The 224778-nt window shown below is 70.0% G+C and carries 226 protein-coding genes and 1 tRNA gene (1 of these 227 only partly in view); 97 read left to right on the forward strand and 130 right to left on the reverse strand.

What is annotated here, in order from left to right:
* Positions 1–403: 403 nt before the first annotated feature.
* Together KXC43_RS05875 and KXC43_RS05880 are read left to right on the forward strand one after the other, a co-directional pair.
* Positions 404–2038 carry a methyl-accepting chemotaxis protein gene (locus tag KXC43_RS05875; protein WP_255643607.1) on the forward strand — a complete coding sequence of 545 codons (1635 nt, stop codon included), beginning with the start codon at positions 404–406 and terminating at the stop codon, positions 2036–2038.
* 196 nt (positions 2039–2234) lie between these two features.
* Positions 2235–3407 (forward strand): calcium-binding protein, encoded by a 1173-nt coding sequence (locus KXC43_RS05880; RefSeq protein WP_221374915.1) that lies wholly within the window; start codon positions 2235–2237, stop codon positions 3405–3407.
* A 36-nt stretch (positions 3408–3443) separates the two neighbouring features.
* Here the strand turns inward: KXC43_RS05880 and KXC43_RS05885 are convergent, their stop codons facing one another.
* The 3 genes from KXC43_RS05885 to KXC43_RS05895 form a co-directional block, all read right to left on the reverse strand.
* Entirely contained in the window at positions 3444–4046 is a 603-nt protein-coding gene (locus tag KXC43_RS05885; protein WP_255643644.1) for a Crp/Fnr family transcriptional regulator, read from the reverse strand.
* Between the two features lie 65 nt (positions 4047–4111).
* A complete protein-coding gene (locus KXC43_RS52605) occupies positions 4112–6220 on the reverse strand; it encodes an adenylate/guanylate cyclase domain-containing protein (protein WP_308128998.1) in 2109 nt (702 codons plus the stop codon).
* Positions 6221–6283: 63 nt separating this feature from the next.
* Positions 6284–6356, reverse strand: a tRNA-Gly gene (locus tag KXC43_RS05895).
* 101 nt (positions 6357–6457) lie between these two features.
* Between KXC43_RS05895 and KXC43_RS05900 the strand changes: the two genes are divergently transcribed.
* Together KXC43_RS05900 and KXC43_RS05905 are read left to right on the forward strand one after the other, a co-directional pair.
* A complete protein-coding gene (locus KXC43_RS05900) occupies positions 6458–7606 on the forward strand; it encodes an FAD-dependent oxidoreductase (protein ID WP_308128973.1) in 1149 nt (382 codons plus the stop codon).
* A gap of 44 nt (positions 7607–7650) precedes the next feature.
* The gene (locus KXC43_RS05905; RefSeq protein ID WP_221374917.1) at positions 7651–7971 is read left to right on the forward strand and encodes an STAS domain-containing protein; all 321 of its coding nucleotides are present in this window, start codon (positions 7651–7653) and stop codon (positions 7969–7971) included.
* Between the two features lie 7 nt (positions 7972–7978).
* Here KXC43_RS05905 and KXC43_RS05910 read toward each other — a convergent pair whose 3' ends face one another.
* Positions 7979–8281: an SDR family oxidoreductase gene (locus KXC43_RS05910; protein ID WP_308128974.1), complete on the reverse strand. Its 303-nt coding sequence runs from the start codon at positions 8279–8281 to the stop codon at positions 7979–7981.
* On the opposite strand from KXC43_RS05910, the gene KXC43_RS05915 reads away from it, so the two are divergent.
* Complete coding sequence (locus KXC43_RS05915) at positions 8274–8714, forward strand: RrF2 family transcriptional regulator (RefSeq protein WP_255643609.1); 441 nt, start codon at positions 8274–8276, stop codon at positions 8712–8714. The genes KXC43_RS05910 and KXC43_RS05915 overlap by 8 nt on opposite strands.
* Positions 8715–8818: 104 nt before the next feature.
* Entirely contained in the window at positions 8819–9022 is a 204-nt protein-coding gene (locus tag KXC43_RS05920; RefSeq protein WP_221374918.1) for a DNA-binding protein, read from the forward strand.
* Here KXC43_RS05920 and KXC43_RS05925 read toward each other — a convergent pair.
* Entirely contained in the window at positions 9019–9939 is a 921-nt protein-coding gene (locus tag KXC43_RS05925) for a DUF5995 family protein (protein ID WP_221374919.1), read from the reverse strand. The two genes, KXC43_RS05920 and KXC43_RS05925, sit on opposite strands and share 4 nt — an antisense overlap.
* 133 nt (positions 9940–10072) lie before the next feature.
* Between KXC43_RS05925 and KXC43_RS05930 the strand changes: the two genes are divergently transcribed.
* A complete protein-coding gene (locus KXC43_RS05930; RefSeq protein ID WP_221374920.1) occupies positions 10073–10576 on the forward strand; it encodes a cupin domain-containing protein in 504 nt (167 codons plus the stop codon).
* 18 nt (positions 10577–10594) lie between these two features.
* On the opposite strand, the gene KXC43_RS05935 is transcribed toward KXC43_RS05930, so the two are convergent.
* The 6 genes from KXC43_RS05935 to KXC43_RS05960 form a co-directional block, all read right to left on the reverse strand.
* Entirely contained in the window at positions 10595–10873 is a 279-nt protein-coding gene (locus KXC43_RS05935; RefSeq protein ID WP_221374921.1) for a hypothetical protein, read from the reverse strand.
* A gap of 80 nt (positions 10874–10953) precedes the next feature.
* A complete protein-coding gene (locus KXC43_RS05940; RefSeq protein ID WP_221374922.1) occupies positions 10954–12498 on the reverse strand; it encodes a glycoside hydrolase family 140 protein in 1545 nt (514 codons plus the stop codon).
* Positions 12499–12502: 4 nt separating this feature from the next.
* Entirely contained in the window at positions 12503–13399 is an 897-nt protein-coding gene (locus KXC43_RS05945) for a carbohydrate ABC transporter permease (protein ID WP_221374923.1), read from the reverse strand.
* Entirely contained in the window at positions 13396–14283 is an 888-nt protein-coding gene (locus tag KXC43_RS05950; protein ID WP_308128975.1) for a carbohydrate ABC transporter permease, read from the reverse strand. The genes KXC43_RS05945 and KXC43_RS05950 overlap by 4 nt, the downstream gene beginning before the upstream one ends.
* Positions 14280–15584: an ABC transporter substrate-binding protein gene (locus KXC43_RS05955; RefSeq protein WP_221374924.1), complete on the reverse strand. Its 1305-nt coding sequence runs from the start codon at positions 15582–15584 to the stop codon at positions 14280–14282. Before KXC43_RS05955 ends, KXC43_RS05950 begins: the two co-directional genes overlap by 4 nt.
* Before the next feature lies 1 nt (position 15585).
* Entirely contained in the window at positions 15586–16512 is a 927-nt protein-coding gene (locus KXC43_RS05960; RefSeq protein ID WP_308128976.1) for a nucleoside hydrolase, read from the reverse strand.
* A 191-nt stretch (positions 16513–16703) separates the two neighbouring features.
* Here KXC43_RS05960 and KXC43_RS05965 point away from each other — a divergent pair, with 191 nt between their 5' ends.
* Complete coding sequence (locus KXC43_RS05965; protein WP_221374925.1) at positions 16704–17738, forward strand: LacI family DNA-binding transcriptional regulator; 1035 nt, start codon at positions 16704–16706, stop codon at positions 17736–17738.
* A gap of 170 nt (positions 17739–17908) precedes the next feature.
* The gene (locus KXC43_RS05970; RefSeq protein ID WP_221374926.1) at positions 17909–18619 is read left to right on the forward strand and encodes a hypothetical protein; all 711 of its coding nucleotides are present in this window, start codon (positions 17909–17911) and stop codon (positions 18617–18619) included.
* Between the two features lie 227 nt (positions 18620–18846).
* Here KXC43_RS05970 and KXC43_RS05975 read toward each other — a convergent pair whose 3' ends face one another.
* The gene (locus KXC43_RS05975; RefSeq protein ID WP_221374927.1) at positions 18847–19290 is read right to left on the reverse strand and encodes an AAA family ATPase; all 444 of its coding nucleotides are present in this window, start codon (positions 19288–19290) and stop codon (positions 18847–18849) included.
* A gap of 290 nt (positions 19291–19580) precedes the next feature.
* Here KXC43_RS05975 and KXC43_RS05980 point away from each other — a divergent pair, with 290 nt between their 5' ends.
* Positions 19581–19922: an L-rhamnose mutarotase gene (locus KXC43_RS05980; RefSeq protein ID WP_221374928.1), complete on the forward strand. Its 342-nt coding sequence runs from the start codon at positions 19581–19583 to the stop codon at positions 19920–19922.
* A 102-nt stretch (positions 19923–20024) separates the two neighbouring features.
* A complete protein-coding gene (locus tag KXC43_RS05985) occupies positions 20025–20435 on the forward strand; it encodes a hypothetical protein (RefSeq protein WP_221374929.1) in 411 nt (136 codons plus the stop codon).
* A gap of 180 nt (positions 20436–20615) precedes the next feature.
* Here KXC43_RS05985 and KXC43_RS05990 read toward each other — a convergent pair whose 3' ends face one another.
* A complete protein-coding gene (locus KXC43_RS05990; RefSeq protein WP_221374930.1) occupies positions 20616–21254 on the reverse strand; it encodes a TetR/AcrR family transcriptional regulator in 639 nt (212 codons plus the stop codon).
* Between the two features lie 110 nt (positions 21255–21364).
* Here KXC43_RS05990 and KXC43_RS05995 point away from each other — a divergent pair, with 110 nt between their 5' ends.
* Positions 21365–22009 carry an O-methyltransferase gene (locus KXC43_RS05995; RefSeq protein ID WP_221374931.1) on the forward strand — a complete coding sequence of 215 codons (645 nt, stop codon included), beginning with the start codon at positions 21365–21367 and terminating at the stop codon, positions 22007–22009.
* A gap of 208 nt (positions 22010–22217) precedes the next feature.
* On the opposite strand, the gene KXC43_RS06000 is transcribed toward KXC43_RS05995, so the two are convergent.
* The 3 genes from KXC43_RS06000 to KXC43_RS06010 form a co-directional block, all read right to left on the reverse strand.
* Positions 22218–22610: an ester cyclase gene (locus KXC43_RS06000; RefSeq protein ID WP_221374932.1), complete on the reverse strand. Its 393-nt coding sequence runs from the start codon at positions 22608–22610 to the stop codon at positions 22218–22220.
* A gap of 75 nt (positions 22611–22685) precedes the next feature.
* The gene (locus KXC43_RS06005) at positions 22686–23753 is read right to left on the reverse strand and encodes a Gfo/Idh/MocA family protein (RefSeq protein ID WP_221374933.1); all 1068 of its coding nucleotides are present in this window, start codon (positions 23751–23753) and stop codon (positions 22686–22688) included.
* 167 nt (positions 23754–23920) lie between these two features.
* Positions 23921–24526 carry a TetR/AcrR family transcriptional regulator gene (locus KXC43_RS06010; RefSeq protein ID WP_221374934.1) on the reverse strand — a complete coding sequence of 202 codons (606 nt, stop codon included), beginning with the start codon at positions 24524–24526 and terminating at the stop codon, positions 23921–23923.
* Positions 24527–24675: 149 nt separating this feature from the next.
* Here KXC43_RS06010 and KXC43_RS06015 point away from each other — a divergent pair, with 149 nt between their 5' ends.
* From KXC43_RS06015 to KXC43_RS06025, 3 genes are all read left to right on the forward strand, one after another.
* Positions 24676–25647, forward strand: a complete 972-nt coding sequence (locus KXC43_RS06015) for an aldo/keto reductase (protein WP_221374935.1) — start codon at positions 24676–24678, stop codon at positions 25645–25647.
* Positions 25648–25991: 344 nt separating this feature from the next.
* Complete coding sequence (locus KXC43_RS06020) at positions 25992–26399, forward strand: hypothetical protein (RefSeq protein WP_221374936.1); 408 nt, start codon at positions 25992–25994, stop codon at positions 26397–26399.
* Positions 26400–26864: 465 nt separating this feature from the next.
* A complete protein-coding gene (locus KXC43_RS06025; RefSeq protein WP_221374937.1) occupies positions 26865–27224 on the forward strand; it encodes a hypothetical protein in 360 nt (119 codons plus the stop codon).
* Positions 27225–27986: 762 nt separating this feature from the next.
* Here the strand turns inward: KXC43_RS06025 and KXC43_RS06030 are convergent.
* Positions 27987–28643 carry a TetR/AcrR family transcriptional regulator C-terminal domain-containing protein gene (locus KXC43_RS06030; RefSeq protein ID WP_221374938.1) on the reverse strand — a complete coding sequence of 219 codons (657 nt, stop codon included), beginning with the start codon at positions 28641–28643 and terminating at the stop codon, positions 27987–27989.
* A 213-nt stretch (positions 28644–28856) separates the two neighbouring features.
* On the opposite strand from KXC43_RS06030, the gene KXC43_RS06035 reads away from it, so the two are divergent.
* Positions 28857–30008, forward strand: a complete 1152-nt coding sequence (locus tag KXC43_RS06035) for a DUF418 domain-containing protein (RefSeq protein ID WP_221374939.1) — start codon at positions 28857–28859, stop codon at positions 30006–30008.
* Positions 30009–30138: 130 nt separating this feature from the next.
* Here the strand turns inward: KXC43_RS06035 and KXC43_RS06040 are convergent, their stop codons facing one another.
* Positions 30139–31608 carry a glycosyl hydrolase family 79 C-terminal domain-containing protein gene (locus KXC43_RS06040; RefSeq protein WP_221374940.1) on the reverse strand — a complete coding sequence of 490 codons (1470 nt, stop codon included), beginning with the start codon at positions 31606–31608 and terminating at the stop codon, positions 30139–30141.
* 192 nt (positions 31609–31800) lie between these two features.
* Between KXC43_RS06040 and KXC43_RS06045 the strand changes: the two genes are divergently transcribed.
* Positions 31801–33228 (forward strand): cellulase family glycosylhydrolase, encoded by a 1428-nt coding sequence (locus KXC43_RS06045; RefSeq protein ID WP_308128977.1) that lies wholly within the window; start codon positions 31801–31803, stop codon positions 33226–33228.
* Between the two features lie 27 nt (positions 33229–33255).
* On the opposite strand, the gene KXC43_RS06050 is transcribed toward KXC43_RS06045, so the two are convergent.
* The 7 genes from KXC43_RS06050 to KXC43_RS06080 form a co-directional block, all read right to left on the reverse strand.
* A complete protein-coding gene (locus KXC43_RS06050) occupies positions 33256–33999 on the reverse strand; it encodes a sugar phosphate isomerase/epimerase family protein (protein WP_221374941.1) in 744 nt (247 codons plus the stop codon).
* Complete coding sequence (locus tag KXC43_RS06055; RefSeq protein WP_221374942.1) at positions 33996–35081, reverse strand: hypothetical protein; 1086 nt, start codon at positions 35079–35081, stop codon at positions 33996–33998. The genes KXC43_RS06050 and KXC43_RS06055 overlap by 4 nt, the downstream gene beginning before the upstream one ends.
* Entirely contained in the window at positions 35075–36331 is a 1257-nt protein-coding gene (locus KXC43_RS06060) for an enolase C-terminal domain-like protein (protein WP_221375197.1), read from the reverse strand. The genes KXC43_RS06055 and KXC43_RS06060 overlap by 7 nt, the downstream gene beginning before the upstream one ends.
* Before the next feature lie 2 nt (positions 36332–36333).
* Complete coding sequence (locus KXC43_RS06065) at positions 36334–37284, reverse strand: 5-dehydro-4-deoxyglucarate dehydratase (RefSeq protein WP_221374943.1); 951 nt, start codon at positions 37282–37284, stop codon at positions 36334–36336.
* Between the two features lie 66 nt (positions 37285–37350).
* Positions 37351–38226 (reverse strand): carbohydrate ABC transporter permease, encoded by an 876-nt coding sequence (locus tag KXC43_RS06070; protein WP_221374944.1) that lies wholly within the window; start codon positions 38224–38226, stop codon positions 37351–37353.
* Complete coding sequence (locus KXC43_RS06075; RefSeq protein WP_308128978.1) at positions 38223–39158, reverse strand: carbohydrate ABC transporter permease; 936 nt, start codon at positions 39156–39158, stop codon at positions 38223–38225. Before KXC43_RS06075 ends, KXC43_RS06070 begins: the two co-directional genes overlap by 4 nt.
* On the reverse strand, positions 39155–40486 hold the full coding sequence (locus KXC43_RS06080; protein WP_221375199.1) for a sugar ABC transporter substrate-binding protein: 1332 nt from the start codon (positions 40484–40486) through the stop codon (positions 39155–39157). The genes KXC43_RS06075 and KXC43_RS06080 overlap by 4 nt, the downstream gene beginning before the upstream one ends.
* 125 nt (positions 40487–40611) lie before the next feature.
* Here KXC43_RS06080 and KXC43_RS06085 point away from each other — a divergent pair, with 125 nt between their 5' ends.
* Positions 40612–41436: an IclR family transcriptional regulator gene (locus KXC43_RS06085; RefSeq protein ID WP_221374945.1), complete on the forward strand. Its 825-nt coding sequence runs from the start codon at positions 40612–40614 to the stop codon at positions 41434–41436.
* A 7-nt stretch (positions 41437–41443) separates the two neighbouring features.
* Here KXC43_RS06085 and KXC43_RS06090 read toward each other — a convergent pair whose 3' ends face one another.
* Positions 41444–42265 (reverse strand): NAD-dependent epimerase/dehydratase family protein, encoded by an 822-nt coding sequence (locus KXC43_RS06090; protein ID WP_221374946.1) that lies wholly within the window; start codon positions 42263–42265, stop codon positions 41444–41446.
* A gap of 128 nt (positions 42266–42393) precedes the next feature.
* Here KXC43_RS06090 and KXC43_RS06095 point away from each other — a divergent pair, with 128 nt between their 5' ends.
* From KXC43_RS06095 to KXC43_RS06120, 6 genes are all read left to right on the forward strand, one after another.
* On the forward strand, positions 42394–42987 hold the full coding sequence (locus KXC43_RS06095) for a hypothetical protein (RefSeq protein WP_221374947.1): 594 nt from the start codon (positions 42394–42396) through the stop codon (positions 42985–42987).
* A 22-nt stretch (positions 42988–43009) separates the two neighbouring features.
* Positions 43010–43675 carry a fibronectin type III domain-containing protein gene (locus tag KXC43_RS06100; protein ID WP_221374948.1) on the forward strand — a complete coding sequence of 222 codons (666 nt, stop codon included), beginning with the start codon at positions 43010–43012 and terminating at the stop codon, positions 43673–43675.
* Positions 43676–43763: 88 nt separating this feature from the next.
* The gene (locus tag KXC43_RS06105; RefSeq protein ID WP_221374949.1) at positions 43764–45131 is read left to right on the forward strand and encodes a BNR-4 repeat-containing protein; all 1368 of its coding nucleotides are present in this window, start codon (positions 43764–43766) and stop codon (positions 45129–45131) included.
* Positions 45132–45139: 8 nt separating this feature from the next.
* Positions 45140–45328 carry a tautomerase family protein gene (locus tag KXC43_RS06110; protein ID WP_221374950.1) on the forward strand — a complete coding sequence of 63 codons (189 nt, stop codon included), beginning with the start codon at positions 45140–45142 and terminating at the stop codon, positions 45326–45328.
* Positions 45329–45396: 68 nt separating this feature from the next.
* Positions 45397–46197: a 5-dehydro-4-deoxy-D-glucuronate isomerase gene (kduI, locus tag KXC43_RS06115; protein ID WP_221374951.1), complete on the forward strand. Its 801-nt coding sequence runs from the start codon at positions 45397–45399 to the stop codon at positions 46195–46197.
* Complete coding sequence (locus KXC43_RS06120) at positions 46194–46952, forward strand: SDR family oxidoreductase (protein WP_221374952.1); 759 nt, start codon at positions 46194–46196, stop codon at positions 46950–46952. The genes kduI and KXC43_RS06120 overlap by 4 nt, the downstream gene beginning before the upstream one ends.
* Before the next feature lie 71 nt (positions 46953–47023).
* On the opposite strand, the gene KXC43_RS06125 is transcribed toward KXC43_RS06120, so the two are convergent.
* Entirely contained in the window at positions 47024–47497 is a 474-nt protein-coding gene (locus KXC43_RS06125; RefSeq protein WP_255643613.1) for a hypothetical protein, read from the reverse strand.
* Between the two features lie 107 nt (positions 47498–47604).
* Positions 47605–48525 carry a hypothetical protein gene (locus KXC43_RS06130; protein WP_221374953.1) on the reverse strand — a complete coding sequence of 307 codons (921 nt, stop codon included), beginning with the start codon at positions 48523–48525 and terminating at the stop codon, positions 47605–47607.
* Between the two features lie 446 nt (positions 48526–48971).
* On the opposite strand from KXC43_RS06130, the gene erm reads away from it, so the two are divergent.
* Entirely contained in the window at positions 48972–49781 is an 810-nt protein-coding gene (erm, locus tag KXC43_RS06135) for a 23S ribosomal RNA methyltransferase Erm (protein WP_438870857.1), read from the forward strand.
* On the opposite strand, the gene chrA is transcribed toward erm, so the two are convergent.
* Genes chrA through KXC43_RS06155 form a run of 4 tightly spaced genes read right to left on the reverse strand, consistent with a single transcriptional unit; the run spans position 49744 to position 53076 of the window.
* Entirely contained in the window at positions 49744–50880 is a 1137-nt protein-coding gene (gene chrA, locus KXC43_RS06140) for a chromate efflux transporter (protein WP_221374955.1), read from the reverse strand. The two genes, erm and chrA, sit on opposite strands and share 38 nt — an antisense overlap.
* Entirely contained in the window at positions 50873–51265 is a 393-nt protein-coding gene (locus tag KXC43_RS06145; protein WP_221374956.1) for a VOC family protein, read from the reverse strand. The genes chrA and KXC43_RS06145 overlap by 8 nt, the downstream gene beginning before the upstream one ends.
* A complete protein-coding gene (locus KXC43_RS06150; protein WP_221374957.1) occupies positions 51262–51984 on the reverse strand; it encodes an arsenate reductase/protein-tyrosine-phosphatase family protein in 723 nt (240 codons plus the stop codon). Before KXC43_RS06150 ends, KXC43_RS06145 begins: the two co-directional genes overlap by 4 nt.
* A gap of 9 nt (positions 51985–51993) precedes the next feature.
* Positions 51994–53076: a M20/M25/M40 family metallo-hydrolase gene (locus KXC43_RS06155; protein ID WP_221374958.1), complete on the reverse strand. Its 1083-nt coding sequence runs from the start codon at positions 53074–53076 to the stop codon at positions 51994–51996.
* A gap of 96 nt (positions 53077–53172) precedes the next feature.
* On the opposite strand from KXC43_RS06155, the gene KXC43_RS06160 reads away from it, so the two are divergent.
* The 4 genes from KXC43_RS06160 to KXC43_RS06175 all read left to right on the forward strand — a co-directional run bounded on the left by KXC43_RS06160 (position 53173) and on the right by KXC43_RS06175 (position 56812).
* Entirely contained in the window at positions 53173–53838 is a 666-nt protein-coding gene (locus KXC43_RS06160; protein ID WP_221374959.1) for a GNAT family N-acetyltransferase, read from the forward strand.
* Positions 53835–54467: a MurR/RpiR family transcriptional regulator gene (locus KXC43_RS06165; protein WP_221374960.1), complete on the forward strand. Its 633-nt coding sequence runs from the start codon at positions 53835–53837 to the stop codon at positions 54465–54467. Before KXC43_RS06160 ends, KXC43_RS06165 begins: the two co-directional genes overlap by 4 nt.
* Entirely contained in the window at positions 54464–55573 is a 1110-nt protein-coding gene (menC, locus tag KXC43_RS06170) for an o-succinylbenzoate synthase (protein ID WP_221374961.1), read from the forward strand. The genes KXC43_RS06165 and menC overlap by 4 nt, the downstream gene beginning before the upstream one ends.
* A gap of 90 nt (positions 55574–55663) precedes the next feature.
* Positions 55664–56812, forward strand: a complete 1149-nt coding sequence (locus tag KXC43_RS06175; RefSeq protein WP_438870855.1) for an alpha/beta fold hydrolase — start codon at positions 55664–55666, stop codon at positions 56810–56812.
* Between the two features lie 91 nt (positions 56813–56903).
* On the opposite strand, the gene KXC43_RS06180 is transcribed toward KXC43_RS06175, so the two are convergent.
* A complete protein-coding gene (locus KXC43_RS06180) occupies positions 56904–57914 on the reverse strand; it encodes an aldo/keto reductase (RefSeq protein ID WP_221374962.1) in 1011 nt (336 codons plus the stop codon).
* Between the two features lie 17 nt (positions 57915–57931).
* The gene (locus tag KXC43_RS06185) at positions 57932–58798 is read right to left on the reverse strand and encodes a GNAT family N-acetyltransferase (RefSeq protein ID WP_221374963.1); all 867 of its coding nucleotides are present in this window, start codon (positions 58796–58798) and stop codon (positions 57932–57934) included.
* A gap of 85 nt (positions 58799–58883) precedes the next feature.
* On the opposite strand from KXC43_RS06185, the gene KXC43_RS06190 reads away from it, so the two are divergent.
* Positions 58884–59795 carry a fructosamine kinase family protein gene (locus KXC43_RS06190; protein WP_221374964.1) on the forward strand — a complete coding sequence of 304 codons (912 nt, stop codon included), beginning with the start codon at positions 58884–58886 and terminating at the stop codon, positions 59793–59795.
* A 281-nt stretch (positions 59796–60076) separates the two neighbouring features.
* On the opposite strand, the gene KXC43_RS06195 is transcribed toward KXC43_RS06190, so the two are convergent.
* The 8 genes from KXC43_RS06195 to KXC43_RS06230 all read right to left on the reverse strand — a co-directional run bounded on the left by KXC43_RS06195 (position 60077) and on the right by KXC43_RS06230 (position 68445).
* Positions 60077–62464: a sensor histidine kinase gene (locus tag KXC43_RS06195; RefSeq protein ID WP_221374965.1), complete on the reverse strand. Its 2388-nt coding sequence runs from the start codon at positions 62462–62464 to the stop codon at positions 60077–60079.
* Between the two features lie 36 nt (positions 62465–62500).
* The gene (locus KXC43_RS06200) at positions 62501–64126 is read right to left on the reverse strand and encodes a sensor histidine kinase (protein WP_221374966.1); all 1626 of its coding nucleotides are present in this window, start codon (positions 64124–64126) and stop codon (positions 62501–62503) included.
* Between the two features lie 420 nt (positions 64127–64546).
* Positions 64547–65194: a hypothetical protein gene (locus tag KXC43_RS06205; RefSeq protein WP_221374967.1), complete on the reverse strand. Its 648-nt coding sequence runs from the start codon at positions 65192–65194 to the stop codon at positions 64547–64549.
* A complete protein-coding gene (locus tag KXC43_RS06210) occupies positions 65191–65529 on the reverse strand; it encodes a hypothetical protein (protein ID WP_221374968.1) in 339 nt (112 codons plus the stop codon). Before KXC43_RS06210 ends, KXC43_RS06205 begins: the two co-directional genes overlap by 4 nt.
* Before the next feature lie 8 nt (positions 65530–65537).
* Positions 65538–66263, reverse strand: a complete 726-nt coding sequence (locus KXC43_RS06215; RefSeq protein ID WP_221374969.1) for a hypothetical protein — start codon at positions 66261–66263, stop codon at positions 65538–65540.
* A complete protein-coding gene (locus KXC43_RS06220) occupies positions 66256–66573 on the reverse strand; it encodes a type VII secretion target (protein WP_221374970.1) in 318 nt (105 codons plus the stop codon). The genes KXC43_RS06215 and KXC43_RS06220 overlap by 8 nt, the downstream gene beginning before the upstream one ends.
* 11 nt (positions 66574–66584) lie before the next feature.
* Positions 66585–67331: a YbaB/EbfC family nucleoid-associated protein gene (locus tag KXC43_RS06225; RefSeq protein ID WP_221374971.1), complete on the reverse strand. Its 747-nt coding sequence runs from the start codon at positions 67329–67331 to the stop codon at positions 66585–66587.
* A gap of 82 nt (positions 67332–67413) precedes the next feature.
* Positions 67414–68445: a hypothetical protein gene (locus KXC43_RS06230; RefSeq protein WP_221374972.1), complete on the reverse strand. Its 1032-nt coding sequence runs from the start codon at positions 68443–68445 to the stop codon at positions 67414–67416.
* A 212-nt stretch (positions 68446–68657) separates the two neighbouring features.
* Here KXC43_RS06230 and KXC43_RS06235 point away from each other — a divergent pair, with 212 nt between their 5' ends.
* The gene (locus KXC43_RS06235) at positions 68658–69551 is read left to right on the forward strand and encodes an AbfB domain-containing protein (RefSeq protein WP_221374973.1); all 894 of its coding nucleotides are present in this window, start codon (positions 68658–68660) and stop codon (positions 69549–69551) included.
* Positions 69552–69608: 57 nt separating this feature from the next.
* Here KXC43_RS06235 and KXC43_RS06240 read toward each other — a convergent pair whose 3' ends face one another.
* The 3 genes from KXC43_RS06240 to KXC43_RS06250 all read right to left on the reverse strand — a co-directional run bounded on the left by KXC43_RS06240 (position 69609) and on the right by KXC43_RS06250 (position 73084).
* Positions 69609–70385, reverse strand: coding sequence for a SigB/SigF/SigG family RNA polymerase sigma factor (locus KXC43_RS06240; protein WP_221374974.1), 777 nt, complete (start codon positions 70383–70385; stop codon positions 69609–69611).
* 225 nt (positions 70386–70610) lie between these two features.
* On the reverse strand, positions 70611–72269 hold the full coding sequence (locus KXC43_RS06245; protein WP_221374975.1) for a putative bifunctional diguanylate cyclase/phosphodiesterase: 1659 nt from the start codon (positions 72267–72269) through the stop codon (positions 70611–70613).
* Complete coding sequence (locus KXC43_RS06250) at positions 72266–73084, reverse strand: SAM-dependent methyltransferase (RefSeq protein ID WP_221374976.1); 819 nt, start codon at positions 73082–73084, stop codon at positions 72266–72268. Before KXC43_RS06250 ends, KXC43_RS06245 begins: the two co-directional genes overlap by 4 nt.
* 103 nt (positions 73085–73187) lie before the next feature.
* On the opposite strand from KXC43_RS06250, the gene KXC43_RS06255 reads away from it, so the two are divergent.
* Positions 73188–73844 carry a hypothetical protein gene (locus KXC43_RS06255; protein ID WP_221374977.1) on the forward strand — a complete coding sequence of 219 codons (657 nt, stop codon included), beginning with the start codon at positions 73188–73190 and terminating at the stop codon, positions 73842–73844.
* On the opposite strand, the gene lhgD is transcribed toward KXC43_RS06255, so the two are convergent.
* The 4 genes from lhgD to KXC43_RS06275 are packed head-to-tail and all read right to left on the reverse strand — an operon-like array spanning position 73827 to position 78159.
* Positions 73827–75023, reverse strand: coding sequence for an L-2-hydroxyglutarate dehydrogenase (gene lhgD / locus KXC43_RS06260; protein WP_221374978.1), 1197 nt, complete (start codon positions 75021–75023; stop codon positions 73827–73829). The genes KXC43_RS06255 and lhgD overlap by 18 nt on opposite strands.
* A gap of 26 nt (positions 75024–75049) precedes the next feature.
* A complete protein-coding gene (locus KXC43_RS06265) occupies positions 75050–76999 on the reverse strand; it encodes an ATP-binding protein (protein WP_308128980.1) in 1950 nt (649 codons plus the stop codon).
* Positions 77000–77006: 7 nt separating this feature from the next.
* Positions 77007–77657, reverse strand: coding sequence for a 4'-phosphopantetheinyl transferase family protein (locus KXC43_RS06270; protein ID WP_221374979.1), 651 nt, complete (start codon positions 77655–77657; stop codon positions 77007–77009).
* Positions 77647–78159, reverse strand: coding sequence for a GNAT family N-acetyltransferase (locus KXC43_RS06275; RefSeq protein ID WP_308128981.1), 513 nt, complete (start codon positions 78157–78159; stop codon positions 77647–77649). The genes KXC43_RS06270 and KXC43_RS06275 overlap by 11 nt, the downstream gene beginning before the upstream one ends.
* A gap of 311 nt (positions 78160–78470) precedes the next feature.
* Here KXC43_RS06275 and KXC43_RS06280 point away from each other — a divergent pair, with 311 nt between their 5' ends.
* Positions 78471–78842: a VOC family protein gene (locus KXC43_RS06280; protein ID WP_221374981.1), complete on the forward strand. Its 372-nt coding sequence runs from the start codon at positions 78471–78473 to the stop codon at positions 78840–78842.
* A gap of 7 nt (positions 78843–78849) precedes the next feature.
* Here the strand turns inward: KXC43_RS06280 and KXC43_RS06285 are convergent, their stop codons facing one another.
* Positions 78850–79770, reverse strand: a complete 921-nt coding sequence (locus KXC43_RS06285; protein ID WP_221374982.1) for a S66 peptidase family protein — start codon at positions 79768–79770, stop codon at positions 78850–78852.
* 88 nt (positions 79771–79858) lie between these two features.
* Between KXC43_RS06285 and KXC43_RS06290 the strand changes: the two genes are divergently transcribed.
* Positions 79859–81088, forward strand: a complete 1230-nt coding sequence (locus KXC43_RS06290) for a cellulose binding domain-containing protein (RefSeq protein ID WP_221374983.1) — start codon at positions 79859–79861, stop codon at positions 81086–81088.
* Between the two features lie 954 nt (positions 81089–82042).
* Here KXC43_RS06290 and KXC43_RS06295 read toward each other — a convergent pair.
* Positions 82043–82627: a MarR family winged helix-turn-helix transcriptional regulator gene (locus KXC43_RS06295; protein WP_255643616.1), complete on the reverse strand. Its 585-nt coding sequence runs from the start codon at positions 82625–82627 to the stop codon at positions 82043–82045.
* 220 nt (positions 82628–82847) lie between these two features.
* Here KXC43_RS06295 and KXC43_RS06300 point away from each other — a divergent pair, with 220 nt between their 5' ends.
* Positions 82848–83627, forward strand: a complete 780-nt coding sequence (locus KXC43_RS06300; protein ID WP_221374984.1) for a hypothetical protein — start codon at positions 82848–82850, stop codon at positions 83625–83627.
* 46 nt (positions 83628–83673) lie between these two features.
* Here KXC43_RS06300 and KXC43_RS06305 read toward each other — a convergent pair whose 3' ends face one another.
* Complete coding sequence (locus tag KXC43_RS06305) at positions 83674–85203, reverse strand: GGDEF domain-containing protein (RefSeq protein WP_221374985.1); 1530 nt, start codon at positions 85201–85203, stop codon at positions 83674–83676.
* A 222-nt stretch (positions 85204–85425) separates the two neighbouring features.
* Between KXC43_RS06305 and KXC43_RS06310 the strand changes: the two genes are divergently transcribed.
* Positions 85426–86274 carry an aminoglycoside phosphotransferase family protein gene (locus KXC43_RS06310; protein WP_221374986.1) on the forward strand — a complete coding sequence of 283 codons (849 nt, stop codon included), beginning with the start codon at positions 85426–85428 and terminating at the stop codon, positions 86272–86274.
* A gap of 11 nt (positions 86275–86285) precedes the next feature.
* On the opposite strand, the gene KXC43_RS06315 is transcribed toward KXC43_RS06310, so the two are convergent.
* From KXC43_RS06315 to KXC43_RS06325, 3 genes are all read right to left on the reverse strand, one after another.
* A complete protein-coding gene (locus tag KXC43_RS06315; RefSeq protein ID WP_221374987.1) occupies positions 86286–86909 on the reverse strand; it encodes a TetR/AcrR family transcriptional regulator in 624 nt (207 codons plus the stop codon).
* A 10-nt stretch (positions 86910–86919) separates the two neighbouring features.
* Positions 86920–87936, reverse strand: a complete 1017-nt coding sequence (locus KXC43_RS06320; RefSeq protein ID WP_255643617.1) for a medium chain dehydrogenase/reductase family protein — start codon at positions 87934–87936, stop codon at positions 86920–86922.
* Positions 87937–88237: 301 nt separating this feature from the next.
* Complete coding sequence (locus tag KXC43_RS06325) at positions 88238–89653, reverse strand: amino acid permease (protein WP_221374989.1); 1416 nt, start codon at positions 89651–89653, stop codon at positions 88238–88240.
* A gap of 294 nt (positions 89654–89947) precedes the next feature.
* On the opposite strand from KXC43_RS06325, the gene KXC43_RS06330 reads away from it, so the two are divergent.
* Entirely contained in the window at positions 89948–90859 is a 912-nt protein-coding gene (locus tag KXC43_RS06330) for a DUF4231 domain-containing protein (protein WP_221374990.1), read from the forward strand.
* On the opposite strand, the gene KXC43_RS06335 is transcribed toward KXC43_RS06330, so the two are convergent.
* The gene (locus tag KXC43_RS06335; protein WP_221374991.1) at positions 90842–91441 is read right to left on the reverse strand and encodes a HEAT repeat domain-containing protein; all 600 of its coding nucleotides are present in this window, start codon (positions 91439–91441) and stop codon (positions 90842–90844) included. The two genes, KXC43_RS06330 and KXC43_RS06335, sit on opposite strands and share 18 nt — an antisense overlap.
* 115 nt (positions 91442–91556) lie before the next feature.
* Complete coding sequence (locus KXC43_RS06340; protein WP_221374992.1) at positions 91557–93047, reverse strand: MFS transporter; 1491 nt, start codon at positions 93045–93047, stop codon at positions 91557–91559.
* A 103-nt stretch (positions 93048–93150) separates the two neighbouring features.
* Between KXC43_RS06340 and KXC43_RS06345 the strand changes: the two genes are divergently transcribed.
* The gene (locus tag KXC43_RS06345) at positions 93151–94128 is read left to right on the forward strand and encodes a phospholipase D-like domain-containing protein (RefSeq protein WP_221374993.1); all 978 of its coding nucleotides are present in this window, start codon (positions 93151–93153) and stop codon (positions 94126–94128) included.
* A gap of 102 nt (positions 94129–94230) precedes the next feature.
* A complete protein-coding gene (locus KXC43_RS06350) occupies positions 94231–95055 on the forward strand; it encodes a hypothetical protein (RefSeq protein ID WP_221374994.1) in 825 nt (274 codons plus the stop codon).
* Here KXC43_RS06350 and KXC43_RS06355 read toward each other — a convergent pair whose 3' ends face one another.
* The 3 genes from KXC43_RS06355 to KXC43_RS52610 are packed head-to-tail and all read right to left on the reverse strand — an operon-like array spanning position 95056 to position 97426.
* Positions 95056–95709: a GOLPH3/VPS74 family protein gene (locus KXC43_RS06355; protein WP_221374995.1), complete on the reverse strand. Its 654-nt coding sequence runs from the start codon at positions 95707–95709 to the stop codon at positions 95056–95058.
* 23 nt (positions 95710–95732) lie between these two features.
* Positions 95733–96335 carry a response regulator transcription factor gene (locus KXC43_RS06360; protein WP_221374996.1) on the reverse strand — a complete coding sequence of 201 codons (603 nt, stop codon included), beginning with the start codon at positions 96333–96335 and terminating at the stop codon, positions 95733–95735.
* On the reverse strand, positions 96332–97426 hold the full coding sequence (locus tag KXC43_RS52610) for a sensor histidine kinase (RefSeq protein WP_221374997.1): 1095 nt from the start codon (positions 97424–97426) through the stop codon (positions 96332–96334). The genes KXC43_RS06360 and KXC43_RS52610 overlap by 4 nt, the downstream gene beginning before the upstream one ends.
* A 108-nt stretch (positions 97427–97534) precedes the next feature.
* On the opposite strand from KXC43_RS52610, the gene KXC43_RS06370 reads away from it, so the two are divergent.
* The 7 genes from KXC43_RS06370 to KXC43_RS06400 all read left to right on the forward strand — a co-directional run bounded on the left by KXC43_RS06370 (position 97535) and on the right by KXC43_RS06400 (position 103297).
* The gene (locus tag KXC43_RS06370) at positions 97535–98407 is read left to right on the forward strand and encodes an ABC transporter ATP-binding protein (protein WP_221374998.1); all 873 of its coding nucleotides are present in this window, start codon (positions 97535–97537) and stop codon (positions 98405–98407) included.
* A 9-nt stretch (positions 98408–98416) separates the two neighbouring features.
* Positions 98417–99124, forward strand: coding sequence for an ABC transporter permease (locus tag KXC43_RS06375; protein ID WP_221374999.1), 708 nt, complete (start codon positions 98417–98419; stop codon positions 99122–99124).
* 17 nt (positions 99125–99141) lie between these two features.
* On the forward strand, positions 99142–100203 hold the full coding sequence (locus KXC43_RS06380; RefSeq protein ID WP_221375000.1) for a spore photoproduct lyase family protein: 1062 nt from the start codon (positions 99142–99144) through the stop codon (positions 100201–100203).
* 3 nt (positions 100204–100206) lie between these two features.
* A complete protein-coding gene (locus KXC43_RS06385) occupies positions 100207–100668 on the forward strand; it encodes a 2'-5' RNA ligase family protein (protein ID WP_221375001.1) in 462 nt (153 codons plus the stop codon).
* Positions 100669–100751: 83 nt separating this feature from the next.
* The gene (locus KXC43_RS06390; protein ID WP_308128982.1) at positions 100752–101600 is read left to right on the forward strand and encodes a DedA family protein; all 849 of its coding nucleotides are present in this window, start codon (positions 100752–100754) and stop codon (positions 101598–101600) included.
* A 28-nt stretch (positions 101601–101628) separates the two neighbouring features.
* The gene (locus tag KXC43_RS06395; protein ID WP_221375002.1) at positions 101629–102495 is read left to right on the forward strand and encodes an ion transporter; all 867 of its coding nucleotides are present in this window, start codon (positions 101629–101631) and stop codon (positions 102493–102495) included.
* Between the two features lie 85 nt (positions 102496–102580).
* Entirely contained in the window at positions 102581–103297 is a 717-nt protein-coding gene (locus KXC43_RS06400) for an SCO2207 family protein (protein WP_221375003.1), read from the forward strand.
* Between the two features lie 180 nt (positions 103298–103477).
* Here KXC43_RS06400 and KXC43_RS06405 read toward each other — a convergent pair whose 3' ends face one another.
* The 3 genes from KXC43_RS06405 to KXC43_RS06415 form a co-directional block, all read right to left on the reverse strand.
* On the reverse strand, positions 103478–104161 hold the full coding sequence (locus KXC43_RS06405) for an HAD family hydrolase (protein WP_308128983.1): 684 nt from the start codon (positions 104159–104161) through the stop codon (positions 103478–103480).
* Positions 104158–104649, reverse strand: coding sequence for a GNAT family N-acetyltransferase (locus KXC43_RS06410; RefSeq protein WP_221375004.1), 492 nt, complete (start codon positions 104647–104649; stop codon positions 104158–104160). Before KXC43_RS06410 ends, KXC43_RS06405 begins: the two co-directional genes overlap by 4 nt.
* Before the next feature lie 145 nt (positions 104650–104794).
* A complete protein-coding gene (locus KXC43_RS06415) occupies positions 104795–105751 on the reverse strand; it encodes an alpha/beta hydrolase (RefSeq protein ID WP_221375005.1) in 957 nt (318 codons plus the stop codon).
* 25 nt (positions 105752–105776) lie between these two features.
* On the opposite strand from KXC43_RS06415, the gene KXC43_RS06420 reads away from it, so the two are divergent.
* Genes KXC43_RS06420 through KXC43_RS06430 form a run of 3 tightly spaced genes read left to right on the forward strand, consistent with a single transcriptional unit; the run spans position 105777 to position 106841 of the window.
* Positions 105777–106247 (forward strand): helix-turn-helix domain-containing protein, encoded by a 471-nt coding sequence (locus tag KXC43_RS06420; protein WP_221375006.1) that lies wholly within the window; start codon positions 105777–105779, stop codon positions 106245–106247.
* Between the two features lie 60 nt (positions 106248–106307).
* Entirely contained in the window at positions 106308–106628 is a 321-nt protein-coding gene (locus KXC43_RS06425; protein ID WP_221375007.1) for an STAS domain-containing protein, read from the forward strand.
* Positions 106629–106685: 57 nt separating this feature from the next.
* The gene (locus tag KXC43_RS06430) at positions 106686–106841 is read left to right on the forward strand and encodes a hypothetical protein (RefSeq protein ID WP_221375008.1); all 156 of its coding nucleotides are present in this window, start codon (positions 106686–106688) and stop codon (positions 106839–106841) included.
* 83 nt (positions 106842–106924) lie between these two features.
* Here KXC43_RS06430 and manD read toward each other — a convergent pair whose 3' ends face one another.
* Entirely contained in the window at positions 106925–108133 is a 1209-nt protein-coding gene (gene manD / locus KXC43_RS06435; protein ID WP_221375009.1) for a D-mannonate dehydratase ManD, read from the reverse strand.
* An 84-nt stretch (positions 108134–108217) separates the two neighbouring features.
* Here manD and KXC43_RS50565 point away from each other — a divergent pair, with 84 nt between their 5' ends.
* On the forward strand, positions 108218–108361 hold the full coding sequence (locus tag KXC43_RS50565) for a hypothetical protein (protein ID WP_255643620.1): 144 nt from the start codon (positions 108218–108220) through the stop codon (positions 108359–108361).
* Between the two features lie 59 nt (positions 108362–108420).
* On the opposite strand, the gene KXC43_RS06445 is transcribed toward KXC43_RS50565, so the two are convergent.
* A complete protein-coding gene (locus tag KXC43_RS06445) occupies positions 108421–109176 on the reverse strand; it encodes an SDR family NAD(P)-dependent oxidoreductase (RefSeq protein WP_221375011.1) in 756 nt (251 codons plus the stop codon).
* 37 nt (positions 109177–109213) lie between these two features.
* On the opposite strand from KXC43_RS06445, the gene KXC43_RS06450 reads away from it, so the two are divergent.
* Genes KXC43_RS06450 through KXC43_RS06460 form a run of 3 tightly spaced genes read left to right on the forward strand, consistent with a single transcriptional unit; the run spans position 109214 to position 111569 of the window.
* On the forward strand, positions 109214–110149 hold the full coding sequence (locus KXC43_RS06450; protein WP_221375012.1) for a DUF6282 family protein: 936 nt from the start codon (positions 109214–109216) through the stop codon (positions 110147–110149).
* A complete protein-coding gene (locus tag KXC43_RS06455; RefSeq protein WP_221375013.1) occupies positions 110146–110748 on the forward strand; it encodes a carboxymuconolactone decarboxylase family protein in 603 nt (200 codons plus the stop codon). The genes KXC43_RS06450 and KXC43_RS06455 overlap by 4 nt, the downstream gene beginning before the upstream one ends.
* Positions 110745–111569: an N-acyl homoserine lactonase family protein gene (locus KXC43_RS06460; RefSeq protein ID WP_221375014.1), complete on the forward strand. Its 825-nt coding sequence runs from the start codon at positions 110745–110747 to the stop codon at positions 111567–111569. The genes KXC43_RS06455 and KXC43_RS06460 overlap by 4 nt, the downstream gene beginning before the upstream one ends.
* On the opposite strand, the gene KXC43_RS06465 is transcribed toward KXC43_RS06460, so the two are convergent.
* Positions 111553–112038: a hypothetical protein gene (locus tag KXC43_RS06465; protein ID WP_221375015.1), complete on the reverse strand. Its 486-nt coding sequence runs from the start codon at positions 112036–112038 to the stop codon at positions 111553–111555. The two genes, KXC43_RS06460 and KXC43_RS06465, sit on opposite strands and share 17 nt — an antisense overlap.
* Before the next feature lie 92 nt (positions 112039–112130).
* Here KXC43_RS06465 and KXC43_RS06470 point away from each other — a divergent pair, with 92 nt between their 5' ends.
* Positions 112131–112736, forward strand: a complete 606-nt coding sequence (locus tag KXC43_RS06470) for a lipoprotein (protein ID WP_221375016.1) — start codon at positions 112131–112133, stop codon at positions 112734–112736.
* An 11-nt stretch (positions 112737–112747) separates the two neighbouring features.
* Here KXC43_RS06470 and KXC43_RS06475 read toward each other — a convergent pair whose 3' ends face one another.
* The 3 genes from KXC43_RS06475 to KXC43_RS06485 are packed head-to-tail and all read right to left on the reverse strand — an operon-like array spanning position 112748 to position 115868.
* Complete coding sequence (locus tag KXC43_RS06475) at positions 112748–114190, reverse strand: flavin-containing monooxygenase (protein ID WP_221375017.1); 1443 nt, start codon at positions 114188–114190, stop codon at positions 112748–112750.
* A gap of 1 nt (position 114191) precedes the next feature.
* Complete coding sequence (locus KXC43_RS06480; RefSeq protein ID WP_221375018.1) at positions 114192–115091, reverse strand: cupin domain-containing protein; 900 nt, start codon at positions 115089–115091, stop codon at positions 114192–114194.
* A gap of 15 nt (positions 115092–115106) precedes the next feature.
* On the reverse strand, positions 115107–115868 hold the full coding sequence (locus KXC43_RS06485) for an HpcH/HpaI aldolase family protein (RefSeq protein WP_255643622.1): 762 nt from the start codon (positions 115866–115868) through the stop codon (positions 115107–115109).
* Between the two features lie 121 nt (positions 115869–115989).
* On the opposite strand from KXC43_RS06485, the gene KXC43_RS06490 reads away from it, so the two are divergent.
* The 3 genes from KXC43_RS06490 (at position 115990) to KXC43_RS06500 (ending at position 119060) form a co-directional block, all read left to right on the forward strand.
* Positions 115990–116667, forward strand: coding sequence for a GntR family transcriptional regulator (locus KXC43_RS06490; protein ID WP_221375019.1), 678 nt, complete (start codon positions 115990–115992; stop codon positions 116665–116667).
* 81 nt (positions 116668–116748) lie between these two features.
* Entirely contained in the window at positions 116749–117162 is a 414-nt protein-coding gene (locus tag KXC43_RS06495; RefSeq protein ID WP_221375020.1) for a carboxymuconolactone decarboxylase family protein, read from the forward strand.
* A complete protein-coding gene (locus KXC43_RS06500; protein ID WP_221375021.1) occupies positions 117159–119060 on the forward strand; it encodes a thiamine pyrophosphate-binding protein in 1902 nt (633 codons plus the stop codon). The genes KXC43_RS06495 and KXC43_RS06500 overlap by 4 nt, the downstream gene beginning before the upstream one ends.
* Before the next feature lie 139 nt (positions 119061–119199).
* Here KXC43_RS06500 and KXC43_RS06505 read toward each other — a convergent pair whose 3' ends face one another.
* The gene (locus KXC43_RS06505; protein ID WP_221375022.1) at positions 119200–120039 is read right to left on the reverse strand and encodes an SDR family NAD(P)-dependent oxidoreductase; all 840 of its coding nucleotides are present in this window, start codon (positions 120037–120039) and stop codon (positions 119200–119202) included.
* A 204-nt stretch (positions 120040–120243) separates the two neighbouring features.
* On the opposite strand from KXC43_RS06505, the gene KXC43_RS06510 reads away from it, so the two are divergent.
* From KXC43_RS06510 to KXC43_RS06555, 10 genes are all read left to right on the forward strand, one after another.
* Entirely contained in the window at positions 120244–121023 is a 780-nt protein-coding gene (locus KXC43_RS06510) for an IclR family transcriptional regulator (RefSeq protein WP_221375023.1), read from the forward strand.
* Positions 121024–121098: 75 nt separating this feature from the next.
* Entirely contained in the window at positions 121099–122154 is a 1056-nt protein-coding gene (locus tag KXC43_RS06515) for an extracellular solute-binding protein (protein WP_221375024.1), read from the forward strand.
* 2 nt (positions 122155–122156) lie between these two features.
* On the forward strand, positions 122157–123875 hold the full coding sequence (locus KXC43_RS06520) for an ABC transporter permease subunit (RefSeq protein ID WP_221375025.1): 1719 nt from the start codon (positions 122157–122159) through the stop codon (positions 123873–123875).
* Positions 123872–124957: an ABC transporter ATP-binding protein gene (locus KXC43_RS06525; protein ID WP_221375026.1), complete on the forward strand. Its 1086-nt coding sequence runs from the start codon at positions 123872–123874 to the stop codon at positions 124955–124957. The genes KXC43_RS06520 and KXC43_RS06525 overlap by 4 nt, the downstream gene beginning before the upstream one ends.
* 8 nt (positions 124958–124965) lie before the next feature.
* Positions 124966–125898, forward strand: a complete 933-nt coding sequence (locus KXC43_RS06530) for a DUF6282 family protein (RefSeq protein WP_221375027.1) — start codon at positions 124966–124968, stop codon at positions 125896–125898.
* The gene (locus KXC43_RS06535) at positions 125895–126689 is read left to right on the forward strand and encodes an N-acyl homoserine lactonase family protein (protein WP_221375028.1); all 795 of its coding nucleotides are present in this window, start codon (positions 125895–125897) and stop codon (positions 126687–126689) included. The genes KXC43_RS06530 and KXC43_RS06535 overlap by 4 nt, the downstream gene beginning before the upstream one ends.
* Positions 126689–127594 (forward strand): NAD(P)-dependent oxidoreductase, encoded by a 906-nt coding sequence (locus tag KXC43_RS06540; protein WP_221375029.1) that lies wholly within the window; start codon positions 126689–126691, stop codon positions 127592–127594. The genes KXC43_RS06535 and KXC43_RS06540 overlap by 1 nt, the downstream gene beginning before the upstream one ends.
* Positions 127591–127947 (forward strand): cupin domain-containing protein, encoded by a 357-nt coding sequence (locus tag KXC43_RS06545; protein ID WP_221375030.1) that lies wholly within the window; start codon positions 127591–127593, stop codon positions 127945–127947. The genes KXC43_RS06540 and KXC43_RS06545 overlap by 4 nt, the downstream gene beginning before the upstream one ends.
* A complete protein-coding gene (locus KXC43_RS06550; protein WP_221375031.1) occupies positions 127944–128792 on the forward strand; it encodes an NAD(P)-dependent oxidoreductase in 849 nt (282 codons plus the stop codon). The genes KXC43_RS06545 and KXC43_RS06550 overlap by 4 nt, the downstream gene beginning before the upstream one ends.
* Positions 128793–128798: 6 nt before the next feature.
* Positions 128799–129563 (forward strand): carboxymuconolactone decarboxylase family protein, encoded by a 765-nt coding sequence (locus KXC43_RS06555; RefSeq protein WP_221375032.1) that lies wholly within the window; start codon positions 128799–128801, stop codon positions 129561–129563.
* Here KXC43_RS06555 and KXC43_RS06560 read toward each other — a convergent pair.
* The 5 genes from KXC43_RS06560 to KXC43_RS06575 all read right to left on the reverse strand — a co-directional run bounded on the left by KXC43_RS06560 (position 129548) and on the right by KXC43_RS06575 (position 133131).
* Positions 129548–130279, reverse strand: a complete 732-nt coding sequence (locus KXC43_RS06560) for an SDR family NAD(P)-dependent oxidoreductase (protein WP_221375033.1) — start codon at positions 130277–130279, stop codon at positions 129548–129550. The genes KXC43_RS06555 and KXC43_RS06560 overlap by 16 nt on opposite strands.
* A 122-nt stretch (positions 130280–130401) precedes the next feature.
* The gene (locus KXC43_RS50570; protein WP_255643623.1) at positions 130402–130524 is read right to left on the reverse strand and encodes a hypothetical protein; all 123 of its coding nucleotides are present in this window, start codon (positions 130522–130524) and stop codon (positions 130402–130404) included.
* 198 nt (positions 130525–130722) lie between these two features.
* On the reverse strand, positions 130723–131190 hold the full coding sequence (locus tag KXC43_RS06565; protein ID WP_221375034.1) for a hypothetical protein: 468 nt from the start codon (positions 131188–131190) through the stop codon (positions 130723–130725).
* A 51-nt stretch (positions 131191–131241) separates the two neighbouring features.
* Positions 131242–131589, reverse strand: a complete 348-nt coding sequence (locus tag KXC43_RS06570; RefSeq protein ID WP_221375035.1) for a GntR family transcriptional regulator — start codon at positions 131587–131589, stop codon at positions 131242–131244.
* Positions 131590–131649: 60 nt separating this feature from the next.
* Positions 131650–133131 (reverse strand): carboxylesterase/lipase family protein, encoded by a 1482-nt coding sequence (locus KXC43_RS06575; protein ID WP_221375036.1) that lies wholly within the window; start codon positions 133129–133131, stop codon positions 131650–131652.
* A gap of 172 nt (positions 133132–133303) precedes the next feature.
* On the opposite strand from KXC43_RS06575, the gene KXC43_RS06580 reads away from it, so the two are divergent.
* A complete protein-coding gene (locus KXC43_RS06580; protein ID WP_221375037.1) occupies positions 133304–133861 on the forward strand; it encodes an AAA family ATPase in 558 nt (185 codons plus the stop codon).
* A 72-nt stretch (positions 133862–133933) separates the two neighbouring features.
* Here KXC43_RS06580 and KXC43_RS06585 read toward each other — a convergent pair whose 3' ends face one another.
* Both KXC43_RS06585 and KXC43_RS06590 read right to left on the reverse strand, forming a co-directional pair.
* Positions 133934–134629 (reverse strand): 4a-hydroxytetrahydrobiopterin dehydratase family protein, encoded by a 696-nt coding sequence (locus KXC43_RS06585; protein ID WP_221375038.1) that lies wholly within the window; start codon positions 134627–134629, stop codon positions 133934–133936.
* An 83-nt stretch (positions 134630–134712) separates the two neighbouring features.
* A complete protein-coding gene (locus KXC43_RS06590) occupies positions 134713–135486 on the reverse strand; it encodes a serine aminopeptidase domain-containing protein (RefSeq protein WP_308128999.1) in 774 nt (257 codons plus the stop codon).
* On the opposite strand from KXC43_RS06590, the gene KXC43_RS06595 reads away from it, so the two are divergent.
* On the forward strand, positions 135403–135660 hold the full coding sequence (locus KXC43_RS06595) for a hypothetical protein (protein WP_221375040.1): 258 nt from the start codon (positions 135403–135405) through the stop codon (positions 135658–135660). The genes KXC43_RS06590 and KXC43_RS06595 overlap by 84 nt on opposite strands.
* A 27-nt stretch (positions 135661–135687) precedes the next feature.
* Here KXC43_RS06595 and KXC43_RS06600 read toward each other — a convergent pair whose 3' ends face one another.
* On the reverse strand, positions 135688–136227 hold the full coding sequence (locus KXC43_RS06600; protein WP_221375041.1) for a hypothetical protein: 540 nt from the start codon (positions 136225–136227) through the stop codon (positions 135688–135690).
* Between the two features lie 75 nt (positions 136228–136302).
* Between KXC43_RS06600 and KXC43_RS06605 the strand changes: the two genes are divergently transcribed.
* Positions 136303–136734 (forward strand): GNAT family N-acetyltransferase, encoded by a 432-nt coding sequence (locus KXC43_RS06605; protein WP_308128984.1) that lies wholly within the window; start codon positions 136303–136305, stop codon positions 136732–136734.
* Here the strand turns inward: KXC43_RS06605 and KXC43_RS06610 are convergent.
* Positions 136727–137143: an SRPBCC family protein gene (locus KXC43_RS06610; RefSeq protein WP_221375043.1), complete on the reverse strand. Its 417-nt coding sequence runs from the start codon at positions 137141–137143 to the stop codon at positions 136727–136729. The two genes, KXC43_RS06605 and KXC43_RS06610, sit on opposite strands and share 8 nt — an antisense overlap.
* Before the next feature lie 32 nt (positions 137144–137175).
* Between KXC43_RS06610 and KXC43_RS06615 the strand changes: the two genes are divergently transcribed.
* Positions 137176–137703, forward strand: a complete 528-nt coding sequence (locus KXC43_RS06615; RefSeq protein WP_221375044.1) for a DUF402 domain-containing protein — start codon at positions 137176–137178, stop codon at positions 137701–137703.
* Here the strand turns inward: KXC43_RS06615 and KXC43_RS06620 are convergent.
* The 6 genes from KXC43_RS06620 to KXC43_RS06645 are packed head-to-tail and all read right to left on the reverse strand — an operon-like array spanning position 137684 to position 144779.
* The gene (locus KXC43_RS06620) at positions 137684–139639 is read right to left on the reverse strand and encodes a hypothetical protein (protein WP_221375045.1); all 1956 of its coding nucleotides are present in this window, start codon (positions 139637–139639) and stop codon (positions 137684–137686) included. The two genes, KXC43_RS06615 and KXC43_RS06620, sit on opposite strands and share 20 nt — an antisense overlap.
* Positions 139569–140714, reverse strand: coding sequence for a glycoside hydrolase family 130 protein (locus tag KXC43_RS06625; RefSeq protein ID WP_221375046.1), 1146 nt, complete (start codon positions 140712–140714; stop codon positions 139569–139571). The genes KXC43_RS06620 and KXC43_RS06625 overlap by 71 nt, the downstream gene beginning before the upstream one ends.
* A 1-nt stretch (position 140715) precedes the next feature.
* The gene (locus tag KXC43_RS06630; protein ID WP_221375047.1) at positions 140716–141546 is read right to left on the reverse strand and encodes a carbohydrate ABC transporter permease; all 831 of its coding nucleotides are present in this window, start codon (positions 141544–141546) and stop codon (positions 140716–140718) included.
* On the reverse strand, positions 141543–142460 hold the full coding sequence (locus KXC43_RS06635; RefSeq protein WP_221375048.1) for a carbohydrate ABC transporter permease: 918 nt from the start codon (positions 142458–142460) through the stop codon (positions 141543–141545). Before KXC43_RS06635 ends, KXC43_RS06630 begins: the two co-directional genes overlap by 4 nt.
* Positions 142460–143746: an extracellular solute-binding protein gene (locus tag KXC43_RS06640; protein WP_221375049.1), complete on the reverse strand. Its 1287-nt coding sequence runs from the start codon at positions 143744–143746 to the stop codon at positions 142460–142462. Before KXC43_RS06640 ends, KXC43_RS06635 begins: the two co-directional genes overlap by 1 nt.
* Positions 143747–143759: 13 nt before the next feature.
* Complete coding sequence (locus tag KXC43_RS06645; RefSeq protein ID WP_221375050.1) at positions 143760–144779, reverse strand: LacI family DNA-binding transcriptional regulator; 1020 nt, start codon at positions 144777–144779, stop codon at positions 143760–143762.
* A 188-nt stretch (positions 144780–144967) separates the two neighbouring features.
* On the opposite strand from KXC43_RS06645, the gene KXC43_RS06650 reads away from it, so the two are divergent.
* The 6 genes from KXC43_RS06650 to KXC43_RS06675 all read left to right on the forward strand — a co-directional run bounded on the left by KXC43_RS06650 (position 144968) and on the right by KXC43_RS06675 (position 153089).
* Positions 144968–146641 (forward strand): CocE/NonD family hydrolase, encoded by a 1674-nt coding sequence (locus KXC43_RS06650; protein ID WP_221375051.1) that lies wholly within the window; start codon positions 144968–144970, stop codon positions 146639–146641.
* A gap of 36 nt (positions 146642–146677) precedes the next feature.
* Positions 146678–147631 carry a helix-turn-helix domain-containing protein gene (locus KXC43_RS06655; RefSeq protein WP_221375052.1) on the forward strand — a complete coding sequence of 318 codons (954 nt, stop codon included), beginning with the start codon at positions 146678–146680 and terminating at the stop codon, positions 147629–147631.
* 59 nt (positions 147632–147690) lie between these two features.
* Positions 147691–148632, forward strand: a complete 942-nt coding sequence (locus KXC43_RS06660; RefSeq protein WP_221375053.1) for an AraC-like ligand-binding domain-containing protein — start codon at positions 147691–147693, stop codon at positions 148630–148632.
* A gap of 79 nt (positions 148633–148711) precedes the next feature.
* Complete coding sequence (locus tag KXC43_RS06665) at positions 148712–151435, forward strand: AAA family ATPase (protein ID WP_255643663.1); 2724 nt, start codon at positions 148712–148714, stop codon at positions 151433–151435.
* A gap of 74 nt (positions 151436–151509) precedes the next feature.
* Complete coding sequence (locus KXC43_RS06670) at positions 151510–152298, forward strand: alpha/beta fold hydrolase (RefSeq protein WP_221375055.1); 789 nt, start codon at positions 151510–151512, stop codon at positions 152296–152298.
* Positions 152295–153089: an alpha/beta hydrolase gene (locus KXC43_RS06675; protein WP_221375056.1), complete on the forward strand. Its 795-nt coding sequence runs from the start codon at positions 152295–152297 to the stop codon at positions 153087–153089. The genes KXC43_RS06670 and KXC43_RS06675 overlap by 4 nt, the downstream gene beginning before the upstream one ends.
* A gap of 2 nt (positions 153090–153091) precedes the next feature.
* Here KXC43_RS06675 and KXC43_RS06680 read toward each other — a convergent pair whose 3' ends face one another.
* From KXC43_RS06680 to KXC43_RS06715, 8 genes are all read right to left on the reverse strand, one after another.
* Entirely contained in the window at positions 153092–154627 is a 1536-nt protein-coding gene (locus tag KXC43_RS06680; protein ID WP_221375057.1) for a sensor histidine kinase, read from the reverse strand.
* A 104-nt stretch (positions 154628–154731) separates the two neighbouring features.
* Entirely contained in the window at positions 154732–155664 is a 933-nt protein-coding gene (locus KXC43_RS06685) for a hypothetical protein (protein WP_221375058.1), read from the reverse strand.
* The gene (locus KXC43_RS06690; RefSeq protein WP_221375059.1) at positions 155661–156122 is read right to left on the reverse strand and encodes a hypothetical protein; all 462 of its coding nucleotides are present in this window, start codon (positions 156120–156122) and stop codon (positions 155661–155663) included. The genes KXC43_RS06685 and KXC43_RS06690 overlap by 4 nt, the downstream gene beginning before the upstream one ends.
* A complete protein-coding gene (locus KXC43_RS06695; protein WP_221375060.1) occupies positions 156119–157294 on the reverse strand; it encodes a macrolide family glycosyltransferase in 1176 nt (391 codons plus the stop codon). Before KXC43_RS06695 ends, KXC43_RS06690 begins: the two co-directional genes overlap by 4 nt.
* Entirely contained in the window at positions 157291–158154 is an 864-nt protein-coding gene (locus tag KXC43_RS06700; RefSeq protein WP_221375061.1) for a patatin-like phospholipase family protein, read from the reverse strand. Before KXC43_RS06700 ends, KXC43_RS06695 begins: the two co-directional genes overlap by 4 nt.
* 18 nt (positions 158155–158172) lie before the next feature.
* On the reverse strand, positions 158173–160911 hold the full coding sequence (locus tag KXC43_RS06705; RefSeq protein ID WP_221375062.1) for a helix-turn-helix transcriptional regulator: 2739 nt from the start codon (positions 160909–160911) through the stop codon (positions 158173–158175).
* Positions 160912–161019: 108 nt separating this feature from the next.
* The gene (locus tag KXC43_RS06710; protein ID WP_221375063.1) at positions 161020–162063 is read right to left on the reverse strand and encodes an NAD(P)-dependent alcohol dehydrogenase; all 1044 of its coding nucleotides are present in this window, start codon (positions 162061–162063) and stop codon (positions 161020–161022) included.
* Positions 162064–162172: 109 nt separating this feature from the next.
* Positions 162173–162616 (reverse strand): SDR family NAD(P)-dependent oxidoreductase, encoded by a 444-nt coding sequence (locus KXC43_RS06715; protein ID WP_221375064.1) that lies wholly within the window; start codon positions 162614–162616, stop codon positions 162173–162175.
* 107 nt (positions 162617–162723) lie between these two features.
* On the opposite strand from KXC43_RS06715, the gene KXC43_RS06720 reads away from it, so the two are divergent.
* Genes KXC43_RS06720 through KXC43_RS06735 form a run of 4 tightly spaced genes read left to right on the forward strand, consistent with a single transcriptional unit; the run spans position 162724 to position 165565 of the window.
* Complete coding sequence (locus tag KXC43_RS06720; RefSeq protein WP_308128985.1) at positions 162724–163473, forward strand: class I SAM-dependent methyltransferase; 750 nt, start codon at positions 162724–162726, stop codon at positions 163471–163473.
* Positions 163474–163489: 16 nt separating this feature from the next.
* Complete coding sequence (locus KXC43_RS06725; protein WP_221375065.1) at positions 163490–164155, forward strand: HAD family hydrolase; 666 nt, start codon at positions 163490–163492, stop codon at positions 164153–164155.
* Between the two features lie 39 nt (positions 164156–164194).
* Entirely contained in the window at positions 164195–164524 is a 330-nt protein-coding gene (locus tag KXC43_RS06730) for a nucleoside triphosphate pyrophosphohydrolase family protein (protein WP_221375066.1), read from the forward strand.
* Positions 164525–164569: 45 nt separating this feature from the next.
* Positions 164570–165565: an MsnO8 family LLM class oxidoreductase gene (locus KXC43_RS06735; protein WP_308128986.1), complete on the forward strand. Its 996-nt coding sequence runs from the start codon at positions 164570–164572 to the stop codon at positions 165563–165565.
* A gap of 5 nt (positions 165566–165570) precedes the next feature.
* On the opposite strand, the gene KXC43_RS06740 is transcribed toward KXC43_RS06735, so the two are convergent.
* Positions 165571–166827, reverse strand: coding sequence for a prolyl oligopeptidase family serine peptidase (locus tag KXC43_RS06740; RefSeq protein WP_221375067.1), 1257 nt, complete (start codon positions 166825–166827; stop codon positions 165571–165573).
* Positions 166828–166932: 105 nt separating this feature from the next.
* Entirely contained in the window at positions 166933–167538 is a 606-nt protein-coding gene (locus tag KXC43_RS06745) for a YdeI/OmpD-associated family protein (RefSeq protein WP_221375068.1), read from the reverse strand.
* Between the two features lie 184 nt (positions 167539–167722).
* Here KXC43_RS06745 and KXC43_RS06750 point away from each other — a divergent pair, with 184 nt between their 5' ends.
* Positions 167723–168010 carry a fascin domain-containing protein gene (locus KXC43_RS06750; RefSeq protein WP_221375069.1) on the forward strand — a complete coding sequence of 96 codons (288 nt, stop codon included), beginning with the start codon at positions 167723–167725 and terminating at the stop codon, positions 168008–168010.
* Between the two features lie 5 nt (positions 168011–168015).
* Here the strand turns inward: KXC43_RS06750 and lysX are convergent, their stop codons facing one another.
* Genes lysX through KXC43_RS06765 form a run of 3 tightly spaced genes read right to left on the reverse strand, consistent with a single transcriptional unit; the run spans position 168016 to position 172573 of the window.
* On the reverse strand, positions 168016–171249 hold the full coding sequence (gene lysX, locus KXC43_RS06755) for a bifunctional lysylphosphatidylglycerol synthetase/lysine--tRNA ligase LysX (RefSeq protein ID WP_221375070.1): 3234 nt from the start codon (positions 171247–171249) through the stop codon (positions 168016–168018).
* Positions 171246–172073, reverse strand: coding sequence for a DMT family transporter (locus tag KXC43_RS06760; protein WP_221375071.1), 828 nt, complete (start codon positions 172071–172073; stop codon positions 171246–171248). Before KXC43_RS06760 ends, lysX begins: the two co-directional genes overlap by 4 nt.
* Positions 172074–172129: 56 nt before the next feature.
* Positions 172130–172573 (reverse strand): hypothetical protein, encoded by a 444-nt coding sequence (locus tag KXC43_RS06765; RefSeq protein WP_221375072.1) that lies wholly within the window; start codon positions 172571–172573, stop codon positions 172130–172132.
* Positions 172574–172707: 134 nt separating this feature from the next.
* Here KXC43_RS06765 and KXC43_RS06770 point away from each other — a divergent pair, with 134 nt between their 5' ends.
* From KXC43_RS06770 to KXC43_RS06780, 3 genes are all read left to right on the forward strand, one after another.
* Positions 172708–173154, forward strand: coding sequence for a SigE family RNA polymerase sigma factor (locus KXC43_RS06770; protein ID WP_221375073.1), 447 nt, complete (start codon positions 172708–172710; stop codon positions 173152–173154).
* 87 nt (positions 173155–173241) lie between these two features.
* Entirely contained in the window at positions 173242–174771 is a 1530-nt protein-coding gene (locus KXC43_RS06775) for a recombinase family protein (protein ID WP_308128987.1), read from the forward strand.
* Positions 174772–175371: 600 nt separating this feature from the next.
* Positions 175372–176445 carry a hypothetical protein gene (locus tag KXC43_RS06780; protein WP_221375075.1) on the forward strand — a complete coding sequence of 358 codons (1074 nt, stop codon included), beginning with the start codon at positions 175372–175374 and terminating at the stop codon, positions 176443–176445.
* A gap of 124 nt (positions 176446–176569) precedes the next feature.
* Here the strand turns inward: KXC43_RS06780 and KXC43_RS06785 are convergent, their stop codons facing one another.
* The 3 genes from KXC43_RS06785 to KXC43_RS50575 all read right to left on the reverse strand — a co-directional run bounded on the left by KXC43_RS06785 (position 176570) and on the right by KXC43_RS50575 (position 178834).
* Positions 176570–176878 (reverse strand): hypothetical protein, encoded by a 309-nt coding sequence (locus KXC43_RS06785; protein WP_221375223.1) that lies wholly within the window; start codon positions 176876–176878, stop codon positions 176570–176572.
* A complete protein-coding gene (locus tag KXC43_RS06790) occupies positions 176875–177855 on the reverse strand; it encodes a replication-relaxation family protein (protein WP_221375076.1) in 981 nt (326 codons plus the stop codon). The genes KXC43_RS06785 and KXC43_RS06790 overlap by 4 nt, the downstream gene beginning before the upstream one ends.
* A gap of 832 nt (positions 177856–178687) precedes the next feature.
* A complete protein-coding gene (locus KXC43_RS50575; protein ID WP_255643626.1) occupies positions 178688–178834 on the reverse strand; it encodes a hypothetical protein in 147 nt (48 codons plus the stop codon).
* 774 nt (positions 178835–179608) lie between these two features.
* Between KXC43_RS50575 and KXC43_RS06800 the strand changes: the two genes are divergently transcribed.
* Together KXC43_RS06800 and KXC43_RS06805 are read left to right on the forward strand one after the other, a co-directional pair.
* Positions 179609–179791, forward strand: a complete 183-nt coding sequence (locus KXC43_RS06800) for a hypothetical protein (protein ID WP_221375078.1) — start codon at positions 179609–179611, stop codon at positions 179789–179791.
* Between the two features lie 476 nt (positions 179792–180267).
* The gene (locus tag KXC43_RS06805) at positions 180268–181146 is read left to right on the forward strand and encodes a CE1 family esterase (RefSeq protein WP_221375079.1); all 879 of its coding nucleotides are present in this window, start codon (positions 180268–180270) and stop codon (positions 181144–181146) included.
* A gap of 861 nt (positions 181147–182007) precedes the next feature.
* On the opposite strand, the gene KXC43_RS06810 is transcribed toward KXC43_RS06805, so the two are convergent.
* From KXC43_RS06810 to KXC43_RS06820, 3 genes are all read right to left on the reverse strand, one after another.
* Positions 182008–184044 carry a response regulator gene (locus KXC43_RS06810; protein WP_221375080.1) on the reverse strand — a complete coding sequence of 679 codons (2037 nt, stop codon included), beginning with the start codon at positions 184042–184044 and terminating at the stop codon, positions 182008–182010.
* A gap of 107 nt (positions 184045–184151) precedes the next feature.
* Positions 184152–187037, reverse strand: coding sequence for a hybrid sensor histidine kinase/response regulator (locus KXC43_RS06815; RefSeq protein ID WP_221375081.1), 2886 nt, complete (start codon positions 187035–187037; stop codon positions 184152–184154).
* 853 nt (positions 187038–187890) lie between these two features.
* Complete coding sequence (locus tag KXC43_RS06820; RefSeq protein ID WP_221375082.1) at positions 187891–189168, reverse strand: IS110 family RNA-guided transposase; 1278 nt, start codon at positions 189166–189168, stop codon at positions 187891–187893.
* Between the two features lie 136 nt (positions 189169–189304).
* Between KXC43_RS06820 and KXC43_RS06825 the strand changes: the two genes are divergently transcribed.
* Entirely contained in the window at positions 189305–190762 is a 1458-nt protein-coding gene (locus tag KXC43_RS06825) for an IS110 family RNA-guided transposase (RefSeq protein WP_255643627.1), read from the forward strand.
* A gap of 770 nt (positions 190763–191532) precedes the next feature.
* Here KXC43_RS06825 and KXC43_RS06830 read toward each other — a convergent pair.
* Both KXC43_RS06830 and KXC43_RS06835 read right to left on the reverse strand, forming a co-directional pair.
* Positions 191533–191760: a hypothetical protein gene (locus KXC43_RS06830; RefSeq protein WP_221375083.1), complete on the reverse strand. Its 228-nt coding sequence runs from the start codon at positions 191758–191760 to the stop codon at positions 191533–191535.
* Positions 191761–191804: 44 nt separating this feature from the next.
* Positions 191805–193178, reverse strand: a complete 1374-nt coding sequence (locus KXC43_RS06835; RefSeq protein WP_221375084.1) for an MFS transporter — start codon at positions 193176–193178, stop codon at positions 191805–191807.
* A gap of 122 nt (positions 193179–193300) precedes the next feature.
* Between KXC43_RS06835 and KXC43_RS06840 the strand changes: the two genes are divergently transcribed.
* A complete protein-coding gene (locus KXC43_RS06840) occupies positions 193301–194014 on the forward strand; it encodes a TetR/AcrR family transcriptional regulator C-terminal domain-containing protein (protein ID WP_308128988.1) in 714 nt (237 codons plus the stop codon).
* A 103-nt stretch (positions 194015–194117) separates the two neighbouring features.
* Here KXC43_RS06840 and KXC43_RS06845 read toward each other — a convergent pair whose 3' ends face one another.
* The 20 genes from KXC43_RS06845 to KXC43_RS06940 all read right to left on the reverse strand — a co-directional run bounded on the left by KXC43_RS06845 (position 194118) and on the right by KXC43_RS06940 (position 212964).
* A complete protein-coding gene (locus KXC43_RS06845) occupies positions 194118–194693 on the reverse strand; it encodes a DUF6262 family protein (RefSeq protein ID WP_221375085.1) in 576 nt (191 codons plus the stop codon).
* Complete coding sequence (locus KXC43_RS06850) at positions 194690–195703, reverse strand: tyrosine-type recombinase/integrase (protein ID WP_221375086.1); 1014 nt, start codon at positions 195701–195703, stop codon at positions 194690–194692. Before KXC43_RS06850 ends, KXC43_RS06845 begins: the two co-directional genes overlap by 4 nt.
* 50 nt (positions 195704–195753) lie before the next feature.
* Entirely contained in the window at positions 195754–197205 is a 1452-nt protein-coding gene (locus KXC43_RS06855; RefSeq protein WP_221375087.1) for a hypothetical protein, read from the reverse strand.
* Positions 197202–198131, reverse strand: a complete 930-nt coding sequence (locus KXC43_RS06860; protein WP_221375088.1) for a tyrosine-type recombinase/integrase — start codon at positions 198129–198131, stop codon at positions 197202–197204. The genes KXC43_RS06855 and KXC43_RS06860 overlap by 4 nt, the downstream gene beginning before the upstream one ends.
* 546 nt (positions 198132–198677) lie before the next feature.
* Entirely contained in the window at positions 198678–199559 is an 882-nt protein-coding gene (locus tag KXC43_RS06865; RefSeq protein ID WP_221375089.1) for a replication-relaxation family protein, read from the reverse strand.
* Positions 199560–199840: 281 nt separating this feature from the next.
* Entirely contained in the window at positions 199841–200695 is an 855-nt protein-coding gene (locus KXC43_RS06870) for a replication-relaxation family protein (RefSeq protein WP_221375090.1), read from the reverse strand.
* Between the two features lie 413 nt (positions 200696–201108).
* Positions 201109–201549, reverse strand: coding sequence for an NUDIX hydrolase (locus tag KXC43_RS06875; protein ID WP_221375091.1), 441 nt, complete (start codon positions 201547–201549; stop codon positions 201109–201111).
* A 44-nt stretch (positions 201550–201593) separates the two neighbouring features.
* Positions 201594–202205: an AAA family ATPase gene (locus KXC43_RS06880; protein ID WP_221375092.1), complete on the reverse strand. Its 612-nt coding sequence runs from the start codon at positions 202203–202205 to the stop codon at positions 201594–201596.
* Positions 202202–202993 (reverse strand): hypothetical protein, encoded by a 792-nt coding sequence (locus KXC43_RS06885; RefSeq protein ID WP_221375093.1) that lies wholly within the window; start codon positions 202991–202993, stop codon positions 202202–202204. Before KXC43_RS06885 ends, KXC43_RS06880 begins: the two co-directional genes overlap by 4 nt.
* 108 nt (positions 202994–203101) lie before the next feature.
* On the reverse strand, positions 203102–203881 hold the full coding sequence (locus tag KXC43_RS06890; RefSeq protein WP_221375094.1) for a hypothetical protein: 780 nt from the start codon (positions 203879–203881) through the stop codon (positions 203102–203104).
* Entirely contained in the window at positions 203874–204881 is a 1008-nt protein-coding gene (locus tag KXC43_RS06895; RefSeq protein WP_221375095.1) for a radical SAM protein, read from the reverse strand. The genes KXC43_RS06890 and KXC43_RS06895 overlap by 8 nt, the downstream gene beginning before the upstream one ends.
* Positions 204882–204936: 55 nt before the next feature.
* The gene (locus KXC43_RS06900) at positions 204937–205755 is read right to left on the reverse strand and encodes an SAM-dependent methyltransferase (RefSeq protein WP_221375096.1); all 819 of its coding nucleotides are present in this window, start codon (positions 205753–205755) and stop codon (positions 204937–204939) included.
* Positions 205752–206516: a hypothetical protein gene (locus KXC43_RS06905; protein WP_221375097.1), complete on the reverse strand. Its 765-nt coding sequence runs from the start codon at positions 206514–206516 to the stop codon at positions 205752–205754. Before KXC43_RS06905 ends, KXC43_RS06900 begins: the two co-directional genes overlap by 4 nt.
* Before the next feature lie 233 nt (positions 206517–206749).
* Positions 206750–207400, reverse strand: a complete 651-nt coding sequence (locus tag KXC43_RS06910; RefSeq protein WP_221375098.1) for a GNAT family N-acetyltransferase — start codon at positions 207398–207400, stop codon at positions 206750–206752.
* 18 nt (positions 207401–207418) lie between these two features.
* Positions 207419–208909: an APC family permease gene (locus tag KXC43_RS06915; RefSeq protein WP_308128989.1), complete on the reverse strand. Its 1491-nt coding sequence runs from the start codon at positions 208907–208909 to the stop codon at positions 207419–207421.
* 122 nt (positions 208910–209031) lie between these two features.
* Positions 209032–209889: a GPP34 family phosphoprotein gene (locus KXC43_RS06920; RefSeq protein WP_221375099.1), complete on the reverse strand. Its 858-nt coding sequence runs from the start codon at positions 209887–209889 to the stop codon at positions 209032–209034.
* A gap of 467 nt (positions 209890–210356) precedes the next feature.
* Positions 210357–211217 carry a helix-turn-helix domain-containing protein gene (locus KXC43_RS06925; protein WP_221375100.1) on the reverse strand — a complete coding sequence of 287 codons (861 nt, stop codon included), beginning with the start codon at positions 211215–211217 and terminating at the stop codon, positions 210357–210359.
* Positions 211214–211762 (reverse strand): DUF6879 family protein, encoded by a 549-nt coding sequence (locus tag KXC43_RS06930; RefSeq protein WP_255643630.1) that lies wholly within the window; start codon positions 211760–211762, stop codon positions 211214–211216. The genes KXC43_RS06925 and KXC43_RS06930 overlap by 4 nt, the downstream gene beginning before the upstream one ends.
* On the reverse strand, positions 211746–211967 hold the full coding sequence (locus KXC43_RS06935) for a hypothetical protein (RefSeq protein WP_221375101.1): 222 nt from the start codon (positions 211965–211967) through the stop codon (positions 211746–211748). Before KXC43_RS06935 ends, KXC43_RS06930 begins: the two co-directional genes overlap by 17 nt.
* 697 nt (positions 211968–212664) lie before the next feature.
* Positions 212665–212964, reverse strand: a complete 300-nt coding sequence (locus KXC43_RS06940) for a hypothetical protein (RefSeq protein WP_221375102.1) — start codon at positions 212962–212964, stop codon at positions 212665–212667.
* 308 nt (positions 212965–213272) lie between these two features.
* On the opposite strand from KXC43_RS06940, the gene KXC43_RS06945 reads away from it, so the two are divergent.
* Together KXC43_RS06945 and KXC43_RS06950 are read left to right on the forward strand one after the other, a co-directional pair.
* Positions 213273–214163, forward strand: coding sequence for a helix-turn-helix domain-containing protein (locus KXC43_RS06945; RefSeq protein WP_221375103.1), 891 nt, complete (start codon positions 213273–213275; stop codon positions 214161–214163).
* Positions 214153–214359 (forward strand): DUF397 domain-containing protein, encoded by a 207-nt coding sequence (locus KXC43_RS06950; protein WP_438870856.1) that lies wholly within the window; start codon positions 214153–214155, stop codon positions 214357–214359. The genes KXC43_RS06945 and KXC43_RS06950 overlap by 11 nt, the downstream gene beginning before the upstream one ends.
* 109 nt (positions 214360–214468) lie before the next feature.
* Here the strand turns inward: KXC43_RS06950 and KXC43_RS06955 are convergent, their stop codons facing one another.
* On the reverse strand, positions 214469–215341 hold the full coding sequence (locus KXC43_RS06955; protein ID WP_221375104.1) for a DUF2637 domain-containing protein: 873 nt from the start codon (positions 215339–215341) through the stop codon (positions 214469–214471).
* Positions 215342–215809: 468 nt separating this feature from the next.
* On the opposite strand from KXC43_RS06955, the gene KXC43_RS06960 reads away from it, so the two are divergent.
* Positions 215810–217030: a hypothetical protein gene (locus tag KXC43_RS06960; RefSeq protein WP_221375105.1), complete on the forward strand. Its 1221-nt coding sequence runs from the start codon at positions 215810–215812 to the stop codon at positions 217028–217030.
* Positions 217031–217088: 58 nt separating this feature from the next.
* Here KXC43_RS06960 and KXC43_RS06965 read toward each other — a convergent pair whose 3' ends face one another.
* Genes KXC43_RS06965 through KXC43_RS06975 form a run of 3 tightly spaced genes read right to left on the reverse strand, consistent with a single transcriptional unit; the run spans position 217089 to position 219748 of the window.
* The gene (locus tag KXC43_RS06965) at positions 217089–217409 is read right to left on the reverse strand and encodes a transcriptional regulator (RefSeq protein WP_221375106.1); all 321 of its coding nucleotides are present in this window, start codon (positions 217407–217409) and stop codon (positions 217089–217091) included.
* Positions 217406–218101: a hypothetical protein gene (locus KXC43_RS06970; protein WP_221375107.1), complete on the reverse strand. Its 696-nt coding sequence runs from the start codon at positions 218099–218101 to the stop codon at positions 217406–217408. Before KXC43_RS06970 ends, KXC43_RS06965 begins: the two co-directional genes overlap by 4 nt.
* A gap of 57 nt (positions 218102–218158) precedes the next feature.
* Positions 218159–219748, reverse strand: coding sequence for an FAD-dependent oxidoreductase (locus KXC43_RS06975; RefSeq protein ID WP_221375108.1), 1590 nt, complete (start codon positions 219746–219748; stop codon positions 218159–218161).
* A 118-nt stretch (positions 219749–219866) separates the two neighbouring features.
* Here KXC43_RS06975 and KXC43_RS06980 point away from each other — a divergent pair, with 118 nt between their 5' ends.
* The 5 genes in view from KXC43_RS06980 to KXC43_RS07000 are tightly spaced (at most 14 nt apart) and all read left to right on the forward strand, a layout consistent with a single transcriptional unit that may run on beyond the window.
* Positions 219867–220841, forward strand: a complete 975-nt coding sequence (locus KXC43_RS06980; RefSeq protein ID WP_221375109.1) for a LacI family DNA-binding transcriptional regulator — start codon at positions 219867–219869, stop codon at positions 220839–220841.
* Between the two features lie 14 nt (positions 220842–220855).
* Positions 220856–222058, forward strand: a complete 1203-nt coding sequence (locus KXC43_RS06985; RefSeq protein WP_221375110.1) for an extracellular solute-binding protein — start codon at positions 220856–220858, stop codon at positions 222056–222058.
* Positions 222055–223101, forward strand: a complete 1047-nt coding sequence (locus KXC43_RS06990; RefSeq protein ID WP_221375111.1) for an ABC transporter ATP-binding protein — start codon at positions 222055–222057, stop codon at positions 223099–223101. The genes KXC43_RS06985 and KXC43_RS06990 overlap by 4 nt, the downstream gene beginning before the upstream one ends.
* The gene (locus KXC43_RS06995; protein WP_221375112.1) at positions 223098–223976 is read left to right on the forward strand and encodes an ABC transporter permease; all 879 of its coding nucleotides are present in this window, start codon (positions 223098–223100) and stop codon (positions 223974–223976) included. The genes KXC43_RS06990 and KXC43_RS06995 overlap by 4 nt, the downstream gene beginning before the upstream one ends.
* Positions 223973–224778, forward strand: partial view of an ABC transporter permease gene (locus KXC43_RS07000; RefSeq protein ID WP_221375113.1) — the 5' portion only. 64 nt of this gene lie beyond the right edge of the window; the window shows 806 of its 870 coding nt (coding positions 1–806); the start codon lies at positions 223973–223975; its stop codon lies off the right edge, out of view. Before KXC43_RS06995 ends, KXC43_RS07000 begins: the two co-directional genes overlap by 4 nt.

The following is a 224778-nucleotide window of genomic DNA, read 5'->3' on the forward strand; positions in this document are numbered from 1 at the left end:
GGCTCAGCGAGCAGGGCGGCTCAGCGAGCAGGGCGGCTCAGCGAGCAGGGCGGCTCAGCGAGCAGGGCGGCTCAGCGAGCAGGGCGGCTCAGCGGGCAGGCGTGGCGTAGCCCGACTCAGCCGGCACGGATTGCTCGACCGACCCGGGTGGCGTGGCCGACGCGGCCGGCAGGAGGGGGCCCGGCGGGCAGGGGTGGCGTGGCCGACTCGGCGGGCAGGGGTTGCCTGACGGGCAGGGGTGGCCGGACGGGCACGGCTGGCAGAGTCCGCACCATCAGCCACACCGAACCCCTCAGGGCACTCGTGCCACGTGGACCATTAGAACATTCCCGATACGTGCCGCTTTGGTGAGAATCATTCGTAATAGTTGGAGGGACAGACCACGGCAACCACGGAGAGCGACATGAGTGCGCTGGCCCTCACCGAGCCGATGCCCGCGACACGTCCGGGACGGCGTTCTTTCGACGACCTCGGCGTCAGCGTCAAAGTTCTGTCCGCGGTGGCCGCGGCGGCGCTGGTGGCGCTGGTCGTCGGCATCATGGGTCTGATCGCTCTGCGGCACGCCAGCGCGTCGGCCCAGCTGATCTACGAGAGCAACGTCGCCAGCATCAAGGCCGTGGGCCAGGTGCGGTCCGAGATCAGCGAGGTCCGCCTGGATACCGCCAACCACGCGCTCTCGACCACGCCGGCGGCCACGCAGAAGTTCGCCACCCAGTTCGCGGACAACACCGAGGCCTTCGCCGACGCGATGACGGCTTACCGCAACAGCGGGGCGGCCGGGGACCCGGCGGTGATCGACCAGCTGCAGTCGGACTGGAACGCCTACCTGGACATCGCCCGCAACCGGCTGCTGCCTGCCGGCGAACGCAAAGACCTCGTCGGGTGGGCGGCGATCCGCGACAACGAGGCGATGCCGATCCTGAACAAGGTTTCCACCTCCGTCGCGGCGCTGGACGAGGAGGAGACCCAGGACGCCGCCCGCAATTCCGCCGCCGCGCACGACGGTTACACCGGCAACCGCAATCGGGCGATCATCATCCTGATCGTGGGGCTGGCCGTCGCTCTCGGACTCGGTACGTGGGTGGCCCGGCGGATCGTGGGCTCCCTGTCCAAGGTCACGGTCGTCTGCGACGGCCTGGCCGACGGCGACCTCACCCGTACGACCGGATTGACCACCGCTGACGAGCCGGGCCGCATGGGCCGGTCGCTGGACACCGCGATGACCCGGCTCCGGGCGACGGTCGCCACCATCGAGGCCTCGGCCGCCTCCCTGTCCGGCGCGTCCGACCGGATGACCGACACCACCACCCGGATCGCCTCCACCGCCGAGGAGACCTCCGTGCAGGCACAGGCGGTCTCGGCCGCCGCCGAGCAGGTCTCGCGCAGCGTCGACAGTGTCTCGGCCGGCGGCGAGCAGATGGGCGCGTCGATCCGCGAGATCTCGCAGAACGCCGCCGAGGCCGCACGGGTCGCCTCGGAGGCGGTCGCCGTCACCGCCACCACGTCGGCCACGATGGGCAAGCTGGGCGAGTCGTCGGCCGAGATCGGCAACGTCATCAAGACGATCACCTCGATCGCCGAGCAGACCAACCTGCTGGCGCTCAACGCCACCATCGAGGCGGCCCGGGCCGGCGACGCCGGCAAGGGCTTCGCGGTCGTCGCCAGCGAGGTGAAGGACCTGGCGCAGGAGACGGCCCGCGCCACCGAGGACATCTCGAAACGGGTGGAGGCGATCCAGGCCGACACCAGCGGCGCGGTCGCCGCGATCGAGGAGATCTCGGTGGTCATCGAGCGGATCAGCGACTTCCAGACGACGATCGCGTCGGCCGTCGAGGAGCAGACGGCCACCACGGCCGAGATGAACCGCAGCGTCACCGAGGCCGCCGCCGGATCGGGCGAGATCGCCGAGAACATCACCGGCGTCGCCGAGGCCGCGCGCCTGACGAGTCAGAGCGTCGCCGAGACTCAGGAGGCCACGGCCGACCTGGCCCGGATGTCGTCGGAGTTGCGCAGCGTCGTTTCCGCTTTCCGCGTGTGACTTGCGCGCAGGAAATGCGTGCGGAACAGTAGCAAGGAGATGCAAGAAAGCGCCCGCTAGCAATTAGGCGACAGTTCAACAGGCATCTTTACCAGTTCGGACGCGTAATTCTTCCTCATACCCGAGCCCATTCGGCTGCGAAGGTTCAGCGGTGCCCCTTCCGGGGCGCGAGACCTTCCAGGGGGGAAGAAACCACATGAATCCACTGCAGAACGCGACCGGGCGACGACGAATGCTCCGACTCGCCGTCCTGGCCGTAGCCGGCGCCGCTCCCGCGTTCATTCTGTCCGCGCCGGCCCACGCCACCACCAACGTGTTCAAGGCCGGCAATGCGCTGGTCGTGAACGCGTCGGTCAACCGGGCCAACAACATCACGGTCGACCGGGTGGGGAACTTCTTCTTCGTCCGCGACACGGGTGACAACCTGGTGGCCGGCGCGGGGTGCACGGCCGTCGCGAACACGATCCGGTGCTCGGCCAACAACGTGGTCCGCATGGTCATCAACTCCGGCAACCTCAACGACCGCGTAACCAACCGGACCAGCACCCGTTCGACCATCAACGGCGGCACCGGCAACGACATCCTGACCGGCGGCTCGGGCAACGACACCGTCAACGGGAACGCCGGCAACGACATCCTCGCCGGTGGCGCGGGCAACGACCGGCTCGACGGCGGCGCCGGCAACGACAACGAGAACGGCGGGGCGGGCAACGACACCCTCGTCGGTGGGCTCGGCGCCGACCTGCAGCGGGGCGGCAACGGCAACGACCGGCTCAACGGCGACGCCGGCAACGACACCCAGTTCGGCGACGCGGGCAACGACGTCCTCGTCGGCGGCAGCGGGAACGACCGTCAGTTCGGCGGGGTCGGCAACGACCTCATCGTCGGCGGTCTCGGCAACGACACCCAGTCCGGGTCCACCGGCAACGACCGGCTGAGCGGCGACGCGGGCAACGACAACCAGCTCGGCGGGGCCGGTAACGACACCGTCTCCGGCGGCTCCGGCAACGACACCCAGCGTGGTGACGCGGGCAACGACAACCTGCAGGGAGGCTCCGGGAACGACAGGCAGGACGGCGGGGCCGGGAACGACGTCGTCAACGGCGGCTCGGGCAACGACACCCAGGCCGGGCTGGCGGGCAACGACATCCTGCGGGGCGACGCGGGCAACGACGTCTCGCGCGGCGGCGTCGGCAACGACAACATCACCGGCGGGGCCGGCAACGACTTCCTGTTCGGTGACGCCGGCAACGACCGGCTCAACAGCCTCGACGGGGTGAACGCCAACGACCGCAACTTCGGCGGCGTCGGCACGGACACCTGCTTCTCGAACGCGGGCGACCTGCGGAACAGCTGCGAACTGCCCTGACCTGTAGAGCAACCAAGCGGCCGCGCGAAGTGACAGTCACTTCGCGCGGTCGCGCAGCCGGTCGAGGTCGATGACCGACACCGAGCGGCGGCTGGTCTCGATGATTCCCTGGCGGCGCAGCGTACGCAGCGCCTTGGTCACCGACTCGCGCGACGACCCGGTCCACGCAGCCAGCTCGTCCTGGGTGAGGGGCAGGGTGATGCGTACGCCGTGCTCGGCATCGGCCCCGAACCGGTCGGCCAGCTCGGCCAGCCGCAGCGCGACCCGGCCCAGGGCGTCGTAGGTGCCGAACTCGACCCGCTTGCGGTCGGCGTCCCGCAGCCGCGACACGATCATCCGGACGATCCGCACCGCCGCGTCCGGATGCGTCCCCAGGAAGTCGAGAAAAGCGGTCACCCCCACGACGTACGCCTCGAGGGGCTCCAAAGCGGACACGGAAGCCGAGCGGGGAGCACCGTCGAGCGCCGACATCTCCCCCAGCAGGGCGCCCGGCCCCCGGATGGCCAGCAGCACCTCGCCGCCCTGGGCGGTCAGCGAGAACACCTTGGCCCGGCCGGTCAGCACGAGCACCACCGTCGTCGACCGGTCGCCCTCGCTGAACAGGGTCGCCCCGGCCGGCCAGCGCCGCCGCCGGCCCATCCGGAACAGGTCGTCCCGATCGCCCTCGGTGAGCAGGCCGACGAACTCCCCGGGGTCGGTGCGGGTCAGGAGACCAGGCTCAGGGACCACGGGCCCTCCCCTCGCAAACCGTGCAGCACGAAGGCGGACACCGGCTGGATCCGCCCCTTGACCATCAGGTCGCCCAGCGGGGTGACCAGCGCGCAGTCGCCCATCCGGTCGCGGGTGGCGGCGCCGATCACCACCTGGCCCGGTTGGGCCTGCGACTCGAGCCGGGCGGCCACGTTGACCGCGTCGCCCATCGCGTTGAAGTTGCGCAGCGCCTCGCCGCCGATGTTGCCGACCAGCGCCTCGCCCGTGTTCACCCCGACCCGGAACCGCGGCCATCCCGGGCGGACGGCGGCTATCCGGTCGACCTCACGCTGGATGGTCAGCGCCGCGCGGGCCGCCCGCACGGCGTGGTCGGGCTGGCGGGCGGGCGCGTTGAACAGGGCCATCAGCGCGTCGCCGACGAACTGGACGACGGTGCCGTTCTCGTCGAGCACGGCCCGGGTGGCCACGTCGAAGTACTGGTTGAGCATGTCCACGATCTGCGTCGGCGTCGAGCGTTCCGAGAAGGTCGTGAAGCCCCGCAGGTCGGCGAAGAGCGAGGTCACCTCGAGCACCGCCCCGCCCAGCGCGGCCTGGCTGGGGTCGGCGACCAGGGCGGTCGCGACGTCGGGCGACATGTACTGCCGGAACAGCACGTCGAGACTGCGGTAGAGGCGGGCGTTCTCGAGCGCGATCGCGATCTGGGCGGCCAGCGAGGCGAGCAGGACGGCGTCGCGTTCGGGCGCCGGGCCGCGGCGGGTGGCGATCAGCACGCCGGCCGGATGCCCCTTGACCAGGAACGGCAGGTAGAGCGAGCCGTCCTGCTCGCGCTCGTGCGCCTCGGCCAGGGCGGCCTGCGCCAGGCGTACGGTGTGAACCTCGACCGGCGCGGCGGCGTCCGGTCCCGCCGCGAGCATCGGCGGGAGCACCAGCCTGTCCTCTTCGACCAGAGCTATCCGTACGGTGTAACCCCCGAAGACCGACGCGACCCGGCGCACCGCCCCGCGCAGCAACTCGAGATCCGCCACCTTGACCCGGGCATCCTGGCCGACGGCGACGAGCGCGCCCAGCTTGCGGATCTGGTCCCGCTCGGCGGCGAGAGCATCGGCGGCCCGGCCCAGCACGGCGGCCTGACCGTCGGTGAGCTCGAAGCGCCGCGCCACCCGTTCGGTGGCGGCCGCTGTCTGACCTTCGGTGAGCGCGCCCTGCTCCCCGCTGCGCAGCGTGTCGACCAGCCCCTCCAGCGCCGCGCTGTATTCGGCGCGCACCTGTCGTACGGTCTCGTCGCGCCCCACCGCAGCGAACAGCCCCGACGCCGCGCCCTCGTTGCGGTACTGCACCCAGGCGCTGTACGCGACGTAACCGAACCCGACCGCCATCAGCGCGTGCCACAACCACCAGGACGCGTGCCAGCTGGTACCGGCGGCCATCGCCACGGCCGACTCGGCGAGCAACACGTATGCCGTGACCACGGACAGCAGCATGACCGCGCGCCGCCGCCGGTAGAGCAGGTAGTAGCGGACGGCCGCGTACCCGAAAAGGATGAAGCCCGCCGCGGCCAGCAGGATCGCCGGCGTGCCCTCGTCGGCGCCGGGCACCCGGTTGAGCGGCGGCCGGCCGGTGAGCGACACGACGGCCCAGGCCCCGGCGACCGTCAGCACGGCTCCGCGCAACCACCCCGACCAGCGCAGCAGTCGGTTCTCGCCGGCCGGCGACAGCTCGGCCGCGCTGGCCGCCGCGAACAACGCGGCCAAGGTGAGGCCGACCGGGGACGCGTACGCGAAGCCGGCGTTGCGCGCGTCGAGCACAACCTGCGGGGTGGCCGCCGCGTGCAGCCCGAGGAACGCGGCGGCGACCAGGAACGACAGGGCGACCAGCAGCAACCGCGTGTCGCCGCGGCGCCGGGCGGCCTGGTTGATGACGATCGCGAGCCCGAGGCTGACCAGCGCGACAAGGAGAACCAGCCAGAAGTGGGAGGGCTCGTGCTGCCAGTGGAGGTCGAGATCGGGCCGGGCGACGAGCAGCCAGAGACCGGCCATCGGGGCGCTCAGATGAGCGACCCAGACCATCACACGCGCCGCCCCGCCGCGGCCCACCGGCTCCATCGGCACGAACTCACACTAGTCGTCTGTGAGCCGGCTGACGGTGTCAGAAATAAGCGTGAAAAGAGCGGACGACGGGATTCGAACCCGCGACCCTCACCTTGGCAAGGTGATGCGCTACCAGCTGCGCTACGTCCGCGATGAGAGAACCATACCGGATCGGTCCGCGGGGCCGCGCGACCGCCCCACCGGTCAACCGACGGATTGTCGCGACCCCGGCCCGATGGGAGCATCGTCGGCGTGGTGACGTCATCCTTTCCCGAGCTCGGGGACCGTCTCGAGGATCTCGCGAAGTCGGCCTTCCCGACGCTCGACGAGGTCCAGTTCGCCCGGGCCGCCGCCTACGGCCGCCCCGAACCGATCGTCGAGGGCCAGGTCGTGTTCGACGTGGGCGACGACGACGCGGACATGCTGCTCGTGGAGTCGGGCGAGATCGAGGTCGCGCTGGGCGACGTCCACGACGGGCCGGCGCTGGCCGCGAAGCCGAGGCAGTTCGTCGGTGAGCTCAACCTGCTGACCGGGCAGTCCCGCATCCTGTCGGCGCGGGCGGTCGCGTCCGGTGTGGTCCACCGGGTGCCGCCGGATCAGTTCCGGCTCCTGATGGCCCAGGACACCGAGCTCAGCGATCTGCTGCTGCGCTCGTTCATCGCTCGCCGCCAGCTTCTCGTGCAGCGGGCCGGGCGCAACCTGGCGATCATCGCGGACGAGGCGAGCGGGAGCGGGCTGGCGCTGCGGACCTTCCTGATCCGGCAGGACATGCCGCACCGCTGGGTCGAGCACGACACCCCCGAGGGCCGGGACGAGATCGCGGCGGCCGGCCTCACCGAGGCCGACCTGCCGGCGGCGATCCTGCCCCGGGTCACCCTGCGCAACGTCGAGCCGCGGGCGCTCAGCCATCGGCTCGGGCTGACTTTCCGGCGTACGCCGAAGGGGGTGGCCGACCTGACCATCGTGGGCGCCGGACCAGCCGGGCTGGCCGCCGCCGTCGAACGGGTGCTGGCCGACCCCCGGATCACCGTGCGCACGTCGACCGAGGTGACCGGGCTGGCCGGCAGGCACCGGCTCGAGGAGGTCACGCTGACGACCGGCGCCGAGCCCGGCCTGTGCGGGTGCTCCGGGCTGTTCTGTTTCATCGGGGCCACCCCGGCCACCGGCTGGCTCACTGACGTGGCGCTGGACGAGAGGGGGTTCGTGCCGACCGACGTGCAGCTCGGGGACCGGTGGACCGGGGTGGGGCGCGGGCCGCTGCCGTTCGAGAGCAGCGTGCCGGGGGTGTTCGCGGCGGGGGACGTGCGGTGGTCGTCGATGAAACGGGTGGCGGCGGCGGTCGGCGAGGGCGCCAGCGCGGTGCGCTCGGTGCACCAGGCGCTCGCGGCCGGTCGGAGTTGATCTCTCCCCGTGCCGCAATGGCGACCTCCGGGTAGGTTTGGCCAATGCCCTTGGACGCCACGATTCTGTACGAGCCGGCTGACGCCGACGGTCTGGTCGTCGCCGCGCTGAGCGGCGAGCTCGACCTCGACCGGGCCGACGCCGTGCGTGACCAGCTGGCCGCCATCGCCGCCGATCCCGCCGTCCGCTACCTGCGGATCGACGTCGCCGGCCTCGACTTCATCGACTCGTACGGCTTGGGGGCCCTGGTCAGCGCCCGCAACAGCGCGGCCGCCAGCGGCGTGACCTTCACGCTGGCCGAGCCGTCACCGCCGGTCCGCAAGGCGATCGAGGTGACCGGGCTCGGCCACGTGTTCGGCCTCTGACTACTTGCTACGCGGCCGTGGTCACCCGCACCTCGCCGTCGACCGTGCTGGCGCCCGCGATCATGCTGAGGAACTCGTAGAACTGAGTGGCCCGCACGATCGTGTACGGGATGCCGCTCTCGGCGATGACCTGCTCCTGAGCCACCTTGGCCCGCATGTAGCCGCTGTCCGGCATGGTGTCGGCGTTCACGATCGTCACAGCCAGGTGATGGCGTACGCCGGCCGCCTTCTCCGCCTCGGCCTGGTTGCGGGCCGACGTGGTGAAGAACGCCAGCACCTCGTCGTCACCCCACGACGGCGCGTTGGTCACGTCGACCACGGCGCCGACGCCGCGCAGCGCTTCGGCCAGCCCCTCCCCGGTGATCGTCGTGGTGAGCGCGGCCGAGCGCCCCGTGCCCGCCGTCCGCCTGGCCGAACTGCACGACGTGTCCAGCAGCTACCTCGCCAAGCAACTGCAGGCGCTCTCCCGGGCCGGCCTGATCCGGGCCGCCCAGGGCTACGCGGGCGGCTACGAGCTGGCCCGCCCGGCGGACGAGATCACCGTTCTCGATGTCGTCGAGGCCGTGGACGGCCCTCAGCCGGCGTTCACCTGCACCGAGATCCGGCAGCGCGGCCCCCTGGCCACTCCCCCCGAGGTCCTGCCTGCGGCCGTGCCCGATCGCCCGGGTGATGTCGGCCGCCGACGAGGCCTGGCGCGCATCCCTGCGCGCGGTGACCGTCGCCGACCTGGCTCAGACCGTTGACGCCGACAACGCCGATGCCCTGGCCACGGTGCGCGGCCGGCTGACTCAAGCCTAGTCACCGGGCAAGGCGGCGTGACCAGCGGTCGCGCCTATAGTCTCGCGACATGGAGAAGGTGGTCCTGATGGGCGCCGGCGAGATCCGCCGCAGACTCGGCATCAGCCGCCAGCGCGTCCAGCAGATCATCACCCGCAAGGACTTCCCCGACCCGTATCAGGAGCTCGAGATGGGCAAGGTCTGGGACGCCCGCGACGTGGAGATCTGGATCGCCACCTACCGCCCCCGGCTCAACCAGGAAGACGGTCTCTAACGGTCCGCCTCCGGGGTTGTCAGCAGGCGGCGCAGCAGGCGCCAGCTCAGGGTGACGCCGGATCCGGTGTGGCTCACCAGGCGGTCGCCCACGATCGCCCACTCGGCGAGCAGCGACGCGGCGCGGTCCATCGTGCGACGGGCCTGCTCGAAGTCCTCGGTGTCGTGGCGCAGCAGCCACAGGCGGCGCGCCTGGTCCCAGGCACGGGCCCGGGTCACGGTGACCAGGATGCGCTGGCTCCAGTCGTCGAGCGGCCCGACGAACTCGTCGAGCTCGAGCTGCCAACGGGTGGCGAAGCCGCGGCGCAGCGGCGGGATCTCCTCGTAGAAGATCTCGTTGACCAGCAGATAGTCGGGGTGGATCATCTCGTCGCCGGCTTCCGGAGCGCCGAGCTCGTTCCACGTGCCGATCAGGGCGAGCGCCAGGTCGTGGTTGATGTGCGCGTTGACGCCGAGCATGGCCGCGGCCAGCCGGCTCATCTGCACGTCGCCGGCCCGCTTGAAGAGCACCTCCCAGACGTCCGGGGTCTGTTCGTCGTCGTTGTTCCACAGCGTCAGCGCGTCGAAGTAGCGCTTGGCGAACTCGACGTCGAGCAGCTCGAGGAAGTCGGGCGAGTTGACCCCCGTGACCAGCGCGGTCTCCACCCGCCGGGTGATCTTCAGGTAGAGCTCGTTGAACGCCGACACCCGGTTCGCGGCCCGGCTCGGCGGCAGCTCGTCCAGGATGTCCTGCACGGTGACCAGCCGTTTGACGACCTCACCGATGCCGGCCGGATGCCCGTCGAGCGCCTCGGCGACCTTCTCGTTCAGAGGACTCCAGCCGCGCCCGGCCGGAATGGTGAGAGAGGACAGCTCGAGCCGCTTGACGCGCAGAAGCTCGGCGCTGTCCCGCGCAAGACCCCGATCAAAGCCCGTCATGGGGACCAGCTTCGTCACCACTCCGCTCCCGCGCCACCACCTTGTCGGCAAACCGTCCCGCGAGTTCCCTCACACCGTGCGGACGGCTGAATCTCGCTGGCCGGCAGCCTCCCGGATGCGGTATTCACGTCGCATGACGACATCGGAGCCGCCGCCGCTGACCGTGGTGCAGCCGGGCGGCGGGCGCGTGGGCGAACTCGGCGACATCGGCGTGCACTTCAAACTGTGGGGCGAGGACACCGGCGGCGCGCTGGCGATCGTCGAGCACCCGTTCCCGGTCGGCGCGCTGGTAGCGCCACACCTGCACACCCGGGAGGACGAGTACTCGATCGTGACCGAGGGGGAGATCGGCTTCCGCTCGGGCGACCGGGAAGTGGTGCTCGGCCCCGGCGGCTCCATCGCCAAGCCCCGCGGCGAGCTCCACGCGATGTGGAACGCCGGCGCGGTCCCCGCCCGAATGATCGAGATCATCAGCCCGGCCGGCTTCGAGCACTTCTTCCGCGAGGTGGCCGAGCTGATCGCAGCCGGCCCGGCGGCAGCCGAACAGGGCGCCGACCTCGCGGAACGCTACGGCCTGCAGTTCGGCGAGCCGGAGTGGCTCCCGGACATCGTCGAACGGTTCGGACTGACCACCTAGGCCGCCAGGTCACCGCGATCAGAACGGTGCGGGGCCGCTCCCGGCCAGCGACACCAGGGTCTGAGTCGCGAGCAGCTTCCGGACACCGGTGACGGACACCGAACCGGTCTGGTCGTAGGGCAGCTCCAAGGTCAGTCCTTCACCCGCATTACGGATGTCCGCACTGGTCTGGTCGGGGCGGAAGGTGCCGCCCCAACCATCGATGCCGCCACGCTGATTCTTGCTGAGCGAGGCCATGCCGGACACCTGGATGCCGTCGGCCAGGGTGAGCCTCGCCGGGCCGGAGTACGTCGTCATACCACCCACCGTAACGAAACCTGGGGGCATCGAGGTCCACGGACGTGCCCCTGGACAGTTCCCACTCGTGTCATGAGCCGTCAGACCTCGCCCGCCACAGCCTGAAAGATCACCACGCGGGGCCGGCCGGCCGGGTCGGCCTCGAGAGCCTCCCCCGGTTCGAGCCGGCCGGTCGCGCGCACGGCGCCGCTCCGCGGGTCGACGATGCGGTAGGCGGACAGCGTGCCCGTGTTTTGCATCATCGGCAGGCGGCCGCCGGCTTCCTGGTAGACGATCGCCAGTTCGCCGGGCACCACCAGCCCGCGCGGGCCGATGAAGGTCTCCCAGTCCGGCCGCATGTCCGTGGTGGGCAGGCCGGCCAGGATCCGTCCGAGCAGGCCGACGTAGGTCGAACCCTCGTAGTCGAGGGCGTCCCGCCAGCTGCCAAGCGGACCCAGGAAGTACGGAGCGTGGCCGGGTTCGCCGTCGCGCTGCACCCACTGCCAGAGGTTGGCCGCGCCGTACACGACGCCCATGGTTCCGCCGGCGCACAGGTTGCTCCACGCCTCGTGCCCCTGCCACCAGCCGGAGGCCACGTCGGCTCGGCCGGTGCGCTCGTAGGTCGGTTCGCCGTTCGCGACGGCTCGCACCGGCAGGTTGCGCCTCATGTCCGCGACGCGTTCGGGCACGTGCTCACCGCCGTGGCCGGTCTGGCACCACTGGAAGTCGAGCCACGCCGCGCCTTGATGGGCGTCGGCTCGGGCGTGCGGGCGGTAGTGGATGCCGGTGGGCTGGGCATAGCAGTCGCTGTCGTGCACCTCGCGACCGCCGGCTTCGATCTGCGGCTCGGTGCCGGAGCCGTCGGCGCCGACCAGATAGACCACGGGCCGGGCGCCGTAGCGCGCGACCAGATAACGGCAGTAGCGGGCGTACTCCCCCGGCGGCACCACCGTGCCGGCCACGTCCAGGCCCTTCCAGCCGAAGCCCTGGAAGACCGGTTGCAGGACGGGAACGATGCCGTGTTCGCCGAGGATGCCGAGCAACCGGTCCAGGTACTGGAAGTATCCGGCGTTCAGACGGGTGAGCCGGCCCTCCGGGAGGTCGTCGAAGCCGACGTCGAAACCCTCGTCCGCGGTGCGGTCGCGAGGGCCGGTGGCACGCATGTCGGGCTGCACGCTCATCAGCAGGACGGCGTTGAAGCCCTTGGCCTGCCGGTCGCGGGCGTAGTCGCGGACCTGGTCCTCGGTGGCCCGCCACGGCAGCGCCCACGCCGTGTCGGCGACCAGCAGCGCCGGGGCGCCGTCCGCGTGGATGAGGCTGCGCCCACCCGTCGACATACGCCAGAAGCCGTGCTGGTGAAACGGACTGGCGCTGTCACCGGGAACGACCTCCAGGCTGCCGGCGACTCCGTGCAAGCCCGGGTCGGGCACATTCGCGGAGGTGATCCACCGCCACCGGCCGGAGCCGGCCGGTGAGGCGAACCTGACGCGCCAGACCGGGCCGCCGTCATGGAAGGCGGGCCGCCGCAACACCGTCCCGTTGTCGTGGATGAAGGTGGCCCACACGTCCACCGACAGGTACGGGCCGGCGATCTCGGTCTCGGCGGTCAGCGTGATCTCCGCTTCCTGCCACGCACCGGCCTTCATGACCTCACCCCTTCGAGGCGCCGGCGGTCAGGCCGCCGACGATCCAGCGCTGCAGGAACGTGTACGCGATCAGGATCGGCACCACGGCGATCAGGATGCCCGCGGCCAGACCCGTACTGTTGTTGGAGAACTGGCCCTGGAAATTGAGCAGCCCGACCGGGATCGTCTTGCTCGCATCGGAGTTGAGCAGGATCAGCGCGAACAGGAACTCGTTCCAGGTCGCCACCGCGTCCAGGATGAACACGGTGACCAGGGCCGGCGCGGACAGCGGCAGCACCACGGTCAGGAAGATCCGCCAGGCCCCGGCGCCGTCGATCTTCGCCGCCTCGATGATCTCGTCGGGAATCTGCCGGATGAACGCCTGCAGCACCAGCACCTCGAACGGGATCCCGAAAGCCAGATACGGACCGATGAGCCCGATCAGGTTGTCGGTGAGACCGGCGCTACGGGCCATGACGAAGACCGGCACGATCGTGATGTAGATCGGGATGGTCAGCCCGAGGAAGACCGTGTACATGATGGCCGCGCCGAATCGGATGCGCAGCTTGGCCAGCGCGTAGGCGAGCATCGCCGAGAGGAAGACCCCCACGGGAACCTTGAGGATGAGCAGGACCGTGCTGTTGCGATACGTGGTGGCGAAGTTGCCGATGTCCCAGGCGTCGGCGAAGTTCTGGAACGTGAAGGTGCCGGGCCAGGACAGGGGACCTTGGGCTACGAAATCGGCCAGCGGACGCAAGGCGGTGACGACGAGCAGCACCAGGGGCGAGATCCACACCAGAGCAGCCACCGACGTCAGGACGGTGGATGCGATGCCACCCTTCGCCCGGCGACGGGGACCGGACGTGACGGGTCCGCTGACGGCCGCGTCCGTCAGAACCGAGGGGGGAACGACAGACGTCATACCGCGTGCTCCTTCGTCTGGGAGCGGACGTACGGGATGCTGACCGCGATCGCCACGACGGTGATGACGACGGCGATGGCCGTGCCGTAGCCGGCCTGGTTGTACTGGAAGACGTTGAAGTACATCCACGTGCCCATGACCTGGGTCGCCGTGCCCGGCCCGCCGTAGGTCATGGCGTAGATCAGGTCGAACACCTTGAACGATTCGATGACCGACAGCGCGATCACGACGTAGTGCGCCGGCCGCAGACCCGGCATGGTGATGTGCCAGAACTGTTGCCACCGGCTCGCTCCGTCGACGGTCGCCGCCTCGTACAGGTCCGCGCTGATGCTCTGCAGGGCGGCCAGGTACAGGAGCATCGGAAAGCCGACGCGCAACCAGATGGCGGCCACCATGGTCGCGCCCAGCGCAGTCGAGTCCTGGCCCAGCCAGGGCTGGGCCAGCCCGTCGAGCCCGATCGCCCGCAGGAAGGCGTTGATCGCGCCGTACTGCGGGTTGTAGAGCCAGCCCCAGATCGAGGCGACCGACACCAGCGGCAGCACAGCCGGGGTGTAGAAGATGAGCCGGAGAACGGGTTTGCCGCGCACCTTGCCGTTGAGCACGACGGCCAGGGCCAGACCGAGCAGCACCGGCGCCACGACGGTGACCACGGCCCAGATCAGATTGTTGACCGCGGCCTGCGCGACCACCGGGTCGTCCACCATCGTGGTGTAGTTGTCCAGGCCGACGACGTTGTAGCCGGCGCTGAGCCCGTCCCAGTCGGTGAAGCTGAACCACAGCGAGTTCAGGGCCGGATAGACCAGGAACCCGAGGTAGACCAGCAGCGCCGGGGCGGCGAAGCCCCAGGCCACCAGGCCCCCGTGCCTGGTCTTGGCTCGGCTCACCTCTTCCAGGCCTTGACGACGTCCTGCATCTTCCTGGCGGCATCGGCCGGGCCGGCCTTGCCCTGCAGCACGTCGCTCTGGATCGCGAAGTACTGGTCAGCCTCCTTCTTGGGAAAGGCCTGGTCCTGGATCGTGTAGAACGGCTGCTTGCCCGGGCCCTGCGACCACTCGTACGACAGCGGCAGGGTCGCCTGGTCCGGCTCGGCGCCGGTCACGACCGAGGCGGTCACCTTGAGCGCCTTGACGGTGGCCGGCTGGTTCAGGAAGTCGAGCAGGGCGGCGGCCAGGTCGGGGTTCCCCGCCCTGGCGTTGATCATGTAGCCCTCGACGAAGCCGGAGTGACGGGCCGGCTCGTGCCCGGTCGGGAGCTGGAAGACGCCGTAGTCCGCCGACTTCTTCTCGGCCGACTGGATGGCCGCCGCCTCGGTCCACGGCCCGGTGATCGTGTAGGCGCTCTTGCCCTGCACGTACCAGAGCTCGACGTCGGCCGGGTCGAGACCGATGGCGCCCTCGGGCATCCACTTCTGGTCCTGCCACTTCTTGAAGTTCGTGAACGCGGTGACGACTTCGGGGCGGTCCCAGCTCTCGGCGCCCGCGAGCAGTTTGTCGTGCAGTTCCGGTCCGGCCGAGACTTCGAGCAGGTATTCGAACAGCCGCATGACGTGCCAGCCGTACTTGCCTCCGGTCCCCAGCGGGGTGATGCCGGCGGCGACCAGCTTGGCGTTGACTTCTTCCAGTTCGGCGTACGACTTCGGCGGTGTGGTGACGCCCGCCTTGCTCCAGGTCGCTTTGTTGTACCAGGCGCCGATGCCGAGAGCGACGAACGGCATGCCGCCCTTGACCCCGTCGAAGGTCATGCCGGCCACGGCGGCCTGATTGATCTTCGAGTCCCAGCCGTACTTCTGGTAGTAGGGACTCAGGTCCATGGCCTGCTTGGCCTTCACGAACGGGGCCCCGATCTGGCCGCCCCAGATGCGCCACACATCCGGCCCCTTGCCGCCGAGCAACTCGGTGCGCAGCTTGTCCGGGTAGACCGCCGCACCCGAGCCGGGCAGCGAGTCGACGGTGGTGTTCGCGCCGTTCTGGGCGTCGAACTGCTTGACCTGCTCCTTGAGCAGACCGATGGTCGTGTTGTCCTCGTAGGTGAACAGCCGCAGGTCCTTGGAGCCGTTGCCCGAGCCGCCGGCCGGGGCACCGGCCGAATCGCCGCCCGTCCCGGTGCACGCGGCGAGCCCGGCGGCGAGGGTGGCGCCGCCGGTCAGGGTGAGGAATCGGCGGCGGCTCAGAGCGCTGTCGTTCATGTCATCTCCTTGTCGGGGGAACGTCCGATCGGCCGGACTGTTGCTGCCGGCCGAATCGGCGGATCTTGGCGAACATGTCCTCGAGCAGGTACCGGACGTCGACGGTCTCGACGACTCGGATCGGATTGCCGGAGCCCGGCAGGTAGTGGCCCTCGCGACCGAAGCGGGGGGCCGGCACGGTGCGGAACTGGGCGCCGCGCGGGTAGAGCATCAGGGAGATCGCGGGCGAGTCACCGAGCGACCGGGACTCGATGGGCTCCGGGTGGTGGGTCGCGTTCCACTCGACCAGCTGTTGAATCAGGTAATCGGCGAGGCGGGAGGTGCCGCCGATCTTCTCCTCGAGTTCGGCGTAGCCGACGGAGACCTGTGAATACACGTTCGACGGCACCTGCATCACCTCGATGCCCGAGCCGAAGACCACGTTGGCGGCTGCGATGTCGTTGCCCAGGTTGAACTCCAGCCCCGGGTAGGCGGCGTCGACACCGCCGTAACCGACACCACCGATCCAGATCACCACCACGTCGCGACGGACGATCTGAGGGTCGAGCAGGATCGCCGACGCCATGTCGGTGAGCGGACCGAGGAAGGCGACGTAGAGCTTGTCGCCGGGCGAGGCGAGCCGGCTCTCCTCGATGATCAACCGCGCACCCGGGCTGTCCTGAGGGGTTTTCTCGTCGGCGATCGGCTCGGCGGCGCCGTTGGCCACCACGACCTCGCCGTCGAGATCGAGCAGGTGCAGCAGCCGGTCGATCTCCTCGCGGGACTCCTCCATGCTGCGGTCGGTGCGGCGCCGGCCGAAGTGGGCGGCGATGAGCCCGCGGACGTCCAGCGTGGACGAGAGCAGGCCGTGGACGATCGCGAACTGGTCGTCAGCCTCGTTCTTGGCGTCGGTGTCGATGACAACGCGGCGACGGGACACGACAGGCACCGAACCTCCTCAGTTGTTATGTCGATCCAGAGCGGCATATCTATTCACCTCGCACGTGGACCGAAGACGTGTGAGTTATCGATAACTTGTGCGATAGGTTATCGATGACATCCGCCCCGGCCCAGGGGTGCGGATGTAACACGTTGGTAACGAGAAGTTGTTCTTGCGCGATACTCACGCCGGGGGGCTCCATGTCGCAGTCGCGGCCCAAGATGGTCGACGTCGGCCGGGTGGCCGGCGTGTCGGCCCAGACGGTCTCGCGGTACTACACCGGCAAGGGCTACGTCAGCGCCGAGACGCGCGCCCGCATCAAATCGGCCATCGCCGAGCTCAACTACCAGTTCAACGGGTCGGCCCGGAACCTGCGGGTGAACGAGACCCGGACCGTCGGCGTCCTCATCACCGGGCCTTCGGTCTACGGCACCTGGTCGATCCTGCAGGGCCTCAACGAGGCCGCCCACGACGCCGGATACGCCCTGTTCAGCAGCTGGGTCGACTTCGACCCGGCCGACGCCGACGCTCCGCGCGAGGTCCACGAGGCGCTGGACCGGTTCCTGTCAGCCCGGGTGGACGGCATCCTCATCTCCTCCCCCCATCCGGGCATCGAGGACGCCCTGCACCGAGTCTGGGAGACCGTGCCGGTCGTCATCCTCTCCGGACATGCGTGGCCCAGCGCGGACTCCGCGACGGTCGACTCCTACGAGGCCGCGATTCTCGCCACCCGGCACCTGACCGAGCTGGGACACCGGCGGATCCTGCACATCGCCGGGCCCGAACGGGTCAACGAGGCCGAGGATCGGGAACTCGGCTACCGCGACGCCTTGGCCGAGGTGTCCGCCGCACCCCTGCCGATCCTGCGCGGCGACTGGTCGGCGCAGTCCGGCTTCGATGCCGGCTCCCGCGTCGATGCCGGGACCTTCTCGGCCGTCTTCAGCGGCAACGACCAGATGGCCCTGGGCTTCATGAACGCGCTGAGGCGCCGCGGCCTGGTCGCGCCGGCCGACTACTCGATCGCCGGTGTGGACGACATGCCCGACGCACGGCACTTCGCACCACCACTGACAACCGTCTGGATGGACTTCGTGGAGCTGGGCCGGGCCGGCTTCCGGATGCTGGTGGAACGCATCGCCACCGGCGAACGCGTTGCCCGCCATGTGATCCGCCCCCGGCTGGTGGTGCGCGAATCGACCGCCCGCGTCGCCCCGGACTCACCGTCCAGCCCGTGATCGAGGTGATTGGACCAAGGCTCGGGCTCAGTCCATGGCATTCGGCGATCAACAGCAATCCGCGGCCTTGTGGGTCTGTTGTTTTCCGGCGGGTGGGTGCAACCGGCTGTCTGCGCTGGACGATCGCTGCCACTATGACGGGCACAGTTCCGACGCAGTGCGAGGGCGACATGCAGATCATCGAGGTGACCGAATTCGGGGTCCGGTCGGCGGTTGTCCGGCTGCGGCGTCGTGAGTCAGCGCTGCAGTTCGTGCTGTACCCGATGATCCATATGGCGAAGCCCGCGTTCTATGCAACAGTGACCACCCGCCTCCAGAGGGCGGACGTCGTAGTGGTCGAGGGCGTAGGCGGCGGCCGGCGGAAGCGCTCGGTCCTGGTCGGCGCGCTGACGCTCAGCTACACGGTGCTTCGGTTCAACCGGCGAGCCGAACTGGTCGAGCAGGACATCGACTACGCAGCGCTGGGTGTTCCGGTGGTACGCCCGGATGTCAGCGTCGAGGATTTCGCGGTCAACTGGCGGCGAGTGCCGCTGTCGCACCGGCTGATGATGTGGTGCGCGCTTCCCTTCGTCGTGGTGACGCGCCTGCTCGGCGGCACCCGGATGATCTGGTCGCGGTCGGTGGAACAGAACGACCTGCCCTCGGCGGCAGAAGAGGATCTCGCCGACTGGTCGCCACGACTCGAGGCTGCCTTCGGTGGTGAACGCGACAATCGGCTGCTGGCCGTTCTCTGCCGTCTGCACGAGGAGCACAGCGGGGAGAACATCGAGGTCGCCGTTGTTTACGGCGCCGCTCACGTGCCCGCCATCGTGCACAGTTTGACGAAACGGTACGGCTACCGGCCAGGCTCTGCCGAATGGCTGACCGTCGCCGATATGTGACCGAGGCCGAAAAATCGACAGCCCGCTGCACGGATGCGGCCGGAACACAGTTCAAAAAAGGCGCGCCTCCGTGCGTCAGCGCCCGCCTCACTGTGACGCTGCGTAGCCCGCGGATCGGGCAGATCCGTGCACCGGATCAAGCTAGGACAATGCGTCGAGAAGGTCGCGATATGCCTCTTCAACCGCGCCATCTCGCAAGCGAATGACAGTCATCGCGGGGCGCGCCGCTACAAGGCCATGAGCTGGTCGTACATCTCGTCCAGGCGGGTGAGTTGTCCCTGCCGGCCGAGCATCTCCGCCGTGTCACGGAAAGTCGATTGACTGGCGGCGGAGCGCTCGACGAAGCGGCGTACAGAGTTCTCCTCGCGGTCGAGCAGGACGATCTCATGGAACGTGCAATTCAGCTCGCCCGCGAGAGCCGCGGCCTGATCGATGAAGGCGGGCCGGGCAACCAACTGCGGCACCACCACGTCGTGCCCACCGGTCAGGTGGACTCGCGCACCGGCCAACGCGATGGACCGGGCCAGAAGTCCGGCCGCAGGAGCGTGGTCGCGCCAACTGCCGATCAGACCGCGGACCACGTCGATGTCGAGGTTGAGGCTCAGCGGATGTTCTTCAACGTACCTGCGCGCCAACGTCGACTTGCCGCACGCCGGCGGCCCGTTGAGCAAGACGAGTCGGAGTATGTGCTGTCCGTCCGTGCTGACGCTTCTCGTCGCGACCGTCCGGCTACTCCTCCACGTCGTACAGCCACGATCAACGTCGTTCGCGGACTTCCAGGCCGCCCACCATGCCGTCGGCTGGATCCGGATGCTGGTATGTCGCTGACACGCAATCAGTAGCGGGCGTGGCATGGACGCGATCAGGTCCGGTTGATCCGGCCACCGCGCAGCCCGGCGTCCCCGGCCGGGGATACGCTGACGTGCCGCGAAGTGCGGTTGCGACCTTGGACGGAGCTGAAGTGAGCAGTGCAGGGCTCGGCGAGCCGTTTGAGTTTCACACCTTTCTCGCGCCGGGCCGGGGCCCGGCGTACGACGACTTCCACCGGGCGATCCCGGCCGACCTGGACGCGGTGATGCGCGCCGCGGGTGTCATGGCCTGGCGGATCTACCGCAACGACTTGATCCTCACCCATCAGGTGGTCGCGCTCGACCGTCAGCACATGGACGAAATCCTGGACAGGGATCCGGTGAATCAGCGCTGGCAGCAGGAGGTCGCACCGTACCTTGTCGACACCCCGGCAACCGACATCGGCGACGACCCCGGCGACCTGGTCTGGGACTTCTCCTGGCCGACTCGGTGAACGACACCGGCTGCGGGAAAGTCGCTGTCCGGCCGCCGGCGCGGGCGACATCAACGCGTCCCGCCGGTCGGCCCGGCAGCCAAGCATGATTCGCTCGCAGATGTGATCACGTCCGAGACTGCTCTGCTGGCATCGACCGCGGCCCATTTCGGCTTCCAGGCGACGGTCACGGCAGTGGTATATCCAGCCTTGGCGAAGGTTCCCGCGGCGCAATGGCCGGTCGCGCACCGAGCTCATTCCCGGGCGGTCACCTGGCTTGTCGTCATCATCTACGGCGCGCTGGTGTTGACCGGGGCCTGGGCGCTGTGGTCAGGCCCCAGTGCCTGGACGCTGGTGGCGCTGGCGGCGACCGCGGTGACGTTCACCGTCACCGCGGCTGCGGCGGCGCCGGCGCATGCGCGGCTGGGCGCGAGGCACGATCCGGGCCGGATCGCTTTCCTCCTGCGCGTCGACCGCATCCGCGCTGGGGCGTCAGCGGTCGCGTTGGTGGCAGCGGCCGCCGCGTTGTGGTGACTTCCGAACGGCCAAGATCAGGTGCACGCTCATCGGCAGTTTCAGGGTGCAGGCGCAAAAGTCGTGGCCGGTCCCGCTCCGGTGTTCGGCGCCGTCGCCGATGAACGCGATCGTTTTACAGGCGAGGCATGCCCGCTGGGTCGTTTCCTCCTCCGTCCGCTCGTGATGAAGATTGCTTCCTCAGCGAGCTCGAGCCGCCTGAGTGGCGGCTGCCGCGCCCGGCGGTTTCTGGCTGGGTGGCTCCTCCGGCTGTCCCTGTCCCGCCTTGGTGACCAGCGCATTCAGCAGTGCGGGTGTCACAGGTTCGCCCGTCACGAGTACCCGGAAGTGGATCGGACCGACCGTCTGGTCGACGAGTAGGTCGACGTCGACGTCGGCGGGCAGCTCGCCGCGTGCCGCTGCCCGGTCGAACGGCACTCGGTCGCGGGCGCGCAGCCGTGGCAGAACCTCCGCGCGCAGCCGGGTGGCCAGCTCCGGATCGTGCTGGGCCTGACCGGCCAAGGCGCGGAACACCGCGCCCGAGTCGGACACCTCGAGGAAGCGGACCAGCTCGTCGAGGTGGGCGCGCAGGTCGGTGCGCAAGGCACCGGTGTCGGGCAACGTGAGCTCCTGGACGCTGTCGGCGGCGAACGCGTCGACCAGGATGTCGGTCTTGGAACGCCACCACCGGTAGATCGTCTGCTTGGCTACGCCGGCCCGGGCTGCGATGCCCTCGATGGTGAGGTTGGCGTAGCCGATCTCAGCGACGAGGTCGTCCGCCGCCTGGAGCACGGCCTCGCGGGCCGCCTCGCTCCGGCCGTGCCGGTTGCCGTGATGCATCGGGCGCTCCTTCTCGTGAGGCGCCTTTCCCGTGAGGCGTCCGAGTCCCCCGGAGACGTTACAAGAGCCACCACTTCCGTAGACGCAACGTTGCGTCTAATCTAACCGTCATGACGACGACACTGCACGACCCTGTGGTCCGCGACCTGATCGCCCGGCTGTTCACCGAGGCCGAGCGCGACTATGAGCGCTCCCCGGGCCGGCCCGCGCCCACCGTCACCCCCCAGGAACGCTCGGACCTGCTCGAAGACGTCTACATGCCGATCTCGGCCAGCGGCGGAAACCTGCTCTACGCCCTGGTCCGCACGGCCCGCCCGCAGACCGTGGTCGAGTTCGGCACCTCGTACGGAATCTCGACCCTCTACCTCGCCGCGGCCGTGCGCGACAACGGAATCGGGCACGTCACCACGACCGAGCTCAGCGCGACCAAGGTCAAGGCAGCCCGCGCCAATATCGAAGCGGCCGGGCTCAGCGACCTCGTGACCGTGCTCGAGGGCGACGCGCTGACCACCCTCGGCACGGTCGGCGGCCCGATCGGCCTGGCACTGCTCGACGGCTGGAAGGAGATGTGCCTACCCGTCCTGCGCCTGCTCGAAGACCGGCTCGCCCCGGGCGCCCCGGTCGTCGGCGACGACTCCACATTCGAGTCGATGAGCGACTATGTGGCCTACGTCCGCGACCCGGGCAACGGCTACATCAGCGTCGACTTCCCGGTCGAGGACGGCATGGAGCTCAGCTGCTGGACCGGCCGATGATCGAACAGGCCCGTCTGAGCAGGTAACCGCGTCGCGAAGCGACCTGCGCAACGGGCTCCGCGCTGCGCGCAGCACAGAAACCCGCCGGGAGTTCGAAGTCAGGACCCCTCCGCCTCGTACGCGCCGCGATCTGCTGCCGTCATTTGATCAACGGAACAGTCGTGGAACGCACCCGGGTCTTGGTCCGGCGCGGGACTTTCAGGAGATGTCAAGCGGTCAGCTGGCGCAGCATCTCGGCCGAGTCATGCAAATTGGTCATGTGGATGAACCTGCCGTCACGGACCTTGTAGATCGCGTACTCGACGATGGTGAAAGAGGCTCCGGACGGCTGGACGCCGAGCCACTCCTTGGCCGGCGTGCCGGTGTTGGTCAGGCGGACGGCGATGCCGTCGCGGTCGAACAGCATCTCCTGGATCTCCCAGTGGATGTCCGGCACGGCGTCGACGATCCCCTCGAGGACGTCGACGACGGCGTCCCGGGTGCCGGGCTTGCCGCCGAGCAGGACCTTCTCGGCGATGAACTCGTCCATGCCGCCGAACTCGTGGGCGTTGAGTGCCGCGATGTATCGCAGGTAAAAGTCGTGCAGGCCATTCTCGGTCATCAACACTGATCCTTCCGTACGAAATCTGCTGATCGCCGAAGCGAAAGCGGTCCGGCGCGTTACGGGGAGTCCTTGTCAGAGGTCCGTGAGAGTCACGCGTCGTCCCTCGACGGACGATCGGACGATCGCGTCCAGGAGCCGGTGACGTCTGACGGCGTGGGCGAAGTCCGGGGCGGTCGCACTGCCGTTGGTCAGATCGTCGCGGATCGCCGCGTACAGGTGCGCCAGGTTGTGGGCAGGGGTCCCGGCCAGGTGGGGATAGTCATCGTGGCCGTCGGGCGGCGTCAGCCGGGACAGTGGGGCGTGACCTCGAGCGCCGCGCACCGTGACGGGCCCGAGGTGTGGATATCCGCCCGCGGAGGCGATCTCGAGGGTCCCCTCGGTACCGTCGACGAGCAGGGAAAATCCCGGTCCGGTCATGGGCGCGCCACGGTGATGGACGGAGAGGATCGCTCCGTTCGGCAGCGTTCCGGAGACGGCGATCTGGTCCTCGGCGGTCATCGGGACGGTCTGTCCGGTCCGGCCGAGCGGAATCATCGGGCGCCGGGTCGCCGTCGAGGCGACCACGTCCCGCAGCTCGCCGACGACCATCGACACCACGTCGATGGCATTTCCGAAGGCGATGGTGAGCATCGTGGCGCCGAGCGTGCGATCGAGGGTGTATCGCATGCGCTCGGAAACCGGGGTGCCCCACTCGATCGACGACGCCAGCACCGTCGCGGACAGCACGTCGCCGACGTACCCGTCGGCGACGAGGCCGGCCAGCCAGCGGATGGTGGGCGAGCAGCGGCCGTACAGCCCGATGAAGCTCGGCGTGCCCCGGGCGGCGCCTTCCATCTTCACGGCTTCCGCCAGGTTGACGGCGAAGGGCCATTCGCTGAGCACCGGCACGCCGGCCCGTAGCGCGGGCACCACCAGCTCGCGGTGCCGGGGCACCTTGACCGCAACGACCACGAGGTCGACGTTCTCGTCCTCCGCGAGCTGTGCGGCCGAGGCGTAGCCGGGCACCCCGAAGGCGGCGCCCGCGGCCGCGGCCGACGCGTGGGAACTCGTCGCCAAGGCGGTGAGCTCGATGCCGTCGACTGCCGCTATCGCGGGCCGGTGGGCCCCGGCAGCCCATCCGCCAGACGCGCTCAGCCCCACGATCCCGACGCCGAGCGGGCCCCTGCCGCCCGGTCGCTCGCTCGGCCTCCCGGTTTCTATCACGTGTCCTTCGCCTTCCGCAGTTGGTGCCATGCGCCGAAACACCATCTTTGGTCTGATCGGTACGGAACGTGGCGTGGATCGAGGATCGCGCACGAGCGCGGGCGTCACGCCGGCCAGGCGAGCAGTGCTGTGTCGACGATCTCGTCGAGCGCGTCGGGCCCGAGGCCGTTCGCGGCCTGGACGGCGATGCCGAACCCCGTCGTCATGACGAACCGGGCGAGACGCCCCGGGTCAGCGTCACGCGGAAGGTCGCCCTCCTCGACGGCGCGCCGGAAGCGCGCTTCGAGCTGGTCGCCCGCGTCAACGCGCCAGCCGACCAGCACGTCGTGCGCCGGCCGGCTCTGCTCGCTCAACGCCAGCGCGCCCTGAACGGACAGGCATCCCGTGGGGCGGCCGGGCGAGGTCGTCGTCCGGACGGCTCCCCGCAGGAACGCCTCGGCCACCGCGCGCGCTGTGGGCTCCCGCAAGGCCCGCGTCGCGTAGGAGGCCGGCCCCTCGGCGTAGCGCTGCACGGCCTTGCGGAACAGCTGCTCCTTGTTGCCGAAGGCGGCGTACATGCTCGACTTGGTGATCCCCATCGCGCCGGTCAGGTCCGTGAGGCTGGTGCCGTCGTACCCCCGCGCCCAGAACACCTGCATGGCGCGCTCCAGCACCTCGTCGACGTCGAACTCCCGAGGGCGGCCGAACACTGTGTTCTGGGATCCGCTCATGAAGGCATCTCCTGATCCGAAACTGACGCGGGCTGCTGTCTCTCTCTCGTCACGACCGACTTTACTCCCGATCGGTCCAGATGTGCTAGCGTTCTGGACCGATCGGAACTTTAATCGGTCGCAGCTACCACAGGAAGAGGAGCACCACGATGAGAAGCACCTCGCTCGGCGGACTGGAGACCTCCCACATCGGTCTGGGCGCCATGGGCATGTCGGCCTTCTACACCGGTGCCGGCCAGCGCGACGACCAGTCGATCCGCACCATCCAACGGGCACTGGACCTCGGCGTCACCCACATCGACACCGCCGAGGCGTACGGCCCCTACGTCAACGAGGAACTGGTCGGCCGCGCCATCAAGGGACGCCGCGACGAGGTCGTACTCGCGACCAAGTTCGGTCACATCTCGCACATCGGCCGCCCGGGCAACGACAGCACCCCGGCCAACATCCGACTCGCGGTGGAGGGATCGCTGCGCCGCCTCGGCACCGACCACCTCGACCTCTACTACCAGCACCGGGGCGATCCGGACACGCCGATCGAGGAGACCGTCGGCGCGCTGGCCGAGCTGGTGGCCGAGGGCAAGATCCGGCACATCGGACTATCGGAGGCCGGCCCCGCGACGATCCGGCGGGCGCACGCCGTTCATCCGATCGCCGCGGTGCAGTCCGAGTATTCCCTGTGGGTCCGCGACCCTGAGGCCGCGGTGCTGCCGGTCCTGCGGGAATTGGGTGTAGGCCTCGTCCCGTACTCCCCGCTCGGCCGTGGATTCCTCACCGGCGGCATCCGTACGCTGGACGATCTCGACGCCGACGACTGGCGCCGCACCAACCCACGCTTCGCCGGCGGCAACCTCGAACGCAACATGCGCATCGTCGACGAGGTCCGCGCCGTCGCCGCCGAAGCTGCGGCCACCCCCGCACAGATCGCCCTCGCCTGGCTGCTCGCCCAGGGCGACGCCATCGCCCCCATCCCCGGCACCACGCGCATCGACCGGCTGGAGGAGAACGCCGCCGCTGACAGTATCCGCCTCACCGACGACCAGATCGCCCGACTGGACAACCTGACGCCGGCCACCGGCGACCGCTACGACGAAGCCAACATGGCCGCCCTCGGCCACTGACCCGATCTCCACCTGGCGCCGACCACCGCCGCATCGGTGGCGTACCCGAAAAGCATCGTGTCGGCGCCGACCGCCGTCGCCTGATGATCGGCGTCATGGAGGAAGCCGCCGACGACGCGAGGAAGCGGTCCGGCTTCTCAACGAGCGGCATGTGGCGAGTTCTCGAAGAGCGCTGACCAGAAGTCGGGCAGCCGCGCGGTGAGGTCGCGGGCGACGTCAGGCGAGATGAGGTCGTAGGTCAGGTGAGCACCAAGCCGGGACCTTGATCTCACCGAGGCGCGGCGTGATGTCCCAGCCCCCCGCAGGTTAGCCGGTGCGGCGCTACCGTAGCCGTCAAGGGCGTATTGAAAGGACGACGCGGCTACATCGACTCCGTCAACGACGCCGAGACTGGCTCCACGGTGCTGGTGTGGCACGGGCCATCCGACCGTATCCAGCAGCAGATCCTGGAGGAAGCCCGCCGCCGGGACATCGCCATCTCCGTCGAGCATCGCCAGTACCCCAAGGCCAGCCTCGAAGGGGCCGTCGAACGCCTCGAAGCCATCGTGTCGGGCACTGGCGTGTTCCACAACTTCGAGGTGAGTGCGCTCGCCGCGTTCTACATGGGCTTCGACGGGGTCACCGTCATCGGCGACTACATCCAGCCTCCAGCCGAGGGCGTTGCCGCTGCGGACGCTGCGCTCGTCCAGGCTCTGCGTGCCGAGACCGGCGTCACGGTAGCCATCGAACACGGCAAGTTCGAATTGCTGTGAGCGGCATGGCGTGACGCTGGTTTGGCGAGCGGTAGGTGCGAGGTTTGTTTGACCGCGGGGTCGGAAGTAGGGCGGCTGGCCTGATCGGCGGTTGCCAGGATGCCCGGGTGCCACGCTGCCGGCGGCCGGGCTATGCCGAACGGCCTGTCGGCGCACGGGTCCAGGTGCAGCGGTCGGGGACGCGAAGCACTCGGGACGCTGCGACGGCAACCCCGAGTCGGTCACGAACGCTGAGTATTCGGTGGACATGGGCCGGCGCCCGGATCGCGGCAGATCCGTGCACCAAACAACGTTGCGGCAGTGTGTTCTGGACTTGTCGCGAGGTGATCGTTCCTGTATTGGTCAACGGTCTGCCAGGCTCGGGCGGACGACCGTTACGACCGGGTTGGCGCGGTGCTCGGCACAGCAGTGTGCCTCTTTCTGTGCCGACGGTTACCGCCGGCTCCGTCAGGGAACCTCAAGGAGATGAGTACCTACCCTGATCCGGCCTGGCACGGCGACGTCTACCCCTCTGAAGAGGAGATCGATCCGGCCGGCACCGACGGCCCGGTCGGGGCGTACGCCAGCCGGCCCGGCCCACTGCCATCCTCCGCGCCCGGATCGCCGCCCATCCCCGGACCGGCAGGCCGGGTCGCCACCGCCGCCAATTCGATTGTCAGCCGCCGCTCGGACGGATCGATTGAGGTGGTCACCGACCTCGACGGTGACGGCATCGCCGACGTGGTGCAGCTCGACCTCGACGGCGACGGGGTGCCCGAGCTCACCTACCTCGACACAGACCGCGACGGCCAGCTCGACACCGTGCTGCGCACCCCGAACCACTGACAGCACGGTGCTGGGCCGGCCCATTTCCGGACCGCACACGCTGCCGGAGCTCATCGCGCCCGGACCGGTGACGGCCCAGACCGGTGACGGCCCCTACTGCCGCAGCGACCTGAGTGCGGGAGAGTGCTGATCTCGTCAGCGTCGAGGTGCTCCTACACGGGTCCCGCCACGAAAACCGACGGGCAACGCGCCGCCAGCACACGAGTACGCTCCGCATCCTGTCTGCGGCGAATCCGGATGTCTGCCCGACGCTGGGCTTTCATGCCACCGGTGAACGGTTTCCGTACGGCGTAATTGCGACCTCTGACGCAACTCTTTGCGCCGCCGGATCAGGGGTTGCCCTCCCGCTGCCGCCGAAGCCTTCGCGGCGCGGCGGCGTCGCCGGTTTCAGCCACTGAGCTGGATCTCGCCGACGGAGTCGACGCCAATTCCCCGGTGAACAATGCACACCCAAAGACGATGAACGCGGCTGCCATCGACCAAGCCATGGCTGCTGCGTAGCCGCGCACCTTGAGGAAGACGTGTAGCAGCCCAGCCAGGCCGGGACCAAGCACGACCTCCTCCCAGGTCACCGAGGCTGCCCAGCCTCGGCGCCGGCCCGCCCGCCGACCGACCTGCGCTTCCACCTTCGAGACTGAGGGCTCCCCCAGTCCCAGGTGGACGTGAACCGGGCGACGCCCAGCGGCGGCCATGGCTACGAGAAACTCACGCCGCACCTTCCCCTGACCGCGGTCGTCGGCGTGCGTGCCTGAGGCCTTCGGGTCATGGCAGCAGGCCGGCGAGCATCCGGTCCAACCCGAACTCGAACCAGGCATCGAGGTCGGTGCCGGGGCCGGTCCGGCCGGCCGCGGAGAGCCAGGGTCGCCGCTGGAGACTGCCGGTCGCTTCGAGCCAGCGACGGGTGGCCGAGCGCCACGCACGTGACTCGGCGCCGCGGTCGGCGCCGTCCGGGTCGCGGTCGATGAGCAGCGCCATACCCTGCACGTAGCCGCTGAGGACGAGGTAGACCCGGAACGCGTCGGCCGGATCGAGACCGGCCTCGGCGAGCACCGCCACGACGCGGTCGACCATGGCCAGGACGGCGGGGCCGGTGGGTGGGCGGTCGGTGGCGAGGATCATCAGTAGCCAGGGATGCCGGCGGTACATGGCCCACTCCTCGTGGGCGAGCCGGCGCAGATGCGCCCGAGGATCATCCGGCCGGGTCGCGGGCCGGGGGGTGCGCTCGGCGATGACGTGCTCGGCCATGGCGGCGTGCAGGCCGGCGCGGTTGCGCACCTGACGGTAGAGCAGATGGACCGGGAGGCCGGCGCGTGCGGCGAGGACCCGTACGGAGACGGCTTCCAGCCCGGCCTCGTCGGCGAGCATGACCGCCAGGGCGACCAGGCTCTCGGCGTCGTGCCGGGAAGCCGCAGGGATCACCCTCGGCCGACCGTCGTCACGGCGCCGGCGATAGGCACGGGCCTGGCAGCGGCGCGCGCAATATCGCCGGGGCCGCCCCCAGCCGTCGCCCGCGGGGAGGTCGCCTCCGCACTCGGCACACCCGATGATCGGCACCTCCGCTGACTTTCGTCACGACAGATCGTGTGACGAAAGTACTCCACGGCGGCAACGTCGGCCACGAGTCTTGCTCCTATGAGACCGTCATCGATCGGAACCACTGTCGACAGTGCACGGATCGCCGTGGTGGACGGGTTGCGGGGCAGCGCGCTGCTGCTCATCCTGCTGGTGAACATCGCGTTCTTCAGCTCCGGGTTCCCGTTCCATCTGGTCGAGGATCCGTCGCACGGCACATTGGACCGCCTCGTCGCCGGCGCGGTCGAGCTGCTGTTCGCCATGAAGGCGTACCTGCTGTTCTCGTTCCTGTTCGGCTACAGCTTCACCCTGCAGCTCGACTCGGCCGCCCGGCGCGGCACGGCGTTCGTGCCGTCGTTCCTGCGGCGGCTGGCCGGGCTGTTCATCCTCGGCGCCCTGCACGCGGTGCTGCTCTTCCACGGCGACATCCTCACCACGTACGCGGTGCTTGGTCTTGCCTTGCCGGCGGTCCGGCGGATCTCGTCCCGCACGGCGCTGATGGTGGCGGCGACGATCGTGGGGGTGATGGGGTTCGCGGTCGGGGTAGCCGCCGTCCTCGACGTCGCCCTGATCGCGGACGGGGCGGTGGAGGCCGGCGCGCGCTCGACCCTGGCTCTGCAGGGCGGGTTCGGTGACGTCGTCGTGGAGCATCTGCGCTCGATGCCGGCCATGCTCGGAGGGCTCGCCGTGCAGGGGCCCCTGGCGTTCGCCGCGTTCCTCGTCGGTCTCGCCGCCGGCAAGCACCGCCTGCTCGCCGACGTGCCCGCGCACCGTGATCTGCTGCGCCACTGCGAGCGCGCCGGCTATCCGATCGGGCTGGCCGGCGCGCTCATCTTCGCGGTCGGTGCCGGCACGGCCAACCTGACCGGCTTGATGGTCAGCATCATCACCGCGCCGTTCCTGGCCGCCGCGTACGCCGCGTCGCTGCTCCGGTTCTTCCAGCGGCGCACGCGGATCACTGACGTGGTGGCGCCGGCCGGACGGATGGCACTGACGAACTATCTCGCCCAGTCGCTGCTGTGCGTGCTTGTCTTCACCGGTGTGGGGCTGGGCCTGGCCGGCCGCACCTCACCGGCGGAGACACTGGCGATCGCGGTGATGATCTTCCTGGCCCAGCTGGCCGCCAGCGCCTGGTGGATGCGCCGATTCCGCTACGGCCCCGTCGAATGGGCGCTGCGCGCCTGGACCTACGGCGGGCGGAAACTGAGGTGACCACGTGAACCACCCCGCCGGCAAAGATCAGCACCGGGCCGGCCGACGCGCGCACACCCGGCTTACAAGACATGGCGATGACGAGGATGCCGGTCTCCCGCGGGGATGAGCCGGGCGAGTCCGGCCGGGTTCAGCGGTCCAGGGTGATGACCGCCGCCGAGCCGGCGGTCAGCTGCAGGGACAGGGTGCCGCTCCGGACCGGCGCCCGGGTGGGCCGACCGGGACGGAGGCGACCGTCGCTGTCCACCGTCGCGCCCTGCACGGCCGTGTCCACGCCGGTGAGGCTGCTGCCGGTCATGGTGAGTACGTCGGCGCCGCGGTTGGCGCCGCCGACCGTGATGGACACGTCGACCGGGCCGGACGCGGGATCCTCCTTGCTGATCACCGCCAGACGCAGCCGGCCGTCGTCGCCTCGTACCGCGTAGGCCGTGAGGTTGCGCTCGGTGGTGAGGGCGACCGGCAGGTAGCGGCCGGTGCCCAGCCGACGGGCCATCCACAGGCCGTAGTAGATGGGCATCACCTGGTAGATCTGGGCCAGCTCACCGGCCTTGCCCGCGGCGCAGATCGGCGTGTAGAGCTGCCATTTGCCGTTCCAGATGGGTTGGTCGCAGACGCCGAGGCCGCCGTGGAAGTTGAGGCCCGCGACGCCCGCCCGGCCGAGCTGGAGGCTGTAGTCCAGTGCCCACAGCGCGGAGCCGTGCTTGTTGCTGACGCCGTCGATGCCGCCGCCCCAGGCCGAGTTGGTCTCGTCGAGGCGTAGCGGCTTGCCGAGTTCCTTGGCCGTGTCGAGGTTCGGCGTGATGGAACGCAGCTGGCTCGCGTACGTCTCGGGGGACAACAGACGAGCCATGGTGCCGGTCGGGTCCATCGCGTACTGGTGCAGCATCACCAGGCCGAGGCGGGGCTCGTCGCGGGCCAGGTTCGCGGCCCAGGCCGAGCTGGGCGAGGCGGCGTCCGGGCCCGCCAGCGGGATGGACGGGCCCACCGCGGCCGCGCAGGCCTGGAAGTCCTTGCGGTAGTCGGCGTACGCGAACCCGGCGGGCCGGAATCCCTTGCCGACCCACTGGTCGGGTTCGTTGCCGCATTCGGCCGCGACCAGCTTCCGGCCCAGCACCCTGGTCATCGTCCGGGCCTGGTCGGCGGCGTCGGCCGCGTCCCACCGGCCCATGTTGATGCCGACCTCGGTCTTCCAGCCCGTCTCGCCCAGGAATTCGTCGAGCCGCTCGATGTCCGAGCGGGTCACCACGTGCTGCAGCCAGTCGGGTTGCGGGCGGGGCAGCGCCTCGCCGTCGCGCAGCCAGATGCCGTCGCGGTCGAGGGTGTTGCCGGAGATGCGGACGTTGCTGGGGCCGAGGGTCTTGAACAGCTGGGCCAGGTTGCCCTTGCGGGCGTCCAGGTTGCCGATGCCGAGTTCGCGCATCTCGAACGACAGGCCGACGAGGTCGGCCGGCAGGCGTGCGCCCGGATTGGCGAGATCGACCGAGATGGCGGCGGTCGCCGCCGGGGCTGCCGCTGTAGGACCGGCGGTGATTCCGAGGGTGGCCAGCAGGGCCAGGCCTATGGCGGCGGCGCAGCTCGTGCGGAGGGTGCGGGTGCGCATGTCAACTCCTGAGGGCGGGACATCGATGCCTGACAAAGTAACGCCCATGACACGGATGCGAAACCCCCATCTGTAAGCCGTCTACATATGTGGACGCGTCTTGACGCCCCGCGACGACCTCCCTAACATCGACCATCATCATTGGTAAGAGTACTTAACTATTCCCCCGGGACGGACATGAAACGACCCAGAGTGCGTACTCAGATCGCTGCCCTCACCACTGCCGGCCTGCTCGGCGCCGGGCTGGTCCTCACCAGCAGCGCCGACGCCGCGACCACGACCTTCGAAGCCGAATCGGCCGCCATCACGGCCGGTGTCGTCGAGTCCAACCACGCCGGGTTCACCGGCGCCGGCTTCGTCAACACCGACAACGCGGTCGGCAGCGCCGTGCAGTGGTCCCCCCAGGCCACCGCCGGAACCGCCACCCTGCGCTTCCGCTTCGCCAACGGCACCGCCGTCAACCGGCCGATGCGCATCACCGTCAACGGCGCCGTGGTCAACCAGGCCCTCGCCTTCAACGGCACCGGCGCCTGGACGTCGTGGCAGGAAGCCACCGTCACCGCCACCCTCAAGGCCGGCGCGAACACCATCCTGGCCACCTCCACGACCGCGGCCGGCGGCCCCAACCTCGACCGGCTGACCGTCGTCGACGGCGCCACCACTCCCCCGCCCACCAACGGCACCCCGGTCGCCGTCAACGGCCAGCTGCGCGTGTGCGGCGTCAAACTTTGCAACCAGTACGGCCGTCCGATCCAGCTGCGCGGCATGAGCACGCACGGTCTGCAGTGGTATCCCAACTGCGTCAACAACGCCTCGCTGGACGCTCTCGCCGGTGACTGGCAGGCCGACCACCTGCGCCTGTCGATGTACATCCAGGAGGGTGGCTACGAGACCAACCCGCGCCTGTTCACCGACCGCATGCACGCCCTGATCGAGCAGGTCAGCGCCCGCGGCATGTACGTCATCGTCGACTGGCACCAGCTCACGCCGGGCGACCCGAACTACAACCTCGAGCGGGCCCGCACCTTCTTCGCCGAGATCGCCCAGCGGCACGGCAACAAGCCCAACATCCTGTACGACGTGGCCAACGAGCCCAACGGCACGCCGTGGTCACGGATCAAGACGTACCACGAGGCGATCATCCCGACGATCCGCGCGGCCGACCCGGACGCGGTCATCCTGCTGGGCACCCACGGCTGGGGCTCGCTGGGCGTCTCCGACGGCGGGAGCGAGACCGACGTCATCAACAACCCGGTGAACGCCACCAACATCATGTACACGTTCCACTTCTACGCCGGCTCGCACGGCGCCGAATATCTGAACACGTTGTCGCGTGCGGCCGACCGGATCCCGGTGTTCGTCACCGAGTTCGGCACCCAGACGGCGTCCGGCGACGGGACGAACAACTTCACCCGCTCGCAGCAGTACCTGGACCTGATGGCCCAGAAGAAGATCAGCTGGACCAACTGGAACTACTCCGACGACAGCCGCTCGGGTGCGGTGTTCACCGCCGGCACCTGCCCGGGTGGCCCGTTCGCCGGAACCTCGCGGCTGAAGCCGGCCGGAGTCTGGATCCGCGACCACATCAAGAGCCCGGCGGACGACTTCCCCACGTCCTGACGGGCGGCCGCCCTCCATGCCGTGCTCTCACCCGAGCAGGGCATGGAGGGTGGCGGCGTCGGTCAGCACCTGTGCGGGGTCGTCGCCCGGCACGAACTCGAGGCCGGCGTACCGGTCGCCCGGCGCCTCGTCGGCCACCGCCAGCCAGACCGCCCACCGTCGGCGATGCGCCGCCAGCGGCAACCGGCTCCGGTCCGGGTTCCAGGCGAAGACGTGCAGGTTGGCCAGGTCCGGCAACAGAGCCCGCAGGTCGGCGGTGTTCTCCTCGACGGACCGCTCGGGTTGCGGTTGCCACAGGCTGCGGACGCCGGACGGGCGCAGCTCCTCGAGCAGAGCGGCCGTCGAGGCGCGGGTGTCGGTCAGCGTATCGCGGTGGTACTCGAGCACCAGTCCGATTCCGCCGGCCAGCTCGGCCAGTCGCAGCGCGTCGTCGCGAACCCGGGCGCGGTAGGCGGCATCAGCGGCCGCGCTCCCCTGCCGGCCGGCCCAGACCCGGATCACCGGCGCGCCGAGCCGGGCGGCCGTGGCGACCACGGCCTCCGCGTCGTCGCTGTGCCCGAGCCGGTAGTACGAGCCGTAGGCCGAGACGGTGAGACCCGTCCGGGCGCTCAGAGCCGCGACTCGCTCCGCGGCGCTCAGATCGCCGTGCGGGACGTGGATGTCGCCGCCCCACTCCACCTCGGTGAGCCCGGCTCGGGCGGCGACGGCCGCCACCCGCTCGGGGGTCAGCCCGCGCAGGGTCACCGAGAGCAGACCGGCCCGTACGGTCATCGGACCGCGCCGAGGATGTCGGCGAACAGTCCCTGGCGCCAGGCCGGGGCCAGGCCGAGGTGATAGAGGCCAAGACCGGCGGCCCCCGCGTCCACGACCGCCCGGGCGTGGCGGAGGACTTCACGAGGCTCGGCTTCGGACACGACGGTGACGTAGGCGTCGACCGGTTTGCCGTACGCCGTCGCCGCTGCCACCACACCGGCCGCACCCAGCGGCCAGGCCGGAACGAGCAGAGCGTCGACGTCGGCGGCGGCCGTGGGCGTGAGCCCGGGTGACGGTCCGGTCGCCCACGGGTCCGGGCTGGCGTGCAGCCGGATGGGGGCGCCGGGCAGCACGGCCCGGACGGCCGCGAGCACTTCGGCCCGCAGCGCGTCGGTGTGCGCCTGGCGCACGGGCAGCACGACGTCGTGGATCCGCTCCCGGCGCAGTCCGTCGATCACCTCGTCGTCGTCGACGCCGGCCTGCCGCCACGCCGCCCGGCACCAGCCGCAGCAGCAGACCGACAACACCTTCCGGCCGTGCGCGGTCCACGCGCCGGCGGTTTTCTCGTGGTGTCCCAGGTGGTCCACGCCCATCTGGCCGCAGGCCTCCAGCGAGACGGCATCGACCGGGGCGTCGCGCACGGCCTCGGCGGCCAGGGTGGCCGCGTACCGGCGTACCTCCGGGCCGGCCGGGCAGAGCGCGTACGGGTAGAGCTCGCCGAAGCAGTTGACCACCGCCACATCCTGGTGGACGGCGCCGATCCGGGTGCTGTGGGTCAGCACGATCCAGGCCGTGACCCGTAATCCGTTGTCCTGCAGCACCCGGGCGGCGGCGCCGAAGGGGTCCGGTTCACCCATCCAATCGGCGGCGGCCGCCCACAGCCGCTTCCCGGCCCAGGCTTCGGGCCGGATCGGGCGGTACAGCGCCGCATGGCGCGCGTCCACCGTGCGCCGGGCCGGGTGCAGCGGGGTCGCGGCCCTCGTGCTGTGGTAGGCCGCGGCCAGTGTGACGGTGTCCATCCCTGCCTTGCGGACGCGCGCCGGGAAGTCCGGGTCGCCGAGCACGTCCCAGGGATAGGCGTGCCCGGCGGCGTTCACCACCGCGGGCGCCGCTTCTCGAAGCCGGGCCGGAACTGCCGCAGATAGCCGGTGTCGTCGCGTTCCCGCAGGCCGCATGCGAGGTAGTCGGCGTGCATCCGGGCCAGCGCCGCCCGGTCGAGGCTTACCCCCAGGCCAGGCCCGCGGGGCACGGACACCGCGCCGTCCACGAAGCTCAGCGGCTCGGTGACCACGTCGGCGCCGAGTTGCCACGGCGTATGGGTGTCGGCGTCGTACGTGAGGTTGGGGGTGGCTGCGCCGAGGTGGACCATCGCGGCCAGGCTGATCCCCAGGTGGCTGTTGGAGTGCATGGACAGCCCGAGCCCCCAGGTGCGGCAGACCGCGGCGAGCGTGGCCGACTCGGTCAGCCCGCCCCAGTAGTGGTGGTCGGACAGCACGACCTGCACGGAGTCGCGCCGGACGGCCTCGGGGAGGTCGCCGAACTCGACGACGCACATGTTGGTGGCCAGCGGCATCGGCGCCGCCGCGGCCACCTCGGCCATGCCGGCCAGGCCGGGCGTGGGGTCTTCCAGATACTCCAGGAGCCCGGCGGTCTTCTCGGCGACCCGTACGGAGGTCTCGACCGTCCACGCGCAGTTCGGGTCGAGCCGCAGGGGATGCCGCGGAAAGGCGTCCCGCAGCGCCTCGACGGCGGCGATCTCGTCGTCCGGTGGCAGCACCCCGCCCTTGAGCTTGAGCGACCGGAAGCCGTACCGCGCCACCATCCGCCGGGCCTGTTCGACCAGACCGTCCGCGTCGAGCGCCTCGCCGTAGACGTCGGGCTGAGCGCCGGGGTGGGCGGCCCACTTGTAGAAGAGGTATCCGGAGAACGGCACCCGGTCGCGGACGAGGCCGCCGAGCAGCGCCCACACCGGCCGCCCGGTGGCCTGACCCTGCAGGTCGAGCAGCGCCACCTCGAACGGCGAGACCACGCGGGCCAGCGTCTTGGCGGTGCTGGACGGCCCGGTGAGCCCGTGCCGGTCCGGGGCGTCGGCCGCCCCGATCGCCGTCGCGGCCCGCGACCGCACACCGTTCAGGTCGAAGATGTCGAGCCCGTCGAGCGCGGCTGCCACCTGGCCGAGCAGCGCCAGATGCGGGGCGTCGCCGTAGCTCTCGCCGAGGCCGACCGACCCGTCGGCCGCGGTGACCTCGATGATCGACCGCAGCGCCCAGGGCTGGTGGAGCCCGGCCGAGTTCAGCAACGGCGGGTCGGGAAAGGCGATCGGCGTGACGCTCACCCGGGTGATCGGCATGGTCACGCGGCCACCTCCGGCACGGCTCGCGGCGCGCTGATCCGCAGCAGCGCCGCGCGGCCCCGGTCCATCAGCGCGGCCAGCTCCTCGCGGTGCTCCGCGGACACGTCGGCCAGCGGCGGGCGGACCGAGCCCATCGCCAGGCCCCGCAGGGTCGCGCCGGCCTTGGGCAGGCTGACCGCATAACCCGCCACCCGGTCGCGAAGTTCCACGAGGGGAAGATAGAACTCGGTCAGCAGGGCGCGGGCGACGGCCTCGTCGCCGGTCTCGATCGCCCGGTGGAACGCGACCGCCAGCTCCGGCACGAAACAGAGCGCGGCCGAGGAGTAGCTGGGCACCCCGATGGCCCGGTACGCCGCCGCGGACACCTCGGCGGTGGGCAGGCCGTTGAGGAACACCATCTCGGCGGCGCGCGGATGCCCGCTCGCCCGGACGGTGGCGACCAGGCGGTGCATGGCGTCCACGTCGCCCCGGCCGTCCTTGACGCCGATCACCGTGGACAGGTCGAGCAGCGCGAGCGCGGCAGCCGGGTCGAGCACCGCGTTGGCCCGCTGGTAGACCACCAGGGGCAGCGCGGTGGCCCCGGTGACGTAGGCGATGTGCCGCACCAGACCGGCGGGCGGCCCGGAGACGAGATACGGCGGGAGCAGCAGCAGCCCGTCCGCCCCGCACTCGGCCGCCGCTCGGGCGAAGCCGGCGGCCATCCGGGGTCCACCGCCGGCCCCGGCGTACACCGGCAGCCGGCCGGCGGCCTCCCGGACGGCGGTCCGCACCACGGTGCGGTACTCCTCGGGGCCGAGGGCGGTGAACTCTCCGGTGCCGCAGGCGACGAACAGCGCCGCCGGGCCGGCCGCCACCTGTTCGGCGAGGTGGTCGGCGAGGACACCGGTGGCCACCTCGTCGTCCGGGGTGAACGGCGTGAGCGGGAAGGAGAGCAGGCCGTGCAGAGGCATAGGTTTCCTTGTCTTCATCGTTCGCGGGCATCCGCCCTTGACGGCGTCTTCATCGTTCGCGGGGCGTCAGCCCTTGACGGCGCCGGACGTCAGGCCCTTCATGAACTGCCGTTGCAGGGCCAGGAAGGCCAGCACGGACGGAAGCAGGGCGAGCAGCGCGGCGGCGAGCAGCACGCCCAGACCGGCCTGCTCGTCGGTGCGCAGCGTCCGCAACGCCAGCGGCAGGGTGAACTGGCTGGCGTCCTGAGCCACCAGCAGCGGAAGCATGTACTGGTCCCAGATCATGGTGAAGCCGAAGATGCCGATCACGCCGAGCGCCGGGCGCACGAGCGGCAGCACGATGGTCATCAGGATCCGCAGGTCGCCGGCGCCGTCGATGCGCGCGGCCTCCTCCAGCTCCATCGGGATCTCCTTCATGAACTCGGTCATGACCAGGATGGAGAAGGCCCAGGCAGCGACCGGGACGATCATGCCGGCCAGGGTGCCGATCAGGTTGACGTGCACGATCGGCACGTCGGCGAGCACCAGTGACAGCGGGATGGCCAGGATCTCCTCCGGCAGCATCATGGTCGACAGGATCAGCAGGAGGACCAGGCGCATGCCGGGGAACTTGTGGCGGGCCAGGGCGTACACGGCGGAGACGCTGACCAGGATCTGCAGCAGCAGGCCGACGCCGACGACGATGAACGAGTTGAGCAGGTAGCCCAGCACGCCCCGGTCGAAGGCCGCGGTGAAGTTGTCGAGGGTCAGCCTGTCCGGCCACAGGGTGAGCCGGCTCGGGTCGGCGACCGGGCTGAAGGCGCCGACCATCAGGGCCACCAGCGGCCCGGCGAAGATGGTGACGAGCACGGCGTACAGCAGGATCTGCGCCACGCGGGCCAGCGGGCCGCGCAGCGCGGTGAAGCCCAGCGCGGAGTCGTACCGGTCGGGCCGGGTGCTCATCGCGCCTCCCGGCGGCGCAGGGCCTGCACAGTCAGCGTCAGCACGACGGTGGCGCCGAGCAGCACCATCGACCCGGCCGCGGCGATGCCGAGCTCGTTGCGTTCCAGTCCCAGCTTGTAGATGAGGGTCATCAGCACTTCCGTGGAACCGTTGGGGCCGCCGTTGGTCAGCAGGAAGATCTCGGTGAAGACGCGCAGACCGCGGATGGCCGCCAGGGTGAACAGGATCGCGAAGACCGGGCGCAGCGACGGCAGGGTGACGTGCCAGAGCCGGCGCAGTGGACCGGCGCCGTCGGCCGCGGACGCCTCGTACAGGGTGCGGTCGACGCCGGCCAGTCCGGCGATGAAGATCATCATGTCGTACGGGGCGCCGCGCCAGATGCCCACGGCCATCACCGACCACAGTGAGGTGTCCTCGGCGTTGAGGAACGACGACGGACCCATCCCGATCCAGCCCAGCAGGGTGTTCGCGATCCCGTCGGGCGCCGGGTAGTAGATGAGCCGCCAGACCTCGGCGACCACGGCCATCGCGGCGACCGTCGGCAGAAAGACCGCGGTCCGGACGAACCACAGGTGCCGCGCCGCGCCCTCGAGCAGCAGGGCCAGCACCAGGCCGATGACCAGAGAGCCGCCGGTCTGGCCGACGGCGAGGACCACGGTGTGCCAGATCGCCGACCGGAAGGCGTCGTCGGTGACCACGGCGCTGTAGTTGTCCGCGCCGACCCACCGGTCCCCCAGATAGGGGCGTACCTCGTGGAAGCTCATCTCGATGGCCCGCACCATCGGCGCGAACTTGAACACGGCGAACAGGATCAACGCCGGCAGCAGGAACAGCCAGGGCAGCGCGTACGCCCGGGCGCCGCGTCCCCGGCGCGCCGGCACGCCGAGGGCCGGAGCCCGCCGCCGTGCCGGCGCCTCGCGCAGGGACGTCACCCCTTGACCTCTTGCTTGGTCAGCTCCTCGGTGTAGGTCTGCGCCAGCTTGTCCAGCGCTGCCTTGGTATCCGTCGAGCAGTTCGCGAAGATCGTGTTGAGGGTGTCGGCGGCGCTCTGCCGGAACGGGGTCCAGTCGGGCACTGCCGGGGTGAACCGCCCGGCCTGCTGGAAGACGGTCTCGAAGGTCTGCCAGCGGGTGTCCTGGCGGACCGTGCCGAGCTGCACCTTGGTGTTGACGGGCAGCCGGACGATGGTGCCGTCGGTGTCACCGGCCATGCCGATCGTCTGCCCCTCGGGGGACGTCGCGAACTCGGCGAACTTCTTCTGACCGTCCTGGTTGGCCGAGCCGGCCATCAGATAGACGTTCTCGCCCTCGGCCAGCGACGACGCCTTCGCGCCGGGACCCGCGGGCAACGCCACCACTTCGTACTTGTCGCGTCCCAGGCTCTTGTCGAAGCGCGCCATGTTGTAGGGCCCGGTGAAGTAGATGCCGCCCTTGCCGCTCTCGAACGCCTGGTGCGCCTGGACGGTCTCCATGGTGACGGCGCCGGGGACCACCGTCTTGTCGGTGCAGAACTGGGCCTTGAGGTAGTTGACCGCCTGGGCCGACTGCGCGCTGTCGACCGCGGGGGTGAACTTACCTGGCGACCCGGTGAGGAAGTCGCCGCCGGCCGACCACAGGAAGCTGGTGGCGTACCAGGAGGCGTAGCCCCGCTTGGTGGAAGCGGGAACCACCCACCCGTACGTGTCGGCCGCGCCGTTGCCGTCCGGGTCGCCGGTGGTGAATTTACGGGCCAGCTCGTCGAGCTCGGCCCACGAGGCCGGCGTTCTCGCCCCGGTCTTCATCCGCCAGTCCTTGCGGATGAACAGCGCGAAGGACTGCACGGAGAAGGGCGCCGCGTAGTACTTGCCGTCCGCGCCCTTGGCCGCGTCCCAGGCGACCGGGCTGAGGTCGGCGCCGCCGGCCAGGGCAGCCCGGTCGACGTCGCGCACCAGGCCCTGTTTGACCAGGCTGCCCAGCTGGGCGGTGTCGTTGATGACGATGTCGGGCAGATCCTTCTGCGCGGCGGCCTGCTGAAGCTTCGTCTCGAAGTCCTCGAACAGGGCGGTCACCTGGGCCGGCACGCCGCTGGCGGCGGTGAATTTCGCGGCGAGGTCCCGGGCGGTCTTCTCCGAGTTGGAACCGGGGGGCTTACGGATCCAGATCTGCAGTGGTGCATTGGCGTCTTGTTCCGCGCTGCTGTCGCCGCTGCAGGCGGCTGCGCCGCCGGCGACGAGGGCGAGGGCGAGCAGAGCGGCGAGTCCGAGGGGAGCGGTCCGGCGCATCACGCTTCTGCCTCCTGTCCATGTATATGGATGGCTTCCTGGAATGTGTTCACACGCAGCGTCAAGTTAGCGTCCGGTAGCATGACGGTCAACAGTGGGAAATAGACGATCTTGAGGATGGATCCATGCCAGAGACCCGTCGCCGCACCGGCGGACGACCCGTGGCGCACGTCCCGGACAGCACCGCCGAGATGTCGCCGGTCAAGTCCGCGGAGCGGACGGTCCGGATCCTCGAGACGCTCGCCGCCTCCCCGGCGCGGCTGACCCTGTCGCAGCTGCAGGAACGCACGGGCTACCCCCGCTCGAGCCTGCATGCCCTGGTGCGCACGCTGCGCGACCTGAAGTGGGTGGAGACCGACGACGCCGGGTCGGCGTTCGGCGTCGGCCCCCACGCGCTGCTCGCCGGCACGGCCTACCTCGACCGCGATCCGGCGCTGATGTTCGCCTACGAGGCCCTCGAGGACCTGCGGGCCGAGCTGGGCTACACCATCCACTACGCCCGTCGCGACGAGAACCACGTGCTCTACCTGGCCAGCCGGGAATCCCGCGACACCGTGCACGTGGTGTCGCGGGTCGGGCGGCGGTTGCCGGCCCACCTGACGGCGCTGGGTCAGGCCCTGCTGGCCGACCTGACCACCGACGAGGTCGAGGCGCTGCTGCCGGCCACCCTGGAGCGATACACGCCGCACACCATCGTCGACCGGGCGGCCCTGCTCGGCGAACTGGACGCGGTGCGGCAGCGGGGCTGGGCCTTCGAACGCGAGCAGGGCACCGAGGGCGTCGCCTGCCTGGCCGCCACGGTGGGCTACCGGATCCCGGCCACCGACGCGATCTCCTGCTCGATGCCGGCCGGGGCGGCCAAGGGCGCCGAGCTCAAGCGGGTCACCGCCGCGGTGACCGCGCGCACCCAGGCCCTCGCGACGACGCTGCGCCGCGAGGGCATCCGCTGAGCCCCGGTCAACCGGCCGCACCGAGCGGCCGGTCGCACCAGGTGCCCCCGATCCGGTTGAGCGCCGGGTCGGCGACCATGTCGGGCTCGCCGGACTCGGCGACGATCTTCTCCGCGTACTCCTCGGCGTCGTCCTCGGGGTAGTAGCCGATCGCCTCACCCTCGTCCAGCGAGAGCCAGCGCCGCGTGTTACGGCTGATCCCCCACACCTGGCGGAAGCCCGGCTCCGGCACGCTGATCGCCGCCTCCACCAGCCGCGCGCAGTCGTCCGGGGACAACCACATGGCCAGGCCCCGGGGTCCGCGCGGAGCCGCGAAGCACTGCCCGATCCGCAGGCAGATCACATCGAGGCCGAACCGGTCGTGGAACAGGCGCCCGGCCGACTCGACCGCGACCTTGCTCCAGCCGTACAGCGTGTCCGGACGGGCTTCGATGTCGCCGGGCACCTCGCCGGGCTGCTCGCTCAGGCTGTGAAAACCGGCCACGTGATTGGACGACCCCAGCAGGATCCGCGTCACCCCGGTCCGGCGGGCCGCCTCCAGCAGGCAGTACGTGCCGTAGGCGTTGACCCGCAGCACCTCCTCGGCGCTCGCCTCGTGGCTCTGCCCGCCCAGATGCAGCACGGCCCGCACCTCCCGCATCGCCGCGACGAGCGCGTCGAGGTCCTCCACCGATCCCAGGACGACCTCCTCGGCGCCGGTTCCGGGCAGGGCTCGCGGCGGTTGCGGGTCGAAGAGCCGCAGCACCCGCCCGGGCCGGGTCAGCAGCGGCCGCAGCAGCGTGCCGACCCGCCCCGAGGACCCGGTGATCAAGATCCGCTCGTCCGCCATCGCCCGTCCCGTCGGTCATAGGTATTGATCGATCGACATTCTAGCGGCATCATCCTCATCAATGAACGTGGAACACCTCGCTAATAGCTGTCTACATATGTGGACGGCGAAGACTCTCGGAGGTTCCCATGCGAAGATCGCTCCCCCTCGTCGCCGCGCTGGTCGTGGCCCTCGTGCTGACCTCCGCCGGGCCGGCCCGGGCCGTGGTCGAGACCGGGCCGTGGACGTCCTACTCACCGTCGTTCGACGTGCAGCAGCGTGGCTGCGGCACCGTCGACGGCCTGACCTTCCGGCTCACCTGCTCCACGGCCAGCGGTGACCAACGGGCCGAACGCCGCTACGCCACCTACAGCTCCGGGGTCCGGCAGTTCGAGGGTTACTTCCGCATCACCAGCATGCCGGGCACCCGGATCAGCCTGAAGCAGACGTTCGGACCGGACGGCCCGTTCTTCATGCTCGCGGTCGAACGCGGCGGCCGGCTGTACGCGGTGCACGGCGGCAGCACGCTGGCCACCGGGGCGACGGTCGGCACGACCGTACGGGTCAACACGGTGCACAACACCGGCAACGGCGCGCACCGCACCTACATCAACGGCTCCAACCAGCATTCACAGACCGGCGGCTCGGGCGGCTACTACGACAAGTTCGGGGCCTACCGCACCAGCAGCGGAGCGGGCCCGGCGACCGTGGTCTGGAGCGGTGTCCAGTTCTGGCGCAAGTGATCGTGGTGGCGGCGGAGGGCATATGCGCACGACCGTGACCGCCGCCGCCCTGGCGCTGCTGCTGGCGGGCTGCTCGGGCGGCGGGCTGTCGGCCGAACTCGTCACCCCGGTGGACATCGAGCTCACCTGGACCGCCGACCCGGCGGCCGTGGACGGCGGACAGGTCGTCGAGTTCGCCACCGAGGCGCAGGGACCGTGGACGATCCTGGAGTTCCTGCCGGCCGACCGGGAGACCTATCGGCACCCGGATCTGATGCCGGACACCACCTTTCATTACCGGGTACGCCCCCTGGTGGGTGCGGCCTCCGACCCGGTCCAGGTTCATCTCGACGCCGCACGGCCCGACGTGCGGCTCGACGACAGCGACCTGAGCTGGGCCGAGCCGCGGACGGTCACCGGTCCCCGGCCCGGCCCGGCCGGTGGTCCGCCGACGAGCCTGACGGCGACCGTCAAGAGCCGTAGTGCGGTGCTGTTCACTTGGGCCGACAACGCCGCCGGCGAGGCCGGCCAGCTGATCGAGGTGCGGCCCGCCGGGAGTCCGGGGTGGACGGTGGCCATGACGCTCGACCCGGATGTGAACTCGGTCGGGCTGATGACGTCGGCCACCGAGCGGCAGGCCTCGTTCCGGGTGCGGGCCTTCACCTACGGCACAAGCTCCGCCGTGGCCCGCCGGACCACCGGCCACTGATCCATGTCGTCCATATATGTGGACGCTTTCCTTATACGTGAAAACCATGCACAATCACGGACCACATCCTCATCATTAAGGAGGATCGATGCGTCGCGTCGTGCCGTTCATCGCTCTCAGCACCGTCGCCGCGCTCATCGCCGTGGCGCCGGGGCCGGCCACGGCGGCCGCACCGCCGCACCGGCCCGGCCCGTCGGCCGCGCCCACCTCGTTCACCACCGTCGCCACCGGCGTGGCCGCCCGCAGCGACCGCCGCCCCACCAACGGCGGCGTCTACGACCGCAAGGCGGGCAAGACCTTCATCTCCTGGGCGGGCCGGTTCGAGGACAACTACGTCCAGGCGTACGACCACCGCAGCAAGACCTGGTCCGCGCCCGTCAAGGTCGCCGACGGCGGCAACGACACCCACAACTACCCGACCCTGATCCAGGCCGACGACGGCCACCTGCTCGTGTTCCGCGGCATGCACAACCGCGAGCTCTGGTACGCGCGGTCGCCGCAGCCGCATTCGATCGAGGGCGCCTGGACCGACACCCAGATCCCCGAAGGCCTCGGCGCCACCTATCCGATGGTGTTCAAGTCGTCGGCCGGGCACATCTTCGTCTTCGTCCGGGAGACCGCCGGTGACCTCGACAAGCAGTACCCGACCGACTTCCGCCCGATGAAGTACGTCCGGTCGACCGACAACGGGCGCACCTGGCAGAGCTCGGAAACGCTGACCGGCGAGCGGTGGAACATCGCCCCGCAGACCCGCGCGGACAACATGAACGAGGTCTACATCGGGCAACTGCGGCACGAGCCGGCCACCCTGGGCCGTCCCGAGCGGGTCGCCATCGTCTACACGCTGGCCGGCGGCGGCCCCGAGGGTCACCTGCACGACCGCTACCACAAGAACATCTACTACACGTACTTCAGCCCCCGGGACCTGAAGTTCCGGTCCGCGAGCGGCGCCGACCTCGGCGTCAAGATCGACGACGCCGACCAGGAGAGACATCTCAAAGTCGTCGAGACGCCCCTGCAGACGGTCAATCCGCGCTCGCCCGACTACATCCAGCTGGTCGGCTCCACCGCCCTGGCCCCGTTCGTCCTCTGGATGCGCCTCGACGAGCAGGGCGTGGTGCACACGCACGCCGGCGTCCACACACCATTGGGCTGGCACAACCGCGAGGTTGCCGCGGGCCTCCGAGTCCGCGACATGGAACGGGTCGACGCGCTGACCTGGCGCGTCTATGCCACCACCAACGACCCCGCCGTCACCGCCGTCTCGACCTTCACCCTCTTCGCCGGCACGTACTGGCGTTCCGAGTCGACCATCGCGACGCCCCGCGCCGTCCAGCGCATCGAGGTCGTCGACGGCTATCGCGACCCGGCCCGGCTCATTCTCACCGGGGCCAGCAGCGCTCGTCCCGCCGACATCGCCGATGGCGACATCTACGTCGCCGGCGCCGACAAGTAGGAGTGGCAATGCCCAACATCACCGTGGAACTGCTGTCCGGCCGCACCCTCGACCAGCGGCGCGAGTTCGCCGAGGCGGTCACCGCGGCCGCGGTCGACATCCTCAAGGCCCGCCGCCCGTCGGTGCGCATCCGCTTCGACGAGATCGAGCGCTCGGACGTCGCCAACGGCGGAACCCTCGAATCCGACAACGTCTGAACGACCGGCGGCGCCCCGCCGGCCGGGGCGCCGCCGCCCTACCCGGAACAAGCAAGAAGGAAAGGCTCATGGATTCGCGACACGCGACGGCCCCCGAGCAGGTGGCCGGCATGGACACCGGGCAACTGCGGCGACGGTTCCTGGTGGAGGACCTGTTCGCCCCCGGCGAGGTGCGGCTGACCTACTCCCACGAGGACCGCATGGTGCTGGGCGGCTCGACCGGCGTCACCGAGCTGCCCTGCCCCGACGAGCTCCGCTCGGACTACTTCCTCGAGCGCCGCGAACTCGGGGTCGTCAACGTCGGCGAGACCGGAACGGTGACCGTCGACGGGGTTCGCCACGACCTGGCCGCCAAGGAGGTCCTCTACATCGGGCGCGGCGCCCGGCAGGTCTCCTTCGACGGCCGCTTCTATCTGGTCTCCACGCCGGCCCACGCGAGCTACCCCACCGTCAAGGCGACCCTCGACGACGCCGAACCGGTGCGGCTGGGCTCGCGGGACAGCTCCAACGAGCGCACGATCTACAAATACATCCACGCCAAGGGCATCCGGAGCGCCCAGCTCGTCCTCGGCGTCACCGTCCTCGAACCGGGCAGCATGTGGAACACCATGCCCTGCCACACCCACGAACGGCGCACCGAGGTCTACTTCTACTTCGACCTGCCCGAGTCCGACCGGGTCGTACATCTGATGGGACGGCCCGACCAGACCCGCAACCTCATCGTGGCCCCCGGTCAGGCGGTGATCTCGCCCCGGTGGTCGGTGCACTGCGGCTTCGGCACGCGCAGTTACGCGTTCGTATGGGCCATGGGCGGCGAGAACCAGGCGTACGAGGATGTGGAGCCGGTGCCGATCGGGGAGCTGCGATGACCGCGCCCGCCGGGTCCCCGTTCTCCCTGCACGGGCGGACCGCGCTGGTCACCGGTTCGCGCAGCGGGATAGGCCGCGCGATCGCGGTCGCCCTGGCCCACGCCGGCGCCGACCTGGTGCTGCACGGACACAGCAACGACCTCGACGAGGTGGAACACGACGTCCGCCGGACCGGCCGGCGGTCCACCCGGTGGATCCTCGACCTCGCCGACACCGCGGCCATCCCCGATGCCGTGGCCGCGCTGCCCGAGGTCGACATTCTGGTCAACAACGCCGGCGTCATCCGCCGGGCGCCGGCCGCCGAGCACTCCCTCGACGACTGGCGCTCCGTGCTCGACGTCAACCTGGACGCGGTGTTCCAGCTGAGCCGCACCATCGGCGCCGGCATGCTGGCCCGGCACCACGGGAAGATCATCTCGGTCGCCTCGATGCTGTCCTTCCAGGGCGGGGTGCGGGTTCCCGGATACACCGCGGCCAAGCACGGTCTGGCCGGGCTGACCAAGGCGCTGGCCTGTGAGTGGGCCGCCGAGGGCGTGCAGGTCAACGCGGTCGCCCCGGGCTACGTCGCGACCAGCAACACGGCGGCCCTGCGCGCCGATCCGGCCCGCGAGGCCGAGATCAGGTCGCGCATCCCGGCCGGCCGCTGGGGCCGCCCCGACGACATCGCCGGTGCGGTGGTCTTCCTCGCCTCCCCCGCGGCCGACTACGTCAACGGCCACGTGCTCGCGGTCGACGGAGGCTGGCTGGCCCGATAGCCGGCCGGCGGCGCGATCAGCTGGTGTCGCCGAGCCCGGCCTGCCGCCGCTCGGCGGCCGCAGTTGGCGTTCTAGATCGTCAGGGGGCCACCCTCGACGCCGTAGAACCAGTGGTGTCCAACATCTGGCACAGGAGGCAGTTCGTCGTGGATCAGGTGGTTCATCGCCTCGGCCAGATCGGCGACCACTGCGCCGTCGACGTGCTCTTCAAAGCGCAGAGCGAACGGCTCGTTGCCGGCCACATACCTGGTCTCGGCTTCGATTCGAGGCATGATGCCGCGCTCGCGCAGGCGGCGGCCGGCCTCGGCAATGATCCGATGAACGAACTCCCGCTGGGGCGGCGACCACCGGTCGTCATCGAGGGCCAGGGCCCACGATGCGCCGACCTGAGCGTGGGCGCGTAAACCGTCGAGCACCTCGCCGGCGCCGTCGGGCTGCGACATCCCGGCGGCCACGTCTATCGCTTCCAGGATCAGGATGCCGAAGCTGACGTCATAGGCCCAGAAGAACTGAACCCCGAAACCGACCGACACAGTCTTGCCCATGCCTCGGATCATGCTCCTCTACTCAGCGTTGTGTGGACCCCCAAGGCCGCCGGCAACGAGCCGACGAGCGGATCGACGCGGTGCAGCAACGCATCGTCGTCTGAGGGCTACTGGACTTGTTGTTCGGCTGCCGCGATCAGGTCGTGCACCTCCGACGGCAGCAGGCCGAACCATTCGGCCAGCAACACCGTCGTGAACATTTCAGCTTCTACCCGTAGGTCACGGCCGAGGTCGGGCGGCGGGGCGAGCGGGTCCAGCTCGCTCCGGAGCATCTGCTCGATCACGTCGGCGCTGATCAGGATCGACGGGCTTTGACTCGCGACCTGCACTGCCATCTTCCGGATCACGGCCGCGTTGTCGGCCGAGACGAGGCAGGACCGGGCGGCCGCGGCGAAGGCGGCGTGCACGACCGGCTCGGCCATCGCGTAATCCACCTCGTCCGCCAAACGATCGCGCCGGTTCCGGTCGTTCCGGACGAGTGCGGCCAGAAGCTCACCGGTCGTCGTCCGCAGCGGCGGCCCGGTGTTCTCCGGTGCCACCGCCAGCTCGCGACTCACCCGCCGGAACCGGAGGCGCCGCATCAGACCCTGAGAGTCCGGACGGGCCAGCAGCGACCACAGTCTTTGCTCCGCCACGCGAACCAGCTCCGGCAGCCGCTCCGGGACGAGCTCGCGGGCGAGGTCGACGGCCAGCACCAGCACCAGATCCTGGTCACGCAGCGGCATCTTCGCCCGCCGACCCACGAGCTTGCCGAGGAGGATCCTCTCGGCCGCGTCGGCGCGCCGGACTGTCGCGGACTCGTGCGCAGCAAGGGCACGCTCCACGTAGTCTCGGGCGCCGGCACCGTCCCGGCGGGCGAACTTACGCCGCGCCAGGACGATGAACGCCTGGTGGGCGAGCTCGGCCGGGGCAGCCCTCTGCCGCAGCAGCAGCGCAACGGGGTTCGCCATGGTGTCGGAGCCGAGGTGGCGCAGCACCGTGGCGCCCGCCGCTGTGACCGGACCCGGCTGGATCTCGTGCGGCGTCATGTACTTCCCATCGCATCTCGAGGGTCCAGGCGGCGGTCGCGGCGGGCGGGGGCAGGAAGTTGGGCATGCCCTGCGAAACCAGACGGCGCTTCAGCGGGTCGTGCAATGGTGGTTCGACATTGCCGTTTCCACAAGACCTGGCGGCGTGGTGATCGCCGCGAGTCCGTGGATCGTAAATCGGGTGCGGGTGGGTTGGCTGGTGGCTATTGTCGCCGGATGCCTACGACGCACGCTCTCCTCGCCGGGGCTTGGATGCCCGCGCGAGGGTCGCAGCAGTACGCGATCCGTCAGCGCGCCGGGCGTCCGGTCCCGCGCAGCGCCGCCTGAGTCACCTGCGGTTCGCCGCCGGGGCCCGCTGAGTCCTCTGTCTCCAGCGGACGGCCCGGACGATCGAGGCTGTCCGCGTTTCGCCGCCCCTGATGTGGGTGGCAGACGGGAACCCGGTTGTGGCGTCATCTTTCTCCCGTCGGCGCGAGCATGCCCGCGTCCGGCGGATTCTTGGTCAGAACCTGCTCGCCGATCACGCGGCGGTGCGTGAACTCGCGGACGTGGCTGCGCCCGCGGAAGGCGAGTTGATTCTCGAAGTGGGGGCGGGGCGGGGACGCCTCACCGGTGAGTTGCTGCGGCGGCGGGCGCGGGTCATCGCGTACGAAATCGACGCGGGGCTGGCTGCGGCGCTGCCTGTCGCTGAGGGGCTGAGCGTGCGCACCGAGGATTTTCTGACTGTGGTGCCGCCTCGGGAGCCGTTCTCGGTGGTGGGCAACATCCCGTATGCGCTCACGTCAGCCGTTGTCGACTGGTGTCTGGGCGCGCGCACGATGCGGCAGGCCACGTTGCTCACGCAATGGGAGTATGCGCGCAAACGGACCGGCGACTACGGACGCTGGTCGCGGCTGACCGTCCTGACCTGGCCCGAGGTTGTCTGGGAGTTGGCGGGGCACGTGCCCAGGACGGCGTTCCGGCCGGTGCCACGGGTGGACGGCGGCATCCTGTGTCTGCGGCGTCGCCCGGTGCCGTTGGTGCGAGCCGATCTGCTGCCGCGCTACCGGGCGCTGGTCGAGTGCGGTTTCACCGGGATGGGCGGGTCGGTGCAGGCGTCGCTCGGGCGGCGCTACGGACAACGTCAGGCGGCGGCCGCGTGCCGGGCCGTGCGACTGACTCCGGACGTACCGGTCGGCGAGGTCTGGCCCGAGCAGTGGATCACGATGTTCCGGCTGCTCAGCTCGGGAGGGGGCCGCCCGCCAGGACGACGATGACTCCGGCCGCGGCCGCGGTCAGCAGGGTCAGGACGGGGCCGCGCCGCACGGCCAGAGTCAGGATGACGGTGCCGGCCAGGACGGCGTACTGCCAGGGTTCGGTCAGGGCGCGGATCAGCGGGACGGCGGATCCCAGGATCGCGCCGATCGCGGCCGGGCCGGCGCCGTCCAGGAAGGCGCGTACCCGGCGGTTGGCCCGCAGGCGGTCGAAACGGTCGGCGCCGAGCAGGACGAACGCGAACGAGGGGCTGAACGCGACGACGGCGGCGAGCAGGCCGCCGGCGAGGCCCGCCGCGGCGTAGCCGACCACGGCGACGGTGTGCACGACCGGGCCGGGGGTGATCTGGCCGAGCGCGACGGCGTTGAGGAACTCGGCGGCGGTCATCCAGTGGTGCTGGTCGACGGCGTCGGCCTGCATGAGCGGGATGATCACGAAACCGCCGCCGTACGAGAGCGCGCCCACCTTCAGGGCCGTCCAGGCCAGCGGAAGCAGCGGCCCGGCCGCCACCAGCAGGGGCAGCGCGGCGGACGGCCGTCGGGTCGGGGCGGGCAGTCGCTGGGCCAGGACCTCGGCGACGCCGCAGGCGACCAGCAGCAGCACCAACCACGGTCCGACGGTCGCCGCGGCCACCGCGCCCAGCACCAGATACGCGATCCAGCGGCGACGGTGCGGCGCGCGCTTCCAACCGGCGGGGATCAGCGCCGCCCCGGCCTGCAGGGCGATCGCGGCCACGGCAGCGCCGGCCCCCGCACCCGCGGCCTTGACCCAGGTGGGCGGGTCACCGAGGAACAGGGCGGCGAGGACGAGGATCGCGATCAGGCCGGGCAGGATGAAGGCCGCGCCGCCGACCAGGGCGCCGGCGCGGCCGCGGACACGCCAGGCGCAGAAGATCGCCAACTGGGTCGAGGCCGGGCCGGGCAACAGGTTGCAGGCGGCGATGGCGTCCTCGAACTCCTGGTCGTCGAGCCATCCACGGTCGTCCACGCAGAGCTTGCGGAACAGGGCGATGTGCGACGGCGGCCCGCCGAAGCCGACGCACCCGATGCGGCCCCACTCCCTGAGGACGGTCGCAAGGCCGGCGCGGTGCTGATCAGGCATTCGCGGGTTCGAACAGCTCGACCGGATTGCCGGCCGGGTCGTCCACGACGATCTGGCGGCCACCGGGGCCGGTGACGATGTCGCTGCGGAACTCGACGCCGGTCGCGCGCAGGCGGGCCACCTCGGCGTCGAGGTCGGTGACGATCAGGTGGATGCGGTTCCAGCCACCGGGGCTCGGGCGGCGCCCGTCGGGCAGGGCGCGGCCGGCCGAACTGGCCGGGCCGGACAACAGCAGACGCAGACGGCCACGCCGGACATCGGCGAAGGCGGGCAGGAAGGTAGTGATCGAGGTGAAGCCGAGACGGCTCGTGTAGAAGTCGATCGCGGCGGCGACATCGTCGACGAGGTAACGCACGTTGACGGTGTCTTCGGCTGGGTCGGTCATGACGCCTCCTCCGATGGGACGGCCAGGGTGTGCAGCAGGAAGCCGATCCGCCGGGACAGTTCGTCCGCGACCTGCTCGAACGCCGGCTGGTCGGCCGGCTCGGCGATGCTCCAGTGGGCCCGTACGGCATCGCCCGGGAAGTCGGGGCAGACCTCCTTGACCTTGTCGCACAGCGTGATCACCCGGTCGAACGGCCGGCCGGTGAACTCGTCGAGGTGCTTGGGCCGGGCCCCGGACAGGTCGAGGCCGCGCGCGGCCAGGACGCTCACGGCGTACGGATGGATCGGCTTGGGACGACTGCCGGCGCTGAACGCCTGCACGGAACCCGCGGTGCGATGTCGCAGCAACGCCTCGGCCATCTGCGAGCGCGCGCTGTTGCCGGTGCACAGGAACAGCACCCGCCCGGTCACTGTCATCGCTGCGGGCGACTGCAGTCGCAGCCCGGGGTGCAGAGCCGCACCGGCGCCGGCGAGCAGGCTGCCGCACCGGGCCAGGTCGAGCGTGTAGTAGGTGTCGCGGCCGTCGGCACTGCTGCGCCGGGCACTCACCAACTCGGCCTTCCGCAACTTGCCCAGGTGGTACGAGACCAGGTTCTGCGGCTGGCCGAGCAGTGCGACCAGCTCGCGGACGGCCAGGTCGCTCTGGGCCAGCTCGCTGAGCAGATGCCAGCGCAGCGGGTGGCCGGCGGCGGTCACGAACGCGGGTGGGCCTGTCGTCACGCCCGCAGATTACATCAAACTGGTTTGATGCAATAGGGCTTCCAGCAGGTCAGTCCGGGAGAGGATGCCTCTGTGCGAGACCCACTCGTGCCGGGCGTGGGCGCCGCCGCCGGGTGGGGCCAGGCCGTCCACGGTCGGGACGCCCAGGGCGCCGGTGGTGTTGGTGTCCGCGGCCCCGTCGGCGGGACGGCCGGAGAGCGTCTGGCCCAGCCCGGCGGCCACCTGCGCTATGCGATTCAGCAGGGCATCGGTGGCTTCGGCCGGGCGCCAGGTGGGGCGGTGAGCAAGCAGGCGGGTGCTCACCTCGGCCCGGTCACGGAGGGGCGTCAGGGTGGCCAGGGCGCCCAGCACGGCCTGCTCGTCGTCGGGGTTCAGGAAGCGCAGCCCCAGGTCGGCGTGGGCGTGCCCGGCCACGACGTTGGTGCGGCCGCCCCCGGTGATCGTGCCGGTGTTGAGCAGAACCGGCCGGCCGGCCACGACGGCGCGGAAGGCGACCAGGTGGTCGATCAGCTCGTCGATCGCGTTGACGCCCGCCTCGGGGTCGAGCGCGGCGTGCGACTCGATGCCGGTCACCTCGATGCGGGCCCGGGTGCTGCCCCGGCGGCCCGTCTTCAGGTCGCCGCCCGGGTGGGGTGGTTCCAGGCCGAGTACGGCGGTCGCTCGCGTCGCCTCGGCCCGCACCAGGTCACCGGCCGTGGGCGAGCCGACCTCCTCGTCGGCCACGACGATGACCCGCACCTCGGGATGCGGCTTTCCGGACGCCACCACCCGCTCGACCGCGGCCAGGAGCGCGACCAGGCCCGCCTTCGTGTCGTAGACGCCGGGGCCGCGGACGGTGTCGTCGTCGACCGACCACGGCATCTCGGCCAGCGTGCCCACCGGCCACACCGTGTCGTAGTGGCTGAGCAGCAGCACCTCGCCGCCCTTGGTGTCGCGGGCGGGCAGGGTCCACATCAGGTGGTCGCCCTCGCGGGCGGTGGCGAAGCCGGCCCGCGCCGCGTCCGCCTCCAGCACCTCGGCCAGCGCGGCCAGCGCCCGAGCCTCCCCGGTCGGCGACTCGAGCAACGTGTAGGTGCGCAACGCGTCCAGCATATGCGAACGCTAAGTTTCGCAGGACCCGTTGTCAACACGCTCAACAGCGGGCACGATGACGGTTATACGTTTCGTATCTTCACCGCGGAGGGCGCGATGGGCATCGTGGTGCGCGACCTGGCCGGGCTCGGCGAGTGGTCGGCGGCGTCGGCCCTCTACCGGCGTGTGTTCGGCTACGACCAGCCCGAGTTCGGCATCAGCCCGCGCCTGCTGGCCGCGCTGCGCGAGAACTCGGGCTCGGTGCTCGGCGCGTTCGAACCGGGTGGCGAGCTGGTCGGCTTCTGCTACGGGTTCAGCGCGGTCGACGGCGGCGAGCTGTACCACTACTCGCAGGCCGCGGTCGTCGCCGCCGGCGCTCAGGGCCTCGGTGTCGGCCGCCGGCTCAAACAGGCGCAGGCCGAGACGGCCCGGGCCACGGGGGCCCGCACGATGCGGTGGACCTTCGACCCGTACGCGCTGCGGAACGCGCACTTCAACCTCAGTGTGCTCGGGGCGACGGCGATCCGTTTCCTGCCCGACTACTACGACGACGGCACGTCGGACAGGCTGCTCGTCTCGTGGGATCTCACCGGGCCGCACGCCGTCAAGGGCGAGTGCGTCACGGTGACCGCGCCGGCCGGTGAGCACATCGCGGCGCCCGGCCCCGCCGACCGTGCGGTCCTGCGTCGTGAGCTGGCCGGGCAGTTCGCCGTCGGACGGCTCGTCCGGGTCGAGCGCCGCGACGAGCACGCGGTCTACACGTTCGAGAGGGACACCCCGTGACTATCAATCCCTCCCCCGCCGAGCGGTTCGAGCGCAACGTCCAGCGCCGCTCGGCCCAGGTGCTCAAGCACCGGGTGCTCGAGCAGCAGCGCACCGCGTTCGACAAGGCCCTGTCGTGGGCCGCCGAGCACGACGCGATCGAGCAGGCCGCGGCCCGCATAGTCTCGGCCCGGCGGCGCTATCTCCTCGGAAACGGCAAATCTCTGGCGTACGCGTCCCTGCTCGCGGCCGACCTCAGCGCGGGACTCTCCGGCGTACACCTCGTCGACGGCGCCACCGTCCGGCCGCTCGACGTCCTCGGAGACATCCGCCAGGGCGACCTGCTCGTCGCGGTGGCCATGTCCCGCTACCGGCGCGACACCGTGTCCGTGGCCGAGGCCTACGTGTCGCACGGGGGCGAACTCGTGCTGATCACCGACTCCGACTACGCCCCGCTCACCGGCCTGGCGAGCGCCCGCATCGTCATCGGGACGGACACCGCCTCGTACGCCAGCTCGCCCACCTCGGTCGTGCTGGCCCTGCACCTGCTGGCCACCCTGACCATCGCCAGCTCCAAGGGCGCGGGCCGCCGCCTGCACGACCGCGACGCCCTCGCCGCCGAACTCGACCTCTACGTGGATCCGACATGACCCGCATCAGCACCGTCGAGCTGCGCCGCGTGCGCCTCCCGCTCGTGCACGAATTCCAGACCAGCTCGCACGCCAAGCGCTCGCTCGAGCACATCCTGGTCACCCTCACGGCGACCGACGGCGCCGTGGGCTGGGGCGAGATCGCGTCGCCGAGCGGCCCCTTCTACTCGGCCGAGACCGTGGCGACCTGCTGGTCGATCGCCCGCGACCATCTGGCGCCGATCGTCCTGGCCACGGATTGGGACCACCCGGCCGACCTCGCCCGGGCGCTGGCCAAGGTGCGCGGCAACCAGTTCGCCCGGGCCGGCTTCGACATGGCCGCCTGGTCCCTGTGGACAGCCGGGCAGGGCGTCCCGCTCGCGAAGGCGCTGGGAGGTGTGCGGACGGAGGTCGAGGCCGGCGTCTCGCTGGGGATCGAGCCGACGATCGACGACCTGCTGGCCCAGGTCGCGCCGCGGGTCGACGAGGGTTACCGCCGGATCAAGCTGAAGATCGCCCCGGGCTGGGACGTCGAGCCGGTCCGGGCGGTCCGGTCCGCGTACCCGTCGATGCCCCTGCACGTCGACGCGAACGGGGCCTACACGCCGGCCGATCTGCCGGTGATGAAGGAGCTCGACTCGCTCGGGCTGCTGATGATCGAGCAGCCGTACGGGCCACGAGCGCTGGCCGACCTGGCCGACCTGCAACACCGGCTGACGACGCCGGTGTGCCTCGACGAGTCGATCGAGGAGCTGGACGACCTGGTCACGGCCCTGCGGCTGGGCTCGGGGCGGATCCTGAACATCAAGGTGTCGCGGATGGGCGGGCTGACCCCGGCCGTGCGGGCGCACGACGTCGCCGTCGAGCACGGGGTGCCGGTGTGGTGCGGCGGCATGCACGAGTTCGGCATCGGGCGGGCGGCGAACGTGGCGTTGAGCGCGCTGCCCGGCTTCACGCTGCCGTCCGATGTGTCGGGCTCGGACAAGTACTACGCGCGCGACGTCACGACGGAGCCGATCGTCTCGGCCGGCGGGCTGGTCGCGGTTCCGACGGCGTACGGGCTGGGTCGTGACCCCGATCTGCCGTTCGTCGAGTCGACCACGACGGACCGGCTGATCATGCCTTAGCGCAGGTCAGGATGCATCATGCCGGGAGGGCGATCACCCGAACGAGCGCGGTGCGGCGTACGGAAAGTCGCTTTTGAGCGGTCGACGATGATGTCCGTGCGCAGACAGATGATCGTTCGCCTCCTCGCCGCCACCCTGGTGGGCGGCGCGGCCGTCGCCCCGGCGCCGGCCCTCGCCTCGCCCGCCCCGGTTCTGCCGGTGGCCGGCCACGTCTTCAAGTGGGACCCGGCCCGCCCCGGCACGGTGGTCCGCAAGGCCCCGGCCACGCTGCCCGAGGGACTGCAAAGCCTGGGCAACGCCGTACGGATCGTCTACGTCACCACCGACGTACGCGGCCGGACGACGACCGCGACCGGACTGGTGATCACGCCCAAGGAACGCCGGAAGAACCGCACGGTGGCCTGGGCCCACGGCACGGTCGGCCTGGCCGACCAGTGTGCGCCCTCGACCAACCAGCAGGCCTTCTATCCCGAGGCCCGCACCGCCGTGGCCGAACTGCTGCGGCGCGGCTGGACGGTGACCGCCCCCGACTACCCGGGCATCGGCACCGACGACCCGCACCCGTACCTGATCGGTAACAGCGAGGGCCGCTCGATCATCGACAGCGTCCGGGCCGCCCGGAACCTCGACGACGACCTCTCCCCGCAGTACGTGGTGGACGGTCACTCGCAGGGTGCGCAGGGCGCGCTCTTCGCCAACCAGCTCGCCGGCTCGTACGACGGGGACCTGCAACTGCGCGGCACGGTGAGCATCGCGCCGACCAGCGGCGTGCGCACGCTGGCCGAGCTGATCCCGCAGTCCGAGGGCAAGGGCTATCTGGTGATGGCGCTGTTCGGCCTCAACGCGGTCGAGCCGTCGTTCGATCCGGCCGATGTGCTGGCTGCGCCGGCCGAGCGCCGCCTCGGGGTGCTGAAGACCGGTTGCCTGTACGAGATCCTCGGGGCGTACGCGAACCTCATGCCCTCACAGCTGCTGAACAACGGCACGCTGCCGGAGCGGTGGGTGGACGAGCTCTACAAGTACGTCGAGCCGGCGCAGACCCGGCCGACGGCGCCGGTGTTCATCGTCCAGGGGGCCGACGACGCCACCGTTCCGGCCACCCTGACCGACGCCCTGGTGCAGCGGCTCCGGGACCAGAACGTAGTCGTCCGCTACGACACGCTGCCCGGCCAGGACCACGACACCGCGGTCACGGCCTCGGCCGAGCGGGTCGCCAACTGGATCGCCCAGCGCTTCTGACCTGCAGTTTTCTCGGAACTCTCAACCTCAACCTAAACCTCAAGTTCTTGTTGAGGTTGAGAGTTCCGCTCGGATGCCGGCAGCGTTTCGCTCAGGCGCCGGCTTCGTTCAGACGCCGCAGCTGGTCGTCACTCAGCTTGACGTCCAGGGCGGACAGCGCCGCCTCGAACTGCTCCCGCGTGCGCGGCCCGATCAGGGGCAGCACCGGCGGCGAATCCTGGTGCAGCAGCCAGGCCAGCACGAGCTGATTCGGCGTCACCCCGGCTTCGCCCGCGACCTCAGCGAGTACCGCCAGCCGGGCGTCGGCGTCCGGGCCGGTGTAGTTCTCCATCAGCCAGTGCCCGTCCCGCTTGGCCGCGCTGTCGTAGACACCCTTGAGGATCGGCGAGTAGGCGACCAGGGTCTGGTCCGGGTGCCGGCGCAGGTAGTCGAGCTGCTCGAAGCTCACGATCGAGGCCGAGTCCGCCGACGCCCCCGGCCGCAGGTACGAGTGCTGTTGCTGCACCGCCACCGGCAGCGTCCAGCCGTTGCGCTCGCACAGCTGCCGGATCCGCTCGAGCCGCCAGGTGCGCACGTTCGACCACCCGAGATGACGCACCTTGCCCGCCCGCACGAACCCGTGCAGCGCCTCCAGGGTCTCCTCGAGCGGCGTGTTCAGATCATCGACGTGTACGTAGTAGAGGTCGATGTGGTCGGTGCCGAGCCGCCGCAGGCTGCCGTCGAGCGCGTGCCGCAACGTGTCGGCGCCGGCGCCCTCGAACGTCCGGCGGGCCAGCTCCCAGTCCGGCTGCCCCCGGTCGTCCCACAGCTCGGGCGAGAAGATCGGCACCGCGGTGCCCTTGGTGGCCAGGAAGACCTGGTCGCGCCGTTTGCCGTCCCGCATCCACCGGCCCAGCAACTCCTCGCTCTGGCCGCCCAGGGTGCCCGGGTGACGCCACCACTCGTAGCAGTTCGCGGTGTCGATGAAGGAGCCGCCGGCTTCGAGGTAGCGGTTGAGGATGTGCACGGAGTCGCGCTCGTCGGTGGCCCCACCCATCTGCATGGCGCCGAGCGCCATCGCGCTGACGTGCTGACCGGTCCGGCCCAGTTCGATCGTCTGCATGCCGCCGACGCTAGGTCCTAGAGCGCACTCGAAGTCAACCGGCGGAAGTCGGTGACTTCCGGTTGCTGCCGAAAGCCGGCCGAGACGTACGTGGCCACGCCGCCGGCGTTGCTGCTCGGTGTGCACACTGTCGCGCTGGACGACCCCATCCGCTGCAGCGCTGCAGCCGCGGCCACGGTGATCGCGCGACCGTATCCGCGCCCGCGGTGGTCCCGGTGAACGCCCAGGGGCTCGAGCAGACCCGGGCGCCCTTCCCCGGCCGACCAGACCGTCACCGCGGCGACCGCGACGTCGTCGCGGTCGTAACCGATCAGGCACCGGGCCCGGCGGTAGGGCGGCGCAGCAGCCATCGCGTGCCAGCGGTCCAGGCTGAACGTCGAATTGTCGAACGCGGCCCGCTGCACGGCGACCCGATCCTCGACGTTGTGCGCGTCGCCGAGCTCGATCCTGAGCCCGCAGTCCTCGACCGGCTCGGCCAGGTCGCGGGACAACGGCGTCCACGGCTCGTCGGCCACCCACCCGCTGCGATGCAGAAGGTCGCGAAGGGCGGCGCCGAAACGGGCTTCGACGACGTCGGCCCGTGACCCGCCCGCCGGATCCGACAGATCGGCCAGCATCCGCGCGGCGAACACGGCATCGTGAGCGACATCCGGCGCGATGCCCAGGCGGATCACCTCGTCGTCACCCAGGCCCGCGGCAAGAATCTTCCCGTCCCGTGTCCACACCCGCAGGGCCGCGGCCAACGGCTGCGCGCCATCCCGCCAGGCCCACCCCAGGTCGCCGGGATGCAGCTGAACCGGTCCCCCGGTGTGCTGCCAGAGCGCCACCGCCTCGACGATCTCACCCAAGGACTCCGGCGTCGCGTCCCGCATCGTGATCGACATACCCCGAACCAACCACACCCCGGCGACAAAGCAATCGATTTACAACAGGTCCACGGCTTCCTCCTGGTCCGGTACCTTTGGCCCGATGGCCGAGATCAGCGAAGACGCCCCCGCGACGCGGACGGCGGCGTTTCTGCTCGAGTGCCTGCACCGGTCCGGCATGCGCGACGTCGTCGGGGTGAAGCCCGTGACCGGCGGACTCGCGGCGCTCGCCGGCATCGCCACCCGCCGTGCCGCTCCCCCCGTTTTTGTCAAAGCGTTCGCCGATCGGCCGGACGGCTTTCCCTTCCTCGCCGAGGCCGAAGGGCTGACCGCCCTGCGCGAGAGCGGCGGCATGGCGACACCCGACGTGATCCTGGCGAACGAGGAACTGCTCGTGCTGTCGGAGCTGCAGGAAAGACCCCGCAACGAGACCTTCTGGGAACAGTTCGCACACGCGCTCGCCCACCTGCACACGAGTACGGTCCACCCCCGCTTCGGATGGCACAGCGACAACTGGCTGGGCCGCCGCCGGCAGATCAACACCTGGAACGACGACGGCTTCGCTTTCTTCGCCGAGCATCGCCTGCTGCGCTGGCTGGGCGAACCCCGAGTCGAAGCCGCGCTCGACGCCAACGACCGCACAGCGCTGGAGCGACTGTGCAATCGCTTGCCCGAGCTGCTGCCACCCCGCCCGGCGTGCCTGACCCACGGCGACCTGTGGAGCCAGAACCTCCTCGCCACCCCGGACGGGCGGCCCGCACTGATAGATCCGGCGGTGTCCTACATGTGGGCCGAGGTCGACCTCGCCCACGTCTGGACCACCGCACCCCCGCCCGAGGCGCAGCGGTTCTTCGCGGTCTACGCGGAGCTGACCTCTCTCGACCGGGGCTGGCAGGCCCGCATGCCCATCATCCAGCTGCGACAACACCTCGCCGTCCTGGCCCAGTTCGACAACGACTGGGGCGCCGCCGACCTGATCCGCGCCACCATCGCCCCATTCCGGATGTCAAGCTGACCGCAGGCCCACGGCCGGCCTGGCCGCGGTCACAGACGCCATGATCGTTCCTTGCCGCCGAACCGTCACTGTTACCGGCGATACCGAGGGCCGGGCCCGCAGCCAAGCCGACGACGCCGAGCGCATCCGCGCAGATGGCGCCACCCGGGCGCCCTCGAGACCTTCGAGGACTCCTTGCTCCCTCTCGCCCTGCCCGTGCATAGGGCGACACTGGTGCGCCAAACGCCTACGCCTTCACACCGAAACGTCTGCCCGGCGGTCGTGGCCGGGTCGGCTCTGCCCTACCGCAACGGCTGCACCCCTGAGTGCGTGAACACTGCCGTGCCAGGGGCTGGGCCGGGCTGGGCAGTCGAACTGATTCGGGTCGGGGCTGTCGCGCCGGTCCGCTGTGCTGACAAGGCGGTGCGGGCGGGCAGGCGGACAACGATGCGGGTGCCAGGCTGGTGGTCGGGGTCGATGGTGATGGTGCCGCCGTGGGCTTCGACGAGCACCCTGACAAGGGTGAGCCCGAGTCCTGCGCCTTGGAAAGTGCTATGGCGGGCGTTGTCGGCGCGGTAGAAGCGGCTGAAGAGTCGTTCGCGTTCGAGGGCGGGGATGCCGAGGCCGGCGTCGGTGACGGTGATTTCGACAACGCCGGAATCGCGATCGTGCACGCCGAGGTGGATGTCCTCGCCGTTCAGGTTGTATTTGATGGCGTTGCCGAGTAGTTCGTCGATGATTTGGCGTAGCCGATGCGGGTCGGCGTTGACGAAGAGCGTCGTCGGCATGTCGGTGTGCAGCAGCACACCGGACGGAAGGTCCGCCGCGTCTGCCGCGGCAGACGCCACGGCGCTCAGGTCGGTGAGTTGCGGGTGCATGGCGTGGTAGCCGGTTTCCAGTCCGGTCAATTCCAGCAGCCGGTCGATGATCATTTGCAGATCGTCGGTCTTGCGGTTGATCACCGACACCGTACGGCGGGCTTCGTCGGACAGACCCGGTTCGTCGGCCAGCAGCTGGCTGTAGCCGGCGATGCTGGTCAGAGGCGTGCGCATTTCGTGTCCGGCCAGTGTCAGGAAGTCATCCTTGGCGCGGGCGAGTTGAGCTCGCAGTGCGGCGTTGCCCTGGCGGACCAGGAAGTGGCCGATCTGCTCGGCGATTCTGTTCAGCATGCCGATGATAAGGAACTGGTCGTGTTCGACGGTGTCGGACAATGAAGCCAGCACGCCGAGAATGCGCTCGCCGTCTCGGACGGCGACGGCCGCGCTGGTGTGCAGACCTTGCGCGGTGGCGGCGTCGGTGAATGCGCGTACGGCGGGGGCTGCCGCGTACGGCGAGGTAGCCAAGTCGGAAATCCAGACCGGCTCGCCGGTGGACCAGACGTGCCCGGGTCCGCCGCCCTCGTCGCGGCCGCGGGGGACGTGCCGTGACAGCAGGTCAGGCAACTGCAGGCCGGGTGCGTTCCAGTGCGTGACGGGTCGGAGCGCGTCGGCGACGGGGTCGACCAGCATCAGGGACACGTACGGCCAGCCGAGTGCCTGACCGATGGCCTCGACGAGGTGCGGGCCGGCGTCGCCGATGGTGTCGGCAGTTACCAGCAGGCGCGCTATCTGCAGTTCACAGTTGCGCAGGCGTTCACTGCGCTGGCGTTGCGTGACATCCAGGACGGTGGACACCGCTCCCAGTTGCCGCCGGTCGGCATCCAGGATCGGCTGTGCATTGGTCAGCAGGTAGCGGTCCGGCCTGTCGGCACTGTGCAGGACGGCTTCGGCGTCTCGCACGGTCTCACCGTGCAGTGCGCGGGCGATGACCAGGGCGCCCCCTTCCATGGGGGTGCTGGCGGGGTGGTGCAGGGTCCCGTACACCTTGGTCATGGCCTCGGCTGCGTGCACGTCGTCGCCCAGGCTGTACAGGTGACGCAGCATGCGGTTGATCAGCACCGGTCGGCCGTCGTTGTCGAAGGTGGCCACGCCGACCTGCAGGCTGTCCAACAGAGCGGTGATGAACCCGCCCTGGCTCCGGGCCTCGGCCGTCGGGATGGGCCCGGTATGGGCACCTGCGGGGGTGCCACCCGGTGCGGCCGCCGCTGCAGCTGCGCCCTCGTCACCGGACAGCGGACTGAGCATCGCGGTGATCCGCTTCAGCTCGGCCCGTTGCCAGGTCCGGGGTTGGGTGTCGAAGACGGTGACAGCGCCGACGGTGCGGCCGGCGATGTCCCGCAGGGGCAGCCCCGCGAAGGCACGTACAGCCGGCTCCAGCACGGCCGGGTATGACCAGTGGGCCTCGCCGGCCAGCAGATCGCCGACCGTGACGAAGTTCCCGGTACTGATCACATAAGCGCACAGCGGTTGCTGCGTTGACGCCCGTCGTACGGTGGCGAACGGCTCCGGCACGCCGAACGTGCCCACGCACTCTTCCCAGCCGGCGCTTACCCAGGTCACCGTCGCCATCGGGGCATTCGACAGACGCGCGGCCGTCCACGCTACGTCGTCCAACGACATCGGCCTGATCGGCAGCGTGCGGCGGGACCGAGCGGACTTGCGCAATTGTGGGTCTGACCGCAGGACCGCGGCGTGGATGTTCGACATGACATATACCAATCCGGAACTACGAATTGCACGAGTGCGCCGGCCTGGGTACGGAAACCATGTAAGACGCAAGATCACAGCGCGTTGGTGTGGATCGCCGGTCACGGACCGTTTCGCCCTGATGGTCAGCGGGCTGGTTGGTCAGGCGATCGGTGACGTGGTGGGTAGGCGCACCGCGAACGTGGTGCCGGGCCCGGTGTGATCGGCCAAGTTGATGGTGCCGTGGTGGCGCTCGACGATGGTGCGGGTGATGACCAGGCCGAGACCGGTGCCCGGAATGCGTCTGTTCAGGGCGGTGGAGGCGCGGTAGAAGCGGCGGAACAGCCGGCGTCGTTCGTCCGGGGGCACGCCTATCCCGGTGTCGGCAACAGTCCAGGTGATGGTCTGGCCGTTGTCGTCGAAGCTCGCCGCGACGGTGATCGTGCCGCCGGCGGGGGTGTATTTGATGGCGTTGGAAAGCAGGTTGTCGGCGACCTGACGCAGCCGGCCGGGGTCGGCGTGCAGGCCCAGCCGGCCGGGGAGTTCCGTGGTCATGGTGATGTGCTTGTCGGAAGCTCGTGCGCCGTACGCCTGCACGGCGTCGCCGATGATGGTGGACAGGTCGGTGTCGATCGGGTCGACGGCGAGGTGTCCCGATTCGAGCCGGGCCAGGTCGAGCAGGTCCTCGGCCATCACTGACAGCCTCTGCGAGCTGCGCTCGATGATGTGCAGGTATTCGCGTTGCTGCTCGGTGTCGAGTTCGTGGAGTTCTTCGTCGAACAAGGCGACGGTGCTGCTGATCACCGCCAAGGGATTGCGCAGTTCGTGGGTGACCATGGCGAGGAACTCGTCTTTGGTGCGGGCCAGTTCCACGCTGAGTTCCTCGGCCCGGCGCCGCTCGAGGTACTGCCCTACGTGGGCGGCGAGTCCGCTGAGTAGCCCGAGCAGTGTGTCCTCGGGATCTTCGACACGGTCGCCGTAGACGCACAGCGCGCCGATGATGTGCCGGCCGGTGGACAGCGGCACACCGACAGCGACGTGCAACCCGATCCGGGAGGCGGCGCCGCTGCGCAGTGACATCCGGTCAGCGGACAGGTCCGGGATCCATTGGCCGGTGCCGGCGGAGCAGACCCGGCCGGGCAGCGACACGCCGAGTTCGAGGACGTCCAAGGCGAAGTCGTCCAGATGCCGGCCCGCTTCGACATGGCGGGCTGCGCAGGTCAGCATCTGCAGGTGGTCGTCGACCAGCCACAGCTCGACGACCGGCCAGCTCATCTTCATGCCGAGGGCTTCGACCACCCGGTGCGCCGCGACGATACTGGAGTCCGCCTCGGCCAGTCCCAGAGCGATGGCGGCTTCGACCTCGGCGAACCGGGCGGCCCGGCGGGCATTGGTGATGTCATGAGCGAAGGCGTGGAACATTCGCCCACCGGGTTCCTCGGTGACGGTCAGGGTCAACTCGATCGGGAACTCGTGGCCGTCGCAGTGCACTGCGGTCAATGTCAGCTGCCGTCCGAGGACCCGGCCGGGTTCACCGGCGGCGAGGCCCGCAAGGCCGGCACGGTGTGCGTCGCGGAACCGGACCGGGATGATCAGGTCGGCAACGTCGTGACCGCAAGCTTGCGCCGGGCTGTAACCGAAGATTCTCTCCGCGGCTGGATTCCATCCCTTGACCCGGCCGTCGATGTCGATAGCGATATAGGCCTGCAGCGCCACCGCCAGCACGGCCTGTGCCTGGTGCACCACACCGGCGACTTCGTTGACTCTTTCGGACACGTCCTGCGTCATCACGAACTCCACGTGGCTCGGCGCGGTGGCCGCGCCATGCCCGGAGGGCGGTCGATCGACGCTGTCGCACTGAGCGTACCCCCGGCGTTGGACCGGCACTGCCTCAAACTACACATCGGCGACACGTCCCATAACAGCCCTACCAGCACAAACAGCGGTCGGGGGGAGGTGTCCACCGACTCGTCCGGTCCAGGTCCGGCAGCGCCGTGGACGTGTTGCCGCCGCAGCGCAGGCGCAGCTCGTCGAAGCTGCCGTGGACCTCTACGGACGGACGCTCGCCGATGCCCTCGGGCTTTCCACGCCGGGGCGATCGGGACCACTGAGCGTGGACGAAGGCGCCGCGATGACCCGAATCTGCAGGAAGGGACAGCGAAACGCCGCGCCCTCCGTACCGGGCGGTCAGCCCTTGAGCGCGCCGGGCTATCGGCCGTCGAGCAGGGAGGCCAGGTGCAGCAGGGGGCCGAGGTCGCCGACCGGGTGGCTCGGGCGCATCCGGCCCTCGGTCCACGTCATCAGTTCCGGGCCGGCCACGCTCCACGGCACCGGCGTCCGGTGAGCGAGATGGGCGGCGATCAGGGCCGGCGTGCACCACGGGCCCACCGTGCCGCTGATCCGGAACGCCTTGTCGAAGCCCGGGTCGCCGATGGTGTCATTGCGGCGGGACAGGCGGCCGCGGGTCGTGACTGTGGCTGGGGGCCACGGGCGGTTGAGGATCGCCACGGTCACCACCCAGTGGCGGGTGTGCGGGGTGGTTGTCGCGCTGCCGTCGGCGCCGGTTGCCACCTGGACGTCGGTGACGTCGTACTCGCCCACCAGAACGGGGCGTTCGCCCGCGTGGCCCGAGAGCAGAAGCCGTACGCCGTCAGGGTTGCCCCCGGGCAGGCGGCGGCCCCAGTCGACCGCCGGCCGCATCACCACCTGCCAGCCGGCCTTCGCGGCCCACTCGGCGATCCGGCCGTCGCGGCGGCGGCGCTGGCGGGCGGCCAGCAACGCCACGATGACGACCAGCGCCAGCGACGCCACGCACAGGAAGGCCAGCGCGCCGGTCAGCGGGTCCATGGCGATCATCGGCCGCGGCGGACGAACCCGGCCAGCACCACCCCGAGCAGCGAGTCGAACACCGCCAGCAGGCCGGCCGCCGCGGGCGTCAACTCGCCCACGGCCACCAGCACTGCGCCCGCTATGAAGATCCCCAGCAGCCGCAGCCAGGCCAGTGCCGAGCCCAGGGCGGCCCGTCCCAGCAGCAGAACGAGCAGCACCACGACGCCGGCCGCGCCGGAGGCGCCCATCAGGACCAGGGCCCCGACGCCGCCGTCCTCGCGCAGGGTGGACCAGGCGAGGCCGCCTATGACGGCCAGGCCGGCCTCGCACAGCAGCAACAGGGCCAGGAGCGTTTTGATCACGGCGGGGCTCAGCCGGTGGTGGCCGGCGGCCAGGCGCCGTCCCGGTAGCCGACGTTGTCGTTCAGTTTCTGGCGGAGCGTGCTGTTCGCGGCCGAGGCGGTGGCCTTCAGGGTGAGGCCACCCGCGGCGAACGCGGCGGCGGCCGCGGCGGCGGCTCCGGCCGCGATGAACGGGGCGGCGGGCAGGCCGAGGAGCGTGGCCGACGACGAGGCCGCGCCGACGATGCCGATGATCAGGGCGACTATGGCGACCACGAGCCCGCCCCAGAACACATAGATGGCCTTGACCATTTCGCCGAGCGCGGTCGCGATGCCGTCGCTGTAGACGGCCTTCACCTTCTCCAGGGCGGCCTTCTGCAGGGGCAGCATCTGGCGGTATGCCTCGGCGGCGTCGCCGTCCCAGTTGGTGTCGATCTCGAGCATGCCGGCGTCGGCGGCCTGCACCCGGCCGCTGACCGGGCCGCCTATTCGGTCGCTCCACGCGTTGGCGGTGGTGGCGAGCGTGCTCGGCGAGCCCATGTTGGAGACGAACTCGCGCACGTCGGCCCAGACCTGTTTCATGAAGTCGCAGAACTTGTTCCAGCCCGAGACGACCTTGTCCTGCAGGAAGCCGGGCAGGTGGCCGATCTTCGAGTTGATCGAGTTCTGCAGGTCGTCGGTCTTCCGCTCGATCTTGTCCAACAGCGACATGATCTTGCCGACGAGGTCGTCCTCCTGCGCGGTCGAGCTAGTCACGGACGTCCCACACCCCTCCGAGCCGCGCCGCGGCCTGTTCGTCGTCGCGCTCGTAGGCGGTCGCGACCTGGTCGAGCGTGCGGGCCAGCTCGGCGTGGGTCTGCGCGCCCTGCGCCAGCAGCGCCCCCACCTTGGCCTGGATCTCGGCGTACGTGTCGAGCAGGCCGGTCGGCCGGCTGGCCCACGACAGCTGTCCCTCGGTGAGCGTGAGCGCGTTCGCCTCCTCGGCGGCTCGGCTCAGCACGCCGGAGGTCTCGTCCCAGGTCGTCGCGTCGGTGTGCAGCGCGTCGATGGCCGCCTTGAGCGTCATCGGTCCCCCGTTCAGTCGGTGAGCCGCAGTCGCCGGGCCAGCGCCAGCGGGTCCTGCGCCAGCTGCTGCGCCTCGCCGAGGCGGCTGCCGGCGATCATTTCCCGTACGCCGTGACGCCCGGCCTCCTGATAGGCGGCGCGGAACGCCGCGGCGGTCTGGCGCGCGACGTTGATCTCGTGGGCCTCGAGCAGCCACTGCCGGTCGTAGCCGATGGCCGTGACGTCGCCGCCGCCGGTCACCGTGACCTGCACCTTGCGGTCGGGACTGCGACCCGTGTACGTCGCCGACAGCGCCCCGGCCAGCGCGTCCGAGACCTCGTCGAGCCCCTGGTCGATCGACTCGACGAGGGCGAGCAGTTCGCGCAGCGCGACCTCGCTGTCCTCGACCGACATGGGACCGCCGCCGCTCGCCGCCGCCTGCAGGCGCTGGGCGAACGCGTCGTGATCGATCCCGGCTGCCGGAGCGGGAGCCTGTTCGGCGTACGCCTCGCCCCAGGCCTCGAGCCGACGCTGGGACGCCGCACCGATCGCCTCGATCACGGCCTGGTCGAGGGCGAGCGAGCCGATCAGCCGCCGCCAGCCCGGCGCGACCGCGACCCCGCTCACCCGGCCCTCGTCGTCGAGCGTGACGGTGACCGCGCCGGTGCGGTCGGTGGCGATGGCGCCGGACGCGCGCTGCTCAGCGGCACGTGCCTGCCCGGCGAGGGCCGCACCCTCCCCGGCCAGCGCACGCAGGTGGTCAACTCGATCGTCCGACACAGTGCATTCCCCCCGGGCGCAACTCCGTGGACTGTCCCGCAACGGGTAGGCGTGCCGCAACCCCGCCCGGAGGAAAGCCGCATTACGCCTCGATGGGCGCCACCGAAAGAGATCCGATGCCGGCCACCGCCTCGATCCGCAGGCCGCCCGACTTCGCGTCCGAACCCTGCGAACGCAGCGTCTCGCCCCGGTCGACGCCCCGGTCGCGGTCGCCGTTGAGATCGACCGAGCCGGCCCCCTTGCGGATCTTGACGCGGATCGGGAACTCCCCCTCAGTCCCGATGCGCCACCGGTGTACGCCGCCGGCCATCCGTATCTCGATCTGGCGTTCCTGGCGCGGCAGGGTCAGCTCGAGCCGGTCGGCGCCGCCCTCGAAGTAGAAGTCGCGCACCTTGCCGCCGGCCATCGCGAACATGCCGCGCTCGACGCCGCCGTCCATCCGCACGGACCAGGCGATCCGCTCGTCGAGCACCACGTCGACCCGGCCCGAACCGTCGCGCTTGCGGTCGGCGGTCAGCTTCAGGGTGGTGCCGTCGAGGGCGGCGTCGGGCACGAGGCCGCTGTCGTCGGGCGAGCCGACCCGGGCCACGCCGTTGCCCGCCGGGCGCCCGAGCGTGACGTTGAGCTCGGTGAGGTCGGAGGCCAGCACGAAGGTGCCGGCCGCGAAGGCCGGACCGGGCGGGGGTGGCGGCGACGCCGGGGCCGAGGAGGGCGGAGTCGTGGCGGCGGCCGAGGTGGGCGCCGGGGCGATCGACACCGGCGGGTTCGGGGCGCCGCCGACGATGATGCCGGGGCCGGCGGCGGTGGGCGCCGGCGCGGGTTCGTCGTCGCCGGTCAGGCGGGCGAACGCGACGCCGCCGGCGCTGAGGACCAGCACGGCGCCGGCCGCTCCGGCGACCCAACGCCAGCGGCGCCGGGGCTCGGCCTTCTCCGGTTCGGACGGTTCCGACGGTGCGAACGATGCGCCCGTCGCGTCGGGCCAGTAGTCGGAGATCCGGGGGAAGGCCACGGTGGCGGGACGGTCGGACTGCTCCACCGGTCCCGCGTACGTGCTGGTGTCGTACGTGTCGGTCTGCTGGGTGTCACTGGGCGGGGGGAGGGCGGTGCCGTCCATCGCGCGCCTCCTCGGTGCGGCCGCGGCGGCCCGCCAACCCGGGCGCCGTCACCGGGGAGTACGAACGAGATCGGCCAGCAGTTCGATGAGGTCGCGCCCGCTCGGTGTCTGCCCGATCGCGCACAGCCCTTGCCCTTAGCCGATTTCACCGTAAGAATGCCTTTCCGTCAGCTTAAAAGTGTCTTAGCCGATGGCGCGGAGCGGATCGCACAATGCCCGACGAGGACAGCCAGGACCGCCTGCGGATCGGCGGCTGGGTCCCGCCCTATCGCGACGCGAACGGGCCGCTGCGCCCGCCAGCTCCCCCCAACAAGCTCGGCTCGGTGGCCCGCCGGGCGCTGCCCGCGGGTTTCTGGCCCACTTCGTCCCCATCGCACGGCCGCGGCTCCACCGGGCGGCGCGCGATGGCCGCGCTGGCCACCGGCGCGCTGATCGCAGTGACGGGTCTGACCGCGCTCGCCCTGAGCGACGGCGACCCCGGCGCCACCTCGCTCGCTCAGCGCATGGTGGTGCCGCCCCTCGACCCGACCGACCCGGTCTCGGTGCAGCCCTCCCCGACCACCAGCGGTCCCGGCTCGGTGGTCCGCACGCCCACCCACCACCAGGTCACCAGCCGCCCGGCCGAGAACGCCCGGACGACTCCGCCCACGAGCCGCCCGCCCACGACCGTGCCGACGACCGCGACGCCCCGCCTCGCGGCCGGCGCGACAGTCGGCCTCGAACTCGCCGACCGGCCGGGCTACCGCCTGCGCCACCGCGACTTCGTGGCGCGCCTCGACCCGATCAGCGCCGGGCGCCCCGGCCGCGACGACGCCCGCTTCACGGTCCGCCGGGGGCTCGCCGCCGACCGGTGCTTCTCGTTGGAGGCCGGCAACTTCCCCGGCTACTTCCTGCGGCACCGCGACTTCGTGCTGCGCCTCGACCGTCGCGACGGTTCCGACCTGTTCGAGCAGGACGCCACGTTCTGCCCGCGACCCGTACGCGACGGCGCCGCCCTCGTCCTCGAATCGGTGAATTTCCCGGGCCGGTTCCTCTCCGCCGGCGACGACGGCGTCCAGCTGTCACGCCGCGGCGCCACGGCCTTCGTCGTCCGAAGCCCGGTCTGAACCACTTGCGGCCTACACAGGGCGTGTCCGAGTTTCCGGCGCCGACCCCTGAAGCGGTCAGCCGGCGGCCAGCTGGTTGCGCAGCTTGGCCAGCGCCTGGGCGATGATCCGGGAAACATGCATCTGGGAGACGCCGACCTGCTCGGCGATCTCCGTCTGGGTCAGGTTGCCGTAGAAACGCAGGGTGATGATGCGCTGCTCACGCCGGCTCAACTGCGTCATCGCGGGGCCGAGCGCGATCCGGGCCTCGGCCAGCTCGAACTCGTGGTCCTCGCTGCCCAGGGTCTCCCCCAGCTCGAGGCTGCCGTCCGGACCGGCCGGCGTCGACAACGACGTGGCCGAGTACGCACGGCCACCCTCGAGGCCTTCGAGCACTTCCTCCTCGGTGACCTGCAGGTGAGCGGCGATGTCCGCGACGGTCGGGGAACGGCCGAGGGTCTGCGTGAGCGCGCTGTTGGCCGCGGTGATGGCCAGCCGCATCTCCTGCAGACGACGCGGCACCCGGATCGACCAGGTGCGGTCACGGAAGTGCCGCTTGATCTCCCCGACGATCGTCGGGATGGCGTAGCCCGCGAAGTCCACGCCGAAATCGGGGTCGAACCGGTCGACGGCCTTCAGCAGGCCCACCGTCGCGGTCTGGAACAGATCGTCGATGTGCTCGCCGCGGTTGGCGTAACGCTGGGCGAGATGGCGTGCCAGCGGCAGCCACGCCTCGACCGTGCGGTCCCGGAGCTCGGGCCGGGACGGATGGTCGGCCGGCAGGGCGGCCAAGGCGGTGATGAGTTCGGCGGCGTCGCCCGTGCGCTGAGCTCTCGTCTGTGCGGTTGTGGTCATGGTGGTCCTTCACTTCACAGCTGAGCTGCCGGACGTCCCCACCACTGACGCGCAAACTCCGGGCCGGACCGGTGCGCGTCATCCGTCGCTCAACGATGCGACACTAGCTCACCGGCTGACGACCGACCAACCGAAAGCACTACTTTCATTGTCGTCCGTTAAGTACCGGGTGCCCGCTGCCCCACACGTGGGAGTCCGGAATGTCGGCCCGGGCGCGTTCAGGCACTATCGGTTGTCTGTCCGATCACTCCCTGCGAAGGAGACGCTGTGCGCGAGCTCGGGTCGCGGACGGCCCAGGTGGTAGCCCTGACCGTGGTCGCAACCGAGCTCGCGCAGCAGCCGCTCCTGTTCCGCGGTCTCGATGCCCTCGGCGGTGACGGTCATACTCAGGGCGTGGCAGGTGTCGATGATGTGGCCGAGCACGTCGCGGCGCCGGGTGTCGCGCAGGAACTCGCCGGCCAGCTTGGCCTCGGTGAACGGCAGCGTGGTGAGGACGGCCAGGCTGGAGTAGCCGGTGCCGAAGTCGTCGAGCGCCAGGCGGATGCCGAGCGCGGCCAGGCCGGCCAGCGCCGGGCGGTGGCGCAGCGTCTCGGCCGTCTCGGTGATCTCGAGCTGGAGGCGGGTGGCCGGCAGGCCGGTGCGGTGCAGGATGTCGGCCACCGAGGCGACCAGGCCCGGGTCGCGCAGCTGCACCGGTGAGAGGTTGACGCTGATCAGCAGGCCGGGCTCGGCGGCGCCTCGGCGGCAGGCCAGTTCGAGCAGGTGGCGGCCGAGCGGACGGATCAGGCCGGTGCGTTCGGCGACCGGGATGAACTGCAGCGGCATGACGAGTCCGTCGCCGGGCCGCGACCAGCGGGCCAGGGCCTCGACGCCGATCACCGCCCGGTCGGCCAGGCGCACCAGAGGCTGGTAGTGCAGGGTGAACTCGCCGCGGGTGAGGGCGGCGGGCATCTCGGCCGCGAGGTGATGGCGGCGGCGCTCCTCGTCGGCGCGGGCCGGGTCGAACAGGGCCGGGCCGAAGCCGTCCTGCCGGGCCCAGCGCAGCGCGAGCCGGGCGTCGTGCAGCCAGCCGTCGGGGTCGGAGCCCACCGTCGGGCGTTCGACCAGGCCGGCGTGGGCGGTGACGTGCAGGTCGTGACCGTCGATCGGGAACGGGGCGTCGAGCAGCCGGAGAGCCTGGTCGGCCACCTTGATCAGGTCGTCGGGCCCGGTCGTGCCGGGCATCAGGACGGCGAACACGTCGGCCGAGAGGTGGGCCAGGATGCCCAGCGGCCGCAACCGCCGGGCGATCGACGTCAGCAGCCGGGCGCCCCGGTCGTCGCCGAGAGTGTCGGCCAGCTCGTCGAGGCGGTCGAGGCCGAGCAGCAGCAGTCCACTGCGGCCACCGCCGAGATCGGCCAGGGTCTTGCGCAGGTGCTGCTCGTTGGGCAGGCCGGTGTCGGGGCGGTGGAGCAGAGCCTGCTGGAGGCGCCGCTGCAGGTCGAGCTGGACGGCGCGCCAATGGATCTTTTCCGAGCGGTTCATTTCTTCGGCGGCCCGCACAGCGAGGTCGCGTTGGGCGGCCACGAAGCCTACGACCAGGCTTTCCAATAGGGCGAGGACGCGTTGGCGCTCGCGGTCGCCGTCGAGCAGTGCGGGCAACCGCCCGGCGAGCAGATGGACGGTCGTGCCGAGCACCGGCGGCGCGGACATGCGCAGGTCGACCAGCTCGGCCCCGATCCGGCGGCCGGGCGCGGGGTCGAAGGGCTCGGCGCGGACCGCGGCCACGAACTCTTCGAGCAGATCCTCGAGCGCGGAACGCGCCCGAGCCCGGACGCCCGGGACGAACCCCGCCGCGACCACCCCGCGCAACCAGTCGTCGGTCAGCGCGGCGTACGAGGTCATGACCGCTTCCGCGCGATCGCCACCAGCGCCGTGGGCTGCGGCGGGTCGCCGGCCTCGTCGGGGTCGGGATGCCACTCGGCCGAGCCGACCACGCCCGGCGGCAGCAGCTCGAACTCGTCGCCGATGAGCGCGGCGATCTGCTCGCGGTTGCGGATGACGACGGGGGTCGGCGTCTTCTCGTAGAGCCGGCGGGCCTGTTCCTGCGCCTCGCGGCCCGCGGGCGTCGCGGCCGGGCCGAGGTGCGAGATGACGAGGTGGCTGCCGGAGACCAGCGGTTCGCCGAGCCGGCGCAGGATGCCGGCCGGGTCGGCCGAATCGGGCACGAAATGCAGCACGGCCACGGTGAGCACGGCCACCGGCTCGGAGAAGTCGAACAGGTCGAGCACGTCGGGGTGGTACAGGATGTCGTCGGGCTTGCGCAGGTCACCCTGGATCACCCGGGCGTACGGGTTGCCCGCGAGCAGGCTGCGGCTCTGTTGCACGGCGATCGGGTCGATGTCGACGTACATGACCCGGGCCTCGGGGTCGGCCTCCTGAGCGACCTCGTGCACGTTGCCGAGCGTGGGAATGCCCGAGCCGATGTCCAGGAACTGGCGGACGCCGAGCCCGGTCAGCCGCCGCACGGCCCGGCCCAGGAAGGCACGGTTGGCCCGCGCCACGAGCCGCGCGTCGGGAAACATCTTCTCGGCCCGATGCCAGAACTCGCGGTCGACGGCGAAGTTGTGCACCCCGCCCAGCGCGTAGTCGTACACGCGCGACGCGTCGGGCACGGTGATGTCGACGCCTTCCGGCACCCATCCGTACGATTCGGTCATTTGAGTCCCCTCCCACGCGGGCAGCAAACAGCCTACTGCCCAAAGTGGAGGCACGCTCGGCCCTGCCCGCTCGGCCCGGCACGGAGAATGCCAGACTGCAGGGATGATCGACGCCGACACCAACGCGGCGGTCCGCAACAACGCGGACTGGTGCGCCGCGGTCCTGCGCTCCCACGGACTCGGCTACACCTTCGAGCCGCGGGCGTGGCGCAGCGCGGGCCCCACACCGCCGTACTACCCGGAAGCGATCACGTTGCGCCCCGGCGCCACCGTGGCCGACGTGCTGCCCGCGAAGGCCGTCAAGGACAGCTTCGCCACGCTCGATCTGGCGCCGCACGGCTACACGGAGCTGTTCGCCGCCGAGTGGATCCATCGGCCGGCGACGCCCGCCACCGGCGACGCCGAGCGCGTCACCACCGCCGACGCCCTGGCCGAGTGGCAGCGGGCCTGGCACGGCCGCGACGACGAGCCGCCGGACGTCTTCCGCCCGGCCCTGCTGGCCGACCCGTCGGTGTCCATCATGGCCGTCCGCGACGGCGGCGCGCTGATCGGCGGCTTCGCGTTCAACCGCACCGGCGCGGTGGCCGGCGTCTCCAATCTCTTCGCAGCCGTCCCGGCCGGCCTGCCTCGCGTGTGGGCGGCCACGGCGTGCGGGGTGCCGCTCGTCGGTTACGAGACCGGGGCCGATCTCGACCACGCCCGGGCGGCCGGCTTCCGCACGGCCGGACCGTTGCGGGTCTGGCTACGCCTCGAATCCTGACGCGTCGGCCACGTATTCGGCGATCGCCAGGCTGGAGGTCGCCGCGGGCGAGGGCGCGTTGCGCACGGCGGTCACGGCGCCCAGGCGGTGGATGCGGAAGTCGTCGACGAGGCTGCCGTCCCGGTCGAGCGCCTGGGCCCGTACGCCGGAACCCGCCCGCACGACGTCGGCCGCGACGATCTCGGGCACATAGCGGCGGGCCGCCTTCATGTAGGCGCGCTTGGAGACCGACCCGTACATCTCGCGCACGCCGGTCTGCCAGTGCTTGGCGGCCATCCGCCACATGCCCGGCCAGCCCGCTATCCCGGCCAGGTCGCGCGCCGACACGTCGGCTCGGCGGTAGCCCTCGCGCGCGGTGGCCAGCACGGCATTCGGCCCCACCTCGAGCTCACCGTTGACCCGGCGGGTGAAGTGCACGCCCAGGAACGGGTAGCGTGGGTCGGGGACCGGATAGATCATGCCCCGCACCAGGCCCGCCTTCGGCGGGCGGACCTTCATGTACTCGCCGCGGAACGGCACGATGCGCGGGGCGGCGGCGTCCCCGGCCAGCCGGGCCACCCGGTCGCTGTGGATTCCGGCGCAGATGATCAGGCGGTCCACCGGCACCTGATCCGACGCCGACGACACGACCAGCCGGCTGCCTTCGGTGATGCCGGTGACCCGGAAGCCGAACCGCACTTCACCGCCGGCGGCGACCACGTCGCCGGCGAACGCCCGCGCTATCCCGGGGAAATCGGTGATCGCGGTGTGCGGCGAGTGCAGCGCGGCCAGCCCGGTGGCGTGCGGCTCGACCTCGCGGATCCCGTCCGGGCCGACCCGGCGCAGACCGCGCACCTGGTTGCTCTCGGCCCGGGCGGCCAGCGCGTCGAGCCGGGCCACGTCCCCGGTGGTGACGGCGACGACCAGCTTGCCGCATTCCTCGTACGCGATGCCGCGCTCGGCGCAGTACTCCCGCAGCATGGCCCCGCCCCGGGTGCACAGGCGGGCCTTGAGGCTGCCCGGGGTGTAATAGATGCCGGCGTGCACCACCCCGGAGTTGTGCCCGGTCTGGTGGGCCGCGACGCGGTCCTCCTTCTCGAACAAGACCACCCGTGTGCCGGGCCGGCGCCGCGTCACTTCACGCGCGACGGCCAGCCCGACAATGCCCGCGCCGACGACCCCGACGACCTCATCCGCCATGCATGAGGGTCTACACCAACGTCGCGTCAGACCGCCGACCGGGTACGCCCGGCCAGCGCGTCGTGCACCTCGTGCAGCATGTCCTGGGCGGTGAACGGCTTCTCGACGAACGGCGCCCGCGGGTCGAGCGCCCCGGTCACGTCGAGCATCCCGCTGCTGTAGCCCGACATGAACACCACTGGCAGTCCGGGTTGCCGCTCCCGAAGCAGTTCGGCCAGCCGGGGCCCGGTCATGTCGGGCATCACCACGTCGGTGACCACGACGTCGACGTCCCGGTCGCCGATCACCACCAGCGCCTCGGGTCCGGTGGCGGCCGCGATGACCTGGTAGCCGGCCCCGGTCAGGATGCGGGTGGCCGCTCGCAGCAGCGGGGGCTCGTGCTCGACGACCACGACCGTGCGGCCGTCCCCGGGCGGCGGTTGCTCGCGGTGCTCGGGCGGCGCGGGCGCGGCCACCAGCGGCAGATAGATGCGGAACGTCGTGCCGACGCCGGGCTCGGAGTAGACGGCGATCGAGCCGCCGGCCTCGCTGACGATCCCGTACGCGGTGGACAGCCCCAGGCCGGCGCCTTGCCCGGGCCGGGTGGTGAAGAACGGCTCGAACACGCGCTCGGCGACCTCGGGCGCCATGCCGGTTCCGGTGTCGCTGACCAGCAGCCGGGCGTACGTGCCGGGTGGCAGCGCGGGTTGCGGCCCCCGGGCGTCGGCCGAGATCTCGGCGGTGTTGGCCTCGAGCACCAGCGTGCCGCCCTCGGGCATGGCGTCCCGCGCGTTCGCGGCCAGGATCCGGAGCACCTGCTGGAGCTGCGCGGGGTCGGCGTGCACGGGGAGCGGCCCGGACGCGGGCCGGCCGACGATGGTGATCACGTCCCCCGCGACGGCCGCGAACGCCTCACGGGCCTCGGCCAGCGCGACGTTGAGGTCGAGGTCCTGCGGCTGGGCGCGGTCGCCCCGGGTGAACGTGAGCAGCTGCCGGGTCAGGCCCATGGCACGGTCGGCCGCCGCCCGCACGTGCTGAAGATCCTGCTGCACACCCGGCTTGTCCGCGGTGTCCTCGATCGCGAACTCGGTGTAGTTCACGATGATGGCCAGGATGTTGTTGAAGTCGTGGGCCATCCCGCCGGCCAGGTTGCCCAGGCTCTGCATCCGCTGCGCCTGATGGGCCTGCTCATCGGCGACCCGGCGCCGGTCGGCCGCCTCCTTGAGCGCGCTGATCTCACGTGCGGTGATCGACGCGCCGGTGACCGCGCCGGCCGCGTCCTTGATCGGCGTGACGTTGATCGACAGTTCGAGCGGCGAGCCGTTGCGGTGCACCCGCCGCGCCTCGTAGTGGATGCGCGGCTCGCCGTGCCGGATGCGGGCGATCACCGCCGTCTGATCGGCGACAGCGCCGGCGTCCCCCGAGAAGATGGACATCGGCTGGCCGATCACCGCGCCCGCGCTGAAGCCGAACAGCCGCTCGGCGCCCCGGTTCCAGGCGGTGACCCGGCCATCGAGGTTCACGCCGACGATCGCGTCGTCGGTGTGCTCGACCACCGCGGCCAGGAAGCCACGATGCTTCTCGGCGGCGTTGCGGGCCGCCAGCTCGCGGGCGTCGGCCTCGGCCAGGCGGTGCTGCTCGCCGGGCGAGCTGTAGATCGTGCCGCCCTGGAGCAGCACCTTGTAACTGCGGCGCAGCGTCCAGTAGTAGATGCCGACGGCCGCCGTGAGGGCGTCCCAGACCGCCGACGGCCAGATCCAGCCGCCGCCGAGGTGGCCGCCGGGGTGGCCGCCGGGATGGTCGAGATCGCGGATCGCCATGAACGCGTGCAACCCGTGCCCCACCGAGCACGTGAAGAAGATCATCGCGGTCGCCACGCCCAGCTTGTTGATCCACAGCTGGCGCGCACGGGCAACCGGCACGATGATCGCCAGCATGATCGCGGCGTAGGCGAGCATGATCACCAGGTTGCCGAGAAGATAGACCTGTTCCGGCACGATCGTCCTATCGGCCGCTCCGGGCCTCAGCTGAGGGCATGACGATCGCCGCGACCAGTAAGTTGTGCTCCGCCCGCCAGCGACCCCGGAATCCGCTCACCGGCCCGTCGACCAGCAGCCGCACGGTGAACGAGCCGTCCGGGCGCAGGTCGGCGTCGGCCTCGGTGAAGTCGAGCCAGCGCTGCGTGAGCGGGAACCACGCCTTGTAGACGGCCTCCTTCACGCAGAACAGCAGCCTCTCCCAGGCCACCCCATCGGGCGCCAGCCGGGCGAGCCGGTCACGCTCGGCGGGCAGCGAAATTTCGCCCAGTACGCCTTCCGGCAGCGGTTCGTCGGGCTCGGCATCGACCCCGATGGTCGCCACCCGGTCGCTCCGCCCCACCACGGCCGCCGCGTAGCCCGGGCAGTGCGTGATCGACCCGACGATGCCGGGCGGCCACCCGGGCGCTCCACGTTCCCCCATCAGGATCGGCGCCCGCGCCACGCCGAGCTGGGCCAGCGCCCGCCGCGCGCACCACCGTCCGGTGGCGAACTCGCGGCGGCGCTTCTCGACGGCCCGCGCGACCAGTGCCTCCTCCTGCGGGAAGAGGTCGCTCGGGGCGTGGTCGAACCGCTCGGCCCAGCCGGTGCGGCCGACCGGCAGGACCTCAGTGATCATGTTGAGCAGTCTGCCCCCGCAGATCGCGCACGTGCAAAGCGGCCCGCTTGTGGCCGAGATCGCTGATGCTCAGCAACCGGAAACCGGCGCTCAGGAACATGCGGCGGGCCATGGCGTGGCGCTCGTCGGGGTCGGCCAGCAACCGCCGGCAGCACGGGTCGGCGCGGGCCAGGCCCTCGGCGATCGCGACCACCATGGTCCGGCCCGCGCCCCGGCCGGTGCGCTCCTGGTCGCCGATCGCCAGGTGCACCCCCAGGTCGTGCGGGTCGGTGTCGTAGTGCAGGCCGACCACGTCGCGCGGCGTCCGGTAGATCTCGACGTAGGCGAAGGGCTGTCCCTCGTACGAAATGAGAAGTGGCCTCGAGCAGTCGCCGGCGAGCTGCCGGGCCAGCGCTTCCGCCCACCGGCCGGGCGACCACGCCTGCTCCCAGAAACGCTCGACGTGCGGCTCACCCATCCATCGGCTGACCAGCCCGGCGTCCTCGTCGCCGGCGGTCAGCACACGGACGCTCCAGGGTGGCGACAGAACGGGAACCGGCGGAGGTCCGGCCGCAGCGGGACCCGCCGTCACCTCACGCGACGACACGCTCAGCTTCCGGCCTCGGCGGCTTCCGGGATCGTCGGCAGGACGTTCCCGATGATGAGCTGCGGCGGCGGTACGGCGAATGGCACGGATCGAGCCTCACGTTCGAAATTAGGTGAGGCTCAGCTTAGCGATGATCGCGGGCGGGGCAAGGCGGGCACGGCCGCGTCCACCCGTCGCCGCTCTTCCGGCTGGGAAAAGTGTCGTACCCCGCGCGCAGAATGCCGGGCATGACTGAGCAGACGACGCACCAGCACCACACCATCGACTACGTCGAGATCACGGTCGGCGATGTCGCGGCGGCCAAGCGCTTCTACGCCGAGGCGTTCGGCTGGCAGTTCAACGACTACGGGCCGGAGTACGCCGGCATCCGGCGGGCCGGCAGCGCCGAGGGCGAGGTGGGCGGCCTCCGCGCCGGCGAGCCGGTCGGCGTCGGCGGGCCTCTCGTGCTGCTGTTCTCGTCCGACCTCGAGGCTTCCGTCGAGGCCGTCGGGGCCGCGGGCGGCCGGGTTGTCGAGGGCCCCTACGAGTTCCCCGGCGGCCGCCGTTTCCAGTTCACCGACCCCAGCGGCAACGAACTCGGCGTCTGGGCCGAGAAATAGCGGACGGTCAGGTGACGGCCGGCTCCACCACGAGGGTTCCCGCGGTGGCGTCGAGGCGGGCGGGGACGCCCAGGCCGACGGCGACCTGCTCGGCGCCGTGACCGATCGACAGGCCACCGAGCACGGGCACGCCCAGTGAGGTCAGCTGCTCGCGCAGCACGTCGATGACGGGAGGGTAGTTCGGGTTGGTGTCGACGCAGTTGGTGAACTGACCCAGGGCGACTCCGCGCAGGCCGGTGAGCCAGCCGGCGCGGCGCAGGTGAACCAGCATGCGGTCGACGCGGTAGGGCTCCTCCTCGACGTCCTCCAGCAGCAGGATCGCGCCGTCGAGGTCCAGGGCGTGCGGAGTGCCGACCGTGCCGGCGAGCATGGCCAGGTTGCCGCCGAGCAGCGTGCCGCCGGCAACGCCGTCGACACGCACGGCGTAGGTGGGCTCGTCGGCGGTGGCGGTGACCGTGACCGGCTCGTCCGAGGTGACCGCACGCCGGGCGGCCCTGACGGTCAGGGACGCCGGACCGCGGTCGAACTGGCCCGCCGTCGGACCGTGCACGGTGGCCAGCGCGGCCTCCCGCCACAGCGCCGCGTGCAGCGCCGTGACGTCGGAGAAGCCCATCACCACCTTGGGGTCGGCACGCACGGCGGCGAAGTCGACCCGGTCGACGATCCGCTGCATGCCGTAACCGCCGCGCAGGCAGAAGACGCCGCGGACGGCGGGGTCCCGCAGCGCGTCGTTCAGGTCGGCCAGGCGCTCGTCGTCACGGCCGGCGAAGAACGCGTGCCGCCCACTTGCGTGCGCGCCCAGCCGCACGCGCAGTCCCCAGCTCTCCAGGGCCGAGACGGTGGCGGCGATGCGGCCCGCCTCGCTCGCCCCGGACGGCGACACGAGCGCGACCAGGTCGCCCTCGGCCAGTCGGGTCGCTCTGATCATGAGCGGCAGCCTACCCAGACCGGCGCAAACAGCGGTGACCCATCGGTAGGCGTTGACAATCATCAATGCGTAATGGACGGTCGGCTCCATGGGGACCCCGATCCGCACGCTGTTCGCCGCTGCTGTCACCACCGCGGCCCTGGCCACCGCCTCAACCGGCCCGGCCACCGCGACCGCCGCCGCGCCCGCCCCTCACCTGAACACAGCAGGAGTGGCCGCCGCGACCGCCGTCGCGCCCGCCCCTCACCTGAACACAGCAGGAGTGGCCGCCGCGACCGCCTTCGCGCCCGCCCCGCGCCCGAACACAGCCGGACTGGCCGCCGCGGATCGGGGCGCCGCGCAGCCGGAGGCGGTGCCGTCGACGCCTGCCCCGCCGACGCCGACGAACGGCCAGGCGCCGTTCCCGCCGGCGGACTTCCGCGTCACCGGGATCACGCCGACCTCGGTCACCCTGTCCTGGACGGCGTCGCATCCCGGATCGAGCCCGGTCGACAGCTACGCCGTCAACTACCACCAGGCGTTCAACGACCTCTACTGGTCGCAGTCGGTCGGCAACGTCACCACGGTCACCATCACCGCGAGCATCCGCCCGGCCCACCAGTACAGCTTCTATGTGCTGGCCCGCGGCGCCGACGGCCGCATCTCCACCTCGCCACCGGCAGTCGTGGTCGTCACGCCGGCCGGCACGACGGGTGACACCACACCGCCCTCGGCCCCGACCGGCCTCCGGATCGCCGGGGTGACTGCGGACGGCTTCGCCCTCGACTGGGAGCCGTCCACCGACAACACCGCCGTGGCGGGCTACGACGTCTACTTCTTCGACGGCTGGTTCACCTCGACGATCGTCGGCACGACCACCGCGACCGAGTTCGCCGCCCCGCTCACCAGCGGCGGCACCAGCCTGCGGGCCTACTACGTGCGGGCCCGGGATGCGGCCGGCAACGTCTCGATCGCCTCGAACCCCGTCACCCCGACCGTCACCACCCCGACCCCGCCGCCGGCGCGGACGTGTCGGGTCACCTACACCACCACCGCGGAGTGGCCCGGCGGCTTCGCAGCCGAGGTGACCATCACCAACACCGGCCCGGCCGCCGTCGACGGCTGGACGCTCGCCTTCCCCACCGGCGGCGACCAGCGCGTCGCATCCTCCTGGAACGCCACCTTCGCCCAGTCCGGCCGCAACGTCACCGTGACCGCCGCCCGCTGGAACACCCGAATCGCCTCCGGCGGCAGCGTCACCGCGGGCCTCCTCGGCCGCTGGACCACCAGCAACGCCGCCCCGACGGCCTTCACACTGAACAGCGCCCCCTGCGACTGATCCACGCCACCAGCACTGGCCCGCAGACCTCACCCTGACAGCGTTTCTGCCACTCATCGGCACCACCCGCACCGCCACCCCGCGACTCCACGCAGAAGCAGCGCCCCCTGCGCTCATGGGCACCACCCGCACCGCCACCCCGCAACTCCACGCAGAAACGCGCTCATCGGCGCCACCAGCAGCGCCGCCCCACCGGCCCCGAGCCGGGACGGCGCCCCGTGCCATTCATCGGCACCACCAGCAACGCCGCCCCGCCAACCTCAGCCTGAACAGCGCCCCTGGCACTCATCGGCGCGACCAGCACCCCCACCCCGCCAGCCACAGCCTGAACAGCGACCCCTGGCACTCATCGGCGCCACCATGATGCCGCCCCGACGGCCTGCACATCGAACGCCTCCCGGCGACTGATCCGCGCCATCAGCACCGCCGACCTTCACCCTGAACGGATCCACGCCAGTAGCACCGCGTCAAGCCGAGCCGACCGGCCTACCTCGGTGCTACCGGGTTGGCGGCGTTGAGTAGCGGGTGCTTGTGAGGCTTGCGCGTCGAGGAGCTACTACCGTCGGCCCGACCGGCCGGATCTCCCGACGACCGGCCGCCGACCGAGCCGGTCGACTTTGTCCACCCCGGCCCGTGCCCGCAGCGGCCACCGGGACCCGACGGCGTCGAACGCGCGTGACGATGGACGTTCGCAGGCTGGACCGTCCCGGTCGGAGCCGGCGACGGTGCTGGACCAAACCGGCCGCGTTCACTGCTCATCGGACGTCCGGCAGGCTCTTCCGACGACCGCCCGCCGACCGAGCCGGTCGACTTGTCCGTTCTGGCCCGGGCCGCAGCGGTCACCGGGACAGACAACGCCGAGCGCGGCCCGACGATGGACCTTTCCACGCTGGACCGTCCTGGGTCGAACCCGCGATCGTGCCGGCTCGACGCCCGCCGCGCCGCGCTGACCGTTCACCGGGAAGCTTCGATCACCAGCTTGCGCAGCAGGTCGGCCAGGGTGCGACGTTCGTCCGGGTCGAGTGTGGCCAGCAGTGCTGCCTCGCCCTGATTCTCCGTGACCGCATGGCGTTCGAACGCGGCGTCGCCCGCTGCGGTAAGCCGCACTCGCACCCGGCGGCGGTCGTGGCCCGGCTCCGCGTCGCGCTCGATCAGGCCCGCTCGCTCCAGCGGGCCCAGTCGCGCCGACAGCGCGCCCCGGGTCAGGCCCAGACGGTCCGCCAGTTCCGACGGGCTCGCCACATAGGGGGAACCGCCCCGCCGCAACGCCAGCAGGATTTTGAACTGCCCGTGCTCCAAACCGCCGCCGGCGAGCGCCGCCCGCCGAGCCTGGGTGAGATGCCGTCCCAGCACCGCCAACCGGACGATGATCGCCTCCTGCACCGGATCCAGCCACGGCAGTTCGTCACCCCAGGCGTCGATGTGCCGGTCTGCCGAATCCCGCTCGTGGCCGCCGATCCCCTCATCCCCACCCACCGCCACACGCTCCCTTCGCCACGCCATCGGCTTCGTCGCGGGCGGCACACCCGCGCCGGACATCGAGCCACCGGCCCACGGTCGCCCACGCCCACATCGCCGCACCGCTACCAATCCACCCGTCGAGGACCACCGCCACGAACCGCTGTGTGGCCACAGGCCGGTCGCAGGCCCGTCGCACGCCGGTCGCAGACCGTCCACAGACCCGTCGCAGGCCCGTCGCAGGCCCATCGCCAAAAGTAGTTTTCTTGTGGATAGTTTTTTGCATTACTACCGTCGCGGCATGACGCTACTCGATGAAATCCCGGACGCGGCACGGGAACTGGCGCGGGCCGGGCGCGGCATGCGCGCCCTGCGACTGCTCGACGCCGGCGACGCGGACAACCCTCGGATCGCCCTGGCCGCGGCTGAGGTGGCGATGGAACTCGACATGCGAACGGGCACCAGCGAGGCGGGCGCACGACTGACCATCGCCGAGCGGATCTGCGGGCCGGACTGGGATGTGCGATTCCTGCGCCTGCGCTTCGATTACTTCGCGCAGCTCTTGGCCGGCGGTGAGTTCGCGTTCGGACCGGACGGCAAGGATCCGGCGCTGCTGGCCGAGCTGGACCAGCGGGCCGGAACATTGGCGGCTGACGCCCCCGACGCGGTTCGTGCCGGGTGGGCCCACATGTACCACGGCCTCATCCTCGACAACCTGCTCGCCGACCGCGCCGCAGCGCCACCGCACTACGCGATCGCGTTGCGCGCCGGCGAAACCGGCGGCGACGACCCGCTGACCTGGGAAGCGCTGCGGCACCTGGGCGATCACGACCGTGATGGCGGTGACCTCACCCGGGCCCGCGAACGCTGGGAACGGGCCACGGCCCTGGCCGCCGGCTCGGGCGCTGTCGGCGCCACACTCGCCCAGCAGATGCTGCTGGCCGTCATGGCCCGCGACACCGGCGACGAGGCCGGATCCGTTGCCCTGGCCCGAGAGATCTCCCGCTGGTCCTCCGCGACCGGCGCCGTCCGCCTGCACCGGCAGGCCGAGACGTTCCTGGCCGGTCGAGCGGTGGCCTGAGAACCCACGCCACAGCCGCCCGCGCGGGCATGCCGACTTCCCGGAGTCAGTCGGCGTTCCGTCGCGCGTGGCCCGGGCCGGCCGCGACCGGGTGGACCCGCAGCGCCCGATCGGGGCGGTCGTAGCACTTCCAGCTGCCCTTGCCGGCGTGCTTGGCGGCGTACATGGCCAGGTCGGCGCTGCGCAACAGGCTGCTGGTGTCGTCGCCGGATTCGGCGCAGGCGATGCCGATGCTGGCGTGGGCGCGCACCGCCTGACCCTCGTACGCGATGGGCGAAGCCAGCTCGTCCAGGATCCGGTCGGCCGTCTGCGAGGCGCCGCTCGTGCCGCAGTCGCGCAGCAGGACGGCGAACTCGTCGCCGCCGAGGCGGGCCACCAGGTCGCCGGTTCGCACCGCGACGCGCAGCCGGTCGGCCACCCCGGCCAGCAGGGTGTCGCCGGCCGCGTGGCCGAGCGTGTCGTTGACCGCCTTGAAGCCGTCGAGGTCGATGATCATGACTGAGGTCGGGCGGGAGCCGTTCGCGGCGGCCAGTTCGGCTGCCACCTCCTCGTGGAAGCAGGTGCGGTTGGCCAGCCCGGTCAGTCCGTCGGACTGGGCCTGGTGCCGCAGGCGCGCCTCGTGCTCCCGCAGGTCGGCCAGGGTCGCGTCGAGCTGGTCGATCAGCCGCTTGTTGTCGTGGAAGGCCGACAGCTGGCGGCACACGACCAGCGCGAAGATCAACCCGAGCCCGGTCACCGCTCCCCACAGGCGGGCGTGGGGACCCTCGGGGATAACCGTGAGCACGGCCGCGAAGGCCACGGCGATCGACCCGTACGGCAGAAGGCTGTAGGACTTGCGGCGGCGCGCGCCGAAGGCCGCGTTCTCGTCGAAGCGCGCCAGCAGCTCCTGCAGGCGCGGTCCGATCGCGACGAGCAGCGACGGCAGCAACCGGACGGCGTAGACGTGGGCGGGCATCGGGCCGTCAGCGCCCGGCGACACGAAGATGCCGATCGCGTTCAGGGCCGCCGAGGCGACCAGCGTCCCGGCCACGGCCTTGTGCATGGGCGCGTTGCCGCTGAGCACGAGCTTCACCGCGGCGAAGCCCGCGGTGAGGACGACCGCGCCGGTGACCATCGTGTTCAGCACGTCGTCCGGTCCGGCCAGGAAGCACCAGGTGACCACGGCCCCGGCGACGAGCACCGTCGCCGAGTCGAGCCAGAAGGCGACCTGCTCGCGACGGGTCCGCCCGGGCATCGGATGGGCCAGCATGGCGACGATGAGGGCGACCAGGGCGACGGTGAAGCAGATCGTCTGCATGATCCCGCCCGAGGTCGACCACTGGCCCTTCCCGGCCAGGGCCACCCCGACCTGCACGGTGTCGCCGACGGTGACCAGCGCCCCGACGAGGGCCAGCACCAGCCAGAAGCGCCGCAGGGCGCCGGTCGCCCGCCGCGCGACCTGCCACGACGAGTAGGCGAGGAGCATGTCGAGCGGCGGCTGGAAGATCCAGAAGGTGCGCACCTGCGCGTTGGCGTGGCCGGAGAGCGCGAACAACACGACGCAGCCGGTCAGCATCCACAGCACGGCCGCGATCATCACGGGATCGCGCCGCGCTGTCCGAAGGACAGACCTGTGCTGGCTCACTAGGAGGCTATCGGCACGGCGGGCAGTGGCCTGAGGTCAACGCGACAGCCGAATTGTCACTGCTGTGCCGCGCGGTGTGCGGGCAGCCGGGCGTCGCGGCGCCGCTGTGCGGCTTGCGGCGCTCGTAGGAATTGCGGTCGCACGATCGGGGTGCGCCTCGGCACCATACGGGGCATGACCGACTTCGAGATGCCGGCCAACCTGGTGACGACCATAGGTAAGCACGAGCCGTTCGACCGGTGGGCCGGCGAGTTGCCCGGGGTGGTGGCCGGGCTCTGCGAACGCTGGGGGGTCGAGGTCGCGCGGCCCTATCAGCCCGGCGGCACGGCCTCGTGGGTGGCGCCGACGACGGACGGGCGGGTGCTCAAGGTCGGCTGGGCGCACTACGAGGCCCGGGACGAGGCGGCCGGGCTGCGGGTCTGGGACGGGCAGGGCGCCGTACGGGTGTATCGCGCGGAACGCTTCGGGCCGACCGACGCGTTGCTGCTGGAGGCGTGCCGGCCCGGAACCACGCTGACCGCGTCCTTGCCGCCGGTGGAGCGGGACGAGGTGGTGGCGAAGCTGCTCCCCCGCCTGTGGATGACGCCACCGCCGGGAAGCGGGTTCCGGCCGCTGCAGTCGATGACCGAGGCGTGGGGAAGGAGCGTCGCGCCCGAGAAGCTGCCCGATCCCGGTCTGGCCCGGGCCGGCCTCGATCTGTGGCTGGGTCTGGCCGGCAGCGCCGATCGCGAGGTGCTGCTCTGCACCGACCTGCACCCCGACAACGTGCTGCGGGCCGAACGCGAGCCGTGGCTGGTCGTCGACCCCAAGCCGTACGTCGGTGACCCCGCCTACGACCCGATCCAGCACATGCTCAACTTCCCCGACCGCCTGGCCGCCGACCCGGGCGGATTCGCCGGCCGGATGGCCGGACTGCTCGGACTGGACCCCGACCGGGTGCGGCAGTGGTTGTTCGCCCGCTGTGTCGTCGAGGCGGAGCGGCAGCCCGACCTGTGGACGGTCGCCCAGCGTCTCGCGCCCTGACGGCGCAGGCGTCAGGCAGCCAGGCGGGCCAGCGGCCGGACCACCCGGTCGGTGATGTCAGCCGGCCAGGGGAAGCCAGGTATGACCGCCCGCTGATGGGCCAGGCCGTGCAGGCCCAGCCAGAGCGCCACGGCGTCGGCGAAGGTGTCGTTGCTGGCCGACTGGCCGGACTGCACGCAGGCGTCGAGGCTGTCCACGACCACCTGCAGGGCGTCGCGGCCCAGCCCCGTCGCCTCCTCCACGGTGAGTGACCCGGCCGCGACCGCCCGGGCGCCGTCGAACACCCCGCCGAACATGATGCGGTAACGCTCGGGGTGGGTCGCGGCGAAGTTCAGGTACGCGTCGCACACCCCGATCAGCCGCTCCCGGGCGTCCACTCCCCCGGGCGCCCGCAAACGCTCGGTGAGCTCGGCGAACGCCTGCCGGGTGAGGGTCAGCAGGATGGCGTCGCGGTCGCCGAAGTGCGGATAGATCGACGGCGCCGAGATGCCGACCCGCCGGGCGACCGCGCGCAACGTGACGGCCTGACCGTCGCCGGTCTCGTCGAGGATCGCGGCCGCGGCGGCGAGAATGTCGTCGCGCAGGCGGGCGCCTTCACCACGCCGGTTGCGGGCCCGGGTGCTGGGGGACGTCATTCGGCCGACACTACGCGGGCACCACGACCACCTTGCCGGGCACGGTTCGCGCCTCGGCCAGCGTCATGGCCTCCCCGATGCGGGCAAGCGGCACCCGGGCAGCCACCTGCGCGACGATCCGGCCCTCGGCCAGCAACGACAGCACGGTGGTCAGATCCTCCCGCGTACGGGCCCGGAACGCCGCGAGGTCCCGCCGGCCGGCCCAAACGTCGTAGAAGGACGCGCGCTTGCCGTTGGGCAGGACGTTCCAGATCGCGAGGCGGGCCAGCGTGACCAGGAAGGCGGGCACCATGGGCCCGGTCTGGTGGGCCGCGATGGAGTAGCTGACCAGCGCGCCGCCGGGGGCCAGCAGGCGCCAGGCCCGGCTCAGGTGCTCGCCGCCGAGGTTGTCGAAGGCCGCGTCGACCCCGCCGGGAGCCAGCTCGCGGATCCGCTCGGCCAACCGCGGGTCGTCGCGGTCGAGCGGAACGACGCCGAAATCGCGGAGGACGTCGTGGTGGCGCGGATGGGCCGTGCCGAGGACGCGGACGCCGTCGAGTCGCGCCAGCTGAGCGAGCGTGACCCCGACCCCGCCGTTGGCCCCGTGCACGAGAACCGTCTGCCCGGGTCGGACGCGGGCCGTGCGGTGCAGCATCTGCCACGCGGTCAAGCCGTTGACGACCAGCGTCTCGGCGTCGCCGGGGTCGAGCCCGCCGGGAACGGCGACCAGGTCGCCGGCCGGCACCAGGGCATGGCTGGCCCAGCCACCGGTCTTGGTCATCGCCGCTACGCGCCGGCCGACCAGGGCCGGGTCGACCCCGGGGCCGACGCTGTGGACGACGCCGACCAGGTCGTAGCCGGGCACGAACGGAAACTTCGGCTGGCCCGGGTACCGGCCGCGGCGCATGGCTTGCTCGGCGAAGGACACGCCGCTCGCCTCGACGGTGACCAGCGCCTGATCGGCGCCGGGCGACGGCAGCTCCCGGGTGCGCAGCTGCAGCCCACTGGGCTCGACGATGCCGGGCAATACCACTTCGGTGATCTCCATGGCGCGCCCCTCCATATATATACGGCCGTAAACATACGCCGTTAGGAAACGACTGTATACATACGGGGGAACGGTATTTGGCCACGACGTGGTCGGCGGCCGCAAACCAGGACGAGATCGGACCGGTCAGCGGTAGCTCAGCCTGTCGTGACGGCGGCCGCAGACTCAGCGCGGGACCGGACCGGGTCAGCAATAGCTCAGCCTGTCGTGACGGCGGCCGCAGACTCAGCGCGGATCGGGCCGGGTCAGCGGCCGTTCAGCTCGGAGCAGTGGCGAGCCGCGGAACCAGCACGGGACCGGGTCAGCGGTCGTTCAGCTTGGAGTGGTGGCGGCCGTAGAACCAGTACAGAAGCAGGCCCAGCAGGAACCAGGCTGCGAAGCGCAACCAGGTCACCGGGTCGAGGAACGTGATCAGCCAGATCGAGAAGACCACGCCGACGGCCGGGATGATCGGCATCAGCGGCAGGCGGAAGGTGCGCGGGATGTCGGGCCGCCGGTAGCGCAGCACGATGATCGCGATGCACACCACCACGAAGGCGAGCAGGATGCCGATGTTCGTCAGCTCGGCCGCCTCGCGGATCGGCAGGAAGCCGGCGATGACCGCCGAGGCGATGCCGGCGATCCAGGTCACGCGGGTCGGCACCCGGCGTTCGGGGTGCAGCTTGCCGAACCAGGCCGGCAGCAGGCCGTCGCGGCTCATCGAGTACCAGACGCGGGTGACGCCCAGCATGAAGGTGAACATCACGGTGAGGATGCCGACGATCGCGCCGACCGCGATGACGTCGGCCAGCCCGGAGAGGCCGACGGAGGCGAACGCGGTCGAGAAGCCGCTCTCCGGGTCGATCTCGCGGTAGTTCTGCATGCCGGTCAGCACCAGCGTCGCCAGCACGTACAGCACCATCGAGATGATCAGCGAGTAGATGATGGCCTTGGGCAGATGGCGGCGGGCGTCCTTGGACTCCTCGGCCGCCGTGCTCATCGCGTCGTAGCCGAAGACGGCGAAGAAGACGGTGGCCGCGCCGGTGATCGCGCCGCTCCAGCCGAACGGGAAGAACGGGTCGTAGTTCGAGCGGGTGATGTGGAACGCGCCGACCACGACGACCAGCAGGACGATGGCCACCTTGAGAATCACCACTGCCGTCTCGGCCCGGGCCGCGGCCCGGATCCCCCGGTTCAGCAGGTACGCGATGAGCAGGCACAACACCACGGCGAAGAGGTCGATCACGTGCCCGTCGCCGGTGCCGGGCGCGCCGAGCATCCAGGCCGGCAGGTCGACACCGAGGTCGGCCATCAGGAACGAGAAGTAGCCGCTGATGCCGATGGCCACCACCGACACGATCGCCGTGTACTCGAGCAGCAGGTCCCACCCGATGAACCAGGCCACCACCTCGCCCAGCACGACATACCCGTACGTGTAGGCCGAGCCCGCCCGCGGGATCATGCCGGCGAACTCGGCGTACGACAGGGCGGCGGCGGCACTGGCGATGCCGGCGATCAGGAACGAGAACAGCACGGCGGGCCCGGCCGTCTCGTTGGCCACCGCCCCGGCCAGCGCGAAGATGCCCGCGCCGATGATGCCGCCGACGCCGATCGCGGTCAGCTGCCAGAGCCCGAGCGACCGATGGAGGTCGGTGCCCTGCTCGTCGGTGACGTCGTCGACGGGCTTGCGCCGGAAGACCCCCGATCCCCGGCCGAACCTCTGTGGTGACACCGACATGACCGCCTCCTCGCTGAGCGCTCCTCTCGGAGTACCACGTGGAGCCGCACTTCGCATCTACAAAGGTGGATGCGAGCTACCCTCGGGCCAGCGCCACCGCGATGAACAGCCCGTAAAAGACGATCAGACCGGCGATCAGCGCGAAGGTCGTGCCCGGCCCGATGTTGTGTTCGTACTCCTCGTCATCCACATTCGGTCAACGAGGACGGTCCGCGGGATCGACGGCCGTTCCCCCGATCGGGGCTTGCCCGTTGTGGACAGTGCCACCACGATGCAGGTCAGGAGGACAGCCACTTGAGCTTCGAGATCGACTATCCCGCCCTGTACTACCCCGCTGACGCCGACAGCCTGGCCGGCCAGCGCCGGTTCGTCCGGGCGACCCGGCTGCGGCTGTGCGCGCTGTTCGCGGCCGCGGTCGGCGGCGCCTGGTCGCTCGAGGCGGGCTCACTCGACCTTTTCGGCCTGCTCGGCCTCCTGTCGTTCGTGGTGGCGCTGGGCATGAGCACCTATCTGCAGACGACCGATCCGGCGCGACGCTGGTACGACGGTCGCACCGCGAGCGAGTTCGTCAAGACACTGACCTGGCGGTACGTCGCGGGCGGCAACCCCTTCCCGCCGAGCCCGACCGAGGAGGCGGCCGACCGGGCTTTCCGGTCCCAGCTGGCCGAGGGAATCGAGCTGGACAAACTGCCTGCCCCCCGCGTGGGGGCGCCGACCAAACAGATCACCGACCGGATGCGGGAGCTGCGCGGCAGGCCGTTCACTCAGCGGCGGCAGGACTACCGCGACGGCCGGGTCGAGGAGCAGCGGCTCTGGCACGCCCGGAAGGCCGACATCAACGAGCAGCGGAAGAACACCTTCACGGGGATCGCCATCACGCTCGAGTTCGCCGGTGTCGTGGGCGCCGCGTTCAAGGCGTTCGGCCTGCTCGACATCGACCTGCTGGGTGTCTTCAGCGCAGCCGCCGCCGGGCTCGCGGCCTGGATGCAGGCGCGCAGCTACGGCGACAACCAGCGCGCCTACGCACGGACGGCCCACCAGCTCGGTCTCATCGCCGACGAGCTGGACACCGTCACCGAGGACGACTGGCCGCGGTTCGTCGACCAGGCCGAGAACGCCCTCTCGTCCGAGCACATCCAGTGGCGCGCCTCCAAGGGGCTCGGCGCCCCGCGGCAGCGTGGGACGACCTCAGCCGCGGAGTCTTGAGGTCAGCTCGTCGGCCGCGGCCCGCCAGCCGGCCTCGGCCGGGCCGGTGATCATGTCGAGGAGGGCGGGCACGTCGTCGACCGGGCGGCGGTCGCCCGCCCAGCGCAGCAGTGCGTTGGCGGCGTGGTAGCGCACCAGGTATTCCTGGTCCTGCACGCCGGCGACCATGGCGCGCACCGACGCCGTGGTGGGCGGGAAGCGACCCAGGGCGATCGCGGCCTCCAGGCGTACGGACTCGGACTGCGCGCCCGCCAGCACGCCCGCGACCGGCGTGGCCCAGCCGGGATCACGCGTCAGCGCGTAGAGCCCCTCGGCCACCCGGATGCGGAACTCATCCTGCGCGCGGATCAGCGCCGTCCGCAGGATGCTGACGGCGTCGGCCGGCGCCAGACCGGCCGCGGCCAGCGCGATGAACGACTGCGCGGCCACCGAGTCCCCCTCGGCCAGCCCCGCCCGCAGCATGCGCTCGACCACCTTGGGCTCGCGCCGCGCGGCCTCGAGAAGAGCCCCGAACCCGGGTTCCCCCGCGGAATCGGCGAAGATCTCGCGCCGCCATCGCTGCCACTTCGCATCCCCGTCCATCGACGGACATTATTACCACGCCTAGCTGAGAGTACTCACATCGCCACTCGATAGTGCCGGGAAACACGGGCGCCCCGGCCACCGTTGTGGTGGCCGGGGCGTTCCGGTACGGAGCTCAGTGAGCCATGGCGCGCGGGGCGTCCGGGTCGACGTCCAGCGGGCCGGTGCGGAACAGCAGGGCCGAGACGACGGCGCAGGCCAGGAACAGGCCGGCCGACCACCAGAACACCGTGTGGTAGCTGGCCAGCGACGCCTCGAGGGCGACCTGCGGCGAGCGGGCGTGCGAGGTCGCGTAGTTCGTGGCCGCGGTCGCGGCGAACGAGCTGAGCAGGGCCGTGCCGATCGAACCGCCGATCTGCTGGACCGTGTTGATCATCGCGGAGGCGACGCCGGCGTCCCCGTGCTCGACACCGCTGGTGGCCGCGTTCTGGGTGGGGGCGAAGACCAGACCCAGACCGAGACCGATGATCAGCAGGCCGGGGAGCACGCCCGAGGCGTACGTCGAATCGATGTCGAGCCGGGTCAGGAAGACCATGCCGGCCGAGGCGATCAGCGCGCCGGCCGGGACCAGCGGACGGGGACCGACCCGCGGCGTGAGCATCGAACCGGCCGTGGTGGCCGAGAGCATGATGGCGCCGAGCATCGGCAGGAACGCCAGGCCGGTCTGCACCGGCGTGAAACCGAGGTTCCCGACCAGGTAGTACGTGAGGAACAGGAAGATGCCGAACATCCCGGCGCCGGCGATGCCGATGGCCGCGTACGAGCCACCGCGGTTGCGGTCGAGCACGACGCGCAGCGGCAGCAGCGGATGCGGCACCCGCAGCTCGATCAGCACGAAGGCGATCAGCACGACGACGCCCCCGATGATCGGCACCAGCGTGACGGCCGACGTCCAGCCGTCGGTCTCCGCCTTGCCGAGGCCGAAGACGAGGCCGACCAGACCCACGACAGCGGTGATCACGCCGGGGATGTCGATGCGGGCCCGGTTGCGGACCGGCTCGTCCGACAGCTTGGTCAGCGCGCCGGCCACGGCGACGGCCGCGATGACCAGGTTGACGTAGAGGCACCAGCGCCACGAGGCGTACTCGGTGAGAACCCCGCCCAGCAGCAGGCCGACCGCGCCGCCGGCGCCCGAGATGGCGCCGAAGATGCCGAAGGCCTTGCCGCGCTCGGCGGGCTCGGTGAAGGTCGTGGAGAGCAGCGAAAGGGCAGCCGGGGCCAGGGCCGCGCCGAACGCGCCCTGGAGGGCCCGCGCGACAATCAGCATCTCGAGGCCGTCGGCGGCGCCGCCCAGGGCCGAGGCCAGGGCGAACCCGACCAGGCCGATGAGGAACATCCGCTTGCGGCCGAAGAAGTCGGACAGGCGGCCGCCGAGCAGCAGCAGGCTGCCGAAGGCGAGCGCGTAGCCGGTCACGACCCACTGCCGGTCGGCGTCTGAGAACGCCAGGTCGGCCTGGGCGGTGGGCAGCGCGATGTTCACGATGGTGGCGTCCAGGACGACCATCAGCTGGGCCATCGCGAGGACGACCAGCGCCCACCAGCGCCCGGTCGGGGCCGGCGACGCCCCGGGCGGGCGCGCCGGTCGTGCTTGGGTATCGGTGGTCATCCATAACCTCTCGGGCGAGCGCGGTTCACGTCCCCTTCCGCATCGGCAATCGGCCGCCCGAGGTTAGGAATCGACGGTTGTGGCTGGCTGCCACCATGGGGGGATGCGACGGCTCTCGTACGTGTACGTCGGCATCGGGGCCGTGCTGCTGCTCGGCAGCTTCGTGCTGCTCTATCCCCTGCGGCACAACGAGGGCTTCGGCGACGAGCTGCGGATCAGCATCGGCGCCAACCTGTTCGATCTGGTGCTGGCGGTGCTGGTGTTGCAGCCGCTGGTGCTCTCGCTCAACCGCAACGCCGTCCGGTGGCGCAACCGGCTCGACTACCGCGAGGTGATCCGGCTCATCGACCGCGCGACCGACCAGGTCGACATCTGGAAGCACTGGACGGGACTGCTCGAGCCCGCGTACGAGGCGGACTTCACCGCCGCCGTCCGGGCCGCCCTCGACCGCGGGGTGCGCTTCCGCATCCTGCTGACCGACCCGTCCTCGTCCGATGCCGCCGAGCGCGCCCGGCAGGTGACGCCGACCGACGCGCTGGCGCTGATGCGGCAGAACATCGAGCGGCTGGACGAGTTCCGGCACGAGCTGCCCGAACGGCACCGGTCGCTGTTCCAGGTGCGGATCAGCCCCGTCGGCCCGGCGCACGCCTTCTACCGGGTGGACGACTGGCTCTCGTACGGCCTGTTCCGCGACCGCCGGATGAGCGAGAACCTGCAGCGTGAGGTGCGGGTGCGCGGCGACGTCGGCGGGCTCGCGCTCGAGGCTTTCACGACCCGCTGGAACGCCCCGGGCCTGCGTGACATCCCCGAGCACTACCGCATGCCGTTGCGGTTCACGATCGGCGACGAGACCGTCGAGCACGACCTGCGCTACGTACTGCACGACGGCGAGCACTGGGTGGACGTCCACCCGGCCGCCCTCCCGTACGCGTTCCACCCCGACCACCAGGTGAGCGACGGCCACCAGCGCTACGTCCTGGCCGACGCCGCCATCGAGACACGCGAGCGGGCGATGGCCCTCTACTCCGCCAAGTACGGCCCCGGCCAGAGCGCCGTCCTGCTGCGCCTCACCAGCCCGTGATCGCCGAGTCCCACGTTCGTGCCACCCGCCGGGCCGCCCGGCGGGCCCATCACGTCCGTCGATAGGTTGGAGGCTGTCCACACCGGATCCACGGGGGAACTCATGAGAACCTTGCGCACTGCCTGTCTCGCCGTCGTGCTCGCCGCCACCGGGCTGCTGGTGCCGGCCACCGCCGCCTCGGCCGCGTCGGCCCCGCTGACCGCGAACGTCGTGTGCGACGCCCGCACCGGCGAGATCACCACCTCGATCTCGGGCCAGCTCTTCACCGGCGCGCCGGCGCAGGCGGTGAAGGTCGAGTTCAAGCGCACCGGCGGTGTGCGGGTCACGTCCACCGCCAAGACCGCCGTGACGCCGATGTCCCAGCCGCTCACCGTCACGGCCACGACGACCAGCTCGGGCACGATCGACGCCGCCGGTTACACTGGTCTCTTCAATCCCGCTTCGCAGTACTACCGCGAGACCATGACGGTCACGTTCAAGAACCCGGCCACCGGCGCCGTCTACACCACGCGGACCGGGGCCTGTGACGTCGACCGGCGCACCACGGTCACCCTCACCTGCGACCCCGGGACTCGCACCTACACCGCGACCGCCGCCGGCATCAACGGGCAGCTCGGCGGGAGTGACGGCGCCGGCCGGCCTTACACGGTCAGCTACCGGTACACCAGCCTCTCGCAGGCGACCGCGAACGATCCGGCCTTCGAGTACCACAACATCAGCGGCTGGGACTACACCCACCGGGTCGCCCGGGCCGGCGACGGCTCCTGGACCGATGTCGGCTACGTCCACACCGGCACGAGCGCGGCCACGCCGTGGTATTCCGACAACGGGCTGACCGTGGCCGTCTTCGACCAGTTCGGCGCCCAGGTCGGGGCGGGCACGGCCAAGTGCGTCATGTTCCGGCAGGGCCAGCCGGTCGGCTACTGATCACGACGGAGCGGTCACGACCGTGACGGCGACGACCGCGGTGGAGGCAGCGATCGCCGCCGCGGTCCGGACCACCGCCGTGTTCACCGCGTCTGCACCCCAGTTGCCCTGCTCGAGCGCCTTGGCGCGCTCGATGACGGGGGTCGACCAGGCCAGCTGGGGTCGCAGCATCGGCAGGGCGCCGCTCGCCGACAGCAACGCCGTCAACGCGGCGGTCCGCGCGTCGGGTTCCGCGCCGTCGACCAGGACGGCGCGGATCTTGGCGCGCACGGCGGCCTCGTGCTCGTGCTCGGCCGCGGGCAGCTGCGTCATCCGGAACAGGCCGAGCACGCGCTTCTTCTCGCGCCGGATCAGGCCGCGCTCGAGCAGCCGGTCGATCACCGGGTCCCACAGGGACGAGCCGATCGTGAGCAGCAGAGTCTGCGCGCCGCGGGGCTTCTCGGCCACCTTGTCGTACGCGTCCTGCAGCAGCGGGTCGGGCAGCGGCCCGTCCCCCACGGCGTGCACCTTGCTGCCGTCGGTCTCGATGCGCCCGAGCAGCGCCAACTCGACGAGCACAGCGCCGCCGAGCGTGTAAGGGAGCGTGCCGGCGGCGGCCGGGGTGCCGGTCTCGTCGTCGAGCAGCAGCAACATCAGGTCTTCGACGATCAACATGGTCTTCCCCTCGTAGGACGAACTCAGAGCCAGTCGTGTTCGCGGGCGTAGCGGGCCGCGTCGTGGCGGGTCTGCGTCTGGGTCTTCCGCATGGCGTTGGACAGGTAGTTGCGTACGGTGCCCGGAGCCAGATGCAGCCGGGTGGCGATCTCGGCGACCGAGTAACCGTCGCGGGTCACCCGCAGCACGTCGGCCTCGCGCTCGGTGAGCGGGGAGTCGTCGATGACGGCGAGCGCGGAGACATCCGGGTCGATCCAGCGCCGGCCCTCGTGGAGCGTGGCGATCACCGACGTGATGTGGGCGGGCTCGGCCGCCTTGCTGACGAAGCCCTGCACCCCCAGCTTCAAGGCCTTGCGCAGCACGCCGGGACGCGCGTGCCGGGTCAGCATGAGAATCACCTGCTCGGGCCGGCTGCGGCGGATCTCGGCGACCGCGCCCAACCCGTCCACCCCCGGCATCTCCAGGTCGATGACGAGCACATCGGGGGAGTGGGCGAGCGTTTCCCGTACGGCGGAAGCACCGTCGAACGCCTCGGCCAGCACCGTGATGTCGCCCTCGAGCGGCAGCAGGGCGGCCAGGGCCTTGCGCAGCAACGCCTCGTCGTCGGCCAGCACCACGGTCGTCATCGGAACACCGCCGCCGTCACGAACTCCCCTTCCCGCAGCGAGACCGTCAGCTCGCCGCCCTCCTCGGCCACCCGGCGCCGCAGCGTGGACAGCCCGCGCAACTCGGGCAGCGTCTCGCCCCGCGCCCCGTCGTTGACGATCGTGATGCCGTCCGCGGAGAGCGTCATCCGCACCTGGGTGGCCTGGGCGTGGCGCAGGATGTTGGTCGTCGTCTCCCGCAGCACCTGGCCGAGCAGCTCGGCGGTGCGGGCGTCCGCCTCGGCCTCGCGGGTGATCCGGACTGCTATGCCGGCCGCTTCGAACAGGTTCTTGGCGTTCTCGAGCTCGGCCGTCAGGTTCAGCCGGCGTTGGCCGTACGCCAGTTCCTTGGTCTGTTTGATGGTGTCGCTGACGAGCAGGTTGATTTCGCGCAGCTCCTCCTCGGCCCGCTCCGGATCGGCTCGGACCAGCTTCTGCGCGAGCGCCGCCTTCAGCTTGACCACGTGCAGCGTGTGGCCCTGGATGTCGTGCAGGTCGCCGGCGAACCGGACGCGCTCGCGGATGACGGCCAGCTCGGCCTCGCGCTGTTTGGACACCTCGAGCTCCTGGACGATGTCGTAGAACCGCTCGCCGACGTACGACAGCGCCATGATCAGCGCGGTGACGCCGACCGGGATCAGGATGTACTTCTGCGCGTCGCCGGGCTCGACGAGCAGCCGCAGCGCCCCGACGGCGCCGACGTAGCCGACCAGCGCGACACCCGCCGCGTACCGCAGGCGGGGCAGCCGAGGAATGGCCAGCGACCCCACGCTCGCGACCCCCCACCACGCGTTCGGACTGTCGATCACGAGCGCCCCGAGGGGCCACACCACGGCGCCGATGATCAGGCACGGGACCGCGACCCGGCCGACGTCGTTGGCCGTCCACCGCTCGAACGCGACCACCGCCGCCGCCGCGCCCGGCGCCAGGATGAAGGCGTGCCACCAGACCTGCAGGTCGACCATCACCACGACCACGGCCGCGAGGATGATGGGCGGCAGCGCGGTGGCCAGGTTCAGTCGCCGCAGCCGGCCCTGGGTGGCCTCGGTGAGCTGCAGCGCGTGGGAGTTCACACCCCCAGTATTCGGACCTTCGGGGGCGTCGCACAGTGACACCACGTCATACGGGGTCGTGACACGGCGGCACTGACCGGCGCGCGGATCCGCTGGTGTGATCGAGTCATGTCCACGCCAGTCATCGAAGTCGAGAAGTTGAACCTCAAGTACGGCGACTTCCACGCCGTGAAGGATCTGTCGTTCGAGGTGCGCCCCGGGGAGCTGTACGCGCTGCTCGGCACGAACGGAGCCGGCAAGACCTCGGCCCTGGAGACGATCGAGGGGCACCGGGAGCCGACCTCGGGCACCGTACGCGTCTTCGGCCACAGCCCGCGCGACCGCAAGGCCGTGCGTCCCCGGATGGGCATCATGCTCCAGGAGAGCGGTTTCTCCCCCGATCTCACCGTAGGGGAGTCGGTGCGCCTGATCGGGCAGCTCACCGGTCGCACGGACGATGTCGGCCGGGTGCTCGACGTCGTCGGGCTGACCCGCAAGGCCGGCACTCTGGTCTCGCAGCTCTCCGGCGGTGAGAAGCGCCGCCTGGACTTCGCCACCGCCGTGTACGGCACGCCCGAGCTGATCTTCCTGGACGAGCCGACCACGGGTCTCGACATCCAGTCCCGCGACGCCCTGTGGGAGTCGGTCGACCGGCTCCGCGAGAACGGCTCCACCATCGTGCTGACCACGCACTATCTGGAGGAGGCGCAGCAGCGCGCCGACCGGATCGGTCTCATGCACCAGGGCGTCTTCCGCCGCCAGGGCACGGTCGGCGACCTGACCCGCGCTCTGCCCTCGCACATCCGGTTCGCGTTCCCGGACGGGCCGGCGCTGCCGCTTCCCTCGTCGGCCGACGGGAACACCGTGGTCATCGAGACCTTCGAGCTGCAGAAGGACCTGCACCTGCTGCTCGGCTGGGCGCAGGACAACGGCGTCGAGCTCCGCGACCTGTCCGCCGGGCCGACCAGCCTGGACGACGTCTTCCGCTCCATCGAAGCCTAGGGGGCTCTCATGTTCGCCATCGCTCGCAGTGAGCTCATCCAGATGTTCCGCAACCGCCTGGTGCTGGTCACCAGCTTCATCATGCCGGTGGCGGTCAGCGCGTTCTTCATCTACCGCCACGAGGCGTTCGCCACGATCGGCAGCCTCGGCTACATCGCGGCGATCGTCATGTTCACGGTCGGGGCGTTCGGCCTCTACACGACCGCGGTGACGACCTTGGCCTCCCGCCGGCAGAACCTGTTCCTCAAGCGGCTGCGCTCCACCGCGGCCGATGACAGGAGCATCCTGGGCGGGCTGCTGCTGCCTGTCACCGTGCTCTCCGTGGTCCAGATCACCGCGATCCTGACCGTGTTCGGCGCGGTGAGCGGCAAGCCCGGCAGCATCGCCCTGCTGGCGCCGGCCGCCGTGGCCATCGTGGCCATGATGGTCGGGCTGGCCCTGGCCACGGCCGGGCTCACCAACTCGCCCGAGCACGCCCAGGTGACGACGCTGCCGGTCAGCCTCGGGGTCATCGCGGTGGCCAGCTGGGTCGGCATCAGCGGCACCGAGGAGCTCACCCTGCTCAAGCGGCTGCTGCCGGGCGGCGCGGCCACCGAGATGGTCGTCGACGCCTGGAACGGCAGCGCCTCGGTGATCCTGCTCGCGCCGACCCTGGCCTGGGTCGTGGTGGCCGTGGCCCTCGCCGCGCGTCTGTTCCGCTGGGAGCCCCGCCGCTGACCTAATCTGGTCGTGACATGACTGCTGACCTGCTGGAAATCCGCCGCATCTACGCCGAGCCGGCGGCGGCCGCGCTCCCCCGCGGCCGTGAGGTGCTAGCCCGCTTCCCCGGCGCCGAGGTGGTCGAGGTCGAGAGCCACCAGCGCATCGACGAGCTCTACGGCGACGAGACCAACGTCAACCGGTGGGTGCGGATCAAGCGCGAGGCGCTGGTCCTCGGCGTGAAGAAGACGCTGACCGCCCGTCCCAACGGGCGGTCAGCCGACTTCATCGCCCCGTCCACGGCCAACGGCTGCGCGATGGCCTGCGCCTACTGTTACGTGCCGCGGCACAAGGGCTACAGCAACCCGGTCACGGTCTTCGCCAACATCGACAAGATCCTGGCGTACGTGGGTCGGCACGCCGCCCGCCAGGGCCCGAAGCCCGCCCCGAACGAGTGCGACCCGCACGCCTGGGTCTACGACATCGGCGAGAACTCCGACTGCAGTGTCGACGCGCTGATCAGCGACAACGTGCGCGACCTGGTCGAACAGTTCCGCTGGATGCCGACGGCGAAGGCCTCGTTCGCCACCAAGCACGTCAACCGCGACCTGCTCACCTGGGACCCGCAGGGCCGCACCCGGATCCGCTTCTCACTGATGCCCGCCCGCGACGCCAAACTGCTCGACATCCGTACGACCCCGGTCGCGCAGCGGATGGCCGCGATCAACGACTTCGTCGAGGCCGGTTACGAGGTGCACGTCAACTTCAGCCCGGTCGTGGTCCGCGACGGCTGGCTCGCCTCCTGGGCCGAGCTGCTGGCGGAGCTGGACGCGGCGCTCGGTCCGGCCGCTCGCGCCCAACTGGCCGCCGAGGTGATCTTCCTTACTCACAACCGCGACCTGCACCAGGTCAACCTGGGTTGGCACCCGAAGGCGGAAGAGCTGCTGTGGCGTCCCGAGCTGCAACAGGTGAAGCGCTCCGAGAACGGCTCGCTGAACGTCCGCTATCGCACCGGTTCGAAGGGCCAGTACGTCAACGCTCTGGTCGACCTGATCGGCGAGCGGCTCCCGTACTGCCGCGTCCGCTACGCGTTCTGAGCCGTGCACACCGTCGAACTGCTGCCCTCGGCTGAGCCGGCTTCCCGCGTACGCGAGCTCTGGGCCCGGCTGCAGAAGGCCGGGCTCCCCAGCCTGGCCACCCACGCCCACGGGACGAATCGCCCCCATCTCACCGTCGTGACCGCCTCATCGCTGTCCGGCCTCCCGCCGTTGCCGCTCCCCATCGCAGCGACGCTCACCGAGGTGCGCCTTCTGGGCCGCGCACTGGTGTGGGCGATCGAGCCGTCGCCCTCCTTGCGGGCGCTGCACGAGGCGGTATGGTCGTCGGTGGGCGGCTGGCCTTCGCCGGAAGAGTTCGTGCCACACCTCAGCCTGGCCCTGCGCGTGCCACCGTCGTCACAAGCAGCCGCCCTGCAGTTGCTGACCGCGGTGCCCCCGATGTCCGGGTCGTTCGTGGCCGCCCGCACCTACGACACCGAGAGACGCACAGCACACCCTCTGTGAGCCGCCCGGGCTGACAGGCAATTCTCAGGGCAGCCGTCGATACTGCTGGGGGTCCTGCCGTCGAACCTGCTCGAGGAGTTTTCGTGTCCGTGCTCGCTCAAGCCGCCCCCGAGACGTCCGGCGGGCTGACCGGGTGGGCCGTCGGCCTCATGGACTCACTGGGTGGCGTGGGCGCGGCCCTGATCGTCGGCCTCGACAACCTGTTCCCGCCGATCCCGAGCGAGCTGGTGCTGCCGCTGGCCGGCTTCTCGGCCAGCCGGGGCGTGTTCAGCCTGCCCGAGGCCCTCTTCTGGACCACGCTGGGCTCGGTCGTCGGCGCGATCATCGTCTATTGGGCCGGCGCCCTGCTCGGCCGTGAGCGCACCCGCCGGCTGGTCGGGCTGATCCCGCTGGTCAAGGTGCAGGATTTCGACCGCTGCGAGGAATGGTTCGCCAAGCACGGCACCAAGGCGGTCTTCTTCGGGCGCATGGTGCCGCTGTTCCGAAGTTTCATCTCGCTGCCGGCCGGCGTCGAACGGATGAGCTTCTGGAAGTTCACCGTGCTCACCACCCTCGGCAGCTTCATCTGGAACACGCTGTTCGTGACGGCGGGCTACATCCTCGGCGAGAACTGGCATCGCGTCGAGGGCTACGCCGGCGTCTTCCAGAAGATCGTCATCGCCGGCGTGGTGATCGGCATCGGATACTTCGTCTGGCAGCGACTGCGGTCCAACCGTCTCGGGCCCCCCGACGCCGACGCCACCATGGTGCTCCCGGTGATCCGCGACCGCCGCTCCGACGCGTCCGACGTAGGTCTCAACGGTCTGCTCGGCCAGCGCGACAACGACGCCACCACGGTCCTGCGCGCCGTGCGCGAGCCGCGCCCCAACCACGACCTCGACGCCACGATGATCATGCGTCCCGACCGCGACGACCGCCCGCACCGCCGCTGACCGAGGTCGTTCTTCGTACGCTGTCTCGATGTCCGACCTGACCCGCGTGGCCCGCCGTTGTTCCCGGATCGTCGACTCGCGCGCGTTCGAAGTGACCATCGTCGTGATGATCGGGGCCAACGCGGTTCTGCTCTGCGTCGAGACCTATCCGCACCTGGTCGCCTCGGCGCCGTACCTGCACCTGCTGGAGTGGTTCTTCCGGTTCGTGTTCGTCACCGAGATCGCCATCCGGATCCTCGCCTACGGCCGCCGTCCACAGGACTTCTTCAAGCACGGCTGGAACGTCTTCGACTTCATCGTCATCGCCGCGGTCTTCATCCCCGGGCTGCACGGGGACACGGTCGCGCTGCGCGTCATCCGCATGGCCCGCGTGGTGCGGCTGGTCCGTTTCTCGCCGGGCTTGCGCACGATCGTGACCGCGCTGCTGCGCAGCCTGCCCGGCGTCGGCGGCTTCCTCGCCCTCGCCCTGGTCACGTTCTACGTGTACGGCATGGCGGGCTGGCTGATCTTCGGCGAGGTCTACCCCGAGGACTACGGCACGATCGGCCGGGCCGTGCTCACGCTGTTCGTGCTGCTCTCGCTGGAAACGCTGCCCGACCTGATCCAGCAGGGCATGGAGCTGTCCCCGTGGACGCTCGTGTACTACGTCAGCTACGTGTTGATCACCGTGAACCTGTTGCTCAACATCCTCGTCGCCGTCATCGTCAACTCGATGGAGGAGGCCCGTCGCCTCGAGATGACCGAGAGCCTGGGCGCCGACGAGGACGAGGACGGCGTGCCCGACGACATCGACCGCATCCTGGTCAGCCAGCGCCTCGACGACCTGCGCACGATGATCGCCGAACTCGAACGCGACCTGCGCATCGACCGCCGTCCTCGATTTAAGGATCTTTAAGGTAGAGCCCTCATCTGCCGGCACGACCGGGGTCGTAGTTGTCGATGCTGCACCAAGCAGCACCCGACGGCGAAGGAGCTTCACGATGTATCGGACCCGGCAGCGCAAGATGACCTCGACGACGCGCAAGGTCGTCCTGGGAGCTTCGGCGCTGGCGCTGGCGGGTGGCGCGTTCGCCGTCAGCACCGGCATGAGCAGCGCGGGCGAGAACTGCGTAGGCCTCGACCAGGCCCTGCGCCAGAACCTGCAGTTCATCGCGGGCCAGCGCTCGGCGCCCGACGCCCAGTCCGAGGCCCGGATCGCCAACCGCCAGGCGGTGGTCGACCTGATCAACCAGCGCCGCGCGGTAGCCGGCTGCGACGCCGACGTGGCCGGCGAGGTCCCCGGCGCCGCCGCCCCCGCCGGCAACCAGGGTGGCAACCAGGCGACGAAGCCCCCGGCCGCGAAGCCCCCGGCCGCGAAGCCCCCGGCCGCGAAGCCCCCGGCCGCGAACCCGCCCGCGGCCAACCCGCCGGCCGCCAATCCCCCGGCCGGCAACGCCGGGACAGGCGCGGGCGAGGTCGTCTGCAAGGGCTCGACTGTGACGCTCTCCGGCGAGGCCGGCGCTCCCTTCGCCTCGAGCGGCACGTTCCCGATCGGCACCACCTTGAAGGTCACCAACCTCGACAACAACAAGAGCACCACGGTCAAGGTGGAGACCACCTCGGGCAGCTGCATCCTGCTCAACAACGCCGCCTTCGAACAGGTCCGCGAGCCCGGCAAGTTCCTCATCCGCCGCGCCGTCATCGAGCGGGTCGGCTGACCCCAACCGCTCCCCTACCTGTTCCGGCACCCACCGGAAGAGCCACGCCGCCGCCCGGCGAGGGTCCCCAGACGCGCCGCCGCTCGGCAAGGCGTCGGCCGGAGCGCCCGGCGAACGAGTAACCGTTCGCCGGGCGTGCCCGTGTCCGCCGCCCGGCGTGTTCAATGATGGGTGCCTGGCTCACACCTTGCCGGCTGCGCCCTTTACCGCGTCGAGCTGGTCGACCGCGGCGGGGAGGTCGGGGAACACCTCGATCGCGGCGGTGACCAGGCTCGGGTCGAACTCGTCGAGGCGGCGGACGCCGCTCTGCAGACAGGCGATGAAGCGGAGCCCCGCGCCGCCGGCGGCCACCGCGTCGCCCGGTGAGTCACCGACGTACACGCACTCGCCGGGGGTGAATCCGGTCTCGGCGAGCAGTTCGTCGAAGGCGCGCGGGTCGGGCTTGCGGAAGCGGGTGTTGCCCTGGTGGTAGGCGCCGGTCACCCGCCCGGCCAGCACGTGGTCCGGGGCCAGCATGTGCTCGATCTCGGCCTCCGCCCGGGAGGTCAGCAGCAACACCGTGCGGCCGGCCAGCACCAGCTTGTCGAGGGCCGCGAGGTTCTCCGGCGGGATCACGTCGAGCCGGCCGTCGGCCAGGTACTCCTGATGGGCGGCCGGGAACAGCTCGGCGAACCGGTGCAGATCGACGCCCGGCGACCGGCGCGGCATCGCGTCGAGCAACACCTCGCCCCACGTCGCCTTGTGCACCGCCCGCGACATCGGCGGCCGGCCCATTCGCGCCAGGACGTCGTTCACGAGATCGAACGAGCCCGCCTCGGTCATGCACAGGGTGTCGTTGACGTCGACGATCACCGCTCGGATCACGGCCGCGCCCCGGCTTCGTCGAGCCGCAGGATCGTCTCCTCGATCTCGGCCCTCCGCCCGTTCGCGTACCCGGCGTCCGTACCGGTGATCGTGAATCCCGCCCGCTGCAGGACCCGCAGCGAGGCCAGATTGTCGCTCGCCGCCCGCGCGAACAGCGGCCGGACGGAGACCAGCTCCAACAGCAGTCCCAACGCCCGCCCCGCAATGCCCTGCCCCCAGTAGGCCCGGTCGATCCAGTACGTCACCTCGGTCTCGCCGTCGATGACAAAGGCGGCGATGCTGCCGACGAGCCGCCCGTCCAGCGTGATCACCCGGTTCGTCACATCGGGGCGCGCCCGGATCTTCGCCATGTGAGCGTCGAAGGCGCCCCGGTCGTCAGGATCCTCGGCGACGAAAGCCGCCATCCGCAGCGACTCCGGATCCCGCATCATTTCGAACAGGGCATCCAGATCAGCATCCGCGATCGGTCGCAGCGCCACCTCACCCATCGACTCTCCCCCGTCGTTTCAGCACTCGGATCCTCGACCCGAGCCCTCGCCATGCCCTCGCCCCGGCCGTCGCTCAGCCTCGCTCAATTCGTCGCTCAGCCTCGCTCAAACCGACGCTCAGCCTCACTCAAACCGACGCTCAGCCTCACTCAAACCGACGCTCAGCCCCGCTCAAACCGACGATCAGCAGCGGAGCCGCAGCCTGGACCACGCCGCGATGCGCTGCACGACCCAGCCGTCCATCGGCCGAGTCAATTGCGCACGGTACCGCCACAACCCCCGGCGGCGCGGGGTCGCGACGCAGCAGATGGGTGAGGTCGGCCGGCACCTCGCCGTCGAACACCCCGTTCACGAGTCCGCCGATGCGTTCCACATCGGCCGGATCAACCTGGACGTCCTTGCCGCCGGTGATCGCCAGCACCGGCCGGTCGATCGCGGCCAAGCCGGCTCGCAGATCATGAGCCAGATACTCGCGCAGCCACCGGTCGGTGAGTCGTGAACGCGGCATCTGCTCGTGGCGCTCAACGGTGGACCGTCGGATCCTCTCCCGCTCGCGACGCTGACGCCGCACCAGCACCGGCCCCAGCGGCCGAACCAGCCACGGCAGCGTCGCCGCGATCCGCCGACTCTGCCAGATCATCACGTCCTCACCCCGCTGCGCCGCCCCCGCCAGCAGCACGTATCCCGCGGCCCCGCCGAGCTCGGCCGCGACCACAGCACCCGTGGAGTGCCCGACCACAAACACTCGCTCGGGATCCACCGCAGGGTGGCCACGCAACGTCTCGAGCGCAGACGCAGCGTCGTGTACCTCGTCGTAGAACCCCGAGCTGAGATAGTCGCCGCCCGAAGCCCCCACGCCCCTCTTGTCGTACCGCAGCATGGCGATCCCCTGGCCGGCCAGCCCTTCCGCGAGCGCCTGCCCCAGCCCGAGCGACATCCCCGGCATCGCAGAGTTCCGATCGAACGGCCCCGACCCGTGCACCAGCAAGGCAGCCGGAACACTCCTACCGCCTGCGGTGGGCAGCGTGAGCGGCGCGGCCAGTCGCACCTCGCCGGAGAGAATTTCGACTGCTCGCTCTTCGTTCTCACTTCCGAGAATCATTGAGCCGAAGCTGACATTCTCGATTGTGGGAATCAATGACGGCGCTGGGATCGCCGAAACCGTGCTGCATCCGATCCGCCTGCGGATCGTGCACGCGCTGATCGGTCGCGAACTGACCGCACGCCGGCTGAGCGCCGAACTCAGCGACGTGCCTCAGGCCTCTCTCTACCGCCATGTGGCCCGCCTGGTCGACGCCGGCGTCCTGCGTGTGACCCGCGAAGAACAGGTGCGCGGCGGCACCCAGCGCACCTATGCCACGGTCGAGTCCGCCGTGACCCTCGGCCCCGAGGCCTTCGACGCCGCCACGCCCGCCGACCATCAGCGCTACTTCGCCGCCTTCGCCGGCGCCCTGGTGGCCGGCTTCGACCGCTACCTGCGTTCGACCGGCGCCTCCCCCGCCCCGAATCCCGGGAGCTGGCCGCCCGGATCACCGAACTCAGGCTCCCGAGAGCCTCGGCCCCCGCTGAGGCTGAACGACAGCGCGGGCCGCGTTTGATCCGTCCGTCATCGGGAACACTGCCCGGACAGGAGGCCCCCCATTTCAACTGAGGTAGCGATGTCCCTGGAGTACCGCATCGAACGTGACGGCGACCGCGTGACCGTGATTCCGGAGGGCGACATCAGCCTGGAGACGGTCGACGTGCTGCGGGAGGTGCTCCGCGGCACTGTGGACAGTCAGAATGTGGCCTTCATCGACGTCGACATGCACGCCGTGACGTTCCTCGACTCCAGCGGGATCGGCGTGCTCATCGCGGCCCAGCGCCTGGCAACCAACCGCGGTAGCACCCTGATGCTGCGCGAGCCGACTCCCATGGTCCGCATGGTGCTGGAGATCGCTCACCTCGACGGCCTCCTGCTTCAGGACGCCTCTGCGTGAATGGCGGACCGCTCGGCGGGTAAGAGATCCCCGAACCAGCACCGAGGGGGGATCATCGTGACTGACCAGAACCTGGATCGCGGAGCCGACGAGGAAGCCGGCGACGCGCCGGTCGAGGCCGGCGAAACCGGCGCCTCGCAGCAGAAGCCCGCCGACCGCCAAGGCCTCGAGGAGCACGACGAGGCCGACTCGGCGAGCGACACCGACGTCTGATCAGCCGGCGAGCGCCTCCGCCGAGAGCGCGATGACCGGGCCTGATCGCTCTTAACCAGCTGATCGCGCGACCATCGGCGGGCTCACCAGTCGTGCAGGGAGCCGTCGAGGCGGCGGGCGACGGGCAGGTACTTCGGGTCGTACGGGAACCGGCCGGCGGCCTCGTCGTCGTACTCGATGCCGAGGCCGGGCTCGTCCGACGGGTACAGCATGCCGTTCTCGAGTCGGGGCGTGCCGCGGAAGACCTCGTACGTCTCGCGGGTGTGGCCCATGTGCTCCTGGATGCCGAAGTTGGGCACACAGATGTCGACGGCCACCGCGGCCGCGGTCGTCACCGGCGAGAGGTCGGTGGCCCCGTGCGAGCCCGTCCGCACGTGGTAGAGCGCGGCCAGGTCGAAGATGCGGCGCAGATGTGTGATGCCGCCCGCGTGTACGACGGTCGTACGTACGTAGTCGATCAGCTGCTCGGTGATGAGCGTCTGCACGTCCCAGATCGAGTTGAGCACCTCGCCGGTGGCGATCGGCGTCGTCGTGTGCTGACGGATCAGCCGGAACGCCTCCTGGTTCTCGGCCGGCGTCGGATCCTCCATCCAGAACAGGCGCAACTCCTCGACGCTCTTGCCGAACCGGGCGGCCTCGATCGGGGTGAGCCGGTGGTGCACGTCGTGCAGCAGGTGAATACCGAAGCCGAACTTCTCGCGCACCCGGGCCAAGTACGACGGGGCGAAATCGAGATAGGCCTCGGTGCTCCACACCTGCTCGTCCGGCCGATCGGTGGCGGCCGGCTCGTAGAACGCGCCTTTGCGCACGCCGTAGCTTCCGCTCAGCCCCGGCACGGCCGCTTGGGCCCGGATGGCTTGAAAACCCATTTCCCGGTACGCCGCCACGTCGTCGAGCAGCGACTCGACATCACTGCCGCTGGCGTGGCAATAGACCAGCACACCGTCCCGCGAGCGCCCCCCGAGCAACTGATAAACCGGCAGCCCGGCCACCTTGCCCTTGATGTCCCACAACGCGACGTCCACGGCGGCGATCGCCGTCATGGTGACCGGCCCCCGCCGCCAGTAGGCGCCCTTGTACAGGTACTGCCAGGTGTCCTCGATGCGCGCCGGATCACGCCCGATGAGCAGCGGCGCCAGGTGCTCCTCGAGATAGGCGGCAACGGCCAGCTCCCGCCCGTTGAGGGTCGCGTCACCCAGCCCCGTCACCCCGTCGGACGTGGTGATTCGAAGCGTCACGAAATTACGCCCCGGCGACGTGACCAGAACCTCGACGCGATCGATCGTTGCCATCGCATCGCCCCCTCGAGCACCTTGTCCGGCAACTCGTATACAAGGTGCCCCAGTGCGGAATGTCAACGCCCTGTGCTTGCGCCCGTGGCAGGCAGAAATCGCCAGACCCTCTTTGCGACGCCGCGACGCAAGGTGCTCACCATGGAGCTCGGGCCCGGCGCGCCTCTGAGCGAGAACGAACTGGCCGCAGCTCTGGGCGCCTCCGCACTCCCGTACGCGAAAGTCTGATCCTGCTGGCCGAAGAGGGCCTGGTGCAGGTCTTCCCCAAGGTCGGCTCCTTCGTCTCCTCAGGCCAGGAAGCCGCCGTCAACGGGAAGCACGACTCCGCTGACGTGGCTGGAGCGGTCGCTCAGCAGGAATGACGCGACTGCGCCGACCTCGGCACCGGTGCCCGCCTTGCGCAATGGGGTCGCGGCTGTGCGAGCTTCTACGCCGCCGGGGACGGCCAGGCGGGTCTGGTCGAGCATGGGGCTTTCGGTGGGGCCGGGGGCGATCGCGTTCACTCGGATGCCCCGGGGGCCGAAGTCGTGGGCGGCTGTGCGGGTCAGGCCGATGACGGCGTGCTTTGTTGCCTGGTAGGCACCCATTCCGGAGCTGCCGCGCAGGCCACCGATGCTGCTCATGTTGACGATGGAACCTTGAATCATCGCGCGGGCCTCCTCGCGCAGACAGAGCCAGACGCCTTTCACATTGACGGTCATGATGCGGTCGAACTCTTGCTCGGAGAGCTCGTCGAGGCGTCCGCTCTGGGTGGTGGCCGCGTTGTTGAACGCGCCGTCGAGGCGGCCGAACCGTTCGACCGTGGCGGCGACGAAGCGGGCCACGTCGGCCGCCTTCGCGACGTCGCCGGTCGTGTACGCGACCTCGTGACCGGCCAGTTCCTCGGCGAGCTCGGCCAGCGGGCGCTCGGAGCGGGCGACCAGCATCAGCGCGGCGCCGTCGGCGGCCAGGAGGCGTGCCGTGTCGGCGCCGATTCCGGCGCTCGCGCCGACGATGAGGACCACCTTGCCGGTCAGTGCCGTGTTGCCTGTCAGTGCCGTCATGCTTGAGAATACTGTCATACAGTCATACAATCTTGCCATGCCCGATCAGGACGAGGTGTCGCTGGCCACGGCGCAGCCGGAGGGGTTCGACCGGCTGTTGCGCGGGGCCGTCGACGTTCATGTGCACGGGCGGCCCGACCTCTCCCCCGGCCTTCCCCACCGGGGCGACGACCTCGAGGTGGCCCGGCTGGCGCACGCGTACGGCATGGCGGGCTGGGTGCTCAAGTCGCACCTGTGGGCGACCACCGACCGGGCGCGCTCGGTTCAGGAACGCATGGCCGGCACCGGGTTCGCGGTGCACGGCAGCATCACGCTCAACCCGCCCGTGGGTGGTCTCGAGCCCGCCGTCGTCGAGCTGGCCGCCGCGCACGGGGCACGCGTCGTCTTTCTGCCGACCTGGGGCAGCGCCGCCGATGTGGGACGCGGGGGCTACATCTCCACCCTGCTCGGGCGCATCGCGCCGTCGTTCGGCGAGTATGCCGGCCGCACCGCGATCAGTCTGTGCGAAGCCGACGGGCGGTTGACCGGGCGGGCCCGGGCCGTCATCGACGCCTGCCGGGGGCTCGGCGTTGCTCTGGCCACCGGGCACGCCTCGGTCGGTGAGAGCCGGGCCGTCGCCGCCTATTGCGCCGGCATCGGGCAGCGACTGCTGATCACCCATCCGCTGCACTACACGACCGATCCCCTCATGTTGCGGGAACTCGCCGACACCGGGGCCTACCTTGAGTTCTGCAACGCTCCCCTGGTGCATCCGGACGCGCACCTGACCGTGCGTGACGTGCACGAGGCGCTGACCGCGGTCGGGCCGGAGCGGGCGGTCCTCACCACCGACGTCTTCTCGCGCTGGGTGCCGCCCGAGCCGGAGTGCCTGCGGATGTTCGTCGAGCAGCTCGCCTATCTCGGCTGGGCCGACGACCAGATCGCCACCATGGTTTCCACCAACCCGCGAACGTTTCTGGGAGAGCCCGCTTGAGAATCGACGACGTCGACCCCGCGACCATGACCGGCGAGCAGCGGGCTCTGTACGACATCTACACCTCCGGCAAGCGCGTCGCGCCGGACAGCCCGTTCACCCTCGTCGGCGCGGACGGGCGGCTGCTCGGCCCGCCGGCGATCTGGATAATCAATCCGGTCTTCGGTCGGCCGCTGCAGCAGATCGGCAGCGCGGTCCGGTACGGATCGCAGATTCCGGCCCGGGCGCGAGAGATCGCGATTCTGCTCGTCGGGCATCACCACAAGAGCGCCTTCGAGCTGTACGCCCATGAGCGTGCGGGCGCCGCAGCCGGGCTCAGCGAGGCCGACCTGGCGGCTCTGGCCGACTGCCGGGAGCCTGTCGGACTGTCCGACATCGAGTCCGTCGTCTTCCGGACCACTGTCCGCATCCTCGACGCCGGAACCGTGACCGATGCCGAATTCCGCGAAGCCACCGAACTGCTGGGCGAGCCCGGACTGCTCGAGCTGACCACCATCGTCGGCTACTACAACATGGTCGCCTGGCAGCTGGCAGTCTTCGACGTCCAGCCACCGGCAGGCGTCCAGCCGCCGGCGAGCGACGTGCGGCCGCCGGCATGAACTGGTCGATCCAGATTCTCGAGTACGGCTACGTCGACCGCTTCCCGGCCAGCAACCTGTTCGCGGCCCAGCCCAACGCGGGCCACCGCCGCATGCCGTACTGCTTCGGGCTTGTCCGATCGTCGGACAGGTGCATCCTGGTCGACACCGGCTTCTTCGACGCGGCGGTCCACGAACGGCTCACCCGTAAGTACGGCGAGACCCGGTGGGCCCACCCGGTCGACGTGCTGGCGCGCGTCGGCGTCGCGCCCGAGCAGGTGGACACGATCCTGTTGACGCACAATCACTTCGACCACGCCGGTTGCGTCGGCGCCTTCCCGGCGGCACACGTCTACATCCAGCGCCGGGAGATCGATTCCTATGTGGCCGCAGCCGAGCGCGCGCACCGCTTCGAGTTCCTGACCCGGTCGTGCCAGGCCGGCCTGCCCGAGCACCTGGCCGGTCGCAGGGCGACACTCGTCGACGGATTCGCCGAGATCGCGCCCGGCGTCGAGGTGCGCCCGGCCCACGACACCCACACCGCGGGCTCCCAGGTTGTCGCCGTCACCAACGACTCGGACGGCGCCTGGGTCTTCGCCGGCGACAACGTCTACAGCTACGAAAACCTGGAGGGACTGCACGGTGACGGCGTCTACGCCCCGATCGCGATGACGACCGGCAGCGCCACCACCTGGCTCACCTTCGCCGACGAGATGCTGGCGGGTGTCGGCCACGACACCCGCCGCATCCTGCCTTTCCACGAGGCCGCCGTCTGGGACCGTTTCCCGTCCACGACGTTCGACGACGGCCTGCACGTGGCAGAGATCAGAAGGCGACCTTGACTCCCGCCGCCTTGCAGGCGGCGGTGAGGTCCTTGCCCGACTTCTCGTAGGCCGGGTTGTCGGACGCCGTCACCGGGTCGGCCGCGCTCGACGCCTCAGTGGACTTGGCCGCGAAGTCCTTGACGGCCGTGCCCACCGCGCTGTCGCTGGTCCCCGCCACCTTGGTCAGCTCGTCACCGAGTCCGGCGAGAATCTTCTTCACCTCGGCGGTGGGCATTTCGCCCTGGCTCTCCTTCATGACGTTGATGAGTTCGGTCTTCATGGCCTTGCCGGCCTTCTCGGCGTCCTCGCAGAGCTTCTTGTCGCTCGCGGTGGGGGCGCCCGCGGGTTCGGCCGCAGCGGTGGTCGCGGCCGCAGTAGCCGTCGCCGCGGGAGCGGACGTGGCGGGGGTGTCGTCGCCGCCACAGGCGGTCAGGGCCATCAGGGAAACGCCGATCAGGACGGCGGGAAGTACTCGCATTCGGATCACGGGCCGAGACAGTAATCTGAACCGCACGACAGGATCAACCCGGTCGGTACGGGGCGGACAGGACCCGCGCCGGGCCGTAGACTCCCGACCTCGTGAGACCTCCAGCCCGTACCGCACAGCTCGTTGCCCTCGCCGCCACGGCGCTCCTTCTCGGCGCCTGCCAGGGCAAGGAAGCTGCCGAGACCCCGAAGGTGGCCGAAAGCCCGAAGGCGGCCGAGGCGGCCCGGGTCGGCGCCGCGGCCAGCGGCTGCACGCTGCCTGTCACGTTCGGTCTGGCCGAGGACTGGAAGCCCAAGGCGGTGACGATCGCCGGCGACGAGCTGCTGGCCGAACTCGCGCAGCGGGGCCCCATGACGATGGCGTGCGAGATCGACGCCAAGCCGGCCGGCCTGATCGGCTTCCTCCGGGTCTGGACCGGGAAGAGCGGTGACCCTCGGGCGAACCTGACCGCCTTCATCGGCCCGGAAGCGCTGAAGCCGGTCTTCACCGAGCTGCAGATCGGTGGCCGGCCCGCCGTCGAGGTCGCCTACGAGAAGAAGAGCCAGCTCGACGACGCGATCGAGCCGGAGCAGGCGTTCGTCGTCGAGACCGGTCAGGGGCTCCTCGCGGTCTCGGTGGACAGCTTCGACAGCGGTGAGCACAAGGACATGCTCCCCGCCTACGAACTGGCGAAGAGCAGCCTCCAGGTGACGGGCTGAGCCGAGCCGGATCAGCGGCGGGTACGCAGTCCGAACCGGGCCAGGACGCGGGTGGCCACGGCGTAGGCCAGATGGCCGGCCGGCCACTGGGTCACGTTGTGACCGGACGGGTCGTGGTAGTAGTTGTGGCAGCCCGAGTTCATCGCGGACGCGCTGGTCGCCAGCCGGCGGTCGACCCATTCGACGAACCGGCGCGTCGCGTTCGGCGAGGTGTCGACGCTGCCGTGGCGGGCTCGTTCCATCCGGCGTACGGCGCCGACCATGACCTCCGCCTGCCGCTCGAGCTGGGCGATGACCGAGACGCCGCCGTTGGTGTTGGGCCCGTACAGAATGAAGAAGTTCGGGAAGCCGGGCACCGTGATGCCCAGGAAGGCGCTGGCCCGTTCGCGCCAGACGTCGTGAATGCTCCGGCCGTCGCGGCCCTTGACGTCCAGACCGGCGAGGAACTTCGTCGGCTGGAACCCGGTGCTCAGGATCAGCACGTCGATGTCGCGCGTGGTCCCGGTGGCGTCGACGACCGCGGTCGGCGTCACCCGGGTCACCGCATGGGGCACCAGCTCGACGTTGTCGCGGTTGAGGGCGGGATAGAACGTCGACGACAGCACCGGGCGCTTGCAACCCCACGGATAGCCGGGTGTGACGGCTGCCCGCGTCCGCGGATCCGCGATGGCGCCCGCGATGAAGCGCTCGCACACCTCGCGCATCCGGCGCTGGCGGCGGGATCCGACGTCGTACCCCTTGAACCGCTTGTTGCCCTGGTGGAAGATCCGGGCCCGGTGCAGGCGCTGAACCAGCGGCACGTTGCGGAACGTCCACCGCTCGCGCTCGGTGTACTCGCGCTCGTTCTTGGGCTCGATCCAGCCCGGTTCGCGCTGGAAGACGTGCACCCGCCCGGCGACGGGCGCGATCGACGGGATGATCTGCACGGCGGTCGAGCCCGTGCCGACCACGGCCACGGACTTGCCGGTGAGGTCGTGCTCCTCCCAGCGCGACGTGTGGAAGCACGGGCCCGCGAACGTCTCGAGGCCGGGCCATTCCGGGTAGCGCGGCACGCTGAGCAGGCCCAGCGCCGAGATGACGACGTCGAACTCGTGGCTGTCGCCGTCGGCGGTCGAGAGCGTGTAGGTCGACGTCGACTCCTCCCACACGAGGTCGGTGACCCGCGTGTTGAGCCGCAGATGCGGGGTCAGACCGAAGCGTTCGACGACGTGCTCGGCGTACGCCAGAAGCTCGGGCTGGGTCGCGTGGGTGCGTTTCCAGTCGTACCTCAGGAAGGAGAACGAGTAGGCGTGCGAGTGCACGTCGACCTCGCAGCCCGGGTACCGGTTGTCGTACCAGGTGCCGCCGACGCCGGCCGACTGCTCGAAGACGACGAACTCGGCGGACGTGCTCTTCTTCAGTTTCACCGCGGCCGCGATGCCGCCCAGCCCGGCCCCGATGATCGCTACCCGCACGTCAGTCCGCCTGAGCGGACGGGTAGTCGGCGGCGTTGAACACCCAGCCCTCCATGGCCGAGAAGTCGGCCCGGGGCGGGGAGAAGACGTCGATGAGGTGGTTGGTGCCCGCGCCGATCGCCTCGCTGGTGTGCAGGGACGGCGGCGGGATGACGGTGACCGAGGGTGCCACGACCCGCTGGTGCTCGTCGTCGCGCCAGTTGGCCTTGTTCGTCGTCCACGGCCAGCGGATGTGGTGAAGGTATTCGCCGGCCAGCACGATCGAGCACTGTTCGAAATCGTCGTGCTTGTGGGGCGACATCTTCGACGGGTCGCGCGGGCCCTGCTTGGGGTCGATGAAGTTCACCATGAACGTGGTGCAGCGATAGAGCCGGAACGGCGGGTTCTTCAGCGGCTCCACGTTCAGGTCGTAGGTGCGGACGCGGTAGCCGCCGACCGGCTCCGGCCAGGGCTGGAAGTCCGCGATGTTCTCGTGCCTTTCCGCGTACGAGGCGGCGTTCGCGGCCAGGTCTGCGATGTCGGACGAGCGCGTGGTGAGCAGCCGCAGCACCCGGCCCTGTCCGGTCACGGTGACGGTGCTGTCGCCCGGCGGTACGACAATCATCGTCTTGCCCGAGGCCGTGACGTCACCGACGGAGGCGCTGAGGGTGTCGTCGGCCAGCAGCACCACGTACTCGTCGGGCTGGCCGGTGCGGCTGAACGACACCGTGCCGTCGAGCTCGGAGTAGCCGACCACGAAGTTCTGGCCGCGGGCGTACCAGGTCGAGACGCCGTCGCCCTTCTCGACCGGAGCGAGGTCGCCGAACTGGACGTGCTCGGCGCCGGAGAACCGCTCGGGGGCGGGCGCCGTGGCCGTGCTGGACGGCAGGGTGGAACGTAGATCGCCTTTGTCGAACGCCATGCGGGTTCTCCTTGGTTAAGCGTGGAAGTCGGCCACCGCGGACGTCGCGGCCGACCTGAGCAGGCTGGCGTCGTTGCTGACCATCACGTACGAGTAGCCGCGGTCGGCGGCCTGCCGGGCCTGGGCGGCGGTCTGCACGGCGGTGCCGGCCGGGATGCCGCCCGCCTGTGCGGCGGACAGCAGCCGGTCGACCAGTTTCTGGATCTCGGGGTCCGAGCCGGGGAGGCCGGTGGACAGCCCGAGATCGCCCATGCCGAGGAAGACGCCGTTGAGGCCGGGCACGTCGAGGACCTGCTCGACCTGTTCGAGCACGCCGCGGTCCTCCAGCTGCACGGCCCGCATGACCTCTTCGTCGCCGAAGCGCAGGTATTCCTCGCGAGGCAGCCCACCCCAGCGGCCCGCGCGGGACGTGGTGCCCAGGCCGCGGTCGCCGCCGGGCGGGAACAGCATCTGCCGGACCGCCGCGGACGCCTCTTCGACGGTGGTCACGCGGGGCACGAGGATGCCGTCGACCCCGGAATCGAGCAGCCGCTGGAGGTGGCTGCCGCTGCGGTCGGGCACCCGCACCAGCACCGACAGGCCGGCGCCCTGAGCGACCACCGTCGCCTGGTAGGCGAATTCGAGGGTGAGCGGCGCGTGCTCCTGGTCGATGACGATGTAGTCGAACCCGGCGTCGGCCAGGATCTCGACCGGCTCCAGCGCCGGGATCTTGAGCCAGGTGCCGACCAGGCAGCGGTCGGCCGAGGCCAGCCTACGAGCGAATCCCAACCGCGCCATGATGCTCCTCACGAGGGGTTTTGGGTTTCGGGATCGTATCATCGTCATACGATTTGAAACAACGCTGAGGCCGTCTGGACCGGCTCGGTAAGATGTCGGACAAACACACAAAGGAGGACCGGTGGCAGGAGCCAACGTGTTGCGCGTCGAGCGGGCTCCGGCCCTGATCCGTTCGCAGGTGACCGACAACCTCCGGCAGGCGATCCTGGACCGTCGCCTCGCCCCGGGTCAACGGCTGATCGAACGGGAACTGGTCGAGATGACGGGCGTCTCGCGCACCAGCGTCCGCGAGGCGCTGCGCGAGCTGGCGGCCGAGGGCCTGGTCACCGCCATCCCCAACAAAGGCACGGTGGTCGCCAGCGTCAGCGCCGAGGAGGCGCGTCAGATCTACCAGGTGCGCGAGGCCCTCGAGGCGCTGGCCGGCCGACTCTTCGTGCAGAACGCGAGCCCGAGCCACCTCAAGGCGCTCCGGCGCGCGCTCGAGAAGGTCGAGCGTGCCGCCGACAAGGGTCAGCCCATCCTCGCCGCCAAGGACGCCTTCTACGAGGTGCTCTTCGAGGGCGGCGGCAACGACGCGCTCAAGTCGGTGGCCGGCAGCCTGCACGCGCGGGTGAGCGTGCTGCGCTCGCTGTCGACGTCCGTCCCGGGCCGCCTCGAGCACAGCGTCGAGGAGCTGCAGACGATTGTCGACGCCGCCGAGCGCCGCGACGCCGACGCCGTCTCGGCTCTGTGCGCGCTGCACGTCAAGAACGCCGGCCGGGCCGGCCTGGAGGCGCTGGCCGAGCAGGGCGAAAGCTAGGGCCGACCGGGGTCACACCTTCTCAAGATTGTATGACCGTCGTACGCTGTCCCTGCCCATCGGCAGAGACAGGAGCGGTCCATGAGTGTTGACGAGAGCCGGCTCGAGCGCGGCAACCGGGTACGGCGTGAAGTCCTCGGGGACGCCCACGTCGACCGGTCGATGCTGCGCGCCACCGCGTTCACCCAGGTCGTGCAGGAGTACGTGACGGCCAGCTGCTGGGGTGACGTCTGGTCGCGTCCGGGTCTCGACCGGCGTACGCGGAGCCTGCTGAACCTGGCCATGCTCACCGCGCTGAACCGGCCGCACGAGTTCTCGGTGCATGTGCGGGGCGCGCTGAACAACGGCTGCACCGAGGCCGACATCCAGGAAGTGCTGCTGCAGACGGCCGCCTACTGCGGCGCCCCGGCCGCCCTGGAGGCGTTCCGGCTCGCCGAGCGCGCCATCACCGAGTGGCACGAGGAGAACCAGCCGGCCGGAATCGTCGCCGGATGACCAGGACGGGCGCCCGAGTCATCGCGGACATGTTCGACGGGTACGGCGTCACCCACGTGTTCCTCGTCCCGGCGATTCTGCGGCGCACTCTCGCGGAGCTGGAGCTGCACCACCCGCACATCGAGCGGGTCGTCACCCACGGCGAGAAGGCCGCCGCCTACATGGCCGACGGTTACGCCCGCGTCTCGGGCCGCCCCGGCATCGCAGCTGCTCAGGTGGTCGGTGCGCTCAACCTCGCCGCCGGTCTGCGCGAGCCGTTCCTGGCCGGCTCGCCGGTGATCGCGCTGACCGGCGGCCGCTCCCCCGCGACCAAGTTCCGGCGGGTCTATCAGGAGATCGACGATCTGCCCGCCTTCGACCCGGTCACCAAGCTCAACGCAACCGTCGACGACGCCGGCCGATTGCCCGACATGCTGCGCCAGGCCTTCCGGGTCGCCACCACGGGCGCGCCGGGCCCGGTACACCTGCAGATCCAGGGCAACGAGGGCCAGCTCGACCTGCACGAGACCGATGCCGAACCGCTCGTCGAGCCGACGTTCGGCCGGGTGCCGCCGATCCGGCCGGTGCCCGACGACGAGACCGTCCGACACATTCTGCGGCTGCTGGCCGGAGCGGAACGGCCGGTGATCGTCGCCGGTGGCGGCGTGCGGGCGTCGGGCGCCGGCGCGGAGCTGGTCGCGCTGGCCGAGGCCCTGCGCATCCCGGTCGCGACGTCGGCCAACGGCAAAGACACGATTCCCGGTACGCATTCCTTGTCGCTGGGTGTCGTCGGCAGCTATTCCCGGGAGTCCGCGAACCAGGCGGTCGCTCGGGCCGATCTGGTCTGCTTCATCGGCACCGGCACGGGCGGCATGACGACCCACTTCTGGGCCGTGCCGCCGGAAGGCACCCCGGCGATCCAGATCGACATCGAGCCGTCGCGGCTCGGGCTCAACTATCCGCTGAGGGCTTTCCTCGCCGCCGACGCGAAGGCGGCGCTGACCCGCATGCTCGCGCTGACCCACTCGCGCGAGGAGCGGGAACACGCTCGAGACGAGCAGGAACGCGCGCCTTACGCACAGACGTGGACCCGAGACGAGCAGAAACGCACGCCCCACGGACAGACGTGGACGCCCGAGGAGCAAGAACGCGCTCCCCGCAGGCAGGCGTGGACGGGCCGTGGGCAGGAAGGCACGCTCCGCGGGCAGGCGTGGACGGGCGCGGGGCGGGGGCGGACCGAGGGCGGACCGACACCCTCGGGGCAGCGGGAAGCGTGGCTCGCCGAGGTGGAAGAGCTGCGTGCTGACTGGCGGTCGCGCTACCGCGAGGTGCTGACCAGTGACGCGGTGCCGATCCGGCCGGAACGCATCGCGAGCGAGCTGACCGTCGGGCTGCCCGACAATGCGGTGCTGGTGGCCGACACAGGCCATGCCGGGATGTGGATGGCGCAGTTCCATGACATCACCGCGCCGAGCCAGAGTTATCTGCGCAGCGCCGGCCATCTCGGGTGGGCGTTCTCGGCGGGCGTGGGCGCTCAGCTCGCGGCGCCAGAACGGCCGGTCGTGGTGTTCACCGGGGACGCAGGGCTGTACTACCACCTGGGCGAGATCGAGACCGCGGTACGCCGGAGAGCCAACCTCATCACGGTCGTGAACAACAACCACGGCGGCAACCAGAGCAAGCGGGGCTTCGACCGCGCCTACGGCGGGCAGGGCACCCAGCAGTCGCGCGAGCTGTGGACGTACGAGGAAGTGGACTTCGCCCGCATCGCCGGGGAGATGGGCGCGCTCGGCATCCGCGTCGACAAGCCACGCGATCTGGCGCCGGCGCTCGACCGGGCGCTCTCGGCGGGCCGCCCGGTCGTCATCGACGTGCACACCGACATCGAGGTGGTGGCCCCACTCCCCGTGAGCTCATAACGCGGACCGCACACAACGCTCGTGACGCAGCCGTCCACAACGCTCGTGGCGCGGCTGCACGCAACGCTCGTGGCGCGGCTGCACGCAACGCTCGTGGCGCGGCTGCACGCAACGCTCGTGGCGCGGCTGCACACAGCCGTCAGTTCGTATAGCGGCCGTACAAAGAATCGTCGTAGGCGGCGAAATCCCAGGCGCCGGCGCCGCCGGACGGGCGCACGGTGCTCACGATGGCGGCGCCGCCGTCGACCGAGACGACCTCTCCGGTCATGTAGGCGGCGTCGTCACTGAGCAGGAAGGCGACGACCCCGGCGACGTCCTCGCCCGTGCCGGCGCGGCGCAGCGGTGTGCTGCTCGCCCGGCGGGACATGTCGTCCTTGCCGCCGGCCACGTCGGGCGTCGCGGCGAACAGGTCGGTGGGCACGATGCCGGGGGCCACGGCGTTGACCCGTACGCCGAGCGGCCCCCCATACATGGCCGCGCCCTTGAGAATGCCCAGCACGGCATGCTTGGAGGTCTGGTAGGCCAGCAGGTCGGCGCTGCCGCGCAGGCTGCCGATCGAGCCGGTGATCACGACATTGCCCGGCGAGCCCTGGGCCGCGTACTGGCGGAAGGCGGCCCGCACGCCGAGGAAGACGCCGCGGACGTTGACCGCCATGACCCGGTCGAACTCGTTCACCGACAGCTCGGGCAGCGCGGCGAACGACCCGGGGATGCCGGCGTTGAGGTGGTGCAGGTCGACCCGGCCGAACCGTTCCACGGCGGTTCGGACGTAAGCGGCCACCTCGTCCTCGGCGGAGACGTCAGCCCGCACCCAGTGGCCCTCGGTCGGCAAAGACTCGGCGATCTTGCGGAGCCGCTCCTCGTCGAGATCTACCGCGACGACATGGGCGCCCTCCTCGGCGAGCCGACGGGCCGTAGCTGCCCCGATTCCGCCCGCGGCGCCGGTCACGATGGCTACCTTGCCCGTGAGTCCCCGCATGTTCCTACCTCCGGATCGCCTGTTCACCCTGGTCACGGATTGTATGTCAATCGTACAATGCTGTCACTCACCGAATTAACTTGCGGTTGATGAGCAGGAAATCTCGTCCGGACCTTGACATGTCGCGGGATGGATCACCTACATTCCTCGGTACCGGATATCTGGATGGCCGCCCCGCAATGCGGGACGGTAGGGGAGGGACGCATGACCAGCACCTCTCGGGGCCCGCGGGCCGCGGCCGACGGACTGGAGATCGCCAGCGGCGACCTCCAGGTGGTCGCGCGGGTCGTCCAGTTGCTCCGGCTTCTCGCCGGCCACGACACCATCGACCTGGTGTCGGCGGCCGAGGAACTCGGCGTCGGCAAGTCCACCGCCCACCGCTACCTGGCCTCGATGGAGAACCATGGCCTCCTCCAGCGCCGGGACCGCAATCAGTACGAGTTCGGCGTCCTGCTGGCCGAGCTCGGCACCATGGCCCTGTCCCGGCTGGGGGTCCTCGACCTCGCCGGCCCGGTGATGGAGGACATCTGCGACCGGGTGCGCCTCACGATCGTGCTCAGCGTCTGGAACGGCACCGCCCCGGTGGTGGCCCAGGTGCGCGAGGACACCAGCCGTACGGCGCATGTCTCGATAGCGGTCGGCAGCCAGCTCGGCCCGGACGCGGCGCAGACGATGGTCTTCTGGGCCTTCCGCGACGAGTCCTACTACCGCTTCCGCGAGGGCGCCCCGCCGGTCAACGCCACCGAGGCGCAGCTCGACGAGGTCCGTCGCACCGGCGTCGCGTTCCGCGGCAGCCCGCAGAACGGCATCAGCGCCGTGGCGACCGCCGTACGCGACCAGAACGGCCAGGTCGTGGCGACCCTGGCCGCCGTCGACATCGCCCAGTTCGTACCCGAAGGAACCGACAGCGAGGTCGCACGGGCCCTGCTGTCGGGCGCCGAGACGATCAGCCGGCGGATGGTCAGTCCGCTCGACGCGGACTGACACCCGGTCGGCCCCTCCGATTTCACCGCGCGCGGGAACCGGCGATAGTTCCCGATCCGAGAAGAGGCGATAAATATGCAAACATATAAATTTCTGACGACAATAGCCGCGACCGCCCTCCTGATCTCGGCCTGCGGGGTGGGCGGCGACTCCGGTGGCGGTGGCGCCGACGAGAAGGCGCTGGTCTGGGCCAGCACCGGCGGCCAGTTCCAGGAGGACGAGAAGAACGCCCTCCAGGTGCCGTTCACCACCAAGACCGGCACCAAGTTCACCAACATCAGCCCGGCCGAGCAGGCCCAGATCCGCACGATGGTGGCGTCCGGCAAGACCATCTGGGACCTGGCCAACATGAGCTGGATCTACGCCGGCGCCTACTGCGGCGAGCTGTTCGAGAAGCTGGACAATCCGGCGCTCGACCGCAGCAAGTTCCCGCCGGGCACGACCGGCGACTGCTTCGTGCCGACCTACCGGTACGCGAACATCTTCAGCTACAACGCCGATCTCTACCCGAACGAGAAGCCGACGAAGATCGGCGACTTCTTCGACACCAAGAAGTTCCCGGGCAAGCGCGTCGTCTACGACTACCCGAAGGCGGGCCTGTTCGAGGCCGCGCTCGTCGCCGACGGTGTGGCGCCGGACAAGGTCTACCCGCTCGACCTCGACCGGGCCTTCAAGAAGATCGACACGATCAAGGACTCGCTCGTCTTCGCACCCAGCTACGGCGCGATCCAGCAGATGATGGTCGACAAGCAGGCCAGCATGGTCCTCACGGTCACCGCGCGGACGATCGTCTCGGCCCAGAGCGGCGCCAACCTCGTACCGGTGTGGGACTTCAACACCACCGACATCGGCGCCCTGGTCATCCCGAAGGGCGCGCCCCACAAGGACCTCGCGCAGGAGATGCTGGCCTTCGTCACCGAGCCCGCGCAGTCCATCGCGTACGCGAAGCTGACCGGGACCGCTCCCTCGCGGCCCGAGATCGACCTCAACTCGGTCGGCTACACCGAGGAGCAGAAGAAGTACAACGCCTTCCTCCCCGACCGCGGCCGCACACTCGAGCAGGACAAGCAGTGGTGGATCGAGAACACCGACGCTCTGGTCAAGCGCTGGACCAGCTGGAAGGTCGGTTGATCATGGCAGTCTCGACCGTCGCTCCGGAGGCGCCCCCGACCGGGCGTCCCGGGGCGGCCCCGGCGGGCCGGGTGCGGAGGTCCTCGGGGTGGCTCTCTCTGGCGCCGGCTCTGCTGGCTCTGGTGGTGCTGTTCGTGGTGCCGCTGGCGAGCCTGGTGGTGGACAGCTTCACCGAGCCGGAGACCGGGCTGGGCAACTACGCCTCGCTGTTCACCGACGGCTACACGGTCAAGGTGCTCGGGCGGACGCTGCTGATCGCGCTGATCGTGTCGGTGGCCGGGGTGCTGATGGCCTATCCCTACGCGTACGCGATGACCCTGGTCGGCCCGACGATGCGCGCGGTGCTCGTCACCATCGTGCTCGTGCCGTTCTGGACGAGCATGCTGGCCCGCAACTTCGCCTGGCTCGTGCTGCTGCAGGACGGCGGCCTGGTCCAGAAGATCCTCACCCCGTTCGGGCTGGGCGACGTCCGCCTGCTCGGCACTCCCCTGGCCGTCGGCATCTCGATGACCCAGGTGCTGCTGCCGTTCCTGGTGCTGCCGCTCTACAGCTCGATGTCGCAGATCGACGGCCGGTTGGTCGCGGCCGGTCAGAGCCTGGGCGCACCGCGGGCACGGGCGTTCCGCCGCATCTATCTGCCCCTGTCGACGCCCGGCGTGGTGGCCGGCATGTCGCTGGTCTTCGTGCTGTCGCTGGGTTTCTACGTCACCCCGGCACTGCTCGGCTCGACCCGCAGCGCCATGATCGCCCAGGTCATCAACGTCCGGGCCAAGGAGCTGCTCGACTTCGGCGGGGCCGGCGCGATGGGCATCTTCCTGCTTGTCGTCACCCTGCTCGTGCTCGGCCTGAGCCGGCGGCTGGCCGGGCAGAACGTGGCTGTGGCGGCGGCCGGCGGCCAGCCCACGCGCGCCGGCACGACCGGTGGGCAGGGTTCCTCCGTACGCCCGTGGTTGCGCATCCACACGACGATCGTCGCGGTCATCCTCGTCGCGCCGACCCTGGTCATCTTCCCGATGAGCTTCTCGGCCGCCACCACCTTCCAGTTCCCGCCCGACGAGTGGTCGCTGCGCTGGTACGAGAACCTGTTCACCTCGCCCGAGTGGACCGCCGCGATCCTCAACACCGTCCAGGTCGGCATCTACGTCGCCGTCATCGCGACCGTGCTCGGCACGATGGCCGCGTTCGGCCTGGCGCGGCTGCGCCCCCGCTGGCGCGGCGCGGTCAACGGGTTCCTGCTGTCCCCGATGATCGTCCCGCACATCCTGGTCGCGCTGGTGGTGTTCTCCGCCTTCCTGCGGCTCGGGCTGAACGGCACGCTGATCGGCATCATCCTGGCCCACACCGCGATGGCGTTGCCGTTCGTGGTGATCGCGGTGACCGCGCGGCTGCAGGGCATGGACGTCCGGCTGCCGGCCGTGGCGGCGAGCCTCGGCGCGAGCCCGGTCTCGGCGTTCCGGCGCGTGACGTTGCCGCTCGTGCTGCCCGGCATCCTCTCCGGCGCTGTGCTGGCCTTCGTGTCGTCGCTCGACGAGGTCGTCATCGCCCTGTTCCTGCAGGCGCCGGGCGCGATCACGTTGCCCGTCCAGATGTTCAACAGCATCACCGTCCAGATCGACCCGACCATCTCGGCGGCCTCCAGCCTGATGGTCGTGCTGGTCAGTGTTCCGATCCTGCTGGCGCAGCTCGCCGGGGCTCGTCGCTCGAAGAAGGGGACCCGATGAGTATCCAGAACGCCGCCCGCGGGGCTCGGGTCCAGCTGGTCGACCTGAGCAAGCAGTACGGCTCGGGCCCGCCCGCCGTCGACCACATCGACCTCGACATCCAGCCCGGCGAGTTCCTCACGCTGCTGGGGCCGAGCGGCTCGGGCAAGACGACGACGCTCAACATGGTCGTGGGCTTCACCGAGCCGACATCGGGCCGCATCGAACTCAACGGCAAAGACATTTCCCGTACGCCGGCTCACAAGCGCAACTTCGGCATGGTGTTCCAGAACTACGCGCTCTTCCCGCATCTGACGGTGGCCCAGAACGTCGCCTTCCCGTTGCGCGAGCGCAAGGTGCCGGCGGCCGAGATGGCGAAGCTGGTCGGCGAGGCGCTCGAGCTGGTCGACCTGGGCGGCATGGGCGAGCGCCGCCCGCACGAGCTCTCCGGCGGCCAGCAGCAGCGGGTCGCGCTGGCCCGCGCGGTCGTCTTCTCGCCCAATCTGCTGCTGCTCGACGAGCCGCTGAGCGCGCTCGACCGCAAGCTGCGCCAGTCGTTGCAGCGTGAGATCAAGCGCCTGCACCAGGAATTGGGCCTGACGTTCGTCTTCGTCACGCACGACCAGGACGAGGCGATGACGCTGTCGGACCGGATCGCCATCTTCGACCAGGGCCGGATCGTCGCCGTCGGCACGCCGGGCGAGTTGTATCACCGTCCGACAACCCGGTTCGTGGCGCGGTTCCTGGGCGAGTCCAACGTCTTCGGCGGGCGTTACCGGTCGGCCGACGTGTACGAGTGGCACGACCGCAAATGGACGGTCCCCGAACCGGGCGACGGCAGCGAGCAGCAATCGCTGATCGTGCGGCCCGAGCGCATGCGGATCGCCTCCGACGAGACGTCGGTGCCCGCCGGGAGCAACGTCGCTCCGGCCGCGGTCACCGACGTCTCCTTCTACGGCACGTACTTCCGGATCGAGCTGGCCTTCGGTGACGACTCCGTCGGCTGCGCGGTGCTGCCCGTGGGCACACCGGCGTCGTTCGATCCCGGCACACGGGTGATCGCCCACTGGCGGCCCGAAGACCAGGTCCTGGTGAGCGAGTGAGGAACACTATGAACGTCGACTACGGCTTCACCACCGAATCCGACAACCGGCAGCCCGACGAGCAGGCCGACAGCCTCCTCGTCGGCGCGGTGGATCTGCACCAGCACCCCGGTCCCAGCCCCTTCCCCCGGCGGATGAGCATTCTGGACGCGGCCCGCGACGCCTCGGACGCGGGCTTCCGCGCCATCGTGGCCAAGTCGCACCACCACAGCATGGTCACCGACATCCTCGCGCTGCGCGCGGCCGGACTGGCCGAGCTGTCGACCCAGGTCTACGGCGGCGTCGCGCTCAACCGCACGGTGGGCGGCCTCAACCCGTACGCGGTCGAGCTCGCCCTGCGGATGGGCGGCCGCATGGTGTGGTTCCCGACCCTCTCGTCCAACGCCCACGTGAGGCACCACGAGCACCACGACACCGGATTTCCGACGTCCGAGGTGGAGCTGCGGCCCAACGAGATCATCACGATCCTCGACGAGAAGGGCGCCGTGCTGCCCGAGGTGCGCGACATCCTGTCGGTCATCGCGGCCGAGGACGCCGTGCTCACCTGCGGGCACCTCGGGGTATCCGAGTCGTCGGCGCTGATCGACGCCGCGCTCGAGGCCGGCATCAGCCGCATCGTGGTCAACCACCCCATCTTCGTGGTGGGCGCCTCGGTCGACCAGGCCGTGGCGTGGGCCCGCAAGGGCGTCACCATCGAGCACTGCGTGGTCATGTACTTCGGCCGCGAGGAACGCCGGCGTGACCTCAACGAGCTGCTGACCTTCATCAAGGAGGTCGGCGTCGAGCGGACGGTGCTGTCGTCGGACTCGGGGCAGAAGAACAACCCGCTGCCGGTGACGCTGTTCCGCCGGGCCGTGCGCGGGCTGCTCGACGCGGGCGTCGGCGAGGACGACATCCGGCAGCTCGTCGGCACGAACGCCGGGCGACTGCTTCTGCCATGACCGCGCTGTATCAGGTGACCGTCGTCAAGTACGGCACCCGGGAGACCGTCCGCAGCGACGTCTACCTCAACTACCACCTGTACGGCGAGCCGGACGGCCCGATCGGCATGGACTACTTCTTCTGGGTCGTCCGCAACGCCGACCGCACGATCGTGGTGGATACCGGCTTCTCGGCCACGGGTGGTGCGAATCGGAAGCGCACCACGCTGATCGAGCCGGTGGCCGCGTTCGACAGCCTGGGTGTCGACCGGACCGCCGGACCGCCGGTCGTGGTCACCCACGCGCATTACGACCATATCGGCAACCTCGGTCTGTTCCCGGACTCTCCGCTGCACATCGCCGAGGCCGAGTACGAGTTCTGGACCGGTCCCTACGCGACACGCACCCTCGTGCACCACTCGGTCGAGGACGACGAGATCGACCACCTGCGCCGGGCTTCGCGCGAGGGACGGCTGCGGACCTTCGAGAACTCGGTCGAGCTCGCGCCCGGCATCCGCGTGCTGCGGATCGGCGGCCACACACCGGGCCAGAGCGTGGTCAGCGTGGACACCACGGACGGCGTCGTGCTGCTCGCGTCGGACGCGGTGCACTACTACGAGGAGTACGAGCGGAACATGCCGTTCACCCAGGTCGCGAACCTCATCGACATGTACGACGGGTTCGAGCGTCTGCGAGCCATGCGACCGGATCATCTCGTCGCCGGGCACGACCCGGACACGCTCGCCCGCTTCACCCCGGCCGGCACCGGCACGCTGGCCGGGCTGGCCGCCACCATCGGAGAGGAATGCTGATGCGGATCGGCTTCGTGGGCCTGGGCAACATGGGCGGGCGGATGGCCGCCTGCGTCGTGCGCGCCGGCCAGGACGTGCTGGGTTACGACGTACGGGAAGAGAACGTGACCGCTGCCGGGGCCAAACCGGCGGCCTCGATCGGCGCGGTGGTCGACGGCAGCGACATCGTGCTGCTCTCGCTGCCGGACAGCAAGGTGGTAGAGGCCGTGGTCCTCTCCGATGGCGGTGTGCTCGCGCATGCCCGTCCCGGCCTGATCGTGGTCGACCTCTCCACCGCGGCGCCCGATTCGACCACCCGGATCCACGGGCTGCTCGCCTCGCGCGACGCGGCCTATCTCGACGCGGGCATCTCAGGTGGAGCCGCCGCGGCCGAGAAGGGGGCGCTGACGCTCATGGTGGGCGGCGAGGCCGACGTGCTCGAGCGGGCGCGTCCCGTCCTGGATCTGTTCTCCGCCAACATCTTCCTGTGCGGCCCGAGCGGGGCGGGGCACACGGTGAAGCTGCTCAACAACTTTCTCAACGCGACCGCTCTTGCGGCCACGGCCGAGGTGATGGTGGCCGCCCGCAAGGCCGACCTGGACCTGGCGACCGTCCTCGCGGTGCTGAACGCGAGCTCCGGCGTCAACTTCGCCACCCTCAACCGCTTCCCGAAGATCATCCAGGGCGACTACCTCAAGGGCGGGCTCACCAACACGCTGATGCTCAAGGACGTGAACCTCTACGTCGAACTGGCGGCGCGATTGGGCGTGGTCAGCCCGAACTCGGCCGGTCCCCTGGCCAGTTTCGGCCTGGCCCGCGCTCTCGGCTACGCCGACGAGATCAGCAACACGGTCGTCGACGCCCTCGGCGACCTGTCCGGCGGCGTCCGGTTGCACGAGAGCTCCACTTCCCGGGGGGACGTATGAGGATTGTCCGACAGTCGGACCGTGGACCGGCCGAGCAACGCATCACCGTGACCGGGCAGGTCTGGTTCGAGCCGGTGCTCCCCGTGACCGACGGCACGACGATCGCCAACGTCAGTTTCGCGCCCGGCGCCCGCACGTTCTGGCACAGCCACGAGGGCGGTCAGGTGCTGCAGATCGTCTCCGGACGCGGGCTGATCTGCCCCGACGGCGAGCAGCCGTCGGAGATCCGGGCCGGCGACGTCGTCTGGATCCCGGCCGGCGAGCGGCACTGGCACGGCGCGACGGCCGACTCACCCATGACCCACCTCGCCATCTCGCTCGGCACGACGCACTGGGCGGAGGAGGTGGTATGACGATCGCCTTCATCGGGCTCGGCAACATGGGTGGGCCGATGTCGTCCCTCCTCGTACGGGCCGGCCATGCCGTTCAGGGGTATGACGTGGCCGCGGAGGCCCGGCAGGCGCTCACTGCCGCCGGCGGCACGGCTGCGGAGACGCTGACCGAGGCGGTGAAGGGGGCCGAGGTCGTCATCCTGATGCTGCCCAACTCCGACATCGTCGAGTCGACCGTCCACGAGGCCGTGTTCGCGGCGGGCACCACCGTGATCGACATGAGCTCGTCGGAGCCGCTGCGCACGCGCGCGCTCGCGCTCTCGTTGGAGGAGCAGGGCGTCACACTGCTCGATGCGCCCGTCTCCGGCGGCGTCGCCCGGGCCCGTACAGGAAAACTCACCATCATGACCGGGGGCCCGCGCGCCGATCTGGAACGGGTCGAACCGATCCTCGCCTGCCTGGGCACGACGACCCGGGCCGGCGAGGTCGGCGCCGGTCACGCCGTCAAGGCGCTGAACAACCTGATGTCGGCCACCCACCTGCTGGTCACCAGCGAGGCGATCCTGGCCGGCGAGAGATTCGGCCTGGACCCGGCCACGATGTTGTCGATCTTCAACAGCTCCAGCGGCCGCAGCGGCTCGACCGAGAACAAGTGGCCCAACTTCATCCTGCCCGGGACGTACGACTCCGGCTTCGGCCTGCGGCTGATGCTCAAGGACATGCGCATCGCCGTCGGGCTGGCCGCGCAGGTCGGCACGCCCGACCCGCTCGGGGAAGCCGCCGCCGGCCTCTGGGCGCGGGCCGCCGAAGCCCTGGACGCCGGCGCCGACCACACCGAGATCGTCAACTGGCTGCGAAAGGACTGACCCGCGATGGAGCTCACCACACGACAGCAGGAGATCAAGGACGAGTTCGTTCGCGTACGCGGAGCCTGGAGCGACACCTGGGAAGGCGTGCTCCGCCTCGACCCCGAATTCCTGCGCGCCTACCTCAACTTCTCCGCCGTGCCGTGGCGCTCGGGCGTGCTCGATCCGAAGGTGAAGGAGTTCATCTACATTGCGATCGATGCGAACGCCACCCACATGTACCTGCCGGGCGTCCGCCAGCACATCAAGGCCGCCCTGGCCCTCGGCGCCACCCCGCAGGAAATCATGGAGGTGCTGGAGCTCTCGGCGACCCTGGGCATCCATGCCATGAACATCGGCGTGCCGATCCTGGTCGAGGTGCTGGCGGAGAAGGGATTGCGGAACGGCCCGGCGCCGCTCGACGACCGGCAGGAACAGCTCAAGGCCGACTTCACGAAGGCGCGGGGCTACTGGCACACCTTCTGGGACGAGATGCTGGAACTCGACCCGGACATGTTCGAGGCCTACACCGAGTTCTCCTCGGTGCCGTGGCGGACGGGCACGCTCGAGCCGAAGGTCAAGGAGTTCGTCTACATCGCGTTCGACACGGCGGCCACCCACCTGTACGTCAAGGGGCTCAAGCTGCACATCGAGAACGCGATCGGTTACGGCGCCACCCCGCGCGAGATCCTGGAGGTCATGGAGATCGCGTCGGTGCTGGGCATCCACGGGGTGACGGCCGCCGCGCCGATCCTGCTCGAAGAGATGGAAGCCGCTCAGCGGGCCACGTAACCGCCGTCCACGCTGAGGATCGTGCCGGTGATGCCGGCCGACTCGGGCGCGGCCAGGAACACGATCGCCCGGGCCACCTCGTCGGGCGTCGACATGCGGCCGATGGGGTGGTTGCTCAAGGTGACGGCGAGGCTGGCCGCCGGGTCGGGGTCGGCCGCGCGAGCCTCGTCCATGAAGCCGGTGTCGACCGCGCCGGGGGCGACGGCGTTGACCCGTACGCCCCGGGCCGCCCATTCGACGGCGAGCTGCCGGGTCAGCTGCACGATCGCGCCCTTGGTCATCGCGTACGCGACCTGGTTGGGCACGCCGATCAGGCCGGAGATGGACGCGGTGTTGACGATGCAGCCGCGGGTCTCGGCGAGGCGGGGCAGCGCGGCCCGGGCGAAGCGAAAGGCCGGGCGCACGTTGGTGGCGATCAGGCCGTCGAAGTCTTCGTCCGAGGTGTCCAGGACGGGCCGCCGCAGGAACCGGGCGGCGTTGTTGACCAGCAGGTCGAGCTGCCCGAATTCGGCCACCGCCCGGTCGATCGTCGCCCGGGGGGTGTCGTCGGCGGTCACGTCGGCCACCAGGGGCACCACCTGGTCCGTGTCGGCCAGGTCCTTGACCTCGGGCGCGATGTCCAGGGCAAGCACCCGATAGCCCGCCGCCCGCAGCTCAACCACCACGCTGCGTCCGATTCCCCGCGCTGCCCCGGTGACCACCGCGCTCAGCTGCATGTCGACCCCCTCGCTGATTGTATGATTGTCATACATTAACCCACGAGGGTGCCGGCCGACAGGTAGCAGGCGTTCCAAGAAAGTCGAGCGGCTGCCTTGACCGCCGGACCGGCGAGCCCCCGTCAGGCCGGGACGTCTACCAGCACCCTGCCGACCGTGCCCTGCTCGGCCGCCCGATGCGCGTCGGCCGTACGGTCGAGCGGGAAACGGACCAGCGGCAACCCGCGCTCCTCGCCGACCGGCATCGCCCCCAGTCGGTCGGGTTGACCCCGGACACCGCGATCCGGACGCGGACCTCTCCGTTCCGGGCTCGGGCACATCCCGGTCGAGCAGCTGCAGAACCTCGGGGCCACCGTTGTCGCGGTAGATGATCGCCTTCATGCCCCGACTCCTCCCCTACCGGAGGAAGGCTGCCACGGCGCCGGCCGGTGCCCGGCGACCTGTCAGGCGGCGGCCTCGCGAAGGGCGGCCACGGCCGCGTGGGGATCCGGCACGGTGACGGTGACCGTTCGCCCGCTGCTCAGGGTCAGGCGCAGCGTGGGGCCGGAGCGGACTGTGTAGCAGGTGCGGCTCGGGGTCCACCAGAAGCCCCAGGCCACGTGCAGCGGCGGGAGGTCGATGACCTCGGCCCGATCGATCCGGTCGAGACGGTACGTCCGGCGTGGCCAGCCGAGCAGGCCGAAGCGGACGGAGACGCCGTTCGGGCCGGCTGCCGTGCGGATGCTGGCCGCCGTCAGCACGTTGACCAGGACGACGACGGCGATGAACAGCACGGGCACGGTGTACGAGCCGTTTCCGAGGATCGGCAGGGGCACCGCCACGGCCGCGCCGATCAGGACGAACGGCCAGTTCGTGGCCTGTCCGGTGTAGATGGTGTGCCGGCTCGGACCGGGGAATGCGGCTGCCGTCATGAGATTCGTCCTTCCGGTGCTGTGGTCGAGCGCTGCGGGGAGAGCCGTGCGTCAGGTCAGCTTCTCGATGAGGCGAATCAGGTCGCGGCGCCCGAGCCCGTGTTCCCGGGCCAGGGCGACCAGGCTCTGCGCGGCCTCGGTGACCGGTGCCGGCTCGGTCACGGCCGAGGCCACCCGCGCGCCCCGGCCACGGCGGAACTCCAGCAGGTTCTCGTCGCGCAACTGCCGATAGGCGGCCAGCACCGTGTTGCGGTCGACCGACAGGGCCTCGGCCAGCTCGGCTGCGGGCGGCAACTGCTCCCCCACCACCAGCTCGCCCGACGCCACGCCCTGACGGACGCAGCCCGCGATCTGGTGCTGCAGCAGCTCCCGCGACGAATGATCAACTGCCCACCTCATGGTGCTAGCATTATCAGCACCATTTTGCCGTCGCCGCAAGCCCCTGAAGGCGACCACTGCTCATTGCCGAGCGACGTCCTGCCAGATCAAGTGCGAAGCGCTTTCCGGGTACGCGGTGACGGCGCCCGGAACGTCGAAGATCCGGGTCGGGCGGTCCGCGGCGTCGTAGCCGGGCCAACCGGGGTCGCCGTGGGTGGCGAAGGCGGTCCAGGCCGCCCGCATCTGCTGCGACAGCGCGACGGCCTCGGCGCCGGGATCCTCGCCCAGCAGCGCGGCGGGCTGATTGCCGGTCAGGTTGCCGAACACGAGCGGCACGTCGAGGCCGTGGCAGGCGCCGAGAACGCCGCCCATGCCGGGGGCGGGCCAGGTCAGCTCGTAGACGTGGGCTCGCCCGCCGCCCGCGATGTGCGCGTCGGCCAGGCGTACGGAAGGCATGCGGAAGAGCCAGTCGGACTGCACGAGCTCGTACAGCTGCTCGGGACCGGCCGCCGGGTAGGCGTCGCGGTAGCGCCGGGCGCCGTCGGGCGCGGGCGCGAACAGATCGAGGGCGGTGGCCGCCTCGTCGGCCGTGATCTGACCGAGCCGGCCCGACATGGCGGTAAACAACCGCTGCTCGTCGCGGGTGTGGCCGGCGATGAGGGCGATGTCCCGCGCGTGCCCCTCGGCCAAGGCCTGCCAGGGAGTGACCGGAAGGACGTCGCCGTCCATGACGGGGGCGAACAGAATCGACCGGTACCCGGCCGGGCCCCAGCGCTCGGCCTTCCCGGCGGCACCGGCCATAACAGCGTCGCCCGCGGCAACGAGCATCTCCGGGTCCGCGTCGGCCAGGTCGGCGACGGTCGGGCGCGAACCGAGCTCGGCCGCGCAGGCGACGCCGATGTCGGCAGCCAGCTCGGGCGAGAAGAACGTGCCCGGCACGCTCTGCGCGACGGCGCGGCGGAACAGACCGGCCGCGCGAGGCATGGCCAGCAACGCGGCCACGGAACCGCCGCCCGCGGATTCGCCGAAAACAGTCACCCGTCCCGGGTCACCGCCGAAGCCCGCGATGTTGTCGCGCACCCATTCCAGGGCCGCGACCTGGTCGAGCAGACCACGGTTGTCGGGTGCCCCCGCGAAGTGGGCGAAGCCCTCGGCGCCGAGCCGATAGTTGAAGCTGACGAACACGATCCGGCCCTCGCGGGCGAGCCGGCCGCCGTCGAACTCGGGCCAGCTGGACGCGCCGACCATGTACCCGCCACCGTGAATCCAGACCAGCACGGGAAGCTTGGCCGCCGGATCGGGGGCGGGCGACCAGACGTTGACCGTCAGCCAGTCGTCGCCGGCCCCACCGGACGTGCCCTGGCCGAGCGCGTCGCTCTGCGGCGCCGACGGCCCGAACGACAGCGCCGGCCGGACGCCGTCCCAGCCTTCCACCGGCCTCGGCGCGCCGAACCGCCCAGCACCGACCGGCGGCGCGGCGTACGGAATCCCCCGGAACACCGCGACATCCGACTCCCAGCGCCCGCGGACCGCCCCCGCTGCCACTCGCACGTCCGCCGTCATCGCGCCTCCTCGGTGTGCCTGGTGAAGCAGCCGCATCCTGACCCGGATCCACCACCCCCGCCAGCCAATTACCGCTCCGGTTGCCGCCGTCGACGCGATGTGCTTCTATCACCGTAGGTACGGCCCCTTCCGGATTCCGGACGCGCCTCGAACGCGACAGGAAGGGATGACCATGACCGACGAACAGATCCCCTACAGCGACGTGGTCTCGCCGCGCGGGATTCCGGTCGACCAGCTGGTGTCGGTGCTGCAGAAGGAGATTCGCCGCTCGAACGTCGACAACGCGGTCCTGGCCGCGTACGAGATGATCTCGACCTCGTCCGAGGTGGCGACCCACCTCTGGCAGCGCCTCGCACTGATCGCCGTCGAAGACGTGGGGCTCGGCGAACCCATGGCACCGCTTCTCATCGAGTGCCTGCGGCGGAATTTCGACGCCACCCCGGGCGGGGACACGATGATGGCCGTGCACGCCGTCCGCTACCTCGCCCTGGCCCGCAAGGACAGGACAAGCTCGGAGCACGCCGACCTGGTGGTCACCAAGGTCGAGCGGGGCGAGCTCGTGGTGAACGTTCCGGACTACGCGCTGTGCGTGCACACCAGGGCCGGCCGCCGAATGGGGCGCGGCCTGAGCCAGTGGTGGGCGAACGGCGCGCTGGTCAACGACGAAAGCGGAACGGCCGACCACTCGTACCGCGAGGAGCTGATCGCCCTTCACCGTGAGGGCAGCTGAGGCGCACACGCGAACGCTTCCAGCACCGGCCGGTCGTCTCGAACGGACTGGTCGCGCCGTTCCGAAGCCGGCTCAGCCGGGCGGGGTCGTGCAGACGCACGCCTTGTTGCCGTCCTGATCGGCGATCACCGTGAACGAGGGCGCCTCGCTGTCGTCGACGATGACGCCGCCGGCGGCTACGGCGGCCGCTATGCGCTGGTCGGCCACCTCGGGCGCCACCCAGACGTCGATGTGGAAGCGCTGACGCGGGGTCTCGTGCTCGTCGGTGTCCTGGAACCACAGGATCGGCACGCGGCCGGTGGCGTCGCGGACGTCGTCGCCGATCGTGCCGCGCCCGTGGGCGTCGGTGGTTCCGGTCAGCAGCGCGGCCCAGACCGGCGCGACCGTCGCCGCCTTCGCGGTGTCGAGCGCGAGTTCGATCGTCGTGATCGAGGCCGGATCGGCGGCGGCGCCCTGAGCGGCCGCGATGTCGGTGATCCGGCGGGCCAGGTCGACGTCGCGCTGGGTCACCCACTCGACGATGTGCTCATTGCCTTTGTCGTCCCGGTAGACCGCGTCGTCGCTGATCAGCTTGAGGTCGACGTGACCGTCGCCGATGGTCACCCGCGGGGCGTGGCCGACCGCCTCGCCCGCCTCGGCCACCGCCGCGACGAACTGCGCGCCGGCTCCGAAGCCGCCGACGGTGTAGCGCGCGTGGAGGCCCTGGCCCAGCTTGCGCCAGTCGGCCAGCTCGGCGTCAGTTATCTGCTTTCCGGTAAGCATCTCCATGGGCAGCACCGTAGTCCGCATTCCGGACGATCAGCTTCCGGGTTTCGCGGCGGCAACGACATCATCGTTATGCGCTTCGGCCTCTACGGACTGGACCGCCGAAACCGGCGGACGAAGCTCGCGACCTCATCCAGCACGGCGTCCGAGTTCAGCTCGTTGAACAGTTCGTGGCGGGCCTCGGGATAGGTTCGCTCAACGTAGTCCGGGCCGCGCAGGTGTTCGATGCCGGCGCGGGAGCCGTCGATCGGGACGAGCGGGTCGGCCTCGCCATGGATCCACAGCAGCGGCAACGCGCCCAGCGACGGGCCGTTCGCGATGGTGTCGAGGCCGCGCTCGATCGCCTGCAGGGTGGGGCGTTTGAACGGGCCGTGCCAGACGAGGGGGTCGGCGGCGTACAGCTCGCCCACCGACGGGTCGCGGGACAGCGTGGTGATGTCGAGCGGCACGTCCGGGATCTCGTCGAGGGCCAGCAGCTGAGCCGCGCCCGCCCAGCGGCCGACCAGGGGGCTCGACAGCACCAGGGCGGCCAGGGAATCGCCGTACCGCTGGGCGTAACGGGCAGCGATGAGGCCGCCCATCGATTCCGCCATACCAGCCATCATGCAGTCTCGGATGTCCCTGGGCGCGCGCTCAGAGTTCTGGGTCTTGATTGAGTGCGGATCGGGTACAGCCTGGCGAGGCCCGTCGACCGGCACCCGGACCGCTGCGAGGAGAGAGTCTTGCCTTGGCTGGAATTGAGTCGAGCCATGGACATCGGTGGTGTCGCTCGCCGCATGACGTTCACGGTTGACGGGCAGACGGTGGCACGACTCAGGCGTGGTGCGACGGCCCGCATCGAGGTTCCCGGCGGCTCCCACGTCGTGCGAGCCCGCATGGATTGGCTGCGCAGCGTGCCCCTGGAAGTCCGGGTGGACGAGGCAGCGCCGGTGTCCGTGACGGCCGCCCTGACCGAACACTCGACGACTTTCACCGGCACCTTCCTCCGCCCGGACACCGCCTTGGACATCCGGGCGTCACCGGCGCGAGCGTGACCAACGGCATCCGTTCGTCTGACGCCCTCAGTCCGACTGCACCACCGTGAAGGGCGGCCGCACACCCTCGGTCAGCTCGGCTGCGGCCTCCAGTGCCATCACCGCACGTTGGCGGCTGGTGACGGGTGACCTGGCCGTGGAGTGCAGCGACCCCAGGGCGACCAGGTAGCCGGACCCCACCGCGGCATAACCCGAGATCGTGTGCCCGATCTGATAGTCGTCGCCGACAACGTAGAGGCGACCATGAATGCCGACGAGAAACTGACCGCCCTGTTCCTGGCCGTCCTCGGTCCTGGCGTAACCGCCCGTGGAGAGGCAGCCGCGGACGGCGTCGATGAACGTGGTGGCCATGAACCGGTCGACGTCCCAGGTGTCGGGCTCGCCGACGTCCAGGGAGTAGCGCAGCAGCTGGCCCATCCGATAACTGGTCGTGAAGCCCATCAGGTAGGGCCCCACCTGAAACACCTTGGAATCCGACCGCACCGCGACATGCCACCCGTCGCTTCCCGCCGAGTCCCCGCCGACGGTGACGGTTCGCCCGTCCGTGATCCCGACGATGCACGTCATGAAGCCACTCTCCATGCCCGGCGCGCCCGTGCCAACCGGAGGGTCGCTTGGGTGCGCTCGTTCTACCCTCGTCGAGTGAGTGACGAACACCTGACCTTGCGGGTTGCCGAGGCTACGGAACTGGTGGCGGTTCTGGAGTTCTGGCAGCAAGCGGCCGAGAACGGCAACCGGCCGGTGGATACGGGGGCGGCGGTCGAGGCGTTGGTACGGCGGGATCCGGAGGCGCTGATTCTCGCGGTGGACGACGGTGAGATCGTCGGGACCGTCATCGCCGGCTGGGACGGCTGGCGTTGTCATCTGTACCGGCTGGCGGTCGCGCCCCATCGTCGCCGCGCCGGCATCGGGGGGCGGCTCATCGCCGCGGCTGAGGAACGCTTTCGGAGGCTGGGCGCGACGCGTGTGGACGCGATGGTGCTCGACGCGAACGACGGCGCGCACGGAGCCTGGGCAGCGCACGGCTATCGGCGGCAGGACGAGTGGTCGCGGTGGGTGAAGCCGCTCAAGTGAGGCCGGGACCGCTGGTTTCCAGCACCTGCCTCATCTCCAGGATCCCGCGTTCGACACGTGCTCGGACCGGCTCGGCCAGGGCGTGCGGAAGCACATCGGTCAGCCAGACGATCCGGCTCCGGTCGCCGTGGTCGAAGACCTGGAACGAGGCGTGGTGGTACGTCAACGGCATCCGGTGGCCGCTGGTCACCGTGTAGGCCAGTCTGCGCAGACCGTGGTCGACGGCCAGGATCAGTTCCCGCACCTCGGTGCCGTCGGGCATGGTCAGGATGCGGACGTCGCCCTCGATCCGGGCCTCGGCAACCCGGCCGGGAAGGAGTCGGCGGTGCACCGCCCCGACGTCAGCGATCGCCTCCCAGACGCGTGGCGCGGGCAGATCGACGATCACTTCGACACCAACTGTTGCCATCGCTCGCTCTCTTCGCCGAATAGTGTGTCGCCGTGGACGTCGAAGTTGTCTTCACCAAGTACGGCGGTCAGTTGCACCGGCGTTCCACGATGCGCCGGCTCGGAGTGGACGAGTACGGCACGTGGCTCGGCGCGTCCGCCGGCACGACTGTGCACTCCGGTATTCCGGGGCGGAGTTTCGTCAACGAGCATGTCACTGTGCGGCTCGTGCCGGTCAGCCGATGGTGGACGGCGATCTTCTTCGCCGAGCCCAACACCTGGGACGTCTACTGTGACATCACCACCCCGGCGGAATGGCTCGGTCCGGGCTCGGTCACCCTGGTCGACCTGGATCTCGACCTGCTGCGCAATCGCGACACCGGGCACGTCGATCTGCTGGACGAGGACGAGTTCGCGGCCAACACCCTGACCTACGACTACCCGGCCGATGTGGTGAACCGGGCCCGGAGCACGGCTGATCGCCTCGCTGTCGACGTTGCCGGCAACGCCGAGCCCTTCGGAAGCGCTTGTCTCCGCTGGCTCGACGTTGCCGGCACGTCCGTCAGGCCCGGACCACAGTGAATCCGCCGGGCAGCACCAACGCGCGGGAACCTGAGGCGCGGGAACGGCGAACCCCGGCGGCGTCGTACGTCTCGATGGTCGCCGGGCCGTCGACGGGCACCGTCTGAGGTGTGCGGGCGGCGCTGCGCAGCAACGTCGTCGTGTGGCCGCGGCCGCCGATGACGTAACGCGAAACCAGCGGTTCGAGGATGACTGCGTCCACCACCGCTTCGCCGCCGGTGGCGGTCGCGACCAGGTCGGTCCGGCCGGGCGGCAACTCGCCGGTCAGGGTGATCGGCAGCAACGCCCCGGGCGCCGGTGAGTTGCCCTGCGGGCCGATCTGCCCGTGTCGCACGCTGCCCAGCGACCGGCCCGAAGACGTCCAGCGGGTGACCGCCGCACTGCCGGGTTGCAGGTTGACCACCGGCAGCACCAGTTGGGGTTGGGTGGCCGGCGGCACCGTGAAGCGGGCGGTGGCCCCGGCCGGCATCCGGACGTACTTGTCGCCGCTGTACTGGGATTCCCCCGTCCAGGGCGACGGCGGTGTGACCACGGCAGCGCCGCCGGCCAGCACCGTCGATTCGGCCTCCACAGTGGTCGAACCGACTCGTGCGACGATGCGGCCCTGGCGCGCCAGGTCGAGCACGTCCGGGTGGGCGTCCAGGGCCAGCATGCTGAGCAGGCCGTGGATGGTCGATTCGGCGCCGGCGTTGCGGTTGACCGTGCCGTCGGCCGCGATGCCGTCGACCGTGCGCCCGGTGGCCGGATCGTAGGCGGGCACGCCCGCGGCGTTGGCTCCGAAGTACCAGGCGGCCACGATGCCGGCCACCTGCCGGAAGCCCGCACGGCCGGTCGACGACGCCACCGCGAGCAGCGACTGGATGCGCGAGTCGACCCCGTACGCGATCTGGTTCCTGTCGATCCGGGCGGGCAGGCGGCCGTTGTCGGGGCCACCCGAGGTGAGCAGCCATGGCGTGAATACGGCCGCATCGGTGACCGCGGGGCGTACGAAGCTGTCGTCCCCCAGCACCTGGCCGGCACGAGCCAGGGCGGCCGGCATCTGTGAAGCCCAGGCGTGCCAGTCGGATCGGGACAGCGCCCACGGCAGCACCGCGCCGAACGGCCACCGACGGAACGAGCCGTCCGACATCGCCGCGATGCCCTCGGACAGCTGCCGCAACACGCGCCGAGCGGACGAGGGGCCGCCGGCCGACACGTAGGCGGCCAGGCCGAGCGCCGCCTCGGCGCTGGCGTCGGCGCCGTCGACGACCAGCCAGGCCGGGACTCGTTCGCCGTCGATGATCTGCCACTGGCCGTACCGGGAAAGGTCCAGCGCCCCGATCGCCAGGTCGAGCCGCTCCTCGAGGAACGCCGCGAACGCTCGGTCGGCGGAACGGAAGGCCGCGTACCCCTCCCCCAGCGCCCAGATCGCCCGGGCCAACCAGTACGACGGCCCGCTGTCGGACGGGTCGGGCAGCTCGACCGGCTCCGGGCTCGCGTTGAACGTGCCGTCCGGTTGCATCCACAGCACGAAGTAGCCCGAGGACAACGTCTGGAAGTAGGTCAGGCCGCGCAGCAACTCGTAGGCCGCCGCGCGACTGGACGCGGAACCGGTCTGCTTCCAGTGCCGGATGTAGACGACCGCCGCGCGCGCGATGTCGTCCGAGTTGAAGGCGCCCTGCCCGTAGGTGTCGGTGGCCGCGTCGTACGGCCCGCCACCGATCCGGCGATAGGCGCCGTCCGCGTTCGGCTCGGCATAGGTCCACAGCACACCGATGGGCGAGGCCGGCCGGTACGTGGTGTGGCTCGCCTGCGCGGGCGGCGCCACCGAATCGCGCAGGAAGTCGAGGTGCGCCGTGTTCGTGAGGCGCGTGGACGAGGCCGAACTAGGTGTCGAGCTCAGCAGGGGCGCTGTCAGGGCTAACCCGCTGCCCAGCAACACGGAACGGCGTTTCATGGCTGACTCCTTCGGCGGAGGACGGGAGACGGTCGAGGCGAGCGACGCCGATCTTGCTGTCCGCCATGCCGTAGAAGACGTAGTGGACGCCGTCGACCTGCTCGATGGCGGTGGGGAAGACGACGTTGGGCACGGTTCCCGACTGCTCGTCGGCCGTCTCGGGGACGAAGATCGGTTCGGTCGTGCGGTCGAGGACGTGGCTCGGGTCGGCCGGGTCGAGCAGCATCGCCCCGGCGGCGTACGTGACTCTCTGGTTGGTCGGGTCGAAGCCGGGCGGGATGTAGCCGGTGACCCCGTGGTGGATCAGCAGCCAGCCCTCCGGCACCCGCAGCGGCGGCGGCCCGGCCCCGATCTTCAACGCCTCGTAGCCGAACTCGGGAAGGGCGACGCAGCGGTGGTTGCGCGGCCGGACCAGGGCGTTGATGTCCGCCGCGACCTCGTCGGCGGGCACGTACGAGATCCAGATCCCGGCCCGCTCGTCGGTGATGCCGGCCGGCAGGTGCACGCCCTCGCCGGGCCGGAACCAGCCCAGGTCCCACATCGGGCGGTGGATCATCGCGTAGCTGAGCCGCCCGTCCGGGTCGGGCACCTGCTCGGGGAAGAAAACGGCGTCCTTGTTGGGGAACAGGTTGAGGTCGGTGTCGAGGTCGGGCTGGTACGCGAACTGCACCGGCCCGAGCCGGGTCCAGTGCTCCAGATCCTCGGACACCGCCAGGGCGAGCTTCGGCCCGAGCGGACCGAAGGCCACGTACGTCATGAGGTGCTTGCCGAGGCTGGGCACCCACGTCGTCCGCGGGTCCTCGACGCCGGCGTTGTTGAGGCCGCGCTCCCAGCCCTCGTCGGGTGAGAGCACGATCCCACGGCGTTCGACTCCCACGGGTACGCCGTCCTTCAGCTCCACTTCGGCCAGTCCGACCCGGGACACGTTGCCCGTGGCCACCATTCGCGGCAGCAGAAACAGGCGCCCGTCCGGCGTACGGCCGCTCGCGGGATTGAGAACGCCCTCGGCCTCGAGAGGGTCGCCGGTCTCGGGCGCCATGACGACGCCGAGCCGGGTCAGGGTGTAGGGAACCATGTCAGCCTTTCACGCCGGAGCCGATGTCGGTGGAGATGAACTGCCGCTGGAAGGCCACGAAGAGCGCGACCGCGGGCGCCGCCAGCACGCACGCGCCGGCGAGGATCGCGCCGAACGGGTTCGACGCCCGCGACGACACGTTGCTGATGTAGTTGGCCAGCGAGACGGCCAGGGGCTGCATGTCGGCGTCCTTGGTGACCAGGAACGGCCAGAGGAACTCGTTCCACGGTCCGATGAAGGTCAGCAGGACCGCGGTGAGCAGAGCCGGGCGTACGAGGGGAAGGGCGACCGACCGCAGGATCCGCAGTTCGCTCGCGCCGTCGAGCCGGGCCGCCGCGAAGAGGTCGTCCGGCAGTTGCAGGAAGAACTGCCGGAAGATGAAGACCGCCGTGGTGTTGATGGCGAACGGCAGGATCATGCCGAGGTAGTTGTCGGCCAGCCCGTAGCCGCGCACGATCAGCACGTACAGGGGAATCAGCAGCAGCTGGAACGGGATCACCTGCACCAGCAGCACGAGCGCGAACAGCACGCCCCGCCCGCGCCACTGCAGCCGGGCCAGCGCGTAGCCCGCGACAGTGCCGAACACGACGGTCCCCAGCAGCACGCCGCCGGTGAAGATGCCCGAGTTGACCAGCGAGCCGAGCAGGTCGACCCGCGAGTTGATGTCCTGGTAGTTGTCCAGCGTCAGCCCCGAGGTCGGGAACGCGCCCTTCACGGACGTGTCCGGCGACGACTGCAACGAGCCGATCAGCATGTAGTAGAAGGGGAACAGGAAGATCAGTGCGCCCAGGAACAACAGGAAGTAGCGCACGACGGTCGGCCAGCGCCTCATGAGTCCCGCCCTTCGATGAACCGACGGTTGAGGTACGCGACGACCAGCGTGCCGAGCACCAGGATCACGCCCAGCGCGGCCGCGAAGTCGGGCTCACCCTGCTGGATCCCGCGCTGATACATGATCAGCACCGGCGAGGACGAGGACCCGTTCGGGCCGCCGCCCCCGGTCAGCAGGTAAGGCTCGGTGAACAGGTTGGCCCCGGTGATGAGGGCCAGGATCACCACGAGCGCCGTCGAAGACCGCACCGCCGGCACGGTCACCGACCAGAACTTGTTCCAGCCGTTGGCCCCGTCGACCGAGGCCGACTCGTAGAGCTCGTTGGGCACGTTCTGGAGCGCGGCCAGATAGAGCAGAATGAAGAAGCCGAGCTGCTTCCAGGTCACGAAGAACGCGATGACGGGCATCGCCCAGCCCTCGTTGACGAGCCACGACGGGTCGGGCGCGAGCGGGCCGAGCAGCGAGTTGACCAGGCCGCCCGAGTTGAACAGGAACAGCCACACGCCGACCACGGCGACGCTCGCCGTCACGTACGGGACGTAGAACGAGACCCGCAGGAACGTCCGGGCGTGTACCACCCGGTTGAGCGCTACCGACAGCACGAGCGCGAGACCGGTCGTGAGCGGCACGTTGATGACCAGGAAGATGAGAATGTTCTTGAACGCCTGCCCGACCGCGGGGTCGGTGAGCGCCGCCTTGTAGTTGTCGAGCCCGACGAACGGGTGGTCGACGATGGCGCCGGGCGCGGCGAAGAAGTAGTCGTGGAAGCTCATCCACACCGAGAACCCGAACGGGTAGGCGAAGATGACCGCGAGGTAGACGGCGTAGGGGGCGGCCAGGATCATGCCCACCGGGTGGCGGCCGAGAAGGCCCGCCGCCCGGTTGCGCTTCACGGCCGCGGTTGCGGCCGCCATCAGGAGCCGCTGGCCAGTTGGTCGACCTTCTCGGCGGCGCCGGCGAAGGAGTCGGCCACCGGCTTCTTACCGAAGATCACCGATTCCGAGTACGCGTCCCGGAACGCCTGCCAGATGGCGACGGAGTTGGGCACGTTGGGCACCTCGACCGTGCGCGCGGCCTGGTCGGCGAACGGCTTGTAGTCCGGGTTCTTCGCGAAGTAGTCGGGGAAGGCGGTCTGCAGGTCCTTGCGCAGCGGCATCTGGCCGGTGGCGTCGAGCAGCTTGCCGTCCTGCTCCTGGCTGGTCGCGAACTTCATGACCTCCCAGGCCGTGGCCCGGTTCTGGCAGGCGCTGTACATGGCCACGTTCTTGGCGTCGCTGAACGTCTTGATCTGATCGGCCGGCTTGCCGGTGGAGGTCGGCACCGGGACGGTTCCCCACTTCACCTTGTCGCCGTACACCTTGATCGCCCACGGGCCGACGATCGCCATCGCCGCCTTCTTGTCGGCGAACGAGTCCCCGTTGTACATCTCCTTGGGCGCCAGGCCCTCGTCGTACAGGGTCTTCCAGAAGTTCGCGACGGCCTGGCCCTGCGGGGTGTTGAACTGGGCCTTCTTGTCCTTCACGAGCTGCGTGCCGTCGGTCTCGGCGGCGAACAGCGGGTAGAAGTCGAACCAGGACTGGAAGAACTCACTGCTCGGGGCGGGATAGATGGCGGCCTGGGCGGCCTTCGAAGACTTGATCTTGCGAGCGGCGGTCAGGAACTCGTCGTACGTGGCGAGAGCGGGCTTCTCCGGGTCGATCCCCGCCTTGGCGAAGATGTCCTTGTTGTAGATGATCCGGACCGGGTTGGACTTCCACGGCAGCTGGTAGAACTTGCCGTCCGGCGACTTGTACTGCTCGGCCGTGTCGCCCGTGCGGTCGGCGATGTACTGCGCGCCGCCGTCGAACGAGTCAAGGGCGACCAGGCCGCCCTGCTTCTGGAACTGCGGGACGGCGGCCGGCGCCGTGTTCCAGATCAGGCAGGGCGCGTTGCCGGCCGTGATCGCGGCGCCGATGACCTCTTCCGAGCTCTTGCCGGCCGGGATCTCCTGCGCGGTGATCTTCTGGTCGGCGTGCTGACCGTTCCACGACTCGACCATGGCCTTGCCCCAGGCCAGCTCCTCCTGGTTGTTGGAGAGCCAGATGGTGATCGGGCCGGTGGCGGCGTTGGCCTGGTCGGCGTCCCCACCGCCGCCGCCGTCGCAACCGGCGACGACAGCTAGCGAGAGGGCGAGAAGGGCGGCCGGGAGGGTGCGTTTCATCGTTTCTCCGTTCTTACTGCGGGGGCGGGGGCGCGGTGGACGCCCGGATTACCAGCTGGGCGGCGGGAACGGGTACGTCGTCGACCGTCCCGCCGTCGATCAGATCGAGCAGAGCCTCGGCGGCTTTCCGGCCCCACAGGTACGGGTCGGTGCGCACGCTGGTGAGCGCGGGACTGACATAGCCCGCGAGGTCGGTGTTGTCGAAGCCGGTGACCGACAGCTCGGCCGGCACGGCCCGGCCGCACTCGACGGCGACGGACAGGCCGGCGATGGCCATCAGGTCGTTGGAGTAGACGATCGCCGTGACGTCGCTGTCCAGGAGCCGTCGGGTGGCCGCTGCTCCCCCCGCCGCCGAGAAGTCGGCCTCGACAACCGGCCCGGCGGGCAGGCCGGCCTCGGCCAGGGCGTCCTCGAACGCCCGGCGGCGGCGCGAGCCGTGCAGGAAGTGGGCCGGCCCGGCGACGTGGGCGATGCGGCGGTGCCCCAGGCCGGCGAGGTGTTCCACCGCCGCCGCGATTCCCGGCCGGTCGTCGACCAGCACGGCCGGGAAGCCGCTGGGCACGTCGGGCCGGGCGATCGAGACGGCCGGCATCCCCAGCTCTTCGAGCAGCGCCATCCGCGGGTCGTCGACGCGCAGGTCGAGCAGGAACACCCCGTCGACCCGGCCGGCGCCGGCCAGCCGCCGATAGCCGGCCTCCTCCTCGCTCTCGGGCACGACCTGCAGAACCAGGGCCTGCCCGCGGTCGGAGAGCGTGCGCTCGACGCCGGCGATGAAGGACGGGAAGAACGGGTCGGCGCCGAGCAGTTCGGGTTCGCGGGCGAGAACCAGGCCGACGGCGAACGAGCGGGAGACGGACAGGGCCCGGGCCTTGGTGCTCGGCGTCCAGCCGAGATCCCGCGCCGCGGCCAGGATCCGCTCGCGAGTGTCCTCGGAGACTCCGGGCCGCCCGTTCAGAGCGAACGAGACGGTGCCCTTGGAGACCCCGGCGGCGCGCGCCACGTCGCGGATCGTCGGCCTGTCTGCCCTGGTCATTGCACCTCTTCGGAGTTACTAAACCGGTTTGATCGAAACATAGACCGGTTTCCCGGATCGCACAATCGGAGGCGTCGAACGGACGAACGGCTGTCGTGACATGTCCGAACAGATATCGAGAAGACGGCCTGCTCCCGCCGCCGCCGTCATGCTGAGCGTCGTACCCGGTCATGGGTTACGTTGCGATCATGGCGAAGATCAGCAGGTTGGCCGGACTGGCCGCGGACCTCGCGCTCGGACTGCCGGTGCGGGCCGTGCCGTACGAGATCCGCCGGGACGTCTCCGTGCCGATGCTCGACGGCGTCGCGCTGCTGGCCAACCACTACCGGCCGGTCGGGGTGGACGGGCCGCTGCCGGTGGTGCTGATCCGGGTGCCGTACGGGCGGGACGGCGCGTTCGGGCAGGTGTTCGCGGCGCCGCTCGCCCGCCGCGGTTTCCAGGTGTTCATGCAGGCCACGCGGGGCACGTTCGGGTCGGGCGGGCAGTTCCGGCCGTTCACCACCGAGCGCGACGACGGCCTGGCCACCGTCGACTGGCTGCGCAAGCAGGAGTGGTGCGACGGGCGGATCGCCATGATCGGCGGCAGCTACTTCGGGCACACCCAGTGGGCCGTCGCCCCGTACGCCGACCCGCCCCTGACCTGCGTCGCCCCGCACATCACGTCGGCCAACGTCACCAACCGCCTGTTCTACGAGCAGGGCGTGCCGTCGATCCACACCGCGCTGAGCTGGTCGGCCCAGATCGGCCGCCAGGAGCGCCCGGGGCTGCTCGCCGGGATGCCCGACCCCCGGGTGCGGACGCGGGTGCGCCGGGCGCTGGGCCGGCTGCCCCTGCAGGCGGTCGACGTTCAGGTGGCGGAGGCGCCGGTGCCGTTCTGGCGGGATTTCGTGGCGCACGCCGAACCGGGCGACGACTTCTGGGCGCAGGCCGACCACGACGGAGCCGACCTGAGCCGGATGCCGCCGGTCAGCATGGTCACCGGTTGGTGGGATCTGTTCCTGGGCGGCAACCTGGCCGACTACACGGCTCTGCGCGCGGCCGGGGTGCCGGCCCGGCTCGTCGTCGGGCCGTGGCTGCACGGGGAACCGGGCGAGTTGCGGACGATCGTGCGGACCGACGCGGCCTGGCTCGACCACCACCTGCGCGGCGGTCCGGCGCCGTCGGGCGCGCCGGTGCGCGTCCACCTGCAACGGGCGAACAGGTGGCTCGAGTTCGAGGAGTGGCCGCCGAACGCCGTACGGGAGAAGGTCCTGATTCTGGGCAGCGGCGGCGGCCTGGCCGAAGTGCCTGAGCCCGAGGACCGCGGTGGCCCGAGCCGGTTCACCTACGACCCGGCCCGCCCGACCCCGACCGTGGGCGGCCCGCTGCTGCAGCCGCCGGGCAAGCAGGCCGACAACCGGCTGGTCGAGGCGCGCGACGACGTCCTCGTCTTCACCGGCCCGCTGCTGTCCGAGGATCTCGACATCGTCGGCCCGGTCAGCGCGACCATCCACGTGCGCACGTCCATCCCGTACGCCGATGTCTTCGTCCGCCTCTGCGACGTCGACGAGAAGGGTGTCTCCCGCAACGTCGTGGACGGCATCCGCCGGCTCGACCCGCGCACCCTCGACGCGCCCGGCATCGAGCCCGGCCCCGACGGGGTCCTGGCCGTGCCCGTCGAGCTGTTCCCCACCGCCTACCGCTTCCGCGCCGGGCACCGCCTGCGCGTGCAGGTCAGCGGCGGCGCGTTCCCCCGTTACGCCCGCAACATGGGCACGGACGAGCCGTTCGCCACCGCCACCGCCGGCCGCCCCTGCCATTTCGAGGTTTTCCACGACGCCGCCCGCGCGTCCCAGATCACTCTGCCCGCGCTGGACGGCTGATTCCGGTCGCCGTCCGGCGGTGCGACACTCACCCCCATGGGGTACGTGCTCGACACCGCGGCGCTGGCCGCGGAACAGCGGGTCGAGGCCGTGAACGCGGCGATGCTGTATGCCTCGGCGCCCTGTCACGTGCTGCACGAGGATCCGGCCGGCGCGGTGCACGCGCGCCTCGAGGTGTGGGAGTTCGGCGAGGCCAACATCTTCACGCACCGGTCGTCGGGGATCCGGTTGCTGCGTACGGCGAAGCTGGCCCGGCAGGACGCCATGCCGGTGGTCGCGCTGGCCGTGCAGCAGCGGGGCGACGGGCGGATCGAGCAGGGCGGGCATCAGCGTGTCGTCCCGCCGGGTGAGCTGCTCGCCGTCGATCTGTCGGCGCCGTACGACTATTCGTGGTCGGGCGACGGCGGGGCCGGGGCGCTGCAGATTCCGTACGACCAGCTGGGCCTTCCGCTCGACGTCGTGCGCCGGGCCTCGGCCGAGCTCACCAGGAGCCCGATCTACCGCCTGGTCACCGCGCACATCGCGCAGCTCGGCCACGACCCGGCCGGTATCACGGCGGATCCGGCGGCGGCCGCGGCCACGGCGGCCGCCAGCATCGACCTGGTGCGGGCGCTGCTCGTCTCGGCCGCCCGCTCCCGGCGGCACGCCCGGCCGGTGTTCGCCGAGACGCTGCTGACCCGGATCCGCGCCTTCACCCGGCTGCGCCTGGCCGACCCGGAACTCACGCCCGCGATGATCGCCGCGGCGCACGGCATCTCGCTGCGGCAGCTCTACAAGCTCTGCGCCGACGCCGGCCTCAGCCTCGAGCAGTGGATCATCACCGAGCGCCTGCACCGCGTACGCCAGGAACTCACCCGGCCCGACCGGCGGCACCTGCCGATCGCCGCGATCGCGCTGCGCTGGGGTTTCCGCGATCCCACCCATTTCACCCGCCGGTTCAAGGCCCGGTACGGCGTGACCCCCTCACAATGGCGGCAACGTGCACAGTAGGCCGACAACGCTGCACCGAGGGCCGATGCCCCGGCGCTGATGATCGCTACGGTCGGCCCATGCTGGTTCTCGACACGGGAGCGCTCCCGGCCGCCGACCGCGCCGCGGCCTTCCAGGCGACGGTCAGCGCCAACTGTTCGTCGAGCATGGCCTCGTTCGAGGACCCGGCGGCCATCCGGGCCCGGATGAGCGTGGCCGACTTCGGCGCGGCCAAGGTGTTCACCATCGACGCGTCGGGGACGGTGCTGCGCCGCACACCGAAGATGTCGCGGGCCGAGACCGAGCGGTCCATCGTGCTGGCCCTGCCGATGCGCACCGACAACCACATGACCTGGGGCCGCGAGGAGCGCCTGTTCGGGCCGCGCGACCTGATCCTGGTCGACCTCTCCCAGCCGTACGTCTACGGGTGGAAGGGCAGCGGCGCGTCCTACGCCCTGCACGTGGACGTCGAGCACCTGGGCCTGCCCCGCGATCTGATCCACACGGCGGCCCGGGAGCTGCGGGGCAGCCCGCTGTACGACCTCGTCCGCGACCACGTGGCCCGGGTGACGGCCCAGGCCGATCTGCTGGCGGCAGGCGCCGGAGCAGCCGAACTGGGGGCCGCCTCGGCCGAGCTGATGCGGGCCCTGGTGGTCTCGGCGGCGGACGACGGCCGGCGGCTGCGCGAGGCGATGCACTCGTCGCTGACGGCGCGGGTGCAGGCGTACGTGCGCAACAACCTGCGCGACCCGGAGCTGACGCCGGCCCGGATCGCCGCGGCCAACGCCATCTCGGTCCGGGCGCTCTACAAGATGTACGAGTCGCTGGGCCAGAGCCTGGAGCAGTCCATCATCGAGCAGCGATTGCAGGGGGCCCGCAGCGACCTGACCTCGCCGCGCCGCCGCTACACGTCGATCGCGGCCGTGGCCCGCGCGTGGGGCTTCTCCAACCCGAGCTTCTTCTCCAGCCGTTTCCGCGAGGCGTTCGGGGTCACCCCACGCCAGCTCGTCAGCCGGCCGTGAATGTGCACGCAGGCGTCAGACCTGTGCGCGCTCAGAAAACATCGGCCGTCGCCGAGGTGCGAGGTTCCTTGTCGTGGAGATGCACGGCCGCAACAGTCAACTATCGGTAGTGGAAAGCCTCCTGGGTGAGGCACGCGCGAAGCGGGGCGGGGCGCTGGTCGTCCGCGGCCACGCCGGCATCGGCAAGACCATGCTGCTCGCCGTCGCACGCGACCGGGCGACCGCCTCGGGCATGGTGGTGCTGCAAGCCAACGGCGCCGAGGCCGAGACAGCGCTGCCCTTCGCCGGGCTGCACCAGCTGCTCGCACCCCTGCTGGGCACTCTGTCCCGGCTGACCCCACGCCTGCAGCGCACGCTTCGGGGCGCCTTCGGCCAGGACGACACCCGGCCCGACCTCTTCAGTCTCGGGCTCGCCGTGCTGGAGTTGCTCGGCGAGCACGCGGCCCGCAGTCCCCTGCTCGTCGTGGCCGAGGACGCGCACTGGCTCGACCCCGAGACCTTGGAGGTGCTCGCGTTCGTGGCCCGCCGGCTGACAGTCGAGCCGATCGCCGTCCTGTTCGCCGTGCGGGCTCAGCACACCGATGTGCTGTGCCGGACCGGCCTGCGCGGGTTGCACCTGGCCGAGCTGGGCGACGACGCCGCGCGGCGGATCCTGGACGACCACGCGGCGGAGTTGCCGCCGCGCCTGCGGGACCGGATCCTCGCCGAGGCCGCCGGAAATCCGCTCGCGCTGGTCGAGCTGCCCCGCCTGCTGGCCTCGGAGAGCGGGCAGACCGGCCCCGACAGCGCGCCCGAACTGCTGCCGCTCAACGACCGGCTGGAGTCGGCGTTCACCGACCGGTTCGAGCAGATGCCGGCCGAGACCCGGGCCGTGCTTGCCGTCTTCGCCGCCGACACCGGCTGCCCGCTGCCCACTCTCCTGGCGGTGGCCGCGATCCTGACCCGCACCGAGGTCACCGCCGAGGCGATCCAGCCCGCCATCGACGCCGGCCTGCTGCAGGTGCACGCCCAGCGCCTGCGCTTCCGGCACCCGCTGGTGCGCTCGGCGGTGTACCGGTCGGTGAGCGACATCGCCCGGCTGACCATCCACTCGGTGCTGGCCGGCACGCTCGACGACAACCCGGACCGGCGGGCCTGGCACCGCAGCGCCTCCACGCTCGGGCCCGATGACGAGGTCAGCGCCGAGCTGGAGGCGGCCGCCGGGCGGGCGCTGGAACGCGGGGCGCTCGGCGTCGCGGTCACCGGGCTCGACCGCGCGTCCGAGCTCACCACCGATCCCGTACGGCGGTCGTCGCTGCTGCTGAGCGCGGCCGACCTGGCCTCGCAGCTGCACGACCGGCGGGTGGCGGCCCGGCTCGTCGCGCGGATCGACCCGCGGCCGCGGGACGTGACCGAGCGCGGCCGGTTGGAGGTGGTCCGCGACATGGTGGAGCCGGGCGACGTCCGCGACCTGGCGCGGATCGACGAGCTGTGCGGGCACGCGCTCGACGCGTACGCGGCCGGCGACACCGGGCTGGCCGCGATGCTGTGCTGGCGGGCCGCGTCGCGCTGCTGGTGGGCCTGCCTGCCGCCGGAGGCCGGGGCCCGGGTGATGACCGTCTTCGACAAGCTCGGCCTCGACGACGACGATCCGCGCGCGCTGGCCGTCGCCGCCTACGCCCAGCCCGACGCGCTGGGCCCGGACGTGCTGCGCCGGCTGCCCACGCTGACACCCGACCGCACCGACACCGACGGCCTGCATTTCCTGGGCGGGGCGGCGCTGGTCCTCGGCGACTTCGTCACCGCCTCGTCGATGATGACCACCGTGGCCGCCGGATACCGCGCGCAGGGGCGGGTGGCGCTTCTCGCCCGCACGTTGTCGTCCGCCGGTTTCATCCGGCTGTGGCTGGGGCGGTGGCCGGCCGTGCGGGCCGACACCGAGGAGGCGGAGGCGCTCGCCGAGGAGACCGGCGAGCAGTTCTGGGTGGTGGCCGCCCGGGCCAGCCGGGCGTTGCACGAGGCCATGGCCGGCAACAGCGGCCCGGCCACCCGGCTGGCCGATGCCGTGCTGGCCAGCCCGCTCGTGACCGGGGTGCGGTTCGCGGCCGAGGCCGCCCAGCACGCGCGGGGCGTCGCGGCCAACGCCGAGGGGCGCTACGAGGAGGCACTGGCCATGCTGACCCGCGTCTTCGACCCGGCCGACTCGGTCCACCACCTCGACATGTCGGGCTGGGCGCTGCCGGATCTGGCCGACGCCGCCGTCCGGTCGGGCCGCCGCGGCGAGGTGAGCGGGATCGTCGGACGGGCGCGGGAGCGCGCTGAGCGGTTCCCGTCACCGATGCTGCAGCGCTCTCTCGCGTACGCGGAAGCCGTTCTCGCCCCGGACGAGCAGGCCGGACCGGCGTTCGCGCACGCGTTCGCGCTCGACCACACCGAATGGCCGGTGCACCGGGCGCGGCTCCAGCTCGCGTACGGCACCTGGCTGCGCCGCCGCAAGCGGATCCTCGAATCCCGGCCGTCGCTGCGGGCCGCCCGCGACGGCTTCGACGAGCTGGGCGCGCATGCGTGGGGCCGGCTCGCCCGCGAGGAGCTGCGCGCCTCGGGCGAGGAGAGCACCGGCCGGGCCGTGCGATCCGGGGAACGACTGACCGCCCAGGAGCTGCAGACGGCCCTGCTCGCCGCGGCCGGCCTGAGCAACCGCGAGATCGGCCAGCGGCTGTTCCTGTCGCACCGCACGGTCAGCTCCCACCTCTACCGCATCTATCCCAAGCTCGGCATCAGCGGCCGTTCCCAGCTGCGCGCCGCCCTCGACGCACTTCCCTGACGCAGTCAACATACGGATTTGCCCGCCGCCCGTCCCCGGCAGATTGACCGGCAGATGTTCTGGAAGGAGAACCCATGTCACCCACCCGCCGGACCCTGCTCGCCGGATCGGCCGCAGCCGCCACCCTGGCCGGGCTGCCCGCCGCCGCGGCGCAGGCCAGCCCGTCGTCCCGCCGGAAGAAGCCCACGATCGTCCTCGTGCACGGCGCCTTCGCCGACGCCTCGGGCTGGGAGGGCGTCGCGCGCATCCTGCAGCGCGACGGCTACCGGGTGCTCGCCCCGGCCAACCCGCTGCGCAGCGTCGCCGGTGACGCCGCGTACCTCGGCAGCGTTCTTGCCACGCTCAGCGGCCCGCTCGTGCTCGTCGGCCACTCGTACGGCGGGGTGGTCATCACCAACGCCGCGGTGGGCAACCCGAACGTCAAGGCGCTGGTCTACGTGGCCGCCTTCGCGCCCGACAAGGGCGAGACGGTGCAGGGCCTCCAGCTGAAGTACCCCGGCACCAAGCTGGGCGAGCCCTCGCTCGACTTCCGTCCCTACCCCGGCAGCATCGACGGCTACGTGAAGCCCGAGTTCTTCCGGGAGGTCTTCGCGGCCGATCTGCCCAAGGCCGCCACCGACTTCATGGCGGCCGCGCAACGGCCCGGCGACGTGCACACGCTGGGCGAGCCGTCGGGACCACCGGCGTGGAAGACCATCCCGTCGGCCTATCTGGTGGCCCGCAACGACAATCTCATTCCCGCCGCCGCCCAGCGCTTCATGGCCCGGCGGGCCCGCGCACGCGTCACCGAGGTCGACGCCTCGCACGTCGCGATGATCTCGCAGCCCCGGGTGACCGCCGCCCTCATCAAGGAGATCGCATGAGCACGATCGTTCTCGTCCACGGCCTGTGGGTGACGCCGCGCAGCTGGGAGCACTGGGTTCCGTACTACGAGGCACAGGGACACACCGTGGTCACGCCGGCCTATCCCGGGTTCGAGGTCGAAGTCGAGGCGCTGCGGGCCGATCCGGCGCCGATCGTGGCCGCCACCGTGCCCGAGACCGTCGCGCACCTCGAGAAGGTCATCGCCGGGTTGCCGGAGAAGCCGATCATCATGGGGCACTCGTTCGGCGGCACGCTGACCCAGCTGCTGCTCGACCGGGGGCACGGCGCGGCCGGGGTGGTGATCGACTCGGCGCCACCCGAGGGCGTCCGGGTCAGCCCGCCGTCGCAGATCAAGTCGCTGTTCCCGATCCTCAACAACCCGGCCAAGCGCCACCAGGCGGCCGGATTCACGCCCGAGCAGTGGCACTACGCGTTCACCAACACCCTGTCCGAGGCGGACTCGCGGGCCGCCTACGACCGGTACGCGATTCCCGCTCCGGGCAGCTGGGTCTGGGCGTACGGGCTGCTGGCCAACTTCACGCCGGGCAAGCAGGAGACCTGGGTGAACTTCCACAACGAGGACCGGGCGCCGCTGCTCTTCCTGGCCGGCGGGGCCGACCACATCATGCCGCCGTCGGTGAACAAGTCGAACGCCCAGCACTACAAGGCGGCCGGCACGATCACCGAGTACCACGAGTTCCCCGGCCGCTCGCACTGGACCTGCGCCGAGCCGGGCTGGGAACGGGTGGCCGACCGGGCCCTGGAGTGGGCCCTGACGCACGCGCGCTGATCTCAATCGGGTGAGGAGTCGGGCAGGGCGGGGATCGTGAACCAGATCGACGCGCCCTGCTCGACGTCGTGGTCGAGCCAGATCCGGCCGCCGTGGTATTCGACGATCTTCTTGACGATGGCCAGGCCGATGCCGGTGCCCTCGTACGCGTCGCGCGGGTGCAGGCGCTGGAAGATGACGAACACCTTGTCGGCGAACTCGCGCTCGATGCCGATCCCGTTGTCGCGCACGTTGATCTTCCACTCGTCGCCGTCGCGCTCGGCGGTCACCCGCACCTCGGGCGGCACGTCGGGGCGGCGGAACTTCAGTGAGTTGCCGATCAGGTTGACGAACAGCGTCGTCAGCAGCGGCTCCTCGCCCTCCACGGCCGGCAGGTCGCCCCAGCTGATCCGCGCGTCGTCGCCGGCCCGGGCCTCGAGCTGCGACTTCACCTCGGGCAGCACCTGGTCGAGCTCGACCCGCTTGAAGCCGGCCGTGAGCCGGCCGATGCGGCTGAACGCCAGCAGGTCGTTGATCAGTCGCTGCATCCGCTCGGCGCCGTCGACCGCGAAGCCGATGTACTGGTCGGCGCGTTCGTCGAGCTGACCCCCGTATCGCCGCTGAAGCAGCTGGCAGAAGCTGGCCACCTTGCGCAGCGGCTCCTGCAGGTCGTGCGAGGCGACGTAGGCGAACTGCTCGAGGTCGCGGTTGGAGCGGGTGAGCTCCTCGGCTTTCGCCTCCAGCCGCTCGTTGGCCGATTCCACCTCGGCCCGCGCCTCCCGGACCAGCGTCAGCTCCCGCGCGATCTGCCGGCGCATGCCGTCCACGTCGGCGGCGAGGCTGCGCAGCTCGGGCGAACCGCCGCTGGTGATGGGCCGCTCGTAGTCGCCGCCGGCCACCTGGCGCACCTGCCCGGCGAGCTCGGTGACCGGCCGGGCGACCAGCCGGTTGAGCAGGATGAGCATCAGCGCGCCGACCACGATGACGATGAGGGCGGCGCCGATCTCGAGCACGACCAGCGTGGAACCGGTGCGCCGGGCGGCCGCGGCCGCCTCGTTGCGCAGGTCGAGAATGTCGGCCTGGAGCTGGTCGACGGCGGCGCGCAGGGCGTCGAACTGCTCGGTGCCGATGTTTCCGGTGGAGTCCCCGTCGATGACCGGCTGAGCCACGGTGCGGCGCCAGTCGGCGGCCCGGTCTCGCACGACCTGCAGGCTGGTGGTGATGGCCGCCGTGCCGTCGGACGCGTTCAGCGTCTCGATCCGCGTGAGCAGGTCACGCTCGGTGATCATCCCTTCCTCGTACGGCTGGAGGTTCTCGGCCGACCGGCTGAGCGCGTATCCGCGTACGCCGGTCTCCTGGTCGAGATAGGCCGAGTAGAGCTCCTGGCCGGCGACGCGCATCGGCCCGGTCTTCTCGAGGATCACGTCGAGGTTGTCGTTGCTGTCGACCGCGGTCACGGCGGCCAGCGCACCGATGCCGGCCAGCAGAATCCCGGCCACGGTGAACAGCACCGCCACCCGGCGGCGCAGCGTCCACCCTCGCAGGCGTGCGCGGAACATCGGCTCTCCTCACGACAAAGGCACCGAAGTATGGCGCACGCGTCCGGCGCGGTCATTGTCGGATGGCAAGTTCCGGATACGCCGGACAGCCGGTGCGGAGCGCCTTACCCCGCCGCGTACCGTCCGTCGCTGACGTGCTGACGGATCAGCCCGATCACGGTGGCCGCTGTCCGCTCGAGATAGGTACGCCCGTCCGGCATCCGGACCTCCGGGCTGATGTAGCTGCGCGGGCCGACGTGGGTCGCCGGGTCGAGCCGATGCACGGAGACCTTGCCGTCCCGGACCGCCCGGTTCCACCCGCTCGCGCGCAGCAGCGGCCACCGCGGGGGGAAGATCCGGGCGCCGAGGTGCTCGATCCAGTCGGCCGAACTGGTGATCACGTCGAGGCGCCGGGCGTGGGTGAGGTCGTTGGCGCCGTTGTGGAAGCCGCCGATCGAGATCAACAGCAGCGGGCACCGCAGCTGGGTCCAGAGGCCGTTCACCGCGCCCGTCGCGAGCTGGGCGCCGCCGCTGTAGCTGAGCAGCACGACCGGCACCCCGCTGTCCGGCTGGTAGCCCGCGAGCCGCAGGTGGGCGGCGATCTGCGAGCCGACGGCGCGGTTGTAGTGCGGGCGGTAGCGGCGGTCGGCGGCGATGAAGATCTGCATCACGTTGTGCAGGAACAGCGCCAGCCCGGCCCGCCGCCGCAGCCAGGCCCACACCCGCCGGTCGGCCAGCGGATCAGCCAGCGGCGAGTAGGGCAGCACCTGGCCCAGCACCCGCAGTTCGGGTGCGCCGTCGAGGACGGCCTGGACGAGCCGGCCGCCGTCGCGGGTGTCGCGGAACCGCCGCTTGCCGATGCCGTCCAGGTAGACCAGATAGGCGTCGGGCGGGCGGTCCGCCTGCGCTCCCCGGGCGTACGGCATCCCGGCCGGCAGCGCCGTCGCCTGGGCTCGCCAGCCGGCGGCGTAGGCCAGCAGCTCGTACCGGGCCAGCAGACCCTCCACGAGCAGCACGGCGCCGATCCCGGCGAGCAGCAGCAGCCCCAGCCCGATCATGCGACCACCGCCGGCATCCGGCGCCGGTGCAGGCGTACGACCACACGGCGGATCCCGTCCACGGCCGCAGCGAGTCCGATGCCGGCCACGGCCACGCAGCCGGCGGCCGCCCACCAACCGATTTCGGCGGAGGCGGCCAGCGCTCCGGTGAGGCCCGCCCCCACTCCGAGCAGCAGCAGTCCGTGCAGCGCCGGGCCGAGCAACGGGAACGCCAGGACGGCGGACAGCAGGAGCGGCGCCAGCAGACTCGGAGTCCAGGACAGCGGTGCTCCTACGATCGCGGAGGCGAGGACGGGCCACAGAGCGAATACGGCCCCGTCCACGACGGTGCCGGTGAGCAGCAACCCGACCGCGCCGGCCCGCGACGCCCCGGACCGGCCCGCGACCACGGGCAGCACGCGCCCGGCGGCCTCGGACAGCCCGGCCAGCACCAGCAGCAGAGCGACGCCGGCGGTCATCGCCCGGCCGGCACGATCGTCAGGTAGCGCTCGATCTCGTCGACCGCACGCAGGTAGCCGCCCGCCTCCTGCTGGGCGGCGCGCACGGTCTCCGCAGCCGTCCGGAACCCCGGCTCGTCGAGCAGGCGCCGGGCCAGAGCGCGGACGACGTCCTCGCGGACCTGGTCGTTGGTCAGCGACAGGCCGGCGCCCAGGGCGACCACCCGCGAGGCCACCAGCGGCTGGTCGGCGCCCTGGGGCACGACCAGCATCGGCACGCCGGCCTGCAGGGCCTCGTTGGCGCCGTTCATGCCGCCGTGGGTGACGAACATGGCCGCCCGGGCCAGCACCTCGAGCTGGGGCACCGAGCGGTGGGCGATCACGTTGCCGGGCAGCGGGCCCAGCTCGGCCGGATCGTGGGCCCCGGTCGCGATCACCACGGTGCCGCCGAGCGGGGCGAGCGCGGCGGCGAACGTCCGCAGCAAGCGGGGGTCGGCGTCGAACACGGTGCCCAGCGAGGCGTACAGGACGGGGTCCTTCAGCTCGTCGATCGGGAACGACGGATCGGCCGGGCGGGCGCCGATGCTCGGGCCCACGAACCGGTAGGAATCGCCGAAGGCTTCCGCTCCGATCTGGAACGTGCGCGACGTGTAGACGAGGTTGAGCGGCTGGCGCAGGTTGCCCAGGTCGGTCAGGGGCAGCCCGCGTCCCAGCTTCGACCGGGCACGCAGGTAGCCGAGGGCGGCGCCGGGACGAGCCAGGGCTTCGGCCAGCAGCTCACCGGACAGGCGGGTCGGACTGAGCGCCTGGCGGTTGAAGGCGAACGTGGTGAACGACGACGCCGCGGGCACGCCGAGCTGCCGCGCGGCCACCAGACCCCAGGGGCAGGCGGAATCGTGGACGATCAGGTCCGGGCGGACGCGCCGCAGGTCGGTCAGCACGGCCGGCAGCAGCCCGACGGCCGCCTCGGCCAGCCCGCGCAGCAGGGTGAGCGGCGTCGGCGGATCGGGCAGCGGCTGCTCACCACCGGGATAGAGGTGCACGGTGGCGCCGGCCGCCTCGACCTTGGCCGCGAAGGCGGGCGAGGTGTGATAGATGACGGTGTGTCCCCGCCGGACGAGTTCGGCCACGACCGGCAGCGTCGGGTTGACCCGGCCGTGCATGGCGATGTTGAGGAACGCGATGGTGCTCATCGTTCGACCTCCGTTGATTCCGCCGCGGCCCGGTAGAGGCCGGGTCCGTCGATGTCCAGCCGGTCGAGGAAGTTCCCCGCCGCCGCGGCGGCGGTGCTGATCAGCCGCCGGGTCTGACCGAGATCCCAAGGCGCCGGCCAGGCCTCGATCCCGGTCGGCACCACGACGGTGGGGATGTGCCGGGACACCTCGAGCAGGTCGCGCTCGATCTGGTGGCGGAACATCAGCACTCCGGCCCGGGCGGCGATGGCGCCGGCCCGCCGGTGCGGCACCGCCGCCGGCAGCGAGCTGCTCTCCGGCCCGATCGAGAGGGCCAGCACGCTGGCCGCCCCGGCCTGCCACGCCGCCAGCACCGGCACGTAGGCGACCACCCCGCCGTCGACCAGGGTCCGGCCGTTCCGGACGACCGGCGGCAGCACCCCGGGGATGGCCGCGCTGGCGAGCAACGCCGATTCGAGATCTCCGTGGTCGAGCCGCACCTGGTCGCCGCTGGCCAGGTCCATGGCGACCGCGGTGAACGGGATCGGCAGCTGCTCGATCGCCGCCGGCAGCCCGGCCGCGGCGATCAGCCGGCGCAGGCCACGGTCGGCGAAGACGCTGGCCCGTGAGGACAGGTAGCCCAGCGGGAAGACGTCGCGGCGGCGCAACCGGCTCCACACCTGGTCGAGCCACGGCGCCGCGTCATCGGGGTGCGCGGCCGCGGTGGCCCCGGTGAGCGCGCCGACCGAGGTGCCGACGATCAGGTCCGGTACGAAACCGCGCTGCTCCAGCGCGTAGCCGGCGCCCACGTGGGCCGCGCCGAGCACACCGCCGCCACCCACCGCCACGGCGACGGGCCGGGGAAGGCTGATCGATCCCATGTCAGCGAGACCGGACAGTCACCCGATCTGTGACGGCGGGCGGAGCTGTTTACGGGAACTGATGCCGAGTTTCGTGAAGACCTTGCGCAGGTGCCACTCGACGGTGTGCTGGCTCAGGAACAGCTGGGCGCCGATCTCGGCGTTGGTCATGCCGCTGCCGGCCAGCGTGGCGATGTGGGCCTCCTGCACCGTGAGGCTGTCGGCAGCCCAGGCAACAGGGCCGGCGACCGCCTCGCCCGCGGCGGCCAGTTCGTGGCGGGCGCGCTCGGCGAAGGCGTCGGCGCCGGCCGCGGTGAGCATGTCGTGGGCTGTCCGGAGGTGACCGCGGGCATCCCGGCGCCGGTTCTCGCGGCGCAGCCATTCGCCGTACAGCAGGTGGGCGCGAGCCAGCTCCATCCGCAGCCGGGTCCGGCCCAGATGGTCGATCGCCTGGCGGAAGCACGCCTCCGCCTCGGGGCCGGTCCGCAGCAGCGCGGTGCAGCGGGCCAGCACGCCCAGCGCCCAGTCGGTTCCGGCGGCGTTCAGCCTCGGGGCCAGGTTCCCGTACGCCTCGGTGGCGAGCTCCGGCTGGTCGGCGCGGAGGGCTGCCTCGATGAGCTCGGCGTGCGACCAGTACCAGACGCCCGACTCGTTCGGATGCTCGATCGCGGCGCGCGCCGCGGACAACGCCTCCTGATATCGGGCCACGCCGTTCAGCAGTACCGCCCGAGTCCAGTGGATGACCATCACGGCGGTGTCCTCGCCCCGCGCGACCACGTCGGCCGTGGTCGCCTCGATCAGCGGCGTGGCCACGCCCTCGTCGCCCTTGAACGCGGCCATGGTCAGCGAGCCGTACGGCGCCAGGGCGACGGCCGTGGCGTCCCCGATGGCGTGGATCTCGGCGACCACCGCGGCCGCCGCCGCCCGCTCGCCGCGGAACATCTGCAGGCACACGAGCGAGTTGAGAGTGAGCGGCAGCACGCTGAGATCGCCGAGGGCGCGAGCGGCGCGGACGTGCCGGTGGTTCAGGACCGCCCACGTCTGTTCGTCGAACATCATGGCGCTGGTCACCACGGCCAGCCACAGCCACGGCTGATCCGACTCCTCCTCCACCCGGAATGCCCGGAGGGCCTCCTGGGCCAGGGGCACGGCGGCCACGTAACCCTCGGTCCAGAGCACAGCGAGGCTGGTGAGCAACAGGTCACCGGGCCGGCGGTGCAGGGGCACCGGCGCGGCCAGCACCGCTCGCGCCACCTCGTCGAGGCCGGCGCCGTCGGCCATCCCGCCCGCGAGCAACGCCGCTCCCAGCGCGTCCCGGTACGTGTCCCGGGCCAGCTCCAGGTCGAGCGGCTCCAACCGGCGGGCCGCCTCGAGCAGCAGGCGAGGCGCGGTCATGTCGTGGCCGGACGCGAACGCGATCTGCGCCCGCAGCAGGTTCACCCGCGCCAGGTGCCGTTCGTCGGCCGGCCCCTCGGCGGTGAGCAGCAGCTTCGACGCCACCTCGAAAGCCCCGCAACTCAGCTCGGCCTGGGCGGCGGCCAGAGCCCGGCGTGCCCGGGCCGACGGGTCCGGGGTGAGCTCGGTTGCGCGCCGCAGGAACTCGGCCGCGGCCGCTATGCCACCGCGGAGCTGGGCCCGCTCGGCCGAGCCGACCAGGTCGGCCGCGAGCCCCTCGTCGGCATCGTCGGCCGCGTGCGCCCGGTGCCAGGCGCGGCGATCAGGGTCGGCGATCGGGTCGGTCGCCTCCCCGAGGGCGCCGTGCACCTCGCGGCGTTCGTGCGGCGCCGCCACCCGGTAGACCGCCGTCCGGACCAGCGGATGCCGGAATCGCACCCGGGAGCCCACCTCGATCAGCCCCGCCTTCTCGGCCGGCGCCACCGCGCTCATCGGCAGGCCGAGCAGCGTGGCCGCGTCGCGCAGCAGGCCGGCGTCGCCGAGCGGTTCGGCCGCCGCCGTCAGCAGCAGCTTCCGGGTCGCCGCGGGCAGCGACCCGACCCGCAGGGCGAAACTCTGCTCGATTTTGCTGGCCAGCGGCCGCGCGTCCGGCCGCCCGAAGCCACCGGCCAGCTCGGCCGCCGTCAGCCCGCGGGGCAGCTCCAACAGGGCGAGGGGGTTGCCCCGGGTCTCGGCCACGATCCGGTCCCGTACGCGTTCGTCGAGCCGCCCGGGGACGGCCGCCTCGAGCAGGGCGCGCGCGTCGTCGCCGCTCAGCCCGCTGATGACCAGATCTGGCAGGCCCCGCCAGGCGCGACCGGCGGCCGACTGCCGGATGGCGAAGACGACCCCGACCCGCTCGGCTAGCAGCCGCCGCGCGACGAACGTGAGCGTCTGCACCGACGTCTCGTCCAGCCACTGCGCGTCGTCGATCAGGCACAGCAGCGGCCTGCCCTCGGACACGGCCGCCAGCAGGCTGAGCACGGCGACGCCGAGCAGGAGCCTGTCCGGCGAGCTGCCCGCGCTGTAGCCGAACACGACGGCCAGCGCCTCACGCTGCGGGCCGGGCAGCCGGTCGCGGTGCTCCAGCATCGGCGCGCACAGCTGATGCAGCCCGGCGAAGGGCAGCTCCACCTCGGACTCGACGCCCGCCGCGCGGGCCACCCGGAACCCGGACGACCGTTTGCCGACGTAACGGAGAAGTGCGGACTTTCCGATTCCGGGTTCACCGTGCAGAAGCAAGGCTCGCCCGCGCCCGGAGCGCACGTCGCTGACCAACTGGTCGAGAAACGCACACTCCGCGCGCCGTCCACGAACCTCGCGCGCCGCAGCACCGCTGGTCATGGGCTCAACCCCTCCCCCGATCCGAGGCTAGAGGCGATCAGTCCACTGCGGTAGGGCAAGCGCTTGCCGATGTGACCCCCGTCTCCACAGCCGGGCCACCACCGGCGCTCAGCGCAACGAGTCGATGTCGATCACGAACCGGTAGCGGACGTCGGACTTCAGCACCCGCTCGTACGCCTCGTTGACCTGGTCGGCGGTGATCATCTCGACCTCGGGGGCGATGCCACGCTCGGCGCAGAAGTCCAGCATCTCCTGAGTCTCGGCGATGCTGCCGATGCCGGAGCCCGCGAACGAGCGCCGGTTGCCGAACAGGGCGAACACCGGCACGGCCAGCGGCTCGGGCGGGGCGCCGACGCTGACCAGCGTGCCGTCGAGGCGCAGCAGACCCAGGTAGTCGGCCATGTCGATGGGCGCGCTGACCGTGTTGATGATCAGGTCGAAGCTGTTCCGGAGCGCCTCGAACGTCGCCTCGTCGCGGGTGGCGTGGTAATTACCGGCCCCGAAGGCCAGGCCGTCGTCCTTCTTGCCCAGCGTCTGCGACAGCACGGTCACGTCGGCCCCCATCGCCACGGCCAGCTTGACCGCCATGTGGCCCAGACCGCCCATGCCCACCACGGCTACCTTGGTGCCCGGTCCGGCCTTCCAGTGCGCCAGCGGCGAGTACGTGGTGATGCCCGCACACAGCAGCGGCGCCGCCGCCTCGTACGGAATGGCCTCGGGCACCCGCAGCACGAAGTCCTCGTCGACCACGACGTGGGTCGAGTACCCGCCCTGGGTGATCGTGCCGTCCCGATCGACACTGGCGTACGTGCCGGTGTTCCCGTTCTCGCAGTACTGCTCCTGCCCGGCCCGGCAGTTCCGGCACTCGCGGCACGAGTTGACCATGCACCCGACCCCGACCCGGTCGCCGACCGCATGCCGGGTGACCTCCCCGCCGACCTCGGCGACGCGCCCGACGATCTCGTGACCCACGGTCAGCGGATAGGTGATCTCGCCCCACTCCCCGCGCATGGTGTGAATGTCCGAGTGGCAGATCCCGGCGTACCGGATCTCGATCAGAATGTCCCGCGGCCCGACGTCCCGGCGCTCGACGGTGGTGCGAACGAGCGGCTCGGTGGCCGAGACAGCGGCAATGGCGTTGACGGTGGACAAGAAGACCTCCGGCTGACAATAACGTTGACGAATCCAGCAAACAGCAGACCGCAGGGCCGAGGGAGTCACTACCGGAAGACGTACTGACAGACCACCCCTCGGCGCCGGGCTAAGGCAAAGGCTCCGCGAAGACCCGGAACTCGCCGCGGCTCGTGTGCATGCGCCACAGCCGCTCGGCCAGAACGTCCGGGTCGTGAGTCGGATGCCCCGGCGTGATCGCGCCCGGGGAGAACTCGACGGCGGCGCTCAGGTCATCGACAGTCGTTTCCAGCACCGGCCGCAGGAACTCCTTCTGCGGCAGCGGGCTGTACTGCAACACCTCAACCGGACCGAGCTCCTCGGCCGCCCGGTCGAGCGCCGCGCCGAGCGCCCCGGTGTCACGCACGTCCGCCACGAACCCGCGGGCAGCAACGCCAGGCAGGTCCCCGGCCAGCTTGTCGAGCTTCTCCCGGCTGCGCGCGACGAGGGCAACACTGAAGCCCTCCGCCCCGAACCGCCGGGCAACGGCCGCCCCGAGCCCCGGCCCAGCACCAACAACGGCCATAGTGGTCATCCGCCCAGCACACTCCGTTCCCGCCGCCCGTGGAAGGCGCTGCCGGTGGATGTACCCGCAGTACACGGGTTGACCCGGACCCCGAGGTACGGGTTTAGCTTCGGCGCGTGGGAGATTTCGACTACGAGAGCAAGGGACACGGGTACGCGGTGCAGCGCCGGCCCGATCCACGCATCGGCGGCATGATCCATGCTGCCCTGGGGGACGCCCGCACGGTGCTGAACGTCGGGGCCGGGGCCGGGTCGTACGAGCCGGACGACCGGTACGTCGTGGCGGTCGAGCCGTCGGCGCGGATGCGCGCCCAGCGTCCGGTCACGGCGGTGCCGGCGCTGCACGGGACCGCCGAGGAGCTGCCGTTCGACGACGACTCGTTCGATGCGGCCATGGCCACCGTCACCGTGCACCAGTGGTCCGACGTCGGGCGGGGGCTCGGCGAGCTGCGGCGGGTCGCGCGGCAGGCCGTCGTCGTGCTGACGTTCGACGGGGAGGCGCTCGACCGGCTCTGGCTGGCCGAATACGCTCCGGAGCTGATCGCGGCGGAGCGGCGGCGCTACCCGGCCATCGACATCATCGCGAAGCTGGCCGGGGGCAACGCCGAGGTTCTCGAGGTGCCGATCCCGATCGATTGCGTCGACGGGTTCACCGAGGCCTACTACGGGCGTCCCGAGCAGTTTCTCGACCCGCGGGTACGGGCGGCGCAGTCGGCCTGGGGCTTCGTCGACGCGCGGGCGGCCGACCGGGCGGTCGAAGCGCTGCGCGCCGACCTCGGCTCCGGCGCCTGGGACGCACGCCACGGCCACCTGCGCACCCAGCCCGAGTTCCACGGCTCGCTGCGGCTGATCGTGGGCCGGCCGTGATGGCAAGATCGGGCGGATGGAACTTCCCGCGTACGTGGACGCTGTGGTCTTCGACAACGACGGCCTGCTCGCCTACACCGAGGCCGGCTGGACCCGCGCCGAGACGGCGATCTTCGCTGAGCACGGGCACGAGTTCGGCATCGATCAGAAGCAGATCGTCATCGGCAAGTCTTTGGCGGCGGCCGGACTCGCCATGGCCGACTACTTCGGGCGGCCTGGTGCCGGGCCGGCGCTGACACGCCGGCTGCACGATCTTGTTGCGGTCGAGCTCGCGGCCGGCGCCGACGCGCTGCCCGGTGCGCGGGAACTGGTGTCGGAGTTGCGGGGCCGGATTCCGATCGCGGTGGCCAGCAACAGCCCGCGTGCCTTCGTCGACGCCGCACTCGTCTCGGCCGGGCTCGACGACCTGTTCAGCGTCGTGCTCAGCGCGGACGACGTCGAGCAGCCCAAGCCGGCTCCCGACCTCTATCTGGCTGCCTGCACGCGGCTGAACGCCGGCCCCGCCCGTACGGTGGCGTTCGAGGACTCCCCCACCGGGGCCGCCTCGGCGAGGGCGGCCGGGATGGTGGTCGTGAGCGTGCCGTCGCTGCCCGGCGCCGACCTCGGTGCCGATGCCGAATACGCCTCGTTGGCCGACCCCGCCCTGGTCGCCTGGGCCCGCAAGGTACGGGGACCGAGGTAGCCGCGCCCTCCTCGGATCGGACGACCATACTGGTCTGCCATGGACCTGGACGAGTACCAGCGCGGCGCCCTGCGGACGGCGGCGCCGCGTGACAAGAAGAACGAACTGCTCCATCTGGTGCTCGGGTTGGCCGGCGAGTCCGGGGAGGTCGCTGAGAAGTTCAAGAAGTGGGTCCGCGACCTCGACAGCGACGAGACCCGGATCGACCGGGCCGGCATCGCCAAGGAGCTCGGTGACGTGCTCTGGTACGTGGCGGTGCTGGCCGACTACCTGGACCTGTCACTGGACGACATCGCCACCGCGAACCTGGCCAAGCTGGCCAGCCGCCAGGGCCGGGGCGTCCTGGGCGGCAGCGGCGACAACCGCTGAGGCGAGCGGGGGAACAAGCCCCGGCCGGGCGACGCTGCACCAGGGGTGATCAACTCCGGGCTTCGCATCTCGCTGCTGGACCGGTCCCGCATCCGGGCCGGCGAGGCCGAGCCGGCGGCGCTGCACGGCACGGTCGCGCGCGCCGGTCAGGCCGAGCGACTCGGGTACTACCGGTTCTGGGTCGCCGAGCATCACGCGGTCCCCGGCATCGCCGGCTCGGCGCCGGCGGTGCTCCTGGCCGCCGTCGCCGGCGCGACGAGGACCATCCGGATCGGTTCGGCCGGTGTGATGCTGCCCCACCACCAGCCGCTGGTCGTCGCCGAGCAGTTCGCCACGCTGTCGGCCTTCGCGCCCGGGCGGGTGGACCTGGGGCTGGGCCGCTCGCCCGGCTTCACCGCGCCGGTGCGCCGGGCTCTGCGGCAGACCGACCGTGATTTCGCGGCCGACCTCGGGGAGCTGCGCGACTTCCTCCACGGAACGGCGGAGGTCGGCCTGCACCCGCGGCCGGACGGGCCGGTGCCGTTGTACGTGCTGGCCACCGGCACCGGCCTGCGGATCGCCGCCGAGCTGGGGTTGCCGGTGATCGTCGGCGGTCCCCTGCTGGGTGTCGGCGGCGACCCGGCCCCCGGGTTGGAGGCGCTGGCCGGCTATCGGCGCGCCTTCCGGCCGTCGCCGCAGCAGCCGCAGCCATGGGTGGCCATCAGCCTCGACGTGCTGGTCGCCGACACCGCCGCCGAGGCCGCCGACTTGTTGCTCCCCGAGGCGTGGGCGATGGCCCGCAGCCGTACGACCGGAGTGTTCCCGCCCCTGGAACCGGTGGCCGCGGTGCGGGCCGCCACCCGTACCGCACGCCAGCAGCAGCACCTCGAGCAGACGATGGCGGCGGCCGTCGCCGGCACACCGGCGCAGGTCGAGCGCATGCTCGCCGAGCTGTTCGACCGCGCCGGCGCCGCCGAGCTGGTCGCCGCCGGCAGCACCTTCGACCGCGCTGCCCTGGCCGCCTCGGACGCGGCGCTGGCCGCCCTGTTCGACCGGCGCTGACCCGCTCAGGCGCGCTGACGGGCCATCCACTGCCAGACGGTGAGGCCGTTCTGGCGGGGGTCGTTGCGGGCCACGTAGATCCAGGACCAGTGGCCGGCGAACCGGTGGCCGTCCCAGGTGACGTTGTCGTAGAGGGTCAGCAGCGACCCCGGAATCAGATCGTGCGCGTGCACCGTGTTCGGCTCCGGCGGGACCGTGGTGTCGTCGCGCGAGGTCACCAGCCACGTCGGGGTCGTGATGGCCTGAAGTTCGGCGTCGGTGATCTGGCGGCCGCCGCCGGGCTGCAACGACTGGACCACGCCGCAGATGGGCACCGAGGAGGCGAACAGGTCCGGGTACTCGACGGTCATCTTGAGGCTCATGTAACCGCCGTTGCTGCAGCCGACCACCGAGATCCGGTCGCGGTCGATCGGATGGCGCCGGGCCACGTCACGGATGATGTCGCGGATCTGGGGGGCGAACCGGTCGCCGTCCTCGAGCCAGAACGACTGGCTCTGGGGAGCGACCACGTAGGCGCCGTCGAAGATGTGCTGGGCTTCCCGGGTGGCGAAGCCCAGTGCGCCCCGGTTGGCTCGCAGGGGCGTCTCGTTGTCGTAGTAGTTGTCGGGCAGGGAACCGCCCTCGCCGCCGCCGTGCAGCCAGACCACCAGGGGGCGCCGGCCGTGGCGGTGGCGCGACGGCGAGTACAGGCGGTAGTTCATGCCGGACCCGGAGGTGTGATAGCTGAACGCGTCGACCTCGGGGTTCGACAACCGGCCCTGCTCGAACGACGTGAAGGTGACCGGCCGCCCGCGCACGACGACCGGGCTGTTCTGCGTGATCGTGTAGACCAGGTCGAGCTGGACGTTGCGCCCCCTGCTCACGATGTAGCCCAGTGTCCCGCCGCCGATCTGCCCTTCGGCGTGCGCGAGGTCGAGCACGATGTCGCCGTCGCGGCCGACCCGGGCCGCGGTGACCGTGCGGTCGAGATCGTACTCGCTGAAGATGAGGTCGCCCGGGGCCAGCGGGATCGGGCTGGTCGCCTTGGCGTGCACGGTGAACGTGCCGGTGGTCAGGCCGGCCGGGTCGACGCGGCCCAGCCGCCCGGTTCTGAGGGTGACCGAGGTGACCTGCTCACCGCCGTCGAGCGTCTCGGCGCCGAGCGTGAAGCGGACCTTGGTGGAGGACCGGGAAGCCTGGGCGGCTGCTCCCGGCAGAGCCAACCCGGCGGCGGCGCCCGCACCGGCGGCCAGAACGGAACGACGGCTGATCGGCGTGGCCATGTGGCCTCCCTGTTTCGACCCCGTTACAGAATGACGCAGTGATGCCGGTCTATCACAGACGATCACCGGACGAAAGGGGCAGTGGCGCGGCGGCCGTCAGCAGGTTCAGTCGGCGTCTTGGGGCTTGGCCTTCTGCGGCTGGAGCGACTCGTGACGGGCGAGCATGGCGACGAACTCGCCGATCTTCCGCTCGCGGGTCTCCGCTCGCTTGACGGCGTTGAGGCGGTAGGTCATCGCGAAACGATTGGCCTTGGTCAGGACGTCGAACATGGCCTGCGCGGCCGGGTCGGCGGCGATCGCGGCCAGCAGGTCGGCGGGCACCTCGGCCGCCGAGGGCGGGGCGTAGGCCGCCGCCCACCGCCCGTCCGCCTGCGCCGACTCCGCCGCGGCCCAACCGGCGGGCAACATCCGTCCCTGCGAGTCCAGCCTGGCCACGTTGAGGACGTTGCGCTGCGACCACACGCTTCGGGGCCGGCGTGGCGTCAGACGTCGCCACGATATCGACTCGTCCCCCTTACGCCCCTGACCGTCGATCCATCCGACGCACAGGGCCTCGTCGACCGCCTGCTGCCAGGTCAGTGTGGTGACGGTTCCACCCTTTCGGCTCAGGGCGAGCCACACCCCGGGCGAACTGGCGTGGTTTTCCACCAACCACACCCGCAGCGCCTCGGCGTCGGCTACGACCAGTTCGTCCAACTCGCGACCCGTCATGACAGGCAGGCTAACGCTCCTTCGACGCCGGGCCGGCAGCCGCCTTGCCGGGGCATCACGAAGACCGTCGATGCCTTATCGTCCTTTGTGCTTGTTCGACGCGGGGGGAGAACGGCATGGCTATAAGCATGCGTAAACGTGGGGTGGCGGCGTCGTCGAGGCGGGCGCCGAGAGCGGCTGCCTGGTGCTGCGCGACGGCGGTGCGACCTATCACCTGGCCGGCGGCGACCCGGCCGTCGTCAAGGCGGGCGCCGCCGTGTCGGTCACCGGATACGCGGCCGGGACCGTCAGCAGTTGCGCGCAGGGCACGGGTTTCCGGGTGCAGTCGGCCGTGCCGGCGACCCCGGTCAGCCTGCGCGCACGGGTCAACAACAAGTTCGTCACCGCCGAGGAGGCGGGCGCCAAGGCGCTGATCGCCAACCGCGACACCGTCGGCGGATCGTGGGAGAGGTTCGACCTGATCGACCAATAGGGAGATCAGCTCGGGCGGACGATCGGGAACAGGATCGTGTCGCGGATACTCAGGCCGGTCAGGTTCATGACCAGGCGGTCGATGCCCAGGCCCATGCCGCCGGTCGGGGGCATGCCGTACTCCATGGCAGTCAGAAAGTCCTCGTCGACCTGCATCGCCTCGGGGTCACCGGCCGCGGCCAGCAGCGACTGGGCCACCAGGCGCTCGCGCTGGTCGATGGGGTCGATCAGCTCGGAGTAGGCGGTGCCCTGCTCGGCGCCGAAGATGACCAGGTCCCACTTCTCGGCGAGCCGCGGGTCGGTGCGGTGCTGGCGGGTGAGCGGCGCGTTCTCCTTCGGGAAGTCGGTGTAGAAGACCGGCGTCGTCGTCGTGCCCTCGCACAGCTCGCTGTAGATCTCTTCGAGCACGAAGCCCCAGGCCGGATCCTCGGGCAGCGCCAGCCCGATCTTGTCCGCGTGGACCAGCAGCGTGCTCAGCGGGGTGTCGGCCGTGACGTTCTCGCCCAGTTTCTCGGAGACGGCCACGGTGATGGGCTTGACCGGCCAGTCGCCCGACAGGTCGTACTCCACGCCGTCGCGACGGGCGATCGGCTCGCCGTACACCGCGGTAGCCGCCTCCTGGATGATCTGCTGGGTCAGCACCCGCATGGTGTTGTAGTCGCCGTAGGTCTCGTACACCTCGAGCGACGTGAACTCCGGGTTGTGCTTGAAGTCGGCGCCCTCGTTGCGGAACTGGCGGCCCACCTCGAAAACCTTCTCGAGGCCGCCGACGAGCAGCCGCTTGAGATGCAGCTCGGTCGCGATCCGGAGGTACATGTCCAGGTCGTACGCGTTGATGTGGGTCTCGAACGGGCGGGCGTTGGCGCCGCCGTGCACCTGTTGCAGCACCGGCGTCTCGACCTCGGCGAACCCCCGCCGCTGCAACGAGTCGCGCACGCTGCGGACCACTGCGGACCGCTTGTGGGCGATGTCCCGCGCGTCGGGCCGCACGATCAGATCCACGTACCGGTAACGGATGCGCGACTCGGCGTCGGTGAGCCCGCGGTGCTTGTCGGGCAGCGGCCGCAGCGCCTTGCTCGTGATCCGCACCGAGGTGGCGGCGACGGTCAGCTCGCCCTTGCGCGTGGTCATCACCTCGCCGGTGACACCGATGTGGTCGCCGAGGTCGATGTCGGGCCACAGGTCGTACCCGTCGGCGGCCGCGTCGGCCATCACCTGCAGGTCGCCGCTGCCGTCGCGCAGGGTGACGAACCCGAGCCCGCCCATGTCCCGCTTGAGCAGCACCCGGCCGACGACCGAGACCTCCTTTCCGGTACGGGTGTCCGGCGGCAGGTCGCCCGTTTCCGAGCGCAGCGTCGCGAGTGTGTGGGTGCGCGGGTGGCCGACGGGGTAGGGGTCGATGCCGCGCTCCCGCAGACGGCGGACCTTCTCGGTGCGCACGCGGATCTGCTCCGGCACTTTGCGGGCGGCCAGCGGGTCGGGCGGCGGCGGGATCAGCGCCCGCACCTGAGCGGCGTAGCCGGCCCCGGCCCGGGCCAGCCCCTCGTCCACGCGGCGGCTGAGCCGGGGCGCGGTGAGGAAGCCCTCGGCGCTGCCGGCCGCCGTGCCCACCCGGGGCAGGTCGGAGGTGTACTCGAAGCAGAGGAACCGGGGCTCCCAGTCCGGCAGGTATTTGGCGTTGGCCCGGTACAGCGATTCGAGCTGCCAGTTGCGGCTGGCCAGCACGAGCGACTGCCGCCAGAGCCGGGCGATCGGACCGGCGCCGATCTGCGCGCCCCGTTCGAACGCCTCGCGGAACATCGCGAAGTTGAGCGAGACCCGCCCCGCGCGCCCGGCCAGCGCGGCCACCATGAGTTCGACCAGGCCGTTGTCGGCGGTCGGGTCGCGGCGCATCAGGTCGAGCGAGAGCCCGGTGGGCCCCCACGGCACGAAGCTGAGGAACCCGCGCAGCCGCCCCTCGCCGTCGCGCGCCTGCACCATCACGCAGTCGTCGTCGAGCGGGTCGCCCAGCCGGCCGAGCGCCATCGAGAAGCCGCGCTCGTCGCCGCCGTCGCCGCGCCACTGGGCCGCGTCCGCGCTCATCGCCGCGAAGTCCTCGGGTGTCAGGGCGCTGTGCCGGCTGACCACGGTCGTGTAGCCGCGCCGCTGGAGCCGCGCCACCGACTGCCGCACCGCCTTCATGCCGGGCGCGCTCAGCGAGAACGCCTTGAGGTCGAGGATGGCTTCATCGCCTATCTCGTACGCCGTGAGGCCGGCCTCGGCATAGGCCGAGGCGCCCGGACGACCGGCACCCATCACCGCCAGCGACCACCCGCCGGAACGCGCCATCACTCGCCATGCCTCGATCGCGGCCCCCCACCGCGCCGGATCGCCGACCGGGTTCCCGCTGGCCAGCGACACCGAGCCGACCACCCGGTAGGAGACCCCGGCGGTGGCCGTGGCCGGGTCGCCGGTGTCCCACACGACCGCCTTGTCGCGCCGGGTCGCGAAGTAGCCCAGCGAGTCGTGGTCACCGAAGTCCCGCAGCAGGGTGCGCACCCGGGCCTCGTCGGCCGCGTCGAGGGTGTGGGTGGTGCGCGGCGCCCGGAACAGCAGATGGGCCGACGTCAGCACCACGGCCGCGCCGAGCAGACCGGTGATCACGTGGGCCCACCACGGCGAGACGACCACCGGGCCCTGAGCCGGCCGGCCGAGGTCGCCCAGCATGGAGTCGAAGACGTGCAGGGCCGCCGCCGCGACGCCGGGCGACGTCCCGGCGGCCCGGACGAGGAAGGTGCCGACCGCCAGCACGACCGCTCCCCCGGCCAGGAAGCAGGTGGCGGCCACGACGACGCTGCCGGCGACCTGCCGCGACGTGAACTGCGAACGGGCCCGGATCGCCACCGCGGACACGACGGCCATCAGCACCAGGCCGATGACCTGAGCCACCCGCACGTCGGAGAACAGCGAGACGATCCGCCCGATCTCGGGCAGCACCAGCCACCAGATCAGCAGCAGCCACCAGGCCGCCCGCAGCCGCCGCCGCAGCGCGACGCCCATGGCGAGCAGCAGGGCCGCGTACGTGAAGCCGGGCACGACGGGAATGGTGAGCGCCGAGACGACGTCCATCGACCGGCCGAAGTAGTGCCGCCAGGGCGGGACGACGGTGACGAGGATGCCCAGGCCCGCGTACGCGAACATCGCCAACGCGAACCGGTCGGGCCAGCGGTCGTCGTGCGGCCGTCGCACCGGCGTGGTCATGGGCGTGCTCCTTCGATCTCACCGTGCCGGGACAGACTGACGGCGCCGACGACAGCGATGACGAATCCGGCCGCCGCCGCCCAGCCCCACCCGGGCCGGGGACGGTCACCCAGCAGAAGCAGGCCGACCGCGGCCGGGGCGACGGTTTCGAGCACGACGAGCGGAGCCGTCGCCCCCGTCACCGAGCCCCGCTGCAGGGCCAGGGAGTAGCTCAGCAGGGCGACGACGCCCCCGATGACCAGCCCGTAGGCGGCGGGGTCGGTCAGCACGCCGCCCAGCGTGAGCGGGGCCGGCAGCACGCGGGTGGCGACGGCGACCACGCCGTACCCCAGACCCGCGACCGCGCCGAGGGCCGCCGCGTTCCTCACCCGGGCCAGCGGGACAGCCACAACCACCAATAGGACAGCCGACAGCAGCACCCCCCAGCTGAACGAGGCGGCCAGCGGGACCGGTTTGTCGGCGGCGGCCGACAAACCGACCAGCACGAGACCGGCGATGACGACGCCGATGCCGATCCGGTCGCCGCGCCCCAGCCGCATCTTGAGAACGACGGCGCCGAGCACCGCGGTGACGGCCAGGAAGCTCGCCACGACGGACTGAACGACGAACAGGGGCAGCGTGCGCAGAGCGACCAGCGAGAGCAGGAAGGCCAGCCCGTCGACGGCGAGCCCGAGCAGATAGAGCCACGACCGCGCGAGCCGCACCAGCAGCCGGACGTCGAGCCCCTCGGCCGCGGGCGCCCGTCGTACCGCCAGGGCCTGCAGCACGGACGCGATGCCGTAGCAGAGGGCCGACCCGAGCGCACCGACGAGCCCGACCCCCATGGGGCTGACCCTAGACCCGGTCCCACCGGATGGACAGCGTGTCGAAGCTCTCCCGGTCAGGGGGCCGGCGAGCGGATCGCCTCGGTCATCAGCAGGGCCGCGAGCGGCAGTTCGACGACGGCGGCGGAGGCCAGCGCCCACCACAGTCCGGCCCGGTCGGTGGTCAGCAGGTCGAGGCCCGCGTCGCAGACCAGCAGCACGCCGAGCGCGAACCCGACCAAGGACGCCGCCCGGTGACGCCGGGACACGAGCACGGCGGTGGTGACGAACATCGCCAGCAGCACCAGGTCGAAGCTCACCCAGGCCAGCCGCCAGTGCCGCACGGTGTGCGTGTCCGGCAGGGTCGCCGCCAGATACGCGATCCACGGCACGAGCAGCACCGCGCTGACCACCAGAAGCCTCAGGTGCCACACACGCCGGCGTCCGGGACCCGCGAGACGGCGGATCAGATCCCGGCGCTCATCGTGGGACATCGCGGCGATGTCATCGTCGCTGATCACCCTCCGATCCTGTCACCCACCGGCAGGAGCGGCTCCGCCCGCGAGTAGGTCAGAATATTTCCGTGCGGACCCAACCGATCGTCATCGATCCAGCGTCGGATACGCAGTGACGGTGACAGGGGGCGGGACGGCGGATGCCGAAGAGAACCGACAGCGAATACCTGGCCTTCGTGCGGGGCCGGGTCACCGGTCTGCGGCGGGCGGCCTATCTGCTCTGCGGTGACTCGCACGGCGCGGACGACATCGTGCAGGAGACGCTGACAAAGCTGTACTCGCGCTGGCCGCGGATCAGCTACGTGGAGAATCTCGACGCGTACGTCAACACGATGCTCGTCCGGGTGTTCCTCGACGAGCGCCGCCGGGGCTGGTGGAAGGTCGCGCTGCTCGACTGGCTGCCCGAGCGGGTCGCGAGCGCGCCGCCGGCCGGGCAGGTCGAACAGGAGTCAGTGGTGCACACCGCTCTGATGAGTCTGGCGCCCCGGCAGCGCGCGGTCGTGGTGCTGCGCTACCTGTGCGACCAACCGGTCAAAGAGGTGGCGCGGGTCCTCGGCTGCTCCGAGGGCACTCCCAAGGGGCGTTAGCTGCTAAGGTTGACGTTATCAGGTGGTGGGCGCGATCGGAAGGAACTCTGATCGATGGTACGGCGGACGACACGGGCACGGAACACGGTGCGGTTCGACAGCAAGGCCACCCTGCTGGCCGGTGGTGCTGAGGTGCGCGCGGGGCGGTATCAGCGGGCGAGTCAGGACAAGAAGGAGCAGGGTAAGAGCGTCGGTGATCAGGGCAAGCTCAACGTTGCGGAGATCAACCGCAACGGCTGGACCGCATCCGCGACGTTCACCGACAACGATCGGTCCGCGTCGCGGCACGCGACGAAGGAACGGCCGCAGTTCGAGCTGTTGATGGACGCGATCCGGGCGGGCAAGTTCGACGTGCTGGTGGTGTGGGAGATCTCCCGCAACCAGCGCGACCTTGCCGTGTACGTGCAGATCCGCGACCTGTGCACCGAGGTCGGGTTGAACTTCTGGCTTGTCGGTGGGGTGCTGTACGACCTGCGCGACAAGAACGACCGGATGATGCTGGGCTTCCAGGCCGTGCAGGCGGAATGGTTGGCGGACTCGATCCGCGACAATGTGCTGCGCGGGATCGTCGGTGCGGCCGAGGCGGGCCGCCCGCACGGCAAGGTCACCTATGGGTACCGGCGGATCTACCACACCCGTACCCGGGCGTTGGAGCGCCAGGAGCCGGACACCGAGATTCGGCAGGCGACCGCGGCTGACGGGATGGTCAGCGAGTTCTCGCACGCCGGTGTGGTGCGGGAGATCTTCGAGAAGGTGACCGGCGGGACGCCGCTGGTCACGATCGAGGACGACTTGAACGCCCGTGGGATTCCGTCCCCGGAGGGCTCGGCGTGGCGGCGTGGGGTGATCCGCAAGATGGCGTTGAACCCGGCGTACATCGGTAAGCGCGTGCTGCGTGGGGAGGTCATCGGGGACGGCATGTGGGACGGCTTGGTGAGCGAGGACAGCTATTGGGCGGCCGTCCGCTTGTTGCAGGACCCGTCCCGGACGACGACGCGGGCCGGACGGGCGGTGCATCTGTTGTCCTACATCGTGACGTGCTCGGTGTGCGGCGGTCCCACGTCTAAGCAGAGCGTGAACCGGCGTGGCTGGACCGGTGAGCTGTACTCGTGCTTGAAGAAGCGGTGCGCGGCGGCGCCGATGGACATCTTGGACGAGTACGTTCAACGCGCGGTTGTGGCGTGGCTGTCGAGGCCGGACATCTACGAGGTGTTGACCGCGCAGACCGCCACCGATGCCGATGTGTCGCACGCCCGCGCCGAAGCCACACGGCTGCGCACCGATCTGGAGGACTGGCGCAAGCTCGCCGAGTCCGGTGACGTCACCCCGATCTCGTTCGCCCGCGCGGAGAAAGGGTTGTTGGCGCAGATCGCCGAGCACGACGCCCGCGCCGCCGAGGCGGGTATCCCGCCGGTGCTGCGCGGCCGGATCGGTGCTGAGGCGGTCGCGGCGTGGGCCGAGCTGGGCGACGAGGTGGCCGTCAAACGCGACATCATCCGCCTCGTGGCCGACATCCGGCTCATCCCGGCGGGCAAGGGCAACCGTCGCCCGTTCGGCCGGCACCGCCTCGATTGGCGGTGGAAGTTTGGCAAGGAACACGACGACGTGGCAGCGTGAACTCACCTCAGTATTGAGGCAATCTCTACTTGATCTTGCGTCATAAAAGCCCGAATCTCACTCTTCCTTTATCCGCAGCTATACGAATTACACGCGCCCCCTCCGGCGCGTGTCGTATTCCTGACACTGCGCCAAGCGAGCATCATGAATGTGCGATCGTTGGACGTCTCCAGCGCTCCACATGGCAGGAAGATGCGTGATGCTGAAGTTGATATTCCTCTGCCGTAGGTGGCGGGCATGACGCGGGGCGTATTTCTTATATTGACCCTCTACACCGTCGTACCATTCTCCATAATTAGGCTATCTTCGCTAGTTTCGATACTCGTTTCCAGATGGCATATTGAGCACTTCTCGCCCCGCCTCCCCGCACTGGGGAAGAGGTTGAGTGCGGCCAATCCCTTTAAGGGACTAATGCGGACCGTCCGCTGTCGGCTGCAACAGAGAATGAAACGCTTCGCTGTCGAAGGAGACAGGCGGCCTAGGCTCCCCCATTCGTTGTTGTCGGCAATGGCCCGGCGCATCGGTCCCTCTAGCGAGACGGCCGAGCAGGCGCCTACTGTAGTCGTCTACCGGAACCTCGCACTCATCGCTCTACCAGTCATGGTCGCAGCCGCCTATGGCGCTATTGCTGCAGCCGCACCCATCCTCCTGTATAGCGGCCTGGTTGAGGTCGTGGCGCCACGCAACGAGCTACCAATCGTCGGGCCTGCCGCCACCACCGCCCTTGTCGGAGCGTTCGCAGGGGCAATGGTATGCGGCAGCGTCATTACCCATATATTTGATTTTCCACGGACTGCGGTGCTACGTAAGCTTCGCCGTTCGGGACACGGCTTGGACGCCAAGTCGATGTACTCAGTGTCGGCCCAGCTAGCAGCCGACCGATTTCACCTGCTGCATTGGGTGATCGGGTTCTGGTGTCCACTCACGTATTTGGCTTTCGCCAGCGCGGAAGTTCTTTCAAGCTCGGCCCAAGCAACGCAGAGCGACCTATCGCCAGCCGGGAAATTTGTAGTGAATTGGTTCTTCGCTATAATCTTCACATCGGCACTTTTGGCTTCGTTCGGGGTGCGTAGACAGTCAGCCCGAATAAAATCTCTGGGCGCAATCCTGACATACTTGCATCGCTACGACGGTGGCATCAACACTGAGCCCGGGAATCATCCAGCCGCATCAAGCGCTGATAACAGACGCCGCATCCGCTTGGCCAGATTGGCCGATAGTCTCGACCACTACTCCCGGTCGATTGGACGCCCATTGTCGCAGAGATCAACGGTGCACCCCACGGCGCTGATTATGCGGGCCGTTGCGCGCAACATACGAGCTGTACTGCGCAGCCGTGACTCTCTGCACCCCAAGGGCCTCGACGGCACAACGCAATCTCTCAGGGGAGTTGCAGTGTGCCTGACAGGCTCCACCGATCTGGACATGCTTGCACTGGCTGACGACGTGAAAGCTTACGGCGAAGATGGAACGCCAGCCGAGGACCTGATCGAGCCAGCGCCGAGTAGGTTGTCTCGGCTCGTCCGAAGGCTGTCAACCATCATCGGTGGCGACTTGGAACGGCCTGTCAAGGCGTTGCAGAACCTTGGGATATTGATAGGAGCCGTTGTAGCTCTCTACGCATTTTTATTTCATGGCGATTTGAATGCGCTTAAGGACTTGATAGCGAAGTAGAACTGGCAAGGAGCTCGGCCCGAAGCGCGACGACTCGATGGTTTGACACGAGCCACGTGACCGAAGCGGTGTTGTTCAATGCCACATGCCACTGGCCTGCGAATGTCAACGGTTCGACCGCAAGTCACGCCGCTCCGGCGTCGTCGCTTGGCCGCGTCGGCGCTGCGGGGTGGTGCAGCCGCAGCAGCCGGGCGAGCCGGGCGGCTTGATCAACGCTCGGTAGAGGCGCTTCGGCGGCGAGCGCCTGAATCTCCGCCTCGGTGGCCGGGTCGATGAGCCTGCGGGCCATCGGCAGCGTGCCGCGCGCTTCGGGGTGACCGGGGATGTCCGCGTGCGGGTTGTCGACCGGCAGCGGCTCAGATTCCGGCACGGCGCCCGGCAATGCCGCCCGCCGATTGCCCGTCTGCTCCGAGCCGGACCGCCGACGAGTCATGACCCGGCGCCATCCGACAACAGTCCCGAACCGCGGAACCGGGGGTTGCTCTGGCGGGCGCCAACGGCGAGGTGATGTAGCGCGACGCCCGAGCCGTCCGGGTGGGCCAGCGGCCACCAGATCGCCCCGGTGGGCCACGTCCGCAACTTGCGGTAGGAGGTGGTCGCCACCGGCGGCATCGGCACGCCGGTGGCTGCGGCGAGGTCGGTCCACCGGCGGTGCAGGTGCCGTTCCCGGTTGTCGTTGACCATCACCAGCACGGTTATGTCCCGCTCGGTACGCCAGTGCACCGCCTGATGCCGCTCAACGGTCGTGATCAAACCGCGGAACGGGTGACGCACGGAGTCGCAGTACACCCAGAACGGCACCGTCTCAGCGGCGTAACGCCACCGGCCGTGCGCGTCCGGGAGGGTCTTGCCGCCGCTGGTGTCGGCGCACCGGGCCGGTCCCCACCACTGATCGAGGCGGGCAGTGTCACGGTCGCGGGCGCTGTGGTGCAGAGCGGCGAAGAAGTCGTTGAGGGCCAGCCGGCGCCGCAAATGCGGGCGCTCGTGCGGGACGAACCGCGACCACGCCTCGATCCACCGATCTTGGCTCAAGACCCGTTCGACGCCGGCCCAGTAGGCGCCGCCCTGTCCGAGCGACCACGCCCACCGTTGTCCCTCGTTCCACCGGGGCGCTACCGGGACCGGCAACCCGCCCGGCCCCGCGTCGTTCGCCTCGGCGGGCAGTCCGGCGGGATGGGTGCCCGGATACGGGAAGCGCACCAGCAGCGCCCGGGTCGCCAGATACCGCAACCGGCGACCGGCATCGGCAACCCGCTCGGGCCAGGGGAAACACAGCGCGGCGAGTTGTTCGGTACTCATCACCTCGTGTTCGGCGACCAGCCGCAACACCTGCCGGTCCACCTCGCTCAGCCGCTCGATCTCGGCGAGCACGTTGATCGGGTGGGATCGGTCGATTCGGGCTCGGGCCATGTGGGCGCACCTCAGCTTCCCTGCCCCGCGCCCCCGTGGCCGAGGCCATCGATCGACCCGCCCCTTACGCCCCATCCGGACCGATCTTGTCAACGGTAGGCAGATCCACACCCGATCCGGTAGCTGACCGAGGTTGTCTCCGATGGTCTCCGGTAGTCCCGGCACAGCATCACGGCAAAGCAGTAGCCGGCGTCTGGCCGAGGCTAGGGCCCGCCCACCGGATGGCCCGATGCGGCCGCGCCGCTTCCGCTCCTCGCCGCGTGGACGCGGCTGCGGTGCGCGTCGGCTTGCCACCGGCTACCGTGCGCCCGGCGGCACCACCCACGGCAGAACCGCGCTCACCGCACGCGGCAGCGCGACTATTGCGTCACTTTCATCGATGCCTTATCGATCATGGCCGGTGATCACCTTCAAGGCTTCTCGACTACCCTCCATGCCATAGCTTTCCCCCAGGTCACCCGGAAGGGCCTTCTGACCTGCACTGCTACCTCATGGCTGAACATGGGGCTTGAGCTGGGAAACCTTCTCGTCAAGTCATTGATGTACTTCAAAATTCAGCACACCCCTTGGCATTCACAATGTCGACAGGGGCGGTGCTCGCGCTCGCACGCCGGTCACGCACCCTCGTAATCACGGCCGGAAGGCCGCCGGTCGCGCGGATAGCGCCACCCACCCGCACCCCCATGCAATCCACACCGGTCGATGCGCACACGTCGTCCGCAGGGCCGGGGCCAAGGCGGCCCGGGCCGTCTTGGGCCCGGTCACGGAGCGCAGACCGGCGCCGGTGCCGGGGCGGCGCGATAGGTCAGGTCGCGTCGCCCCGCGCGGGTGGTCAGGCCGCCTTGTCGGCGCGCTGGTGGGGGCCGAGTCGCAGGAGCCGGGCGAGTCGGGCGGCTTGATCGACGGTGGGCAGTGGCGCTTCGGCGGCGAGGGCCTGGATCTCTTCCTCGATGGCCGGGTCGGTCAGGTGTTTGGCCATCGGTAACGTCCCCCGCGCGTTGGGATGGCCAGGTGTGGTGCTCGGGTCGGGGGTCAGACCGGGGCCGGGCGGGGTGACCGCCTCGGATGCCGGCCGGTCGCCTACAGTCGGGCGACGGCGTGGGTGGTGCGGGGTCTGGCTTGTGGCCATGTTCCTCCACGGTGGATGTTCGCCGGTGGTGTGGAAGTGGTGTGCATACGCGGTTCGCCTCCTTCTTGGGCTCGACGTTGACGAGCAGGTGTTGCCGGGAGCGCTACGGGCGGGCGCCGGTAACGCGGGCGCCAACCGGTAACGGCACCGGCCGGCACAAGCCGGAACGGGTGCCGCACGGTCGACACGTTTCGTGCCAAGCCCGTCCGGGCTGGCAGCTGGGAGCGCTACGAGGTGACGGCAGCGCTACGGGCAACACCCCGCGTGGTAACGCCTCGCCGGCGCTACCAGCCGCCTCCGGGGCGCGGGGCAGGCCGCTTCCGGTTGCTTCCGCTTCCAGGTCGGCCGGGCCGGGCGGAAGGAAGCGGAACGAGGAAGCGGAAGCCCGGCCGTTCCGGCACTGTTCCGCCGCGCCGAACGAAACAGCGCCCCGGCCGTTCCGGAACGGTCGACGGGAACGCGGACTGTTCCGCCGGGCGCGCGGAACAGCCGCCCCGGACCGGTCAGCCGTTTCGGAACAGCCGCCCGGGACTGCCGGAATTCTGCGATGCGAGCAGGGGCGTCACCGATCGCCACCGGTCCTCGTTAGGACCAGCAACCCCTCTCGCAGGGAGTGCCGCAGCCATGACCAACGCCGAACCGCCCGACCCGGACCACGCCGACCGCCCTGGTGAGCTTCCCAGCGACAGCAAGGATCACCGCCCGGTCGCCGGGCCCGCGCCCACCTGCTCCGGAAACGACCCGCGCGCCCACCCGGCCTTGAGCACCGCCGAACGGATCTCCGGCAACCGGCCAGCCCGGTTCTGAGTGCCCGGCACGACCAGCCCGCCTCCCGCGACCGATGAGGCCGACACGAGAGCTGTCCGATCCAGTCGAAGGCCGCGAGCGGTTGGTGCGTTGGCCTGCGGTTCGCAGGGTAGATCTGCCCGATGGAGTCCGAATCTGGTCAGACTCACCTCTGCGAATTCCATAGATCTTGACGGTTTTGGTCGGCGAGGACGCTGCGTCGGCGTGGCCTGTCCGCGGCGACGTCAGCGGACCTGCTCAACAGAACAGATCGAGACGTATACGCTGTGGTGGGCTGAAGCGATCGGCATCACCAGCACGGGTTCCCGTGTGCGACCCGCCTGCCAGGCCCACCAGCCCCGGCAGGCGGGTCAGCCCGGGCGGCGTGGCCGTCGTAGCCACCGTCCTTACCTGACCGTGGCTCCGCCCTGACGTTCCCCGAACATTGCGCTGCCACCATGCCGGGCATGGTTAATCGACTCGGTGCCCTGATCGGAATGGCCACACTCCTCCTCGCTACCGGGTGCCGGGCCGACCCCGAGCCGCCCGCCACCGAGGCGCCGCGTGGTTCGTCGGCTCAGTCGCTCACCGTGGCCGGGGTCGAGCGTACGTACCGCCTGTACGTCCCACCCGCCCTGGCAGACGACACACCGGTGGCGCTGGTGGTGATGATGCACGGCGGATTCGGCACCGGCCAGCAGGCCGAGGACGCGTACGGCTGGAACGCGAAGGCGGACGCCGCCGGGTTCGTCGTCGCATACCCCGACGGGGTGAACCGGGCCTGGTCGGTCGGCGGCGGCTGCTGCGGCCATCCCGGGCGGCAGGGCACCAACGATGTCACCGTCATCGAAGCGATCGTCGACGCGATCATGGCAGCGCTGCCGGTCGATCCCGCCCGCGTCTACGCCACCGGCATGTCCAATGGAGCCATGATGTCCTATCGCCTGGCCTGCGACTCGACCCGGTTCGCGGCGGTCGCCCCGGTCGCGGGCACCCTGATGGCCGACTGCCCGGCGCCGAAACCGGTATCCCTGCTGCACATCCACGGCCTGGCCGACGACAACGTGCCGTTCGACGGCCGCCCCGGAACCGGCTTCGCGAAGGTCGACGGACCGCCCGTTGCGACCTCGATCGACCTCTGGCGGGCTCCCTGCGCCGCCCCGACCGAGACGACCGCGGGCCCGGTCACGACGGCGAAGTCGGCCTGCCCCGGCAAGCGCGAGGTCACGCTGACCACCATCGCCGGAGCCGGACACCAGTGGCCCGGCGGCGAGTCCAAACCGGTGCTGGAGAAAGCAATGGGCATCGATCCGCCGTCGACCGCACTCGACGCCACTGCCGTGATCTGGGACTTCTTCGCTGACCACCCCGGCTGACCTCACATCTGAGTGACAGCCAGAATGACCGCACGGCGATCCCCACCACGGCCCGGTCCCAGTCCAGCCAGAAGGACTACAAACCACCAACCCAGACCACGTGCCACGAGAACTGTCCGGTCTCAGCGACCACGTCAGTTGACGATGCGGTGAGCTGACGGCGACAAGTAGATGGAGACGACAAAGCGGTCCCGGCTGGGGTCCGTCGTGTCAGCAAATTCGATCTCGCTCTATATGTTAACGATCATGTCATCGGCCAGTACCCGTGGGCTGGCGTTCGACAGATGCAGCAAGACAGGGTGGCACGAATTCTCGTCGAGGTTGGCGGATTCGATGCGTCAAGGTGCTGCGACGGAGGAGACCCACTCCCGCAGTGAGAGACATGACCACCGCCTTATTCGTTACGGTGAGTAACTGGCCTGACCCGTCAGGCACCCCGCCGCGTTGCCGCCTGCGCCCGCTTCGCGGCATGTGAGTAAGCCGAACACGCGTGAGAGGTGGTTCGCTTAAGTAATTTATGGGGAGTATTTCCAAGGTGCCGTTCCCGGGCGAGCCTGCGTACAGGGGAGCGCGACAATCTCTCGCTGGTCTGCCCCTCGCCCGTGACCCTCCGGATGGGGCGGGAGGTCCTTCGGCTTTCCCCTCGGGCTTCGCCCCCTGCCGTTACCAGCAACGCACGCCAAAAGCGGGGCTAGGCATCGAGCACGCACCCGGAACTACGCTGCCGACGTCATGTCGGCCCTTGTCCTTTGGTGGGCACGACCGTTTTCGGGTGGAAGCAGCGTATAGGTAGTTGACCAGTGCTGTTGATCGGGACTGCCGACCTGCAAGATCAGTTTGGAAGAGCTCAGTGAGGGTGGTTTAGATCGCTGGTGTGTTGAGCGTGGTTCGGACCGTGTTTAGTAGGTCGGCTTCGGTGAAGGGTTTGGCGAGGAGCGGCAGGTGGGTGTTCAGGGATCCGTTGTCGGTGATGATGTCGCCGGCATAGCCGGACATGAGTAGTGCCTTGGTGCCGGGTCGGTGGCTGAGCAGATGGGTGCAGAGTTCGGTGCCGAGCATGCCGGGCATGACGACGTCGGTGAGGACGAGGTCGATCGGTGCGTGGTGTTTTTCGACGGTGTCGATGGCTTGAGGGCCGCTGGATGCGGTGAGGACGTGGTATCCGGCTTTGGTGAGGATGCGTGCGGTGATGTCGCGGACGCCGTCCTCGTCGTCGACGACCAGTACGGTCTCCGCGCCGCCGCCGGCGGTGGGTGCCGGTTGCGTTGGAGTCTGGGTGGGGGTGTCGGTGGTGGGGAGGTGGATGACGGCGGTGGTGCCTTGTTGGGGGCTTGAGGTGAGGTGTAGCAGGCCGCCGAGTTGGTTGATGATGCCGTAGACGGTGGCCAGTCCGAGGCCGGTGCCTTGCCCGCGGGGTTTGGTGGTGTAGAAGGGTTCGACGGCGCGTTGCAGCACGTCGGGTGTCATGCCGTGGCCGGTGTCGCTGACGCTGAGTCGTGCATATTTTCCCGGTGGCAGGTCGGGAGAGTCACCGGTTTCGCCGGTGTCGACGTTGCGGGTGGTGACGGTCAGGGTGCCGCCGTCGGGCATGGCGTCGCGTGCGTTGAGGGTGAGGTTCAGCAGTACTTGGCTCATGTTGGCTGGTTCGGCTTGTACGGGCCGCAGGCCGGGGTCGAGTTGGGTGATGACTCGGATGTTCGGGCCGAGGGTCGTGTGCAGGAGTTGAGTGGTTTCGCGGATCGCTGCGTTGAGGTCCAGCGGCGTGGGGTTCATCAGTCTGCGGCTGCCGAAGGTGAGCAGTTGCTGGGTGAGGCCGGTGGCTCGCTCACCGCCGGTGCGGATGTTTCTCAGGTCGCCGAGAAGCTCTGCGGTTGTTTGTTCGTCGAGGGTGCCGGCGGCGGCCAGGTCGCTGATGGTCTCGGTGAGCAGGGTTTCATAGCCGAGGATGGCGCCGAGGATGTTGTTGAAGTCGTGGGCGACGCCGCCGGCGAGGTTGCTGAGGCTTTGGATCCGTTCGGTGGTGCGGGCGTGTTCCTCGGCTTCGTGCTGGCGTTCGGCGTCTCGGCGGGCCTGTTCGGCCTGGGTGATTGCCGTGACGTCGTCGGCGATGCAGATGAAGCCGCGGGTGTCGCTGTCCTGCTGCAGGGGCTGCAGTTGGACGTCGAGCCAGACGGTGGTGCCGTCGGGTCGCTGGCTTTGGCCGCGGTGGCGAAGTTGATGTTGGGGCATCTTGCCGCTGATGACGGCGAGTAGTTCGGAGTGCAGGTCGGCCGTGGTGCACCTGATCCATTCGCGGCCGAGCAGGTCATCGGGATGCATGCCCATGATGGCGGCGAATCGGGCGTTGATGTAGTGGGCGGCGCCGTGCTCGTCGCCGTACGCGATGCCGATGGGTGCTTGCTCGGCGATCACGCGGAATCGTTCCTCGGTGTCGGCCAGGGTTTGGTTGGTCTCGGCCAGTTTGTCGGTGACCGCCCGCAGATGTGCTGCCTGGGCGCGTCCGGGGTCGAGGGTGGCCGTCGGATCGTGTCCGGTCCTCAGCACGTCGTCGACGGATTGCAGCAGTTCGTGCGGCTCGGCGGACTTGAGGATCACTTTGTCGATGCCACAGGCGTCGGCGAACGGCTGGGCTTCCTCGGGGAGATAGTTCGCGGTCAGGAACACGATGGGAATACGGGCGGTGTCGTCCGCGGAGCGTAGTTTCTGGGCCAGTTGGTAGCCGTCCACGCCAGGCATCAGCACGTCGGTCAGCACCAGGTCGGGATGCTCTGCGTGGGCGAGGTGCAGCGCGTGTTCCGCGTCGGGCGCCTCGATGACCCGGTGGCCCCGGTATCCGAGCAGATCGCGGGTGAGACGCCGGCTAACGGCCTGATCGTCGACGACGAGCACCGTAGCCATGTCACTCCTCGGACAGTGAAAGCTATCAGGACATAATTCTCGATAGACCCTTATGCCATATTAGAAGGGAATCGGCCCGTGCGTACGGTCCGTTCGATAATCGTTGGTCAGTGATCGTCGATGACCTGCCGCAGGTACTGCTGCAGGCCGTGAAACTCGTCCCGCAGCTGATGCAGGACCGGGCCGGCGTGGCTCAGGTCGCTACGGCGGCCCTGATCCTCCAGAGACTGGCACAGCGAGGCGATGCTGCCGGCGCCGAGGCTGCCGGCGGCGCCGCTGAGGCGATGCGCGGCGGTGATGACGGCGTTCGGGTCGTTGCCGGGAATAGCCTCGTTCAGGGCTGCTAGTTGCAGGGGCCCGTCGTCGAGGAAGGTGGTGATCATGGCAGTGAGGGTTTGCGGTGTGACGTAGGAGCGCAGCTGGTCGAGCCGGGTGGTCACCTCCGTGACCGCGGCCGCCGGTTCGGCTGGTGTCTGGTCCTGGTCTGCTGGGGCGTTGGCCACAGGGTCGGTGTGCCAGCGATGGACAGCTGTGATGAGGTCGTCCGGATCGTAGGGCTTGGTCAGGTAGTCGTCCATGCCGGCTTGCAGACACCGCTCACGGTCGGACTTGAGTGCCGCAGCCGTCAGTCCGATGATCGGAGTCCGCCGACTCGGTGGACCATCGTTGTCCACCTGGCCGGCATCGTTGTGTTGTTCCTGCGCTCGCCAGCGGCGGGTCGCTTCATAGCCGTCCACGCGCGGCATCTGGCAGTCCATCAGCACGACGTCGTACGGGCCTCGGCCGAGGTACTGCAGCGCTTCTTCGCCGTCTCGGGCCACATCGACCTGGTATCCGGCGCCGTCCAGCACGCCGGTGGCAACCAGCTGGTTGGTGTCATTGTCTTCCACCAGCAACACCCGGCCCTGCTCGACGAGCGGCTGCGAGGAGGGCAACGCATGCTGCTCCGTGCTCTGCGGGAACGACCCGCCCGCGGCCAGGCGGATCAGTGCGTCGAACAGCTGTGATTGCTGCACCGGTTTCGTCACCGTGCACGTGATGCCTGCTTGCTCGGCGACTGCGGCGGGCACCGGCTCCGTCGACAGCAGAATGACCGGTACGGGGGCGATGTAAGGGTCGCTGTGGATACGGGCCGCTACCTCGAGGCCGTCTTCGCCGGGCATGACGTGGTCCATCAGCACGACGTCGAACCGCTGATCGACATCGGCTGCCTCCTGCAACTGTTGCAGCGCTTCGTTGCCGGACGCCGCCGTCGAGGGATGCATCTTCCAACTGGAGAGTTGTTCGCTGATCAGGCGCCGGCTGGAGGGATTGTCGTCGACGATCAACACGCGCCAGTTACGCAGACGGGCGGTCACGTCCGAGGCCGGCTCCTGCTCCTGCTCCGTAGCGTCCCGCCGAAGGGAAACCTCGCACCAGAATGTGCTGCCCTGTCCCGGCTGGCTGTCTACGCCGACCCGGCCGCCCATCGCATGGGCCAGTTCCCGGCAGATCGCCAAGCCCAACCCGGTGCCCCCGAACCGGCGGGTCGTCGAAGAGTCCGCCTGGGTGAAAGCGCCGAACAACCGGTCGCCGTCGGCCGGGTCGACACCGATCCCGGTGTCGGTCACCTCCAACCGCAGCCACACCCGATCGTCAGACGGCTCAAGCCCCACCGCCGGCGTCAGTGATGTCGCCCCGGCCGGCCGGATGGTGATGACAACCTCTCCGGATTCGGTGAACTTGATGGCGTTGGTCGTGAAGTTCAGCAAGATCTGCCGCAGCCGTACCGGATCGCCGCACACCCACGCCGGCAGCGCCGGATCGCATATCCCGAGCAGTTCCAGGTTCTTCGCGCGAGCGTTCTCCCGCATCAGATCCAGAACGTCTTCCAGCATCGCGCACAGATTGATCGGCACATCATCGAGGACCAGCGCGCCAGCCTCGATCTTGGAGAAGTCGAGGATGTCGGTGATCACCGCGATCAAGGCCCGTCCTGCCGAGCGGATGCTTTCGGTGTAGCGGCGCTGCGTGTCGTCGAGATCCGTCTTCAGCAGCAGCCCGGTAAGCCCGATGACACCATTCATCGGCGTCCGGATCTCATGACTCATCGTCGCCAAGAACTCCGACTTCGCCTCGGTCGCCGCCAGCGCCTCGTCGCGGGCCGCCCCGATGACGTGCACCGACGTGTTCACCGCATCAGCTAGCTCCGCGAACTCCGCCATGCCCGAGACCGGCGCCCGAGACTCCAGATCCCCGGCCGCGACCCGCTTCGCCGCGCCGATCACCCGCCCGATCGGCCTGACGACGGCAAGCGTCACTACCAAGCCGACCCCCGCCGCCAGCAGCACACAACCCGCCACACCCCACAAGATCAGATTCAGCGTACGGGCGGCATTCGCGGCACTCAGATGCTCGTACTCCTCCAGCCTCTCCAACTCGTTGTTCCGTAACTGCTCCACCAAACCCTGGATGACGGCCATGTCATCGGCGCCACGGCCGGTCAGCACGACCCGCTGAGCGGCGGTAAAGCCTGCGGTGCGACGCACCTGGATCGACTCGGCGAGTTCGGCCAGTTTGCTCCTCAACGGGGCGTCCAACCGCTGCACGAGCAGCCGCTGGCCAGGATCGTCACTGACCAGCGCCGTCAACGTGGCAAGATCGCCGTCCAACGCCGCCACGGCACGCTGATAGGGAGCCAGATAACGCTCCTGATTCGTCAGCAGGAACCCGCGTTGACCCCGCTCGGCATTCAGGATGTCCCTTCGAACGGCCGCGATCTGATCCAACACCTGCCGGTTCTTCCGGTAGGCCCCCTGGTCGTGCACAAGTGCCTCGATACGGAAATACGAGATCGCCGCAATCACACCCAGCCCCAGCAACACCGTCAGATAACCGGCCGCCAACACCTGACGCACCGTCACCCGCCACCGGCGAACCGACCCGTCCCGCCCGCGCGCAACGCCCGCCCCGCCACTGATCTCCTGACGCTCGCCAGAACCTTCGCCATCCACGCGCCGAGACTAAATCCCTTCCGGCATCTTATATGGCGTTATCCCCCTATCCATCAGCTCTGCCGCGTTCATCCCTACGGGCCGGCCGGACAGGTTCCGCCAGTGAACGGAAGCAGTCGAGCCGCCGACAAGGACAGCCGCCACAACCTGCCGGAGGCGGCTCCGTGCCTATGACGAGTTTGGGCTCCGCAGCTACCAGGGCGTGATTAGCTGTCACGGTGGACACCACCACGCGCGCCAAGGACCACGTGCGCCAGGTGTTGCCGGATTCTCTCCAGGGCTTGGATGCAACTCTATTCGGCGGGCCCAGCGCGGATTCGTACGCGGGCTGGAAGTCACGAGTCAAACGGTCCACCACTCAGGGCGCGACGAGACTTGGACCATTGCGGCCCTCGATGTGCTGCCAGCCGTCGGCTACGGCACCCGACCGAAGGACGCGCGCGCCCGACCCACTTAGCATGACCAGGGCCGTGTGGCCGCCCGAGATTTCGTCGACCGTTCTTTGGTACCAGACGATCTGGGTCAGCTCTAGGTCGATCACGTCCGCCGAGTTGTTGAGTCGGTGGAATCTGGCTCCGCGGAAACCGTGCCCCGGAGATTTCGCACGGTCACAGGCGCCTCAGCCTACTGAGAGTTCCTAACCTCGTTGATTTGCAGTTCTACAAAGCTCCCGGCCTCGCTCACATGCCGATCGTCGCCGACCTCGTCCACGGAATCAATCTCGGCAGGCACGACTCGGCGGATGTACTCACATCGGCTGACTCGAAAATAGGCATTGAGTTGGCAGGCGGCAGCGCCGGGGCGGAGCCTCGGCAGGTTCTTTGCGGTTGACCTGGTGACGGCCTGGTGGCTGTTATGCCAGAGCTGGTTCGTCGCGAACGGTAAGGGTGACCTTCTGCCCGGTTATGCGTTCGAGTTGATGGATCAGGTTGTGCTGGTGACGTTGGTGGTAACGGCTGTCGTGGTAGCCGGCGCCGAGATCGTGGTAGCGGGCTGCTGGGTCAGCGAGTAGATGCCAGACGACGGTGAGGACCGAGTTGCCGGTCGCGACGATGGCACGTAGTTTGCCGCGGCGTCGCGAGAGCCGTCGGTAGCGTTCGCCGAGGAACGTGTCACTGCGGGCCAGCACCGCGGTGATCTCTCCAAGAGTGCTGGCCAGCCAGGGATTGCCTTTGCCGGTGGTCGCCGGCTTGGTTCTGCCGGCGGACTGCTTGGTGCGCGGCGCGAATCGGGCCCAGGAAGCCAGATGCGCCGCGGTCGGAAACACGTTCATGTCGACGCCGAGTTCGGCGATGAGTTCCTGGGCGCAGCTGACGCCGATCCCCGTGACCTCGTCGAGTTGGGCCACCTGCGCGGCGAACGGGCTGATCGCGTCGTCGATCGCGGTACTCAGGTCGGCGATGTCCGCGGTCAAGGCGTCGATACGTTCCAGCATCTTGGTGCAGAGCAGTCCATGATGGTCGCCGAAGTGACCGGTCAGCGCTTCCCGTAGCTGAGGGATCTTCGCGCGCAGTCGACCACGAGCCATCTCGGCCAACACCTGCGGATCACGCTGACCCGCGATCAACGCTGCCAGGATCGCGCGGCCGGAAACACCGAAAGTGTCAGAGGCGACCACCGACAGTTTGATCTGCGCGTCCTCAAGAAGCTTCTCCAAACGTTGCTTCTCACGGGTCCGGTCCCGAATCAGCGAACGACGATACCGGGTGAGATCACGCAACCGGCGGATCGGTTTCGGTGGGACAAAACTCGGTGCGCACATTCCACGCTCGACGACCTTGGCCAGCCACACCGCATCGAGTTTGTCGGTCTTCGGCCGTCCAGGAACGTTCTTCACGTGAGTGGCATTGAGCAGCCAGCACTCGAACCCTTCAGCTTCGAGCAGGTAGAACACCGGCTTCCAATAGTCCGAGGTGGCCTCCATCGCCACCCGGCCCACGCCCAGCTCACGGAGCCGGTCAGCCAGGTGCAGCAGCGCTGTGGTGGTCGTGGCGTACTCGGCCACCTCCTGCCGACGCCGGCCGGCCGTCTTCTCATGAGGGACCCTGATACACACCGTCAGGACAGCTTTCCCGATGTCCAACGCGGCAACCCGCTCGACGAGTTCAGCTGCTTCTTCGGTTACTTCCATTTCCTGCTCCCTGCGAGAGACACCATCAGGTGGCTGCCCGCAGGGCCGAGGAAGAACAGAGGCGGACTCGCGTGCTCGAAGCAACAATGCAGGGCCCTGGAAAACGGCTCCCAGCGTCAGACTACTTGACGGTCTCATGAACCAAGCCGCGACGACGTCGGCGGGCAACCGCCCCCATTTTCTCGCCGGCCAGGGCGTGCAGAAAGCACACGAAAGACTACTTATTTACTGGTGGCACGACCGCTGCCCGGCCAGGCATGGTCGAGGTGACCGGCAGAGTCGCTCTCATTTCGGCTGCCCACCGCTGGTTGGTGTGGCTCAGATTTGGCCTGCGCCTTGCCGGTCACCGCGGCGCGGAGTGGCTCCAGAGGGGTATGCCCAGCTCAAAGTAGCGCTGTCCTCCCGCCGACACCACCGGTCGCAGCAGGGGAGGACGAGGCAGATGTCTCAGGTCGTCGTCGGAGTGGATCCACACAAGCGATCGGCCACGATCGAGGTCATCGACCAGCGGGAGCGTGTTCTCGGCAAGGGTCGGTTCGGCACCGATCATGACGGCTACAAGGCGATGCTCGCCGCCGGCCGCAAGCACGCCGAGCGGATTTGGGCAGTAGAAGGCTGCAACGGTATTGGCCGGCACGTGGCTCAGCGGTTACTCGCCGACGGTGAGACCGTCGTCGACGTGCCGACGAAACTGTCGGCGCGGGCTCGGGTGTTCGCCACCGGTCAGGGCCGCAAGACCGACCCGGTCGACGCCCATAGTGTCGCTGTGGCCGCCCTACGCACATCGAATCTGCGGCAGGTCCAGGTCGACGACACCACGGTGGCGTTGCGGCTGCTGGTCGACCGCCGTGACCAGCTCGGCCGCACCCGCACCGAAGTCGTGTCCCGACTGCACCACCTGCTGCTCGAGCTGATCCCTGGCGGGGCGAAGAAGTTCCTGTCGGCTCAGCAGGCCCGCGCGCTGCTGAACACGGTCCGACCGCGGGACGTGGTCGGCAAGACCCGCCGCTGGCTGGCGTCCGAGCTGATCCACGAGCTCGTCACGATCGACAAGAAGATCAAGGTCGCCAACGCCGAACTCACCGAACTGGTCGCTTCCACCGGCAGCACACTGCAGGAACTGACCGGGATCGGCCCGTCCGGCGCCGCCCGGCTGATCGGCGACGTCGGTGACATCACCCGGTTCGCCAGCCGCGCCCACTTCGCGTCCTGGAACGGCACCGCGCCGCTGGACGCCTCCTCCGGCGACCAGAACCGGCACCGGCTATCGCGAGCCGGGAACCGGCGCATCAACCGCGCCCTGCACATCATGGCCGTGGTCCAGCTGCGCCGTGACACCGAAGGTCGCCGCTACTACCGGCGCAAACTCGCTGACGGCAAGACCCCGATGGAAGCGATGCGGGCGTTGAAACGCCGCCTGTCCGACATCGTTTACAAGCGCATGGTCGCCGACGCCAAACGGATCAAGACGGGCCCGGGAGGACAGGTGGGGGCGACTCTGCAATCCAGCGCGGCCGACCTCAACCCCAAGGCCGACACTTCGGAAAAGTCACTTCCCGGACCCGCCGAACCCCAGCTTCTCACGGCCCCTTGACACAGAGGGGTGCCAAATCCGGTAGCGCGGCGCCAGCGGAATCGCCACGATCGACACTACGTAGCGTTACCAAGGATGAGGGGTGCAGTCCGCCAGCGGCCCCGGCGGTCCACGCGGGAAACATAAACCCGTCGGGCCAACAATGATCCATTGAGACTCGCCAGATTGCCCGAGACGCCTTTCGGGCATAGGCACACATATCGGTCCTCCGCCGCTGACGTACACGAGAATCCGACGGGGAACACGCCAGCTGTCCGAGAATCCGCCAACCTCACGGAGACCGGACAATCTCGCAAGATCACTTGCAACCTAAGTCTGACACTCGCAATCATCGGCGATACACGACAAGAGCCGCCAACCTGTAGCGCCCGCGTCGGGGCGGTAACGGTTGGAGCAAGATATGGCCTTTGGCCGCCGAACGACGTCAACCGGGCGCGGTCGACGTCGTTTGGCCGGTAAGTGCGCGCCGCTCAGGCGGCAGCGAGTCCCTCGACCAGGACGGGCGGAAACGCGAGTTGCTCATCGTAGGTTGTGCCGTGGGCCAGGCAATGGAACAGCACTCCGATAAGCCGGTTGAACAGGTTGCGCTGGGCAGCGGCGTGCCGGTCGCCGGCGGCTTTGCGCCGGTCGTAATGGGCCCGGCAGCCGGGCGAGGCGATCAGGGCGGAGAACGCCCAGGCGTGGGTCCTTATCTGCGCTTGTCAAGAGAAATCGCTGTTAAGGGCGCTGGCGTCTGTTCAGGCATATAAGTCACGTGCGGCGGTTACGGTTCAACGCGTGGTGTCCAGGTAGACCTCGACGTCGTAGATGAGTCGGACGGGTTCGCCGTTGGTGGTGCCGATGAAGATCGGTTCTGCGGCGGGCGTGCGGCCGCGACGCCAGACTTCATCGCGTGCGGCGTCTCGAGACTCGTGATGCACCTTGCCTGCTTGGTGGAGTTCCACGACACGGCGTGCGGTGTTCCTGTCGCTGTCTAGCTGGATCCGCATCAGCGGCATTGGTTCGTATCGTCCCTTCTGTTCGGACCGGAACGCCTTTCGGTCTACCTGGCTTGCACCGGCTGCCGTCGGTGGCGGCGGGGCATGACGAGGGCGACGGTGATGGCCGCGAGCACGAGCAGCGCCACGGCCGTCAACAAGGCTGCGTTGAAGCCTGCGACGGTGGCATCGCTGATCGTGTTTCGGCCGCGTGTCGAACCTAGTGCGGCTGCCGTCACGGTCGATGCGACGGTGTTGAGAAGCGCGGTGCCGATGGAGCCGCCGAGCTGGGTGGCGGCGTTGACAGCGGCTGATGCCGCGCCAGTATTGTCGTCGCCGACGCCGCTGGTCGCCGCGTTGACCGCAGGGGTGATGGCGCAGCCAAGGCCAAGACCGATCAGGATTTCCGCGGGCAAGAACCGGGTGAGGTAGAGGTCCGAGGCGCCGGGCGTGAGCCCGATCAGTAGCGCTGTGCCGGCAGCCATCGTGGCCAGTGCGGGGACGATCAGGTGCGGTGGTGTTAGACGAGGTGTGAGCAGGCCGGCGATCAGCGTCGAGCCGACGGCGATCGCCAATGCCAAAGGCAGGAACGCTAGTCCCGCGCGCAACGGCGTGTAACCGAGGAGTTGCTGGAACCAGTAGGTGAGTACGAGGAAGAATCCGAACAGCGATAGTTGCGGCAGGCCGACCGCGAGCAGACCGCCACCCCGGGTGCGGTCGAGCAGTATCGGGAGTGGCAGAAGCGGCTGCGCAGCTGTCCGTTGCGTCCTGATGAATAGGGCCAGCATCAGGAGCCCGACGGCCAGTAGGCCCAGCACGAGTGGATCATCCCAGCCGCGGTTCGCCACCTCGGCGAGGGCGAATACGAGAGCGGTCATACCTGCCACGCTGCTGCCGACGCCGGCAAGGTCAAGCTGCACCGGGCGTGCAGTCCGGCTGGCGTGTACGGTTCTCGCTCCGATGATCGTGGCGGCGGTGATCGGGATATTGATCAGAAGGCACCATCGCCAGTGCAGGTATTGGGTGAGCGCCCCGCCCAGCAGCAGCCCGATGACGGCTCCTGCGCCGGTGAGCGCGCCGTAGATTCCGAAGGCGAGGCTTCGCTCCCGAGGTTCGACGAATGTGGCCGAGATGATGGCCAAGGCGGCAGGAGCGAGCAGGGCAGCGGATGCGCCTTGTGCAGCACGGCCGGCGAATAACAGTTCGGCGGTGGGTGCCAGGCCGGCAAGTGTCGATGCCAGGGCGAACCCGGTTAGGCCCAGCATGAAGGCTCTGCGTGCTCCGAAGGCGTCACTGAGGCGACCGCCGACGAGCAGCAACCCGCCGAACGCCAGCGCGTAGGCGGCGACAACCCAGCTCCGAGAAGCGTCGTTCATTCCCAGGTCCTGCTGCAGTGACGGCAACGCGATGGTCGCGACCGTCGAGTCCAGGACCACCATCAGCTGCGCGGACCCTGCTGTAGCAAGCACCCACCATCGAGCAGGCGTCACACCGTCTCCTTAACAGCGTAATATCAACTGACCGACGTTAAGTTGCCTCACCACCGTACTAGGATCAGGTGGTGGACGCGAACGAATTGGGTGAGCCGTCGGTCGGCGAAACGAACGGCCGACGTGGCGGAACTGCCGGTGCAGTGTGGCTGCGTGAGGAGGCGGACCGGCCGCGCCGGGCGGCCCCGCTGACCCGTGAGCGCATCGTCGAGGTAGCAGCGACTCTGCTCGATGAGCGTGGCATCGACGGATTGACGATGCGGAACCTGGCACAGCGCCTCGCGGTGACCTCGACCGCGCTCTACTGGCACGTGAAGACCAAGGACGATGTCCTGGACTTGGCCCTGGACCACATCTTCGCAGAGGTGCTGCTCCCAGACGCCGGTGACGACTGGCGAGATGATGTGCGCGCGCTGACATCCAGGTGGCGCGCGACCATGCTTCGCCATCCCTGGGCGCCGAGCCTGATCGGGCGACCGATGCTCGGGCCTAACGTCCTAGCGCGCACCGAGTTCCTGCAGTCGGCCCTCGTCCGTGGCGGTTTCACCGACCTCCGGTTGGCCGTCATCACCCGGTTGATAGCGAATTACGTGATCGGCGCAGCCATCACCGAAGCCACCTGGCGCCAGACGGACGATCCCGGGGCGCGGGCCGAAGCCCGGCGCCAGCTGTTGGCCAATGCCGACGCCTATCCCACCCTCGTCGGCTCCGGACACTTGGAAGACGGGCGGTGGAACGACGACGACCTATTCCAACGTGGCATCGACTCCATACTCGCCATGTGAGTGGTGGCCCGGTCATCAGTTGTGCTGCCAGAACGGCAGTCTTCCGCCGCGCCTGGTGCTATTTCCGAGCATGAGCTCCTTTCTCGGCCAACAGACGCCTGGTTCAGCTTTGGCCCGACGTGGTGTTTTCAGCGCGGATGAGCTGACGGATGCTGGCGCGTGCGGCGGCCAAGTCGTCGTGCGCTTCGACGAGTTGCTTGGTCAGGTCGGTGTTGAGGGTCTGTTCCCTGGCGAGATCGGTTTGCAGTCGCTGGTTGTCGGCAGTCAGTTCGTCGATGCGGGTGCCGAGGTCAGCAGCGCCGACCTGGTCCAGTTGTTGACCCAGGTGGCGGCGCACTGCGGCCTTGAGGCGTTCGGCTTCTTCGCGTAGGCGTCGGTTGTCTTGTTGCAGAAGACGCTGTTCGACTTTCCACCCCGCTGGCACGGTGGCGGAGGCACGGGTGTCGTTGTCCGCGGCGCGGCTCTGGCGGCAGCGCGCTGCTTCGATGTGTTCTCGCATGCCGTCGGCGTAGACGAGCCAGTGAGAAACGTTCGCCGCCCGGGCGACTCCCGAGAAGGTCACTGGCTCGTTGGCGGCCACCAGCTGGTCGACGACGGCCAGCACTCGGCTCCGTTTGTCGCGGGAGTCCTTCTGCCGAGCCTCCCGCAGGACCTCGGCCGGTTTACGGGACTGGATCATGACGGGTCTCCCCGGGTGGGAAAGGTGGGAACGGGAAGAAGTGGCAGCGGGGCTGCGGCACGGACCTTACGCAGGACGGCGGCGGCCTCTTCCAGGTGGTGGCGTTCGTTGTCGGGCATGGCGGCGAGCTGAGTGCGGATGCTGGTGACGACGTTCTGGAAAGAGTCGATCTGGTCGGTGAGGTTGCGTACGACGAATTCCGCGACGTCCAAGGCTCGCGCTGTCTCACGGTCGGCCTTGAGCGCGCGGATGTGGTCCTCGACCGCAGGAAGGAAGGAGGGGTCGGGCCGGTAGAAGCCGCAGCCGGAGCATTGGAACCGGATGGGGCATTGGCCGCCGCCGGCTTTGACGTTGGACGGCTCGGTGCAGTTGCCGAAGGGCACGGCGACCGAGCGGGCTTCGTAGGCGGTCGCCGAAGAGGTCGGCCTCGGTTGGCCGTAGCGGTCGACGACGTGGGTGCGCATGGCCTCGACGGCGGCGCGGCGCCGTTGGATGGAGACCTTGAAGTAGCCCATGGTCGTGTCGGCTGATTTGTGGTCCATGAGGTCGCGCAGGGTGTGCAAGTCGGTGCCGGCGTCCGCGTGGCGTTGGGCGTAGGTGTGCCGAAAGGCGTAGGGGAAGATTCGGTTGCGGTCGAAGGGCAGCGGCTGGCCGTGTTTGTCGGCGGCGTCGGTGAGTAATTCGGGTAGGCCGTCGACCCAGCGCCGGAGCGTCCTGGCCATCGTGTCGGCGTCGATGCATGCGTCGTAGCCGTGTCTAGCTGCGGGGAACAGGAAGGTCCGCGAACGAGCCGGGACTTTCAGCGTCTTCCGGATGGTGAGCCAGGCCTGGATGGCGAAGGCGGTGTCGCGGCTGATTTCGAGCCGGCGTCTATTGCGGCGAGCTTTGTGGTTGTCCCAGATGAGCACGTATTCGCCGGTGTCGGTGTCCAAGCAGTCGGTGCGCAGCCAGCGTACTTCCCAGGGTCGGCGGCCGGTGTCGCGTAGCAGGATGTAGATGGTGCGGAACATGGCCTGCACCACGTCGGGTGGCAGGTCGCCGTAGGCGGCATCGGCGCCGATCAGGTGGGCTTGGGCGTCGAGCTGGGTGATGACCAGTTCGGGGATGGCCTTGCCGGCTTGGTCCTCGGAGGAGTCTTCGTGCGGGATCGTGTGGTGCGGATAGCGGGCGAACGCGGATGCGAGGTGGTCGAGGATCTGCAGACGGCGACCGAAGTCGAGCAGGTGGAAGAAGGCGGAGAGCAGCTCGGATCGAGACCCGTAGGACAGTTTGCCGGTGCCGTCTTGCGTTGTCGGTCGCGGATCGCCGCGACGACGGCGTCCATGTCGGTGATCTTCAGGGCGCCTGGGTCGTGTCCGCCGCCGGGCCGCGCTGTCAGTGCCCGTGACGCTGACAGGCAGCCCTCGAAGGTCCGGCGGAACGTGACGTTGTCAGGGTTGGCCTCCTTGACCCAGACGGCCAGCAGCCGGCGCAGCCAGTCCTGCCTGAGCTGGGTGACGTCCAGCCGGCGCGGGTTGATGCGGATACCGGCGCGGGTCCGCGACGGTAGGCCGAGGTCGCTGAGTTCCCAGACTGGCTGGTCTAGTGGATCGACGCCGCGGAACTGGTGGAAGGCGGCGCGTATCAGCCGCACGATGTCGTTCCAGTGCGCGTCGCCGTTGCGGTCGTCGTAGCTGAGGCTGCGCAGCTTCGTGTCGGTCAGCGCGGCGATCGAGTCCACCTCGGCCAGGGTGCGGACTACCAACCGGGTCGCGATCGGGCTGAGCGTAGGCCGCTGAGCGTCGCGCTGGGCCAGCGCGTAGAGGACCTCGTGGCGCAGTAGTTCGGGCAGCCCGACCAGGGAAAACTGGAACCCGGTCAGACGTGGAGCCTGTGACGCCGTCCAGCAGTCCAGGTCGGCATCGGTCAAGCCCTTCTCGCGGCGGTGCCGTCGCCAGCGTTCGCGGTGGTAGGTGCACAGTGACACCCGCGCCGACGAGGTCCCGGCGCAACCACCCACTCGACAGGAAACACCGACCGGCCGCGGCTCGGCGTGAACGCGGAGCCAGGCGGCGAGCTCCAGCTCGGTCTGGCTGCGCCTGAACTTGTAGCGCCATTGCTTGTAGTGCAGTTCGCAGGCGCCCATCACGGATGCTTCCAGCGCGCAGCGGACCCCCTCGCGCTCGACCGTGCACGACGGCCGCGATCCGGGCAGCGACCGCACCAACGCGCGTCGGCCGGTTGTGGCGAACTCTTCGCGGTTCAGCCCGCTGTCCAGGAACTGCTCGTAGCAGGCGCGGCAGAGATGCCGGCTTGCGCGGACCGCGACATGGCAGCCGGCGCTGTTGCACCGCCAGATCGCGGTCGCCGCGCTCTCCGGATCGCCGGTGAACAACCAATGCCGGCCGTCCCACTCATCAGGCCGCCAGTCCAGCGGAGTGTTCTCAGCTAGCCACCCCAGCCATCCCTTCTGGTCGATCGGCAACGCCGTCACGGTCGACGCGGGTGGCGCGGTGACCGCCGCGACGCTCACCGGGCCGCTCCTCGCCGACGGGCGTCGGCCCGCTCAACAGCGGCCCGCTTCGCGCCATCGGACACGTGAACGTAGGCGTCCATTGACGAGTCCGACACGTGCCCCAGCAAGTCCTTGACCACGGAGCGGTCGGTGCCCTGACTAATCCACTCGGTGGCGGCACCATGCCTAAGCATGTGCGGCCGAGCGGTCAGATCGGCGCGCCGGGCCAGCCGATCGAACAGGCCCTTCACGCTCGAGTAGGTCATGGCCCGCCCCCGCGGCTCCCGGAACAAATTCACCAGCACTTGCACAGTGCCCTCCGCCTGTGGCACTGCCGCGCGTTCGTATAGGTAGTCGGCGTAGCAGGCACCGAGCTCGCTGGTGACCGGCACGGCTCGCGGCCGTCGGGACTTCGCCCACGCGCCGTTGCTGTTCAGCCGCCGCCGCACATGCACGTGCGGTCCCTTGACCTGGCAACCCAGAGACTGCGAGTCGGCCAGCAGATGCATATCCTCGCGGTGCAGCCCGAGCGCCTCACCGATCCGGATCCCCGTGCACCACAGCAACAACACCAGGAACCGGTCACGGGCGTGGCGAGTGGCATCGGCCAGCCGGGCGACCTGCTCGACCGTAAGCCACTCGATGCCCGCATCGACCGACGCGAACTTGATCAGCCGGGACCGCACCGTCCGGCGCTGACCGCGCTCGCCCGGGTCGAAGCCCGGCGGCAGGAAACGCAGGTAACGCGGCTCGTTCAACTGCGTCAACAGCTCCTGCTCCACCCAGCCCATTCGTACGCCGAACCGCAGAAACTCGCACACCGTCCCGACGATCGCGTTCGCGGTGTTCGCGTCACGGAAACGATCCAGTCCTCCGCCGCCACGCGTGCGCGACGGCAGAGGCGTCTCGACCAGCCAATGCATGAACCGGGCCAGCTGCCACACCGTGACACGCGCCCATTCCACCCTCTCGAACGCGCAGTACGAGAGGAACAGCGCCGTGCGGCCCGCGTACGTGCGCTCGGTGTTGGAAGCACGGCCGGCTTCTCTCAGTCCTGCAAGGAACAGCGAGCCCTCACGGTGCAAGACGTAGTCGTCGGCTCCAACGACCACCCATCCCGCGCGGTCTCGGGAGAACATCGCCCGATCGGGACGGAACGACGTAGCGAACGTGGCTGAGATACCGCACACCCCTTGAATATCGATGATCCAGCCGCCTGTGCACGCATGTGCCTGACATGACTGGAGGAAAGATCATCATGAAGATAAGGCCGGTAGCGGCCAGCCGTTGGTTCTTGACCCGGCGGGCCACCACGACGCGGCTGTATTCCATGCATGGATCACCTATGGCCGCCGGAGCTCGACGTAGACGCAAGCTGCGACAGATGTGGCCTCGCATACCGAGGATGGTCGATCTAAATCTTTGTACGCGTAGGCGGTTGTCGGGCCAGAGCGACGCAGCATTGTCGCTCCGGCCCGATCAGCCGCCCGTTACGCAGCTTCTCGGTCGTGGTTGTCAAGGACGGCCTCGGCGAGGTCGGCCAGGCGCAGCCCGGCGCCGGGACGGCGGTGCAGCCACCACACGTCCTCGGCCGGGCACACGGCCCGGTGTGCGGCGCTGTCGCGGGCGGCGGTGGCCACCGGGTACCAGATGTCCGCGTCGGTGAGACGTTGCTGAAGGTGGCGTTCCCGGGCGGCGGCGTGCAGCCAGAACAGCACCGGCCAGACCCGGCCGGTGACCCGGGCCAGTTGGTGGTACCCGGCGATCTTGTCTACCAGCACCGAGAGGGGTTCGCTGCCGGTATCGAACTCGACAAAGTACGGCACCGTGACGCCGTGTTCGGTCCAGATGCCGTGCCCGTCCGGCCGCACCCGGGGGGTGTAGACGCGGACCTGCACATCATCGTCGGGGTCGGCGAACGCTCCCATCTGCTGGCAGCGGGCCGCCGGCCACCACCGGTCCAGACTCGCCTGCGGGTGGGTGCGGGCGTAACCGGCGAGGTCGGTGAAGAACTGGTTGACGCCGAGCAGGTGCGGCAGGTTCGCCCGGTTGGTCAACTGCCAGCGCCGCCGCCGGGCCTGATCCTTGCGGGGCAGCTCCTCGCCGCGGTGCGCGGCCACGACCTCCACCCCGAGCTGACCCAACACGTAGTGGTACGGGTAGGTGCCGCCCTCGGCCCGAAACGGCCGGAACCGGCCCAACAGCCCGACCTCGCACAGCTTCCGCAACCGGCGTTGGGCGAAGTCAAGCGACCCGTACAGGGCGTGCGAGATCTGCACCGAGGTGAGTACGCCATGGTCGGCCAGCCAGCCGAGAAGGACATGATCACGATCGGTGAGGCGGGACTGAACCCGCAGGAACAACTCCTCCATACGGCCTCCAAGCTTGTTTCCATTACCCCAGGGGGAGACCCCAGGAGAGGGTCTGTCGCAGCACGGCCCGGCTCTGTCAAAGCGGCCGTGAGCAGGGCTGTTGGGTGACGGACGGGGTCGGTCTAGGGGGCCGGATCAAGACGGACACCCCCACCGACCCCCGGACGGGCAGCCGGACCGACACCACACCGGAATCTGTCAACACGCGCTCGCGCCGATAGCCGGCGCGGTGTCGGGATCGAGCGGCGACGCGGGGACCGAGCGAGCGGACGGGGGCGCTGCTACCGCCGTGGCACGTCGATCAGCCGGCAGAGGGTGTCGTGCGCCCCGGCGACGTTCCAGATCGCGTCGGCCACACTGGGCGCCGCGTACAGCCGGTCCAGGGTGCACGTCGCGACCGGGATCGGCACCGGCTCGGCCGCCAACTCGCGATGCAGGGCCATCTCCCGCTCCGGCCCGGCGTGCACGACCAGAACAGCGGTCGCCGGAACACCCCGCCCGGCGTGCCGGTAACCCGCCAGCCCTGCCGCCGGCGGCGGGGCCGGATCACCGGACCATGGCTTCGGTTCCGCGTCATCGAGGTGCAAAAGGAACCGGACGACGATCCCGTCCTCGATCCACACCCCGTACGCGCGGGGCCGCACCCCGGACAGCCCGTACTCCCGCAGCCATGACGCCGTGTCCGCCGCCCGCTGCCACCGATACAGCCAACCCCGCCCGCCGGCACGGGCCTCGGCCGCCAGGCCGGTGAAGAAGTCGTTGATCAGCATGTGTCCCGCGACCGGCTGCCCCAGCACGGGCGGCACCGTCTGTCCCGACCGGCGTAGCCGATCCTCCAGGGCTGTCACGCCGTCGGTGCTCGCCTCGTAGTACGCCAGATGCGACGGGTCGTTGTCATACACGAACCGCCACACCAGCCCCGCCCGGACCAGTACCCCCAGATGCCGCACGGCGGCCGGACGGCTGCCGAACAGGAACGTCACCACCTGACCGGTGTGCAACGCCCCGTGCTCGGCCAACAAACCCAACAGCGACCAATGCCGCTCACCCAACCCATGCACCTGCACGCCGCCCGGACGCCGGACCGGCGGGGCGAAGGGGCTCTCGTCCGGGCCGACCTGGTACCGCCGCGCCACCTCCACCGCCCCCTGCGATCAGCGAACCGCCTCGGGCATCGGTCGCCGGCGGTGCACGCCATCATCGCCTCCTGGCGCCCCGTGAAGCCAGGCGCACAACCTACACGCCTACCAATACGGTTGGGTAAGCGCTTTCCTGGTGTCCGGTGTCCACCAGATCAACCGAAAGACCGATGACAGAACAGGCTGTAAGGGATTTCTTGCCATCGCCCGAGCCAGGGAAGTCGATCTTTCCGAGAGGCCGAAATTCCGCTTTCTTCCCGCCACTGTGAGAGGCCGTCAGCACGCACTCCTGGCTACAGACGCCGACCCGGGCAACGACAGCGAGCGCCTACCTGCGCTACGCATCCACACGGCGCCGTTTCACTGGTTGGCGGCGGCCTGCGCGGTGTGGCGCATCAACAGCATGGTGGTCACGAGGCCGACCGCACCGGCGGCGCCCAGCCGCTGAGGCGGAACGGCTGTCCGTCGCGGTAGGCACGCACGCACGCAGCCGTGTAGGGGTAAGTGTTCGACGGCAGCATGTCGGCCGGGAACCACTCGATCTTGGCGCACTTATGCGGCTCGGCGTTGACCGGGTCGCCGTGACGGGCCGGGTCGAAGGGCACCGCGAAGGCCAGCCCGACGCGCGAGAAGCCAGCCGTGTTGCGGTGGTGCACAGTGGTGACCATGCGTGGTTCGGACGGGTCGAGGCATACGCCGATTTCCTCGCGTGCCTCCCGGATGACACCGCTGACGGCATCCTCGCCGAATTCCAGTTTCCCGGAGGGAAGGTTCCATTGTCCGTCGGCGTAGCCGGTGCCCTCCCGCAGTGCCAGCAGCACGTGTTCGCCATCGGTGAGCAGGAGCAGCACGTCAACCGGGTGCACCGGTGCCGGTGTGGTCACGAGCGCTGAGGTTAGCCGGTCGCCTCGGTCAGCATCAGGTCGACCCGCCGGGCGATCCATGCCACCCGCGCAGCCACGTCCAGCCCGGCGGGCACGTCGACCAGGGGTAGCCCGACGTCGGCGCAGGTGTCACGGACCGCGTCGGCGGTCTGTTCTTGCAGGTGGGAGACCTTCGCCCGCATCGGGTCGGCCGGTTGCCGGTAGCGGTCGGGCAGGTAGAACACCGCGTCGTAGGTCGCGGGCGCCCACACCCGGCAGAACCCGGCCATCGCGTCGAGCACGGCCACTTCGTTGCTGCCGGGCGGGGCGGGGAGGACCATCCGCGCGTAGGCGAGCACGTTCACGATTGTCTTGTCACAGATCAATAGGTGGTGGTGCCGCGCCGCGCGCAAGGTCGCGGACAGTTGCGCCGCGTAGAGGTCAACCTCGGTCGGCAGGTCGAACACGCCCTTGCCGTAGATCACCGTCTCTTCGATGAACGGGCTGGTGCGGGCCGGTTCGCCGGTGCAGTCGACCAGCACGCCGCGTTCTCGGTAGTGCGCGGTCAGCGCGTGCACGAGGGTGGTCTTGCCGGACGCATGCGTGCCCTCGATACCTACCAGGATGCAGCCCCGCACGCTCACCGGGCACCCCGCCGACGACCGACCAACTCCCGGAACGTCGGATGGTCGAGCCAGCCGACCCGCCCCGCCCATTGCGTGGCGAGGTTGGCGTTCACGTTCAGCGGCGCCCGCCAGGACAGGTGTCCGGCCGCGCGCAGCGCCACATAGGCGGTCGACAGGCTGTGCCGCAGGTTGAGCACCGTCACCCGCTCTCGTGCCTGCACGTCGCCGCGTTCCAGCCAATCGCGGTGCAGGGCGGTCATCGACGTGCGGGCAAGCTCCGGTTGCGTCACGTCAAGGCGTAGTTCTCCGCAGACGTCGACCAGCCGCCGGGAGGCGTTGGACAGCACGTGTCCAGCGTCGAACCGGGTATCGATGACCCGCCGGCTGTCCTTGTCAGCGCGTCGGTCGTGCCACGCCTGCCGAGCCGCCGTCAACGCCGCTGGTACCGATGGCCCGGCGTTCGCGGTCAGCACGGCAAGGTCGCTGCACCATTGGTGCCCGACAACCAGATCAGCGCTCTCGCACGCGGCACCGATGTCGGCCGCCGCCGCCTCCACCAGGTCCGGGCGTTCGTTGTCGGAGTCCAGGTAGAGGCTGGTCGACCAGAACGGCAGACCGGCCGTCAACCGCACCGGCTGATCCGACGCGGGTACAGCAAGCCACACGATCGAGTAGCAGAACGCTCGATTGCCGTCCTTGATCCGGTAGTTCTTGCTCCACTCCACATCGACCGACGCGACCAACCGGGTACCGGGCGAGCGGCTCGGAACCCTGCCCGGCCCACCAAGGTCACTGATCAGGTGCACTGCCATTCCTATCTGAACCATCGTTCGCTACCGATATCGCGTCCGTGGTGGCCGCCGCCTACGCGAGGCAAGCTCAGCGCCGACGACGGCCACCGACCCTATCGCCGCCTACGTGGCGACACGGGCAACCTGCCGCTCGGCCGTGTCGGCTACCTGACCCGCACCACCCTTACCGGTGGTGACGGCGGGGCAGGTTCCGCCGGGCTGGGACAACACATCCCAGCCGGCCTGCTCAACCGCATCGGAGACACAAAATTTGCCCTCCCAGGTGTAGCGGCTGGCGTGTAAGGCGGCGGTCATCCCAACCGCGAGGCACCGGGCCAGCGCCCGACGGGCAACCTCGGCCACGCAGTAGGGGCAGTCCGGTACGCGCTCGGGAACCGGTTCCAGAGACATGCCGAGGTCAGCACCGGTCTTGTTCGCCTCCGACCCGGTGTCGATCATCACCGCGACGCCCCGCTGTTTCTCGGCCCGGTCCGCCCAGGCGGACAGGACGCCGTCCACGCCCCGCAGCGGCACCGCCGTACGCGCGTTGATCCGATCCAGGTCGGAGCGCAGCCAGTGACCGGCCATTATCACCGCGTGCCGCCGGGCGCGGGTCAACGCCCGGTCGGCTACGGTGAGCAGGTCCGGCACCTCCGCACGGTCTTCGATGACAGCCGTTCGGAACCCGATCGACAGCGTGTCGTCGCTGACCGTCTGCGTACTGCCGCGCCGCCGCACCCGCAAATACACCAACGATGCCGCGACCGGCAACGTCTCGGACGTCTCCGGTTCGTCGGTCCACTCGAACGTGCACGCGGCCAACATGTCGATGTGCCGGCCGAACGGGCGTTGCTCGGCCCCGAACGGAGTCTCCGGCCACGCCAGATTCGTGAACTCACGCACGGGCGTGACCCCCCGAACCGGCGGGCGTACCCGCGTTGGCCACGGTTCGGATACTCGCACCGAGGTACTTGGCGAAGTGGTTGCGCTTGAACCGGTACCGCGCCCAAATCTCCGACACCGGCTCACGCAGCAGATTCCCGAGGGGTTCGAGCAGATCCGGCCGGTCGTATACCGGCCACGCGCTCGCTTGCCCGGTCACCTCCACCAAGATCATGTGACCTTCGGTCTCCGGCGTCCAGGACGTCATCCGCAGCGCCGGCCGCCAGTCGTGCACCGCCCGCGCCTCGGTCAGCCGATCGAAGCACTGCCCCGCCTCGTCCAGGCTGATGAACTCGTTCTCCTCCAGGTCCAGCGCGTTGCCCTTACGCAACGGCAGGATCAGCTTCAGCTTGCCCGCGCCGATCACATCCGCGATCTGGTAGGTGAACGGCAACGCGGGCAGCGTCGAGCGGTACACCACCGCTGACAGCGACACCGGCAACCCGGCGTCCAGGAAAGACCGCACCCCGGACATCACCTGGTCATAGTCGCCGCGTACCCGGTTGGTGGTCGCTCGTGGACCCTCCAACCCGACGTTGACGAACGCCACCTTGCCCACCATCGATTTGGCGTGCTGCAAACCCCGGGTGGCGTTCGTGGGGATACCGAGGATGAAGTCCCCGGTATACATATCCACGATTTCGCCGAAGTCCCTACGCATCAACGGTTCCCCGCCCGACAGGAACACCCGGCCGACCCCGGCCAGGTTGGCACGGATCGTGTCCAACTCGGTCAGGGTCGGGTCGGGAAGTTGCAGCGTCTCGGAACAGAAGGAGCAGTCGAAGTTGCACCGCTTCGTCACCTGCAAGATCACCGACAGTGGCACCGTCGCCGCCTGAGCCAACTCCTCGATGCTCGCGCCATCGGTGACGGCGAAGTGATGTCCGGCAGTAAAGGCCACCGCACCCGCCTGACGCGGTAGCGACGGAGCCGGAACGGCAGGCATACCCAACATGGTCATGATCGATTTCTCCCTTGTGAGGGTAGATCGGTGGGGTGTCACGTGGTTTCGGCGCTCACGGTGTGGTCGGTTTGCGGGCGATGACGCCGTAGGCGACCGCCTCCTCTTCGGTGATCTGCGGCTGGGGTTGGCGGTCGGGGCACCAGTCCACAACCGATACCAGGCCCGGCGGTAGGAGCTCGAGGCCGTCGAGCAACGCGGTGATCTGCGCGTGGGTGCGGGGGCGGAAGGGGCCGTGGCCGGCGCCGGGTTCGGCGAGCTTGGTCAGTCGTTCGACGTGCTCAGGGGTCAGCGGGTCGAAGGTGACATGCGATAGGGCGAGGTAGGAGCCGGGTGGCAGCGCATCGATGATCCGGGCGAGGGCTCGTTGGGCGTGCTGGTCATCGACGACGAAGTGCAGAACGGCGAGGAGCAGGACCGCGACCGGTTGGTCGAAGTCGATGAGCTCGCGGACGGTGGGTGCGTTCAGGACGGCGTCGATGTCGTCGAGGCCGCCCTCGGTGACGGAAACTGCGCCCAGCGGATCGCTGAACATGAGGGCGCGGGCGTGGACAGTGACGAGGAGATCGGGGTCGACGTAGGCGACATGGGCGTCCGGGTGCACGGTTTGGGCTATCTCGTGCACGTTGGGCTTGTAGGGCATACCGCAGCCGATGTCGAGGAATTGCCGCACGCCGCAGTCGGCGGCCAGGAAATCGACGGCACGGTGCAGGAACGCACGCAGCTCGCGGGCGGCCCGGTCAACGGAGGGCAGTTCTTCGCGGATCTGCTCGGCGGAGGAGCGGTCTGGTGCGAAGTTGTCCTTGCCGCCGAGCAGCACGTCGTAACGACGCGCGGGTGCGGGCCGGTTGACGTCGAACCCGGACGGCGTCACGACAGGTCGCCTTCGCACGGGCTGCCGTAGCAGTGGCCGGGGTTCATGTCGGTGGTCAGGCGGGCCAGTACGGTGCGGCGTTGCCCGGGCGGGGCGGCGGGGGCGTGGTCGATCAGCGCATCCAGGCGTGCCGCACACACGTCGGAATGTTCTTCGAGCCCGGGCAGGTAGTCGGTGACCAGGAGCTGGTACCGCGGTCTACCGGGCTGGTAGACATCGGGCAGCCCAGCGCGCACGCGGGCCGCCTCGCTGCCACGTCGGCAGGCGGTCAGCATCGCCAGGTAGACGACCGTGCACCTGATCACCAGGTCGAGTTGCAGGCTGTGCTGGTTGCGGGCGCGGGTGAGGGCGTCACCGACCTCGCGGATGGCTTGCCCGCAGCGGCCGACCGCATGCAGGTCAGCTGCCAGGGCGATCCGGTCTTCGATGTCGGCGGGATCGGCCGGCTGCCCGCGCAGGCCGAGGAGTTCCTGCCAGATTCCGATGGCGTGCTGCCGATGGCCCTCGCCGCGCAGCGTTTCGGCGTAGGTGCGGGTGGCCGCCACGACCCGGTCGTATCCGGCATGGTGGAGCTGGCGGGCGGCTCGATAGGCGTAGCGCGCCCATGGCAGCCACAACTTGCCGTAGGTGCTGTCTTCACCGACGAACCCCAGGGCCGCATCGATCAGCTCGACCGCGGGTGTCGCCGTGGCGGGATCGAGGCGGGTCAGTCGGGCCAGCCTCGCGTCGGCGTTGGAGTCGGTGTTGCGGTCAGATGCCATCGAACTCACTGGTCTCCAGCAGGAATGTCGGGTGCGGATCCGTCTACGTAGGTGGGCACCGCGTATGGATGCGCGTGATGTTGTGATCGTGTGGGGCCGGGCGGTGCACCACAGCGGGCGTGGCAGCGGTCTGGGTGCACCGCCCGGGTGCGGGGTCGCAACGGTCGGGACCCCGCCGCTGGGCCGTCCGGGCAGGCGGGTGAGAGCTCGCTACGCCCGGGCAGCGTTCCCGCTTATCGGGTGGAGTCAGGGTCGGGTGGGCCGGCGGGTCGCCACATCCGGTAGAGGACGGTGTCGCCGGTAACCGGGATGGTCGGCGGGTTCATGTCGATGTAGCCGTGCCGCTGGTACAGCGCCCGGTTCTGCTCGCCGGTGGCTTCCAGGTAGGCGCCGATGTCCTCGGCGTCGAGCCGGGCGTGCGTGTAGTCCATTAACCGGCTGCCCAAGCCATGGCTCCACCGGCTGGGGTGCACGGCGAGGAACAGCAGGTGCCAGTGCGCGTCGCTGGGGTGGTGGGCGTCCATCAGTGCGTCGAGGTGCTGGAACCGGGGCAGGTCGTCACCGGCGAGCTCGGCCAGGTGTCTGGCGTATCCGTCTGGTTCGCTCGGCTGGCCGGTGCGGTCGAACCAGACCGCGGCGGCCGTGTTGTCGTCGGACATGACGACCTGCCCCGCGCCGCCGATGGCGTGGGCGATATAGAGCCGATACCAATCCCGGACGACTACCCGGCGTCGGTGCGCATCTGGCACCAAGAAGCGGATCACCTCCAGGTGATCAAACGCCTCGGTGACGATGTCGGCGACGGTGTCGATATCGTCGAGTCCAGCAACGCGCAGGGCCGGGATCGTGCCGGTGTTCGTGCCGGTCGGTGCGGTGTTGGCCATGAAGCGGCTCCGTTCGGGTCAGAGGATGGCGGACAGGCCGGTTGCGGCGGTGGTGCTGCGGGTGCCGCGGCCGATGCCCTGGTAGACCTGCGGCTTGCGGTGTTTGAGGATCAGTCCCCAGCAGGTCCCGGCGGTGAAGACGACCAGGATGGCGAGGGGCACGATCCGGGCCGGGCCGGTGCCGGGATCCACGCCGTATTGCAGGGCCAGGTTGTCCAGCGACAGGACCGAGACGACCAGCAGCACGGCGGAGGCGATCAGCGGGGCGATCAGCCGTTGCCACAGGTTCTCGCCCCGGGAGTTACGGGCGAAGAAGGCGAGCACGGCGACGCTGGTCAGGGTGTAGAGCAGCAACACCCCGAGGCCACCGGTGGTGGACCCCCAGTAGAACAACTGGATCAGCGGGTCCCAGCCGGCCCCCGCAAACACGATCAGCACCACGAACGCGAGCGCGGTTTGAGCGAACGAGGCGTTGCGGGGGGCGTTTCTGGCCGTGGTCCGGCCGAACATCCGGGGCAGGACACCTTCGCGGCCCAGGGCGAAGGTGTAGCGGGTGATGGCGTTGTGGAACGCCAGCCCTGCGGCGAACGTGCCGGTGCCGAGCAGGATCTTGCCGACAGTGATGGAGCCTTGGCCGAGCACGACGGCGGCCTGGTTGAAGAACAACTCCGGGCCTTGCGCGGTCGCGGTCTCGACCGGGTTCGGGCCGGCGGCGGAGATCTGCACCCACGAGGCCAGCGCGTACACCGCGGCGATGACCGCGATCGTGACGTAGGTGGCTACCGGGATGGTCCGCTTCGGGTTCTTGCTTTCCTCGATGTACACCACGGACTGTTCGATCCCGGCGAACGAGGTCGCCCCGAGCACGATCAGCACACCCAGGGTCGGCCCGGACAAGTCGCTGACCGACACTGCTGCCATGTTGAACGCGAACCCCGGGGCCGACATGATCGCGATGCTGTTGACGACGACCAGGATCGTCTCGGCGATGACCAGCAGCACCAGGATGTGACCAGACAGTTTGATCTCGTTCGCGCCCAAGATGGCGACCAGTGCCCAGGCCAGCAACGCGGGGATGAGCCAGTGAACGTGCAGCCCAGTCCAGTCGCTGAGCAAGGGGGCGCCGATGGCGGCGCTGAACGCGCCGTAACAACACAACTGGAAGGCGTTGTAGGTGGCCAGCGCGAGCCACGACGTGCCGACCCCGAACGGGCGACCGAGGCCGTGCGCGACGTACGCGTAGAAGGCTCCCGCGTTCGGGATGTGCCGGGCCATCGCCAGATAGCCGACCGCGTAAATCATCAAAATAGCGGCGACGGCGAGGATCGCGATCGGGAAACCGATCAGCCCGGTCGCGGCCAGCGCAAGCGGCACGACCAGGGTGATGACGGTCAGCGGCGCCACCGACGACGCGATCGCCGCACCGATCGCGAACGGGCCAAGCCGGTTCCGGGCCAGCGCGTGCGACACGCTGCCCTGCACGGAAACAGAGGTGGAGGTGACGGGCACTACGAAGTCCTCCTACACAAACGAGGGATGAAAAAAGGGGGGCCGGCCAACACAGGGATAGGCGGAGCAGCGCAGCGGGCTGTACCGCCACGGAAATGGGTGGGTGACTCCTTCGGGCCGGGTCAGCGCATGGCGGCCTCGCCGACAGCGGAGTCGGCAGCGCGCAGCAGTTCCCGGCAGGTGTCGTCCAGGCGGCGGCTCAATTCATCGGCCAGCCAGGACCATTCGTCCGGGCTCAGGGTGGCCAAGGCATGGTGGTGCAAGCCCGTCGCCAGATACAGGCCCGCGAGCAGCAATTGGTGGTCGGTCAGACGGCGCCGGCCCTGCACGGCGATGCACACTTTGTTCGCCGGATTCCCGGCGGCCACCGAGTCGCACGGCTCGAACCGCACCGACCTACCGCCCAGCAACCGGCGGCGTTCCTCCCTGCGAACCAGACCGGTCCGGGTCAGCCGATCAAGGACCCGCTGCTCCGCACGACCCTCGTACGCCAGATACGACAGCCACATCCGCAGCTCATGGCCACGCCGACGATGCCGAGTATCCTGCTCGCCGCGCTGCTGCTCGCGCAGTTTCGCAGGCCACGCCGCCGACTCGTCCGCGTCCAGCCATCCTGCGTTCTGGCCGTCCTGCTGCCGCGGCGACCACACCGAGCCTTTCCCCGTCACCGTCGGCTGCCCCAACGCCCACGCATGCCTGCTCGCCATCGCCGACGAGGCCGGAACCGCCCGATCCTGTTCCTCGGCCCGCATCTTGACCAGCACAGGACCCAACGCTGGATCAGCCGGCGGTGTGGCCCCGGTGCGGAACAACTCCCCCTCACGTAAGTCCACGAACCGGCCGTCGATCAGCTCAGCGATCAAACCCGCCGCCAGCCCCACCCCTAACGGCCAATCACCGATGCGTGGCCTACCGCTGACGCTGTCGTACGCCGTGAGCCACAAATCATCGGTGAGCCTCGTCGGCTCCGCTGACGGCATGACCAACCCCTTCTACAGGCAAGCGAGTAAGAAACGAGAGGCAAGATGCGAGGCGGGGCGCCCGGACGATCGCGGCGCTGACAGCAGGCTCAAGCCCAGCCCGCATCTGCTGCGCTTCAGTACCGCCACGGCTGGATGCACGACCGGACGTCTGCCTCCCCGGCCGCACTGCCTCATCCGGTCAGAACAGGGAGCGAGGAGTCTTCATCTGAGATCAGCAAGCGCCGGGGGACGCCACATCGCCCACACAGGCATCCGCCCTGGCAGCAAACGTGATTCACCGATCTCGGCGCCGGCCTTCGGGTCGGTCGCGGATCCAGCCGTTGAAACAAGAGCCCAAGATGGAGTCGATCTCATGTCGACCAGAACCTCCGTTCTGCCAAAGGCGTTTCCGCCGTTGAACGCTGCCGGGTCAAGCTATGGCTGCGCGGAGGTGGCTCTCAACGAGTGTGCTCAAGCTTGCTCGATCAACTTCTGTCACGATCCAACCGGTCGATGGCAGAGGTGATCGCGGCCCGTGCCTCTCGGCCGAAGACTGCCTGGCCGGACAGATCGCGGAAAATGTTCTTGTAGAGCCTGAGCTCGTGTGGCTGCGTGATGGTCAGGTGGCCGCTGACCAGCTCCACGTTGACTTGCTTCTCGTCGAACATCCAAAACCCCTCGACCGGCCACGTCCGCGAACGGTCCATGCCAAGGGGAATGATTCCGAGAGAGACCGACGGCAATGAACTCACCGCGAGAAGATGGCCCAGTTGACCAGCCATCACCTCGGCTCCGCCGATCGGGAAGCGCAGGACGCTTTCCTCAAGCACGATCGCGAAGCGGTGGTCGCCCTCGCCGAGAACATGCTGCTTGTCCACACGTACCTGCACTGCGGCCTCGACATCGTCGATCAGACCGCGACGTAGACGCAGGCCATCCAGGAGTGCGGCGATATAGCCGCGAGTCTGGATCGGACCCGGGATGAGACGCGGGTTGTAGATGTGGAAATTTCGCGTCCGCTCCCACAGCGGAATGACTGACGCCTGCGCACGACGCAGACCAGTCGACTCCATACGCCGCCACTCGACGAACATTCCCTCCACGGCGCGTAACGAGGCGACGAACTCCGCAGTGTGCTCCGGAACGCCGGTGCACAGGCACCAGGTGCGAATATCTTCAGGGGACGGTTGGATACGGCCGTACTCGATCCGGCTGACCTTCGACTCGTGCCACCCTGCGCGTTTCGCCAAGGCCCGCCCGGTGAGGCCCGCGTCGATACGGACCTCACGCAGGCGGGTACCCAGCGCGGCGAGCGCCTGTTGCGCGCTTGACGACTGCGATTTCATCTACCTGGAACTGCGCTGCTCTTCATCCTCGGCTGGAACCGCTCGTGCGGTATCGCTCGGTTCCAGACCGCCTCGAAGGCCGACAGGCACAGCTTCAGGACGGCGGGGTCATCTGTCATCTCGTGTTCGGTGGACTTGCCGTCGCCGTCGAAGTAGCCGATGCGTGCGTGCTCTTCGTCGAACACCCAGAAGTCGTTGCCGGGCAACGCGATGTCCGTCGCTTTCCTGCGGGGAAGCCAACGAATCTCCTCGCCGGCGGCGACGTTGGTAAAGGTGCCGTCGTACTCGAACCTGATGTATTCACTGACCGGTTCACTGATGATCCTGGCCCGCTGGATCCGAACACCACGATCCGTGACCTCAGCGACGACGTCCAGCCAGGGACGCCACCAGGTCGAGCGGTCGCGGTTCGGGTCGTCGCCGCGTCCCTGCTGCCATGCGAGGAACATGGGATCGTCCCGGTCGTACCCGTCCCGCATCTCCAGATGGATCGCCGAATGTTCACATGACCGCAGCAGCTCCTGAATGCTAGGAAGGACCGCCATCAGCAACCTCCGGGAAGAACTGGGTCATGTATCGCGGGATCTCCACCACCGTCTCGTACTCCGGCAGACTGAGTTGGCTCAGTCGCTCCCGATCAGTGACCTTCAGTCCCTGAACCAGGTACGTATCGCGGTCGGTGTCGCGGTAGATCGTCGCCGAGTCCCCGTCGGGGCTGCTCGGGTCTTTGCCGAGGAACTCTAGTGCCATAGCGTCATGCCTCCCCTAGCGCCTTGCATGAACTTGCTCGGACACCGGAATGGTGTCGCGGTGATTGCTTTCCGTCAATCGGTGATTACAGAGCGCACTCAAGGCCGATGCCGCTCGATGAGCAACGCCCCGTACCCCGCGTCAGGGCGGCCGGCCCCGCCTCGGACGTGCCGGGCGCGTCTCGGCCGTTGATCGTCCCATTTTCCGATCAGCTCGCCTTCCTGGTGTGATATGCCGCGACGATGGCCCGCGCGGCCGATTCCAACGCGAATTTGCCAAGATGCGTACCGGATCGCACAAACGCGCTCCACGTGGCGCCGCTACTGGCGTGCAGCCAACCGGCGAAACGGCCGTGGTCCACACGCTGACACCGCCGGACACACTCCGGACCACCACGACACCGGGAAGAATCTGGCTCCGTAAGCGGTGGGTCCAGCGCGTCTAGGGCGCGGGCACCCTCCTGCGCCGGAGTGGCACCCGGGTAGACGACGATGAGCGGCTCGTACGCGGACGGATGCGTCCTCGTCTGCTGCGCGACCTCGCGCGCCTACGAACCGAGGTAGTAGCTGTCTATCCGGCCGTGGGGGGTGGCGAGCAAGAGTGCCCGGAGTCGATATCGGGACAAAGATCTCGCCATGCCGCCGTAGATCGATCCAACCGTCGCAGTGAGTATCCACCCTTCCAAGGGGGTGGATACTCACGCGGCATCGTGTCCGGCCTCTTCGACCGCCAGGCCACACGAACGCAGGATCACCTTCACGCCCTCCTCCAGTCGGTACTTGCCCAGCCAGTCATCCACTGCGTTGACCTTGCGCCGGTAAACGTTGAACTGGTCTCCCACGCTGGCATGCAGGTAGCCCACGTAATTGCTTTGATGAGTGACGCTGAACCCGCCCATGGTCGAGACGGTCAGCACCGCACCGGCAATCTCACGCTGACCTCCGGGAACGCGGCGCTCCACTGTCCACCCCCTGACATGGCAGGCAGTCCCGCTCACGACCGCAGTTTGGGCACCATTTCCCCTTGTCGCTGACCAGCACCAGCCCTAATAGGAGTCCGATCACCAGCCCGGCGACAGCAGCTATAACGAGCATCCGTCACCCCTCGTCACTTTTCGTGGCCGCTTGTATCGTGTGGGTACTGATGCTCACTCTGGTAGGTATCAGATTGCAACGGCTCACACTGACTTCGCGCGGATTGATCTAGTAGATCTGGCCAAAATCCGCTTGACGTGCCAGACCGACAGATGGAACCTTCCAAACTGGTAGGTTCCCGAATACCAGACTGGAAAGGGGACGCCTCGTCGTGACGGAGGAGACCAGCGGATCTACGGTTCCCCGACGCTCGCTCGGGATCGCTCTAGAATCGGCGCGCAAGCGGGCCGGCATCACCATGCAGGGAGCTGCCGACAGGGTCGGAGTGTCGGTCCAGACAGTCAGACGCGTCGAGCGCGGCGAGGTATCGACTCGACCATCAACGGTTGAAGTGCTGTGCGACTTCTACGGCCTCGACACTCGCATGCGCGATGTGCTGATCGGTCTGGCCAAGGAAAGTAAGTCGCGCGGCTGGTGGCACTCCTACGGCGACGTGATCCCGCGCTGGTTCGAGCTGTTTGTATCCCTGGAGCAGACAGCCAGACGCATCCGTGAATACGCGCCGCAACTGGTCCCGGGACTACTTCAGCACAGCGGATACATGGGCGTAGTGATCCACACTGACCTGCCACACCTCGAAGAGGCTGAGGTTGCGGCCCGGATAAGGCTGCGTCAGGAACGCCAGCAACTGCTGACCCGCTCCTTCCCCGCGCCCCCCGAGATGGAGGTGATCATCTCCGAGGCGGTGTTGCTGAGCGAACCTCCCGCCGACGGGGTGATGCGCCAGCAGGTCTGGCACCTGCTGAAAGCAACAGAGCTGCCCGGTGTGACAATCCGTGTGCTGCCACTCAGCGCGAACCCTCATCGCTCATCGTCCACGGGCGCGTGGACCCTGATGGATTTCGTGGCCGAGAACGGCAACACCCCGCCGGCCACGGTATACAGCGAGGACCTGACAGGTGCCATCTACCTGGACAAGCCCTCAGAGATCGACGTGTACGAGCAAGTCTGGGCAGCCTTGGACAAGCAAGTCCTGGCACCAGAGCAATCCATCGAATTGATGTCTCACCGATTGAAGGAGCTGACCGATCGTGAAGCCTGACCTGACCGGTGCGGAGTGGAAGAAGTCCACCCGCTCCAACGGCTCTGGCAACTGCGTGGAAGTTGCAACCAACCTCCCTAACATCGTCGCCGTCCGCGACACCAAGGACAACGGCACCGGACCCGTCCTGACCTTCACCCCGGCCGAGTGGGACGCGTTCGTCGGCGGAACCAAGGACGGAGAGTTCGACCGGTAGATTCCGTCTTGCTGTCGCGCCTTCCGTCCAACCGGCTCGGCGGGTCGAACGGGGCGCCTCCACAACGCGTGGGGCGCCCCTTCTGTTGTTCGGAGGTTGCTGGGCACGGTCAAGCCACCACCTCCGACAACGGGTCCATGCCCTCCGCGCGCGGTCGCCCGGATGACGGACCGATCGGGATCACGTCTTGTTCTGCCTTCAGGACCTTGAGCAGGAGCGAGGCGCGTGCGTTAGATATGCCGTGCCCGTCGTCACGCATGGCGTCCGCGAGGTTGTCACGCGAAAGCGACCGGCCGTCGCTAGCCAGCGTTACCCGAGCCGCCCGCGCTGCCGAGATCAGGTGTGACACGGGGCGAATGTCCAGCGGTGCCGCCGCGTGGTTGTCGGTGCCAGTGTCGCCCGGCCGCCCCGGTGCGGGCTCGCTCGTCCGCTCTGCCGTGCCGGGCGCGGACGGAGCGGGCTCGCTCGTCCGCCCGGCGGGGACGGTTCCGGACGGTGCTAGGTCGTCCCGTCCCGCCTGCTGGACGGTCCCGGGGACGTCCGGGACGGTCGGGGACGTCCGCTGATCGTCCCGGACGGTCGTCCGCTGATCAACTCCTTCATGATCGAACATGGAGAACAACAACTTGACCGACACGAGCATGGACAGCGCCGGCCACCCGGCCAACGCCTTGCCGATGGGGTCGGCGCCGCCCACCGCGACGTTCGCGGCGAGGCTGGCACCCGTGCCGACGAGGAGCGTCACCCACGGAATCCAGCCGGTGGGGCGCCCGGCGCGACGCTGCGCCACCAGGTAGAGACTGGCCACGATCTCCAGCCCGTCCACACTGATCGGGAACGCCAGCGACTTCCACCCGAGTTGGCCATGGTCAAGCGCCAACTCCCTCATGTGCGAAAAGCTGATGGCGCCCGCGACGATGGCCAGAGCGCCTACGAACAACGCGGTGAGAACCATCAGAGTCTTGTCGGTCCGGGTCTTCACCGGGTCACTTGCCCGGGAGTAGCCGCCGACGCGAGTAGTGCCGACAGGGCATCGAGCACCCGCGCGGCGTTGTCGCCAGACATGGACAACTCCACCTCTCCGACCTGCACACGCAGGAAGACCGCACAAGGCCACGGGGCGCACGCTTCGGACAGCCGAGCCGTCCCATCCCAGGTCGGCATCATGGACGCGGTGAGGTTGAGCGGGATCGGGGCGGACTGGTGTTCGCCCCCGGCACCGGGGGCGTAGCCGTTGGCTTGGCTGGCCGGGTCGGCGGTGCACCGGATGAGGTCACACCAGCCGGGATGCGTTGTGCCGCAACGGTTTCCGCTAGTTGCCAGAGAATCAAAGCCTGATTGGCTTTTTACGTTCATTGACTACCGTGAAGAGCCAGGCCGCGAACGCGCTCGACCGGCTCCGCCTGGTCTTCGACGAGCTGCCCGACGCCGTCACCGTTCAGGACAGGCGATGACGGAGGAGAAGAACGACATGACCGAGGACGACCGCGCGGTGCGGATCCTGCGCACCATGCCCGCGGAACCGCCGCTGCCGTCGACCGTCGACGTGCCCCGCACCATGGCCGAGGGGCGACGGCGGCGCCGGGTCCGCACGTGGTCGGGCGGGGTGGCCTTGGCCGCGGTGACCGCGGCCGCGGCGGGCGCCGGCACCGTGGCCGCGACGGCCCAGCGCGGCGACGCTCCGGCACCGCCGGTCAATCCGGTGACGACCACCTCGAAGGCACCCGCCCCGCCGCCCGTGCCGAAGGACTGCAAGGTGTCCCTGCTGCCCACGGGCGGGATCAAGAAGGCCCTGGTCACCGCCGGTGACCCGACCGGGCGCTACCAGGCCGGGAGGGCCTATCCGGGGACGGGGAAGGTCCACACGGTGGTGTGGCGGGACGGCGCCTTGTTGCCGGTTCCGAAGATGCCGGGCGACGACCCGTCGTTCCGCGACATCAACTCGTCGGGCGTCGCGGTCGGCTACAGCTTCGAGGGGGACGACCAGCGGGCGTACGTGCTGGAGGGTGACACCGTGCGGCAACTGCGCGGCGGAGGGGCCTCCGCTGCCGCGATCAACGACCGGGGCGTCATCGCCGGAGCGCTGGGCGACCTCTACCTGTCCGGTGTGCCGGTCATGTGGAAGTCGTCCCGGGCGACGCCGACGAGGCTGCCGCTCCCCTCCGGCTTCACCGGCGGCGCCGCCGTCGACATCGCCGACGACGGCACGGTGCTCGGCTCGATCAGCCGCAAGACCGGCGAGGGAACCGCCTACCTCTGGCTCCCCGACGGCACCGGGCGCCTGCTGCCCAAGCCCGGCCAGGCCGACTACTTCTGGGCCGACTCGATCAGTAACGGCCGGCTGTTCGGCAGCGCGGTGGACGACTCCGCCGACGGTTCCACCCGCCGGTTCGTGTCGTACCGCTACGTGATCGCCACCGGAAAGTACGAGAAACTCGCGACCCAGCTGTCCACCGCCTTGGGCGCCGAGAACGGCTGGGTGCTCGGCACCACCTCCGGGCCGGTCATCCTGGCCGGCCCGAAGGTGGTGAAGCTGCCGGCGTACAAGAGAATGAAGGAGTACCAGATGACGGCCTTCAGCGCTGACGGCCGGACAGCGGCCGGCTACACGACCGATACGACCGACACCGAGCCGGTGGCCAACCGCCCGCTCAAGTGGACCTGCCGCTAGACCGGCCACGACGACATCGCCACCGGCTCGGACGGGCCGGTGGCGATGTCGACGGTGTCTAGGAGCCCGAAGTCTCAACCCGGGCGATGAGCTGCTTGAGCCGGCCGATCTCCTCGTTCAGCGCGGCGGCGCCGCTGTCGGTGAGGGTGATCCAGGTGCGGCCGCGACGGCCCTCGTAGCCCTTCTCGACCTCGATCAGCCCGGCCTCCTCGAGCACACTCAAGTGCTTGGAGAGGTTGCCGGCGGTCAACTCGAGCTGGGTGCGCAGATAGCCGAACTCGACCCGGCGGGCCTCGTGGGTGACGGTCAGGATGCCGAGACGCACCCGCTGGTGCACCACCTCGTCCAGGCCGGTGACCGGGTGCGCGGCGTCGGTCACCGGTGCCGCCGTGCCGCGCGGCGGAAGCCGAGCGCGGCCACCAGCAACACCACGCCGACGATGATCTGGGGGACTGCCATCCCGGCCCGGATGCCGAAGTGCGGCGGACCGAAGCCGAAGTTCATCGGCAGCACCAGCAGAACCAGGGCGAGGTAGCCGAGCGTGAACAGCAGCAGCGCGACGTTGCGTTCCAGCCAGGCCAGCACCAGCAGCGTCACCCCGATCATGCCCCACGGCATGACCAGCCGGTCGAGCACGAACCACCAGTACGGAAGCGGCTGGTCGGGGATCGGGTGGCTTTCGAAGTACGTGGTCACGGCCAGCCACGCGGCCGGGAACACGATGGTCGTCACGGCGCCGGTGATCGCATACGGCAGCACCCGGCGGCCACCCAGCCCCCGTGCCCGGGCGGCCCGCAGGTAGAAGAAGGCGATGGCCGCATACGCCAGTGGCGTGGCCGGAATCCAGTACCAGAGCATGCCGTTGCGCGCGAACTGGCAGCCACCGTCGGGCTGGCAGTTCACTTCCATGCCGAACCAGTCGACCGGGATCGCGGCGAACGTCGCCGCGGACAGCACCAGCAGCGCGACCCAGGTCATCCGTTGGTGGAGCCGCACCCGGTGAGCCAGCGCGCGCAGATCCGACAGCAGCCGACGCGGATCGTCGGCGGCGGGTATCGAGTTAGCGGTCATGCCAATAGGTTTCCACAGCAAACCAATTGGCGCCAGTGCCCGGCACAAAGGGCGACGTCAGCGGGGCTCCAGGAACTGGTGCACCGAGCGGATCACCGACGATCCCTCCCCCACCGCGGCCGCCACGCGCTTCATCGAGCCCTGCCGGATGTCGCCGGCTGCGAAGACGCCGTCCAGGGAGGTCTCGTACGGCAGGCGTCTGCGCTCCGCCTCCACGTCGACGTCGGTGCACACGAAGCCGTCCTGGTCGCGCTGCACCTGCGCAGGCAACCAGGCGGTGGCGGGGCGGGCGCCGATGAAGCAGAACAGCGCCCGGGCGTCGACGTCGCGGCTGGCGTTCGTGCGGGTGTCGCGCAGCTCCACCGCTTCCAGGTGGTCGTCGCCGCGCACGGCGTTGATGACCGTGTGACCGGCCACCTCGATGCGGTCGTGACCCTCGATGCGGTCGATCAGGTACTGCGACATCGACTCGGCCAGCGACTCGCGCCGGATCACGATGGTGACGCGGCGGCAGCGGCGGGCCAGATAGACGGCGGCCTGCCCGGCCGAGTTGCCGCCGCCGAGCACGATCGCCTCGGCGTCCGCACAGAGCTGCGCCTCCAGTTCGGTCGCCGCGAAGTAGATGCCCGCGCCCTGCAGCCGGTCCCACCCGGCCAAGGGCAACCGGCGGTACTCGGCTCCGGCGGCCACCACGACCGTACGGGCGAAGGTCCGCACCCCGTCGGTCAGCGCCACCAGGAAGCCCCCGGCCGTCCGCTCCAGCGCGGCGACGCGGCACGGGCTGACCAGCCGGGCGCCGAACCGCTGGGCCTGGAACGTCGCCCGGGTGGTCAGCTCGGCGCCCGAGATGCCGCCCGGGAAGCCCAGATAGTTCTCGATGCGCGAGCTCGTGCCGGCCTGCCCGCCGGGCGCGGTCGCGTCGAACACCACCACCCGCAGCCCCTCCGAGGCGCCGTAGACGGCCGCGGCCAGCCCGGCCGGCCCGGCGCCGACCACGGCCACGTCGTAGGGCCGGTCGTCGCCGGGGGCCAGGGTCAGCCCCAGCGCCTCGGCCAGCATCCCCGGCGTGGCCCGGCGCAGCAAGCGGTCGGGCGTCACCGCCACCGGCAGGTCGTCGCTCTCGGCGGTCGGCGACTCCCCGGCCGCCTCGAAGTCGATGAACCGGTACGGCACGGAGTTGCGGTTGAGGAACGTGCGCAGGGCGAGCGTCCCTTCCGACACGGGCCGTCCGACGATCTCGATGGTGCCGGACTCCGCGCTGTCGGCCAGCCGCAGTTTGCGCCGCGCGATCATCGCGTTCACCAGCAGGTCGGCCAGCTCGGTCTCACGCTCGAGGAGCGTGCGCAACCGCTCGGCGCCGATCGGGACGACGCGGCCCGCAACCGTGACACGCGCGGTCACGTACGGCCGCTGCCCGGTCAGCAGGTTGAGCTCGCCGACGAAGGTCCCCGGCCCGAACCGCGCGAACTCGACGTCGTGCCCCCGCGCCTCGTCGCGCACCTCGATCTCGCCGGTCAGCACCACCACCAGCGGGTTGTGCTCGTCAGCGGGCGAATAGACGACATCGCCCACCGCTACCTCGCGCGGAGACCCGTAGGTGCGGAGGACGGCCAGCTGCTGATCGGTGAAGACCGGGTACGCGTTCACGGGTACAGCATGCCGCGTTCGGCCGGGTCGGGCCTTTCCTGTCGCTCCATGAAAAGGTTTACACTGATCGTGCTCGATGTCTTGACATCGGCCGGTAACAGATTTCAAGCTGGGCCACGTGGCAGTGACCATCAAGGAGGTCGCACGCGTGGCCGGGGTTTCGACGGCAACGGTGACCCGGGCGCTGTCCACCCCGGAGGTCGTCCGGCCGGACACCCGGGAGCGGGTCCGCGAGGTGGCGGCCAGCCTCGGCTACCACCCCAACCGGGCCGCGCGCGGGCTGATCACCGGGCGCACCGGCAACCTGGGCCTGCTCGTGCCCGACCTGGCCAACCCGTTCTTCCCCAGCATCGTCAAGGGCGTGCAGGCCCGCGCGCACGAGGCCGACCACGCCGTCTTCCTGGCCGACACCGACGAGGACGTGGCGGCCGAGGCCGGGCTCGTGCGCAAGCTGGCCAAGCAGGTCGACGGCATGGTGCTGTGCTCGCCCCGGATGGCCGAGCCGGAACTGCGCAAACTCTCCGCCGAGGTTCCCACGGTGCTGGTCTACCGGCGCATCCCCGGGGTTCCGTCCGTGACGGCCGAGTTCCTCGACGGCATGCGCCAGGCCGTCAATCATCTGGTCGCCCTGGGCCACAAAGAGATCGCGTACGTGGCCGGGCCGCGCAGCTCGTGGGCCAACCGCGAGCGGGTCCGGTCACTGCGCGCGGTCACCCGGAAGGCCGGGGTGGAGCTCGCCGAGATGGGCAACGTGGCTCCCCAGTTCCACGGCGGCGTCTCCGTCGCCGATCGCGTGCTGGCCGCGAAGGTGACCGCTGTCATCGCTTACAACGACCTGGTCGCCCTCGGTCTGCTGCACCGGTTCGCGGCCCGCGGTGTCGCGGTTCCCGGCGACGTCAGCGTGCTCGGCTTCGACGACATCCCCCTGGCCGAGATGGTGCATCCCGCGCTCACCACCGTTGCTCTACCGAAGGAGGAGGCCGGCCAGGCCGGTGTGGACCTCCTGCTGCGCTTGCTGGACGGCCACCAGGAGGTCCGGCGCGAACTACCGACCCAACTCATGGTGCGGGGCTCCACCGGTCCCGCCCGCTGACGAAGGGCAACCCCATGGCACGTACGCGAATCGTCCTCCTCGCCGCCGCCACCCTGCTCCTCGCCGCCTGCGGCGCTCCCGACAGTCCGAACGGCAGCAGCGGCGCCACCGACGGGCCGGTGCCCGACAAGCCGGACAGCGCCGTCACCCTCAACATCCTCGACGTGGCCGGCAACCTCCAGCTGACGCAGGGCATGATCGACGACTTCGCGTCGAGGAACAAGGACCAGATCTCCAAGGTGACCTACTCCAAGGCCACCGCCCCGGAACTGGTCGGCAAGGTCAAGGCGCAGCAGGCGGCCGACCGGGTCGACATCGACCTCGTGCTGACCGGCGTCGACGGCCTGGCCGCGGGCATCGACCAGGGGCTGTGGACACCGCTGCTGCCCACTCACGCCGCGCGGCTGCCCGGCATGAAGAACTACCTGCCCGGGGCGGCGGCCATGCAGAAGCTGGCCGGCGACCACGGCGTCACCGTCACGTACTACCCGTCCGGGCCGCTCATCGAGTACCTGCCCACCCTGCAGAACCCGCCGAAGACGGCCGAGGAGCTGCTGGCGTACGCGAAGGCCAACCCCGGCGCGGTGCAGTACGCCCGCCCGTCCAACTCCGGGCCCGGGCGAACCTTCCTCATGGGCCTGCCCTACCTGCTCGGCGACAGCGATCCGAAGGACCCGGTCAACGGCTGGTCCAAGACGTGGGCCTACCTGGCCGAACTGAACAAGCACGTCACGCTCTACCCGTCCAGCACGTCCGAGACGATGAAGAACCTGGCCAACGGCTCGGCGAAGGTCATCGTCACCACCACCGGCTGGGACATCAACCCGCGCGTGCTCGGCACCGTGCCCAAGGAGGCGAAGGTGGGCACGCTCGAGGGCTTCCACTGGGTCACCGACGCGCACTACGCGGTCATCCCGCGCGGGGTTCCGGTCGCCAAGCAGGCCGCCGTCCTCAATCTGCTGCAGGACATGCTGACCCCGCAGCAACAGGCCAAGGCGTACGACAAGGGCTACTTCTACCCCGGACCGGCCGTCAAGGACGTGACGCTCAGCATGGCCCCGGCCGAGAGCCAACAGGCGCTCAGTGAGTACGGCCGGTCCGAGTACGACCAGCTCATCGCGAGCAACCCGGTCGAGGTGCCGCTGGACGCCAAGGCGCTGGTGACCGCGTTCGACCGCTGGGACAGGGAGATCGGCGGCGCCAAGGTGAAGAAGTGACCGGCTTCGACGAGTTGCGCCTCGACGGCGTCCGGCGTCGCTTCGGCGCGCGGGACGCCCTGGCCGGGCTGAGCCTGACGATCCGGCGCGGCGAGTTCATCGCGCTGCTCGGCCCGTCCGGCTGCGGCAAGTCGACCGCGCTGAACTGCCTGGCCGGGCTGCTGCCGCTGTCCGAGGGCAGCATCTGGCAGGACGGGGCGCGGCTCGACACGCTTCCACCGGAGAAGCGCGGCTTCGGCATGGTGTTCCAGAGCTACGCGCTCTTCCCCCATCTGTCGGTACGCAAGAACATCGCGTTCGGGCTGCAGATGCGGCGGCTCCCCCGCGACGAGGTGCGCCGCCGCACCGAGGAAGCCATTTCCCTCGTACGGCTGGAGGAGCACGCCAAGAAACTGCCGGGCCAACTCTCCGGCGGGCAGCAGCAACGGGTGGCCATCGCCCGGGCCGTGGTGCTCGAACCGTCGCTGGTGCTGATGGACGAGCCCTTGTCCAATCTGGACGCCAAGTTGCGCCTCGAGATGCGGACCGAGATCCGCCGCCTGCACCAGACGCTCGGGCTCACGACGGTCTACGTGACCCACGACCAGGAGGAGGCGCTGTCGCTGGCCGACCGTCTCGTAGTGCTGCGGGACGGCCGGGTCGAGCAGATCGGCACCCCGGAGGACCTGCACGAGCGGCCGGCCAACCGGCACGTGGCCGACTTCATGGGCTATCGCAACCTGCTGCCGATGAAGGTGAAGGCGGTGCACGGCCCGGTCGTGGCCGTCGAAGGGTCGGGCCTGACCCTCGAAGGCACCCCGGTGGGCCAGGTCTCCCCCGGTGACGACGTGGTGGCCGGCATCCGCCCCGAAGACCTGCACCAGGGCGGCGACGGCGTGCCGGTCACTGTCGAGGTGGTCGAATACCAGGGCCGGGAGCTGGCCGTCGAAGCGCGCACACCGTCCGGTGTCGCGGTGCACCTGCGGGCGGCCACGCGGCCGGCGCCGGGCGACCAGATCACGGTGACGGCGGCGCCCTCGCGAGTGCTGGTGTTTCCGGCATGACCCGGGTGGCGTTGCGGCACCGCCTGGCTGAACGCGGCGTCGACCGGCAACTGTGGTTGCTCGTACCGGGATTGGCGTGCGTGCTGGCTCTGTTCGTCTATCCCTTCGCGTACGGAATCGGTCTGTCCTTCCAACCGGCCGAGGGTGGCGTCCTCGGCGCGTACCGCACGTTCTTCGCCGACGCCTACCAGCGCGACACGATCGCCACCACGCTCGGCCTGTCGCTGCCCGCGGCGATCCTCAACGTGGCCGCGTCGGTGCCGATCGCCTACCGGATGCGCGGCCGGTTCCGCGGCAAACGCCTGCTGACCACGATCCTCGTCGTGCCGATCACCCTGGGCACCGTGCTCACGGCCGAGGGCCTGCTCAACTATCTGGGCCCGGCCGGCTGGTTCAACCGCACGCTGATGGCACTGCATGTCATCGACGAACCGGTGCGCCTCACGAACAACTACTGGGGTGTCTTCTTCTCCCTCGTCATCACCGGCTTCCCGTTCGCGTTCCTGCTGATCCTGTCGTACCTGTCCGGCATCGACCCGACGCTGGAACGGGCGGCCGCCACGCTCGGGGCCGGCCGCCGCCAGCGCTTCCAGCGCATCACTCTGCCGCTGCTGGCGCCCGGCCTGGCCACCACGTTCTGCCTCACGTTCGTGCTGGCGTTCAGCGTGTTCCCGTCGGCGGTGCTGGTCGGCGACCCGGCCGGCACCACCCGCGTCATCTCGATCGCGGCCTACCACGCGGCGTACGAGGTCTACGACTATCCGCTGGGCAGCGCCATCGCCGTCGTCATGGGCGTCGTCGAACTGCTGGTGGTGGCCGTGGTGCTCGGGCTGCGTTCCCTGCTCTACACCGGCTCGACGGGAGGCAAGGGATGACCCTGGTATCGGAGAAGCCCACGTCCGCGCCGGCACGCCGCCGTCTGGTCGCCTCCCCCGGGTCGTGGCTCATCTGGGGCGCGGTGGCGTTCTTCCTCGTCAACCTGGCCGGCCTCATCGCCGCGGTGGTCGTCAACTCGTTCGGCAGCCGCTGGTTCGACACGTGGCTGCCGTCGGGCTGGACGACCGAGTGGTACGCCACCGCCTGGACCGAGTTCGGCCTGCTGAACGTGATGGTGGTGACCCTGGAGGTCGCCCTCCTCGTGGTCGGCATCTCGGTGCTGGTCGGCGTCCCCGCCTCGTACGTCCTGGCCCGCCGCTCCTTCCCCGGCCGCCGCCTCGTCTATCTGCTGTTCCTGCTCCCGATCCTGATGCCCCCCATCACCTACGGCATCCCGCTGGCCACGGTCCTCTACAAGTACGGCTTCGCCGGCCACCTGACCGGCGTCGTGCTGGCCAACCTGGTCCCCTCCATCCCGTTCGTGATCCTGACGATGACCCCGTTCATCGAACAGATAGACCCCGCCATCGAACGTGCCGCCCGCATGTGCGGCGCGAAGACCTGGCAGATCTTCCTCAGAATCCTGGCCCCGCTGCTGGTCCCCGGCATCCTGGCCGCCTCGATCCTGGTCCTGGTCCGCACAGTGGGCATGTTCGAGCTGACCTTCCTCGCTGCCGGCCCCGACTCCCAGACCCTGGTGGTAGCCCTCTACTACTCGATGTCAGCGGCCGGAATCCGAGCCCAGCAGTCAGTCGACGCCATGGCCGTCCTCTACACGTCGTCCATGCTGGTCCTGCTGGT

The sequence above is a fragment of the Paractinoplanes polyasparticus genome (genome assembly GCF_019710575.1).
Lineage (GTDB): Bacteria > Actinomycetota > Actinomycetes > Mycobacteriales > Micromonosporaceae > Actinoplanes > Actinoplanes polyasparticus.

Coding starts and splice junctions, on each gene's coding strand:
- KXC43_RS05875 (WP_255643607.1), top strand. CDS start 404: ATGAGTGCGCTGGCCCTCACCGAGCCGATGCCCGCGACACGTCCGGGA.
- KXC43_RS05880 (WP_221374915.1), top strand. CDS start 2,235: ATGAATCCACTGCAGAACGCGACCGGGCGACGACGAATGCTCCGACTC.
- KXC43_RS05885 (WP_255643644.1), bottom strand. CDS start 4,046: ATGGGCCGGCGGCGGCGCTGGCCGGCCGGGGCGACCCTGTTCAGCGAG.
- KXC43_RS52605 (WP_308128998.1), bottom strand. CDS start 6,220: ATGGAGCCGGTGGGCCGCGGCGGGGCGGCGCGTGTGATGGTCTGGGTC.
- KXC43_RS05905 (WP_221374917.1), top strand. CDS start 7,651: ATGCCCTTGGACGCCACGATTCTGTACGAGCCGGCTGACGCCGACGGT.
- KXC43_RS05920 (WP_221374918.1), top strand. CDS start 8,819: ATGGAGAAGGTGGTCCTGATGGGCGCCGGCGAGATCCGCCGCAGACTC.
- KXC43_RS05925 (WP_221374919.1), bottom strand. CDS start 9,939: ATGACGGGCTTTGATCGGGGTCTTGCGCGGGACAGCGCCGAGCTTCTG.
- KXC43_RS05930 (WP_221374920.1), top strand. CDS start 10,073: ATGACGACATCGGAGCCGCCGCCGCTGACCGTGGTGCAGCCGGGCGGC.
- KXC43_RS05935 (WP_221374921.1), bottom strand. CDS start 10,873: ATGACGACGTACTCCGGCCCGGCGAGGCTCACCCTGGCCGACGGCATC.
- KXC43_RS05940 (WP_221374922.1), bottom strand. CDS start 12,498: ATGAAGGCCGGTGCGTGGCAGGAAGCGGAGATCACGCTGACCGCCGAG.
- KXC43_RS05945 (WP_221374923.1), bottom strand. CDS start 13,399: ATGACGTCTGTCGTTCCCCCCTCGGTTCTGACGGACGCGGCCGTCAGC.
- KXC43_RS05955 (WP_221374924.1), bottom strand. CDS start 15,584: ATGAACGACAGCGCTCTGAGCCGCCGCCGATTCCTCACCCTGACCGGC.
- KXC43_RS05965 (WP_221374925.1), top strand. CDS start 16,704: ATGTCGCAGTCGCGGCCCAAGATGGTCGACGTCGGCCGGGTGGCCGGC.
- KXC43_RS05970 (WP_221374926.1), top strand. CDS start 17,909: ATGCAGATCATCGAGGTGACCGAATTCGGGGTCCGGTCGGCGGTTGTC.
- KXC43_RS05990 (WP_221374930.1), bottom strand. CDS start 21,254: ATGCATCACGGCAACCGGCACGGCCGGAGCGAGGCGGCCCGCGAGGCC.
- KXC43_RS05995 (WP_221374931.1), top strand. CDS start 21,365: ATGACGACGACACTGCACGACCCTGTGGTCCGCGACCTGATCGCCCGG.
- KXC43_RS06000 (WP_221374932.1), bottom strand. CDS start 22,610: ATGACCGAGAATGGCCTGCACGACTTTTACCTGCGATACATCGCGGCA.
- KXC43_RS06010 (WP_221374934.1), bottom strand. CDS start 24,526: ATGAGCGGATCCCAGAACACAGTGTTCGGCCGCCCTCGGGAGTTCGAC.
- KXC43_RS06015 (WP_221374935.1), top strand. CDS start 24,676: ATGAGAAGCACCTCGCTCGGCGGACTGGAGACCTCCCACATCGGTCTG.
- KXC43_RS06025 (WP_221374937.1), top strand. CDS start 26,865: ATGAGTACCTACCCTGATCCGGCCTGGCACGGCGACGTCTACCCCTCT.
- KXC43_RS06035 (WP_221374939.1), top strand. CDS start 28,857: ATGAGACCGTCATCGATCGGAACCACTGTCGACAGTGCACGGATCGCC.
- KXC43_RS06040 (WP_221374940.1), bottom strand. CDS start 31,608: ATGCGCACCCGCACCCTCCGCACGAGCTGCGCCGCCGCCATAGGCCTG.
- KXC43_RS06050 (WP_221374941.1), bottom strand. CDS start 33,999: ATGACCGTACGGGCCGGTCTGCTCTCGGTGACCCTGCGCGGGCTGACC.
- KXC43_RS06060 (WP_221375197.1), bottom strand. CDS start 36,331: ATGCCGATCACCCGGGTGAGCGTCACGCCGATCGCCTTTCCCGACCCG.
- KXC43_RS06065 (WP_221374943.1), bottom strand. CDS start 37,284: ATGCCTCTGCACGGCCTGCTCTCCTTCCCGCTCACGCCGTTCACCCCG.
- KXC43_RS06070 (WP_221374944.1), bottom strand. CDS start 38,226: ATGAGCACCCGGCCCGACCGGTACGACTCCGCGCTGGGCTTCACCGCG.
- KXC43_RS06080 (WP_221375199.1), bottom strand. CDS start 40,486: ATGCGCCGGACCGCTCCCCTCGGACTCGCCGCTCTGCTCGCCCTCGCC.
- KXC43_RS06085 (WP_221374945.1), top strand. CDS start 40,612: ATGCCAGAGACCCGTCGCCGCACCGGCGGACGACCCGTGGCGCACGTC.
- KXC43_RS06090 (WP_221374946.1), bottom strand. CDS start 42,265: ATGGCGGACGAGCGGATCTTGATCACCGGGTCCTCGGGGCGGGTCGGC.
- KXC43_RS06095 (WP_221374947.1), top strand. CDS start 42,394: ATGCGAAGATCGCTCCCCCTCGTCGCCGCGCTGGTCGTGGCCCTCGTG.
- KXC43_RS06100 (WP_221374948.1), top strand. CDS start 43,010: ATGCGCACGACCGTGACCGCCGCCGCCCTGGCGCTGCTGCTGGCGGGC.
- KXC43_RS06105 (WP_221374949.1), top strand. CDS start 43,764: ATGCGTCGCGTCGTGCCGTTCATCGCTCTCAGCACCGTCGCCGCGCTC.
- KXC43_RS06110 (WP_221374950.1), top strand. CDS start 45,140: ATGCCCAACATCACCGTGGAACTGCTGTCCGGCCGCACCCTCGACCAG.
- kduI (WP_221374951.1), top strand. CDS start 45,397: ATGGATTCGCGACACGCGACGGCCCCCGAGCAGGTGGCCGGCATGGAC.
- KXC43_RS06120 (WP_221374952.1), top strand. CDS start 46,194: ATGACCGCGCCCGCCGGGTCCCCGTTCTCCCTGCACGGGCGGACCGCG.
- KXC43_RS06125 (WP_255643613.1), bottom strand. CDS start 47,497: ATGGGCAAGACTGTGTCGGTCGGTTTCGGGGTTCAGTTCTTCTGGGCC.
- KXC43_RS06130 (WP_221374953.1), bottom strand. CDS start 48,525: ATGACGCCGCACGAGATCCAGCCGGGTCCGGTCACAGCGGCGGGCGCC.
- chrA (WP_221374955.1), bottom strand. CDS start 50,880: ATGCCTGATCAGCACCGCGCCGGCCTTGCGACCGTCCTCAGGGAGTGG.
- KXC43_RS06145 (WP_221374956.1), bottom strand. CDS start 51,265: ATGACCGACCCAGCCGAAGACACCGTCAACGTGCGTTACCTCGTCGAC.
- KXC43_RS06155 (WP_221374958.1), bottom strand. CDS start 53,076: ATGCTGGACGCGTTGCGCACCTACACGTTGCTCGAGTCGCCGACCGGG.
- KXC43_RS06160 (WP_221374959.1), top strand. CDS start 53,173: ATGGGCATCGTGGTGCGCGACCTGGCCGGGCTCGGCGAGTGGTCGGCG.
- menC (WP_221374961.1), top strand. CDS start 54,464: ATGACCCGCATCAGCACCGTCGAGCTGCGCCGCGTGCGCCTCCCGCTC.
- KXC43_RS06175 (WP_438870855.1), top strand. CDS start 55,664: ATGTCCGTGCGCAGACAGATGATCGTTCGCCTCCTCGCCGCCACCCTG.
- KXC43_RS06180 (WP_221374962.1), bottom strand. CDS start 57,914: ATGCAGACGATCGAACTGGGCCGGACCGGTCAGCACGTCAGCGCGATG.
- KXC43_RS06185 (WP_221374963.1), bottom strand. CDS start 58,798: ATGTCGATCACGATGCGGGACGCGACGCCGGAGTCCTTGGGTGAGATC.
- KXC43_RS06190 (WP_221374964.1), top strand. CDS start 58,884: ATGGCCGAGATCAGCGAAGACGCCCCCGCGACGCGGACGGCGGCGTTT.
- KXC43_RS06200 (WP_221374966.1), bottom strand. CDS start 64,126: ATGACGCAGGACGTGTCCGAAAGAGTCAACGAAGTCGCCGGTGTGGTG.
- KXC43_RS06205 (WP_221374967.1), bottom strand. CDS start 65,194: ATGATCGCCATGGACCCGCTGACCGGCGCGCTGGCCTTCCTGTGCGTG.
- KXC43_RS06220 (WP_221374970.1), bottom strand. CDS start 66,573: ATGACGCTCAAGGCGGCCATCGACGCGCTGCACACCGACGCGACGACC.
- KXC43_RS06230 (WP_221374972.1), bottom strand. CDS start 68,445: ATGGACGGCACCGCCCTCCCCCCGCCCAGTGACACCCAGCAGACCGAC.
- KXC43_RS06235 (WP_221374973.1), top strand. CDS start 68,658: ATGCCCGACGAGGACAGCCAGGACCGCCTGCGGATCGGCGGCTGGGTC.
- KXC43_RS06240 (WP_221374974.1), bottom strand. CDS start 70,385: ATGACCACAACCGCACAGACGAGAGCTCAGCGCACGGGCGACGCCGCC.
- KXC43_RS06245 (WP_221374975.1), bottom strand. CDS start 72,269: ATGACCTCGTACGCCGCGCTGACCGACGACTGGTTGCGCGGGGTGGTC.
- KXC43_RS06250 (WP_221374976.1), bottom strand. CDS start 73,084: ATGACCGAATCGTACGGATGGGTGCCGGAAGGCGTCGACATCACCGTG.
- KXC43_RS06255 (WP_221374977.1), top strand. CDS start 73,188: ATGATCGACGCCGACACCAACGCGGCGGTCCGCAACAACGCGGACTGG.
- lhgD (WP_221374978.1), bottom strand. CDS start 75,023: ATGGCGGATGAGGTCGTCGGGGTCGTCGGCGCGGGCATTGTCGGGCTG.
- KXC43_RS06270 (WP_221374979.1), bottom strand. CDS start 77,657: ATGATCACTGAGGTCCTGCCGGTCGGCCGCACCGGCTGGGCCGAGCGG.
- KXC43_RS06280 (WP_221374981.1), top strand. CDS start 78,471: ATGACTGAGCAGACGACGCACCAGCACCACACCATCGACTACGTCGAG.
- KXC43_RS06285 (WP_221374982.1), bottom strand. CDS start 79,770: ATGATCAGAGCGACCCGACTGGCCGAGGGCGACCTGGTCGCGCTCGTG.
- KXC43_RS06290 (WP_221374983.1), top strand. CDS start 79,859: ATGGGGACCCCGATCCGCACGCTGTTCGCCGCTGCTGTCACCACCGCG.
- KXC43_RS06295 (WP_255643616.1), bottom strand. CDS start 82,627: ATGTCCGGCGCGGGTGTGCCGCCCGCGACGAAGCCGATGGCGTGGCGA.
- KXC43_RS06300 (WP_221374984.1), top strand. CDS start 82,848: ATGACGCTACTCGATGAAATCCCGGACGCGGCACGGGAACTGGCGCGG.
- KXC43_RS06305 (WP_221374985.1), bottom strand. CDS start 85,203: ATGATCGCGGCCGTGCTGTGGATGCTGACCGGCTGCGTCGTGTTGTTC.
- KXC43_RS06310 (WP_221374986.1), top strand. CDS start 85,426: ATGACCGACTTCGAGATGCCGGCCAACCTGGTGACGACCATAGGTAAG.
- KXC43_RS06315 (WP_221374987.1), bottom strand. CDS start 86,909: ATGACGTCCCCCAGCACCCGGGCCCGCAACCGGCGTGGTGAAGGCGCC.
- KXC43_RS06320 (WP_255643617.1), bottom strand. CDS start 87,936: ATGGAGATCACCGAAGTGGTATTGCCCGGCATCGTCGAGCCCAGTGGG.
- KXC43_RS06325 (WP_221374989.1), bottom strand. CDS start 89,653: ATGTCGGTGTCACCACAGAGGTTCGGCCGGGGATCGGGGGTCTTCCGG.
- KXC43_RS06335 (WP_221374991.1), bottom strand. CDS start 91,441: ATGGACGGGGATGCGAAGTGGCAGCGATGGCGGCGCGAGATCTTCGCC.
- KXC43_RS06340 (WP_221374992.1), bottom strand. CDS start 93,047: ATGACCACCGATACCCAAGCACGACCGGCGCGCCCGCCCGGGGCGTCG.
- KXC43_RS06345 (WP_221374993.1), top strand. CDS start 93,151: ATGCGACGGCTCTCGTACGTGTACGTCGGCATCGGGGCCGTGCTGCTG.
- KXC43_RS06350 (WP_221374994.1), top strand. CDS start 94,231: ATGAGAACCTTGCGCACTGCCTGTCTCGCCGTCGTGCTCGCCGCCACC.
- KXC43_RS06355 (WP_221374995.1), bottom strand. CDS start 95,709: ATGTTGATCGTCGAAGACCTGATGTTGCTGCTGCTCGACGACGAGACC.
- KXC43_RS06360 (WP_221374996.1), bottom strand. CDS start 96,335: ATGACGACCGTGGTGCTGGCCGACGACGAGGCGTTGCTGCGCAAGGCC.
- KXC43_RS06370 (WP_221374998.1), top strand. CDS start 97,535: ATGTCCACGCCAGTCATCGAAGTCGAGAAGTTGAACCTCAAGTACGGC.
- KXC43_RS06375 (WP_221374999.1), top strand. CDS start 98,417: ATGTTCGCCATCGCTCGCAGTGAGCTCATCCAGATGTTCCGCAACCGC.
- KXC43_RS06380 (WP_221375000.1), top strand. CDS start 99,142: ATGACTGCTGACCTGCTGGAAATCCGCCGCATCTACGCCGAGCCGGCG.
- KXC43_RS06395 (WP_221375002.1), top strand. CDS start 101,629: ATGTCCGACCTGACCCGCGTGGCCCGCCGTTGTTCCCGGATCGTCGAC.
- KXC43_RS06400 (WP_221375003.1), top strand. CDS start 102,581: ATGTATCGGACCCGGCAGCGCAAGATGACCTCGACGACGCGCAAGGTC.
- KXC43_RS06410 (WP_221375004.1), bottom strand. CDS start 104,649: ATGGGTGAGGTGGCGCTGCGACCGATCGCGGATGCTGATCTGGATGCC.
- KXC43_RS06415 (WP_221375005.1), bottom strand. CDS start 105,751: ATGATTCTCGGAAGTGAGAACGAAGAGCGAGCAGTCGAAATTCTCTCC.
- KXC43_RS06425 (WP_221375007.1), top strand. CDS start 106,308: ATGTCCCTGGAGTACCGCATCGAACGTGACGGCGACCGCGTGACCGTG.
- manD (WP_221375009.1), bottom strand. CDS start 108,133: ATGGCAACGATCGATCGCGTCGAGGTTCTGGTCACGTCGCCGGGGCGT.
- KXC43_RS06445 (WP_221375011.1), bottom strand. CDS start 109,176: ATGACGGCACTGACAGGCAACACGGCACTGACCGGCAAGGTGGTCCTC.
- KXC43_RS06450 (WP_221375012.1), top strand. CDS start 109,214: ATGCCCGATCAGGACGAGGTGTCGCTGGCCACGGCGCAGCCGGAGGGG.
- KXC43_RS06460 (WP_221375014.1), top strand. CDS start 110,745: ATGAACTGGTCGATCCAGATTCTCGAGTACGGCTACGTCGACCGCTTC.
- KXC43_RS06480 (WP_221375018.1), bottom strand. CDS start 115,091: ATGGCGTTCGACAAAGGCGATCTACGTTCCACCCTGCCGTCCAGCACG.
- KXC43_RS06485 (WP_255643622.1), bottom strand. CDS start 115,868: ATGGCGCGGTTGGGATTCGCTCGTAGGCTGGCCTCGGCCGACCGCTGC.
- KXC43_RS06495 (WP_221375020.1), top strand. CDS start 116,749: ATGAGTGTTGACGAGAGCCGGCTCGAGCGCGGCAACCGGGTACGGCGT.
- KXC43_RS06500 (WP_221375021.1), top strand. CDS start 117,159: ATGACCAGGACGGGCGCCCGAGTCATCGCGGACATGTTCGACGGGTAC.
- KXC43_RS06505 (WP_221375022.1), bottom strand. CDS start 120,039: ATGCGGGGACTCACGGGCAAGGTAGCCATCGTGACCGGCGCCGCGGGC.
- KXC43_RS06510 (WP_221375023.1), top strand. CDS start 120,244: ATGACCAGCACCTCTCGGGGCCCGCGGGCCGCGGCCGACGGACTGGAG.
- KXC43_RS06515 (WP_221375024.1), top strand. CDS start 121,099: ATGCAAACATATAAATTTCTGACGACAATAGCCGCGACCGCCCTCCTG.
- KXC43_RS06520 (WP_221375025.1), top strand. CDS start 122,157: ATGGCAGTCTCGACCGTCGCTCCGGAGGCGCCCCCGACCGGGCGTCCC.
- KXC43_RS06525 (WP_221375026.1), top strand. CDS start 123,872: ATGAGTATCCAGAACGCCGCCCGCGGGGCTCGGGTCCAGCTGGTCGAC.
- KXC43_RS06530 (WP_221375027.1), top strand. CDS start 124,966: ATGAACGTCGACTACGGCTTCACCACCGAATCCGACAACCGGCAGCCC.
- KXC43_RS06535 (WP_221375028.1), top strand. CDS start 125,895: ATGACCGCGCTGTATCAGGTGACCGTCGTCAAGTACGGCACCCGGGAG.
- KXC43_RS06540 (WP_221375029.1), top strand. CDS start 126,689: ATGCGGATCGGCTTCGTGGGCCTGGGCAACATGGGCGGGCGGATGGCC.
- KXC43_RS06545 (WP_221375030.1), top strand. CDS start 127,591: ATGAGGATTGTCCGACAGTCGGACCGTGGACCGGCCGAGCAACGCATC.
- KXC43_RS06550 (WP_221375031.1), top strand. CDS start 127,944: ATGACGATCGCCTTCATCGGGCTCGGCAACATGGGTGGGCCGATGTCG.
- KXC43_RS06555 (WP_221375032.1), top strand. CDS start 128,799: ATGGAGCTCACCACACGACAGCAGGAGATCAAGGACGAGTTCGTTCGC.
- KXC43_RS06560 (WP_221375033.1), bottom strand. CDS start 130,279: ATGCAGCTGAGCGCGGTGGTCACCGGGGCAGCGCGGGGAATCGGACGC.
- KXC43_RS50570 (WP_255643623.1), bottom strand. CDS start 130,524: ATGCCGGTCGGCGAGGAGCGCGGGTTGCCGCTGGTCCGTTTCCCGCTC.
- KXC43_RS06565 (WP_221375034.1), bottom strand. CDS start 131,190: ATGACGGCAGCCGCATTCCCCGGTCCGAGCCGGCACACCATCTACACC.
- KXC43_RS06570 (WP_221375035.1), bottom strand. CDS start 131,589: ATGAGGTGGGCAGTTGATCATTCGTCGCGGGAGCTGCTGCAGCACCAG.
- KXC43_RS06575 (WP_221375036.1), bottom strand. CDS start 133,131: ATGACGGCGGACGTGCGAGTGGCAGCGGGGGCGGTCCGCGGGCGCTGG.
- KXC43_RS06580 (WP_221375037.1), top strand. CDS start 133,304: ATGACCGACGAACAGATCCCCTACAGCGACGTGGTCTCGCCGCGCGGG.
- KXC43_RS06585 (WP_221375038.1), bottom strand. CDS start 134,629: ATGGAGATGCTTACCGGAAAGCAGATAACTGACGCCGAGCTGGCCGAC.
- KXC43_RS06595 (WP_221375040.1), top strand. CDS start 135,403: ATGACGTTCACGGTTGACGGGCAGACGGTGGCACGACTCAGGCGTGGT.
- KXC43_RS06600 (WP_221375041.1), bottom strand. CDS start 136,227: ATGACGTGCATCGTCGGGATCACGGACGGGCGAACCGTCACCGTCGGC.
- KXC43_RS06610 (WP_221375043.1), bottom strand. CDS start 137,143: ATGGCAACAGTTGGTGTCGAAGTGATCGTCGATCTGCCCGCGCCACGC.
- KXC43_RS06620 (WP_221375045.1), bottom strand. CDS start 139,639: ATGAAACGCCGTTCCGTGTTGCTGGGCAGCGGGTTAGCCCTGACAGCG.
- KXC43_RS06625 (WP_221375046.1), bottom strand. CDS start 140,714: ATGGTTCCCTACACCCTGACCCGGCTCGGCGTCGTCATGGCGCCCGAG.
- KXC43_RS06630 (WP_221375047.1), bottom strand. CDS start 141,546: ATGAGGCGCTGGCCGACCGTCGTGCGCTACTTCCTGTTGTTCCTGGGC.
- KXC43_RS06635 (WP_221375048.1), bottom strand. CDS start 142,460: ATGGCGGCCGCAACCGCGGCCGTGAAGCGCAACCGGGCGGCGGGCCTT.
- KXC43_RS06640 (WP_221375049.1), bottom strand. CDS start 143,746: ATGAAACGCACCCTCCCGGCCGCCCTTCTCGCCCTCTCGCTAGCTGTC.
- KXC43_RS06645 (WP_221375050.1), bottom strand. CDS start 144,779: ATGACCAGGGCAGACAGGCCGACGATCCGCGACGTGGCGCGCGCCGCC.
- KXC43_RS06650 (WP_221375051.1), top strand. CDS start 144,968: ATGGCGAAGATCAGCAGGTTGGCCGGACTGGCCGCGGACCTCGCGCTC.
- KXC43_RS06655 (WP_221375052.1), top strand. CDS start 146,678: ATGGGGTACGTGCTCGACACCGCGGCGCTGGCCGCGGAACAGCGGGTC.
- KXC43_RS06660 (WP_221375053.1), top strand. CDS start 147,691: ATGCTGGTTCTCGACACGGGAGCGCTCCCGGCCGCCGACCGCGCCGCG.
- KXC43_RS06665 (WP_255643663.1), top strand. CDS start 148,712: ATGCACGGCCGCAACAGTCAACTATCGGTAGTGGAAAGCCTCCTGGGT.
- KXC43_RS06670 (WP_221375055.1), top strand. CDS start 151,510: ATGTCACCCACCCGCCGGACCCTGCTCGCCGGATCGGCCGCAGCCGCC.
- KXC43_RS06675 (WP_221375056.1), top strand. CDS start 152,295: ATGAGCACGATCGTTCTCGTCCACGGCCTGTGGGTGACGCCGCGCAGC.
- KXC43_RS06680 (WP_221375057.1), bottom strand. CDS start 154,627: ATGTTCCGCGCACGCCTGCGAGGGTGGACGCTGCGCCGCCGGGTGGCG.
- KXC43_RS06685 (WP_221375058.1), bottom strand. CDS start 155,664: ATGATCGGGCTGGGGCTGCTGCTGCTCGCCGGGATCGGCGCCGTGCTG.
- KXC43_RS06690 (WP_221375059.1), bottom strand. CDS start 156,122: ATGACCGCCGGCGTCGCTCTGCTGCTGGTGCTGGCCGGGCTGTCCGAG.
- KXC43_RS06695 (WP_221375060.1), bottom strand. CDS start 157,294: ATGAGCACCATCGCGTTCCTCAACATCGCCATGCACGGCCGGGTCAAC.
- KXC43_RS06700 (WP_221375061.1), bottom strand. CDS start 158,154: ATGGGATCGATCAGCCTTCCCCGGCCCGTCGCCGTGGCGGTGGGTGGC.
- KXC43_RS06705 (WP_221375062.1), bottom strand. CDS start 160,911: ATGACCAGCGGTGCTGCGGCGCGCGAGGTTCGTGGACGGCGCGCGGAG.
- KXC43_RS06715 (WP_221375064.1), bottom strand. CDS start 162,616: ATGACCACTATGGCCGTTGTTGGTGCTGGGCCGGGGCTCGGGGCGGCC.
- KXC43_RS06725 (WP_221375065.1), top strand. CDS start 163,490: ATGGAACTTCCCGCGTACGTGGACGCTGTGGTCTTCGACAACGACGGC.
- KXC43_RS06730 (WP_221375066.1), top strand. CDS start 164,195: ATGGACCTGGACGAGTACCAGCGCGGCGCCCTGCGGACGGCGGCGCCG.
- KXC43_RS06740 (WP_221375067.1), bottom strand. CDS start 166,827: ATGGCCACGCCGATCAGCCGTCGTTCCGTTCTGGCCGCCGGTGCGGGC.
- KXC43_RS06745 (WP_221375068.1), bottom strand. CDS start 167,538: ATGACGGGTCGCGAGTTGGACGAACTGGTCGTAGCCGACGCCGAGGCG.
- lysX (WP_221375070.1), bottom strand. CDS start 171,249: ATGACCACGCCGGTGCGACGGCCGCACGACGACCGCTGGCCCGACCGG.
- KXC43_RS06760 (WP_221375071.1), bottom strand. CDS start 172,073: ATGGGGGTCGGGCTCGTCGGTGCGCTCGGGTCGGCCCTCTGCTACGGC.
- KXC43_RS06770 (WP_221375073.1), top strand. CDS start 172,708: ATGCCGAAGAGAACCGACAGCGAATACCTGGCCTTCGTGCGGGGCCGG.
- KXC43_RS06780 (WP_221375075.1), top strand. CDS start 175,372: ATGGTCGCAGCCGCCTATGGCGCTATTGCTGCAGCCGCACCCATCCTC.
- KXC43_RS06785 (WP_221375223.1), bottom strand. CDS start 176,878: ATGACTCGTCGGCGGTCCGGCTCGGAGCAGACGGGCAATCGGCGGGCG.
- KXC43_RS06790 (WP_221375076.1), bottom strand. CDS start 177,855: ATGGCCCGAGCCCGAATCGACCGATCCCACCCGATCAACGTGCTCGCC.
- KXC43_RS50575 (WP_255643626.1), bottom strand. CDS start 178,834: ATGGCCAAACACCTGACCGACCCGGCCATCGAGGAAGAGATCCAGGCC.
- KXC43_RS06800 (WP_221375078.1), top strand. CDS start 179,609: ATGACCAACGCCGAACCGCCCGACCCGGACCACGCCGACCGCCCTGGT.
- KXC43_RS06805 (WP_221375079.1), top strand. CDS start 180,268: ATGGCCACACTCCTCCTCGCTACCGGGTGCCGGGCCGACCCCGAGCCG.
- KXC43_RS06810 (WP_221375080.1), bottom strand. CDS start 184,044: ATGGCTACGGTGCTCGTCGTCGACGATCAGGCCGTTAGCCGGCGTCTC.
- KXC43_RS06820 (WP_221375082.1), bottom strand. CDS start 189,168: ATGGAAGTAACCGAAGAAGCAGCTGAACTCGTCGAGCGGGTTGCCGCG.
- KXC43_RS06825 (WP_255643627.1), top strand. CDS start 189,305: ATGAACCAAGCCGCGACGACGTCGGCGGGCAACCGCCCCCATTTTCTC.
- KXC43_RS06830 (WP_221375083.1), bottom strand. CDS start 191,760: ATGCCGCTGATGCGGATCCAGCTAGACAGCGACAGGAACACCGCACGC.
- KXC43_RS06835 (WP_221375084.1), bottom strand. CDS start 193,178: ATGGTGGTCCTGGACTCGACGGTCGCGACCATCGCGTTGCCGTCACTG.
- KXC43_RS06845 (WP_221375085.1), bottom strand. CDS start 194,693: ATGATCCAGTCCCGTAAACCGGCCGAGGTCCTGCGGGAGGCTCGGCAG.
- KXC43_RS06850 (WP_221375086.1), bottom strand. CDS start 195,703: ATGTTCCGCACCATCTACATCCTGCTACGCGACACCGGCCGCCGACCC.
- KXC43_RS06865 (WP_221375089.1), bottom strand. CDS start 199,559: ATGGAGGAGTTGTTCCTGCGGGTTCAGTCCCGCCTCACCGATCGTGAT.
- KXC43_RS06895 (WP_221375095.1), bottom strand. CDS start 204,881: ATGACCATGTTGGGTATGCCTGCCGTTCCGGCTCCGTCGCTACCGCGT.
- KXC43_RS06905 (WP_221375097.1), bottom strand. CDS start 206,516: ATGGCATCTGACCGCAACACCGACTCCAACGCCGACGCGAGGCTGGCC.
- KXC43_RS06910 (WP_221375098.1), bottom strand. CDS start 207,400: ATGGCCAACACCGCACCGACCGGCACGAACACCGGCACGATCCCGGCC.
- KXC43_RS06920 (WP_221375099.1), bottom strand. CDS start 209,889: ATGCCGTCAGCGGAGCCGACGAGGCTCACCGATGATTTGTGGCTCACG.
- KXC43_RS06925 (WP_221375100.1), bottom strand. CDS start 211,217: ATGAAATCGCAGTCGTCAAGCGCGCAACAGGCGCTCGCCGCGCTGGGT.
- KXC43_RS06930 (WP_255643630.1), bottom strand. CDS start 211,762: ATGGCGGTCCTTCCTAGCATTCAGGAGCTGCTGCGGTCATGTGAACAT.
- KXC43_RS06935 (WP_221375101.1), bottom strand. CDS start 211,967: ATGGCACTAGAGTTCCTCGGCAAAGACCCGAGCAGCCCCGACGGGGAC.
- KXC43_RS06960 (WP_221375105.1), top strand. CDS start 215,810: ATGACGGAGGAGAAGAACGACATGACCGAGGACGACCGCGCGGTGCGG.
- KXC43_RS06970 (WP_221375107.1), bottom strand. CDS start 218,101: ATGACCGCTAACTCGATACCCGCCGCCGACGATCCGCGTCGGCTGCTG.
- KXC43_RS06985 (WP_221375110.1), top strand. CDS start 220,856: ATGGCACGTACGCGAATCGTCCTCCTCGCCGCCGCCACCCTGCTCCTC.
- KXC43_RS06995 (WP_221375112.1), top strand. CDS start 223,098: ATGACCCGGGTGGCGTTGCGGCACCGCCTGGCTGAACGCGGCGTCGAC.